Source organism: Brevibacterium sp. CSND-B09 (assembly GCF_052906525.1).
Genome location: NZ_JBREGI010000001.1, coordinates 2230448 through 2461133 on the forward strand (window position 1 = coordinate 2230448; position 230686 = coordinate 2461133).

Genomic DNA, 230686 nt, shown 5'->3' on the forward strand with positions numbered 1-230686 from the left:
TGATGGTTCCGCGCAGTCGGGAGCCGACGACGACGGGCTGGAGGAAGCGGACCTTGTTGAGCCCGTAGTTGACGCGGATCGACACGCCTTCGATCGTGAAGACCTCCGTGGAGAACTTCGGGATGAGGGAGAGGGTGAAGAATCCGTGGACGATCGTCGCGCCGTAAGGCCCCTCGGCCGCGCGAGCTTCGTCGACGTGGATCCACTGGTGGTCGCCGGTGACGTCGGCGAAGGTGTTGATGGCGTCCTGATCCATCGTCATCCACTCGGAGGAGCCGAGCCCCTGGCCGATGAGCGATTCGATCTCGTCGATGCCGTTGATTGTGCGCACGTGGTTCTCCTTTGATCCTGGCTCAGATGCTGAGCGGACATTCGATTGAGGTCCGCTGTTCTTGGCATCATACGTGGCCGTCCGGTTGACGCCACACAGCCGTCCGGACTGTGAGTCCCACGGATCGAGTCCGTTAGGCTGACGGTCCGAGTCCGTTAGGTTGACGGTTCAAGTCCGTTAGGTTGGAGGCATGGCCGAACAATCACAGGAGCGCCCGGAGACGCTGACGCATCCCCTCTCGCCGAGGTGGCTGGAACGTCCCGACGGCTACCGTCACTTCGAATCCGCGTACTTCGTCGGCCACGGGACGGACACGTTCGAGCGCTGCGCCGAGGAGCTACTGCACTGGGAGGTCAAGATCCGCAGCGGCTTCGACATCGAGGTGGACGTCGGCGACGTCCTCGTCGGAAGTGCGGACACGGTCAGTCGAGCGGCTGGAGCGGAGTCGACGGCCGATGTCGACGCTCGCGCGGATGGAGTGGGTTCTGGCCTGCAGCCTCGAGTGGAGCCGGGCCAGGAGCCGACGATCCGCGTGCGCCTCGGGCCCTTCCGCCTGCCTGAGCCTTCACAAGTCATCGACGTCTTCGAAGAGGAGGACCGATGCGGCTTCACCTATGGCACGAAGCCGGGACATCCGATCACCGGAGAGGAGTCATTCATCCTCATCCGCACCGCCGATGACAGGGTCTTCCTCGTCCTGCGATCGGTCTCGCGGGCGGGGCTGGGCATCTGGAGACTCGGCGAACCGTTCGTCCGGCCCGCTCAGATCATCTGCCGCCGGCGCTACGGACGGGCGCTGCGCAGCTGATCGGTCACTTGCCGGGAATCGAGTCGCGGGCGGGAGTGTATTCCCAGTGCCACGGCTCGTACATGCTCGCCTTGGCCCAGTCGGGGTTCTCCCAGCCGTATTCGTCTCCGTGCTCGACGAGCCAGTTCCAGGCTCCGGTCTTGTTGGCGACTCCGCCGCCGAGGTCGAGTGCGATTCCCCAACCATGCAGTGAGGTGCCCGGCTTGGCGGCCAGCCCCGGCTTCCGGCCGGCGACCGAGAGCTGTCCGGCCATGTCGCGGTAGGAGTCCGTGATCTCGAGCTCCTTGCCGGTGTCCTTCTTGTACGCGGCATTCATCTTCGCGAAGGAGACAGCGGCGTCGGCGCGGAGTCTGTGGTCTTCCTTGCCGAGATCGCACAGCCACTCGTCGGGCAGTTCGCCGTTGCCGGCGGACTGGTCGAAGTTCTGCTTCGCATCGCAGCCGGGCAGGGCGCTCTTCTCAACAGCGCGGGACGCGGCTTCGACCTTCTTCTGCTTGGCGCTCGGCACGCCGATCTCCATCGATGACTTTCCCTTGAATTCCGGGACGTCGGCGTTGACCTTCTCAGCATTGATGGCGGCGGGCTCACCGGCAGCGGTCGGGTCGGTCTTGACCTCGGCACCTCCGCTGAGGTTGTTGACCAGCATGGTCACGGCAGTGGCGGCACCCGCCACTGAGACGGCTGCCAGAGTCGAGACGGTCCGCACTTTCTTCTTTCGCACGGACTTGAGCAGCGCACCATCGGACCCGCGGCTCTCGGCGGCTCCTGCGCTGACCCGACGGGCAGACGAGGCGGACGGTGAGCCGAAGGTCGTGGGGACCGCGGCTGCTTCACGCGCCATTGCGGCACGACGCGGAGACGCCTGAGCGGCCCGCGCCTCGTCGGCCATTGCTGCGCGCCTGGGCGACAGGGACTCGGCAGAAGAGTCAGTGGATGCAGGCGCGGTCGGTGCCCCGGTGCTGCGCGACGAGGTGCGTGCGCGTGAGAACGGGGACGATGAGCGACGCCTGCGCAGATCCCGTCGACGCACCGTTGGTTCTGTGGTCGATGATGACTCTGACATAACTCTCCGTGTGACTGTGACTCGTCGAAGACCGCCGAGGTTTCGACGACTTCAATACAACATCACAAAAGTGTAACGGGAATATATAGAACCTGTCATATTTTGGTGACGAGTTGCACTCGCGGTCGGTCAGCCGTTGTCCAGGCTGGGTCCAGCGAAACCTCGGAGTCCGGGCATCAGACCAGGTCAGCGCCCTGAACAGAGTTGAGGGGCCGCCTCGGCGAAATCATTCGGATCGGCTCTCGATGTACTCCCGGAGCGCGCGATCCTGGGCCTCCTCGTCAGGGAAGATCACCTCGGTTCGCGCGCCGCCCGTTACGGGGTCGTTACTGAAGATCAGCGTGATGCCGAGCAGCCGAGCCTGCCCCTGAGCGATGACGAGACCGAGGCCCATTCCGCCGCCGCCGGCGGAGACGAAACGGGTCGGGCCGGTGTTGACGATGTCCGGTGGGTAGCCGGAGCCGGAGTCGGTGACGACGATGCTGCGCGTGCTCGTCTCCAGGCGGATGGGATCTCCACCGTGTTTGATCGCGTTGACGAGCAGGTTCGAGACGATGCGCTCGAAACGGCGGACATCGGTGACCAGCGTCGAATTCAGCGCCGCCAGATGGGTGTCGATCTGATGACCGGCGAGGGCACCCGAGGCTTCCATCGTGCCCAGCAGGGACCGGATCGCCTGATCGACGTCGACGCGGGTGAACTCCGGGTTGGCGCGGCCGGCGTCGAGGCGGGAGACCTCGAGGAGATCTTCGACGAGGACCTGCATGCGCACGACCCGGTCCTTGACGAGTTCGGCCGGGCGGGAATCCTCTTCGAGCAGGTTGGCGGCGTTGACCAGACCGGTCAGCGGGGTGCGCATCTCGTGCGCGAGGTCGGCGGTGAAGCGCTGCTCGGAGTCGATGCGTTCGGTCAGTCGGGCCACCGCGGTGTCGACGGCAGTGGCGAAGGCCCACACCTCCTGATCGGATTCGTCGATGACATCGGCGATGCGCGTCGTCGTGTCCCCGGCGGCGATCTTCCTGGCAGCCTGAGCGCCGAGGGTGAGCCTGCGGGAGATGCGGCCGGCGACGATCGATCCCACACCGCCGACAACGAGGGCGGAGCCGATCATGCCCACCAGCAGTGCTTGGTCGATGCGGCCGATGAGCTCTTGGCTGTCCTTCGTCGAGGCGCGCACGGAGATCACCTGGGTGTGCGAACCGACCTCGATCGGGGCGGCGGCCCACACGATCTCCTCACCGTCGACCTCGGACCGGATCGTCACACTCTGGCCCTTGAGCGCGGACTTGCGCGCTTCCTTGGGCAGCTCCGGATCGTCGATGCGGGCATTGAGGGTGAGCACTCCGGTTTCGGAGAAGATGGCCGTCGCATTCGTCAGCTGCTCCGTCACGGTCGAACGCATCCGGTCGTCCTCGGCTCGTGCGGCGGATTGGCGCAACACGATCGAGCACGACAGCACGGCGATGATCACCGAGGCGACGATGAGCAGAGAGATCTTCCAGCGCAGCGACATGCGATCAGCCTGCGAAGCGGTAACCGAATCCGCGAACGGTTTCGATCATGTTCGCCCCGATCTTCTTCCGCAGGCGCTGGATGTGAACGTCGACGACGCGGGAGTCACCGGCCCATTCGTATCCCCACACCGTGAACGCGATCTTCTCCCGGGAGTACACATGTTCGGGCTGCTCGGTCAGCAGCAGGAGGACGCGCAGCTCGGTCGGGGTGAGGTGGACTTCCTCTCCGTCGACCTCGACGGTCAGCCGGCCGGTGTCGAGGACGAGGGATCCCAGTCGTGTGCGGAACGGACCCAGCCCGCCGTCGGAGCCGGACGGTTCCTGGGCCACAGTGGGCGTGCCGCTCGGGCGGGGTGGAACCCCGGTGCCGCCGATCGCCTCTTCGTCGTCATCCGTCTCGGGGGCGGTGGTGAATTTCCCACCGGCACCGAGGTAGGTGTCATCGGATTCGAGCTGCGCTCGCAGCCGATCCCGGGTGTCCATTCCGGGGCTGGCGCCGAGGACCTCGGGGATGCCGTCGCCGGTGACCATGCCGCCGGGACCGATGACGGTTTCGTGATGCTCATCCGCCTCGGGGGCGGGGGAATAGCCGAACCGGTCGGTGCCGGTGGTGATGAATCGGCGGACGACCGCGCGGATGCGGGCGTTGAGCACCTGCATGTCGAAGGGTTTGGTGAGGTAGTCGTCGGCTCCGGCCTCGAGCGCCTGGACGATGTCGATGGCATCGGAGCGGGCGGAGATGATGATGATCGGGATCGTCGAACGTTCGCGCACGGCACGGCAGATGGACGCGCCGTTCATCGTCGGCAGCATGAGATCCAGAAGCAGGACGTCGGCGCCGTTGGCGGAGACGAACTCGTAGCCCTCGCGGCCGTCGGCAAAGGCCGAGACCGTGTAATCGAAGCGTTCGAGTCCGATCTGCGTCGTTTCGCGGATGACCTCGTCATCCTCGACCAGAACTATGTGCATTACGTTTCTCCATTAAGCCGCGTGAAGCGTTGACCTGGTTCAAACCTACCGTCGTGCAGGCGGAACACCTGCACCGACCAGCCGGAGGGGCAGCATGCTTTGTCCCCGTCAGCGAACATGGCCTCCTGCACCACCAGTGTCCCATTTCTGCCGGGACTGACCTTGAGCTGATTGCCCGTGGCGATGAGCTCGAGGCGGGGCTCGCCCTTCTGTTCGCTGATGACAGCTCCGGCGATGATCTCATTCCGCTGTTTGGGGTTGGCCACCGTGACCAGCTGGAACTTCTGTTTGCCGCTGAGGAACGGCGACGCGAACTTCAGGCAGTCCTTGCAGTCGGCGACGACCTTGGCGGTCTCCGTGGCGCTGCCGGTGACGGCGATTCCCGAGGACGATTCGATGGCCTTGCGGACCTCGTCGAGCGAGAACGGTTCGTTCGCCTGGCCGGCTGCCTCGGTGTTGGGGGCGAAGAGAGAGGGGGAGGGGTTGCCCTCGGGGGAGACCTTGAGACCGCGATCGGGGCCGCAGGCTGTGACGGTGAGAGTCATGATTGCCGCGAGGAGGAGTGCGGTGAAGGTGCGGAGTGTGCGACGGGGGGATGCCGAGTGGGGAATATCGAGGGGGCCGGGGCCGACGGCTGCGACGCCTGCGGCGGTGGTCGTCGGTGCAGTGGTGTCCGCGCATGATTCACAGCCAGGCGGGGCCTGGCTGGAGTGAAATGAGCGCAGCTCCTCCCCGGAGGCGCGTCTGACAGTGACGGGCACATCCTCATTTTTGCCTGTTCCGAGCCTGTAGTCCACCTGATCATCGGCGCAGAGGGCTCAGCGCCGTCGTCGGATCCACCTGCCGTCGTGTCGTCCGCCGGCTTCAAGGCGTCTTGTGGCCGCCTCGGTGCTTGGGACGGACGGTCGGCGGGGCCCGCCTCGGCGGCGGTGGAATCGAAGTTCCAGTTGGGGTCGACCGAGATTTGATCTCGCCCACAGGATGGGACTGCTCTCAGGTCGGACCGGTAGAATGAGCGGCATGGCGCCCACGAACACCCCGAAGAAGAAGTCCACAGGCGGCAAGCCCACCAGCACGGTGTCCTACAAGGACGCGATCAAAGTCGGCGCCGTCTGCGGAATCGTCACTCTCGTCCTCGCGATCATCGTCACTCGAGCTTGGCAGGACGGCCGCGCCTTCGGCTACGCGTTCATCTACGCCGGAGCCGCATTTGTGCTGGTGTCGGGCTTCACGAGCTACCTCAACTGGGTGATGCGCAAGGATACGCAGAACCAGAACCAGTCCTACCCGGTCATGCGGTAAGACGCCCCGCCACGCACAGAGACGCGCCGGCCCTCCGCTGAGACGTTCACTGCGGCGCCGGATCGACTTCCCTCTCGCGGCACCACCTCGCGTGACTGTCATTTCCTACAGCTGCTGAGGCATCAGACACCAAGAGCGCCATAACGCCCTGCTCCTGCAGGGCGTTATGGCGCTTTCAGTGGGGGATGCTCGCAGTCCGGGAAGAGGAAGCTTGTCGGTTACCGCTGTGCGGCCGACGTGTGCCCGCCGCAGCTCCGTCGCCGGAGGGCCCCGCCGCAGCTCCGTCGCGGTCCGCCCCGCCGCGCTTACCTGAAGCGCAGCAGGCGGAGGCTGTTGAGGATGACGAACACCGACGAGAACGCCATCGCTGCACCGGCGATCATCGGGTCGAGCAGACCGAACGCCGCGATCGGGATCGCTGCCGTGTTGTAGGCGAAGGCCCAGAACAGGTTGCCCTTGATGAGCCCCAGGGTCCGGCGCGAGAGTCGGATCGCCTGCGGGATCTGCTGCGGATCGGACTTGACCATGGTGACATCCGAAGCCGCCATCGCCGCGTCCGTGCCCGACCCCATGGCAATGCCGAGATCGGCACCGGCCAGTGCGGCGGCGTCGTTGACCCCGTCGCCCACCATGGCCACGGCCCGGCCCTGCCCCTGCAGTTCGCTGACCACGGAGACCTTGCCTTCCGGGCGGACATCCGCGCGGACCTCGGTGATCCCGAGAGCCTCGGCGACCACCTCGGCGGCTTGAGCATTGTCCCCGGTCAGGAGCACGGTGCTCAGTCCCAGCGAATGCAGTTCGTCGATCGCCGCCTTGGCCGTCGGTTTGGCTTCATCGGAGACGAAGCTCAACCCGCGGAACTGACCGTCGATCGCCAGTGCGACGATCGTGGCCCCACGCGGAATCGAATCGGTCGGGTAGTCGACCGCGATTCCGCGTTCCCGGAGCAGATCCGGACGGCCGGCGAGCACCTCGGCGCCGTCGACCGTGGCCCGCAGTCCGCCGCCGGCGATGTTCTCGAAATCCGTGACCGATGACCCGGTCGCGGTTTCGACCGACCTCGCCGAGGCGGCCCTGGCCGAATCCTCGGCCGATCCCATCGAGCTCGGCTCAGTTGGGACAGTCCCGGTCGAGACAGACTCGGTCGCGGCAGCTCCCGCTGAACCCGTCCCGACGATCTCGGGCGCGGCGTCGACGATGGCGCGGGCGATCGGATGTTCGCTGCGCGATTCCAATCGGGACAGGACATCGAAGTCCGCGGGCGAGAGCTCGGTTCCGGTCAGGCTCATCACGCCGGTGGTCAGGGTGCCGGTCTTGTCGAGGACGACCGTATCGATCGACCGCGTCGACTCCAGCGCCTCGGGCCCGGAGACGAGGATGCCCAGCTGAGATCCGCGCCCCGACGAGACTGCGAGAGCCGTCGGTGTGGCCAGACCCAGGGCACAGGGGCAGGCGATGATGAGCACGGTGAGCGCCGCATGCAGCCCCGCCGCCCAGTCCCCGGTGACGAAGCCCCAGATGAGCAGGGTGAGGATGGCGATGCCGAAGACGATCGGCACGAACACCGCCGAGATCCGATCGGCCAGCCGCTGCACGGCAGGCTTCCCGTTCTGCGCACGGGAGACGAGATCGGCCATGGCCGCCAGCGTCGTATCCGCACCCACTCGGGTGGCGCGGACCTCGAGCACACCGGAGGTGTTGATCGTGGCTCCGGTGACGGAATCTCCGGGGCCGGCCTCGACCGGCACGGATTCGCCGGTGAGCATCGCCTCGTCGATGGCCGAATGACCGGTGAGCACCTCGCCGTCGGTGGCGATCTTCTCGCCGGGGCGGACGAGGAAGACATCGTCGACGGTCAGCTCATCGATCGGCACCTGCACTTCGACACGGCCGCCATTCGCAGCAGCCCCGCCCGAAGCGGCCCCACTGTTCGCGGCGGTGCCCTCCCGCAGCACCGTCGCGGACTTCGCGCCGAGGTCGAGCAGCGCTTTGAGCGCGGCTGTCGCCCGGTTCTTCGCCCGGTCTTCGGTGAGCTTGCCGATGAGCAGGAACACCGTGATCGCCGCGGCCGCCTCGAACCACACGTGGTACTCGGTGGGGATCGCCCAGCCGTGACCGTCGGCGACGGCCCGGCCCAGCGTGAAGTACGAGTAGAGGCTCGCGACGGTGATGCCGACGCTGACCAGGGTATCCATGGTCGTCGATCCACCGCGGGCAGCCTTGTACGCCGCCGAGTGGAACGGCCACGCACCCCAGGTGACGACCGGCAGGGCGAGGATCGCGACGATCCAGTGCCACCCGGTGAAGTGCCAGCTCATGACCATCGAGATCGCGACGATCGGCACGGCCAGGATGAGGGCGCCTGCGAAGCGCGGCCGCAGGTGGCGGGGGTCGTAGTCGACGATCTCCGGACCGGCACCGCCCGCGCCGGGGCTGCGCACCGTGGCACCGTAGCCGGCCTTCTCGACGGCGTCGGTGATGTCGTCGTCGCTGAGTTCGGAGTCGATGACCACATGCGCGGTCTCCAGCGGCAGGTTGACCTCCGCCGTGACACCGTCGAGGCGGGTGAGCTTCTTCTCGATCCGGGCCGAGCACGACGCGCAGGTCATGCCTGTGATGTCGAGCTCGAGCTCGCGAGGCATCACTTCACCTCGTAGCCGGCCTCATCGACGGCGGCACGGATCGCCGCATCGTCGAGTGCGTCCGACGAGGTGATCGTGACCGGGGAATCGCCCCCGGCGTTGAGGTCGACGGCGACGTCCGAGACGCCCGCAAGTGCGCCGAGCTCTTCCTGGACAGCGGCTTCGCAGTGTCCGCAGGTCATTCCCGAAACGGTGATGGTGGTGGTCGTCATTGTGCTCTCCTATCAGCTGTGAGTGCTTCCCGATGTCAGAGCCTCAGGCGTCGTCGCACCCCGATCGGGCGGACGCGGCCCTCCGCTCAGCTCTTGATGAGTCGGGAGATGGCGGCTGATGCCTCCTCGACCTTCTTCCGCGCTTCTTCTTCGTCGCCCGATGAGGCGGCGTCGACCACGCAGTGAGCGATGTGCTCTTCGAGGAGGTTGATGGAGACCGCGTGCAGCGCGGCTGTCGCGGCGGAGACCTGGGTGAGGATGTCGATGCAGTACTTGTCCTCATCGATCATCTTCCCGATTCCGCGGACCTGACCTTCGATCCGCTTCATCCTCCGTGCGAGAGCGTCCTTCTGCGGGGTGTATCCATGTTGCTCAGTCATATTCACACCGTATACCCCTATAGGGTATAAATCAAGGTCGATCCTCGCCGAGGCGGCTGTGCGTTTGCTCTCACCCTGACCCTGACGTGTTCTCCGGCTCCTACAATCGAATCATGCGTGCTGCCAGACTGTTCCGGTTCCCGGTCAAGGGATTCCCCGCCGAGGAGCTCACCGAGGCCCGAGTGGTCAAGGACCGCGGAATCCGCGGCGACCGGATCGCGGCGTTCACTAATGGCAGCCTCGACGTCCCCGCCGACGCCTGGCACTCGTACTCCGCCTTCACCGTGCTCAAGAACGACACCGACCTGCAGAAATGGCAGGTCGCAACGACCCTCCCCGAGGCGGTCGGCGCCGAATCCGCGCCCGGACCTGATCCGGATGGCCGGAGCGCCCCCGCCGAGGCGGTCGACGATATTTCCGCGACCGTGACCCTCACGGCCCCGACGGGGGAGTCGACGACTTTCTCCACTGATGACGAAGAGGGCAGGGCCGCCTCGGCGATGTTCCTCTCCGAGCGGATACCCCCTCAGGGTACATTCCCGCGCTGCCTGGCCGTCGCCGATCAGGGGATGTTCGACTCGCAGCGCTCGGGAATCTCGCTCATCAACCCCGCCACGGTTGCCGCGATCGCCGATACCGACGAGGGCCGCGCGGCCCTCGGGTTGAGCGCGGAAGCTGCCGGTCGTACGGCGGTCGACCCGGCGGACACGGACGACCCGGTCACTCCCACAGCCGAGCTCGACCCGCTGCGGTTCCGCGGCAACATCCTCGTCGACGGACTCGCCCCGTTCGAGGAGTTCGCGCTCATCGGTTCGATCATCCGCCTCGGCGGCGTGCGCCTGGCGATCCGTTCGACGATCGAACGCTGCCCGGCGACGACCGTCAACCCGACGACCACCGAGGTCGACGTCAACGTCCCACGTCTGCTCAACTCCGCCTGCGGGCATCTGCACTGCGGAATCTACGGGCAGATCCTCGAGACCGGCGATGTCGCGGCCGGCGACGAGATCACGGTCGAAGGCCCGGCCCCGCGGGAACTGGTCAAGGTCGCACGAACTCCGCGGTTCATGACCGTCGTCGGCCGCCGGCAGATCTGCAACGACATCGTCGAGGTGGCCCTGCGCGACGACCTCGGCTGGATCCGCGAATTCGACGAGCCGGGCACGAACCTGCGCGTCCATCTCGACCTCGGCGCACCGTTCTGGCGAACCTATACGATCACCGACGTCGACGACGACATCGTCCGCATCGCCGTGCGCACCCAAGGCAAGGGCTCCCGCGCCGTGGCGTCGCTGGACGAGGGGCAGCGGATCCTCACCTCCGGCCCGCACGGAACCATGACCGCCTCCCGCGTCTTCGGCGGCACAACGGCCCTGATCACCGCGGGAATCGGCATCACCCCGAGCCTCGGACTGCTGCGCAGCGATGGGCTGGCCGACCTGCCCGCCACCGACCGGATCCGCCTCGTCCACGTCGACCGCGACCACCGCACCGCCTGCCTGTGGAACCGGCTGCAGGACCGCGCCCACTCGGGTGCCGTGCCCGTCGAGACCCACCACCGCGACACCGCGACGGCCGGTCGACCCGGCCACCGTGAGCTCGTGGATTGGGTGGCCGGCTGTGACAACGTCATGGTCTGCGGACCCCGCGACTTCACGGCGGCCGTAATCGCCGCCGCTGACGAGGCCGGCGTTCCCGCCGTCCACCAGGAGACCTTCGCCTCTCCGAACACGGGAATGAGCGAGGCCATCGCCGCATGCTCGCCCGCCGAGGTGACACTGGAGGAATCGGGCACGAGCTTCGTCTGGCAGCCGCAGGAAGGCACCCTGCTCGAATCCTTGGAAGCGCGCGGATTCCGCTTGCCGAGCTCCTGCCGAGGCGGATCCTGCGGAACCTGTTCGGTGTCCCTGGCCGCCGGGTCCGTGCTCTATCCGATCGAACCCGCCGCCCGCGTCGAGAGTGACGAGGTGCTCGTGTGCTCCGCGGTCCCCGCCGGGCCCATCAGCCTGGCGCTCTGAACCCGGCAGGCCGACCGGCCGGAATGGCGCGGCTGACCGACCAGCCTGGCGCTCTGAACCCGGCAGGCCGACCACAGCTGACCGACTAGGCAGACTGACCCAGCCGGCCCTCTGAACCCGCCGAATGACCTCCCGGCCCGATCAGGCAGACGGCGGCTGGGCGGGTGGCACAATGGATTCCATGCCGAAGAAGAAGCGCACCGTGCTGTCGAAGGGGCCCGCCGGACCGGTGGGTCGCCTGAGTCGGTGGGTCCGCCTCTCCGCAGCCGGGCGGATCATGTTCGCGAACTCGATCATGCTCGTGGGCATCATGGTGCTCACGACGAGTCTGCTCTACCTCCAGCTCTCCCAGCTCAACACGAAGCGCGAACAGGACCTGCTGCGGTCGGCCGCGGACAACATCTCGATGTCACTGGGCCTCGTCGGAACCGGTGACGTCGGCCAGGACGACTACCTCGATTCCGAATCCCGCGACGACGTTCAGACGCTGCTGGACAACGTCATCAGCCAATACGGCTTCGACATCGCCGCGGTCGTGCCCATCGACTTCCTCCTCACGCCGCCGACCCTGGGCTCACCCGGACGCCAGCAGGCGCTGGAAGCGAAGACCGCCTCGGCGGATTCCGGGAAGATCCCCGAGGACTCCATCGACCAACTGGCCCAGGCCGTCGACGGACAGGCCCTGCAGAATGGCAGGTCGACCGTGCGCTTCATCAACGACGGCGGCCCGGCCGACGGCACCATGTACGTCGTCACCCCTGTCTACGCCGAGCACGTCGGCGTCGACGGACTGAGATCGGACACCGTGGTCGGCGCCGTCATCGTCGGCAGCTCCGCAGATTCGGTCCGCGAAGGCTTCCTGGCGCAGGGCAAATGGCTCATCGGCATCGCCGTCCTCACCCTCGTCCTCGGCATCGGTTCGTCCTGGGTGACATCGCGGGGACTGCGCAGGGTCACCGGTGACTACGGTGCCGACGAGCTGCGCAGCATGCTCGACTTCTACTCCTCCGTGCTCACGGCCGTCTCCGAAGGACTGCTGCTCGTCGATCGAGCCCGCGGGATCGTGCTCATCAACACCGAGGCCCGGGAACTGCTGGGCATGCCGCCCGCCGGCGACGATGCGGACTCGGGCCCCACCTCGGCGGAGGAGATGCCGCTGCGCGAACTCGACCTGCCCGAGGCGCTGCACGATCTGCTCGCTTCCGGACGGTGGGCTCGTGACGAGATCCACTACACCGACGACCGTGTCCTCGTCGTCAATCAGCAGCCCACCGAGGCGGCCAGCGACACGTGGGTCGTGACCATGCGCGATCACACGGAGCTGGCCGAGCTCTCCGGCGAACTCGTCTCCGTGCGCTCCTTCTCCGATTCCCTTCGCGCGCAGACCCATGAATACGCGAACCGGCTGCACATGGTCGTGTCCCTGCTCGAGACCGGGCACGTCGACGAGGCCATCGACTTCGCGGCCAAGGACATCGACGATCTCAACCGGGTCAACGGTGACGGGTCGATGACCTTCGACCATCCCGTCCTCTCGGCGCTGCTGCTGTCGAAGACCGCCCAAGCCGCCGAGGCGGGCATCGAGATGACGGTGGACACCGCGGACCTCACGGGCAACCTCGGCGGGGACGATCGCGACCTTGCAACGATCCTCGGCAACCTCGTCGACAATGCCTTCGACGCCCTGAGCAGGCAGGACGTACTGCCCGAGGACAAGAGAGTCCATGTCGAACTCTCCGGCTCCGGCGGTCCCGGCGGATTCACGATCGAGGTCAGCGATGACGGCCCGGGAATCGACGAGGAATACCTCGACGCGATCTTCGAGCGCGGCTGGTCGACGAAGCACGATGGCGTCGAGACCGACCAGGGACAGGGTCGCCAGCAGACGGGCACCCGCGGGGTCGGGCTGTCCCTGGTCGTGCAGGCGATCCGCCGCCTCGGGGGAGCCGTCGACGTGCAGGGCCACGGGGAGGACTGCGACCGATTCAAGGGCGCAGTGCTCACGGTGTGGCTGCCCGACCCGGGGAATGTGGGTCAGATCGGGGCGGGTCAGACCGCGGCAGGCAGTTCGGGTTCCGGACAGTCCGGCGACGGGCAGGTCGGATAGGGGCGGGTGATCGCCGGTGATGCCGGCACCGCCCAGGTGGACCGGAACCGGATGTGACGGGACTGCAACACGATCCGGGACGCTGTCAAACGGGTGAAGATAGACTGGCGGCATGTCGGACACAACTGCGCCTGAATCGAGCATCGGTGTGCTCGTCGTCGAGGATGAGGTGGTCGCCGCCCGTGCTCACGCGAAGTACATCGACCGCATCGACGGCTATCACGTCGCCGGAGTGGCGAAGAATGCCACTCAGGCGATGGCTGCTCTCACAGGTCAGATCTACGGCCTCGATCCCTCCGGCGTCCATCTCGTCCTCCTCGATATGAACCTGCCCGACGGGCACGGGCTGCAGGTCTGCCGCGCTATCCGCGGCCAACGCGTCGACGTCGACATCATCGCGGTCACCGCTGCCAGGGATATGCAGATCGTGCAGGAGGCTCTGTCCTACGGCGTCGCCCAGTACATCATCAAGCCCTTCACCTTCCCCGTCTTCAAATCCAAACTCGAGGCGTATTCGTCCTTCCGCAACCGCCTCGGCGGGGATTCGAACGACGGCGAGGTCACCCAGACCGAGGTCGACAAAGCGATCTCGGCCCTGCGCACGCACACCGTGGCGGCGACCGCGAAGGGAGTGCCCGATGCGGTCCAAGCCGAGGTGAAGAGCCTGCTCGATGAGAATCCCGGCCAGTCCGCAGCAGAGCTGGCCGAAGGGCTCGGGGTCTCCCGAGTCACCGCTCGCCGCTACCTCGAATCCATGGCCGACGCCGGCATGCTCGAACGCCGTCCCCGATACGGTTCGGCCGGTCGTCCCGTCCTCGAATACACCGTCGTCCCCGACGCAGGCTGACCGCGGATTACTTGCGCGAGCAGCCGACCGTGACCGACGCCGCGGGCTGATCGCTCTGTCACCGCGCCCGTGACCGACGCCGCAAGCATTGTTGGGTCGATCCACGGCGTTCTGAACGCCGAAACCGCCGTGGATCGCCCCAACAATCGGTCGTGGGGCCGACGTTGCGCCGGTCTCGCCGCAGGGCAATGGACATCGGGCGAACCCCGGTAGAGGATGGTTCCATGTCGAAGAAGTCCCGGGTCTGGCTGGCCGTCGCCCTCGTCCTCGTGCTGCTCGCCGGAGCCGGAGTCTTCGCTCTCTTCCGGCTGCCGATGACGAAGTCCTCCGTCGCCGAGGCGGCCGCCCACGACCTCGCCGAAGAGCAGCTGAGCTCGGACATCTGGCATGAGAAGGACCTCGACCAGGGCCTGTTCGACCGCGTCACGAAGTCATTGGGCACGAGAGTCGACCTGCGGTCGGTCACCGTCGACGACATCACCGAGGCCGACGGTCGGACTCTGGCCACACTCGATTGGACGTGGGCGAACAACGACGGAGAGTCCTGGGAATACAGTTCACAGCTGCCCCTGGAGAAGAACGGGCTCTTCTGGTGGGCGGATCTCACGGAGAAGGCCATCCACCCGAAGCTCGGCAAGGGCGGTCGCTTCGAACTGCGCGCGAACCAGGGAAGGAGGGGGAACATCCTCGGTGCCGATGATGAAGTGCTCATGGAGGAGGGGAAGGTCGTCGACATCGGCGTCCACCCGAATCGACTCGAACCCGACACCATCGGCCGACTCGTCAGCGGACTCAACGACGGTGTCGACTCCCTCGACCTCGACGCCGATGAGCTCGAGAAGTCCGTCGATGACGCCGAAGGCAACCAGCTCGTCCCCGTCGTTACGCTGCGCGAAGACGACTACAAGTCGGTCAAGGACGCCATCCACGATCTGCCGGGAGTGCTGTTCACCGAGGATACCCAGACCCTGACCCGGTCCCGCGGGTTCGCCCAGGCCACCCTCGGTTCCGTGGGGCAGGCCAGCGCCGACGACATCGAGAATTCCCAGGCCACGATCATCCCCGGCGAGATCATCGGCCGCACGGGTCTGCAGAAGACATTCAACAATCGGCTGAGCGGACCCGGCGGCGTCGAAGTCTTCGCGAAAGGCGACGCGAGCGATGACACGGGCGGAACGACGAAGTTGACGAGTCTCCATGCCTTCACAGCCGAAGACGGCGAGAGTCTCGAGACCACCCTCGATGTGCGGATCCAAGAAGCCGCGGACAAGGCGGCTGCGACCGGCAGGAAACCGACAGCTCTCGTCGCCATCCGACCGAGCGACGGTCACGTCCTCGCCGTGGCCAACCACGACCCGGAAGGAGCGGCCTGGGACCGAGCGCTGAGCGGCCAGTACGCTCCCGGCTCGGTGTTCAAGATCGCTTCGGGCCTCGCGCTCCTCGAATCCGGAGTGAAGCCGGACGACACGATCGACTGCCCGCAGACAGCGACGGTCGGTGGCAAGAGGTTCAAGAACGCCGAAGATGAAGTGCTCGGCGACGTCAGCTTCGCCAGCGACTTCGCACACTCGTGCAACACCGCTTTCGTCTCCTCCGGGGACGAAGTCACCGGGGACGACCTGATCGCAGCAGCCGAGCAGCTGGGCATGACGGCTGCGACATTGGGCATCGGAGCGAAGACCGCCTCGGTGCCGGCCGACGACGACGAGGTCACGCATGCTGCGCAGATGATCGGTCAGGGCAAGGTGCAGGCGAGCCCGCTGTCCGTGGCGACGATGGCCGCCTCGGTGCAGGCCGGGGAGACCGTGGACCCGCAGCTCGTGCTCGGTGATGCCCTCGACGATGCCGGCGTCGACGAGTCGGGTGCGGAAGGGGCTGACGATCCTCCGGCCCTTGATGGCCAAGTGGCGAAGGAGATCTCGAAGATGATGCGAGCGGTCGTCACCGAGGGCACTGCCACCGATCTCAAGGACGTTCCCGGCGATCCCGTCCACGGCAAAACCGGAACAGCCGAATACGGCAATGACTCCCCGCCGCGCACCCATTCGTGGTTCGCCGGATTCCAGGGCGACCTGGCCGTGGCCGTGCTCGTCGAAGACGGCGGATTCGGCGCCGAGGCGGCCGTGCCGGTGGTGCACGAATTCTTCGACAACGTCAACTGAGTTTCGCCGGCCTACTTCATGCGCAGGGACCGCATGGCCTGCAGCGCCCCGGTCATGGCCTTCGCGAACTTCGCCTGGTCGAGGGGGCCGGCCGGTGCGATCGGGTGGAGGCGCTGCTGCGCGATCGTGTGCGAGTGCATGAACTGAAAGAGGCCTTCGGGGCCGTGCCGGTGGCCCATTCCAGAGGCCTTGACTCCGCCGGCTGGTGCGTCGATGGATCCCCAGCTGGCCGGGTAGACCTCGTTGATGTTGACCATTCCGGCCTCGACCTGCCGCGCGATCTCACGTCCGTGGGAGCGTGAGTACACCGATGCCGAGAGTCCGTAGTCGCTGTCATTGGCCGCAGCGATCGCCGCGGCATCCGACGGCACCGAATAGACGGAGACGACGGGACCGAAGGTCTCCTCGCGATGCAGCTCCGCCTCAGGAGGAACATCCGTGAGCACGGTCGGGGCGTAGAAGTAGGGGCCGAGATCGGGCACCGGGTGTCCACCGGCGAGAACCGTGGCACCGGCGCTGCGCGCCTGCTCGACATGGTTGGTGATCGTCTCGAGCTGCTTCGGTCCCGCCAAGGTGCCCATGTCCGGGCCGTACTCGAACGCGGCGCTGAGACGGTAGGCACGGGCCGCCTCGGCGAAATGGGCGCAGAAGGTCTCATAGAGGTCCTCGTGGACGTAGATGCGCTCGATGGAGATGCACAGCTGCCCGGCCGACGAGAACGATCCGCGCACGGCACCCTCGACGGCCTTCTCCAGATCCGCATCGGCGGCCACGATCAGGGGATTCTTGCCTCCGAGCTCGAGCGCGGCGGGGAGCAGACGCTGCCCCGCCTCGGCGGCGATCGACCGCCCAGCGGCCGTCGACCCGGTGAACGAGATTCCGTCGGCGCCGGCCATGAGCGCGGGTCCGACCTCGGCGGAGGGCCCGGGTACGAGCTGCCAGACCTCGGCAGGCAGGCCGGCGGCGATCGCCAGTCTGCGCATGAACACCGAGGTCAGCGTCGTCGTCGAGTCCGGTTTGTGGACGACGGCATTGCCGGCGGTCAGGGCGGCGAACAGGTCGGTCGCCCCCAGGGTCAGCGGGTAGTTCCATGGTGTGATGAAGCCGATCACGCCCAGTGGGGTGCGGGTGACCTCGGTGCGGGTGAGCACGGGGATGGCTCCGCGCCGTCGTTCGGGGCGCAGATAGCGGGCGGCCATCACCCCGTAGTGGCGGAGCACATTGAAGGTATCGAGGATCTCGTCATAGGCGTGGATGCGGGCCTTGCCGGTCTCGTACTGGATGATGTCGAGGAGCAGATCCTCATTGCGGACCAGTGCGGAATGCAGTCGGGTGAGCACCTTCGCTCGGTGCTCGACCGACTGAGCGGCCCATGCTTCGCCGGCAATGCGCGCGGTGGCGTAGGCAGCCTCGATATCGTCGGGAGTGTTCCGGGCGAACCTGTCGACCTCCTGGCCGGTGAACGGCTCGACTCCGCGCATCACCTCGCCCGAGCCGGAGGCGTCAGCGTACGGATCGGTGTCGAGGAAGTCCCGCAGCGCCGCGGTGACATGCGCGGAAGGGGTCCCGGCAGCGTCTGCTTCGGAGGTGCGTGCGGTGGTCTCTGTACTCATCGGCTTCCTCTTTCTGTGACGTAGGTCATCGCAGGCTAGACTACCGAATATGGTTTCGAGTGATCTGCGGAGGGCGCTGAAGGGGACCGGCGCACCCACCGCCGTCCTCGATCTCGACGCCTTCGACGCGAACCTCGACGCCCTTGCCGAGCGCGCTCGCGGACTGCCGATCCGCCTGGCCACGAAGTCCCTGCGCGTGCCCGCCGCCATCGACCGGGCGCTCGCCCACCCTGCATTTTCCGGGGTGCTCGCCTTTTCCGTCCCCGAGGCGCTGTTCCTCCACGCCCGCGGCATCCGCGATATCGTCATCGGCTATCCCAGCCTCGACCGAGCTTCCCTGAGTCGGATGTTCGCCGAGTCGGGAGCGTGCACGAACATCACCTTGATGATCGATTCGACTGACCACCTCGAAATCATCGACGATGTCCGAGAGAACCTCGCCGAGGCGGGGCGGAAGTCCTCCTCGGACGGGACCGGTCCGGCAGGGGAGGGGAAGAACCTCACCGAGGCGGGAGCCGCCTCGGTGCGGGTGTGCATCGACGTCGACTCCTCCTATCGACCAGCCGAATCCTGGTTGGGCGACCGCGTCCATATCGGGGCCAGGCGCTCGCCGATCCGTGACGGGCGAGCGGCCATCGCGCTTGCCCGGCAGGTCGCGGCGCGGCCCGGTTTCGACCTCGTCGGGCTGATGTTCTACGAGGGGCAGATCGCCGGCACCGCCGATGCCGGTCGCTCGGCGCGGCAGGCGATCGTGCGCGCCATGCAGAAGGCCTCGATCACCGAACTCGCCGAACGACGAGCAGCCGTCATCGCCGCAGTCCGCGAGGTTGCCGACCTCGAATTCGTCAACGGCGGGGGGACCGGCTCGTTCGAATCCAGCTCCGTCGAGGGCACTCTGACCGAACTCGCCGCCGGATCCGGCCTCTTCTCCCCGGGACTCTTCGACGGCTATACGCACTTTCGGCATCGGCCGGCCGCGTACTTCGTCACGCCCGTCGTGCGCAGACCCGGCCCTGGCTGGGTGACGGTCTTCAAGGGCGGATTCATCGCGTCGGGGGTTCCTGGTTCCGACCGGCTGCCGACCATCGCCTGGCCGCCGGGCCTCGAGTACTCCGGTCTCGAGGGTCCCGGCGAGGTGCAGACTCCGCTGACCGGGCCCGGCACGGAATCGCTGCGCATCGGGGATCTCGTGTGGTTCAGGCATGCGAAAGCAGGCGAACTGGCCGAACATTTCAACGAATTCCTCGTCGTCTCGGGATCGACGATCATCGACACCTGGTCGACATACAGGGGAGAGGGACTGGTGCTGTGAGCACGATGAACAGAGGCCGAAGCACTCAAGCGCGCGCTCGGACCGCGCAGCGACGAGCGTTCCGGAACTGGGCCGGGCACGTCCACGCGCATCCGCACACATTCTCGGGTCCCGCCTCGGCGGAGGAGCTATCGGGAATCGTCACGGCCGCTGCAGCTGCCGGGGATCGTCTGCGGGTCGTCGGGGCCGGGCATTCGTTCACTCCCGTGGCCGCCGGCGATGACGTCATGGTCAGCCTCGACGGACTGTCGGGGATCGTCGCCGTCGACGAGGCGGCCGGCCGGGTCCGCTTCCACGCCGGCACCCGACTGCGGGACATTCCCGCCCTCCTCGCACCCTTCGGCCTGGCCCTGGAGAACCAGGGTGACGTCAATCCGCAAGCCCTTGCCGGTGCGATCTCGACGAGCACACACGGCACCGGGATCGGGTTCACCGGGTTCGCCGGGACCGTCACCGGACTGAGTCTCATGGGCCCCGACGGCGAAGTACGGGAGCTGTCGGCCGAGGCGGAACCGGAGATCTTCGACCTCGCACGGGTCAGCCTCGGCGTCCTCGGAGTCATCACCGAGGTCGAACTCCAGTGCGTGCCGGCCTTCGACCTCATCGCCGAGGAGAAGGTCGCCGGATTCGACGAGCTCCTCGATGGGCTCACCGAGCGGATGCGCGGGGCAGACCATTTCGAGTTCTACTGGTTCCCGCACACCGATTCGGTGCTGACGAAGACGAACACCCGGGTCGAGCCTGGGCATGCCGGGCCGGGTCACCTCGCCGAGGCGGGGGTGCGCAACCGGTGGCTCAACCTCCTCGACAAAGAGGTGGTGGAGAACGGGGCGCTGCGGCTGGCCGTCGAGCTCGGTGCCAAGGTCCCGGCCGTGGTGCCCTCGATCAATCGGATCGCTCAGTCCGTCGTGGCAGACCGGACGTACCGGGCGCCGGGTCACGATGTGTTCGTCACCCCACGGCGGGTGCGGTTCAACGAGATGGAATACGCGCTGCCCTTCGACTCCGGGTCCGAGGCGATTCGGGAGATCAGAGACGTCATCGAGGCAAAGGGGTGGGCGATCTCATTCCCCCTCGAGGTTCGGTGCGCCGCCGCAGACGATGTGCCCCTGTCGACGGCATCGGGGCGGGAGACGATGTACATCGCCGTCCACCGCTTCATCAAAGAGGACTTCGCCGAGTACTTCCGCGTCGTCGAGGGGATCCTGTGTCGGCACGGCGGACGACCTCACTGGGGCAAGATCCACACTCGTACGGCCGCTGACCTGCCCGAGCTCTATCCGCGATTCGCGGACTTCTGCGATCTGCGGGCTCGACTGGATCCGGAGGCCATGTTCGGCAATCGCTTCACCGACTCGCTGTTCGGCGTCACGCGGCGCTGAGGTCCGTCGACGTCACCCGCTGCTGAGAGTGTTCGGCGTCGCCCGCAGTTGAGGGCCGGTCAGTCGAGAAGTGGTCGCAAACGGATACTGGCGACCGGAAAGTGGTCGCAATCGGATATTTCTGGGCGCGGAAGAGCTCCGGCAGTGACCTATTCTTCGGCTGCTCGCGCGTCGAGCCAGTCGAGGATCTCCGGCCAGGCGGCCTCGGCGGTCGATCTGCGCATGAGGCCGTGATGTCCGATGCTCTTCACTCCGAGCTCCTCCGGGGCGAAGGTACGACGAGTCACCGGGGCCAGTCGCAGCCGGTCGGTGATCGCATCGATGAACGCCTGCGTCGCCCAAGGATCGTCTGAGGTGCCGATGGCGAGCACAGGTGTGCGCAGTCGGGAGGCTCGTGCCTCGGCATCGAAGCTCGGGTCGTCGAAGAAGAAGTGGGGGCGGCGCAGCCATTTCGTCCACTCGTAGAGAGCGGCAGCGGGAATGTCCTCACCGAGTCCCACTCGGCTGCCTGGCATGTACCCGAACACCCGAGTGATCGCTCTGCCGAAGACGCCGAGGCCGACTTCCACCCGAAATCGCTCGCTGCGGGGTGCGATTTGGCGCGCCGCCACCATCGCTGTGGCGACCGTGGCGATTCCACTCAGGCGCTGACCGCCGTATCCCAGGAGCAGAGCGTGCCCGCCGACGCTGTGGCCCAACGCCGTATGCGGCAGATCAGTAAATCTCTCCTCCGCCCAGGCGCCCGCTGCCGCCACATCTTCGGAGATCCAGTCGCGCATGCGGATGTGCCGATGTGCGCGAGCTTCCGTTCGATCGCCGACGCCGCGGAAGCCGTAGGTGATCACGGCGAACCCTCTCGCGGCGGCCGCCTCGGCGAAGGAGAAGTAGAAGCGTTCCGGAGTCGCGGTCGCCGGGTGGATCGTCAGCACCGCACGGGGGTCGGCCGTGGGGAGGAAGAGATGTCCCTCGAGGTCGTTGGATCCGTACCGGCTCGGCACCGGGATGCGTACGTCCTGTTTGAGAAGTGAGTCCATATCCTTCAGCGTAATCACCACGACGCCAGGATGCTACTAGTCGGTAATATAATTTTCGGCGTCGCCATCCGTGCCGGCGTGTTCGGCGCCCTCCCAATGCAATCCCCGGCCCGTCCCCGCCGTAATCCTCGGCAGTATTCCACCGAAGTCCTTCGCAGGATCCCATGTCCGAGCGTGCTGGTACGCTCGGGGAATGACCGCGTCGGATCGGAACCATCCCGCATCACCCACTCAGGCGACCAGCCGCGAGCGGGAGAGGGGCCGGCGCAGGTCGATGTTCGTCGCCGCATTCGGCACCGTCGTCGAATGGTACGACTTCTCGATCTTCTTCTATGTCGCCACGACCCTGACCAAGGAGTTCTTCGGCGATCAGACGGATTCTCTGCTGCTGACCCTCGGGGTCGGCGCGGCGGGATTCCTCTTCCGGCCCTTGGGCGCGATGGTCTTCGGCCACCTCGGTGATCGGATCGGACGGCGATCGACGCTCATCATCTCCGCGGTCCTCATGGCGATCTCCATGCTCGGGATCGCGGTGATCCCGAACTACGACACGATCGGCATCTGGGCAGGCGTCCTCATGGTCGCCCTGCGCTGCCTGTCCGGATTCTCCGTCGGCGCGGAATACACGGGAATCATGGTCTTCCTCATGGAATCGGCGGGACCGGGAAAGCGCGGATTGGCGGCCAGCTGGGCTGCGGCCAACAGCGAGGTCGGCGCCCTCTTGGCGGTGGGGTCCGGTGCGCTGCTGGCGAATACGCTCAGCCCCGAGGCAATGGACTCCTGGGGTTGGCGGCTGCTGTTCGTCCTCGGTGCTGTGCTCGCCATCCTCATGGTTCCGCTGCGGTCGATGATGGAGGAGACCGAGACTTTCAAACGGCTGCAGCAGGCAGAGAAGGAGAAGAAGGGCACGAAAGACACGGCCCTCGAGCGCTCCCCGCTCATCACTGCGATCCTCGAACAGCCGCGGGCGATCCTCGTGGCTTTCCTCATCTCCTCGATCGGCTCGGTCAGCTACTTCCTCAACATCACCTATGTGCCCACGTACATCGAAGAGGTGGCGAAGGTCCCGAACTCCGGCTCCCTGGCCCTGGGCACGGTCGCGGCCGTCGTCGCCATCGTCGTCACCCCGTTCTTCGGCCTGGCCTCGGACAGGTTCGGGCGCAAACCCGCCCTGGCCGTTCTCATGGCTGTCTTCGTGTTCACGATCATTCCCGCATACGCTCTGCTGGGCGGCAGCTCCTCGAGTGGGGCGGTCTTCGGTGTTGCGTTCCTCGCAATTCCCGCCGCCGGGTGGAGCGCGGTGGCCGCCGCTATGGTGCCCGAGCAGTTCACCGGCACGAGCCGCTTCTCCGGCATGGCGATCGGCTACAACGTCGCCACCGTCCTCTTCGGCGGTCTCTCGCCGCTCATCGCCACGGCACTCATGTCGTCGACCGGCATCACTCTGGCACCGGCGATCTACGCCACCGTCGTCATCGTCGTCGCCGGAGTCCCGACTCTCATCCTCGCCCGCAGCATGGGCAAGAAGACCCTCGCCGAGGTGGACGCGGACAAGCATCTCGTGCCCGCTTGAGAATGTGGCCGGGGAATTCGCGCGACCCGCTCAAAGCGGCACACCGACGCCTCGCGGAGTGAGCCTCTTCGGGGGCTGCGGCGGATCGGTGACAGACGTTGCCGTTCTGCCACACTCTGCGCACATCTCGCGCTCGATGAACTCATAGGTTGGTTTCAGAACACGCATTCGGGCGAACGACTCCCGGGTGCGAGAGACCGATCAAGGAGTCATCATGAAACGCATGAAGCGTGCCACCTTCACCGCTGCGGCCCTGCTCAGCTGCACACTCGCCTTCTCGGGCTGCTCGCTCATCAGCCAGGCCGTCCAGCCCGAACAGGGCCAGAGCGGAGAGCAGTCGAATGCCGACGCTCAGGATCAGGGCGACCAGGATCAGAACGCTCAGGGTCAGGGCGACCAGAACGGTCAGGAGTCGAGTGCCGACCAGAACGGCCAGGAACAGGCCGGACAGGACCAGACCGGCGGTCAGGACACGAGTTCCGATCAGTCGACCTCGGGCTCCTCGTCGTCGACCTCGTCGGCTGACGGGTCCACGGGTTCGGACTCGGGAGCGTCGTCCGGCAGCCAGGGGCAGGTCAGCATCGGCGAAAGCTTCGAGGATCCGGAGATGCAGGACAAGATCGAGGTGCTCTCTGCGGTGCGGAACTTCGAGTCGTCCAAGAGGGCATCGGCGATCGAACTCGGGGGCGAAGTCGTCCTCCTCGAAGTCAAGATCACCCCAGGGCAGAAATACAGCGGACTCATCCAGTCCGGAGCATTCAAGATCTCCGAAGACGGCGGGGCGGACTACCGATACGACCAGACCGACGGCCTCGAAGCCGAAATGCGAGCTGCTGGCTACGAGCCCTTCGAAGACGTCAGACGCCGAGACGGCGGGACCCACCAGGGCTGGCTCGCCTATGTTCCGAACGAGAAGCAGGACGCCTACACGATCCGCTATGAACGCGGACCCGGCAAGGTGCTGGGAACCGACGAGAAGGTCCCGGAGTTCACGACGACCTTCGACATCCCCTCCGTCTGACTCTCGAGGCTGACTCGCGAGGGCGGCTGCGAACCGTGAGTCATGTGGCTGCGACCCGCCAAGCCTGAGTCAGGGCGGCGTCGGCCGACCAGGGAAATGCACATCGAGGCCGGTCTCCGAATTCGGAGACCGGCCTCGAGGCGTTGTCAGGCCCTGAGATCAGCCTTCGCTGAAGGCCTTCCAGTCCGAGACCTCGGACTCGGCGAGCTGAGCCGCGACACCGGTGTAGGTGGCGGGCGTGAGGGCCTTGAGCAGTTCGGCACGCTCCTCGGGCAGTCCGAGACCGTCGACGAACGTCTGCAGATCAGCTTGGTTGATGCGCTTGCCGCGAGTGAGTTCCTTGAGCGTTTCGTACGGGTTGTCCATTCCCGGCACGCCCTGCAGTCCGGCGGCACGCATGACCGACTGGACGGCTTCACCGAGGACCTCCCAGTTGCCGTCGAGGTCGGCGGCCAGAGCCTCCTCGTTGATGGCGAGCGCACCGAGGCCCTTGACCAGGTTGTTGAGCGCGAGGACCGAGTGGCCGTAGGCGACGCCGATATTGCGCTGCGAGGTCGAGTCGGTGAGGTCGCGCTGCATCCGCGAGGTGATCAGCGTTGAGCTGAGGGAGTCGAGCAGGGCGCAGGAGAGTTCGAGGTTCGCTTCGGCGTTCTCGAAGCGGATCGGGTTGACCTTGTGCGGCATCGTCGACGAACCGGTCGCACCGGCGACGGGGATCTGTTTGAAGTAGTTCATCGAGATGTAGGTCCACATATCGGTGGCCAGGTTGTGTGCGATCCGGTTGAACCGAGCGATATCGGCGAACAGCTCGGAGTTCCAGTCGTGGGACTCGATCTGCGTGGTCAGCGAGTTGAAGGTCAGCCCGAGACGGTCTTCGACGAAGGTGCGGGCGATCTGCGGCCAATCCGCTCCCGGCACAGCGGCCAGATGGGCCGAATAGGTGCCCGTGGCGCCGTTGATCTTGCCGAGGAACTCTGTGGCGGCGATGCGTTCGTACTGACGACGCAGGCGGTGGATGAAGACCGCGAGCTCCTTGCCCATCGTCGTCGGAGTGGCCGGCTGACCGTGGGTGTGGGCGAGCATCGGAACTTCGGCCAGTTCCGCGGCGGACTCGGCGAGAGCGTCGATGAGGGCCTTCGCTCTCGGCAGCCACACCTGTTCGGTGGCACCCTTGATGCCGAGCGCCCAGGACAGGTTGTTGATGTCTTCGGACGTGCAGCAGAAGTGGACGAGCTCGCCGAGGTCCTCGGCGCCGATCGTCACTAGGGCTTCTTTGATTGTGTATTCGACGGCCTTGACGTCATGGACGGTGACGGCTTCATGAGCGGCCAGCGTGGCGATGGTGTCGGCGTCGAAGTCGGCGGCGAAGGCACGCAGTCCGTCGATCTCATCGGGGGTGAGGGTGCGAACGCCCTCGATCACCGAGTTCTGTGCGAGGTGGATGAACCATTCGATCTCAACGATGATGCGGTTGCGGTTGAGCGCCGCCTCGGAGAGATGATCGACGAGGTCAGCGGTGTCTTTGCGGTAGCGACCATCAAGCGGTCCGAGAGCGATGGCGGGCGAGATTTCGGCAAGGGAAACAGTCGGCATGCCCTCATTTTCTCATGAGCGGCGAATCGGAGCGGCACCCGTCCGCGCCGACCGATCGCCAGGCGCCGGCGGGACCACGAGACTCGAGCATCGCCCCTTGTGGATTCGGTGGCGACTTCGACGCCTGTGCCCTGTGGATGCTCAAGCCTCTTCCCCAGCCTTGGAATCGAGGCTTCTCTGCTCGAGCCGCTGCCGCCTACAGTCGAGTGATTCGGGCACGGATGCCGAACAGGCAGGCGGGAGGGCAGAGTCATGATCACTGACGAATTGGAGCGCAATCGTGAGCAGTGGAGGCGTCGAGCGGAGGTGCTGCACTCCCTGGCGCAGAGCTGCCGCCAGATCGACGGATGGGATTCCCCAGCGGGAGCGTTGCTCGATGACCGAGTGGCCTCGTGCGCAGAATCGATCGACGAGTTGGGCGAGAGGGCGGAGAAGCTCGCCGAGGCGTATGACCTCCACCTGCAGGTCGTGTCGGTGGGCGGGCGGATCCAACTGTGAACACTCACCCCACCGAACGTGAGGGCGCCGACATCGACAGTTGGATCGTCGTCGACCTCGACCGGATCAGCAGACTGCCCGAACGGCTGCGTCGTCTTTGGCCGCCCGATCTGCTCCCTCGCCGGGTCGACCGGGACTCCCGAGCCGTCTCGGCGGAGGAGGAGATCTCCGGCGCAGGTTCGGGGGCTGCGGCCGCAGGTTCGGGGACTGGCGCCGCACCCTCGGGAATGGGCGAGGGCAGTGGGGGCGCGAAGCGGGACCTCGATGTGCTCACCGCATGGCTGCGCGGCTTCGCCTCCGAACTCAACCGGGTGCGCACGCGCATCAGCGTCGTCGTGTCATCGGGAGTCGAAACCGTCCACCTGGCACTGTGCCTGGGGCCGGGGATCGCGCATGCGATCCTCGCGTTGCAGGGGGAGGGGCTCGAGGACTTCGCGCGGCACCAGCTGCTGCGCCGGATCGAACCGGGACGGATCGGGCACGTCGTCGAGGATCTCACTGAGCTCGTCGACCAGGACTGTGTGCTCACGCTCAGCTGGGCGTCCGGACGGGGTGCGACAGGACTGGAATTCCTTCGCCGAGAGGGCGGGACATGGTACCGGCCGGTCATCGAGCGCGCCGGCGATTCCGTCACCGTCACCGTCACCGTCGACGATGACGTCGACGCCGGCGAATCAGCGGTGCGAAAGCTGCTGAGCGCCGTGCTCACACGGACGCTGACGGCAGGAGCTCCGAGTTGACGGAGTCAGCACTGACGGCGGCAGCGGCTGAGGGCCGGGAGTTCGTGGCCCCGTGGGCTCGTGGCACCAGCGACCGGCAGGGACCGGGGCATGAGGGCGGCAGCGACCGGGGCATGAGAGGAGACCCGCGATGATCGACTCGACGACCCGCGGAGGCGGACGGATCACCGTCGACGAACGCGCCGACGGCAGCGGAGACGCACTGCAGACCGTCATCGCCGACATCGGTGATCTGTCCGTCGACGCCGCTGTCGGAGACTTCGACCTCGCGACCCTGCTCACCCAGGTCCCCGCCCCGGTGACGGCGCTCAACCTCGATGCCTGCCGGATCCGGTTCCACGCCCAGCTGACCGCCTCGGTGCTCGAACTCGAGGCGACACTGCTCGCCGTTCGAGCCGCTGCCTTCGCATACCGGCAGGCGGAGAAGGGCATCAGCGAAGTCTTCGGCGGACTGCTCGACGCTCTCGGGTACGCGACCGGTCGCATGATCGCACTCAGCCTGCCCGTCATCATTCCCGTTGCGCTCGTCGTCGGCGCTCAGGTCGTCGTGGTCACGAAGATCCTCGACGCCACCGGACTCGACGATGTCATCACCAAGCAGTTCGGCATCGACCTGGGCAAGACGAAGGCGAAAGCGAAGGAAGCGCTGATCACGTTCGCGTTCGAACAGTCCGACGTCACCGGGGCCGTCATCGAGCATGTGCTGCCGGGCTTCGTCGTCGGATTCTTCGGGCTGCCTCCATTCATCCTCGACTCCGACGGCGATCACGCGTTCTGGCCGCACGACTCGACGTCGATGACGATCTGGGTCCTGGCGGGTGCGAACGCGTTCGGACTGCTGCTGCCTTCCGATGTCGAGGTATGGAGGGCGAAAGGCCTGACTCCGCCGCACAAAGAGCCGCCGCGTGATGTCGAAGACCTCTTCATCCGCGAAGCGAACTGCCACAGCGGAGCCGATTCCGGGCAGGTCCGCATCGAGGAGGTCGTCGGACCCGATGGGACGAGTCGCTATATCGTCTACGTCCCGGCCACCACCGACTGGTCTCCGAAGTCGGGTGACAATACGACGGACCTGACGACGAACGTGCAGGGCATGGCCGGCAACGACACCGTGATGCGCGAAATGGTGCGCCAGGCGATCGCCGATGCCGGGATCGGCCGCGGCGCCGAGGTCATGCTCGTCGGATATTCGCAGGGAGGTATCACCGCAGGCTCTCTGGCCGCGGACCCCGCGTTCCTCGACGATGTCAACGTCACTGCCCTGATGACGGTCGGTGCTCCGGTCTCCGATTTCGCCATCGATTCGGGAATCGACGTGCTTTCGATCGAGCACGAACAGGACCTCGTCCCCGATCTCGACGGCAATGAGAACCCGGCGACGAAGAACTGGTCGACGATCACCGTCGACTACGACCCCGACGAACTGCGCAAGGTCCCCGAGTTGGCGGACAAGACCGATGCCGAACTCGATGCGATGTTCGCCTCGGCCGGGGCAGCGCACTCGTCCGTCGCCTATGCGGCCTCGATCGGACTGCTGCTGAAGGGCGGGAATTCCGCAATCGACCGTTTCACCTCGAAGAACTCAGGCTTCTTCACCGGAGACCTTGCGAAGACGCGCGACTACCAGGGCAAGCGCAGACGTCATTGAACTCGGTTTCGCGGAACGGCACTCGGCATCGAAACGATGGGACACCCCGGTGCACCAACGGAGCTCATGGGACCTGCACTCGATCTCCCGAGGATGGGCCGCCCCGGCGAGCGATGGGATCGTGCGAATTCTGCACACGTCTTCCCGAAGAAGGGCCGCCTCGGTGCTCGGATGTGCATTGGTCGGACGATGGAGCATCTCTGCCGTGATCGACAATTGTCCACGGAACGCTTTGGAACTCGGCCACATGTGTCGAGCTCGGGCCATAGTCTGTTCCTGACCTGCACTTTTGATACTCGAACCGCATGGGGAGAGTGGCAAGCAGTGAGTGGATTCGGTATTGTGATATCACCTGTGAATCAGATCACTCGAGGGCGAGTTCTCACATCCGAGGGCCTGCCCGACGGACACGGTCCACCACTGGTCACCTCCGGTGAAGATGGACCTCGAACAAAGGAGAACTGAAATGACCTCCAACATTTCAGTGGGAACCGGCGCTGCCCACAGTCAGTCCTCGGAGCCCAGAATGATCCAGATGCTCACCGAAGACGGAAACCGCGTCGAATCCGGTGAGTACGATGCCTTCGCAGCAGAACTCACCGATGAGGATCTGCGCGGCTTCTACCGGGATATGGTCCTGGTCCGCCGCATCGACGCCGAAGGAGCTGCTCTGCAGCGTCAGGGACAGTTGGGCCTGTGGGCACCTCTGTTCGGACAGGAAGCAGCCCAGATCGGCATGGGACGGGCCGCTCGCCCCCAAGACTTCGTCTTCCCCACCTACCGCGAACACGGCCTCGCCTACACCCGCGGTGTCGAACCCGAAACCCTGCTCAGCATCTTCCGCGGTCAGAACCACGGCGGCTGGGATCCGCAGGAGCACCGCTTCCACACCTACACCATCGTCATCGGCTCGCAGGCCCTGCACGCCACCGGCTACGCCATGGGCATCTCCATGGACGGCGACGTCGGCACCGGCGACATCGAACGCGACACTGTCTCCATCGCCTGCTTCGGCGATGGTGCGACCTCGCAGGGTGACGTCTCCGAGGCGCTGACCTTCGCCGGAGCCTTCCACGCCCCGGTTCTGTTCTTCTGCCAGAACAACCAGTGGGCCATCTCCGAACCCACTCACGTCCAGTCCGCAGCCCCGCTGTCGACCCGCGGCGAAGGATTCGGAGTCCCCGGCATCCGCGTCGACGGCAACGACATCATCGCGATGTACTCCGTGGCCCGCGCCAGCCTCGACTCCGTGCGCGCCGGCCACGGCCCGATGCTCATCGAAGCCTTCACCTATCGTCGCGGCGCCCACACCACGGCCGATGATCCGACGAAGTACCGCGACAAGGCCGAAGAGGAGATCTGGGAGGACCGCGACCCGATCACCCGCCTCAAGGCCTACCTGGACAAGCACACCGAGACCAGCGACGAATTCTTCGCCGAGGTGGACGCCGAGGCCGACACCCTCGCCGCCCGCATCCGCCACAACTGCATGACCATGGAGAACCCCGACGGCGTCGAGATGTTCGCCCATGTCACCGCGGAACCCCACTCCCTCGTCGACGAGGAACGTGCCGAATTCCTGGCATACCAGGCCTCGTTCGCCGATGCGGGTGAGGCCTGATGGAGAAACTTCCCCTCTCGAAGGCGATCACCGCCGGAATGCGCAAGGCCATGGAGGACGACCCGAAGGTCGTCCTCATCGGCGAGGACATCGGCAAACTCGGCGGCGTCTTCCGCGTCACCGAGGGTCTGCAGAAGGACTTCGGTCCGCAGCGTGTCATCGATGCCCCGCTGGCCGAATCCGGCATCGTCGGCACCTCGATCGGCATGGCCATCCGCGGCTACCGTCCCGTCATCGAGATCCAGTTCGACGCGTTCATCTTCCCGGCCTATGACCAGATCGTCACCCAGGTGGCGAAGCTGTACAACCGCACCCTGGGCAAAGAGAACATCCCGTTGGTCATCCGCGTGCCCTACGGCGGCGGCATCGGCTCACCCGAGCACCATTCGGAGAGCCCCGAGACCGTGTTCGCCCACCATGCGGGACTGCGGCTCATATCCCCGTCGAACGCTCATGACGCGTACTGGATGATCCAGGACGCAATCAAGAGCGAGGATCCGGTGATGTTCTTCGAACCCAAGCGTCGCTACTGGATGCGCGGGGACGTCGACACGTCGGCCCGAGGCGAGCTGGGCATGCATGACGCCCGCGTCGTGTCCGAAGGCACCGACGTCACCCTCGTCGCCTACGGCCCGCTGGTGCCGACCGCGCAGGACGTGGTCACCGCGGCCGCCGAGGAAGGCAAGAGCGTCGAACTCATCGACCTGCGCAGCCTCAGCCCGATCGACTTCACCGCGATCGAGAAGTCCGTGACGAAGACCGGCCGACTGGTCGTCGCCCATGAGGCTCCGACCTTCCTGGGACTGGGTTCGGAGATCGCCGCGCGCATCACCGAACGCTGCTTCTTCAACCTCGAAGCCCCGGTCATCCGGGTCGGCGGCTACCACACCCCGTACCCCGGTTCGCGGATGGAAGAGCACTACCTGCCCGACCTCGATCGCATCTTCGATGGTGTCGATCGGGCCCTGTCCTACTGATTTCGAGGAGAGTCAAGAATGTCATTCGAATTTCCTCTTCCCGACGTCGGTGAGGGCCTGACCGAGGCCGACATCGTCGCGTGGAAGGTCGCCCCCGGCGACACTGTCACCGTCAACCAGATTCTCGTTGAGATCGAGACCGCGAAATCGCTCGTCGAGCTGCCCAGTCCGCAGGCCGGCACCGTCGGTGCGCTCCTTGTCGAGGAGGGCCAGACCATCGAGGTCGGCACCCCGATCATCCGGTTCGGCGGAGATGATGCCAACACCGAGGCGGCCCCCGCCTCCGCTGATGCGCCGGCTTCCGGTTCGGCTGAGAAGTCGGTCGATGCCTCCGGTGATGCCGACGGCGGAGCCACTCTCGTCGGTTATGGAGCGAAGGAGACGTCGTCGAAGCGGCGTCCGCGGAAGGGCGCTTCCGTCCCCGCTCCCGCCGCTAGCGCCGCTCCCGCAGCGTCGGCTGCCCCGGTTGCCTCAGCTGCCCAGGCTGCGGAGGCGGCCGCGCCTGCACCGGCCGCGGCTCCGGCGGCTCAGGCACAGTCGGCGTCGGCACCTGCTCCGGCAGCGCAGTCGCAGTCCGCTTCGGCTCCCGCTTCACCGAGCAAGCCGCTGGCGAAGCCGCCCGTGCGGAAGCTCGCGAAGGATCTGGGGGTCGACCTCTCCCAGGTGACACCGACCGGGCCCCGCGGGGACGTCACGCGCGACGATGTGCACGCCGCCGCCAACCGGACCGCCGCTCCCACCTCGGGTGCGACGGCACCGGCGGCCGCCTCGGCGAGTGATCAGGGAGCGCTGGAAGAGCGGATCCCGTTCAAGGGCGTGACGAAGATGATGGCGAAGGCCATGGTCGATTCGGCATTCACGATGCCGCACGTCACCGAGTTCCTCGACGTCGACGTCACCGAGACGATGGCGATGGTCCGCCGGCTGAAGTCGACGAAGTTCCTGGGCGAGGACGTCAAGGTCTCGCCGCTGCTCATCGTCGCCAAGGCAGTGGCGTGGGCCGTGGGACGCAACCCGCGGATCAACTCATGCCTCGACGGTGACGAGATCGTCGTGAAGAAGTACGTCAACCTCGGCATCGCGGCCGCCACTCCGCGCGGGCTGATCGTGCCGAACATCAAGAACGCGCAGGCCATGGGTCTGGGCGAACTGGCGCAGGGCATACAGGATCTCACCGCTCTGGCGCGGTCGGGCAAGACACCGCCGGCCGATCAGGCCGGGGGCACGATCACGATCACGAATGTCGGCGTCTTCGGAGTCGATGCCGGTACGCCGATCATCAATCCGGGTGAGGCCGCGATCCTCGCATTCGGGCAGGTCCGGAAGAAGCCGTGGGTGGTGGGCGACGAGATCGTTCCGCGTGAGGTCACCACGCTGTCGGTCAGCGCCGATCATCGAGTCGTCGACGGCGAGATCATCTCGAAGTTCCTCGCCGACGTCGGCCGGGGTCTGGAGGACCCGACTCTGATGTTGGCCTGATTCTCGTTTTGGCGTCGGCTCCTAGCCGACTCTGGGAACTTGAGCGCCCCGGCTTCGCATAGTGCGAGGCTGGGGCGTTCTGTTCTCTTGGATAGTCGCGGCCCAGTTCGAGTCAGACAGCACCTGTTCAAATCTGGGCTATCTGACTCAGACGGGGCCGTGAGCGGATGGCAGGACTGTGACGATCACCCTGCCCACGGGCGGAGCCGATCCTCAAACGCAAGGGGCGGTCCGACGGTGCGGTCTACCCGTCGAGGTAGGCGCTGTTGTCCTTGGGGCTGCCGTCTTTGACGAGTCGCTTGGCAATGCAGTGGTTGCGGTCGAGACCCCACGAGCGGCACTGGTCGAGGGCCTGCTCCGGATTGCTGTAGCCGGTGTCGACGACCGTGACCCAGTAGCTGCCGTCCTTGTACGAGGCCCAGTCGCCGCTGTGGATGAGGATTGCGCCCGGGTACTTGACCTTGTTGGCCTCGTACTCGTTGAGGATGTCCTGCGCTGACCAGGTCTTGCCGTCGGCCTTGAGGCCGACGTTCTTCGCGCTCACCTGAGTCACCCACTCACCTTCGAGGTCAGCGGCTTTCTCGGTGCCTTCTTCGGTATAGGCGTCGAGCTGGTCTTCCGGGCTCTTCGTCGGTTGGACAAGGTCATCCGAAGGGCTGGGCGACGAGCTGGCCGGCTCGCTGGATCCGACATCCACAGGGACGGTTCCCGAGGACGGCGCGAGCCACCGGATACCGAAGAATCCCACCAAGGCCAGAACCATGAGTATGGCGATGATGACGACAGCGATCTTCAGACCATTGCGCGAGGAAGAATCGTCTTGGACGGTGGGCGGAAACTGTGGGGAAGGAGGAGTCTGGGCTCCATTCTGTGTCGAGCCGCCGACGCCATTGCCGGCACCACCGCCGGCAGGCTGCTGAGACTGCTGAGAATTCACATACTGGTGGGAACCGGCAGAGTGAGCGTCATCGAAGGGTGAGCGTCCGGCAGGGGCGAAGACATTGCCGCTGCGAGCTTTCGAGATCGACTGTTCCCCCGTGTGCCGTTCGAGGTACTCGTAGTAGGTCGAGTTGTCGAAATCGGCAGACGAACGTTCCGCGTCATTCCCGTACGACGGGGTCTGACCAGCAGATTCACCTGAACCCTTGTGCCAGTCGTCGCTAGTCGCCGGACGAATGCGCGGCCTCTGTGGAACGTCGCTCATCAGTCCTCCTGAATGCCAGATGTGGTGGCAATCATCTACTTACCTTGGCACGAGTCGAGCAGTCGTTCAACAGGATCGCCGACAGGACGCGTTGCCGACGAAAGCCTACTGCGGAAATCACCGAGTTGGCTTGGCCCCAGCTGTGAAAGTCCCTCCGGGCGTCGACAAAGGTCCCTCCGGGCATCGATGACGACCGTACAAGCCCTTCCACGCGGGCGATTTCAGTGACGAAGGCCCCACCGCAGAAACCAGGATGAATTTGCCCTCCGGCCCGGCATCTCAGTAAGATTGATTCTTGTTGTGTCGTAGCAGGCAGGTCACCGATCGATCTGCTAGGACACACATGGTGCTCACCCACCGCTGCACTCCAGCTTCGGCCATCTCTCACAGGCTACGGCTTCAGCGCTGGTGAGACATCTCGCCCGAACGGGCAGACCTGTTTTGGCGTACACAATTTTCACGGTGACAGTCGAGAAAATTTGTTGATGTCTTCCGACATCGGCGCAAGCAAGCGGAGAGGGCACGCAAGTGCAATCCCGCAGGGGCTTGTTTCGAGAGTCGGTAACTTGTGAACTGGAGGAGAGACATGGCAGCAACCTGCCAGGTAACCGGGGCAGTCCCCGGTTTCGGACACAACGTGTCCCACTCGAAGCGCCGCACGAAGCGCCGCTTCAACCCGAACATTCAGAAAAAGCGCTACTACGTTCCGTCGTTGCGCCGCAACGTCACGCTGACCCTGTCCGCTAAGGGCATCAAAGTCATCGACGCTCGCGGAATCGACGCTGTGGTCAACGAACTCATCGCCAAGGGAGTGAAGCTCTGATGGCTAAGGCACAGGATGTTCGTCCCATCATCAAGCTCAAGTCGACGGCCGGCACCGGGTTCACCTACGTGACCCGCAAGAACCGCCGCAACACCCCGGACCGCATCGTGCTCAAGAAGTACGATCCCGTAGTCCGCAAGCACGTCGATTTCCGAGAGGAGCGCTGAGCGCACATGGCTAAGAAGTCAAAGATCGCAAAAGACAAGCAGCGTCGCGTCATCGTTGAACGCTATGCAGAGCGCCGCGCGACTCTCAAGCGTCAGCTGACCCACCCCGATTCCACCGATGAGCAGCGCGAGGAAGCACGCCTCGCACTGCAGAAGCTTCCCCGCGATGCTTCGCCGGTTCGCGTTCGCAACCGCGACCAGGTGGATGGCCGTCCGCGTGGCTACCTCCGGAAGTTCGGACTCTCGCGAGTTCGCTTCCGCGAAATGGCACACAACGGCGAGTTGCCCGGCGTTACCAAGTCGAGCTGGTAATCTCGAGGAAGTTCGTCATCGGAAAAACGGACCGGTGACCTACCGACTTGTCCTAAGGAGGACACTTTTATGGCTAAGAACCGCAGTGAGCTCGTTGCAGAAGTTGCCGAGAAGTCCGGCCTGACCCAGAAGCAGGTCTCGGACGTGCTCGATGGTGTCTTCGATGTCTTCTCCGACGTCGTGGCCAAGGGCGAAAAGCTCACCATCCCCGGCTGGCTCTCCGTTGAGCGCACCGAGCGTGCCGCTCGCAAGGGTCGCAACCCGCAGACCGGTGAAGAGATCCAGATCAAGGCCGGCTACTCCGTGAAGCTGTCCGCTGGTTCGAAGCTGAAGGGTGCCGCTGGCAGCCCGAACTGATCAACGCAGCAGCGTCGAATGGCCCGGATCGTACGATCCGGGCCGTTTGCTGTCTCTGAGCGTCTTCAAGCGTCTCAGACCGCCTTCGAACAGGGACGATCGTCGTCCCGTACGACTGAATACATCCTCGCCGAGGCGGCTCCCCGAGATCTCGGCCACGAAGAGATCTCCCGGTTGGCAGTGGCGCGACGCCGAACGATATCCTTGGGTCATGTCAGAAGGGGCGGTCCGCGCGCAGTGAGTTCTACAGGTTTCGAACCGATCACACGGTTCGTGCAACGTGCCACGGTCCCCATCGTCGTCTTCCTCGGGGTGATCGCCGGTCTGGCCGCACTCTTCTTCACCGGAGCAGCCAACCCGACTCTGCTCAATGACCCCGGCTCTGTCGTCCGTTTCGGTCTTCCCGCAGCGAAGTTCGTCTTCAATATTGCGATGTCGCTGACCGTCGGCACCCTCATGTTCGCCGTCCTCATCCTCCCGCGCACGGCCGGCGGTCGCGCCCGCCGGCACAAGGCCACGGACGATGACGTGCCTCTCGACCCGCTGTGGACGAAGGCCATTCAGATCGCCGAATACTCCTCAGTCGTGTGGACGCTGTCCGCGGTCGCCGTGCTCGTCTTCTCATTCGTCGATACTGTGGGCGCCCAGGCCTATCTCGACTTCTCGAACCAACTCGGCGTGTTCGTCACTCAGATCGCCTACGGGCAGCTGTGGGTGCTCATCGTCGTCCTCATCGCTGTCGCCTCGACCCTGTGCTTCGGCACCCGCTCCCATATCGGCATCGCCGCCGCCGGAGTGCTCAGCGTCGCCGTGATCCTCCCCTTGGCTCTGATGGGCCACTCCGCAGAGGCTTCCGGGCACACGCAGGCCGTCAACAGCCTCGGTCTGCATATCCTCGGCGCGGTCCTCTGGCTCGGTGGGCTCTTCGTCATCGCCCTGCTGGGCACCCGGCTGGCCGCCTCGAAGAACCTCAAGCCGATCGTCGAACGGTATTCGACGATCGCCCTCATCGCCTTCGGCCTCATCGTCTTCTCCGGAATCGTCAACTCGCTCCTGCGCGTGCGGGGCTTCGACGATCTCATGACCACGTACGGGCAGGTCATCCTCGCAAAGGCGTTCGCGACGGTCCTGCTCGGTCTGATCGGATTCTGGCACCGTCAGTTCGTCATCTCACGTTTGGGCACAGCCGCCTCGGCGACGGTGGAATTCTGGCGCCTCATCACCGTCGAATTCATCCTCTTCGGGATCACGATGGGAATGGCCGTGGCCTTGGCCCGGTCGCAGCCGCCCGTGCCGCAGGAGCCGGTGGGCGACCCCACCCCGGCAGAGATCCTCACCGGTGATCCGCTGCCGCCCAAGCCGAACCTGTCCCGCTACTTCAGCGAATGGTCGATGGATCCGCTGTGGATCGCGATCGCAGCGGGCGCCTCGATCGCCTACGTCGTGGCGTTCATCAACCTCCGCCGCCGAGGCGACAAATGGCCGGTGCTGCGCCTCATCAGCTGGCTCGTGGGCATGGTCTTCCTCGTCTACGTCACCTCGGGCGGACCCCGTGTCTACGGCGAGGTGCAGTTCTCCGCGCACATGATCGAGCACATGCTCCTGGTCATGGTCGTACCCCTGCCGCTCGTGCTCGGCGCACCGATCACGATGCTCATGCGCGGAACGAAGGCGCGCACGGACGGGTCCGTCGGCCTGCGCGAATGGGTGCTCTGGCTCGTCCATACTCCGTACCTGCGCTTCTTCGCGCACCCGATCGTGGCGAGTGTGAACTTCGCGGGTTCGCTGGTCGTCTTCTACTACTCGGGCATCATGTACTACGCGCTCGATACTCATATCGGGCACGAACTGATGATCGCGCACTTCCTCGGCGCCGGGTACCTGTTCGCCCAAGCCCTCATCGGCATCGATCCGGGCGTCAAGCGCCCTGTCTTCCCGATGCGGCTCGTGATGCTGCTGGTGACGATGGCCTTCCACGCCTTCTTCGGCATTTCGATCATGAGTTCGAACGTGCTGATCGCCGGAGACTGGTTCGGCAACGTCGGCGCAGGATGGGGCTACACGGCGATCGACGACCAGCAGCTCGGCGGTTCCATCGCGTGGGGCATCGGCGAATTCCCGACCCTGTTCATCGCGATCATGGTCTGCGTCCAATGGGCGAAGTCCTCGGACCGGGAGGCCAAGCGCATCGACCGCAGCGAAGACCGCACCGACGACGCCGAGCTGCGCGCCTACAATGCGATGCTCGCCTCGATGGCCGAACGCGATGCGAAGGCGCCTCCGCGCCGACGGTGAGTTTCGGGGTTGTGCTCCATGCGCTGACTGCGGTGGTACCTCGATGGCCGGCGTGGTGATCAGACGCGGGGGTGCTGGCCTGACGCGCAGGGACGATTCGCGCCGCAATGGGCCTTGCGAGCTCGCAGCAGTCACAGCTGACTGCTGCACAACCGCTGTGCACGAATGTGCACCGGAAATTCTCGGATTATGGCCAGGTCGTTACCAAAAACTCCGTAACGTGGCGCACACTGATCCTTGGATGAGAAATATCCAAGCGCCCGAAACACTGCGCTGAAGCAGGGGTACACCGGCCGCACCGATGCGGTCTGAGTGCCCCGGGCTGTCAGCCGGTCGGCGCCAGAGCAAGCCTATTCGCGCATTCAACGGTGACGCGGATTGTGGAAACGAAGGAGTCCCATGAGTTCTCAGAACAATGCTGAGAGGAAGTCGATCCGCGCTCAGCTGCGCAAGGTCGTCGCTGCCTCGATGGCCGGAACGGTCGTCGAATGGTACGAGTTCTTCCTCTACGGTTCGGCCGCCACGCTGGTGTTCAACCACATTCTGTTCCCGCCTTCCGACAATCCGCTGACGCCGATCCTGGCAGGCTTCGCCACCTACGCAGTCGGATTCATCGCCCGCCCCGTCGGCGGCATCGTCTTCGGTCACTTCGGCGACAAGTACGGACGCAAGAAGCTGCTGCAGCTCTCGATCGTCCTCGTCGGTGTGGCCACGTTCCTCATGGGCTGTCTGCCGACCTTCGACCAGATCGGCTACCTCGCTCCGATCCTGCTCGTGCTGCTGCGTGTGGTCCAGGGCTTCGCAGTCGGCGGCGAATGGGGCGGAGCTGTCCTCCTCGTGGCCGAGCACGCTCCGAACAAGGAGCGCGGTTTCTGGGCATCATTCCCGCAGTCCGGCGTGCCCTTGGGCAACCTGCTGGCCACCGCGGTTCTCTTCGTCCTCACTGCAACGCTGACCGAAGAGCACTTCCTGTCGTGGGGCTGGCGCATTTCGTTCTGGCTCTCGGCCGTCATCGTCCTCATCGGCTACTACATCCGCACCCGAGTCTCCGATGCGCCGATCTTCGACGAGGTTCAGGCCGAGGAGATCGAGGAAGGCGTCGACTACGGCATCAAGGCCGTATTCAAGCGCTACCCGCGGGAGGTCTTCGCCGCGATGGGCCTGCGCTTCGTCGAGAACATCCACTACTACCTCGTGGTGACCTTCTCGATCACCTACCTCGCCACGCAGGTGAAGATCGAATCCGCCGAGATCCTCGGCCTCCTCCTCGGCGCCCACGCGATCCACGCAGTCCTCGTTCCGCTCGTCGGTGCCGCCACCGACCGGATCGGACGCAAGATGCCCTACGCCGTGGGCATCATCCTGACCGCGAGCTGGGGCTTCTTCGCCTTCCCGATGTATGACACCGGCAGTGCCGGCATGATCTTCCTCGCCCTCCTCATCGGTCTCGTCTTCCACGCACTGATGTACGCGGGCCAACCGGCGATCATGTCCGAGATGTTCCCGACCCGCATGCGGAACTCGGGCGTCTCGACCGGCTACCAGGTGACGGCCATCGTCGCCGGATCCTTCGCGCCGATCATCGCCACCGCACTGCTCGACGCCTTCGGCTCCTCGGTGCCGATCGCGCTCTACCTGCTGGCCGCTGCGATCATCTCGTTCATCGCACTCATGTTCACCCGCGAGACCAAGGGGATCGACCTGCGCTCGCTCGACCATGCAGACAAGGTGCGCCGCGGAGTCGCCACGGCCAGCTGAGGCCGGATGGTGACCCGGTGAGGGGCGGTGTCGGTGAATATCGGCACCGCCCCTTTGCCTGGCGCCGAGCTCGCCTGTCGGACTGCGACCTACGCTCGGCAGCCGCCTCGGCGCCCACCTCGATGATTCCTCGGTCTCCGCAGGGTGCAAGATGGACACGTACGACAGACTCGAACCACGAAAGGCACATCTCATGGGAGACCTCACCGGCAAACGCGCCCTCGTCACCGGCGGAGCATCCGGGCTCGGAAAAGCGATCGCACAGTCGTTCGCGCGGGCCGGAGCATCTGTCACCGTCGCCGATGTCGACGCCGACTCGGCACAGGCCGTCGCCGACGACATCGGCGGCGAAGCGTGGGCAGTCAACCTGGCGGACACCGCGGCGCTGGACGGCACCGAGCTCGACGTCGACATCCTCGTCAACAACGCCGGCATCCAGCGGATCCACCCGATCACGGAATTTCCGCTCGAGGACTGGCGGCTGATCAATACGCTCATGCTCGAAGCGCCGTTCGTGCTCACGAAGGCGGTGCTGCCGAAGATGTACGAACGCGGTTGGGGACGCATCATCAACCTCTCCTCCGTCCACGGTCTGCGGGCCTCGGCGAACAAGTCCGCGTACGTCGCGGCCAAGCACGGTCTCATGGGACTGACGAAGACGACTGCACTCGAGGCCGGTCCGCACGGAGTGACGTGCAATGCGATCAATCCCGGCTACGTGCTCACGCCACTGGTGAAGGGACAGATCGCCGATCAGGCGAAGACTCACGGCATCAGCGAGGACGAGGTCCTCGAGCAGGTCTTCCTCGGCCATTCCGCGGTGCCCAAGCTCGCCGAACCCGAGGACGTCGCGGCGATCGCGACCTTCCTGGCCGGGGACCATGCCGCTGTCATCAACGGCAGCGCTCACAGCATCGACGGCGGCTGGGTGGCCGCCTGAACTCTCCAGCATCTCGCTCCCCCTCCCAGAACTACCTGACGGCGGCCCAGCTACCTCGCGCGAGGTAGCTGGGCCGCCGTCAGGTAGCAATTAGAGGGATTCTAGGACTTTGCGGACTCCGGCGTTGCGCAGGGACTCGTGGCGGACCGAGGCCCAATACGACACCTGCTTGGAGAACAGCTCGGGCAGCACCTGCACCAAGCGGGAGTTTCCGTGGGCGAGGAAGTCGGGCAGGATGCCGATCCCGGCACCGTGCGAGGTCGCGAGCACATGCGCATGCACCGAGGTAGACCGGAAGAATCCCTTCCCGCGCGGAAGTGCGTCGGCCGCCTCGTCGAGATCATCGACCCGCAGCGAATTCTCGATGTAGTAGACCATCCGGTGGTCGGCCAGATCATCCAGCGTCTGCGGCATCGGATGCGAGGCGATGTAATCCTGCGAAGCGTAGAGCTGGAGCCGGTAGTCGCGGATGTGCTTGGCGATCGAGCGCGGGGCATCCGGACGTCCCACGACGATTTCGATATCGACGCCCGACCGATACTGCCGGGCCCGCTGCGTAGCGGTGATCAGTTCGATCTGCAGTCCCGGGTGCTGCCCCTGCAGTTCGGTAAGCGCCGGAACGGCGTACTCAAGGGCGAAGGCCTGCGGGCACGCCAGCCGGATCGTTCCGGACAGAGCGGAATTCGAATGCGCATCGATGCGCCCCAGAGCGGCCTCGATGTCCTCGGCGATCGGCAGCAGCTGACGCCCGGCGGCGCTGAGCTCCCACCCGTCGGGCGAGGCCACGAGCACGCGATCGCCGTACGCCTTCTCAAGCGCGGCGATGCGTCTGGACACGGTCGTGTGGTTGAGGCCGAGGCTGTGTGCCGCGGCCGTGAACTTCCCCAGCCGGGCGACGGCGAGCAGAGTCAGCAGATCCTCGGGGGCGATCTGCGGACCGGAACTGCCAGGTGCATAGGAAGCCATAGTGGCCCCATTCTATCTGCGTACGCGCACATAACCGGTGCGGAAGAGGTGAGGCTCCCCGCCGGACTTCCGCGCGTTCACTGGCGTACTGTGAGAGGGAACACGTAAGAGTTGCTGAACATGATGCGAGGAGGCATATTATGTCGACGATTGGATGGGTTGGCCTGGGAAATATGGGCCGCCCGATGACTGCGAACCTGGTCAAGGCCGGTCACACCGTCAATGGTTTCGATCTCGTCCCCGAGGCCGTGGACGCAGCCGCGAAGAGCGGGGTGAACCCCGTGAGTTCCATCGCCGAGGCGGTCGCCGGTGCCGATATCGTCTTCACGATGCTGCCCAAGGGCGAGCACGCGCGCACCGCATACCTCGAGCCCGACGGAGTCCTGGCCAACGCAGACCGGAAGACCCTCCTCATCGATTCCTCGACGATCGACTTCGATTCGGCCCGCCTCCTCCACTCCGAGGCGAAGAAGGCAGGCTTCCGCCTCATCGACGGTCCCGTCTCCGGCGGCGTCACCGGTGCCGAGGCCGGCACCTTGACGTTCATGCTCGGCGGCGACGACGCCGACATCGAAGAGGCCCGACCCGTCATCGAGGCAATGGCCGGGAACATCTTCCACGCCGGCGGTGACGCCGCAGGTCAGGCCGCGAAGATCGTCAACAACATGATGCTCTCGATCAGCCTTCAGGGTGTCGTCGAAGGCGCTGTACTGGCCGATCGCTTCGGCCTCGATCCGAAGGTCTTCCACGATATTGCCAAGGTGTCCTCCGGCGACTCCTGGCCGCTGCGGACCTGGTATCCGGTGCCCGGCGTGACCACCACGGCCGCGGCGAACAACGAGTTCAAGCCCGGTTTCGCCACCGCACTCATGCACAAGGACGTCGGCCTGGCCCTCGCCGGCGCCGAGACCCAGGGAGTCGACCTCCCGGCGGCCACCCTCGTCCATGCACAGCTGCAGAAGCTCATTGACGAAGACCTCGGCGGACTCGACACCTCCGCGCTGATCAAGAACATCGACCCGAACGCCGAGGGCCTGCCGAAGTAAGCACTCAACCGACGCCGATGCGGTTGGAACAACCGACGCCGAGGCGGTTGGAACAAGCACAGCCCGCTCACAACGGCGGCACCGAGCTGCGGACGATCCAGGTCGAGGAATCACGATGATTTCGACCCGGATCGTCCGCATTTCGTTTCTCGGCCGGGCATCCTCGGCGACCTGAAACTTCGCGCGGCTCATGCAAGACTGGAGACATGAGTACGCCTGATTCCCCCTCACTGTCCGCCGACGACATCGCAGCCATCATCGGCAACCTCGACGAGGTGGCTGACCGTGCCCGCGCCGCCGCCGAGTCGAGCGGTCGCAGCGGTGACGATGTGCGCGTGCTGCTGGCCACGAAGACGCAGCCGGCAGAGAAGATCCGCGTCGCCCTCGAGCACGGGTTCACCCTCATCGGCGAGAACAAGGTGCAGGAGATCACCGGCAAGGCCGAGGCTCTCGCCGACCTCAACCCCGAGACCCACCTCATCGGACCCCTGCAGAAGAACAAGGTCAATCACACCCTGCGGCACGCTCACTGCGTCCAGTCCGTCGATAACCTCCCGCTGGCCGATAAGATCAACAACCGTCTCGACGTCCTCGATGAGACCATCGACTACTTCATCCAGGTCAACACCTCCCGCGAAGACTCGAAGTTCGGTGTCGCGCCCGAAGACGCCGAGGAGCTCGTCACCGCGACCCGGGAGCTCGGCCGGATGCGGCTGCGCGGACTCATGACGATCGGCCTTCCCGGCAGCAGTCCCGAAGAGATCCGCCCCAGCTACTCCGACCTGCGCGAACTCAGCGAGAAGCTGCGCGGGGCCGGGGTCATGCCCGCCGAGGCGACCGAGCTGTCGATGGGCATGAGCAACGACTTCGAACTCGCCATCGCCGAAGGCGCCACGATCGTCCGAGTCGGCTCGAGCATCTTCGGTGCCCGCGACTACTCCTGATGCGGGTCCGCGGGGCATGCCCGCACATGGCGCGGCCCTCACACGGCGCGACCAGCACATGACGCGGCCGGCCGCAACTACTTGTCGGACACGGTTGCCGCAGAATCCTGCGCGAACACCTTCCGCAGTCCGTCGATGAGCGCCCCGCGCCAGCAGGCGAAGTCGTGCCCGCCTTCATACACCGACAGTGAAGTTGAGAATCCGAGACCGTCGAGCACCTCGGCCAGTCGGCCGGCGCGGTCGACCATGGGTCCCTCCCGACGACCGACGGCGAGGTGGAAATCGCAGGCGCCCACGCCCGCAACGTGTTCGCGGAACCGGCGCGCAGTCCAGTCATCACCATCGATGCTCGCCAGGTCCGCCGGAGTCGCCGTCCCGCCGGGGCTCCACCACAGCGAGGGGGAGTGAGCGAGCACGGCGTCGAATGCGCCGGGGCACGTGCGAGCCATGAGCAGGGACGCGAGCCCGCCGAGGCTCTGCCCGCAGATGATCCGCCGCGCATCGGCCGGCAGTACGGAGCCGTTGACGGCCGCTTCGGCTTCGATATCGGGAACGAGTTCCGAGGCGACGCTGCGAAGGAACTGGTCGTTGCCGGCAAGAGAATGTGTTCGTTCGGCCGTCGTGTGCGTGCCGATGCCGATGATGATGAGCCCGGGCAGCCCGGCAGCTTCCACGGCACGCGCCACGCAGAGGTGGTCGAACCACTGCCGACCGTCGAAGAGCACGAGGAGACCGGCCGGCGGCCCACTCGGCAGAGACACCCGCACAGGGTACTTCTTGCCGCCGATCTCACGGTCGGCAGAGACCATGAGGGCCGGCTCAGAGCGAACCCGTTCAGGGTCCTCGCCGAGGCTGCCCCCATCCGCCTCGGCGGGAATGTCCGCGTCAGCGCCTGCCGTCACCGTCGTCCTCGTCGCAGCGGTCGCACCCTGCGGGCGGTCGAACAGCCACATGCCGTGATCGGGAGCGAGCGGACCCGAGAACACCGACGCCCCCTCGCCGGCACCCGGCTGATCCGGCCGGGTGACCGGTGGATCGAGGTTGAGCGGGTCGATGAACGCGGGCGGCCCCGGTCGATCCGGACCGCTCAACGGTGGGGCGACCTCTTCACGGGAGGGGCTGAAGCCGTAGGAACAGCGCAGATCGGCCGGCAGGGTGAGCGTCACGCCCCAGATGTCGGTGCCAGGGACTCGGACCATGACTCCATCGGCCTGCCTGTGTTTGTCGGTGACCCGGTTCGCCGCGAGCCGGACGCTGCGCACCTCGGGATCGGTGCAGCGATAGAGGAACGTGACGTCGCGCAGGGCCGTGTCAGTGGGGCACGGGTCGACCAGGGGTGTCCCCTGCCGGGCGACCTCATCCCAGAACTGCCGTTCGCGATCGCCTGAACCACCGGATTCCCCCGTGGCAGAAGCGGAGAAGCCGGAATCACCGGATTTCCCAGCAGCAGAAGCGGAGAAGTCAGCCATGATGTCGATGAAGCGCACGTGATTGATCCTTGCAGTTCGGGCAGTAGGGCGACATGTCGCGCACTCGACGGCCTCGGGCCGTCATTGAGGGCCGGTGAGTATCGCATTTCGGACAGTCGACCACATCGATTGGACAAGTCGGCTGACAACGTTGCTAGTCTATCCACTTAGGTTAGGCTTACCAATTGGTAGGCGCCAACTCCTCCACGCACGCCTCAGATCCAACGAAGATTCCGCCCTACACCGCTTCGGCCGCTGCAACGCAGACACAGCCACCACGCCACACCACCCCAAGGAGAGTAATGAGAACTGGACTGACGATCATCGGAGCCGCATGTGCCCTGGCACTCGTCGGATGCGGAGGGTCCACCTCCGGCACCGCTGACGACTCCGCTGCCGATCAGGGCTCCGGCTCCGATCTCTCCGTCCCGCTCCCGGAAGGCTGGAAGCAGATCTCGGGAGAGAGCGACTTCTCCACGATCGAAGCGAAGCCGAAGCTGCCCGTCAAGGTCGAAGACGGCACGGGCACCGGCGTCGAGGTTAAGGACATCGACCAGATCATCGTCGCCGGTGACGGCGTCGCATCGACTCTTGGAGCGCTGGGCCTGACCGACAAGATCGCAGCCGCCCCGGAGGACGCTGTCTCTCCCGAAGCAAAGAATGCCCCGGAGCACTTCGAATTCGGCAAGAGCACCGGTGTCGAAGGCCTGTTGGCCATGGACGGCACCCTCTTCATCGGTGACAACACCAAACGCCACGGCGATGTTGCAGGGCAGTTCCGCGACGCCGGCACCGATGCGGTCGTCATGGATGACCAGCAGTCCCAGGGCGACAAGCTCAAGGCCGTTGCCGAGTACGTGGGGGCGAAGGACGCCGGCGAAGAGCTCGCGAAGATCGTCGACGACCAGCTCGCCGATGCCGCGAAGACCGCGAAGGAATCCGACACGACGGATCTCTCGATCATCGAGGTCACGGCCTCGGGCGCCGGCGGCCAGAATGCTGTCGCCGGCACCGGAACGCCGGGCAATGAGATGATCGAAACGCTCGGCTACACGAGCGTCGGAGCCGAATCGAAGCTGCGCGGATACTCCCGCGAATTCAGCAATGAGGGCATCGTCGCCTCGGCGCCGGACGTCGTCGTCATGGCCGAATCGGACTACGAGAAGTGGGGCGGCGAGGACGGCCTGTGGAAGGCGTTCCCGACGCTCGACCAGACGCCCGCAGGCCAGAACTCGGCGATCTTCGTCATGCCCGACGCCCAGCTGAAGTACTCGAGCCCGGAGATCGGCGTCGGTGCGCAGGCCCTCGCCGAGGCGGTCGCGCAGCTCTCGTGAGCGCGAAGGTCCTCAACCGGTCCCAGAAGCCGTCACCGGTGAACAGCAGCGCCGCCGCGAAGGCGGAGAAGCGGCACAGCGTCCGGCGAATCCCGCTGCTGACCTGCGTCCTCATCGGAGTCGCGGTCCTCGCGCTGCTCATGGCAGTCTCGGCCTCGGTCGGTCCGCTGCGGATCCCGCTCGACGACGTCACCCGCATCGTCGGAGCGCAGCTCGGCCTCGTCGACGGCGCAGGGCTGAGCCAGCGCGACATCTCCGTCGTCTGGCAGCTGCGCATTCCCCGCGTCCTCATGGGCGTGCTCGTCGGGGCCGCGCTCGCGATCTCCGGAGCCGCACTGCAGAGCCTGTTCAATAACCCGCTGACCGATCCGGGCATCATCGGCGTCAGCGGCGGCGCCTCGGCCGGAGCCGTCGGCGTCATCGTGCTCGCAGGTGGCAGCATCACCTGGCTCCTGCCGTTGGGCGCGTTCCTCGCGGGCCTGGTGGTGACCGGACTCATCTACGTCCTCGCCCGCCCGGGCCGGAACACGGGAACCTCACGGATGCTGTTGGTCGGCATTGCCGTCGGCTCCGGCTGTCAGGCGCTGACGGGGTTCTTCACCTTCATCGCCGACGATCAGCAGCTCCAGACTCTGACGTTCTGGCAGATGGGGTCGCTGGCGAAGGTGATCTGGCCCCAGTTCTGGGCGACTCTGCCCGTCTTCGTCGCTGGCCTGGTCATCGTCCTGCTCAATTCCCGCACCCTCGACGTGCTCACCCTCGGTGAGCGCGAGGCCCAGCATCTCGGGCTCAACGTCAAACGCAGCCGCCTGACCATCATCATCGCCACCGCACTGCTCACCGGCGCGGCCGTGGCCTTCGCCGGGGCAATCGGCTTCGTCGGCCTCGTCGTCCCGCACATCGTGCGCATCGTCGTCGGCCCCGGCCACAGGGGGCTGCTGCCGATCTCGGCAATCGCCGGTGCGATCCTCATCGTCGCCGCCGACTGTGCCTCCCGCGTGGTCGCTCCGCCCGCCGAGGTCCCGATCGGTCTCTTCACGGCCGCCGTCGGAGCGCCCTTCTTCCTGTTCCTGGTCGTGCGGATGAGGAAAAGCTCATGGTGATTGTGAACAATGCCGCCGAGGCGGTCGTCCGCGCCCGCGACGTCACCTTCGTCGTCGACGGCCGGGAGCTCGTCTCCGGGGTGTCTTTCGATCTGCGTGCCGGTGAGGTCGTCGCCCTCGTCGGTCCCAATGGGGCGGGCAAATCGACGATGCTCTCGCTGCTGGCCGGGGACGTGTCCCCGACGCGAGGGTCGGTGGAGATCACCGGCACCGAGGTGGGGGCGTGGAAGTCGGGACCGCTGGCTCGGGTGCGTGCGGTGATGCTCCAGCACAACAGCTCGAACTTCGCCTTCAGCGTCGAGGAGGCCGTGCACATGGGGCGGCTGCCCTGGGACATCGACGCCGACCGTGATGCCGCGCTCGTCGCCGAAGCGATCGCCGATGCCGACCTCGAGGGCTTCGAGACCCGTGACATCACGACGCTCTCCGGTGGTGAGGCAGCCCGGGTGTCGTTTGCCAGGACGACGGTGCAGACGACCCCGATCGTCTTCCTCGACGAACCCACCGCCGCCCTCGACCTCAGGCATCAGGAGTCACTGCTGAAATCGGTGCGGGCACTGCGCGCCGACGGGGCGGCCATCGTCGTCGTCCTCCACGACCTCAACCTCGCACTGCGGTATTCGGACCGTGTTCTCGTGTTCGGGGACGGGCGACTCGTCGCCGACGGTCGACCCGCCGAGGCGCTGACCGAAGAGCTCGTCGACGAGGTGTACGGACAGTCCGTGCACCGGCTGCAGCCGGAAGGCATCGCCCATCCGATCCTCATCCCCGTTTGACATCGGGGATGAGGAGCCGGTCACATGATGACACCGGGGAGGCCGCCTCGGTGGGGGATCTGCGATCATTGGACTATGAACACCAGGCCGGAAGAATCCACCGTCCCAGCCCCTGCCGCTGACCCGGCGGCCGCACCCACAGCGTCGACGCATGACGCCTCGACGCACGACGCTGCGACACGGGACGTCAAGGTCCGTGCGCCCGAACTCGTCGGCCGCCGATGGATGAACTCCGGCGGCAAGGATCTGACCCTGGCCGACCTGCGCGGAAAGGTCGTTCTCCTCGACTTCTGGACTTTCTGCTGCATCAACTGCCTCCACGTCCTCGACGAACTGCGCCCGTTGGAGGAGAAGTACGCCAAAGAGCTCGTCATCATCGGCGTGCACTCGCCGAAATTCGAGTTCGAACGCACCGTCGAGGCCGTCGACCAGGCCGTGGAACGCTACCAGGTCGAGCATCTCGTCCTCGACGATCCCGACCTCGTCACCTGGCAGGCCTACACCGCCCGCGCCTGGCCGACCTTGGCCGTCATCGACCCCGAGGGCTACCTCGTAGCGACGATGTCCGGTGAAGGCCACGCGGCCGGCCTCACCGAGATCATCGAGGGCCTCATCGAGGAGCACTCGGCCAAGGGCACCCTTCACTCCGGCGACGGGCCCTACGTTCCGCCGCCGGCCCCGGAGACGGACCTGTTCTACCCCGGAAAGGCCACCCGGCTGCCCTCGGGCCACCTCATGGTCGCCGATTCCGGACACCACAGCCTCGTCGAATACGACGACGATGCGGCCACGATCATCCGCCGTATCGGCACCGGTGAGCGCGGCGCGGACGACGGCGACTTCGCCTCGGCGAGCTTCAGTGAACCCGGCGGAATTACCGTGCTGCCCGCCGACCTGGCGGCCGAAGTCGGCTACCAGCTCGTCGTCGCCGATACCGTCAACCACACCCTGCGCGGGATCGACCTGACGAACGAGACGGTCACGACCATCGCCGGCACCGGTGAGCAGCACATGGTCGGTGCCATCGACAACGTCCGCGGCAAGCCCGGTGAGCTGGGACGATACGATGGACCCGCGGTAGACGTGAAGCTGTCGTCGCCGTGGGATGTCCTCTTCGTCCCCTCCACCGCCGAGGTGGTCGTGGCGATGGCCGGCAACCACACCATCTGGTCTTTCGATCCGAAGGACGGCACGATCCGCATCCTCTCGGGCACGATGAACGAGGGCCTGGTCGACGGCGACGGCGAGTCAGCCTGGTTCGCCCAATCCTCCGGTCTCGAGCTCGGGCCAGCGGGCGAGGTGTTCGTCGCCGACTCCGAGACCTCGGCGATCCGCCGCCTCGATCCCGCCACAGGTGAGGTGTCCTCGCTGGTGGGCGTCGGACTCTTCGACTTCGGCTTCCGCGACGGACCGGCCGCCGAAGCCCGCCTGCAGCACCCGCTGGGAGTGCGCAGCCTGCCTGACGGATCGGTCGCGATCGCCGACACCTACAACGGTGCGATCCGCCGCTTCGACCCGAGGACCGAGGAAGTCACGACCCTGGCGCGCGGCCTGCGCGAACCCTCGGACATCGTCCTCATCGGCAACGAAGGCACCCCCGATGACGCCGAACTCATCGTCGTCGAGTCCGCCGCACACGCACTCACCCGGGTGAAGCTGCCCAAGGACGCCCAGAAGGTCGACGAAGGCGCATTGACGACGAAGCGCCCTTCGACGGAGATCGCCTCCGGTCCGGTGTCGCTGACCGTGAGTTTCACTGTCCCAGCTGGTCAGAAGCTCGACGACCGGTGGGGTGATCCCACGTTCCTGCAGGTGTCTGCGACGCCGCCGGAACTCATCTCCTCAGGAGAAGGCGGAGCCGAGGGGCTCAGCAGAGATATCGTCATCAATCCCGAGTACACCGAGGGAGTGCTGCACGTGACAGCGCGTGCTGCAGCCTGCGACGGTGAGCCCGGGGGAGAGATCCCGCTGCACGCGGCCTGCCACCTCTACCAGCAGGACTGGGGCATCCCGGTCGAGCTCGTGGATTCGGCTCCGAACGCACTCACCCTCGACCTCCGCGGCGCCTGAGCGCTCCGCCACCGGAGCGAGGGCCGCTGTCGATCAGGCGGACGGTAGTTGCAGAATCGCCCATGCACGGAGATTGCTGGGTCGATCCACGGTGGTTGCGGCGTTCTGAACGCCGTGGATCGACCCGACAATCACTGTGGCAAGGAGAACCGCGAGAGGCGCATCCGTCGGAGGTCCGGACACGGGCCTGTGGAGCGGGACTGGGACCTCAGCAGGAGGAGCGCCCCTCAGGCGATGGTGACGTCGCCGAGGCGGCGCGGTTCGAAGCTCACCTGTGAGGACTTGACGACCACCGAGCCGCCGAGGACGAAGGAGAGCTTCTCGTCGAAGTCGTGTTCGGCAGCGGTGACGATGTCGCGGTAACGTCCCTTGACCCGTACCTCGACCGTCGAGGGAGTGAGTTCGAGATCGCTGCCGGACGAGGTCAGCCCGATCTGCGGACTGCGCTCGAGCGACCAGGAGACATCGCCGATGATCTCGTTGTCCGTGTCGTAGCCGAAGACGCAGCCGGCCGGCATGAGTGTCTTCGACTTCATGCAGTCCTGCAGATGGTCGGTGACCTGCTCCTCCACGGTCTGCTCGAGCTTGGCCGTGGGTTCGGGCGAGAGCTTCACGGTGGGGGAGTCGCCGGGGGCGGTCACCTCGGTGCGTTGGGATCGCGACTTCAGATACGTCGCATCGAAACCGACGAGGTAGCTCGCCGGGAACAGCACGGGCACACTCCCCGTGCTGACCCCGTATCCGTTGACCGTCGCCGTCGACGAACCGGAGACGTCCAGGGTCAAGGTCGGCCATGCTTCCTGTTCGATGGCCCAGCGGTTGAAGAGTCCCGCGCTGGCAGGCAGGCGGACCATGTTGAGATCGACGGTCTGCTCCCGCGAGGACAGGTTGTACCTGAGGCTGACCTTCGCGTGATCGCCGTCGACGGAAACGGTCTCGGCCTCGGGCTCGCGCGGCAGATCGGGAGCCGCGGAGAGCACTTCGTCACTGAGTGCCAAGGTCGATGTCGGAGTCGGCGTGGACAGGTAGGAGAAGGCACTCTGCGCATCGCCGCGTTCGATCGCCGAGATATAGGATTCGGCGGCTCGCGCGGGCGTGTAGACGGTGAAGTTGAGGAGGGGGACCGCTGCCACTGTGAGGACGACGACCGTCAGCGCTGAGATCAGAAGTCTGCGCGACGTTCGCATGGCGCTCCTGATTCGGTTGGGGACTTGAGGGGACTGGGCAGTTCTCAGTCTATCTGCCGCGGATCACTCGACCGGGTAGGCATGCAGGGCAGAGGTGTCGACCTCGACGAAGACATGCGTGCCGACCTTGACGTTGGCTCGCAGTTCGGAGATCGTCGCGCCGAGTCCCGGGTGCAGGACACCGAATCCGATGGTCGGCTTTTCGCTCGCGTCTGACTCGGCGGTCGCCGCAGAATCCTCAGCCGATTCGGCGGATGCGTCGGGCTTCGTCGAATCCGGCTGCGTTCTCGCCACTCCGGCGAGGTCGGCGAGGTCGACGTCGAGCGCGAGGCCCATCTCCGTATCGACCGGTGAGAGCTTCGCCTGCAGACAGGAACCGCGATCGCGCAGTCCCGTGACGATGGCTTCGAACACCGTCGCCGAGGTGAACGCCGGGTCGTGTTCGTCCAGTGACAGGAGGGCGGCACGCCACCCGAGAGTGACGAACACCTTCCCGTCGAGTTCGGTGCGGGCGCGCACGGCTGAATGGCCGATGGACAGCCATCCCTTCCGGGCCAGCCCGGAATAGACATTGACCCCGCTGAGCTCGGCCGGCAGCGAACCGCGCGGTTCGGTGACGATCTGCTCCAAGGAGCCGAGCGCGACGAGTTGGTCCTTTTCGATATCGGCCACCCCCGCCTCGGCGATGGTGTGGTCGGTCAGCGAATTCGAGCTGAAGACGACACCGCGCCCTTCTTGGGCGACGAGTTCGGCGAAGCGACCCCGCAGCCCGGTGCGCAGATGGCCGGGGACCGAACCGAACGGGTCGATGAGAGCCAGCCACTTCGCGCCGCTCGCCCAAGCCGCGGCCAGGGCGAGGCGGGCACGATCGGTCGCGTCGAGGTCGTCGAGGCGCCGACGCAGAATATCGGACCGCAGTCCGAACGATGTCAATGCAGCCGATGGATCCGCTGCCGATGCCGCCTCCCCAGATCCGGCATCGGCTTCGCGAAGATAGCTCTTCATCCAGCTGCGCACACGCAAGCGACCCGACCGGCGACCGGTCGGGAAGCGTGGTGGTGGTGCGACGTGGGGCAGGGCCGCCGCGGACAGCACCACCGAGGTGGTGCTGTCCGGGCTGCCCATGAGTCCGAGCATTGTCCCTGCTCGCAGACGTCCGAGGTCGATCTCGCGTCCGTCGAGCTGCAGCCCCGCGAGGGACAATTCATCGTTCAACGCGGCTTAGAACTCCGCGGGATCGTCGGAGGCGTTCATCCGCCGACGGGTGATGATGACAGCTGCTGCACCGACTGCGAGCAGACCGACACCGAGGGCCAGTCCGGTCATCTCGGCACCGGTGCGCGGCAGGTCGCTGCCTGAATCATTCGAGCCGCTGCCGTTCCCGGCCCCGTTTCCGCCTTCGTCGACGGCGGTGCCGTTGGTGAGCACGGTGAAGCTTCCGCCCTGGGGCTCATCGAAGCTCTCGGCCTGGGCACGCACGTTGTAGGTGCCGAGCACGGCCTTGACCTTGGCCTGGACGCCGAACGTGACCTTGCCTTCGGAATCGGCTTCCTTGGTCATCGTGTAGCGGTCGACCTTGCCCTGGGCATGCTCGACCGTGATCGAGACCTTCTCGCCGGGCTGAGCCCCGCTGACGCCGATCTTGATGCCGTCGTTCAGGAAGTCCTCGGAGCTGACCTCGGTGGGGTTGATGAACATGGACGCCTGTGCGGCTGCGGCAGGCTTCTTGTCCTCGGTGCCGGGGCTGGCCGGACCGGTGGACTCGGGAGCCTCGTCCTCGGCCTTCTTGTCGTCTTCGGCACCGTCGGTCTCATCGACCTTGGGCTCGTCGGACTTCGGCGCTTCGTCCTTCGGACCCTCGGCGGGTCCCGGCTTCACACCGTCGGCAGGAGCCTTGTCGTCCTTGTCCTCGCCCTTGTCGGTCTCCGATGGGCTCGGCTTGGGTGCTTCGGTGGTGGGCTCTTCGGTCTTCGTCTCCGACGGACTCGGCTTCGGTGCCTCGGTGGTGGGCTCCTCGGTCTTGGTCTCCGTCGGCTCGGGAGCCTTCGTGGTCGGATCCTCGGTCTTCGTCTCCGACGGGCTGGGCTTCGGTGCCTCGGTGGTGGGCTCCTCGGTCTTCGTCTCAGAGGGCTCCGGGGACTTCGTTTCGCTGGGAGTCTCGTCCGGAGTCTTGATGGGACCGGTGGCCGAATCGCACTTATCGTCGTCGCCCTTGCCCGGTTCGTCGACCTCGGAGGCCTTGGAGACGACCTCGAAGGTCACCTTCGAAGACTTCTTCTCGGACTTGAGATCGGTGAGGTAGAGCGAGTACTCGCCGACAGGCACCTGGGCACCGTCGGTGACGGTGAAGAAGTAGGTGCCGGAGACCTTTCCGTCTTCGTCGACCGTGAGCTTCTTGTCCGGCGAGTATTCGGTGCCATCGGTGCCGACGACGGTCACCGTGGCCTTCTGGTCCGGGCTGAATCCGGTGCCGGAGAAGCCGATTCCCTTTTTGTCGTCAGCTATGTCGGCGCGGGTCACCTGCGCCTGCGCAAGGGTCGCCTGCGGATCCGACTCGTCGGGAACCGAAGAATCCGATTCGGAGCTGCTCGATGACTGCTGATCACCCTGGGCGCACAGCGGTTGCTGAGGGACCGAAGCGGTGGACTCTGTCGCTGCGAACGCCGGGGCGCCAGCAAGACCTGTCAATGCAACGGCTACTGCGGGGGCAAGCACAAGACGCGAGGTCTTCACAGTAATGCCTTTCGATTGTTGTCTACCCACGAAAGACGATGGACTCCCGGCATTCCTTGGCTTAAGAAGGGGAAGGCACCATCGTGCGCGGGTCCGTACAGCTCATTACCCTAAAGCATTCATCCGCCGCTATGGGGAGACACACGGGTAAAAATCAGGAGAATTCCCGAGAATCGTTACCGTTTTGTGACATAGTTTCGGCGTGTCGGTAGATTTTGCCGGCCGGTTATGCGTATTCGACCCATGGTTCGGCAGAGGGGAGAGGAGAGAAGGCTTAAGCGTGCGGGGCTTGCAGCGACTACCATCGGAAGCGTGACTCTCCTTTCCGACCGCGACATCCGCGCCGAGCTCGACTCCGGACGCATCGCCCTCGACCCCTACGACCCGTCGCTGATCCAGCCGGCCAGCGTCGACGTGTGTCTCGACCGCTACTTCCGGCTCTTCGACAACCACAAATACGCGGTCATCGACCCGAGCCTCGAGCAGCCCGAACTCACCCGTTTCGTCGAAGCCGCTCCGGGGGAGCCCTTCGTCCTCCACCCGGGGGAGTTCGTCCTCGCATCCACTCATGAGCTCGTGACTCTGCCCGTCGATGTCGCGGCTCGGCTCGAGGGCAAGTCCTCGCTCGGACGTCTCGGTCTCCTGACCCATTCGACGGCCGGTTTCATCGACCCCGGTTTCAGCGGCCACGTCACCCTGGAGCTGTCGAACGTCGCGACCCTGCCGATCACCCTGTGGCCGGGGATGAAGATCGGCCAGCTCTGCTTCTTCCGACTCAGCTCGGCGGCGGAGAACCCCTACGGTTCCCAGGCCACGGGCAACCGCTACCAGGGCCAGCGCGGCCCGACCGCTTCCCGTTCGCACCTCAATTTCTATCGGAGGGACATGTGATCACCCGCCGCGAACTGCGGCTGCAACGCGAAGCCGCTGAACGCGCCGCCCGGGAACAGGCCGACGCTGCGCGCTACCAGGCCCCCGACGCCGAGGTTTCGGGCGTCCCGAATGCGACCGGAGACCGGGTCGGCCCTGACGCCGGTGGCTCCGTCTCGCCGGCCTCAGTCACGCCTGGAGCGCCCACTGCCGCCCCCGTGCCCCCTGCCTCCGACGCTCAGGCCGCGAGCAGGCGGCGGACCGGGATGCCGTCGACGGGACGGCCCGGATACGGCGGTGACACGTCCGCGCCCGAGGACACGGCCACCTCGGCGGATCTGCGCGGTTTCCACCTCATCCTCCTCGATGATGCGGTCGAGGTCTCCGACGTCCTCGCGCTCATCCACAACAAGCTGCCCGATCTGCGCCCCGTGCTAGACGAGCACGGGCAGCTGCGCTTGAGCCGGCACTCCCGACTGAGCTCCGGGGCTGCCCTCGACCCGGCCGATGCCGCCGCGCTCGAAGTCCCCGACTGGGCTCGGCATGCCATCGTCATCGACTGCCCCCGGGATCGGCAGCCGACCCCGCCGCCGGACTGGTTCGCCGACGCCGACGGACTCCACGAGGCCTTCCCCAACGGAATGCCGGATCGGGAGGAGGAGCGGATGCTCAGCCTCATGCTCTCCGTCGCCTCCCGCCTCCACACGGGCGTGCGCCTGGCCGACGAGCCCGGACTGCCGACGCGGGTGATCATCCCCGACCCGGAGGCGAAGGTCGACCTCTACATCTACTCCTCGTACTGGATGGAGCCGTCGGTCGCGCTCGACTTCGTCCGCCGCCATGCCCCGCACGCCTTCCAGCAGTCCCTGCCCACCCCCGACGAGGATGTGCTGGCCCAAGCGAGCATCGACGATCCGCTCTTCGACCCTTCCGCCCCGGTCATCCTCGACGGCTATGCCCTGCTCGTTCCGCTCGGCGAGATCGATGAATCCGCCGGCAGCCTCGAGATCCGAGTGATGGAAGCCGAGTGGGTTCCGCCGATCGTCGCCGCCCACACCGTCGCCCCGCAGATCGAATACCACGTGCACTGGATGGACACCGAGTCGAAGCGCTATCAGCCGAACCAGGGTCGCCGCTTCCGACGGATGCGCGGTCGGGTGGCCGAACTCACAGATGCGATCGGAGCCGAGCTGCTCGTCGGCTCGGACGGCATCGGTCTCGACGAGAACGGCTTCCTCGTGACCAGCAGACAGCTGCGCGCGTGACCAGCCTTCGGATTCGCGCGTGAGCGGTGTCGTGTCGGGGCAGAGCCTGTCTCAGCTCACACCCAGCAATTGGGGAAACGACACCTGTTCGTGCGAAAATGACATGACGAACCTTTCTCACAAACAGGCATATGACGGAGGTGGCCGCCGGTGATAGTCATGACAGGGGCCTTCTTCGGGGCATCTGTCATCGCCTACCCTCTGGTTCGCCTGCTCGGTCGCAACGCTTTCTTCTTCCTCGCTCTCGTCCCCTTCGCGGGACTGCTGTGGAGCCTGTCGACGATCCCAGAGATCTTCGGCCCCGCCGCCCAGCCGGTCGTGGAGAATCTCGACTGGCTGCCCGAGCTCGGTCTCGCCGGAATCTTCCGCCTCGACGTGCTCTCCTGGATCATGACGCTGCTGGTGACCGGGGTCGGAGCCCTCGTCTTCGTCTACTGTGCACGCTACTTCCCGCCCGACGAGCCGGGACTGGCCCGGTTCGCGGGAATCTTCATGGCCTTTGCCGGAATGATGTACGGGCTCGTCATCGCCGACGAACTGCTCATGCTCTACCTGTTCTGGGAAGGCACCACCGTCTTCTCCTACCTGCTCATCGGGCACAGCCAGTCCCGCCGCCGTTCCAGGCAGGCGGCACTGCAGGCCCTCATCGTCACCACCGCAGGCGGGCTGGCCATGCTCGTGGGCATGATCCTGCTCATCACCGCCACCGGCACCGGGCAGATCTCGACCCTGGTCGATCGAGCCCAGTCGGGCATGGACACCGGCGGAATCATCATCTCCGCCGTCATCCTCATCCTCGTCGGCGCGATCTCGAAGTCCGCGCTCATGCCGTTCCACTTCTGGCTGCCCGGCGCCATGGCCGCACCCACTCCAGTGAGCGCCTATCTGCACGCCGCGGCCATGGTCAAGGCGGGAATCTACCTCGTCCTGCGCCTGGCGCCTGGCTACAACAACATCCCCGGCTGGTCCGAGGTGCTGCTCACCCTGGGTCTGCTGACGATGTTCATCGGCGGTTGGCAGGCGCTGAAGCAGACCGACCTCAAACTGCTGCTGGCCTTCGGTACGGTCTCGCAGCTCGGATTCCTCACCACCATGGCCTCGTTCGGCACTCCGGACATCACGAAGGCAGCCTTGGGTCTGCTCATCGCCCACGCCCTGTTCAAGTCGTGTCTGTTCCTGTGCGTCGGAATCATCGACCACCGTGCCGGCACCCGTGACCTGACGAAGCTCTCCGGCGGCTGGAAGGCCTTCCCCGTCGTCGCCGTGTGCGCGACGATCGCTGCCGCCTCGATGGCCGGACTGCCCCCTCTGCTCGGCTTCGCGGCGAAGGAAGCCGCGTACTCGACCCTTCTGTCCTCGCCGGACAAGGCCTCGGTCATCGCCTTCATCGGCATCATGATCGGCTCGATCCTCACCGTCGCCTACTCGGCCCGTTTCGTCTGGGGCGCGTTCTCCTCGAAGCCCGGAGTCGACGACATCGCCCGCCGCGACGAGAAGCTCACCCTCGTCGTCTCCCCGCTCATCCTCACCGCCCTGACTCTGGCGCTCGGCCCGGGAGTCGGCCTGCTCGACGGCTACTTCTCCGCGTGGACCTCCGGGCTGCCGGCAGTGGCCGAAGGCGATGGGCACTACCACCTCGCGCTGTGGCACGGATTCGAACCGGCGCTCGCCTTCACCGCCGTCACCGTCGCCGCAGGCCTCGCTCTGTTCATCTACCGCCGTCCCTTCGCGAAGGTCCAGGCGACGCTGCCGTCGGGACTGGACTTCCATGAGCTCTACCGAATGCTCATCGGCTGGATGGAGGCCCTGGCGCTGTGGGTCACCGCCCGCACCCAGCGCGGTTCGCTGCCGTTCTACCAAGGCGTGGTCTACCTCGTCCTCGTCGCCGGACTGGGACTGGCGATCATCTCCAACGACACGTGGAACATCACGTTCCGGCTCTGGGACACCCCGCTGGACCTCATCGTCGCGGCCGTGCTCGTCATCGTCGCGATCGGTGCCACCCGAGCCAAGAAGCGGTTCACCGCCGTCGTCGTCACCGGCATCTCCGGCTACGCCATGGTCGCCTACTTCGCTTTCGTCGGCGCTCCCGACTTGGCCCTGACCCAGGTGCTCGTCGAGACCATCACGATCGTCGTGTTCGTCCTCGTCCTCCGCCGGCTGCCGGCGCGCATCGGCGAGTCGACCGGTCGACTCACCCCCGCCTGGCGGGCGATCATCGGCGGTGCCGTGGGCATCACCATGATGCTAGTGGTCCTCATCGCCTCCGGTGTGCGCATGGCCGATCCGATCTCCATCGACTTCGGTCAGCTCGCCTACGAGCTCGGTCACGGCAAGAACATCGTCAATGTCACCCTCGTCGATATCCGCGCGTGGGACACGATGGGCGAGATCTCGGTGCTCGTGGCAGCCGGAACCGGTATCGCAGGCCTCATCTTCGTCCGTGGTCGCGAAGGACACCTGCATCGGTTCGAACGAAAGAAAGACGGCACCGAGGCGGCCGGTCGCATCCGCTTCCAACCCGTGGCCGAGGACGTCGTCGACCTCCACCACGCCGGCCGCGGGGAAGGGCTGTCGCAGAAGCGTGCGTCCTGGCTCATCGCCGGACGGACCCTGGCTCCGCGCAATCGGTCGATCATCCTCGAGGTCACTGCCCGCCTGATCTTCCACGCCGTCATCGTCTTCTCCGTCTACCTGCTCTTCGCCGGCCACAACGATCCGGGCGGCGGATTCGCCGGCGGCCTCGTCGCCGGGCTCGCGCTCGTCGTGCGCTACCTTGCCGGAGGCAAGTACGAACTCGCCGAAGCGGCCCCCTTCACCCCCTCGGGAATGCTGGGCACCGGTCTGGTCACCGCGATCCTCACCGTCATCGGCGGGTGGATCTGGGGTGGGACGGTCTTCGAGTCCGTCTACATCGAGGGTGATCTGCCGGTGCTGGGCCACCTGTCCTTCGGTACGTCGACGTTCTTCGACATCGGCGTCTACCTCATCGTCGTCGGCCTCATGCTCGACATCCTCCGCTCGCTGGGAGCCGAGGTCGATCTGCACCAGGAGCGCGACGAGGCGATGCTGACCAACCGCATCCACGACAATGTGAACTTCTCCGAGGACATGGGCGCCACAGCCGAACACCGGGCCGTGTCCGAGATCATCGACCGCGTCAACGAACTCGACGTCGACAACGGTGCGGAAGGAGGCCGCCTATGAGCGTCCCCTTCATCATGGTCCTGGCCATGGGCGTCCTGTTCGCCGCCGGAATCTACCTCATGCTCGAACGCTCCCTGACCCGAGTCCTGCTCGGCTTCATCCTGCTCGGCAACGGAGCGAACCTGCTCATCATCCTCACCGCTGGCCGCGGTTCCCCACCCCTGACCGACGGAGAGAACCTGTCGACCGAAGGCATGTCCGATCCGCTGCCGCATGCCCTCGTCCTCACAGCCATCGTCATCACCTTCTCCGTGACGGCGTTCCTGCTGGCGATGATCTACCGCTCTTGGAGGCTCATGCGCGCCGATTCGCTGCAGGACGACGACACCGACCTCCAGGTGGCGATCACGAAGCTCATCGACTCCGAGGCGGAGGCGAGCACCGACTACGACGACACCGAGTTCGGTGACGAAGCGGAGTCCCCGATCACCGGTGCCATCGACCTCGACGACGACGGCACGCCCGCAGAGCGGGAGGACCTCGCCGACGACATCGAGGACGCGTCGACCCCGGCCGAGGCCGATGCCATCGCCGAGGAGGCCGCGGACTCGCAGACGGAAGCGCACAGCGCCGAGGAGGCCGAGGTCACCGAAGAGGCCAAAGACGCGAAACAGCAGGGAGACGACGAATGATCGATCTTCTGCCCGTGCTCGTTCCCCTGCCGGTTCTGCTGCCGCTCATCGGCGCCGGAATCGCGCTCATCCTGTCGAAGCACACGCGGGCGCAGAACATCGTGTCGATCGCGATCCTGGTCGCGGTCATGGTCATCGCCACGATGATCCTCTTCGGAGTCGATGCGCATGGGCCGCAGGTCGTGGCGATCGGCGGGTGGCAGCCTCCTGCGGGCATCGTGCTCGTCGCCGACCGGCTGTCAGCTCTCATGCTCATCGTGTCTGCACTGGTCACACTGTGCGTGCTCGTCTACGCCCTGAGTCAGGACGCCAACGACGATTCGAACGAGACTCCGATCTCCGTGTTCAACCCCAGCTATCTGGTGCTGTGCGCGGGCATTGCGAACTCGTTCCTCGCCGGAGACCTGTTCAATCTCTACGTCGGCTTCGAGATGTTCCTCGTCGCCTCCTATGTGCTGCTCACCCTCGGTGCCACGGCGGAGCGGATCCGGGCGGGAGTCACCTATGTGATCATCTCGCTTGTGTCCTCGGTGATCTTCCTCGCCGCCATCGGTGTCATCTACGCCGCGTGCGGCACAGTGAACATGGCGCAGCTGTCCGAGAGGATCTCGGACCTGCCGGCCGATGTGCAGATGATCCTCCACGTCCTCCTGCTGCTGGGCTTCGGCATCAAGGCCGCGATCTTCCCACTGTCCTTCTGGCTGCCCGACTCCTATCCGACGGCACCGGCCCCGGTGACAGCGGTCTTCGCAGGACTGCTGACGAAGGTCGGCATCTATGCGATCATCCGCACGGAGACCCTGCTGTTCGCCGAATCCTCCCTGCGGGTGCCGCTGCTCATCGCGGCCGGGCTGACGATGCTCGTGGGCATCTTCGGCGCCATCGCACAGTCGGAGATCAAGAGGATCGTGTCCTTCACACTGGTCTCCCATATCGGCTATATGCTCTTCGGCGTGGCGCTGGGCACGAGTGTCGGCCTGTCTGCGGCGATCTACTACACGGTTCACCACATCATCGTCCAGACCGCGCTGTTCCTGGCCATCGGCCTCGTCGAAATGCGCGGCGGGTCCACCTCGACGAGGTCGCTCGGCGGTCTCATGGTGCTCTCGCCGGTGATCACGATCATCTTCTTCATCCCGGCTCTCAACCTCTCCGGCATTCCGCCGTTCTCCGGGTTCATCGGCAAGGTCGCACTCTTCCTCGCCGGCTTCGACGACCACGCGTGGCTCCCGACAGTCCTCATCGTCGCCGGCACCGTGACGAGTCTGCTCACCCTCTACGTCATCGGACGTACCTTCAACCTCGCATTCTGGCGTGATCCGGCCGATGCGGAGGAGCCGAACGAGGACCTCGTCGAGGAGTTCACGGAGCGGAAGAAGACGCTGCTGGCGGGGAAGAAGTGGAAATCTCAGATCGGCGTTCCCCCCGCCATGGTGGCGGCCACCTCGGTGGTGGTGATCGCCTCCATCGTTCTCACCGTCGCAGCCGAACCTCTGTGGGACATGTCGAACCGGGCAGCCGAGAACCTCTCGACGCCGATCGACTACGTCACGAACGTGCTCGGAGGTGATGAGTGATGAGCCCCGACCGAGACCAGGGACAGACCCGAGCTGACGGCCAGGACCGAGTCCGCGGCCGGGACCGGGCAGCGGCACAGGACCGGGCGATGGGTCAGGACCGGGTGCCGGCGAACCGGGCACGGATGAGCCGAGGCCGCGGATTCATCCAGCAGCTCGTGCTGCTGGTCTCGCTGGTTCTGCTGTGGCTGATGCTGTGGGATTCGATCACAGTGGTCACCGTGGTCACCGGAATCGTGCTGGCCTTCGTCATCACGCGCGTCTTCTACCTCCCGCCCGTTGTGCTCTCCGGACGGTTCAACGTCTGGCATGCGTTGGTGTTCGGTCTGTGGTTCCTCTATTCGGTTCTCCACGCCTCCATCGAAGTCGCCTGGTATGCGTTCCGTCGCAAAGCGGTCGGCGCCGGGTCCGTCGTCGCATGCGATCTGCGCACGAGCTCGGACCTCGTGCTCACCCTCATCGCCGATACCGCCAGCCTCATCCCCGGGTCGATCATCATCGACAGCGATCGCGCCATGGGCATGCTCTACCTGCACTTCCTCGACTGCGATTCCGAGGAGAAGGTGCGCAAGGCGAAAGCGCAGGTCTACTACATCGAAGAGCTGCTCATCCGCACTCTCGGTTCGCACCGTGATCTCGCCGCCCTGCGGGCCAGACCGGATCCGCTGGCCGAAACCGAAGGAGGCCGCTCATGAGTGAGATCGTCCTCCACTCCCTCGTCGTCGCCGGTTCGGTGCTGTTGGCCGCCTCGGTGGTCATTGCGCTCTTCCGGATCGTCCGCGGTCCGTCGATCCTCGACCGCATGATCGGCACCGACGTCGTGCTGGCGGCGATCATGTGCGGCCTCGGCGGGTATATGGCTCTGTCCGACCGGACGGACCTGCTGCCCGTGCTCATCGTGCTCGCGATGCTCGGCTTCGTCGGTTCGGTGAGCGTGTCGCGGTATGTGTCGAAGTCCGATTCGATGACTCCCGGCGCCGAGGCGGGGGCCCTGTCCGAGTTCAGTGCCTCTGACTGGCACATGCCCCGTGATGCGGACGAGCAGGGCGCCGGGCCCGGATCGACCTCTGTGCCCCAAGCTCGACCCGGCGATGACGTCACCGAGATCGCGGATGCCACCTACGACGCCCACGCCGACAGCGGCGGAGAGGGCGAGGGCACCGGACCCGACCCGGGACCCGATGACGCCGAGCACGTGTCGGATGGCGACGGGCAGGAGAGCAATCGTGGTTCTTGACATCATCTCGGCCGTGCTCATCTTCCTCGGCGCGGTCCTGTCCCTGGCCGCCGCGGTCGGTCTCGTCCGCTTCGGCGACCTTCTCTCGCGAATGCACGCGAGCGCGAAACCCCAGGTGCTGGGCCTGGTGCTCGTTGCCGTGGCGATCGCGATCCAGTTCCCGACTTGGGCGACGGTGACGACTCTGGCGATCATCATCTCCTTCCAGCTCGTGACGATTCCCGTCGCCACCCATATGGTCGGCCGCGCCGGCTATCGCACCAAGCACCTGCGTCGATCTATGCTGTATCGAGATGAACTCGCCGAGGCGGTCGACCGTGCCGAGGCCCGAGAGATCGCCTGGGAACGCCAGAGAGGAACCGGAACAGACCACCATGACGGCTGACAATCACACCGAGCCCCAACCACTCGTCTTAGTCGCCGATGATGAGCCCGACGTCCTCGGGGCGGTCGTACCGTTCCTCGAGCGCTCCGGTTTCCGGGTGTTGCCTGCCAGCGACGGACTGCTCGCTCTCGACGAGATTCATCGTCACAAACCCGATGTGTGCGTCCTCGACGTGCTCATGCCCGGAGCCGACGGTCGGCAGGTGCTGCGCCGCCTGCGCCAAGAGGAGAACTGGGTTCCGGTGCTGCTGCTGACCCAGGTCGGCGAGGGCGTCGAGCGGGCGATGGCGCTCGAAGAGGGCGCCGACGACTACCTCAACAAACCCTTCGATCCGCACGAGCTCGTCGCGCGCATCCGTGCCGTGCTGCGCAGGACCCGCAATGACGGTCCGCCCTTGGCCACGGCACCGGTGCTCGTGTCCAGCTTCGGCCTGCGCGTCGACCGTGTCGGACGCCGGGCGTGGTTGGGGCAGCGTGAACTCGTCATCACCCCGAAGGGCTTCACCCTGCTCGAGTACCTCATGGTGCACAAGGACGAACTCATCGAACGCTCCCGCCTGCTCGAAGTGCTGTGGGGATTCGAAGAGGCCGTGGGCACCCGCGCCGTGGACTCCCGGGTCGCCGAGCTGCGTCGTGTGCTCGGCGAGGACGCCGCAGAACCGCGGTGGATCGCCACCGTGCAGGGGCGCGGCTATCGTTTCGTCGGTGAGGTCCGCGGCGAGGACGGACAGAGCCGTCTATGACGAACTTCCTTGTCTTCGAGATCCAGGTCTGGCTGTTCCTGCTGCTGCTCGTCATCGTGCTCGGCGGTCTCGCCGTCGGTGCCTGGTTCGGCTGGCGGTATCTGCAGAGGCGTGAGGCCGCGCTGCGGGAATCCATCGAGGCGGCCGCGGCCGAGGATTCGATGACGAAGCGCAATCGGATGCTCATCCGACTCGATCATGAGCTCAAGAATCCGCTGACGGCGCTGCGCACCTCGGCGGCGAGCATCCGGGAGGTCGTCCGCGACGGCGGCACCCTGAGCGAGGTTGAGCCGGCCGCCAAGCAGGTCGACGTGTCCTCGCGCCGGGTCGCCCGACTGCTGGCCGATCTGCGCAAGCTCGCCGACGTCGAGACCCGCATCATCGAATACGCCCGCGTCGATCTCGATGCGCTCATCCATCAGGCCGTCGAGGATGCATCGACGGCGCCTGGAGCCGAGGACCGGATGATCGTGGCGACTGTCGCCCGTGCTCCGTGGCGGCTGCCCGATGTCGCCGGTGAAGAGGATCTGCTGCTCACCGCGATCCTCAACCTGCTGGGCAATGCACTCAAATACTCGTCGCAGGCCGAAGTCGTCGAGCTGCGTGCCAATGAGCAGATCATCGACGGGCACCGCTGGGTCGTCGTCGAGGTCGCGGATACGGGCAGCGGCATCCCGCTGGCCGAACAGGAGAACGTCTGGGACGAGCTCTCTCGCGGTTCACGTGTACGCGCGGTCGCCGGTTCGGGCATGGGACTCTCGCTCGTGCGCGCCATCGTCACTCGGCACGGCGGATCCGTGCAGCTCTTCAGCCAGGAGGGTGTGGGCACCTCGGTGCGCATGGTCCTCCCCGTCCTTGCCGATGCCGCGCCCGTGACCGTTCCGCAGATGTCGGATCATATGGATCGGGTCGCTGCCGGTTCGCATGCGGTGCAGCCGGTGCAGCAGGCGGATTCGCGGCAGGCGCCCGGATTCCTGCCTCCGCGTCAGCCCAATGAGGCCGAACTGCAGGGACGGATCCTCGGCACTCCGCGGCGGACGTCGAAGCGTCGTCTCGAGAGGGTCGACGGGAACCTGGTCAATCGTCGGACGGGCGAATCCGTCTCCGGTGGGTTCCCGCCGGATTCCGGTCAGCATTCGCAGTTCAAACCGCCGCGTCAGGCCCCGAACGCCGGCGGACAGAACCCGGGCTATGGGCAGCCGCCTGCCGGCAGCCAGCCGAACTCGGGTCCTCAGAGATCCGGCCCGCAACAGCCCGGACAGCCTTCGGTCGGAAGTCAGCCGCACTCGGGTCAGCAGAGCTTCGGGCAGCCACCTGTGGGCAGTCAGCCCAATTCCGGTCCGCAGAACTTCGGCCAGCCCTACGCGGGAAGTCAGCCCAATTCGGGGCCCCAGAACTTCGGCCAGCAGCCCGTCGGCAGCCAGCCCGGTGCTCCGTACAACGGTCAGCCGCCTGCAGGCAGTCAGCCCGCCGGCGGCCTCCAGTCCACCGGACAACCACCTGTCGGAAGCCAGCCCACCGGGCAGCCCGGATCCGGTCCGCAAATGCCTCAGCACGGGTACGGGCCGGCTCAGCCGAATCAGAACGGTCCGGAAGCGGGGTACCCAGACCGTCGCCGCCGAGGTGACCAGCAGTGAGACCAGTGACTGGGCGCACGGCATCGGATACCTCATCCGTGGGGATCTTCGCAGCGAAGAGACCCGTTTCGGGGAGTCGTGCCGCGGGGAGTCCCGACGCGGGCAGACCCGCCTCGGCGCGACGAGCCGCGGCCGCCGGCACACTCGCACTGACCGTCCTCCTCAGCGGATGCTCGGTCCTCCAGATCCGCACGGAAGACAAGTCCGCAGGGCCGGTGCGGATCGGCGTGGAGGAGACCGCCGGTCCCGAGCCTACGGGCAAGCCCACCGAAGCCGGCATCCCCGAGGGGATGACGAAGACTTCAGTGACGTTCGGCAGCAGCTGCCCGGTCGAACTCACCTTCGCAATCGGCGATGACTGGAGAGACAGCACCGGGAGTACCGAGCAGTTCCATGTATTCAACCATGGCGAAGACACCACTCGCGGCGATACCATCCTCGTCAACTGCACCGACGAATACGGTGACAGTGCTCAGGAAGTCGTTGATCAGAAGAGGCGGTACAACTTCTCCGAACAGGACTCACAGGTGTTGGCCGAGCAGACAGGGTCTCTGGCCGCGGGCGAGTTCTGGAGCTATCAGGGTGAACTCGGTCCGACCGAGATCCTCGCTATCAACAACGAACCGACTTATGCCTTCGGGGTGCAGACGGGGTACAAGATCAACGGACGCCTGGTGAATCTGTCCATCGAGATGCGCACACCGAAGACGAACACCGAAGTGGCGGAGGACTTCAAGAAGATGCTGCCGACGGTGACGATCGATGGTGAGAAAGTCCCGTCACCGAGCTTCCACTGACGTGCCAGTGAGCACCGAACGACGTCGCGGTCGGGCACCCGTGATGCGAAGGTCATGCGCCCGCGATCCCGTTCGGCAGCTTCGGCGATCACGCCCCTGGGATCCGACCGGCCGCCTCGGGGATCACGCCCTTGGGATCCGTCCAGCCGCCTCGGCGATCTGGGGTTTCTCTGGATTTCACCCCGGAATCTGCGCGGGGATCTAGGATGGGAAGATGACGACCCACGACGCAGTGACCCGACTCCTCGACGCCCGCCGCCTGCAAGGCCTCTTGACGAATCAGAGCGGCCGCGTCATCGCCCAGTACTCGTTCCTCAATTCCGAAGGGAATTCCTCCCTCAGCCACCTCGCCGATATCAGCGGGGAGACGCCCCGACGCATCACTCGCGGCGATCAGTCCGTGGGACCGGCCGCACTGAGCGAGAACGGCACGATCGTCTTCGCCTCCAAACGCAAGGGCGAGGACGGCAAGGATGCCGAGTCTCCGAGCCTGTGGGCCCTGCCGGACAACGGTGAGGCCCGCAAGCTTACCGATCATGAGGGCGGTTTCTCCCGAATCGAGGTCAAGGGCGAGACCATCATCGTCGAGTTCCCTGTCCATACATGGGCCGCCGACGAGAACGACCATCAGGAATTCAGCTCCGAACGCAGCGACGCGAAGGTCAGCGGGATCCTCCACACCGGTTTCCCCGTCCGTCGCTGGGATCATGATCTGGGGCCGGGACGGCAGACCCTGGCTGTGGCCACCCTCGACGAGGCGGCCGCCGACTTCCCCGAAGTCAGTGACGAGCTGAGTGCCCCGGCGGGCTTGGACTTCCGGTACCTGTCCCTGCCGTCTGGGCGACTTGTCGATTGGGCCGTCGACGATGGGGCGCGCTTCGCCCTCGTCCAGCTCGAGAAGCCGATCCCCGGACAGCTCGAGGCCAGTGAGATCTGGCGCGTGGACCTCGACGGGGAACCCGAACTGCATCGTCTGACGAAACCGGCTGCCGATCACAGCTTCGACATCGAGGCGATCAGCCCGGACGGGACGAAAGCACTGGTCACTCGCGTACAGAACTGGACTCCGCAGACCAACCTCGCGGCCGAACTCATGGTCCTCGATCTCGAGACCGCGGAACTGAATCCTGTGTGGCCGGATGGTGATTTCTGGTTCTCCCCGATCTGGGCAGACGATTCGACCATCGTGGCCACCGCGGATGATCACGGTCGCGGCAGCATCTTCATCGGTGACATCAATGATGCTCAGCCTCGGCGGCTCGTCGGGGGCGCCGATCAGAAATATTCGTTCTCGGGGCTGGCCCTGCGCGAGGACACGGTCGTGGCGACCGCCTCGGCGATCGATGTCGCGCCGCTGCCGATCTCCGTCGACCTCCGCACCGGGGTCATCAGCGAGCTCGCGAACCCCGCGACGGTGCTCGACGAGGAAGGCACCCTCACCGAGGTCGAGGTCCGTGCCGAGGACGGCACGCCGATCCGTGCGTGGCTGGTACTTCCGGAAGGGGAGGGGCCGCATCCGCTCGTCGTCTTCGCCCACGGCGGACCATGGGGGTCGTGGAATGCGTGGACCTACCGGTGGAACCCAGGTCCCTTCGCGGCTGCCGGCTATGCGGTGCTGCTGCCGGACCCGGCGATCTCCACCGGCTACGGGCAGGCGATGATCGATCGCGGTCAGCAGCAGCTCGGCGGCACTCCCTTCACCGACATCATGGCGCTGACCGAAGCCGCAGGGGAGAGGGCGGACATCGATTTCGAACGTGTCGCCCTTGCCGGCGGGTCCTACGGCGGATACATGGCCAATTGGGTGGCCGGGCATACCGGCAGCGCGTTCAAGTGCATCGTCACCCACGCCTCTCTGTGGAACACCACGTCGATGGGGCGGACGACGGACAATTCGTCGTGGGATCAGGCGATGCGGGAACAGTCGACTCAGTATTCGCCGCACCTGTTCGCCGATGACATCGAGGTGCCGATGCTCGTCATCCATGGCGACAAGGACTACCGGGTACCGATCGGTCAGGGTCAGGAGCTGTGGCTGGATCTGCTCACTCGGGCGAAGACTCCGCTCGACGCCGATGGCGACACTCAGCATCGGTTCCTCTACTTCCCCGACGAGGGGCATTGGATCCTCGGCCGCGGGAACGCCGAGGTCTGGTACCGCACCGTGCTCGCGTTCCTCGATACGCATGTGCTCGGCATCGACGCGAACCGAGTTCGCACACTGGGGTGAGCCGGCAGTCGGTTCGTCAGTTTCCTGAGGTGGGCGCGGCAGTCGGTTCGTCCGCGTCCCGCGCCGGGGCGGCTACCGTTTTGTCGGCGCTCCCGGGGCGAGGCAGCAAGCGGTTCGTTCGCACCCTGGCGCGAGGCGGCAAGCGGTTCGTTCGCACCTTGGGGCGAGCCGACAGCCGATCTGTCGGCACAACACCCGTCGACACCTTGCCCGACGAGACCCTACTCGCCAAGACCTTACTGCGGGGTAAATTCACCAACTGATTCCGTAGCCTGAATGAGGAGTTCGCAGAGCGATGGAAGGACCCAGATGACACAGACCGAACAGATCCCCGCCGAGGCGGTCATCCACAATGCGTGCATCCTCGACGGCGATCGGGTGACGTTCACCGAGGGGACCGCGGACACGTGGATCGCGGTCGCCGAGGGAACGGTCACGGCACGGGGCCGCGGGGACGGCTGGAAGGACAGGGCCGCCTCGGCGAGAGGTGAGGTCATCGACGCCGCCGGCGGATACGTGGCTCCCGCGTTCGTCGATATCCACTGTCACGGTGCGGGCGGTGCGAGCGCCGAGGACAGGAGCGAGGGGATCGATGCGATCCTCGACGTGCATCGGGCCCACGGCACCGGCAGGCTCGCTCTGTCCTACGTCTCCGACACGATCGAGGGGCTGTGTGAGTCCTTGCGCGCGGGCGCCGGACTCGTCCGTGAGCGGGCCATGGTCATGGGCCTGCACGCCGAAGGCCCGTTCCTGTCCCCGGATTTCAAAGGTGCGCATGCGCCCGAAGTGCTCACATCGCCGACTCCGGAGGCGGTCGAAGCAATCCTCGAGGCGGCCGATGGAACTCTGAGCCAGATCACCATCGCGCCCGAACTTCCCGGTGCTCTCGATGCGATCGGTCGGTTCTCTGCGGCAGGGGTGCGTGTGGCCGTCGGTCACACGGCTGCCGATTATGCGCTGGCCGCGCAGGCCTTCGAGGCGGGGGCGAGCATCCTCACCCACGCGTTCAATGCGATGCCCGGAATCCATCACCGTGCTCCGGGGCCGGTCCTCGCCGCGGCCGAGGCCGAGCATGTCACCGTCGAACTCATCAATGACGGCGTCCATGTCGTCGCCCCGGTCGCGCGTATGCTCCACGAACTCGTGCCCGGGCGCATCGCTCTCATCACTGACGCCATGGCGGCGACCGGCCTGCACGATGGGAGCTATCACCTTGGTTCGCTCCCGGTCGAGGTCAAGGATTCGGTAGCGCGCCTGGTTACCGCGGAAGGCACTCAAGGCGCCATCGCGGGGTCCACGTTGACGATGGACGAGGCTGTGAAGCGGGCAGTCGCCGAGGTGGGACTCAGCCCGTTCGACGCTGTGAAGTCCGCAGGATTCGTTCCATTGCGTGCGGTGGGCGGAGTGCCGGAGTCGGGTGATTCTCTGCAGGCGGCGGGCGGTGCCCCTGGTGCCGGCAGCCTGTTGGCTCCCGGAATGCCGGCTGATCTCCTGCTCCTCGATGAGGACATGAGCATCCGAGCCTCTTCATTGGGGGACTGAACCCGCCTAAACCGGGCCGAACCGGACTGCACCGAGTTGAATCGAGTTGAACCGGGCTGAACCGAGTTGAACCTGGAAAGTGGGCTGAACCCGGCCGAAGCTGGAAAGTGGGCACAGCTGTCCCCTGAAAGGAGGGGCGGCTATTTGTCGAACAGGGAGTCGACGATGTCGTCCGCGATGAAGCGGGCGTGGAGGATCGGCTTACGAGCCGGGTCCTTTGCGGCAGGCGGAATGTAGGCCGGTCGCCCGTCGAAGAGCATCACCGTGTCCCAGGCGGTGCGGTCGAGCAGGTGGTGGTGATAGCTGCAGAGCAGCGCGAGATTGTTGATCTCCGTCTTTCCGCCGAGCGACCATGGAAACACATGGTTGGCATCGCACCAACCGGGAGGGGCGTCACAGCCGGGGAACGTGCAACCTCGGTCACGGGCGGTGATCACTGCCAACTGTTTGCGATTGGCGAAGCGCTGTTCTGTGGCCACCTGCATCGTCTTGGCCCTGTCGCTCATGAGGTGGAAGAACAGCGAGCCGTTGAGGCCGTTTCTCATCAGTTCCTTGATGGGAATGGGATTGTCGGCGCCCGTGGTTCCGTGTCCTGTTCCTTTGGCCAGATCTTCGGCGGTGGCGTTGATGACGAGAGCATAAGGCGCTCCTGCAGCCGTCCGCTGCTTGTCGATCGTCGTGACGAGGCCGGCGAATCGTTCGTAGATCCATTCGCGCGCCGAGGGCTGTTCGGCGCTGACGTCCACGAAACCGCCGTCCTCACGAACGCCGACCCCGGGGACAGCTGCCGAATTTCCGCTCGTGCGAGCTGCGTTGAGATCGGGTGCCGGAACTCGCTTCGCGTCATATCGGTCACCGGAGAGCACCGCGTCGACGATCTCAAGCAGCTCTTTGTCTGGCAGCGGCGAGCTCGTCTCCTCAGAAGCAGCGGTTACGGTGGCGGGATTGCCCGCGGCCGCGATCTCAGAGGCGCCGGTCGCCGAGTCGGCGCCTGTCTTGTCGGCTTCTCCCGCAGACTGGATTCGTGAGGTCAGCAGTCCGTTGAGAGTGCCGCCGGTGACGGGGTCGAGCAGTCCACGCAGCTCCCAGTCGCCGTTGGCCTTGGCGCGCATGGACATGTTGTACGCAGAGCGGTCGGCCGAGTCATTCGGCTCTGCGCCGTCCGGGTCGATATAGCCCATGAGCTTGCCGAAGATCTCGCGCAGGTCCTTGAGACGGACCTTGGGTGCGTTGTCGACCAAGCGCGTCTCGACGTCGGTGCGGACCGTCTGACTGACCCACGTGGGCAGTTTGCGCATGCAGTCTTCGATGACAGACGCCTGGGCGGCGGAGATCGTGCCGGCATGGAGCGCATCTGCGACGACAGGGTAGAGAGGCGGCAGAGCCTGTCCGGCCATGTCGACGCGTCCGCCGAGGTTCTTGGCCATATCGGTGCGGCGATTCGCCTCGGCGCCGGTGAGGTTGAATCGGTTCTCGATGAGCGACTTCGTCGACTTGGCGCCGAAATCGCTGGGTGTTCCGACACGTTCGCAGACGGAGAGCGCGAGCGTCGACAATGCATCGTTGATGCGTGTGATCGCCTCGACCCCATCGGCGAGCATGATGGCCTGATCCGGTCCCATGGGGCGATCGAACGAGCGCAGCTCATCTTTGAGGCTCATCAGCTGAGTGATCGAAGAGGTGACCTCGGGCGCAAAGCGGCTGAGATCTGCCCACTCCTCGTCGGCCAGCAGCGGGTGTCCGCTGGTCTGCGAGGAGTTGTCGGCGTTCCGATCGGAATGATCGGAGCTGCGTTCGGGAGTGAGGGTCATGGGGATGAATTCCGTTCACCAACATCGTTGTTGTTGGAATCCAGTGTACGCTCATAATGCGTGGAACGCCATAGATGATCGAAAAAAGTTTCGAACATAAATTCAATGTTCGTCACAGTTCGAGGATGCTCACAAGATTCTTTGTGTCCATGCAGGTCAGGGGTGGTGTCGGCTATGGCCGAGGTGAACCGGCTTCGAATGTGTCAGTCGGTCGTGGCACGATTGGAGTATGGATGCCCTGCTCCTCATTGACACCGACGACGCCAGCTACCCCAGCGATGACGCCATGGAGACCCTCGGCGATATCGTCACCCGCACCCGCGCTGTGGGCGGTGTGCTCATCTTCGCGTCGACGAAGGCCGACCTCGCCGACACTCCCGATGAGGAGCTGAGCATCTTCGTCCCCGATGAGGAGGATCTCGTGCTCCGATCCGAGAGTCCGGATGTGTTCGAGGGCGTCGACGATCTGGCCGCAGGTCTGCATGACCTCTCCGTCGACCGGATCATCATCGCCGGCGCCGACGCCACCGCGGGCGAGCCAGGCACTGGAGCTGGCGAAGTCACCACTGACCCCGCCGCCCAGGCAGAGGGCGATGCCGACGCCGGCGCCGACGCGTCCTCGGCGGGCACCCCCGGAGCCGTCTACGCCTCGGCGATGGCGGGTCTTGTGTGCAACTTCGACGTCGTCGTCCTTTCCGACTCCACCACTGACCCCGATGGCAACCTCGTCGCCTGGGGGGATGCTGCCGCTGATGCCGGTGCCATGGTCAAGAAGACCGCCGATACCTGGCTGCGGATGTAGGCTCAGTCGCCTTCCCGAAATTGTTCTACATTGAGTAGAATGTGGGAGCGAGCTGAGAGGAGGGCCCATGACCGGATGGACGAAATCCGTACGTGCGCTCTTCGCTGCCCTCTTCACGACTCTCCTCGCCCTGCTCATGCACCTCGGTGCCGGTGGCGGCGTCTCGATTCCGGGCACTGTGGTCGTCTTCGTTCTCGCCCTCTGGGCGGCGATGATCGTCGCCGGCAGGCGCCTGGGCTACCTGACTCTGGCGGGCCTGCTCGGCCTCGGACAGGTGCTCATGCACCTGACGATGAGCTGGTCTGCACACACCTTCGCCCATGCGGGGGCCCACGCGGGAACCGCTCAATCCGGAAGCGGGCAGGCCGGAGCTGCAGGTGCCGGATCCACTTCCGCCGAGGCGGCCCTCCGCGCCCACGCCGGACACATCGTCCCAGCCTCCGGCTCCCTTGATCTCGGTCCTGCCGCAACCGCGCTCGGACATGCGAGCCACGGGGCAACCTCGGCGGGGATGATCATCGCCCACGTCGTCGCCGTCCTCGTCACCGCCGTGATCCTCAAACGCGGTGAGGACATCGTCCTCAGCATTCTGCAGCTGGCCCTGGGCCCGGTGATCGGCGCACTGCGAGCCCTCGCCGAGGCGGCCGGAGTCCTGGCCGACGAACCGTTCCGCAAGCTCTGCGCTTCGTTCCGGGTGCCGCAGCCGGTCACATCGGCGGTGGTCGGCCCGAACTACCGCCGCGGCCCGCCCGTACTCGGCTGACATCCCAATCGGCGTTTGCAACGCCGACCCGCACCTGGTTTCCCGGGTGACCATCCATCTTCGGGCGACCGCCCAGACAGCGGCGGGCCGCCCCTCGGTGACTGTCGAACACGTCCGCGCACACCGCTGCGCGCAGAGGGCACGTGCCCGCGCCCTGGCCAGCACATGCCCTGCGCACTTGCACTTGCACGAGCTGCGCGCAGGCAACTGTGACCTGCGCAAAGGCTCACGAAAGCGCTGCCGGTCGGCCGCGTTCCCTGCACACAGGCGGACGAACGCGATGCGGCTCAGCGCCCGCAGCTTCGGGCCGCAGAGACTCTGCGACCGAAGATCCTCGTCGTCTGACGGTGGGGGACACGCGGGACTGCCAGTGCCAACAGGTGACCGCGGCGCGCGCCGACATGTGCTCGACAGCACCTGAATGACGAAAGTGCAGACATCATGCGAAAGAACATCACCCTGGCCCTTGCCCTGCCCATCGCCGTCGCCATCGGCCTGGCAGGCTGCGGCCAAGACGACAGCAAGGCCGCCGGTTCGACACAGACCGACGGCAGCTCCACCTCGGCGGAATCCTCGGAAAGCGCGGTCGACGCCGAAGCGCTCAGCTTCGACGGCGCATGGGTCAAGGCCGCCGACGACGGAATGACCGCGGTCTTCGGGGAGCTGAAGAACAACACCGACGCCGACATCAACCTCGTCGAGGCGAAATACGCGGACGCGGAGATGGTGGAACTCCACGAAACCGTAGGCGACAGCTCGGGCGGAATGTCCATGCAGGAGAAGAAGGGCGGCTTCACCATCCCGGCCGGGGAGAGCCTCCGCCTCGAGCCCGGAGGCGATCACATCATGATCATGGGACTGAAGAAGGCGATCAAGCCGGGCGAGCAGATCAAGCTCGATCTCGTCACCGCCGATGACGAGACCGTCGAGGTCACGGCCGTGGCCAAGGAGTACTCCGGAGCCCAGGAAGACTACGCGCCCGGTGAGGCCGAAGGTTCCAGCGACGACCACGGCGACCATGGTGAGCACGGCGACGAGGGCAAACACATCGGCGCCGACAGCGAAGAGCACGAGGACTCCGATCACGGAGACCACAGTGACCACTGAGCCCGGTCGCACCGGCTTCAGCCGCCGAGGTCTCCTGACCTCGGCGGCCGCGGCCGGCGGTGCAGGTGTCGTCGGTGCCACGGCCGGATTTGCGCTCGGCCGCGGTCCCAGATCACAGGGCACGAGCGCCGGTGACGGTGGGCCGCCTCGGCGAGATCTGGATGGCGCGAACGGGCCGCAGACCGAGCCGTTCTACGGCGCTCATCAATCCGGGGTCGAGACCCCGCCGCAGGCCTTCGCGCACTTCATCGCGTTCACGCTGGGGCCCGGGATCAAGGCCGCCGAGGCGGTGCGCTGGCTACGGCTGCTCACCGCGGATGCAGCCGCGCTGACGCAGGGGCAGGCCCCGTTGGCCGACTCCGAATCCGAGCTCGCCGTCGACCCTGCCCGACTGACGGTGACCTTCGGGTTCGGATCCGAGCTGGTGGCGCTGGCCGGAAAGGAGCACGTCCCGGATTGGCTGAAGCCCTTGGAGGCCTTCTCGATCGATCGCCTCGATCGGGACCGCTGCAAGGGCGACCTGCTCCTGCAGATCTGCGGCGACGACCCGCTGACCTTGGCACATGCCAGGCGCATGCTGTTCAAGGATTCGCGATCGTTCGCCGAGGTGGCCTGGCAGCGGGACGGATTCCGACGTGCCTACGGCAGCGCGGGGGAGGGGAAGACTCAGCGGAACCTCTTCGGTCAGCTCGACGGCACGGCGAATCCGGGACCCGGATCCGAGGACTTCGCGCGGATCATCTGGGGGCAGGCCACCGAGGCCGCGAACCCGGTGTTCTCCGCCCGCGGGGAGCCGCCGGCCGACCTCGGTGCGCATCTGCCGGTGTGGATGCGCGGGGGAACGACGCTGGTTCTGCGCGATATCGCGATGAACCTCGACACCTGGGATCAGGCCGACCGACCCGCACGGGAGTTCTCGGTCGGGCGGACCATGGATTCCGGGGCACCGCTGTCGGGTGAGGACGAGTTCGACGATCCGGACTTCACCGCTGTCGATCAGCGCGGACTGACGAAGATCTCGCAGGTCGCACATATCGCCCGGGCCCGCGACGGACTGGGTCCGGAGGTGCAGATCCACCGGCGCACGTTCAACTACGAGACCGGTGCGGGTGGGGATTCGGGACTGTTGTTCGCGTCTTTCCAGGCCGATATCGAACGGCAGTTCCTGCCGATCCAGCGCCGCCTCGCTGAGGTGGACCTGCTCAACGAATGGACGACCCCGATCGGGTCGACCGTGTGGGCGATCCCGCCCGGAGCGACCGAGGACGGGTACGTCGGGCAGGAATTGTTCGACGGCTGAGAAAGCGGCGCGGCCGCCGGACCCGCAGAAGCGGGGGCGGCGGCCGCACCGTATGTTCGCGCAGCGGCTCAGTCGGTGATCTCGGAGTCGAAGGCCTTCGGATTGTCCTTGACCCACTGGTCGACGGCGTCACCTTCCTGGCCCTCTTTGTATTCGTTGACGATGAGGTCCTCGAGCTCTCCGTACGTCTTGTCGTCGAGCTTGATCCCCTTGATGAGCTCCGACGCCTCAGGGAACTCGTCGCTGAAGCCCTCGGTGCCGAGGAAGTGCATCTTCTCCGGATCGCCCATGGCGTTCTTCGGATCCTTGAGCTCCTTGACGTCGTAGGCGTTGTTCGCCCAGAACGGACGCCACAGGGTGACGACGATGTCGTCCTGCGCCTCGATGGCATTGCCCAGCTCGGTGAGCATGGCCGGGGTCGAGGAGGTGACGAGTTCGAAGTCCTTCTCGAGGTCGTAGGCAGGCATCATCGAATCCTTCGTCACCTTGGTGAGACCGGCCCCGGGCTCGATGCCGACGATCTTGCCGTCGAACTCGTCGGCATTGTCTTTGAGTTCATCTATCGAATCGATGTCGACATAGTCGGGCACGACGATCGTGTTCTGCGCCTTGTCGTAATAGGTGCTGATGTCCTCGATCTTGTCGCCGTACTCATCCATGTACTGCTTGTGGGTCTTCTCCGGCCAGGCGGAGGGGTAGATGTCGATGTCGCCGTTCGCCACTCCCGCATAGAGGATCGCGGCCTCGGAGATCGTCTCCAGCTCGGGCTCGTATCCCAGCTTCTCGAGCTGGTCCTCGAGCAGGAACGCGGTGCTGCGGCTGTCGGACCACGAAGAGATGTAGCCGATCTTGATTGTGCCCTTGTCGCCGTCGGAGCCGGAGTCCTTACCGGCCTCCTGGGAGCACCCGGTCAGGGCGAGGCCCAGCGTCGCGCAGGCGGCGACAACGGAGGTGAGTGTGCGTGACTTCATCAGTTTCCTCTTCGTGGTGGCTGCTCGAGCGCGGTGAAACCGCCGACTCTGGCAATTCCGATCGTCCGAGCAGGAACATGTGAATGCAGGATCATTTGTGATCACAAAAGTTGGTACGGCAATGTAATCACATTATTCGCGTAACTTCCAGTGGCGTCCTCCAGATTTGCCGTGGCCCCCGACCGGTGTCCGGAGAGCTCCGCCCGGCGGACAGCTGAATGCGGCAGACTACCGGCACGGAACGGGACCAAAACGAGCCCGGCGCGGGACCGAAGCGAGCCCGACGCGGTACCGAAGCGAGCCAGACGCGGGCCAAGAACGCTTCGGCAGCGTCAGCGTCAGAACAGGGGCTGCGGCAGGGCGTCTTCGAACTCGAGGAGGCGTCGCTTGGTCTCGAGCTCGTGCCCGGGCAGCCCGCCCGAATACCCGCCGAGCCCGTCACCGGCGACAACACGATGGCAGGGGACGATGATCGGGATCGGATTGAGTCCCATGATCCCGCCGACGGCACGCGCCGGAATCCCGGTTCCGCTGGCTTCGGCGAGCTGTCCGTAGGTGACCGTGGTCCCTGCCGGGACCTCTTCGGCCAAGGTCGTCAAAACGGTCCTCGCGACGTCCGAGATCTGACCGAAGTCCACGGGCAGGTCGAAATCGCCGAGGCGGCCGTCGAAGTACGCTCGCAACTGGGCGACCGCCTCGACGAGGATCGGATCCGAGGCGACGGCCGCCTCGGCGGGGATCGAAACAGAGGGTCCCGAGGCGGCGGCCGCCTCGGTGGGGATCGGATCGGCGGCGTCGGTCGCCTCGGCGGAAATGTGCCATTCGAGTCGGACGACGGACCGGCCGTCGCTGGTCACAGTGAGAGGGCCGACGAAGGTGTCGACGGATGCCGAAGCAGTCGTCATGGGATGTCCTCCGTTCGGTCCCGCGCACCGAAATCGGTGTCAACGGCGATTCTCAGCCGAGTCTACTCATACAGCTGTGCCCTCCCGACTCGTCCGAGTCGGAAGGGCACAGCATTTCATGACCGCACGCCGGGCAATGGGGAAGCCCGCAGCTGAGCCGACGATGTCGTCCTCAGTGCGGCTGCTGCCGCGGCGTCAGGATCACTTCTCGTCCGGCAGCTCACCTTCGTAGGCGTCGGGGTTGGCCTTCAGCCACTCGGCGATGGCCTTTTTGCCATCATCCTTGTACTTGTTGACGACCAGGTCCTCGAGGTCTCCGTACTGCTTGTCATCCATCTTGATCTTCCCGACGTAGTCAGCAGCGTCGGAGAACTCTTCGCCGAAGCCCTTGGTCGCGGTGAAGTGGAGTTTCTCGGGGTCTCCCATCGCACCCTTCGGGTCCTCGAGGTCCTTGACCGGGTACTCGTTATTGGCCCAGAACGGACGCCACAGGGTGACGACGATGTCCTTCTCCGCGTCGGTCGCATTGCCGAGCTCGGTGAGCATGGCAGCGGTCGACGAGGTGACGAGCTCGTATTCGTCGTCGAGACCGTATTCGGGAATCATCGCCTTGGTGGCCTTCGTCAGACCGGCTCCGGGCTCGATTCCGATGATCTCGCCGCCGAAGTCCTTGCCCTTGCCCTTGAGGTCCTCGATCGAGTTGATGTCCTTCATGTACTTCGGGACGGCGATCGTGAGGACGGCGTTGTCGTAGTAGGCGCCGAGGTCTTCGAGGTCGTCACCGTATTCGTCGATGTACTGCTTGTGCGTGACCTCGGGCCACGAGGACGGATACATGTCGATATCGCCGTTGGCGACACCGGCGTAGAGGACGGCCGCGTCGTTGAAGGTCTGGGTCTCGACGTTGTAGCCCATCTTCTCCAGCTGATCTTCGAGCAGGAGCGAGATGCTCTGGCCGTCGGTCCAGCCGGTGACGTAGCCGAGTTTGATGTCGCCCTTGTCGCCGCCTCCGCCGTCGTCCTTCGCCGCTTCCTGCGAGCAACCGGTCAGGGCAAGGCCGAGGGCTGCGACCGCAGCGACGATCGGGGTGAGGAATCTTCTCTTCATTGTGTGTTCCTTTTCTCTAGTGATCGACTATTCAGACTGTGTGGTCCATCGACTCAGGCGGTTGCCGCGGCCGCCTTGTTCTTCGCGCTGCGACGACGCATCCCCGCAACCAGCGAGTGCGGGTAGTCCTTCGCGTTGCCCAGGGCTGCGGTGACGCGATCGAGATAGACCGCGATGATCACGACACCGAGTCCGGCTTCGACACCGAGCGGCAGGTTCTGGGTGGCGATCGCTTCGACGACGTTCTTTCCGAGTCCGTCGGCGCCGACCATGCCGGCGATGACGGCCATGGCCAGTGCGAGCATGATGACCTGGTTGATGCCGGCCATGATCGTCGGGGTGGCCAAGGGCAGCTGGACTCCGCGGAGGATCTGGCCGGGAGTCGCACCGAAGGACTGTCCGGCTTCGACCGTCTCCGAATCGACCCCGCGGATGCCGAGCTCGGTGAACCGCACACCCGGGGGCAGAGCGAAGATCACCGTGGCCACGAGGCCGGGAACGACGCCGATGCCGAAGAAGGTGACTGCCGGGATGAGGTAGACGAATGCCGGCATCGTCTGCATGAAGTCGAGGATCGGTTTGATGACCGCCGAGGCTCTGTTGCTGCGCGCGGCCAGAATGCCGACCGGGACGGCGATGATGATGGCGATGACAGCGGCGATGATGATCAGCGCCAGGGTCTGCATCGCGGCCACCCATTGGTCCATCGTCATGATGAAGAACAGGGTGATGAGCGTGCCCACAGCCATCTGCCACGAGCGGAAGATCCAGCCGATGAGCGCCAGCAGAATGATGATGACGAGCGGGTGGAGGTCGACGAGCACGTCGGTGAGGACCTCGATGAGGAAGTTGAACAGCCAGGTGACGGCGTCGAAGAACCATGCGACGTTGTCTTTGAGCCAGTCGAAGACGGTGTCGACCCAGGCTCCGATCGGAATTCTGATGTTCTCCATCAGCGCTCACTCCTTTCACCGGTGGCCTGCGGTGCGACGGCATCATCACCTTCGGCGAGTACCCGGTCGATGATTCCGGTGTCGACCGGCTCGGGCCAGTCTTCGACAGCGGCGTCCGTCGAGGCCTCGTCATTGCCGTTCTGCGTGCCGAGCGCGGCGAGCAGGGTGGCTCGGGGGACGACGCCGACGAGTTCGCCGTCCGCGTCGGTGACGGGCACCGGCAGAGGCATCTCCGCGGTCGGGAGGAAGAGATCGATGAGCAGGTCGTCCGGAGATGCGGGGTGGGCGACCGGTTTGATGATCTCGTCGAGAGTCGTGGCACCTGTCCGGATGTGTTCGATGCAGTCGCGGTCGCTGACGAGGCCGAGGAACTTCCGGTCCCTGTCCGTGACGTACACGCCCGAGGCGCCGTTGTCGCGCATGGTGCGCAGTGCGACTCGGGGACCGTTCTGATTGCTCACGGTCTGCCGTGCCTTCTCCATGACGTTGTTGGCAGTCAGCACGCGTGCCCGGTCGACGTCGTGGACGAACTGTGCCACGTAGTCGTTGGCCGGGTCGGTGAGGATGTCCTCCGGGGTGCCGACCTGGACGATGCGTCCATTGCGCATCACCGCGATCCGGTCACCGAGGAACATCGCCTCGTTGAGGTCGTGGGTGATGAAGATGATGGTCTTCTTCAGCTCCCGCTGCAGTTCGACGAGCTGTTCCTGCATCTCGCGCCGGATCAGCGGGTCGAGGGCGGAGAAGGCTTCGTCCATGAGGAGGATGTCGGTCTCTGCCGCCAGCGCGCGGGCCAGGCCGACGCGTTGCTGCATACCGCCGGAGAGCTGCTCGGGGAACTTGTCGCCCCAGCCTTCGAGGCCGACGGCCTTGAGCCAACGGTCGGCGGCCTTGTCCCGCTCCGCCTTCGCGACTCCGCGGATCTCGAGCGCATAGGCGGCGTTGTCGCGGACGGTGCGGTGCGGGAGCAGCGCGAAGTGCTGGAACACCATCGAGATGTGTTCGCTGCGGACCTTGCGCAGTGCGGCCGGATCGATCTTCGCGATGTCGGTGCCCAGCACCTCGACGGATCCGGCGGTGGGTGCCCAGAGTCCGTTGAGAGTGCGGATCAGGGTCGACTTGCCCGAGCCTGACAGGCCCATGACGACGAAGATCTCGCCGGCCTCGACTTCGAAGCTCGCATCGATGACGGCGGCGGTTCCGAGTTTTGTCAGATCATCTCGGTCGGCGCCCTCTTCGAGTCGTTTGACGACTTCGTTTTCGCGCTTTCCGAAAACTTTGTAGACGTGTGACGCTTTGACAACGCTCACGTGCTTCCTCCTTGCATTCTTGGCAGTCCGCAAGAACGAGAGGCTTCACCCCCGTTTGCACGGTTCGGTGCTCGCAGATCAGATCCGAATAGCTCAATTGCGCACGCGCCTCACCGCACACGGATATCTGATCCACCATTGTAGTTTTGTTCAGGGTTTTCGGTAGAGATCTTGTTGGGATTATGCGGCGCGTCGCCCTTGACTAGCGCTCTGACCTGGGCAAACAGATGTTCGTGCGTTACTTGATTGTTATAATCATCGATTGGAGCATGTAGGTATGCCGTTAATGGATTTGATACCGGATATGGGATTTTGATGCAGTAGGCGGCCTTGCCTCCGGAATTCCTGCCTTCAGGAATTCTGCAGCGATTCCGTGAGGAAGCGGACCACGGCCGGAGTGACCACCTCGGCGAATTCTTCGAAGAATCCGTGTCGGCCTTCCGGCAGAATGCGCAGCTGAGATCCGGGGATGCGCTCGTGGAGGATGCGGGCGTTCCCGACCGGGTTCATCCGATCGGCATCGCCGTGCATGATCAGCGTCGGGGCGGAGATCTCGGGCAGCCGGTCCCAGGCATTGTGATTGGCGCTCACGCGCAGATGGGCGGATGACTCGGCCGCCGTCATCGTGTCGTCGCCGAGCATCTTGCTGTACTCCGCCGATACCGTCCATTCGGGGGTGTAGAAGAGGTCGAAGAGGTACTGCGTGTGCTCGTCACCACGCAGCCTCGCCAGAGCTTGGCCGACCTCACGCGGACGCTTGACGGCATGCGGCCCGCCGGGCGAGGTGCACCCGAGGACCAGAGCGCTCACCCGCTCCGGATGGTTGAGTGCCAGCATCTGCGAGATCCGCCCGCCCATGGACGTGCCGTAGATCGCGGCCCGATCCGCGCCGAGGTGGTCGAGCACGTCCACGGCATCTTCGGCGAAGCTCGCTGTCGACAGTTCCCCGAGCTCACCCCGGCTGCCGCCCGTTCCGCGATAGTCGAACGTGATTGTGCGGAAGTCCGGTTCGAAGTCCCCGCGCAGATCGTCCCACCACTCGTGCGAATTCGACTGGCCCTGCAGGAGGAGCAGTGCAGGAGCGTCCTCCGGCCCGCTGACCTGGACCTCGAGCGGGAAGCCATCGCGTGCGCTGATCCTGTCCACCTGCATCGTCTCCACCCGTGTCCTCCTGCCCGCGCGCGCCTGGTCACCGCCTACGCTTGAGAAATGAAATCCTTGCCGTTCCTCAATCCTGCCGCAGGATCGCCCGCGGTGCGCAATCCTGGGCGACCTGCCGTCATCGTGCCGACACAGGCAATCGATGCAGATGAGCTCACTGCCGAATGCGCCGCGGCCGCCGCGACCGGAATCGTCGACGCCGTCGAATGGCGCATCGATCCGCTGCTCGTCGTCGCCTCCGGTCCTGCGCAGGGTGGGGTGCGCACGAGTGTGCACAGCCTCGCCGAGGCGGCCCTTCGTCTGCTTCCGAGTGCACTCACAGCGGGGTTGCCGATCCTCCTGACCGTCCGCACCGGATTCGAGGGCGGGCAGGTGGAGATCACCGAGGACGACTACGCCGAGGTGGTGCGGGAACTCATCGCCGGGGTCGCCGACGTCGAGGCGGACGCCGGAACTGCTGCCGGCACCGGTCCCACCGGCACCGCCGCCTCGGGCGTTCCCGGCAGCGCATCATCGGGCGTTCCCGTGGCCATCGACGTTGAGATCGATCGGGCCGCGTCGGTCTCCCTTATCGCCTCGGCGCAGGAAGCGGGCGTGCCCGTCGTCGCTTCGCACCACAATTTCGAGTCCACGGACTCTGCCGAGCGCCTGCTGAAGACGTTCGCTGCGATGAGCGAGGCCGGAGCGCATGTGGCCAAGGTGGCGATGATGCCGCAGGCACCGGCCGATGTTCTGCGTCTCCTGGAGGCGACTGCCGCGGCGGATGCCTCGCTGCCGGTTCCGGTGCTTGGAATCTCGATGGGTTCCTTGGGCCGGACGAGCAGGATCATGGGCGCCGACTTCGGCAGCTGCGCCACATTCGCGCAGATCGGTCAGGCTTCGGCGCCGGGGCAGGTCGAGGCATCGGTCCTCGCCGAGATCCTCGACCGCGTCGGACCTAGGTGTGGATGAGCGGCCTCAAAGTTCATACGCAGTGATCTTGATCAGGGCGTATGAATTTCTGACTCGCGTTTGCTGGCGGGCCGGGCTCAACCGGCAGATTTCGCCAGGGAAGCAGACGGCCCGCGAAGCATGAGCTTCGCGGGCCGCTTCGCTGCTGCAGAAGCAGCAGAAGGTCAGCGGAAGATCAGTCAGTGACCTCTTCGATCTGCTTGCGGAACTTCTTCGGCAGGGCCTCATCGCCGAAGTTGTTGCGCACGGTGTTCGCGGCGATGCGCTGAACCACGAGCTGAGCCACGGCCACACCGACACCGGAGACGATCGTCCAGGCCAGGGCCTCGGACATCGAGATCTCGTCATCGACGGGGTTCGACGGCGCCGGGCGCTTCGTCGACTTCTCCCACGCGAAGGTCAGGGTCTTGCGAGCGACGAATGCAGCTGCGATAGGCGCTCCCACGCCGATGATCTGCCAAGCGAGCTTTCCCATGCTCGTGTCCTTTCCTTTGAACATTGAGTCCCACGACTCTTACGAGACGCGGGAACGTATTCCGTCGAAGTCAACACTAACGCAGGACGATGCGCGCGAGGCCACCCGAGATTGAACGAGGTCGAGAAAGTTCGCTCATTTCATACTTTTGGGGGATGTGCCGGGCAGACCGGGGGAGATAGCGTGAGAGCACGCTTCGATCGGGCAAGGGAAGGTCTGGGTCGAAACGTGAAGAGAAAGGCACACGATGCTGAGGAAGTGGAAGACGCGCGTCGTCACCGGACTGTTCGTCTGTGGCGCCCTCGGATTCCTGCTTGCGCTGCTGCCGGGAATGTCCGGCGTCTTCTGGCCGGTGTGGCTGATCAGCTGCGCCGCCTGCATCCTCGGGCTCGTTCTCGCCTTCACTCTCCCCTCGGCGAAACCCGCCGACGCTCTGCCCCGAGCCTGAGGGCTCGGGGCAGCGCATCCCCGAAGGTGCCCAGAGTCCGGCCACCCCGGGGCAGCGTATCCCCGAAGGCGCCTGCCGCTCACTCGGATCCGGCGGCTCCCACGGCCTCACCGTCCGCGGATGATCTCCTGGAACCTGTCAGTCAGAGTCTGATCGACTGAGATCGCGTTCCCGTCGAGTTCGCGCAGCGCGACCGCCGTGCGCATCGACGAGACGTACCAAGCCCCATCCGCCGCCTTGACGTCGTCGAGGCTCAGGTCGGCATATTCGGCGCTCAGGCCCAGTTCCTCCGCATGATCGAAGATGAGGCGCTGCGTCGTTCCCGACAGCAGGCCCGCCTCCGGATTCGGAGTGAGCAGGTGGTCGCCTCGGCGGATGATGAGATTCGCGGTCGGTCCTTCGAGCACGATTCCGTCATGGGAGACGAAAAGCGCCTCATCGGCGTCGTTGGTCGCGGCATAGCGGCCGGCGGCCTGATTGACCGCATAGGACAGAGTCTTCGCACCGATGAGCAGCCACGGTGCCTTGCTGCCGATATAGGCGTCGAATCCGCGGTCGAGGCTGACGGCGGTGACACCTTGCTCCCGAGCTGTACGGATGTGGTCGTCCACGGGCACGGGAAAGGCCCACCCGCGGCCCCGGAATGCGCCGTTCGCGTCCTGCTCCCCGCGGGAGAGAGCGTAGCGGATCCCGAACTCGACATTCTCGGGATCGGCGGCGGCCACCTCGGCGATGAGGGAATCGATGACCCGATCCCACAGTCCTTGGTCAGGATCGGGCAGATCCAGCGCCGAGGCGGACGCGCGGAACCGGGTGAAGTGCCGTTCCCGCGACACCACGGTGGCACCGTGCGCACCCACGCTCACCAGTACGGTTTCGAAGATCCCGTCCCCACGATGAGCGGAGAGGTCTGTGACGGGCAGTTGGGCGGAACGCAGGTCGGTGAGTTCGAACGTGCCGGTGGCAGGGTTGACGAGGATGAGCGGATCGGTCATGCGGTACCTCCGAAGAGCAGGCCGAGGGCGTAGGTCACGGCAGCGGCGCCGAAGCCGATGCCGAGTTGGCGCAGGGCGCGGGGGCCGGGCGATTTGCCGGAGAGCAGGCCGACGATGCCGCCGGTGAACAGCAGTGCGATGCCGACGAGGCCGGCGGACAGGAACACGGCGGGCAGTCCGGACATGCCGAAGATGTAGGGCAGGATCGGGATGAGCGCGCCGGAGGAGAAGAAGCAGAAGCTTGAAAGGGCGGCGCCGAGGCCGGTGCCCAATTCGTCGCGGTCGACTTCGGAGTCGAGGTTCGGCAGCCTCGGTGCCTGTTTGTTCTTCGCCGCCGCGATCGTGCGGTTGGCGCGGGCCTCGGCTTCGCGGGCTTCCATTCCGCGGGCGCGGAAGACGAGAGCGAGCTCGTTGGCGTCGATGTTGAGGTCGGCCAGAGCGTGCCGGGACTCGGGATCCGGAGTGGAGGCGTCGAGGAGTTCGCGCTGGGAGCGCACCGAGATGTATTCGCCGGCTCCCATCGACAGGGCTCCGGCGAGCAGTCCGGACACGCCGGTGAGCAGGATGACGGTGTTCGAGACTCCAGCCGCGCCGACACCGAGGACGAGGGCGAGGTTCGAGACCAAGCCGTCGTTGGCACCGAAGACGGCGGCACGGAAGTTTCCCGACAGGCGGGCGCGGGAACGGGCGGCCAGGGCACGGACCACCTCGGCGTGGATGCGTTCATCGGCGGCCATCTCCGCCGAGGCGGCTTCGTCTTCGTCGTACGGCGAGCTCGTCTCAGACTGCTGAGCCAGGGCGAGGACGAACACGGAGCCGAACATGCGGCCGAGGAACGCCAGGCAGCGGGTGACGAGATCGGCGGAGCGGCGCTTCTGGGCGTGTTCACCGAGGAGGGAGATCCAATGCTCCTGATGCCGGGATTCCGCTGCGGCGAGGCTGAGCAGGATCTCGCGGTCTTCGCCCTTGCGGCGTTCGGCGAGGTTGCGATACACCCGTTCCTCGAGCCGCTCGTTGGCGAGGTAGCGCTGCCAGCGGCGAATGGTCCGCCGGTCGGGGGAGGCGGGCGGAGTCCCTCCTGCGGAGTCATTGGTCGTCACTGGTCCAAGTCTAGTCGTGCGGTCTGATTCCGGCACGGGCGGCCGTGAGGGGGCTGAGAAGACGGGCCGGGTTGCGCGGTGCGATGCGCGGGCAGGCAGCAGGTGAGGCCGGGGCGTCGCGGGAGTGACCGGTGGTGCGGCCGCAGTCGCCGCAGAGAATCCGCATGTGAACCGCAGACAGTCCGCGCGTGCGAAATCAATCAGTGACCGGTTGTTATCAATTCGTAACATGAAAGCCCGCTGGGGTGCGTTAGATTAATGACCAATGTGAGTTGTGTCACCGTTTCGTTATAGAAGCATGTGATTCGTTACCAACGACGAATCATGGCGAAGCGTCAGAATCGAGCTTCCCCGCAAGTGCAGCCGTAGATGGGCCGACACCGGTATGGCCGAGGAGCCATACCCTGGCGGTCGCTTCCGGTGCGCCGTCATGTGCGATTCCTCTGGACACAGACAAAGGAGCGAAAGGAACTCCATGAAGTTGCGCACGAAGAGCTGGCTGGCGGTCACCGCCACGGCCGGACTGGTCCTCGGCGGGGTGAGCCCGGCACTGGCGGCGGGCACCGCGGGGCCGACTGAACACACCGATATGGGCGTCAACGGCGACGCCGTGATGGAACATCTGCAGAAGATCTCCGACATCTCCACCTCGCATGCGGATGAAGGATTCCGCGCGCTGGGCACGCCCGGCTACGAAGAAGCCGTGGAATACGTCGAATCCACCCTCGAGGCGACCGGTGCCTTCGATGTGAAGCGTCAGGCCTTCGAGCACGAACAGCAGAAGGACGGCACGGTCGAGGTTGTCGTCGACGGCGAGAAGGTCGATGTCAACACCGCAAGCTACACCGAGGCGACCGAAGAACCGCTGACTGGCATACCTGTGGTCCTGCCGGTCGATGATGACAACAGCGATCTTGCGGGCGGGCAGCTCGGCTGCTCTGCCGATGATTACGATGAGTCTGCTGAAGGCGCGCTCGTCCTCGCCTCCCGCGGAGAGTGCTCATTCGGCGAGAAGGCGCAGGCCGCCACCGATGCCGGTGCCGCCGCGCTCATCATCTACAACAATGACGCCGACAATCCCGACGAGGAGCTCAACGCCACCCTCGGCGAGCGGATTGAGAACGGCACCCCGACCGTGACGGTGACCTACAAGGTCGGCCAGGATCTCCTTTCCAAGGTCGAGGACGCAGCGGAGGCCGAGGGTGCGGCTGAGAACGGCGGCACCGAGGCCGGCAGCGGCCTCGCCGGTGGAGGCGAGGCGAATGGAGCCGACGACGCAGACGAAACGACGGGCGACGAAGCTGAGGCCGGCAACGATGCCGCAGCGGCCGCCGTGCTCACGGCCGACTTCACGCTCGAGACCGAGTATGTGACCTCGACGACATGGAACGTCATCGCCGAGACCAAGGCGGGCGACCACGATAACGTCCAGATGTTCGGTGCCCACCTCGACGGTGTCGCAGAAGGCCCCGGCGTCAACGACAACGGTTCGGGATCTGCGGCGCTGCTCGCTTCCGCCGAGGCGCTCGCGAAACAGCCGACCGATGTCGACAACGCCATCCGATTCGGTTGGTGGGGAGCCGAGGAAGAGGGACTCGTCGGTTCGACACACTACGTGGAGAGCCTCGACGATGCCGAGCTGGGCAAGATCAAGTCGTACATGAACTTCGACATGATCGGTTCCGACAACTACATCGTCGGCACACTCGACTCCGACGGCTCAGATGTGCCGATTCCCGACGGCGTCAACGTCCCCGAAGGGTCGGCCGAACTCGAGAAGGTCTTCACCGACTACTTCGCCGATATCGACCAGCCCAACGTCGGCACCGACTTCTCCGGACGCTCGGACTACCAGGCGTTCATCGACAACGGCATCCCGGCCAGCGGCCTGTTCTCCGGCGCCGACGGTACGAAGACCGCAGAGGAAGCTGAGATGTTCGGCGGCACCGTCGGTGAGAAGCACGACACGAACTACCACCAGTCCACGGACACGATCGAGAACGTGAGCAAGGAATCCATCGACATCTTCGCTCCCGCCATCGGTTTCGCCGTCCACACGTTGGCCTATGACCTCACCGACGCGCCGACGGATCCTCCCACCGATCCGACGACTCCGCCAACGGATCCCACTGATCCGCCCACGGAGACGCCGACCGAGGCTCCTGATGAGCGGGCTCTGAGCATCGATCCGAAGACGATCGAGGCGCCGGATTTCGTCAGCGAGAAGGGAGTCCAGGTCGCGGCCACCGGCTGCACCGCCGACTCCACCGCGACGATGACGGTGACCCCGAACAACGGGAAGATCGAGACGTTCGAACAGACTGCCGAGGTCGGAGCCGACGGCACCGCTCGATTCGGAGTCCGCGGACTCGATGCGTCGATGGTCGACAGCTACATCGGCACCTACGACGTCACGGTCGACTGTGAAGGCGGGGATCCGCTGACCGGATCCTTCGAGGTCGTCGCCGAGGGTGACGGGCCGGGTGCCGGTGACGGCGGCAACGGTGGCGGCGGAGGAGATCTGCCGCGCACCGGTAACGAAGCCCTGCCGCTGATCCTCTCGGCCGGAGCGCTCATCGTGCTCGGTCTGGCGATGACGCTGGGTTCACGCCGCCGCCGCAGCTGAGGGGCATCCGAGACAACGTGCCCTGAACGGCACGGACGGCCCGACGTGGGCCGGTGACTGGAGGCGGTCGCCGGCCCGTATCGGGCCGTTCTCGTCTGCGAAGATGACGATGGCCGCGGTTCGAATCCGGCGCCGATGACGCAGCTGAGTCTGCCCTGAACCAGATCTGAGATCGAGCGACTTACCTGGCGGCGCTCCTCAGGGGGCGTTCACCTTGTCCGGGCACAATGGTCTTCTGTGACTCCCAAACGCTTCTTCACCTTCTTCGCCATCGCCGAGACCGTCACCTGGACTCTGCTGCTCATCGGCATGTTCCTCAAGTACGTCACCCACACCACCGAGGTGGGTGTGCGGATCGGCGGAGGCATCCACGGCTTCATCTTCATCTGCTTCGTCATCGCCGTCATCGGCGTCGGCACCTCGCAGCAGTGGAGCAAGCGACGCATCGCCACCGGCCTCGGGTCAGCGATCATTCCCTATGCCACGATTCCCTTCGAGCGCTCCGTCGAGAAGACGGGATCTCTCGAAGGCGATTGGGGTCTGGGCCGCAACGGCCGCACCCCGCAGACTTGGTTCGAGAAGCTCACCTCGTGGTGCATCCGTTCGCCCTGGCTGGCAGTCGGGCTGGGCATCATCTTCGTCATCCTCGTCTTCTCGGGGCTGCTCCTGGCGGGCCCTCCCGGCGATTGGGGCAAGTGAACCTGATCACTGCAGCGGCGGGGTGAGGGCGGACTTCCACCGCACGGTTGACGGTCGGGACGGCCGCCTCGGCGAGATTCTGCCCTGTAGCGTGGGGGTTTCTGCCCTGTCGCGTGTCAGAGCGCTCGCATAGGATGGAGGGGATCGGCCGGCGATCGGCCGGTCGGCACACCCCACCGCGATGAAAGGCCCACTGATGGACCTGCTCTTCGGCGCCGGAGGAATCGGCCTCCTCGTCCTCATCATTCTGATCGCCCTGTTCGTGATCCTGCGCTCCTACAAGATCGCTTCACCGTCCGAGGCGCTCATCATCACCGGCCGGAACGCCTCGGGCGCTTCGGGAACCGGTCGCATCGTCATCGGGGGCCGCTCGGTCGTCTACCCGATCGTGCAGAAGGCGTTCATCCTTTCACTGTCCTCGCGGCAGATCTCTGTCGAGATCGACGGCATCTCCATCAACGGCATCGCCCTGCGTCTGCGCGGCGTCGCCCAGGTCAAGGTCGGCGGCACCGAGGACGATGTGCGCAAGGCCGCACAGCGCTTCCTTGATCAGCAGGACCAGATCGACCACTACTCGAAGGAGATCCTCTCCGGCACCCTGCGCGCCGTGGTCGGCACGCTCACCGTCGAGCAGATCATCCAGGACCGCGCTTCCTTCGCCGCGCAGGTGCAGGAGGAGTCCGCGCACTCGATGAACAATCAGGGCCTCATCATCGACACCTTCCAGATCTCTGCCGTCGAAGACGAAGGCAGCTATCTGCGCGACTGGGGTCGTCCGCAGGCCGCCGAAGTGGCGAAGAACGCCGCCATCGCCGAGGCGAACGCCGGCCGTGCTTCGGCCGTCGAGCAGGCGCAGCAGAACGAAGAGACCCAGAAGCAGCAGGCGCTCACCGATCAGGCGATCGCCGAACAGCAGCAGCAGCTGGCACTGCGCCGGGCCGCGCTGAAGGAAGAGGCCGATCAGCGGCAGGCCACGGCAGACAACGCCGGTCCGTTGGCCGCGGCAGCCGAGAAGCAGAAGCTGCTCGAGAAAGACCGGATCGTGGCGAAGGAAGCCGCGGAGCTGCGTGCCGAACAGCTCGACGCCGAGGTGCGCCGACCGGCCGACGCCGAACGCTACCGGCAGCAGGCCGCGGCCGATGCCCGTGCCTATGAGATCGAGGCGCAGGGCCGGGCCGAGGCCGCCGCCGAGCTCCACCGTCGCTCGAAGGACGCCGAGGCCATCCGCCTCGAAGGTGAAGCAGAGGCCGATGCGATTCGTGCCCGCGGTGAAGCCGAAGCCGAGGCGCTGCGTGCACAGGCCGAGGCCTACAAGCAGTTCAACGACGCGGCCGTGCTGTCGAAGGTGCTCGAGGTGCTGCCCTCGGTCGCCGGGGAGCTCGTGGCGCCGTATGCGAACATCAAGGACCTCTCCATCGTGTCCACCGATGGCGAGTCGAAGCTCGCGAACTCCGTGTCGAACAACCTCTCGCAGGTCCTCGAAGTCGTGCGCGGAACGACTGGTGTCGACCTCACCGACCTCGTGGCCAAGGCGAAGCGCTCCGGCGGAGCCGACTCGAGTGGTGATGGTTCGGGCGAGCCCGGCGGGACTGGCGGGACCGGCGGTTCCGGAGGGTCCGCTTCTGGTGGTTCGTCCGGGACGGGCCGCTCCCCGGACGAGATCGTCGACGGGGTCGTCGCAGACGGCGCGGCTGCCGGTCCGCGATCGACAGGCACAGGATTCGACCCGAAGGCCTTCCTCGATGACAGCGGCGTCGACCTCGACCGGATCGGAGACGAGGTGAAGAAGGCCACAGGCTTCGATGTGCAGGCCTATATCGACGAGGCGAAGCGTCGCCTCGACGAGAGCGGTACAGGCGCGTCCGGGGCCGGCTCGGGGGCGGGTCCGGGCTCGGCTTCGAACTCGGGCGACGGCAGCGCCTCGCCCGACGGCGATGAGCCGGGCGACGGTCAGGACGACGACGGCAAGGGCTCCCAGGGCTGACCGCCGCCCCAGGTGAGGGGCGCCCAGCTCACGCAGGAATCGGCCGTCGAGGACATCCTCGGCGGCCGCTTCTTTCGTGGAGGTCGGTCAGATGCATAAACAAATGTGCATATGTTAATGTGTTGAGTCGAGGAGGTATCAATGGCTCACGATCATGCGCATGGTTCAGGTTCGCGGCGGCAGCTGCGGATCGTCTTCGGCATCGTCGCGACGATCTTCGTGTTTCAGCTCATCGGCTCGGTGGTCACGGGCAGTCTCGCGCTGCTCATCGACACCGGCCACAACGCCGTCGATCTCATCGGCATCGGCATCGCGCTCTTCGCGGCGAGCTTGGTCAGCAAACCGACGGGCGGACAGAAGACCTGGGGGTTCCGTCGGGCGGAAGTGCTCGCGGCCGGTGCCCAGGCGACCCTGCTGCTGGGGCTCGGCGTCTACAGCCTCATCGAAGGCATCCGGAGATTCTTCGTCCCGCCGGAGGTGCCCGGACCGGGCCTGCTGCTCTTCGGCGCCATCGGCCTCGTCGGCAACCTCGTCTCCATTGTCATCCTCAGCTCATCGAAGGAAGACTCCCTCAATCTCAAGGCAGCGTTCCTCGAGGTCATCGCCGATGCGCTCGGCTCGGTGGCCGTGATCTTCGCAGCCCTGGCGATCTGGCTCTTCGGCTGGGACCGGGCCGACGCCGTGGCTGCTCTGGTCATCGCGGCGCTCATCGTCCCCAGAGCGTTCGCCATCCTGCGCGAGACCGGATCGATCCTGCTCGAAGAGGCGCCGAAGGAGCTCGACCTCGACAAGGTCCGCGAGCATCTCGAGTCAGTCGAACACGTGCAGGAAGTCCACGACCTCCACATCACCCGCATCGACTCGAACCTGCCGGTGCTCACCGCTCATGTCGTTCTCGCCGATGAATGCTTCTATGACGGGCATGCTCCGCGCATCCTCAAGGCTCTGCAGGAATGCCTGACGGAGCACCACAAGATCGCGATCGAACACTCGACGTTCCAGTTCGATCGGGCGAAGGACGCCGCCGAGGAGACTCACACCCACGACTGAGGCGGCCCAATCTGCTGGTCGGTGTCCGGTCAGGGGAGGGCCGCCTCGGCAGGATTCAGGTCGTTGCCGGGTGCGGCTCAGACGGCTGCGAGACCCTCGGCGTGGATGGCTTCGAGCTGAGCGACGATCGCTTCGGTCATCTCGACGGTATTCGACTCGCCGCCCAGGTCTCGTGGCAGGATCCCGGCTCCGGTGGCATTCTCGATGGCCCGGCGGACGCGGTCGGCCTCTGCTGTCAGTCCGAACTGGTCGAGCATGAGTGCGGCCGACGAGATCGCTCCGATCGGGTTCGAGATCCCCTGCCCGGCGATGTCCGGAGCGGAGCCGTGCACAGGTTCGAACATCGAGGGGAAGCGTCGCTCGGGGTTGAGGTTCGCGCTCGCTGCGAGGCCTAGGCTGCCGGCCAACGCCGAACCGAGATCCGAGAGGATGTCGGCGTGCAGATTGGATGCGACGACAACGGACAGCTGCTCCGGGTGCAGGACGAATTTCGCGCTCATCGCGTCGACGAGGACGCTCTCGGTCTCGACATCGGGGTAGTCCTGGGCGACACGGACGAATACTTCGTCCCACAGCACCATTCCGTACTGCTGAGCGTTCGACTTCGTCACGCTGGACACCTTCTTCACGTCCCGAGTGCGCGCGATATCGAACGCGAAGCGGATGATCCGTTCGCATCCCTTCTCCGTGTGCAGGCTGGTCTGCAGCGCCACCTCGTTGCCGGGGCCGCGTCCGCTGAGGTTGCGGCCGCCCATCCCTGCGTACTCACCTTCGCTGTTCTCCCTGACGACGATCCAGTCGAGCTCGGTATCGTCGGCCTTCCGCAGCGGGGATTCGACGCCGGGCAGGAAAGTGACGGGGCGGATGTTCGCCCACTGGTCGAAGGGCTGTGTGATCGCCAGACGCAGCCCCCACAGGCTGGTGTGGTCAGGGACGTCGGCCGAACCGACCGCACCGAAGTAGATGGCGTCGTGCTTCTCGAGTTCCTCGAGTCCGCCTTCGGGAATGTACCGGCCGTTCTTCAGGTAGTACTCCGAGCTCCAGGGATACTCGGTGACCTCGAACTCGACTGTCCCTTCGGACTGTTTGGCGATGGTGTCGAGCACGCGCAGTCCGGCGGCGACGACCTCGCCGCCGATGCCGTCACCGGGGATGGAGGCGATCGAGAAGGTCTGTGATTCCGTCATGATTCTTTCGTCCTTGGTCGAAGGGAGTGGAGAGCTCGTGGCGCCTGCGGCGCCCGGGCGTATCGCTCTGACTCCATTGAGCACTCGATCCGTTGATAAGTCCAAGATCGGATTGTGATGATTCAGATAGGTGGTGCCTATAGCTGAAGATCGATCGCCAGCTGCAGCAGTCGAGCTGCCGCGGGCGTCAGACCTTCTTGACGTGCGATGGCCGAGACGTGCAGAGACGGTGCGCCGGAGATCGGGGCCAGGCGCACCTGGCCTTCGGCGGCAAAGCTCTGCCAAGAGGCGGGCAGCACCGCTTGGCCGATGCCGGCCCTGACGAGGGGGAGGATCGAATTGCGGTGAGTCACCTCGGCGACGATGTCGATATCGATGCCGCGCCCGATGAGCTCGTCGACGTACGCGCGCATGAGTGAGCCCCTGTGGGAGACGATGAGTCGTGTGCCGGCGAGGGATTCCGGGGTGAACGCCTCGGTATCGAATGAAGCGGACATGGACGGGCCGGTGGCGAGCATGAGGGGCTGGTCCGCCAACGGGACGACCTGAAGGTCGCTGACCAGCAGAGGGCCGCGTCCGCCGAGGAATCCGATCTCGGCGCGACCGTAGCGGACGGCTTCAACCGTCTCGTCGACGGTGAACGTGCCGTTGAGATCGAACGAGACCTGTGGGTGTTCACGCGTGAAAGTCGACAGCAGAGAGGTCAGCGGCTCGATGCTCGGGGTGGGCATCGCCGCGATCTGGATCCGACCCGACCGCAGTCCGCGCAGGCCTCGCACGTGCGCTTCCGCCGTCTCGAGGTCGCGGATGACGAGCCTGGCCGGTCCCTCGAGTTCTCTGCCCGCTTCGCTGAGCGTGATGCGACGTCCGACCCGGTGGAAGAGTGTCACACCGAGCTCCCGTTCGAGCCCTTTGATCGTCTGCGACAGGGAGGGCTGCGCGACGAGAAGCGACTCCGCAGCTTTCGTGAAGCTGCCGGTGTCGACGACGGCGAGGAAATGGCGGATCTGACGAATATCCATAGGTCAAGACTATCGATTGCATCGAAAAATAGCCTTGGACTATTCGAGCCCGGTCCGTCAGGCTGAAACGACGGCGATGAAAGGACCAATGACGGTGAGTACTTCGCAGAGAGACAGCAGCAACGGTTCGTCAGGGCTGATGACCGATGTGCGTGAGGCCCTGCTGGGCGGCAAGACATTCCGGAGTCTGAGCGAGCAGAAGCTCTCTCCGCGGGAGGAGAAGTTCGAACGGGCTCGGATGACTTCGGGGTTCATCCTTGCTCCGCTTGTGACGATCGTCTTCGCACTCATCCCGATGGGGCTGAGCTATCAGCAGCACATGCTGGCGGCGATCCTCCTCGGCGTCATCGTCCTCTGGATCACCGAACCGGTGCCGATCCCCATCGGCGGTCTCATCGGTGTCGGCGCAGTCGTCGTCCTCGGGATCGTGCCGGCCGCAGATGCGGTCGGGCCCTTCGGCTCTTCGACGATCTTCACCTTCATCGGTGCGTTCATCCTCGCCCAAGCGATGCTCCACCACGGAATCGCCCAAAGGCTGGCATTGACCGTTCTCGCACTGCCCGGTGTCGGGAAGTCGGTCTACCGCGTGATCCTCGCCTTCGGCCTCATCACCTGTGTGCTCTCCGCCTTCGTGTCGAACACGGCGACTGTGGCGATGCTCATGCCCACGGCGCTGGGCATCCTCGCCGTGATCGCCGAGCTCATGCAGGAGCGCGGCATCGTGAAGAAGGACTTCGACCCGCTGCGGCTCCGCGTCGGTGCGGCACTGCTGCTCATGCTGGCCTACGGTGCGAGCGTCGGCGGGCTGCTCACTCCCGTCGGTTCGCCTCCGAACCTCATCGGACGCGGACTCATCGAGGAGGCGACGGGGACGAAGATCTCCTTCGGCCAGTGGATGGCTGTGGCCCTGCCGATCTGCGTGGCGATGTTCATCATCCTCGCCGTCGTGCTGTTCCTGCTCAACAAGCCGGAGATCCGGAAGATCGAGGGAGTCGAAGAGTATGTGAAGAAGGAGCTCGCCGACCTCGGTCCCGTGTCCCGTGCGGAGAAGAACACCCTCTTCGCTTTCGGAGTCACCGTGGTGCTGTGGCTGCTGCCGGCATTCGCTGCCCTGTTCACAGGCACCGATTCGGCGATCTACGAGTTCCTCGACTCCCGCCTCGACGAAGGGATCGTCGCCGTCATCGGCGCCTCGCTGCTCTTCATCCTCCCCGTCGACTGGAAGCGTCGCGAGCCCACGCTGACCTGGACCCAGGCGGCGAAGATCGACTGGGGCACGATCATCCTCTTCGGCTGCGGCATCATCTTCGGAGCCCTGCTGGCCGACACCGGTCTGGCCGAGACGATCGGCACCGGATTCGCTGACGGTCTGGGCGTGACGAGTCTGCTCGCCATCACCGCAGTGTCCGTTGTGCTGGCGATCCTCATCTCGGAGACGACGTCGAACACCGCAGCGGCGGCCGTGATCGTGCCGATCGTCATCCCGCTGTGCCAGGCGGCGGGCATCGATCCGTTCGTGCCGGCGATGGCCGCGACCTTCGCAGCGTCGTTCGGTTTCATGCTCCCGGTCTCGACGCCGCAGAACGCGATCGTCTACGGCACCGGAGCCGTGCCGATCACGAAGATGATCCGTACCGGATTCTCCTTCGACATCGCCGGAGCCATCCTCATCGTGGCACTGGTGCCGGTGATGATCGGGGTCGTCGGCCTCGGTCAGTGAGGTCGCGCCGGCGGGATTCTGCAGTGAAGGCGGCCCAACCTGCCGGTCGGTGACCGGTGGGGGAGGGCCGCCTCGACGAATCTTGTCCTACTGTCCGGGCAGGATCTCCACTGACTCGGTGCGGAAGCGTTCGAGCTTGGCCGGGTCGATGGAAACGCCGAAGCCGACGCCGGTGGGCACGTCGACCTTGCCGTCGTACATGACGATCTCCTCGGTGATGTCCTCGTGGAAGAACCGATTCGAGCCGGAGATGTCGCCGGGCAGGGTGAAGCCCGGCAGTGATGCCAGCGCCGCATTCGCCGCCCGCCCCAGGCCGGTCTCGACCATTCCGCCGTGCCACACGGCGATGCCGTGGGCGGCGGCGAGATCATGGATCTTCTTCGCCTCGATGAACCCGCCGACCCGTCCGGGCTTGATGTTGATCACCGAGGTGGCGCCCAACATGATCGCGTCCGCTGCAGCCTCGGCGGAGACGATCGACTCATCGAGGCACATCGGAGTGTCCATGAGCTTGGCGAGCTCGGCGTGCTGGCGGATGTCGGCTTCGCCGAGGGGCTGTTCGATGAGCAGGAGACCGTAGTCGTCGAGGCGACGCAGGTGTGCGGCATCGACGAGGGTGTAGGCGGCGTTCGCGTCGACCTGGAAGCCGAAATCGTCGCCGAAGGCCTTGCGCACCGCGGCCACCGGGGCGATGTCCTTGCCGGGTTTGATCTTCAGCTTGATCCGGGCGTAGCCCTCTTCGAGGTAGCCGCCGATGACCTTGACGGTCTCCTCGACGGAATCCTGAATGCCCACCGAAACTCCTGAAGGCACGGAGTTGACCACTCCGCCGAGGTAGTCCTTGAACGACTGGTTGTTGAGCTTGAGCTGGGCCTCGATGACGGCCATCTCCAGAGCCGACTTCGCCATCGGGTGTCCGATGACATGACGCAGGTGCCAACCGACGGTCTCCGCGGTGAGATTGTCGACGTCGAAGAGCAGCGGTGCCAACCAGCGGCGAGTGACATCGATGCCGGCGGCCACATACTCGGAGGAGTAGAGCGGAGAGATCATCGCCACGGACTCTCCCCACCCGGTGACCTCACCCTGCGGGGTGTCGAAGACAGCCTCGACGAGGTAGCAGTCCTTCTCCGTCTCCCGCATGAACGAGGTCTCGAACGGGGTGACGAGAGGAATCGAGACTTGGTGGAGGGTGACTGACTTGAGCTTCATATGCCGGGCTCCTGCTTCGCAACGGGGCGGATGGGTCTTCGCTTCCACCTTATGCCAGTGGTCCGCGCCGAGTTGATCTGTACTGCTCCGTGGCCGCAGACGACAGCCTTGACTCTTGGTCCGAGCTCGGAGACGATCAGGGCATCCAAATATGAGGAAACCCATCCCATGATCGAGTTGAAAGCACTGACGCCAGCCGACATCGTGGCTCATAACCTCGGCGAGGATGCCGAGACAGTTCGCTGGTTGACTGGCGAGTATGGCACCGAGGAGTCCACCCGCCAACACTTCGAGCGATTGGCGAACAACGCGTCCAGCGGACTCGGTGCCAGAGGGTTCGGGATTTGGGCGGATGAACGTTTGGCTGGCTATATTGAGTGCGATCCGGACCTCGCTGACTTGCCTGCGAAAGGCGATGTCAACGTGTCTTACTCAATCCATTCTTGGGCTCGCCGCCGAGGAATTGCGACTGCCGCGGTAGAAATCATCTGCGAAATCATCGTAGCCGAGGAAATTGGGTCGCGCGCGATCGCACGGATCGAGGAAGGAAACACAGCTTCGATTGGCGTCGTGAGCAGATTGGGCTTCGAGTTCATGGGCACGTATCGATCCACGATCGACCAGCACCTGGACGGTAAGCCAATGGTCTACCAGGTCTACAGCCTGGATCTTCATCGGCGAATCTGATCATGCCCGGTGCCGGATTATTGGGTGAGTCTCGGCCTTAACCTAATGCAGAACCCTGGAGCGGCGGGCCGGCGATTGATAGTGTGAACAAAAGTCTTCCTGTCAGCAAGGGGGCAACCGTCGTGAATGACCACCTGCGCACTTTCACCGCGCGCAGACAGTCCTGGTTCGGCCTCAAGCTGCCGGTCAAGACCGCCCTCGCACAACCTGCGCTCCACCCTCTGCTGCGAACGATCGCGCCCCGGATCAGAGGGCTGAAGATCGGTCGCCTCCCCGCCCCCATCGAACTCACCGAAATCCGCGGGAGAGCGGGCGGAGCGGACTTCATCCTCGTCGAGCCGTTCCGCTGCGAGATCGCCAAGGAGTTCTACTGGGGAAGGGGCAGACGCACCGAACCCGAAGACGCGTTCGCCCTCGACCTCATGGTCGCGCTCAGCGCCGATGCCGATGTCTTCCTCGACATCGGCGCCTACACCGGGGTCTTCACCATGGCAGTCCTCGCCGCGAACGAGAATGTGCGCGCCCACGTCTTCGAGATCATCCCCGCCGTCGTCGCGGGTGTGGAGAAGAACGTCGAACGCAACGGCTTCAACAGCCGCGTGACCGTCCACCCGACCGGGGTAGGCAGCCCCGACACCTGGATGAAGGTGCCCATCGGGGACGGAGGATCGGCGCTGCCGTCGTTCTACTCCTCCGATATGCGCTTCGACTCCGACGCCGAGGTGCGCTTCACCTCCCTCGACGCACTCCTGCCCGAGGTGCTGGCCGAGGCATCGGAGCGAGATCCGCGGTTGCACGCCGGGGAAGGTGTACCTGACGTTTCAAGGCGGGGAGAGGCACCGCGCGTGACGGTGAAGATCGATGTCGAAGGCGGTGAGAACGACGTCTTCGCTCACGGCCAGGACTTCCTCGCCGCGTTGCACCCGGACATTCTGTGCGAAGTCCTCGACGACCGCGCGAAACCGCGGGAGCTCATGGGCCACCTCGGCGAGCACGGCTACCACTACTACCTCGTCGGTGAAGATCGGCTGTACGCGCGGACGGCGATTCGGCCGGATCCGCGCCTGCGTGACTGGCTGTTCACGCTGAAATCACCGGATCAGATGCGCGCGGCGGGTTACCCGGTCGACTGAAGTCCTGCTGCCGACAGTCAACTGTGCGCAGATTGCACATTTTCGGCTCGAAACTGGCAATCTGCGCACACTTAACTACGGAGGGAAGGCCCCGGCGCACTGTCGGTGTCTGGGAACTACGGCAGCAGCGAAAGGCAGCAGCTCGCCGCTCCGCTTCAGCCCTGCAGCTGATCGGCGATGAGAGCGGCCAGCAGTGCGGTGCGCGGGGCGATCTCATCGATGACGGCGTGTTCGTGTTCGGCGTGCGCCCCATCGCCGACGGCACCGAGACCGTCGAGAGTGGCGATGCCGTCACCGGCTGTGAAGTTCCCGTCCGAGGCGCCGCCCACGGACACTCCCTGCGGCGCGGGTAGCCCGAGTTCGCCGGCAAGAGCCGTCGCCCGCTCGAAGAGCGCAGCCGACTGCTCCCGTTCGAAAGGAGGCCGGTTGATTCCGCCGAGCACCTCCGTCATCGAGCCCTCCACCTGCGGCTTCGCAGCCAACTCACGGATCTGCGCATCCACGCGTTCGAGCTCAGCCGCAGTCCGGGCTCGCACATCGATGTCCACCCGGGCCTCGGCCGGCACGGTGTTCGACGTGGTCCCCGCGCTGATCACGGTCGGCACCACCGTCGTCCCCGCCTCGGCGTCGGCCAGGTCAGCCACCAACGGCAGAGTCAGAGCCAGGGCCATTCCCGCGTTGATGCCCTTCTCCGGTTCGAGCCCCGCGTGCGAGGCCTTGCCGGTGAACTTCAGCACGTAGTTGCTCGTGCCCTTCCGCTCGAGTTTGAGCGCCCCGCCCGCGCTCGCCTCCATGACGAACACAGCCTTCGCCTCGGCCGCCTCGGCGCGGATGAGGTCCGACGAGGACACGGATCCGATCTCCTCATCGCCGGTGACGAGGATCGACAGACCGTCCAGCCCGCCCTCGCCGAGGTGGTCGGCCACCATCGCAGTCGCGTGCACGCTCATGATCGCCCCGGTGAGCATGTCGAAGCTGCCGGGACCGCGGAGGATGCCGTCCTCGGTGGAGAACGGGATGCGGTCGAGGGTGCCGTGCGGCCACACCGTGTCCTGGTGGTTGAGCAGGACGACGCGGGCCGGCCCGGTGCCGAAGCGCAGACGCAGGTGGGCGGTGCCGTCGACCTCGAGCAGTTCCGCCTCGGCGCCGAGGCGGTCCCCCAGGAGCGCGGCGAAGTCCCGTGCTCCTGCGGCCACGGCCGCCTTGTCGTGTGAGGGGGTCTCGATGGAGATGACCCGTTCGATGTCGGCGAGCATGTCGGGCAGACGTCGCTTCGCCTGTTCGACGAAGTCAGCGGGCTGGGGCGCAGATGATGTGGTCGAAGTCATAGGGCGAGTCTACGGAAGGCCGGTTGCCGACATCGCAGGTGTCCGAATGATGCAGGACGGACCCGATGCGCAGCTTGTCCGCACCGCGGCCGAATCGGTGTGCGGTGCGCCGTGGGAAGGATCGCGGTCTCCGTGCGGAATGGCCTGTGGACCGCGGCCGCGCACAAACCCGGCCGTCTGTGGTTTGCTAGTCCTATGGGTGAGGCAGTCAGCTCGAAGCGGTACACGCCGGAGGAACGCACACTGTATCGGGAGAAGCTCGCGGAGAATCTCGAGCTCTTCGATACCTACCTTCGTCATGCGGATTTCAAATCGGCGGGCACGATCGGGCTCGAACTCGAGCTCAACCTCGTCGGCGAGGGCAATCAGCCGAGCCTGCGCAACAAGGAGGTGCTCGATCGACTCGATGACGAGTACCAGTCCGAGATCGGCGGCTTCAACCTCGAACTCAACCATCCGGTGCTCCAAGTGGCCGGGCGGGGGCTGAAGACCCTGGAGGCCGGTGTCGCCCACCGCTTGGAGAAAGCGCAGAAGGCCGCCGAGGAGGACGGACTCAAGGTGGTGTCGATCGGCACCCTGCCGACCCTGACCACCGAATTCCTCACCGACGAGAAGTGGATGACCGAGGAGAACCGCTACGAGGCGCTGAGCAACTCGGTCATCGACGCCCGCGGCGAGTACGTCCGCATCGAACTCGGTCGTGAAGAGCGGTACAAGGCGGAGTTCGCCGATATCGCTCCGGAATCCTCCTGCACGTCGATGCAGCTGCACCTGCAGGTGGCGCCGAACCGTTTCGCCGACGCGTGGAACGCCTCGCAGGCGATCGCCGGGGCGCAGGTGGCGATGGCAGCGAACTCACCGCTGTTCGTCGGCCGCAAGCTGTGGCACGAATCCCGGATCCCGATCTTCGCGCAGTCCATCGACACCCGCACGCCCGAACTCGTCAACCAGGGCGTGCGTCCCCGTGTATGGTTCGGCGAACGGTGGATCACCAGCGTCTTCGACCTCTTCGAGGAGAACGTCCGCTACTTCCCGCCGCTGCTGCCCGAGATCAAGGACTTCGTCGAATTCCGTGCCGCCGACGCTCCGAAGCTCTTCGAACTCAATCTGCACAACGGCACGGTGTGGCGTTGGAACCGCCCCATCTACAACTCCGGCGACGGCGGCGCGCACATCCGTGTCGAGAACCGCCTGCTTCCGGCCGGTCCGACCCCGGTCGACATGGTTGCCGACGCCGCCTTCTACTACGGCCTGGCCGAGTTCCTCGTCGGGGAGAACCGTCCCGTGTGGTCGCGGATGTCATTCGCCGAGGCGGAGGAGAACTTCAATGCCTGCGCCAAGGATGGGATCGAGGCCCGGGTGACCTGGCCGAAGATCGGACGCATCGGCGTGGCCGACCTCGTCACCGATGTGCTCGCGCCGCAGGCCAGGCGCGGACTCTCGCGACTGAACATCGACAAGGACGTCATCGACGAATACATGTCGATCATCGAAGGCCGTGCCGAAAGCCGCGTCAATGGTGCGACCTGGCAGCTGAAGGCCCTCGAGAGCCTCGCGCCCGGCAGCCGCCAGGACTCGCCCGAACGCGCCGAGGGCATCACGGCGATGATGGATGCCTACCTCGCGAACCAGGCGACAGGGAAGCCCGTCCACACCTGGGAGATCCCCACTCGCTGATGGCCGTTCGGCACCAAATGCAGGTCACTATCGGATACTCAGCGCCAAAACTAGGTCGCTATCGGATACTTCGCGACGCAGAAAGTATCCGATAGCGACCTAGTTTTGGGCTCAGGCGACGAGCCTCAGAGACGTTCGACCTCGACGAAGACGACGTCGGCGCTGCCTCCGGGGTTCGAGACCTCATGCTCGGATCCTGCCGGACGCGTGTAGGAGACGCCGGCCTCGAGTTCGGCGCGGATCTCGGTGCCATCCGAATTGCGCACGAGCATCGTGTCCGTGACCATCGGCACGACGACGTATTCGTACTCGTGCTTGTGCATCGGGATGACGCCGTCGGGGCGGATCGTCCACTTCGTCACCCGGAACACTCCGTTGTCGAGCTGGACCTCGCCGGTCGAACCGGTGTCTTCTGTATTGTCTGCGGTCATGGTGATCTCCTTCGATACGCGAGCGGCCTGCGGCAGAAGCCGGGACGGACCTGACGACCTCACTGTATCGCCCTGAGCGGGCTCGACTTGAACCGATCCACCCGGGCTAGCATGAGTGATATGCGATACCCACTTGCTGACATCGACGATGTCGACGATGACATCCGCGCCCAGATCCTCGAGGTCGCCGAGAAGTCGGGCTTCGTGCCCAACGTCTTCCTCGCCCTGGCCCGCCGACCGGACGAATTCCGCGCCTTCTTCGCCTACTATGACGCGCTCATGGAGAAGGAGACGGGGAACCTGACCAAGGCCGATCGGGAGATGATCGTCGTGGCCACCTCGGCGATCAATCACTGCCTCTACTGCGTCGTTGCGCACGGAGCGATGCTGCGGATCTTCCAGAAGGACGCGCTCATCGCCGATGTCGTCGCCACGAACTATCGCCAAGCCGATATCAGCCCACGTCAGATGGCTATGCTCGACTTCGCCGTCAAGGTCTGCGAAGAGCCGTGGGCCGTAGGAGACGCCGACCACCAGAGGCTTGCCGACCACGGATTCGACGCCGAAGACGCCTGGGACATCGCCGCGATCACCGGCTTCTTCGGCCTGTCCAACCGCATGGCTCACATCTCCGGAATGCTCCCGAACCCGGAGTTCTACACCCTCGGCCGCCTCCCGCGTGAGAAGAAGTGAACCGATGACCTCATCCACCCCCGCCGAGGCGGACCCCACCACCCGTGCCTCCGCCGTTTCCGGTCCGGCCGCCTCCGCCGAAACCATCCCGGCCGCCTCCGCCCGATCCGGGCTCGTCAAACCGTTCGCCGCGATGGGCATCGTCGCCACCGTCGGGCAGATGCAGCGCGCCGGCCGCGACACCATCGCCATGTGCCTGGGCGAACCGACCCAGGGCGCGCCCGGTCCCGTGCTCGCCCGTGCCGCCGAGGTCATGACCGACGGCACTGGACTCGGATACTCGCCGATCTTCGGCATCCCCGAACTGCGCGAAGCCATCGCCTCCCACTACCGCGACTGGTACGGACTCGACATCGCACCCGACCGCATCGCTGTGACGACCGGATCCTCCGGCGCGTTCCAGACGACGTTCCTCACCTGCTTCGACGTCGGTGACCGGGTGGCTCTGGCCCGACCCGGGTACGGGGCATACAAGAACATCCTCGCGGCACTCGGCTGCGAGGTCGTCGAACTCGACTGCGGTGCCGACGAAGGGTTCCAGCCCACCGTCGACCTCTTGGCCGCCGCCCATGCGAAGGCCCCGCTCAAGGGGCTCATGCTCGCGTCGCCTGCGAACCCGACGGGCACGATGATCGGCCCCGAGGCGCTCGGCCGGATCGTCGACTGGTGCCGGGCCAACGGGGTGCAGGTGATCTCCGATGAGATCTACCACGGCATCAGCTATATCGGCACCCGCGGAGAATGCGCACTCGCCCACGACGACTCTGCCGTCGTCATCTCCTCGTTCTCCAAATACTGGGGCATGACCGGGTGGCGACTCGGCTGGGCGATCCTGCCCGAAGCGCTCGTCGCGCCGGCCCAGAACGTGACGGGCAACCTCTCACTGTGCGCCCCGGTCCCGGCGCAGTACGCGGCGGTCGCAGCCTTTGCGGATGAGTCCTATGCCGAATGCGAGGCCGCTGTGGCCTCGTTCGCCGGTGCCCGCGAACATGTCCTGGGTGCCCGCGCGGACCTCGGCTTCGGCGAGATGGCTCCACCCGACGGTGCCTTCTACATGTACGCCGGCGTCGACGACATCCTCGACCGCGCGGGAATTGCCACTGCCGGCCAGTGGTGCGCGCAGGTGCTCGAGGCCACCGGTGTCGCGCTCGCACCCGGTGATGACTTCGACTCAGTCGACGGCTCCCGTTCGGTGCGCCTGTCGCTGGCCGTCGGAGCGGACCGCACGGCCGAAGCCATCGACCGCATCCTCGACTTCATGGGATGAGCCCTGAACGTCGTGAGATGAGCCCTTCCGAGGGGATCCGATGAGCGCCGAAGATGTGCGAGCGGGCGGGCCGCCTCCGCCCCCGAAGGCCCTGCCGGTGCTCGGCATCATCCTGGCCGCAGTCCTGCTCGGATCGGCCGGACTGTTCGTCATCCTCGCCGAGGCGACCGCCCCCACAGCTGCCTTCCTGCGGTGTTGGATAGCGATCATTGTGCTCGCCCCGTTGGCGTGGCTCGAGCTGCGCAGGCACGGTCGTTTCCCGCCGAAGGCGATCCTCATCGCCGCGGTCTCCGGAGCGGCGCTCGGAATCGACTATGTGCTGTGGGCGCAGAGCGTGCTCGACGCCGGTCTGGGCGTGTCCACGGTCCTCATCAGCGTTCAAGTGATCGTGTTCCCGGCGCTGGTGTGGGCGTTCGGCGGTTCCCGGCCGGGATGGCTGTTCATCGGCTGCGTGCCGATCATGATCATCGGCATGCTGCTGACCGGGGGAGTGTTCGGCGCCGACGAGACGGCGGCGAATCCGATGCGGGGAGCGATCTTCGGGGTCCTGTCCGGTGTGCTCTACGGCGTCTACATCTTCGGCATCCACCACAGCCGGAAGGTCGCCGGAGACTTCATCGTCGCCCCGGTCCAAGTGGGCACGATCTCCGCCGGGGTGATGACCGCGGTCGCCGGGCTGACCCTCGGCGGCCTCGACTTCGACCTCGGCTGGGCCGGTTGGGGCTGGATGATCGCCCTGGCCGTCTGCGGTCAGGCCCTGTCATGGGTGCTGCTGAGCATCTCCAGCCCGTTGGTGCCGGTGCCGATGACCGCGGCGCTCATGCTGCTCCAACCGCTGTCCGCAGTGGTGCTCGGATCCCTCGTCGCCGGGGAGCGGCTGCAGGCGGGACAGTGGATCGGTGCCGTCCTCGTGGCCCTCATCGTCTGGATCGTCGGTGGAGGACCCGAGGCCCTCACGCGTCGTCGACGTCGGTAGGGATGGGCTGCCTCGGCGAAGGATCGCTGCTGTGGGCTGGGAACGGTGGGCCGCCTCGGCGAAGGTATCGCTGCGGAAGCAGCGCCCCGGGTGGAACTCAGTGTTCGTGGGCCTCGATCGTGTGGGCGATGGCGTCGACGATGATGTGGGCGACGTGGTCGTCCTTAAGCGAATAGTAGGCTTCGCGGCCGATCCGATTGACTCCGACGAGGTGGAGTCCGCGGAGGAACTTCAGGTGCTGGGACACCAGCGGCTGGGACAGTCCGGTCGCCTCGACGATGTGGGTGACCGTGGCCTCGCCGTGGGTGAGGACGAGCAGCATCTTCAGCCGGGAGGGTGTGGCGAGTGCCTTGAAGAGGTCGGCGGTCTCGGTGATGGCTTCGAGATGGTCCTCGGGGTTGAGCAGGAGCTGCTCGACATCGTCATTGACGGGGACGGAATCGGGAATGGAAGCCATGAGTGCAGATTACCGGACAACCGGCGTGGTCATGCGATATCCGGCACCGTGAGGCGGTCGCGGCAGTCGCGGGGTTCGGGCGGTCGGGGCAGCCAGCGCCTCAGTCGAGGGCTTCGACGTCGGCCTGCGATCCGAGGAGGTCATCGGCCAAGGTCTCCCACTGACCGTAGGCATCCGGCAATGCTGAGCGCTGCACGGACTGTGCCGCTTCGGTCGGTGACATCGAATCCCAGCCGTCGATCTGGTTGAGGCCGGGGTTCTCGACCTCGGGATTGATCCCATAGAACGCCTTGGCAGCGTAGATGGGATCGGTGAGCTGATGGGGTTCGCCCCAGCCTTGTGACGGGCGCTGCTGGAACAGACCGACCGAATCACGGTCGCCGGAATCCAGATTGCGCAGCGAGGACTCCTGCAGCGCTGTCATCAGGGCGATCCTGATCGCATGGTCGTCGAAGTTTCCGCCGCGGCCGACGCCGATGATGAGCCGAGCATTGTCGATCTGCTGTTCGCTGAGCTGGTTGACCGAAGCCATCTGCATCTGCCTGATCTTCGTGGAACCGAATGAAATGGGGGAATTGAGGATGATGACGGCGCCCACGACCAGTGCCATCACTGCTGCCCCGAGCCCGATGAGGGCACCAGTGAGCACGGACCGGCGGCCCTTGCGAGATGAGGTCAGACGAGGCATGAATATAACGATAATGCAACAAACTTAAGAGTGCATGGGGCAACGCCGAGGTTTTTATCACAGGAAGGTCACGGCCGGGCGGCGGTGAGGGGGAGGGCGGAGCCGAGCGTGAGCTCGTCTCGGAGGGCCCCGCACAGCTTAGGCTTGAACCATGGTGAGAATCGTTCGGCGCAACAACCGCCCACCTCTGATGACCTGCCTCATTGTGGTCTTCTCCTTCGTCGCCGTCGGCATCCTGACCGTTGCCGGCATCCTCGTCGCCATCATCTTCCTCTCCGCGGAGTCGTCGTCGACAGGTTCATCGCCGACCTCGGACTCCTCGTCGATCGGATCCTCATCCTCCGATTCCGACTCGGACGGCGGCCCCGGTCCGAGCACCACTGCCCCGGTGTCCGGAGGCTGGACGAGCGGAGGCTGAGTCTCGGGCCGCGGCTGAGTGTCGGGCCGCGGCTGAGTGTCGGGCCGCGGCTGAGTCCCTGGTAGGACGGGCGAGCAGCATCGTCGGCATCCGTCCAGATCACCGATCCGAATCAGCCTTAGTCGCCCAGCGGGATCACCGGCTGGCGGAGGATCGTGCGCAGCTTCTCCGGCGCGGTCCGGCGAACGTCGCTGAGGTAGATCTCGTGATGTTTCCCCGCCATCGCCATCCCTGCCTCGGGAATGGCATCGGTGTGCATGCGCTCGAGGACGGGCCCTTCGTCGTCGAAGGGTCCGACATGCAGGGTCTGGACGCACGTTCCCTCCCGCAGCGTGTCGAATCGGATCTCGCCGAGGCGGGGCGCCGATCCCTTCGCCCGGACCGTGTCGATGACGCCGTCGACGTGGCCTGCGTCCAGCCAGTCCGGGACGAACAGCATGAGGGTGAAGTCCCACGCTGACTTGTCCCGAGCGCTCGTGAACGCCGCCATATCATCGGCCCACCACAGCCCCTCGAGCGGTGGCACGACATAGTCGCGACCGAGTTCGAGCTTGCTGAGGAACTTCAGCCCATAGGCGATCGGATAGAGGCTCGTCAGCGCCGATGCGAAATCCGGCGAGGTGTTCGGGTCCCCGTGGCCATCGATCATGATGTACTGCGATTCCGGCACCTCGATGAGGTCGAATCGCCCCTGCTTCGCGCGGAAACTCGGCAGCGATCTCTTGAAATCGATCTTGTCCATACGAGGCTCCGCTCCGTGGGTTGGGAAAGGGATGGGTCTGATCTGCTTGACCTTGACACGATGTCAGGGTCTTCACTGGGTGGCAAGGAGGTGGAGACCATGACACATCCACTCAAACACCACCATATTTCCGAACCGGCGCTTTCGACAGAGACCGACAGTCGCCGGAATGACTCCAGCGGCGGCAGGAGCGACACCAGCGATCGTCTGATCGAGCCCAGTGACCGATGGAACGACACCGGCGACCCCATGATCGAAGCGCTGAGTGCGTCGACCCCGCAGCAGCGCCTGCAGGCGGCGATGGCCATCGGCACACGAGCCGAGCCCCGTGACCTCGACGCGCTCATCGCCCGGTGCCGCATCGAACCGGACTTCTTCGTCCGCGACATGCTCACCTGGGCGCTCACTCGGCTGCCCGCCGGCGACACCGTTCCCCGCCTCGTCGCCGAACTCGACTCGCCGCTGTCGCAGGCGATCAGCCAATCCCTGCACACCCTGTCGAAGATCGGTGACGTGCGTGCCTGGCCGCCCATGGACCCGGCCCGGATCGGCACCGCGCTCATCGCCCATACCGACACCGAGGTGGCCCGCAGTGCGTGGAGAGCCGCCGTTGCCCTTGTGCCCGGTGAAGATCGTGAAGAACTGGCATCCGCCCTGGTGACACAGTTGGGTCGAGGGGATCTCGAGATGCAGAAGAGCCTCAGTCGAGCGATTGTCTCCCTCGGCGAGGATCTCGTGTCAGTGGTCGATGAGAGGCTTCATGCAGAGGACGACACAGTGCGGGCTCACGCCATGGCGACTCGGGACATGTTCGATGACCCGGATGCCGGCTTCGCCCACGCCTTGGACGCAGCCAAGCGGGTGGTCGCACTGGGGTCCGAGGCCACGGTCTAGATCGGCACAGGGAAGGTCTGATCGTGCGTGTGCCGACGGGTGGGGCAAGCCCGCCGGCGCACGGCCGAGGTCTCGGATCCCTTCCTTCAGTTTGCGGTTCCAGCACCTGTGCGAAATTCGCCTGCGACCGTTGAGCGACGTCCGAAAGGTCCCAGGCATCGAAGAACTTCGGAACAATGCACCCGGAGCGCCACTATTGCGGCATAGAGTGGCTGACAGCAGAGAAGAGGTGGCAATGCTCATCGGCGAAGTGGCCCGGCGCTCCGGTGTGAGCGCACGCATGCTGCGCCACTACGAATCATTGGGCCTCGTCTCGCCCAGCCAGCGGACGCCCGGCGGCTACCGGGAGTACTCCGACGCCGACATCGGGCGCATCTTCCACATCGAAGGTCTGCGCAAACTCGGGATGTCTCTGACCGAAGTCGGTCGGGTGCTGTCCGAGCCGGACTTCGACCCCGGCACAGTGCTCGGGGACCTCATCGACCAGGCACGTGAGCGGATCGCGGCCGAGCAGCGTCTGCTCGACCACCTCCAGTCCGTCGCTCGGCTCGGTCGAGCCGACGGCGAGTCTCTCCTGTACACCATCGATCTCATGCGCTCTCTCGAATCCGGCGATGTCATCCAACGGCACAAAGCCGCACTCGGCAGCGGAGTCGACGGAGGAATGCCGATCGAGGCCTTGGCGCAGGCGGTCCTGCAGGAGACCGTGCTCAACGCGGCCGGGGCCATGCGGTGGGCACTCGCCCAAGCCGGTGCCGAGGCCGTGCCCCATGTGGTGGTCGGAATGGACGACGCATCGGCCCAAGTGCGTCGCAATGCCCTGCTCGCCCTCGACGAGATCCGCAGAACCACACCGGACGAGAAACTCGACTCACGCTCGACGTCGATTATCCGTCAGGCACTGGACAAGGGACTCGACGATGTCGACTCTGATATCCGCAGCATCGCCGCACTCACCCTCGGCCACTCAGGTGACGAGAAAGCTGTGCCCGTGCTGCTCGACATGGCGATGAACGGACCGAAGGACATCGAGGCGGCCGAGACCCTCGGCACCATCGTCGACGCGACCGGACCGACTGCCGACATCGGCGAAAAGGTTCTCACCGAACTGCATCGACAAGCGGACTCGAGCGATCCCCAGATACGGTTCCGGGTGCTCCAAGTCCTCCTCGAGATCCCCGGTGACCGCAGCAGTGACCTCATTGCCGAGCTCAGCGACGATGACAGTCCTGAACTCGCAGCCACCGCGCTCGCCGCACTCGACCGACGCCGACGGGAGCAGACATCGGACAAAGAGCGAACCTGACCGATTTCGGTCGGGCGGCCTCTGTGAGGGGGCGGTGGGAATCCGCGTTCCGGCCGCCTCGGCGGAAGGGTGTCGGGTCTTCCTCATTCCGGTGGCTGAGCACGGATCACTAAACTGGCCCTCATGACAACGGGCGGGGCGACGGACGGAACGGATGCGGCCGGTGCGGCGGTCGGACAGAAGCGGCGGCTGAGGCAGCCGTTCGTCTATCGGCGACACCACTTCACGCCCACCGGGGTGCTCGACTACCTGTTCTTCCTGTTCGCCGGGGCGGCCTCGACTTGGCTGGCGCTGCTCATCCTGCTCAAGGGATTCAGCCTCGGCTGGTGGCAGGTGCTCACGCTGCTCGTGTTCTGGGGAGTCGTGTCCTATCTGGCTCTGCCCAGGCTGCACCGCATCCTGTCCCAGATCTATGTGCCGAACTACTTCATCGGCCGCACTCGCACCTCTGACGGTCTGCTCGGCGATCCGGTCAATCTCGCCTGGCGCGGTGAGGAAGCGCAGATCCACCATGCGATGCGCGAAGCCGGATGGATCCTCGCCGACAGCATCACTCCCGCATCGACGTGGGAGATCATCCGGTCGACGGTGACGAAGCGCAGCTACCCGCAGGCGCCGGTGTCCCCGCTGCTGTTGTTCGGCCGCCGTCAGGACTTCGCCTACCAGCAGGAAGTCGATGGAGATCCGGGCCAGCGCCACCATGTGCGGTTCTGGAAATGCCCGCGCGGATGGCTGCTGCCCGGCGGACATCAGGCCGATTGGCTGGCCGCCGGAACCTATGACAAAGCCGTCGGCATCTCCCTGTTCACCCTCCAGTTCACCCACAAGATCGAAGAGAACACCGACGTCGAACGAGACCACATCGTCGATACAGTCACCCGTGCCAATGAAGTGATCGCGGTCGATCGGATCAAGGACTTCTCCACCGGATACCACTCCCGCAACGGCGGCGGCGATGCGATCATCACCGACGGGCACCTGCCGATCGTCGACGTCACCGAAGTGGTCGCCGACGAAGCCGACCATCCCGAACGCCTGGAGCTGGCGCTCGACGCCACCCGCATCTACTCCGATTCACGCAGCGTGTCCGAAGTGACGAAGACGCTGTGGCGACAGCGCCCGCTGCAGACCGTCGTCGGGGCCGCCCTCGTGCTCGTCCTGCTGCTCTTCCAAGCGTGGGATGTGATCAGTATGCTCCTCGATTGGAACGGACTGCGCTCCGAAGTCGTCGGCTACAGCTCGGACATCGCGGCCATCAGCGATGACACGGCCACGCGCATCGTCGCTGGAGTGCTCGTCGGCGTCAGCCTCCTCATCGGTTGTCTGCAGGTCATCGCCTCGACGTCGGTGTTCCGCGGCAGCAACCGGGCCAGGCTGTGGATCCTCACGCTCTCGACGATCTCCGTGATCGTGTCGATGACGAACTACTTCACCGGAAACCGCGACCTGGCGACGAACATGTATGCGCTGACGACCATCGCCATGCAGGTGGCGGTGCTGCTGGCGCTGTCGAGCGACTCCTCCCGGATGTTCACCCGCTTCAGCACCGCAGCCCTGCGTGCCGAACGACAAGACCGCGCCCTCGAGGACTGACGCGGCGGGTTCCCGGCCGCGAGACCCGGGGCGGCGGGTCCGTGTATTCTGACCGTGTCCGATCCACTCCGCACTTCAGCTCGACGCCGAGGCTGGACCACACACGAAGGCAGGACTCCATGACCGACCAGACCCCCGATGCTTCCGTCTTCGATTCGATCGATCCGGTCCTCAAGGTCGTCACCGCCGAGATCGAGATCTCAGCTCCCGCCGAGGCGGTCTTCGAACTCATCGCCGACCCGCAGCGTCAGCCGGAATGGGACGGCAATGACAACCTCGGCTCGGCCGTCGAGGGCCAGCGAGTGCAGGGGGCCGGGAGCTCGTTCGTCACGACTCTGACCAAGGGCGTGGACCGGGAGAACCACATCGTCGACTTCGCCGAGGGCAGGCTCATCGCCTGGAAGCCCTCCGAAGTGGGTGGAGAGCCGTTCGGTCAGAAGTGGGTGTGGGAGATCGAACCGACCGGGGACGACTCGGTCTTGGTTCGTCACACCTATGACTGGACCGAGCTGCGCGATCCGAAGCGTCTATCTCGGGCGCAGTCGACGACCGCGGCGAATCTGCTCGCCTCGCTCAAAAGACTCAAACAGCTCGCCGAGGGCTGAGGGCAACCGCCGGGCCGGCGCTCATTTCGGCCAGGCGTCGGCGAGACGCGTGAGCAGCGATGCCAGCTGTGCCCGTTCGTCCTCGGTGAATGTGCTCAATGCATGATCGACGTTGTCACGCTGGGCGCCGCGGAATCTGTTGGTGATCGCGCGGCCCTTGTCCGTCAGCGCGATGAGGGTTCGCCGGGCATCATCCGGGTCTGCCTCGCGACGCAGTAGTCCGAGCTCGACGCCTTGGGACACGAGCCTGGACGCGCGCGGCTGATCGACGCCGATCGCATCGCCGAGTGCGCTGACTCCCAGCGCCGTGCCCGCCTGGACGAGTGAGACGAGCAGACGGATGAGTGCACGCCCACGGCCGTGTGCGGCGAACGGCCCACCGGGATGACGCCTGCCGCCGAAAGGGAAATCGTCTGAGTTCCGACCGCCACCGAATCCACCACGGTCTCCGAATCCACCGCGTTCACCGAAGCCGCCGCGCTCGCCAGGGCCGCCGTGCTCACCGAACCCGCCGAAGGGGCCGAATCCGCGCGGACCGCCGGGGCCGCGCCGCCACTGCAGGCGGGTGAGCGCCTCGGCGATCGCCTGAATGTCATCGTTCGTGCTCATGATTCGATTTTACATGCCACTTGACATGCAATCGAATTGCATGTCATTCTGCATGTACATGTCAGATGACAACTAAGGAGATGACATGACTGAAAACAAAGACTTCAACGATGACAACGACGACTTCACCACCCCGACCGGAGGAGCCGGCGCAGCAGGTGCCGATGGCCGGACGGACTCGCCGAACACCGACGAGAACACCGTCGCCGGCAGCGCCTCGAGTCTCGGCTCCGATCGCGAACAGCCGGGCGAAGCGGACGGGACCGATGCGGCGGAGAATGATTCGGCCGCACGCACTGAGCCCGTGAACGGTGCCGATTCCGGCGACGGCAAGCGCGATGACACCGACACCGATCTGCCGCAGCTGCTGCGCGAGTTCAGCCACGTGCTGCGTCGCGAATTCCGCTCGGCCGCGGTCGACTCCGGATTCGACCCTCGCGACTTCGGGCGTATGCGGCGAGGACGTCGCCGCTGGGATTCCGATGAGGTCGTCGCCGACGGTGCCGCCTACCCGGAAGAGCCTGTGACCTACGGTCCGCCGCGCGGCCGAGGTGGATGGGGGCCATCGAAGAACATCGATCCCGAAGAGCTGCGCCAGCGCTTCCGCGATATGCGCGACGGAGTCGGCGATCGCATCGAAGAGGTGCTCACCTCCGAAGAATTCGAGAACCTCAAGGCCTCGCTGTCGAAGATCGTCGACAACTTCGGCCCCGATCGCTGCGGCGACGACTCGGCCCGCCATAACGGACCGCACGACCGCGAACACCCTCACGACCATGACGATCACCGAGGCGGCCCTGACCGTCACGAGGCTCATGGACCTCGTGGTGGGAACGGCGACCACGACCGCCGCCGCGGGGGAGGCCGCGGACGGCGCGGAATCGGTCCGAACTTCGGTCCCGGCTTCGGTCCGGGCCGACGAGGATTCGACCCCTTCGGCTGGGCCGATGAGCGCCGCAGCCGCGAACAGGAGGTCCAAGAGGCCTTCGAGCGTGGATTCGCCGCTGGCTTCGAACAGGGACGCAGCTCGTAAGCGACGCCGCCGGTGGAGTGCTCTCCGCAGGCGGCCGACCGTTGGGTCGTGCGAAGACACTCTCCCGACCACCCGAGAACGCGATGCCGGCCCGCACATCCGCGCTGTCCATCAACAGAACGGCACCGTGAAACATCGACGCGATCCGGTGCGAACCTCCACGGTTCGCACCGGATCGCGTCTGCGTCTGTGCGCCGAGACTCCCGGCGTGGCGCGCTTGCGTGCCCACGACACCGCCGCCGGGGCAACGATCATGCGGCAGCGCGGGCCGCTCACCGCTCAGCTGCGGGAGAGCACCGCCCCGAGGTCATCGAGCACGCTGCGATCCTCGATCGTCGACGGCACAGCTGGATCGTCGACGCCATCGGCGATCTGCCGCATCGTCTTGCGCAGGATCTTGCCCGACCGGGTCTTCGGCAGACCCGCGACGATGTCGACGCGTTTGAATGCGGCGACCGGTCCGATCTCTTTGCGGACGAGCGCCACGAGTTCGTCGATGACGGTGTCCGGGTCGGCCGCCTCGGCGGAATCCCCGAGCACGACCAGCGCACGTGGGATCTGTCCCTTCATGTCATCGTGGACGCCGATGACAGCGGCCTCGGCCACGGCCGGGTGGGAGGCGACGACCGCCTCGATGATGCCGGTGGACAGGCGGTGCCCGGCGACGTTGATGACATCGTCGGTGCGACCCATGACGAAGACGTACCCATCCTCATCGAGATAGCCGGAATCGCCGGTGAGGTAATAGCCGTCGAAGGCGGCGAGGTAGGAGGAGATGAACCGCTCGTCGTCACCCCACACCGTGGCCATGGTGCCCGGAGGCAGCGGCAGCCGGATGACGATGAGTCCTTCCTCCCCGGCCGGAACTGGCTGACCGCCGGGGTCGACGACCTCGACGTGGAAGCCGGGAGTCGGCTTCGTCGAGGATCCCGCCTTGAGCGGGAACCGGGTCAGTCCCAGCGGATTCGCCGTGATCGGCCAGCCGGTCTCCGTCTGCCACCAATTGTCGACGACGGGGACGTCGCGTCCGGTCGCCTCGGCGAGGATCTTCGTCGTCCACTCATATGTGTCGGGATCGAGGCGCTCGCCGGCGAGGAACTCCGCACGCAGACTCGACAGATCGTACTTCTTCATCAGCTCGCCGTTCGGGTCCTCCTTGCGCACCACGCGCATGGCGGTCGGGGCGGTGAAGTGGACGTTGACCTTGTGCTGCTCAATGGCGCGGAAGAAGGCTCCGGCATCGGGTGTGCCCACGGGTTTGCCCTCGTAGAGCACCGAGGTGACGCCGGCCAGAAGGGGTGCGTAGATGATGTACGTGTGCCCGACGACCCACCCGACGTCGGAGGCTGTGAACATCGTGTCGCCCGGGTGGAGGCCGAAGACGGTCGGCATCGAGAACGCTCCGGCCACCGCATATCCGCCGGAATCGCGGACGATTCCCTTCGGTTTGCCGGTGGTGCCCGAGGTGTAGAGGACGTAGAGCTCGTCGGTGGCCTTCACGGTCACCGGGTCGATGCCCTCGGGCGTCTGGGCGAGCAGTTCGGCGTAGTCGAGGTCGTTCTCGCCGAGTTCGCAGCGATGTTCGTCGCGTTGGACGATGACGGTGAAGTCAGGTTTGTTCTCGGCGATCTCGACGGCCTCATCGAGCATCGGTTTGTATTCGAGGACTCGGCTCTTCTCGACTCCGCAGGAAGTGGAGATGACGGCTTTCGGGGCGGTGTCGTCGATGCGCACGGCGAGCTCGTTCGGAGCAAAGCCGCCGAAGACGACCGAGTGGATCGCGCCGAGGCGGGCGCACGCGAGCATGGCCACGGCCGCCTCGGGGATCATCGGCATGTAGATGACGACGCGATCGCCCTTGGTCACACCTCTGTCCGCCAGGGCCCGAGCGAAGCGGGAGACCTCGTCGAGAAGCTCGGCGTAGTTGATCGAACGGACGGTGTCGGTGACCGGCGAATCGTAGATGATGGCGGCCTGGTCGCCGCGGCCGTTCGCGACATGTCGGTCGAGCGCGTTGTAACAGACGTTGAGCTCGCCGTCGGGGAACCAGCGATAGATCGGCGCATTCGAATCGTCGACGGCCTTCGTCGGTTCGGTGACCCAGTCGATGTGGTTCTTGGCCTGCTCGAGCCAGAAGACCTCTGGGTCCTCGGCGATGCGGGCCACGACGTCGTCGTAGCTTTCAGCGGAGTTCTCGATGGTGGTGTTCATGCTCCTATTGTGACGCATGGCACAGTTGTGTGCCGAGGTGGGGCGCATCCTCGGGGATCGCCACCGGCACGAAAGTGGACCCATTTCCCTGCACTCGGACCAGGAGAGGGCACAATGGGGATATGAGATTCCTGGTTGCACTGATCCTCGGCCTCGCCGTCATGTTCGGTCTGAACGCCATCTTCGACTTCTTCGCGATGGCGCGACCGTGGGGTTCGATCCTCATGGGCGTCATCGTCGGGCTGACAATGCTCGTCGTCCTGCTCATCTGGGAGGCCGTGCGCCCGACCCAGCCGAAGGGCGAATCGGCGAAGGCCAAGGCGAAGGCGCAGAAGAGCGAAGACGAGCGGGCGAAGGCCCGTGCCGAACGACGTGCCCGACTCGCCGCCGAGGCGGGAGTGAGCCTCGAAGGCATCGACGGTGCCCTGCCGGGGTCGACCGCCCAATCGTCGGAGGCGGCCTCGTCCGATGGGTCAGCGGAGGAGACTTCCACCGAGGGGAAGGCAGCAGCCGACGATTCCGCCGAGGCTGCGTCGGGGGAAGCGACACCCACCGAGGGTGCATCGGCTCAGTCGACACCCACCGAAACGGTTCCGACTGCGAGCGAGTCCGCCGGCAGTGCGACAGCTGAAGGCTCGGACGCGGCTGGGGCCGCGGCGACGACCGAAGGCGAGGAATCGGCTGGGACCAGCGCCGCTGCCGACGGTGCGGCGACCGCTTCGCCGAACGAGGCGACGACCGTTGGGTCGGACGAGGCGCCTGAGACCGACGCGACCGAGCACGCGGCTGAGCAGAACAGTGAGACGGACTCGTCCCTGGAGTCGGACGGAACCGAAGGCGGCGAGGCCTCGAAAGATGAGGAGCGACCCACGGATTCTGCGAAGCCCGCAGTGGTGGTGAAGCCCGCACAGCCGGCAGCACCCGTCGCTCCCGCACAGCCATCCGCCTCTGCGCCGTCCGGCGGCACAGCCGCTGTCGATGATGAACCGGCCCGGCCCGCTGAGAAGCCTGCCGCGCAGTCAGGCGATTCGTCCGAACTGCCTCCGCCTCCACCGATGCCGCCGGCGTTCCCGGCTCAGCCCACCGCCGCACCACAGGCTGCGGATACGGCTGACGAGACCATGACTGCAGCTCCGTCGCTGAACAAGGACGACGTCAGTGACAGCGGGTCCGCCTCGGCGTCCGACCCCGAACTCGAAGGACCCGCCGAAGACCCGGCGACGCTCGACCCGGAGGAATTCGACGAATCCGCCAGCGGCTCCTCGCTCGAGGCACCGCCGACCGGTGAACCCGGAATGTCGGCCGACGCGCTCTCCGGCAAGATGCCGGACGAGGTCGAGGAGTCCGCAGAATCGGCCGAGGAAGAGCCTGCCGAAGACGAGACTGCGGACGACCGGGCACGTGAGAACGAGGAACCGTCGGCCGAGGAGAACAACCAGTACCGGCTCTGAGCCGGCACACCCTCAGGCGTAGTGCGCGGCGAGGATCTGCAGGCCCTCTTCGATGCTGACGCGGGGAGTCCACCCGAGGACTTCCTGCGTCCGCCGCTGATCGAACCAATGCGCGGTCGACAGCTGTTCGGCGAGAAACCTCGTCAACGGCGGTTCGTCGTCATGCTCTCCGAGCTCCCACACCTTTTCGACCACAGACCCTGCTACCAGCGCCGGCGCCACCGGAATGCGCAGCTTCGGCTCCGCCGCACCGCCGGCGATCGCGATGCGTGACATCAGCTCGCCGATGGGTCGCGGCTGACCGTTCGTCACCACCAGTGCCTCACCATGGGTGGAATCGACCGCGGTCACCGCAGCGGCGATCGCCTCCACCGCATTGTCGACGAACAGGGTGTCGACCAGCCCCGCTCCCGAACCGAGCACCGGCATCCGTCCCGATCGGGCACGGTCGATGACCCGTTCAGTGAGCTGGGTATCACCCGGACCCCACATGAGGTGCGGACGCAGGACGAGCACCCGGAAGTCGGACGAGTCCGCGCCCAGGGCAATCCGCTCACCGGCGCCCTTCGTCCGCGCATACTCGCCGCGCGCAGACTCCGGAGACGCCGGTTCGGCACCGTCGCCGATGATCGACTCACCGGTATGCGCCACTGAAGGAGATGAGATATGGACCAGACGCTGCACGCCGGCGGCCCGCGCCGCATCGACGAGTGTGCGGGTCCCGCCGATGTTCACGGCCTCGAAATCTTTGGGATCACCCATCATGGACACCTTCGCGGCCAAATGAACGACCGCCTGGGCGCCGGTGACGGCCTGATCGACGGCGGCCGCATCGGTCACCGAACCGATGACATCGACGGCACCGTCGACCCCTGAGGGGCGACGCTGCAGAGTGGTGACCTCGTGACCGGCGTTGACGAGCGCACGCGCGACGGACGAACCGAGCAGCCCGGAGGCTCCGGTGACGGTGATTCTCACTTCAGCTCCTCGTGAACGGGGACGACGCAGATTCGGGGGTGGCGCAGATATCGGCGATGCCTCTAGAAGCTTCCCCGCACCGGCCCACCAGCCAGGACGCTGTCGGCCCAGGCGGAGAGGCGGGAGCGGTCGATCTTCGAATTGTGGCGGATGTCGGTGGGGAACTCGGGTGCCACGAGCACAGCGGTCAGATCATGACCGACCGCCTCGGCGACCTTCTCCCGCAGGCGCGCCGTCAGGTCCAAGGGCGCCAGACCGGGAGACAGCGAGGTGCCCTCGGCATCGAGCACTGCCACGAGCGCCTGGGTGCCGACGGGACCGATGCCGACGACGGAGCTGCGGCTGACTTGCGCATCGGCGTCGATGAGCGCTTCGAGGCCTCCGGGCCCGACCGGCCCGCGCGGGGTCGTGACGACATGCTGCAGACGTCCCTCGAGCCACACACGACCGTTCTCATCGATGTGGCCGATGTCGTTCGTGCGGTGCCAGGCCAGACCGTGCAGATCATCACGCGCCGAATCCGCAGTCGTGTGCCACAGATTGTCGTAGCCGGACTTGATATGGGCGGCACTGACGACGAATTCGCCGAGGCGGCCCTGCGCGGCCGCGCCCTGCAGCAGCTCATCGGCCGAACGTCCCGCCTCATCGATGGGGGCCAGGGCGAGTTCGACGCCGTCGATCGGCTGCCCCACGCAGACCCCGAGACCACCGGTGGCATCGGCGGCAGCCACGCCGCCACGGTCGATGTCGGTGAGCAGGAGCCCCTCGGTCATGCCATAGGGGGAGTGGATGGACGCGTTCGGGAACACCTCGGCAATGGCATCCATAAGCTCCAGCGGCACGGGCGCACCCGCCGAGAGCACGAGTTCGACCCCGGCGCACGCTTCCCGCTGCTGCTCGTCGAGCTCGCCGGCGGTCGCGGCGACATTCGTGTATGCGGCCGGGGAGGCGAAGACCATGGTGGCCCGTCCGGCGATGATCGCATCGGCGATCGCTGTGGCCGTGAGCGTCTTCGGTTTCGTCACCGACATGTCCGGTGTCACCGAGGTGGCCCCGATGGCCGGTCCCAACAGGGCGAACGGTGGGAATCCAGCCACCAGCCCGGTGCCTTCGGTGACGTTGAAGGTCCTGGTCAGCACGGCCGCCAGCGCGGAGATGTCCGCATGCGTATAGCGCACGCCCTTCGCGGGGCCCGTCGACCCGGAGGTGAAGAGGATCGCCGCATCGGCATCCGGTGCTGGGGTCGGCAGCTCGGCTCGGTGCGGGGTGCGGGAGAGTTCGGTCAGGCTCGTCTCTGTCTTGAACACGCGCGAGCGCACGGGCCCGAGCGGACGCACGGAGATGCGTCGTCCCGGCCAGCCGAAGGCGCGGGCCAGAGCGAGTCCGGGCAGCTCGCCGACGATCCACTGCGGGTCGGCCGAGGTGATCGCCCTGGTCATTCCCTTCGGGCCCAGTCCGGCATCGGCGACGACGGCGACCGCACCGATCTTCAGGCACGCATAGAGGGCGGCGGTGAGATTGTTGCCCGGAGGCACGAGCATGGACACCCGGTCCCCGGGCTTCACCCCGAGGTCGAGCAGCCCGTTGGCGATCGACGTGGTGACGTGCCACAGGTGGCGCCACGTGATCTGCTGCGCCGGATTCTGCGCGAAGTCGACCGAGGCGATCGCCTCGTCGTCACGGCGGGCATCGAGGATCGCGGTCACCGCGCGGATATCAGCCTCGGACGCTGAGCCGGCGGCGGCAGGGATCGATCCCGTCGCCGAGGCGGCCGTGCCCTTCCGCTCGGACGATCCCTTCGCGGGGGCCGCCTCGGTGGGGGTGTTCGCAGCGTCGGGCGCATCGAACTGGGCGCTCAGCCAGTCGAGGACGAGACCGGGCACATCGTGGTCTTCGCTGACGAGGTGGGAGGCCGTTTCGAACCGGTGCACATCGGCCTGCGGCAGGCGCTGGCGCAGGTCCCGCAGGTAGCGTTCGAGGAATACCGGATCCTTCGGGCCCCAGACGAGCAGGGCCGGCTTGTCGAACGCAGCGATGTCCTGGCCGATGCGCTGGAGTTCGGGATCGGAGGCATGAGTGCCATCGACGGGGATATCGGCGACGAAGTTGCCGATCGCCCACCGGTCCTCTGCCCTCCGGTACGGGGCACGGAAGGCGTCCTTGATCTCGGCATCGAGGTCACCCAAGGCGAGGGTGACGCGCAGGAAACCGTCGGTGAGAACGGTGGCCGCAGGCAGCATGGGCCCGGCCAGGGTCGCGCGCAGCGGCGCGGGCACCGGGGCGTCCTCGGGCTGGTGGACGGCCGTGTTGAGGCTGATCGCCGCGGACACAAGTTCGGTGTTCCTGGCGGCCCAGCCGAGTGAGAGGACTCCGCCCCAGTCGTGACCGATCGTCACGATCGGGTGGGTGGCGGATCCGGTGGCGGCCACCTCGGCGAACAGGTTTGAGACGACCGCGTCGAAATCAGCGATGCGATCGGCGATGCGACGGACCTCTGCGGATTTCGGGGCCGGCATCGAGGAGTGGGCGAGCCGTTCGGAGAAGCCCATCTCGAGCTGGTCGGGGGCGATGAGCCGCCAGGCGCGGCCGCCGGACTGTGCGGCATCGATGGTGGCCTGTGCCAGCCTGCGCCACAGATACGACCAGGTCGGGTTGCCGTGGAGGGCGACGATCGTGCCCGTCGGCTCCACCCCGGCAGCGGTCAGGGCCGGCAGCGTGTCGAGCACATGGAACGCGTGCGTCCCGTCGGAGGTTTCCGCCTCGACGATTCGGGACCAGGCGGGGTCCCACTCGGGCAGCTGCGGGGGAGTCGTGGCCGGCCGTGCAGGAAATCTCATGAAGTCTCTACCACTCGATCTCGGTCATGGCGGTGTTGAGGCCGGAGCCGACGCCCATGCACAGGATGCGGTCGCCGGGTTTGAGGTTCTCGGCCTCACGGGACAGGGTGATGGGCAGGGAGGCGGGGCCGACGTTGCCCAGCTCCGGATAGCTCACGGGAATCCGGTCGGGGTCGAGGTTCGCGGCCTTCGTGATCGAATTCGTGTGCACATCGGAGACCTGGTGCATGACGTAGCGGTCCATCTCCCGCCAGTTCCAACCGGTCTCGTGGGCTTCCTCCCACGCGGCGACGACGAGTTCCATTCCGCCGGAGAGCAACCCCTTCGTGTCGGTGAACATTCCGTTGTGGTCACCGACGCACAGCTCGTGATGCTGGGTGGCCGCACGGGTGATGCCGCCGAGGATGCGGTGGCCCTCCGGATGTTTGTCGGCCGGGCCGAGGACGGCGGCGGCAGCGCCGGAACCCAGGGTCAGGGACGCGAATTCGTTGAGGTACTCCTCGCGGGTGATCTCCGGACGGTTGAGGCGGCGGAGCGTCGCGTCTTGGACGCGGGAGGCGTCTTCGCCGGCGACGATGAGGGCGTATTCGATCTGCCCGGCGTCGATCATGTTCGCGGCCAGGGTCATTCCGTTGACGAATCCGAGGCAGGCGTTGGCGATGTCGAAGTTCATCGCCTGCGGGCCCAGCCCGATGCCGGCGTGGACGCCGACGGCCACGGACGGTTCCAGGTGCTCACGGGTCACCGAGGTGTTGACCATCAGTCCGATGGCGTCGGGAGGGACCCCCGCCTCGGCGAGGGCTCTCTTTCCGGCCGCGATCGCCCCATCGGCGAACTGGTGGGGCTCATCCCAGTTGCGGCGGGCGTACACACCGGCGACGCGTTGGAGCAGACCCTGCGGCAATTTGAGAGATGACAGCGTATCGGCGAGGCGGTCGTCGAATTCCTGCGAGGTCACTTCGTTCGGGGCCAGGGTCTCGGTCAGGCCGAGCAGGGCCACGTTCGAGTGCCGAAATGTTGCGTTGCCATTCGCCAATTGAAGTACTCATCCCTTTTCGGGTCGTTCGTCGGTGTCGATATCGGCCGCAGAGGCGCGCTCGTAACGCGTCACGACGGGGGAATTCCGGACCTATCTTACCGCCCGGTTTCTGAGATGTTCATCAGCGTGTGAACCAAGTGAAGCCGTCATAGAGCAATCCTGTGGCGGCGAGCACAGCGATGACGGCGAGAACGAGCGAGGTCACAGTGTGCGAGACCTTCGACGTCTGGAAGCGCACGGCACGCGAATACGACATAGGACGATCGGTGACGTTGTGGCCGAACTGGGCGAAGATCCGCCAATCCATGACGTCGACGAGCGACTTAGCGGCGAGGGTGAAGACGATGATGCAGCCGATGCCCATGAACAGCAGGAACACGAAGCCGAAGAAGCCGAAGTCCTTGAAGAACGTCACCACCCGGTCGCCGATGGCCACGGCGAAGGCGGAGAAGCCGTCGCCGAAGGGCAGGGCGTCGAACGAGTCGGTGATCGTGGACAGGCTGATGTTGTCGCGCACCGTCTGCACGGACCCGATGTACATGAAGATCGACGCGGCCAGGGCGACGAGCAGGTTGATGATCGAGATCGTCGCATTGTCCGGCCAGAAGTCCAGGTGCTTGATCGTGTAGGTCGCCGAGAGAGCCACGCAGATGATCGCGCCTGTCAACGCGCCGATGGTGGCCGGCAGCAGCAGGTTGTTGAAGAACACGAAGGCGACGACTGCGATGAGTGCGGCACCGAGGATGTAGGTGAACACTGCGACGGTGTCGCCGTTGGCCGCGGTTGCAGCCCGTCGGTTGGCCTCGATCATCTGGCCGGAGTGCTGGACGTTGGCGGCGAGTTCGTTCTTCGTCGCTCGCGGCAGATCGGCGTCGTCGTAGCCCTGTGCGTTGTAGCCCTGCGCGTTGCTGGGAAGAACGCGGGTCTCATCCTCGCTGCTCCACGGGCGACCGGACTGGTTGTAGCCGGGCTGGCCGAAGGGGTTTTGGCCGTATCCCTGAGTCTGCGGGTAGCCGCCCTGGGCGCCGCCTCCACTGGCGGGGTTCCTGGGCTGCCATCGTCCGAGCTTCGCTCCGATGAAGTAGATGACGAAGACGACGAGAGCCGCGAGGACTCCGATGGAGATGCCGGCGCCGAGCTCGTTCATAAGGGTGACTTCCTGGGGATGGACAACGGTGGTCTTCTTTTCAGTCTATGGACTCCTGCCGCTCAGAGCACGTTCCGTGGCCCATATGCGCGCGGTTCGGTGGCGATTGTTGGGTCGATCCACGGTGTTCTGAGCCGCGACATCACCGTGGATCGACCCAACATCTGTCGCGCTGCAGACCGTCTCGCGGCGCTCGGCCTCGGTGCTGGCGGTTCCTGGGTATGGTGGGGTCAGGATCCGCCCACCGACGTCCGAAGGAGACACGCGATGAGCAACCCACAGGCATTCACCTCCGAGGCCCTGCCGCTCGATGAGCAGGTCGTGCTCGTCACCGGGTCCGGACGCGGCCTGGGCGCTGCGATCGCGAAGGCCTTCGCGCCCGAGGGTGCGGCCCTGGTCATCAATTACCGGTACTCTGCCGAGACTGCAGAAGAGCTCGCCGAGGCGGTCCGCGCTCGCGGTGGACGTGCGGTGGCCATCGAAGCCGATGTCACCGATTCCCGCGCCGTCGACGCCATGTTCGAAACCGCGGCCGCCGAGTTCGGTACTCCCGTATCCACTGTGGTCAACAACGCTCTCGCAGACTTCTCGTTCAACGGAGATGAGCGCCAACCGGCCGATGAGATCGACTATTCGGATTTCGCCGACCAGTTCCGCGGTTCGGTCGAAGGTGCGGTCAACACGATCCAGGCCGCGATGCACGGTTTCCGCGAGCTCGGTTCCGGCCGCGTCATCAACATCGGCACCAACCTGTTCCAGGACCCGGTCGTGCCGTACCACGACTACACGGCAGGCAAGGCGGCGCTGCTGTCGCTGACCAGGACGTTCGCGAAGGATCTCGGCCCGGCCGGGGTGCGGGTGAACATGGTCTCCGGCGGACTGCTGCGCACCACCGATGCGTCCTCGGCGACGCCCGAAGTGGTCTTCGACCAGATCGCGGCCGCCAGTGCGCTGCGACGGGTGACGACTCCGGAGGACTTCGCCTCGGCGGTGGTGTTCTTCGCCTCTCCCGCCTCGCGTGCGGTGACCGGCCAGAACCTCATCGTCGACAACGGCCTCGTCGTGGGGTGAGGCGGCCGACTGTGACATGGGCGGGCCGCGCCCGCCAGCGTCGACGAGGCTGGGCAACCGATGGCCTATGTGCAAGGGTGGCCCGGAGCCGGGAAGTGGACTTCAGAACCGGTCGAGGAAAGCCAAGGCCCGTTCGTAGAGCAGTTCTGCGCTGTCTTCGCGGTAGTCCGGGGTGGTCGGGTCGCTGAACAGGTGGGTGCTGCCCGGGTAGAGGAAGTACTCCGCCTGCGCACCCGCCTTCGTCGCAGACTCCATCAGCGTCTCGATCGTTCCCGGACTGCGCCAGGAGTCATCGACGGAGAAATGAGCCTGCACCGGAACCCCGGCCTGCCAGCGCGTCGGCTTCGGGAAGCCGCCGCCGTGGAAGAGCAGGACGCCGCGGGCGCGCGGATCGTTCTTGCCCATCTGCTGAGCGAGGGCGGCTCCGAGTGAGAATCCGCCGAAGACGAGATCATCGCCGAGGTCCTGGCAGGCGTCCTTCACCCGATCCACGAGGGTCGAGAACCCGACCTCCTGGGAGTGGGCGACTCCCGATTCTGCGTCGTCGAAGGTCCTGCCTGCGTAGACGTCGGGAGTGTGGACGGCATGCCCGGCGAGGGCGAAGCGTTCGGCGATGGCGTCCATCCCGGACGTCCGTCCCAGCGCCGAGTGGAGAAGGACAAGCGTGGTCATAGGAATCCTCTCACTCAGCGGCTGTGTCCGCGGGGGATGGTGAAGGTGTCCGCGCGGGCCGTGGCCCAGTCGTCTGCCCACTCCGATGGGGTGTCATCAAGGAGTTCGCCGGGCTTCAGCCAGTCGTAGAGGCGAGCATAGGACCAGGATTCGGAGGCCGAGACATTGCGTCGCAGCATCGTCGGCTCCAGCTCGTCGGGTGCGGCCGCACCCATCGATGCCATGAGGCGGACCGCCTCGGCGACGACTCCGTCGTGGTAGTTGCGCACACGATCGGCCTTGGTGGGCACGTCGATGGCGCGCGCTCGCCGCGGATCCTGTGTGGCGACGCCGACGGGGCATTTGCCCGTGTGGCAGGCCTGGGCCTGGATGCAACCGACTGCCATCATCATCGCGCGGGCGGAGTTCGTGAAGTCCGCACCCTGGATGAGGCGCTTGACGATATCGGTGCCGGTGGCGATCTTGCCCGAAGCGCCGACCTTGATCTTCTTCCGCAGGCCCGCGCCGACGAGCGCGTTGTGGACGATCATCAGCCCCTGGGTCAGAGGCAGACCGACATTGTCCTCGAATTCCAGCGGTGCCGCACCCGTGCCGCCTTCGGAGCCGTCGACGATGATGAAGTCCGGCAGGATCTGGGTCTCCACCATGGCCTTGACGATCGAGAGGAACTCCGTGCGCGAGCCGATGCACAGTTTGAATCCGGCGGGTTTGCCGCCGGAGAGCTCACGCATCTGCCGGATGAACTCGAGCAGCTCGATCGGAGTCGAGAACACCGTGTGTCCGGGAGGGCTGATACAGGTCTGGCCGACGGGGATGCCGCGGATCTCGGAGATCTCCTCGGTGACCTTCGGCCCTGGCAGCACGCCGCCGATGCCCGGCTTCGCACCCTGGGAGAGCTTGAGCGAGACCATCTTCACCTGCGCGTCCTGCGCCTTCTCGGCGAAGATCTCGGAGGAGAATTCTCCTTCGGGGGTGCGGGCGCCGAAGTATCCGGTGCCGAGCTCCCAGATGAGGTCGCCGCCGTGCTCACGGTGATACGGCGAGATCGATCCCTCACCGGTGTCGTGGGCGAATCCGCCCAGCGCCGCGCCCTTGTTCAGGGCTCGGATGGCGTTGTTGCTCAGCGAGCCGAAGCTCATCGCCGAGACGTTGAGCAGCGAGATGTCGTAGGGCTGAGTGCACTCGTCACCGCCGATGCGCACGCGTGGTGGCCTGGGCGGATTGGGGATCGGCATGTTCGAGTGCATGAGCGCCTCGTAGCCGGCGCGGTCGACATCGTGCTCGGTGCCGAACGCGTGTTCCGAGTGGGTGCCTTTGGCTCGTTCGTAGATGGTGGTGCGGGTGTCGCGATTGAACGGGCGCCCGTCCCAATTGCGTTCGATGAAGTACTGCTGGATCTCCGGTCGGATCGACTCCAGCAGGAATCGGGCGTGCCCGGCGATCGGATAGTTGCGCAGGATCGAATGCTTCTTCTGCGTGAGATCCCATGCTGCCAGCGCGCCGAGTCCGAGCGCCGAGGCGGCCGCCGCCGCTCCGGCGATCTGCTTGCCTGCCGATTCGCCGGTGACCATCCGGACAATGGGGAATTGCCGTTTCATTGTGCCTCCTTGGACTGTCCTGATCTCGAGCCTAGACCGAGAACGTGCAGTTTTCAGGAAAGGCAGACCTGAGACAGTCGTGAACTGTCGGCGAACCGTCTCAGAACAGGCTGCCGAGACGCATCAGAACCGGAGGCTGGATCGTCTCAGAAGAGGCTGCCGAGCAGCGTTGTCACGAGCTCGTCGACCTGCATCGAATAGGCGACGATGAGGGTGAATCCGGTGGCGATCCACGCTATCTCCTTGTCCTGCGCGTAACCGCGCAGCGGCTCCCGCCGATAGCGCAGGCCGCCGGCGAGAACGATGCCGAGATCGATGAGCCACCAGATCCCCAACCCGCCGAGGCTGAGCAGCTTGAGCGCGCCCGTGAGGTATCGGCCGGTGTAGAACCGATCAAGACCGAGGACCCCGAAGAGCATCGACAGCAGCCAGGTGATGACGAAGGAGCGGTTGCCGGGCACGTCCGCGGGCTGGCTTTCGGAAGGCGCAAGCGATTCCAGGGACGAGGTGGGCACACAAGGGGAGGGCGCGGCTGGGTTCTGTGGAGCAAAGGGTGAGTCAGAGGGTGCGGCAGAGCGGTTCGCGGGGTCTGCGCTGAGTGCGGGAATCTCGCTGGTCGCCGTCATCGCTGGCACGTCCATTCACTGCTCGTCGAACTTATGGTCTTCAGCCTAGAAGTCGCAGGGCCGCCTCCGCGATGGGGTTATCCTCCGCATCCCCGCGGTGTCCGGACTCACACGGTCCGGGACCCGGAATCGTTTGAGCCGCGAATGCCGGAGGCATAGCGTAGGGCTCATGAGCACAGGTGAGCCGAGTCCGACGAGCACTCGGCGTACCGTAGCCGCGGTCTTCCTCGCGGGAGTCTCCGTCTTCCTCGTCCTCTACGAGACCCAGGGCCTGCTGCCGGCGATCCGCGACGCCTACGGAATCGACGGTCCGACGGCGAGCCTGACCGTGTCCGCGACGAACGTGGCCATGGCCTGTTTCCTCATTCCCTTCTCCATGCTCGCCCCGCGGATCGGCCACGCCCGCCAGATCGGTGCTGGAGTGATCGTCGCGGCGATCCTCGCGCTCGTCCTTCCCTTCACTCCGACCCCGGAGCTGCTCATCGTCGTCCGGTTCCTCCAGGGACTGGCGATCGCCTCGGTGCCGGCCACGGCCATGGCCTATCTGTCGCTTCGTCTGCCGCCGGCCGCGCTGCCCGGGGCGATCGGGGTCTACATCGCCGGCAACACGATCGGCGGGCTCTGCTCGAGGTTGCTCACCGGGCTGGCGTCGGAATTCCTCGGCTGGCACGGTGGGCTTGCGTTCACCGCGGTCGTGTCGCTGATCTTCGGGCTCATCGTCGTCTGGCTGCTGCGCCACGATCTCTTCTCCACCGCCCGCAGCCGGGCTGTCCTCGACACGGACGATTCCATTCCGTCCGACACGAATCCCACCCTCACCGAGGCGGCCGACCCTGACGCTGTCACCGCAGGTGACGACAGTGCCAGCAATGCTCTCGCCGACGGTGACGGCGTCCCGGCCGCCACCGATGGGTCCGTCGACGACGATGCCGACTCTTCCGGCGACGCCGCCGACGACGGTGGTGCTGGGAGCGCGCAGCCGCCTCGGCGAGCGATTCCGCTGCGCGGAGGTCTGTGGAGGATCTACCTCACCGGGTTCCTGTGCATGATCGTCTTCGGCGGATCGTTCACGATGCTCGGCACCCGCCTCCAGCAGGATCCGTGGCACCTGAGCGAGGGCGCAGTCGCGCTGTTCTTCCTCATCTACCTCGTCGGCACCGTCGTCACCACGTATTACGGCCGCTTGGCCACGAAGTACCCACGCACTCGGATCACCCTGGCGGGAATGGTCATCGCGCTCGCCGGTGCGGGGCTGACTCTGGTCGATTCGCTCGTGGTGATCATCATCGGCATGTCGCTGCTCACCGCCGGATTCTTCCTCGGACATACGGGTGCCTCCGCGGCGGCGAGTGCCGCCCGGCCGGGAGTCGACTCGACCCGGTCCGCAGCCATCTACCTCACCGTCTACTACCTGGGCACGAGCCTCGGCGCCTGGCTCTCGGCGGTCCTCTTCGCCGACTTCGCTTGGCCGGGAGTCGTCGCCATGTGCGCGAGCTCCCTCATCGTGGTCTTCGTCTTGACCCTGACCGGTGCTCCGATAGGCTTCAGGAAACGCAGCTGATCGCTCGTTCAGTGTCGCCGGCGTCGGTGGCCTGTCGCCTGCGGCCGCGTCATGTTCCCTATCCGCCGGTGGCTTCCGCGCCGGCATCGTCGTCGAAAGGCCAGATCATGTCCGAGACCACCAACTCGACCGTCGTCTACGCGATCACCGACGGCGTCGCCCACGTCGAGATCGACCGTGCCGACAAGCTCAATTCGCTCACCCGCGAGGTCTTCGAAGACCTCGTCGAGGCGGGGCTGGCACTTAAAGGTTCGAGCGAAGTCAAGGCCGTGGTCCTGTCCGGTCGCGGTCGTGCCTTCAGCGCCGGTCTCGACTTCACCGAGATGGCCCGGATCGCCGAGGCCGGAGCAGCGACCCGCTCATCCGCTGAGGAAGCAGCCGAGCAGGCCGCCGGTGCCGGTGAATCGGAAGCGGCGGACTCCGTGGCCACCGCCGTCGATATCGGCGAGCGGCTCGGTTCGGCCCGGGCCCTGGCGCAGAAAGCCGTGCACGTGTGGTCACTCGTCGAGGTTCCGGTCATCGCTGCCGTGCGCGGTCCGGCGCTCGGCGGCGGGCTGCAGATCGCTCTCGGTGCGGACATGCGTGTGGCCGGACCGGACGCGAAGCTCTCACTCATGGAACTCAATTGGGGAATCATCCCCGATATGTGCGGCACCCAGCTGTTGCCGCGACTCGTGGGACCGGCTCAGGCGAAGAAGCTCATCGTCACCGCCGACACGATCGGTGCCGAAGAAGCCCTGCGCATCGGCCTCGTCGAAGAAGTCGTCGAGGACTCTCTGGCCCGTGCTCTCGAACTGGCCGGGCAGATCGCGGGCCAGTCACGGTCGGCGCTGGTGTGGGCGAAGCGGCTTGTTGACCTGTCCTATGACTCCGACTTCAGCACCGGACTCGACGCCGAACAGGAAGCGCTCGCCGCGCTGTTGGGCACCGACGAGCAGAAGCAGGTCGTCGCCACTCGCCTGGCCGCGATGAAGGCCCGCGCCAAGGGCTGAGTCAGGACCCGCGGTTGGAGGGGAACTCTGGGCGGACTGGATCGATGATCCTCTCGGCGGTGATCGCCTCGGCGACGGTGGGGAATTCCGCGAGTTCACGCAGCAGCACGAACGTCGGACGCATGAGCTTCAGCCGTCCGGCTCCCTCATCTGCGAGGATCCCGGTCACCGAGCGCCACTCGCTCGTGTGCGCCTCCGTCGTCTGATGCTGGGCGGCGGCGAGCTCGGGAGCCGCGATCGTATAGAAGTACGTATCGAAGCGTTTGGGCCGCCCCAAGGGAGTCACCCAGTTCGCCCACGGCTTGAGCCCGGCCGGGTCGAGGACCGCGCCCGTCTCCTCCTCGACCTCGCGCACAGCGGTGGCGAGCAGGACGCGCCAACCCTCGGCATCCTCGGCGATGGTCGAATCGGACCATGCGGAGGTGTGCACCTGCGGATCGGGGACGGCGATGGTCGGTGCGATCGTCGCATCGACAGGGTCGACGCGACCGCCGGGGAAGACGACGACGCCGGCGGCGAAATCCATCGTCGACACCCGGTGCTGGACGAACACCTCGACACCCTCTTCCCCGTCGCGGAGCATGAGCACGCTGACGGCGGGCCTGATCGGGACCGCCTCGGCGTCGGCGATATCGGGACCGCGGCTCGCGCTGTCGGCGGTATCCGAACGGTCGGAACCTTCGGGGTTGATGTCTCGAATCACGTTCAGCACCTTCGCTCTCAGCAATTGATGTCTGCTTCCAGTATGCCCGGGCTCGGGCAGAGGGCCGATGGCGGGGTGGGGCGAGTGCGCGCGGGGCGGGCAGGATACGATGGATGGCAATCTGACATCCTCCATCTGAGGCCGATAACCCAACCGGTGACGAACAGGGCGGGGCTGAACGGGCACTATATGAGCAGTTTCGGGATCTATCCGTTCTTCAACATCAATCAGGCTTGGCCGAACTGGCTGATCGTCATCCTGCTGTTGGTCGACATGATCATCCGCATCATCGCGCTCGGGTGGATTCCGCACAATCGCAGGCCGTCGGTCGCGCTGGGCTGGCTGCTTGCGATCTTCCTCATCCCGTATGTGGGCATTGCGGCGTTCCTGCTGCTGGGATCGTCGAAGCTGCCGAAGCGGCGGCGGGACAAACAGTCGAAGATGAATGACCTCTTCCGCGATCAGATCCGCCACCAGGCGATCGTCGGACGCCAGGACCATATGCCCGAACCGCTGAGCACCGCAGCGCAGCTCAACTTCGATCTCGGTGCCCTGCCGATGACCCACGGCAACTCCTTCGACCTCCACGTCGACAACCACGCCTGCATGGAGGCGATGGCCGATGCCGTCGACCGAGCACAGCGGTTCGTCCACTTCGAGTTCTACATCGTCGCCATCGATGACACGACGAGGCGGCTGCTCGAATCGCTGCTGGCCGCGCACCGGCGCGGTGTGAGTGTGCGGGTCCTCATCGACCATGTGGGATCGCTGGGCTATCCGGGCTACTCGGAACTGGTGAAGAAGCTCGACGGTTCGGGCATCAGCTGGCGCCGTGCCCTGCCGATCCGCCCCTGGAGGGGCGAATACCAGCGGCCCGACCTGCGCAATCACCGCAAGATCCTCGTCGTCGACGGGGAGGTCGCGTTCACCGGTTCGCAGAACATCATCGACCGCACCTACAACAAGGCCCGCAACCGCAGGAAGGGCTTCCAGTGGAAGGACCTGTCGGTGGAATGTCGTGGGCCGGTCGTCGAAGAGCTCGATGCCGTGTTCATCACCGACTGGTATTCGGAGACCGACGAGATCCTCGACGAACCCGACAGCTTCGAGCTCGAGGCCCCCGAATTCGGCGGCGTCCAGGCGCAGATCGTGCCGTCGGGTCCCGGCTTCGAGGACGAGAACAATCTGCGCCTGTTCAACCACCTCATCTACAACGCGAATCGTCGCGTCGTCGTCTGCTCACCGTATTTCGTGCCCGACGAGTCCCTGCTGCACGCGCTGACGACCGAGGCCAGATCGGGAGTCGATGTGCGTCTGTACGTCGGTGAGACGAGCGACCACTGGCTGACCCACAAGGCGCAGCAGTCGTACTATGACGAGTTGGTGCGCGCCGGGGTGCGGATCTTCATGTACCACGCTCCGACGGTGCTGCACTCGAAGTTCCTCATGATCGACGACGAGGTCTCGATCATCGGCTCGTCGAATATGGACGAGAGGTCCTTCGCGATGAACCTCGAGGTCACGCTCTTCATCGTCAACAAGGAATTCACGCAGCGCATGTACGACCTCGAGGCCGAACGCTATGCACCGAATTCGGTCGAGCTCAATGCCGAGGAATGGCAGGCGCGGCCGCTGCTGAAGAAGTATCTGGAGAACGTGGCCCGCCTGACGAGCTCGCTGCTGTAGGCGCCGGCCCACCAGCGGCGGATTCCGCGAACAGCCCAGAAAGCGGCGGATTCTGCGAACAGCCCAGAAAAAGGTGAACAGCCCTGTTTCAAACATGGGCTGTTCACCTTTTCCTGGGCTGTTGCCGACTGACTCAGCCAGTCTGCCGTTGCTCAGTCGTCGTCGGCGACTCCTGCCGGTCCTTCGTCGTCGAGGTGACGCTCCGGATCGGTGATCGAATCCTGGGCCTTCGGCGACGGTTTGTGCTTAGCCGTGGTGTTCGACTTCGCTGCTTCCTGCGCGGCGGTGGTGCTCTTCGCGGTCGTGTCTGCCTTCGCACCAGTCGAGTCCTCGTCGCCGTCGAATTCGGAGACGGGAGTGTTCGTGGCAGCGGCGGCGTTGACCTTGTCGGCCGCGGTCTGAACGGCATCGGCGACTGCCGGCGACTTCTCGCGGATAGACTGGTTGGCCTTCTCGACGGTGTCCTGGACGCGCGGGTCGGTCCACAGATCCTGAGCCTGGGCCTTCAGCCGTTCGTAGCTCTGGCGCCCGGTGCGTGATCCCAGAATGAATCCGACTCCGAGACCGGCCAGGAGAATCAATCTCTTCTTCATGGTCTTGCTCCTCTTCGCAACTCGACGTCACCGTATTCGGCTCTGCTGTGCGACACAGGTCCGGGCAGCGATGTGGCAGCGCACGGGCACTGTGCCCTCAAGAACCAGCTTATACCGAGTCGTGCTCGTACGGGTATGGATTCACCCGCGCCGTCATCGCAGATTCTCGACGATCCCGGGCTCGACACGCGGGAGCCCGGTTCGGCACGCGCGGACCGGCTCGGCACGCGCGGACCGGCTCGGCACGCGCGGCTCGGATTGGAAGCCGGGACCTGCGGCAGGTTCCGGCTCGACTCAGCCGAGGCTCGGTTGCTGCTGGGTGATGCAGTGGATTCCGCCGCCGCGGGCGAAGAGCTCGCGTGCATCGACCCCGACGACCTTCCGCCCCGGGTAGACGCGCTCGAGCACGGCTGCCGCCTCGGCGTCCATCGGATCGTCGAAGGTGCAGGCGATGACCCCGCCGTTGGTGACGAGGTGATTGACATACGAATAGTCGACCCACCCTTCTTCGTCGCGCAGCACCTCGGGCGCCGGGATCGGCACCACCTCGAAGGGCGTGCCGTCGGCGGTGGTCTCGGCCGCGAACTGCTCCTTGAGTGCGCGACTGAATTCGAAGTCCGGGTGTTCGGGATTGCGCTGATCGTGGACGAGGACGACGCCGGGGCTGGGCATCGCGGCGACGATGTCGACGTGTCCACGGGTGCCGAAGGTCTGATTGTCCCGGTGGAGACCGCGGTCGAGCCAGATGACCTTCTTGGCCCCGATCGTGCGCGCGAATTCGGCTTCCACATCGGCTTCGGTGAGTCCCGGATTGCGGCCGAGATCGAGCTGGACGCTGCGCGTCGCAAGCACCGTTCCCTGACCGTCGACGTGGAATCCGCCGCCTTCGTTGCGCAGATCCGAGGACACCACGGGAGTCCCGGCGAGGCCCGCGACGAATTCTCCGATGTGCTCATCGTGATCCCAGCTCGCCCATTCCTGCGCGCCCCAACCGTTGAACACCCAGTCCACCGCGTGCAGCGCACCCGCCTCGTCGACGACGAAGCTCGGTCCGATATCGCGCATCCACGCATCATCGAGTTCGGCGTTGACGATCGTGATCTCGTGGTTGATCCCCTCGCCGAGGTGGCGCTTGGCATGATCGGTCTGTGCACTGGTCACCACGACCGTGACAGGGGTGAATTCGCTGGTGGCGCGGGCAACGGCGGCCCACGTGGCGCGTGCCGCCTCGGCCTCGGCTTCCGTGTCGCCGAGCGCGTAGCCGGAGGACGGGAACGCCATCCAGACTCGGTCCTGGGCGGCGGTCTCCGCCGGCATGTGCAACGTCATCGTTCGTCCCTTCGCTGGTGGACTGTCGCTGAGCCGAGTGTAGCCAGAATCTCGCCGAGGCGGTCGACGGATTTCGCAGGTCCGTCGCCGCATCGGCACACCGGCCAGCCGAAGGAGTCCACGTAGCCATCTGGGACAGTCGGCGGCCACGGGAGTCCGTATAGTCTGGCAGGGAGTCACAGAGCTGGCCCGAAATCGGACACACGATACCGGACACGGAGCCAGCATTCGATCGTGTGCGAAGGAGGCAGGAAGTGGAAGACCAGGATCTGCAGGAGATGTTCGGCAGACGAGGGACGGGGCCTCTGGCCGGAACCATCGTGGCCGATTTCTCCCGAGTCCTCGCCGGCCCCTACGCGACGATGATGCTTGCGGATCTGGGTGCCACGGTCATCAAGGTGGAGGGGCGAACCGGGGACGATACACGTCACTGGGCGCCGCCTCGGCGAGGGGATGATGCGACGTATTTCCTCACGGCGAACCGGAACAAGCACTCCGTCGTCCTCGATTTCAAGGACTCCGACGACCTCTCCTTCGCCCAGCAGCTCGCTGCTCGCGCGGATGTGCTCGTGGAGAACTTCAAGGCCGGGGGACTGGCGAAGTACGGCCTCGACTATGAGTCGGTCAGCGCGGTCAATCCGGGCATCGTCTACGCCTCGGTGACGGGTTTCGGTCGCGACAATCCTCAGCCGGGCTACGATCTGCTCATCCAGGGTCTGTCCGGATTCATGTCGGTCACCGGCTCCGAGGAGTCGGGCCCGGTCAAGGCGGGTGTCGCTGTCGTCGACGTGATCACGGGACTGCATACGGCGGTCGGCATCCTCGGCGCGCTCAACCACCGCAAGGACACCGGGACCGGTCAGCTGGTCGAGACGAATCTGCTTTCCTCGGCGCTGTCCGGGCTGGCGAACCAGACCTCGGCATATGTGGCCGGCGGCGTGACTCCGCAGGCGATGGGCAACAAGCACCCGAGCCTCTACCCGTACCAGCCGATGCCCACGGCGGAGGGCCAGATCATCATCGCGTGCGGCAACGACAAGCAGTTCGCCCGGCTCGCCGAGGTGCTCGGCCACCCCGAATGGGCGACCGATGAACGGTTCGCGAACTTCGCCGACCGCAACGTCAACCGCGATGACCTCGAGCCCGAGCTCATCGCCGCGCTGAGCGAGAAGACGAACCAGGAATGGTTCGACATCCTCACCGAGGCGGGGCTGCCCTGCGCGCCGATCAACTCGATCGCCCAAGGTGTGGACCTGGCATCGTCGCTGGGACTCGAGCCCGTCGCCGAGGCGGGTCAGGGCGATCGCGTCATCCCCACCGTCCGCAACCCGATCCGGTTGTCCGAGACCCCGCCGAGCTACGAACTGGCTCCGCCGACGCTCGGCGATTCCACGGAAGCGGTCAAGGCGTGGCTGAGGGCGGCCGAATAGACCTCGGGCGTGCGCCGCGAATCGGCAAGTCATCGTGAGGAAGTCATCTTGCGCCTGATGACCGCGAATGATTCTGCCGCTGCCCGGGCGGGCAGTGCCACAGCTGAAGTACCCTATTGACTGTGCGTTGTCACCGAGAGATCTGCCAAGCGACCGATGAGGCGCGGGACCTGCGGTGACGGCAGTCGTATTCCCAAGAGAATTCCGGAACCGAGATGGACAATGAGTCGACCGAGGTCACACCTCGGAGACGTTCGGCGGTGAAACGGACCCTGATGGTCATCGCGATGGCGATCACAGGGTTCCATATCTTCGCCAGCTTCCTGTGGATCGCCCCTGCCTCGACGGCGAGGGAGGTGATTCCCGGTGACCTGCTCTCCAAATACATGATCCCGCTGTGGGGACAGTCGTGGAGCGTGTTCGCCCCCGAGCCGATCAACGGCGACTACTACTTCGATGTGCGCGCGGTGATCAAGACCGACAGCGGCGAAGAGATCACTCAATGGGTGCGGGCCACCGATGTCGAACTCGACCACTCGACATACAAGCTGTTCCCGCCGCGGTCGGCGGGGCTGGGCATCGGAGTGGCCTCGGACATCAAAGGTTCGTGGGAAGATCTGCCCGACGATCAGAAGGCGATCGTCAAACTCGACTACTTCAAGGGCGACGATTCCGTCGACCGGCTGGAGACGAAGCTGGGGGAATACGACGACCCGGAGAACGCGATTCCCGCGTACCTGGAGAGCGAACATCTGGCCACCGCGTATGCGACGCAGGTGGCGAAGGCCATCTGGGGCGACGACGTCCAGCGCGTCCAATACCAGGCCGCCCGTCAGAACGTCGTGCCTTTCGCCGAACGCAACGACAAAGACGCGAAGCGTCCGAACATCCAACCCGTCCCCGTGGGATGGCGCGCACTCGTCGTCGAAGACCATCAGTCCCAAGAGGAATTCACGAAGTACTTCTGTGCCTCGGACGAAGTGAGGTGCGTCGGTGAACAGTGATGACACGACCCGCACAGGCGGGGACGACCACGATGTAGAGGTCACTGACCAGCGGACCGGCACGGCCGTCTCGGCGCAGGGCCGGGCGAAGGACTCCGCGGGCCACGCGAACGCCGGCACCGCCTCGGCGCGGAAACCGGAGAAGGACAACGGTTCGGACTCCGCCGGCCGCGGAAACGATGGGACCGCCTCGGCGAGTGATTCGGCTCCTGAATTCGGGTTGGTCCCGGTGACGACCCTCGTGCGGACGAAGCTCGCGCAGGGGTGGAACTGGCTCGAGGAGATGCTCACCGGCCGGTACCACGCGACATACGGGCTGGCGGTGACACGGATCCTCATCGGATTCGCCGGTCTCGGCCTCATCCTCACGAACTTCAGCGCTCGGCATTACACCTTCGGTGTGGGATCGGCCTGGAACGGGGAGATCGCCGAACCCAAGAGCGATTTCCCGACCATCTGGCTCTTCTCCCTCTTCCACCGAGCGGTGACGACGCCGCCGCTGTTCACGGCGATGATGATCGGGCTCGCGCTGCTGGCGATCGTCATCATCCTCGGGTGGCGCACAAGGATCGTCCTGCCGATCTACCTCGTGCTGTGGGTGAGCTTCATCGAGCTCAACGACGGGGCAGGGGATCAGGGCGACAACGCCTACCGGATGTTCATGATCGCCATGCTCTTCGCCGATACGACCCGCAGATGGTCCCTCGACGCCAGGCGGCGCGCGCGGAACCCGGAATTCCCGGACAACGACGGCGGCTCGTGGCGCTGGGCGCTCATCATGGCCAACAACCTCGCGATCGTCGTACTCGCGTTCCAGGTGTGCGCAATCTACATGTCCGGCGGTCTGTACAAGGCCGGAGGCGAGGCCTGGCAGCACGGATTCGCCGTGTACAACCCGCTGCACACTCAGCAGTTCGGCACGTGGCCGGTGCTGTCGGATCTGATGACGGCGTGGGGGCCGATGGTCGTAGCGATCTCGTGGGGATCGATCCTCTTCCAGTGCGCCTTCCCGTTCATGCTCTTCAACCGCTACACCCGCATCATCGCGCTGCTGGGCATCCTGTCCTTCCACTTGGGCATCGCGCTGCTCATGGGCCTGCCGTGGTTCTCGCTGACGATGATCGCCGTCGATGCGATCTTCATCCGCGATCGTTCATTCGCGAAGGTCAGCGCCTACCTGCGGCATTGGTGGACGTCATCGGCCCCGCGGGGTGCTGGTGGGGCTGGTGGCGGTTCCGCCGGTGGCCGCGGCGGTTCGGGTGGCCGCGGCGGTTCGGGTGCTGCCAAGGGCGGGTCTGCAAAGACTCGTACGCGGTCGTCCGCAGGCTCTCGCGGCAAGTAACCGTCGCGCATAGCGCTCAGCAACCGGCAGATGCTGAAATGGGACACCCTGCTCTGAAATGCTCACCGAAGAAAGTGAGCGATCCAGAGCAGGGTGTCCCATTTCTGTGCTGTGCCGCGTTGCGGTCAGCGAAACAGCCCAGTTTGAGTTGAATAGCCCATGTTCAAACAGGTGCTATTCAACTCAAACTGGGCTGATTCCGCGCAGCACGCCCCAGCCGGGAGCCTTACCGCTTGGGGCGCAGCTCCAGGCCGGTGGCCTCGGGGTCTTCGGGCAGGTCGACGACCACAGTGTCCCCGTCGACGATGTCGCCGGCGAGCAGAGCGCGGGCCAGCTTGTCGCCGATCTCGCGCTGGACCAGCCTGCGCAGCGGCCGGGCACCGAACGCCGGATCGTAGCCTTCGAGCGCCAACCAGTCCTCGGCTCCCTGAGTGACCTCGAGCGAGACACGACGGTCGGAGAGCCGGCGCGACATGTGCGAGATCTGCAGATCGACGATCGACGCGAGCTCGGTCTGGCTGAGCGCGTCGAAGAGCACGATGTCATCGAGACGGTTGAGGAACTCGGGCTTGAACGTCGCATGCACGACGTCGAGCACCTTGGACCGCTGCTCCTCGGTCGACAGGCTCTTGTCGACGAGGAACTGCGAACCCAGGTTCGAGGTCAGGATCAGGATGGTGTTCCTGAAGTCGACCGTGCGTCCCTGACCGTCGGTGAGCCGACCGTCATCGAGGACCTGCAGCAGGATGTCGAACACGGACGGGTGCGCCTTCTCGACCTCGTCGAGCAGCACGACGGAGTACGGGCGACGGCGGACCGCCTCGGTGAGTTGGCCGCCCTCGTCGTATCCGACGTAGCCCGGAGGTGCACCGACGAGGCGGGACACGGTGTGCTTCTCACCGTATTCGCTCATATCGATCCTGATCAGGGCTTTCTCGTCGTCGAAGAGGAAGTCCGCGAGAGATTTCGCGAGCTCCGTCTTGCCGACGCCGGTGGGTCCGAGGAACAGGAACGAACCGGTCGGGCGATCCGGGTCGGCGACCCCGGCCCGCGAACGGCGGATGGCGTCAGAGACCGCGGCGACGGCGTTCTTCTGCCCGATGAGACGCTCACCGAGGATGCCCTCGGCTCCCAGCAGCTTCTCGACCTCACCCTGGACGAGGCGTCCGGCGGGGATGCCCGTCCACGAGGAGACCACCTCGGCGATGTCGTTGCTCGAGACCTTGTCCGAGACCATCTGATCGGAATTCGCTCCCGCCTCGGCCTGGGCCTCGGCGGCTTCGGCCTCGGCGATCTCCTTCTGCACGGCAGGGATCTCGCCGTAGAGCAGACGGGAGGCGGTCTCAAGGTCCGTGTCGCGCTGAGCCTTCTCGGCGGCCGAACGCAGCTCGTCGAGCTTCGTCTTCAGCTCACCGACCCGGTTGAGGCCGGCACGCTGGGACTCCCAGGTGGCCTCGAGTCCGCGCAGCTCCTCCTCCTTGTCGGCGAGATCGGCACGCAGGGCGCTCAACCGATCGATCGACGCGGAGTCTGTCTCCTTAGCCAGGGCCATGTCCTCCATCTTCAGGCGGTCCACGGCGCGGCGGAGCTCATCGATCTCGACCGGAGCCGAATCGATCTCCATCCGCAGGCGGGAAGCCGCCTCGTCGACGAGGTCGATGGCCTTGTCCGGCAGCTGCCTGCCTGTGATGTACCGGTTCGACATCGTTGCGGCCGCGACCAGGGCGCCGTCGTTGATCGAGACCTTGTGGTGAGCTTCGTAGCGTTCCTTGAGCCCGCGCAGAATCGCGATCGTGTCCTCGACGCTGGGCTCACCGACGAAGACCTGCTGGAACCGGCGCTCCAGAGCGGGATCCTTCTCGATGTTCTCGCGGTATTCGTCCAACGTGGTGGCACCGATCATCCGCAGCTCACCGCGGGCGAGCATCGGCTTGAGCATATTGCCTGCGTCCATCGAGGAGTCTCCGCCGGCACCGGCACCGACGATCGTGTGGAGCTCGTCGATGAAGGTGATGATCCGACCGTCGGCGTTCTTGATCTCCTCGAGCACGGCCTTGAACCGCTCCTCGAACTCACCGCGGTACTTCGCGCCGGCGACCATGGCGGACAGGTCGAGGCTGATGAGCGTCTTGTCGCGCAGCGATTCGGGCACGTCTCCGGCCACGATCCGCTGGGCCAGGCCTTCGACGACGGAGGTCTTGCCGACGCCGGGTTCACCGATGAGGACGGGGTTGTTCTTCGTCCTCCGCGAGAGCACCTGGACGACGCGGCGAACCTCTTTGTCGCGGCCGATCACCGGGTCGAGCTTGCCTTCCCGGGCGACGGCGGTGAGATCGATGCCGAACTTCTCCAGCGACTGCATCGTCTCCTCGGGGTTCTCCGAAGTGACCTTCTTTCCGGCACGCAGTTCGGGCATGGCCGCGAGCAGTGCGTCCCTGTTGGCCCCATTCGCGCGCAGCGCCTCACCGGCGCCGTCCTTGCCGGCCGCAGCGGCGAGCAGCAGGTGTTCGGTCGAGACGAACTGGTCGCCGAGGGCCGTCATCTCCTCCTGCGCGAGGTTCATCATCTCCAGGCCGGCGCGGGAGAGTCCCGGCTGGCTGACGGAGGATCCGCTGACGGTGGGGAACCCGCTGATCACGGACTCGATGGACCGCAGCACGGTCTGCGGGTCGGCACCGACCTTCGTCAGCAGGGTCGCGGCGAGCGAATCGGGCTGGCCGAGCAGGGCCGCGACGAGGTGGGCCGGTTCGATCTGATTGTTCTTCCGGGCGACGACGTCGTTGACCGCAGTCTGCAGCGCCTCCCGGGATTTGGTTGTCATCTGTGCGTCCATGTACGCATCTCCTTCTCAAATTCTGTGCTGATTTCAGCTCTCGAAAAGAACAACACCGACAAAGTTGAGTCTATTCCGCTCAACTTTGAAAATCGAGAAGAATCTCGCCGAGGCGGCCCGCCCGGATACGTGTCCCCGCCCAGCCGGGGCCGGCTCGGAAACCCGCCCGGTCGGGACCGGCCCGCCTCTACCTCGTGATGACCGACTGGAGGTCGAAGCGGTGGAGCACGCGGTCGGCGATCTCCGGATCGGTGCCGCGTTCGCGCCGGGCCTTGAGCACCTCGGCACGGGCGGACTGCATGGCCTTCTTCTGCACGGCCAGCATCTGCTCCCGGTGTTCCTTGAATGCCATCGCCTGCTCCGAGCTCGCCTGGTCATCGGTGGTTCCGCTGAGCTGATCGTGCAGGACTTTGAACCTCGCCCGCAGGGGTTCGATGACGTCGTCGGGCAGACTGTCATCGTTCTTGATCTCGCGCATCGCAGCCTTGTAGGCACGCAGAGCGATGTCCCTGGTCGCCTGATGTTCCTTCTCCGCCTCGTCGTCGATGCCGAGGAGAGCGACGACGGTCGGAAAGCTCAGGCCCGCCAGCACCAGAGTGACCAGCAGGACCACCGCGGCCGCGACGACGACATAGGACCGACCGGGGAACGGGGCACCGGAACTCGTCGTGGCCGGGATCGACAAGGCCAAGGCGACCGTGGCGAGGCCGCGCATCCCGCCCCAGGTCATCAGCGTGGCATCGCGGACGCTCAACGGTGCCGCATCCGGATCCTCCTCGCGTCTCTTGCGTTCGATGACAGTGCCGAGCAGCAGCCAGACGAAGCGGACGGCCACGACGATGAGAGCGATGAGCGCGCCGACGAGCAGCGCTCGCCCGAGGTCGGCGTGTTCGGATTCGACGATGAGACGCAGATCGAGACCGATGAGTCCGAAGGCGATTCCGGTGATGAGCATCTCGAGGACCTGCCATGTCGAATTCTGCGTCACCCGCTCCGCCGAGTTCCCCTCGACATCGCGGCGCCGCACTTCGAGGGCGGCCACGACGACGGCGATGACCCCGCTGGCGTGGAAGTGCTCGGCCACGAGGTAGACGCCGAAAGGCAGGACGAGCATGAGGGAGGACCGAGCGATCGTGTGATCGATCTTCTCCATCACCCACCAGGCGGCGAAGGACAGCACCAGGCCGACGATGATCGCCACGACGGCGGAGACGACGAACGACACGGCCAGATCTGCGTAGTCCACCTCGGTGCCGGCCAATACCGCGGCCATCGCGGTCTGGAAGATGACCAGGGAGGCGGCATCGTTGAACAGGCCTTCGCTCTGCAGGGTCGACATGATGCGGCGGGGGATCGACACGGTGCTGGCCACGGCTTCGACAGCGACCGGGTCGGGTGGGGCGAGCATGGCGCCGAGCGCGATGGCCGCGGCGATGGTGATTCCGGGGACGAGGAAGACCGCGGACCCGGCGACGGCGGCCACGGTCACACCGACGAGAGCTACGGACATGCCGAGGATCGTGCGCCACCGGATCGCGAACAGCGCCCACGATGTCTTCTGTGCGGCGGCGAAGAGCAGGGGCGGCAGGAAGAGAGGGAGGACGAGCTCCGGATCGATGGCCACCTCGGCGAAGGTGGGGATGAACGCACCGGCGATGCCGATGAGGACCATGAGCGCCGGCCACGGGAGCTTGAGCTTCTGCCCCAATCCGACCACCACCGAGGTGGCGGCACCGAATCCGATGATCATCAGCAGTGTGGTCATGCCAGTCCCTCCGAATCGCTCCCACCGGGGCAGATGTGTCCGGAGGCGGGCGGAAATCGTCTGCGCAGATTCCGCGCCGGGCCCGGCGACCTTTGGCAGAATGAGGCTATGTCGGAATCAATTGTATTCGCGCAGCTCGACGACGGAGTCGCGTCCGTGACGATCAACCGGCCGTCCACGCGCAACGCACTGTCGCGTGAGGTCATGGAAGACCTCATCGACACCCTCACCGAGGTGGCCGACCGCACCGATGTGCGCGCGGTCATCCTCATCACCGCCGGTCATGTGTTCAGCTCCGGTCATGACCTCACCGAGATCCGCGGGGCGGATCTGGAGACGCAGCAGACCACGTTCGACGCCTGTGCCCGACTGATGCAGCTCATCCGATCCATCCCACAGCCGGTCATCGCACAGGTGCAGGGTGTGGCCACGGCGGCCGGCTGCCAGCTGGTGGCGACCTGCGATCTGGCCGTTGCCGCCGAGTCCGCCAGATTCGCAACTCCGGGAGTGAAGATCGGTCTGTTCTGTTCGACCCCGATGGTGGCCCTCTCCCGGGCGGTGCCGGCGAAGCAGGCGATGCGGATGCTGCTGACCGGTGATTTCGTGACCGCCGAGGATGCGCTGAAGTTCGGTCTCGTCTCCGATGTCGTCGCCGACGCCGACCTCGAGTCCGCCACCTTGGAATTGGCTCTCAAAGTCGCGTCCGCCTCGTCGGCTACAGTTGCCCTAGGAAAGGCCGCGTTCTACGAACAGCGGGAGCTGCCTGTGGCCGACGCCTATGCGCGGATGTCGCGGGTGATGGCGGACAATGCCGTCGCGGCCGATGCGCAGGAAGGGATCGACGCCTTCCTGACGAAGAGGGTGCCGCAGTGGCAGCACCGCCGCTGAGGCGGTGGGCGTGAAGATGAGAGAGGGAACGTCGTGGCGGTGATAGTGACCGGAGCCAGCGGCTTCATCGGTGGTGCCATTGCACGGGCGCTCGCCGAAAGGGACGAAACGGTCTACGCGCTGTCCCGGCGAGATCCCGAGATCCCCGGGGTGAACTTCCAACACTGGGACATCACCGAACCTGCGTCCGCGTCGGTGACCTCCCTGGCCAAGAATGTGACCGCGGTCTTCCACTGTGCCGGAATCGCCTCCGTCAGCGCCGATGACGACGCTCTCTACAACGTGAAGGTGACGGGCACACGTCATGTCCTCGATGCGTTTCCGAAGGCCCGCATCGTGCACGTGTCCTCGACGACGGTGTACTCCGAGTCCGAACCCCACGCCGAGCTGTGGGAGGAAGCCGGTCCGAAGGACCCCAACGACTTCGCCGACGCGTACTCTCGCACCCATGCTCTCGCCGAGCAGCTCGTCATGAGGCTCCGTCCCGATGCTGCGATCCTGCGTCCCGCGGCCGTCTACGGTCCGGGGGAGACGATGCTCATGCCGTTCCTGTCGCGGATGTCGAAGAAGGGTGTGCTGCGGCTGCCCGGCGGCGGCAGGCAGAAGATCACCCTGACGCATGTCGACAATGTGGTGCGGGCCGCGCTCGCCTGCCTCGACGTGCCTTCGGCGGCGGGTCCCTTCAATATCGGTGATCCGATTCCGTACCGGCTCAAAGAGGCTGTGGTCACTCACTTCGCTCGGATGGGCTATGACCAGGTCGTCATCGAGGGGGTCGCGAAGGACAAGGCGCTGGTGTCGGCGAAGCTCGGACTCAAGATCAAGGGCGTGTTCAAGCGCGGGGACCGAGCGAAGCTCTTCCTCGTCAGATACCTGCAGTCGGATCGGACGTACAACCTGTCCCGGCAGCAGCGGGTGCTCGGCATCTCGACCACCCAACACCTCATCCCGTCCCGCCTGCAGTAGGGCGCTGGGGCCCAGCGACCAGGTTCAGCGCTTCAGCCGGACATCAGCGGTACAGCAATCCGCCGGACCCGGCGACTGAGACGCTTACCGCTTGAGCCCGTGCTGGGCGGCGACGATCTTCGACACGAGTTCGCGGGGAAGCGCACGCCCCAGCAGGAACGGCAGCGGTGCTCTGCTGCCAACGGCGTAGAACTCCCGCGGCCTCGGCGCGATGAGCGCATCGACGATCGTGGCCGCAACCTTGGCGGCCGGCATGCCGCCGCGCTCGTTGGCGTCGAGGTGCTCGAGCATCGTCGTCACGTCCTGCGTATAGGGCGACCCCTCTTCGAGGTACTTCGTCCGCCGCAGCCCGATACCCGTGGCGATCGATCCCGGTTCGACGGTGCTCACCCATACGCCGAAGGGGGAGAGCTCCTGCCGAGCCGCCGTGGCGAAAGCGCGCAGAGCCGCCTTCGCCGCAGAGTACGAACTGCGGTGGGCCAAAGGGAAGCTGGCGAGCATCGACCCGACCATGATGATGCGCCCCGCCCGTCGCGCACGCATCCCGGGCAGGACGAGTTGGCTCAGTCGAACGGGTCCGAACACGTTCGTACGAAAGAGCCGTTCGACGGCATCGGCCGGCAGCTCTTCGAACGGACCCGACTGGCTCTCACCGGCATTGTTGATGAGCACGTCGATGCCGTCGAGCAGGCCGAGTTCCTCGAGCTCTGTGGCCAGTCGGTCCGGACCATCCGGGTCGGCGAGGTCCAGCGGAAGATACCTGACACCGGGGATCCGGTCGGCAGGGGAGATGCGGTCCGGGTTCCGGCTGGTTGCCAGCACCGTGCAGCCTTTCGCCGCCAGCGCCTCGGCGACGGCTCGACCGATTCCCGAGGTGCCGCCGGTGACCAAGACTGTGAGGGCTGAACGCGCGCTGCCGGTCACGAGTGCGCTGCTTCGCCTCGTGCAGACCCGCTTTCCGGTCGCAGAGAGGTCACCGCACGGCCGGCCTGCTCGGCGGCAGCGCGTCCGGCGCGGAGGCCGGAGAAGATGCACCCGCCGAGGAACGTTCCCTCGAGCGCGTTGTACCCGTGCATTCCGCCGCCCCCGAAACCGGTGACCTCGCCGGCGGCGTAGAGGCCCGGGATCGGTGTGCGCTCAGCCTCGCGACCTCCCTCTTCACCAGCGCCGGATCCCGCCAGCACCTGCCCGTCGAGGTTCGTCTCCAGCCCTCCGAGGGTCTTGCGTGACAGCAGGCTCAGACGTACCGCGATGAGCGGACCGTGTGCCGGGTCGAGGATCTTGTGCGGTTTGACCGCGCGCACGATCTTGTCACCGAGGTAGGACCGCGCGTTGTGGATGGCCTGGACCTGCGCGTCCTTCGAGAACGCGTGCTCGGTCTGCCGGTCCCGCTGCCGGATCTGTGTGACGAGGTGGTCGTGGTCGATGACCGGTCCGCGGGAGCGTTCGTTCATTCCCGCGACCAGTTCCTCGGTGGTTTCGGCCACGACGAAGTCGGAGCCGTACTTCTTGAAAGCCTCGATCGGTCCCGGCGCATCGGAGGAGCGCACCCGATCGAGCGTGATCCGGATGTCCTTCTCCGTGAGGTCCGGGTTCTGCTCCGAACCGGAGAGCGCGAATTCCTTGCGGATGATCGACTCGTTGAGTACGAACCACGAATAGTCGTGCCCGGTCTCAAGGATCGTGCGCATCGTCCGATTCGTATCGAAGCCCGGATAGTTCGGCGCCGGGAAACGATTGCCCTCGGCATCGAACCACATCGACGACGGCCCCGGAATGATTCGGATCCCGTGCCCCGGCCAGATCGGATTCCAGTTCTCGATGCCCTCCGTATACGCCCAGATCCGGTCCCGGTTGATGAGGCTGGCTCCGGCATCCTCGGCGATCTGCAGCATCCGCCCGTCCACATGAGCGGGCACTCCGGCGAGCATCGTGTCCGGGAACTCGCCGAGGCGGTCGACCGGCCAGTACTTCTTCATCAGTTCGAAATTGTGTCCGATGCCGCCGGTGGTGACGATGACGGCGGGTGCCCGGAGTTCGAAGTCGGCGAGTTCGTCGCGGTTCGATTCGACTCCGCGGGCCGTGTGACTGGGGGCGAGCGTCCGCCCGCGGACGCCGACGACGGTCCCATCCTCGGTGATGAGTTCGTCGACGCGGTGACGGAAGGCGAACTCGACGAGTCCGGCGGCCTCCGCGGTCTCGACGGGTTCACGGAAGACCCGGACCACCTCGGGGCCGGTGCCCCAGGTGAGGTGGAAACGGGGCACGGAATTGCCGTGATCAGCCGCACCGGACCCACCGCGTTCGGCCCAACCGACGATCGGGGTCAGGCGTAAGCCGAGGTCACGCAGGTACCGGCGCTTCTCCCCGGCCGCGAACTCGAGGTACGCCTCCGCCCACTTCCGCGGCCAATGATCCTCATCTCGGTCGAAGCCCGCCGAGGTGGTCCAGTCGTCTTTGGCGAGCTCGAGCGAATCGTGGATGCGCAGTCGCCGCTGTTCGGGGGAGTCGATGAGGAAGAGTCCGCCGAGGGACCAGAACGCCTGTCCGCCGAGGTTCGCGCGGTTCTCCTGGTCGAGGATGAGCACGCGTTTGCCGGCCTGGGTGAGTTCGTGGGCGGCGACGAGTCCGGCGAGCCCGGCCCCGACGACGATCGCATCGGGGGAGCGGCGATCCGGGGCGGAACGATCACCGGGTCCGGCGCTGTCTCCGCCGTCACCAGGTGCGTGGGACGAACCCGTGCTGTCGAAAGAACCCATCGTCGACTCCTCTGTCGTCTCTGTCGGCTAGTGAACCGACGTCAAGTGTGCGCAGATTGCCCAAAACCGGCCGGATTCTGACAATCTGGACACACTTACCTACCAGTAGGTTTCAGTATTGCAGATTTTCCCGGTGTGAAGAGGCATAGGCGGTCCGTAGTCACGCGCAATTTCGGTCGGTGTCCATCAGCCTTCGAGGGTGCGTTCCAGCCAGTCGGCGGCTGCGGCGAAGGACTCGTCCGTCGTCGTCGGATCGACCGGCACCACTGCTCCGTCGGAGCTCGGGTAGCTGCCGAGGAAGTGCAGCTTGAGGGCCGCCCGGTGGACACCCTGCAGGGCCTCGGCCATGCGTGCCTCGTGGATGTGTCCGAGCAGGTCGATGGAGAACTGGTAGAGGCCCAGCCCGTCACCGGTCGGCCGGGACTCGATGCGGGACATATTGATCCCACGGCTGGAGAACTGTTCGAGCAGTTCGAGCAGCGAACCCGCCCGGTCCGAACGCAGGGCCGCCACGACGGTCGTCTTGTCCGCGCCGGTCGGGGCGGGCAGAGGGCCTGGGCGGGTGACCACGACGAATCGGGTGACGGCGTCCTTTCGGTCGCCGATGTCCTCGGCGACGATCTCGAGTCCGTACCGTTGCGCGGCCAGGGCCGGGCAGACGGCGGCCATATGGTCGCCGGCGTCATTGGCCAAGTCTCTGGCGGCCGCGGCAGTCGAAGACGTCGGCAGGTAGACGGCTTCGGGGAAGTTCTCGTTCATGAATGCTCGCACCTGCGCCTCGCCGTGCGGGTGCGAACCGAAGGAGGAGATCTCCTCCCTGGTGGTGCCGGGCTTGACGGCGAGGACGAAGCGGACGGGCACGACCACCTCGGCGATGATCTGCAGACGCCCGTTCTCGGTGAGCGCATCGATCGTGGCGGGCACTCCGCCTTCCAGTGAGTTCTCGATCGGCACGACCGCGGCATCGCAGTCGCCCTCGAGCACCGCGTCGAGTGCCGAGGGGGCATTGCGCATCGGATGAGTCGTGGCCTCGGCGCGCAGGTTCCGGGAGTCGAGGAAGCTGAGCAGGGCCGCCTCGGTGAAAGTGGCCTCAGGGCCGAGGTACGCGAAACGGTTGAGGCTCACTTGCCGGTCTCCTTGTGTGGATCGGAGGAATTCTGCGTGGATTCGGACGACCCGGAATCGGCGGGGGTGGAGGAGACACCGCCTGGCGTCCCGCCATTCCGCTTCGCACGGAGGCGGCGGACGAGGATGGCGCGGGCGACGTCGCGGTACTGGGCGGCACGGTGCAGCTGCGCTTTCAGATCACGACCGGTGACGCGGTGGTGGAGGTCGCATTCGACCTCTTCCACGCGCAGTCCGGCGTTGACGACATCGATGGTCATGGCCGCTTCGACGCCCCATCCGGCGGCGAACGGCAGGGCCGCGTCGAAGGCCTCCCGCGACAGGCAGCGCATGCCCGACAGGGGCTGGGTGGCTTCGAATCCGGAGAGCTCGGCGATGCCCTTCTTCGCCAGACCGACGACGAAGCCGAAGCCCCCGCCCTTGCGCTTCTGCGCGGGCAGGATCGCGATCGTCATGTCCGCCTGACCAGCGAGCACAGGCTCGGCCAGGGGAGCGGTGTTGATGGCGGAGTCCTCGAGGTCGCCGTCGATGAACAGCAGCGCCCGGTAGTGCGGGTCGACGCCCGGATCGGCGTCGGAGATCTCCCGATTGCGCAGAGCGAAGGCTCCGGTCATCATGGCCGCAGCCTTGCCCTTGTTCTTCGGGTGGGTGATGACCTCGGCGCCGGCCCGGCGGGCCAGGGTTCCCGTGTCGTCAGCCGATCCGTCGTCGACGACGAGGACCATGTCGACCCCGGGGATCTGCTTGGCCCCAGCGACGGTGGCACCGATCCGCTGGGATTCGTTCATCGCAGGGATGATGGCGGCGACCGCCTCGGGGGCGGGGTGCGGCTGTGCGCTCATGTCGGTTCTCCTGTCCGTCACCGGCACCGAGGTGGGGCACCCTTTTCGGGTCCCGCCTCGGTGATGGGGTGGTGACGGATATCAGTGGATGGTCAGCTGGCGGGACACGATGCCCGAGCGGACGCGGCGGGCCTCGGTGCTCATCGGCTCGGTCGTGTTCAGCGCTTCGTCGAGGCGCTTGCCGAACGCGGCGATGGGCTCTTCGACGTCGTCGACCTGGGTGCCGAACTCGAGTTCCCAGACGGGGACGATGATGCCGTGGGCGCGGAAGTAGCCGAGGAAGGTGCCGATTCCGCCGAGGTCGTTGGCGTTCTCGGCCTGCAGGCGGGCCATCGCATCGACGACGCGGTCCTCACCTTCGGGGCGGGCCCACCGGACGTAGGTGCGGCCGGACATCTCGGTCCAGTAGGCGGAGGCGACGGAGGCGAGCTTCTCGGTCGGGGCCACGGAGTCGTTGGCCTGCTGGAGGGCGGCGGCGACGTCGGCATCGGACTCGGCTTCGGGCAGGGCCCAGTAGTCGAAGTTCTCGAGCACGCGGACGTCGAACGGGTGAGAGGTGTCGAGGATGTCCTGCAGACGCGGGCCCTCACCGGGTTCGGTGGTCGCCTCGATGGAGGTGCCGGGTTCGGCGTCGACGGCGGCCAGCAGGCCGCGGGCGACGTCGCGGGAGGCGTCTGTCGAGGACACGGGCACCTGCATTCCGGCCAGGATCTCACCGTCGTCGCGACGCCAGGCCTGCCATGCGGCGGGCAGCAGGGACGTGATGGTCACCTCGTGGCCGCCGTATTCCTCGGTGAGCTTCGCGGTCGCGGTGGCCGCGGGCACGAGTTCACGCAGGCAGATGAGGTCGGCTTCGAACGGCAGGTCCGCGAACGGACGCGCGACGAATGCCGTGGCCTGCGCCCTGGCGAGGCGTTTGGCGATGAGTTCTTCCTTGGAGCGCTTCGACTTCTTTCCCATGGGACGCAAGTCTAGTCGGTGGAGTCATCGGTGCATCATCCAGTGCGACGGCCCGCGCAGCACGGTGAGTTGAAGTGGCCCACGCTTGGCAACGGTGGCATCATTTATCCGTGGCTATTCTGCAGACGTCGACCGGGAACCCAGACGACCGGTCCGATACAGCCGGAGCCGCCCGGAAAGAATTGCGCCCTTCATTCGTCGAACGCGACGCCTTTCGCACCGCTCTGTCGTCGGCCTATGCCGACGGGCGCATCGACGATGAAGAGTTCGAGCGCCGCTCCACTCTCATCGAAACCGGGAACCATGCCGCGGACCTGCAGCGAGCCCTGGCCGATCTGCCCCGACCCGAGGTCGAGTTCCCGACCACACTCACCCGCGCCGAGGCGCTCAAGCGGCGCCGTTCGCTGCGGACTTCCGGCGCCCCGGCGGTCAGCCGCCGCCTCCTGCTCGCCGGTGGTGCCGCTGCCTTGGGCTTCGTCGTCGCCGGCGGAGCCTCTCGGCTCTTCGGCGCGGACTCAAAGGCAGTCGAAACTTCGGGCTCGGACTCGCCTGAGGTCGACTTCATCACTGATCCTGCTGCCCTCGAAGATGTGCTGACAAGGGTGAAGGACAAGGGGTACACGCATTTCCGTGAGATCTCTATCGATCCGGATGTGTTCCAGGCCGGTGCCCGCAGTCTGAAATCGTCTCGCGGCATCGACAGCGTCATCGTCTACGGGCGTGCAGAGCCAGACATCACCCCCAGCAGTCGCTTGGGCGAAGGCGACAGGCTCTTCACACTCGACGACTTCGCTCTCGGCCTCATCCCGGCGATGGCCCAGGCGGCAGCGAAGAAACTCGGCAGCGGGCAGGGCCTGCGAGTGGAGCTGCGGACCGAGAGCGACGCGTCCAACAGCAAAGCGGAACCGGTGATCTCTGTGATGGTGGCAGGCGGCGACTACGGCGATGGCGGAGGCGAACTGCGCTGGACTGCTGACGGGAGAGAGCTCATCTCCATCCATCGCACGGGCGAGGAATGAAGGGGATCGAAATGGCCGAGAAGAAGAAGGACGATTGGCTCCCCTCCCGTGACGAACGCGCGCCCTATATCTCAGCGCTCAATGAGGCGCTCGCCGACGAACGGCTCAGCGCCGACGAACACGACGAGCGGATCGCTTCCGCCGAGGCGGCCACCAGTTTCACCACCCTCGACGGCCTCGTCGCCGATCTGCCCTTCGAATGGCACGACGAGAAGTTCGAACGAGCGCAGACGACCGACCGTCGGCGATTCGTGCTCGGCATCGGGGCACTGGTCGGCATCACTGCCGCCTCGTGGGTCGGCACCCGGGCGTGGGTGAAGAGCGGAGACGGCGCCGAGGCGACTGGCCGAGGCGGTGGAGGCGAAGTGGGGTCGAACTCGGCGTCCTCTGAGTCTGATTCTTCCGAGTCTGAGGACGACTATGAGGAGACCGTTCCCACTGATCTCGTGCAGGTGCTGAACTGGCGCAAGGACACTGTGCCCTCAGCAATCGAACATGCGACGGCACTCGGGCTGACCATGGTCGGGCGGATTCAGGGCGGAGGAGACGACGTCACGGTCAAGGGGTCGAACGAGAACGACGAGTGGATCACGGTCCGCTTCCGGAAGGGCTTTCGTCCGACGGTCGACACCGACACGAGCCAGAGTCCGTCAGACAAATGGCTCAGACCCGCCGAGATCCCAGCTGTCGACGTGGCCGCTCTGCACGATGAAGTGAAGTCCGAACTCAGCAAGAACACGCAGTCGCATCAGCTCGATATCGGCTATGACCTGACCGCTGACGAATGGCTGGTGTTGATCTGGGACGGGCCGGATTCCTTCGCCTGGACCCTTGACGGGCTCAAGCGCGTCAAACGCGACTGACCGAACAGCCGCCACTGCCTGTCGCAGGCAGCTCAGCTGACGTGCTCGACTCAGCGGTCGTGCTCGACTCAGCGGTCGTGGCCGACGGGGATGAAGTAGCGCGTGTTGTTCGACTCGTCCATGCGCACCTGCAACTTGTCGCCCGGATGGGGGAACGCAGAGCGCTCCGGGTTGTCGGGGGTCAGTCCGAGCGTCTCCAAGCGGATGATGCCGTGGCGGCCCACCTCGTCGGCGGCGAGGACATAGGAGTGGTTGAGTTCGCGGATCGTGACCTCGATGGCCGGATCTGTCGGTTCGTCCGCCTCGGCGAAGGCGCGGGGCGGGGCGGAATTGCCCATGCCCAGATACGCGCCGACGTCATCGGCGATGTAGCCGGCCACGGAGTCGGCCTGCGCCATCAGACCTGCGAGGATCACCGACAGCCGTTCCTGCTGGGCATCGGATTTCAGGGCCTGCCCGGGTTTGAAGAGGTGCTCCTCGGCGAGCACGCACCACGCGTCCTGCATGATCGTGCGCAGCTGGAGTTCGACGAGGACGGAAGGCTCGGAATCGAAGGGAACCTCGACGATGAGGTGGCGGCCGCGGTATCCAGAGGGCTTCGGGGTCGCGGAGTAGTCGCGCACCTCGGCGATGGAGAGGTTCGTATCGTCGCTCACCTCGGTGAGCAGGTCCCACAGGGCCGACTGTTCGCGTTCGGTGCGGCAGATGACGCGGGCGCCGACGACATCGATGACCTGGTTCTCGACCTCGACGGATTCGTGGATCTCGTCGTTGGCATCGGCGAGCTTGCGGCGCAGCTTCTCGCCGGTGCGCAGTCGATCCTTGATCCGACCGTCGACGACGCGCACTCGATCTCCGGAGAGCAGTGCGGATGGAGCGCGGACGGACTCGACCCAGTCATTGACCGTCTCGAGGGCGGCCCTCCAGGTGGACTCACGCCGGTCGTAGGCTTCGTCGACCAATTCGCGGACAGTTGCTGACATCCTCGTCACCTTCCTAGCTCCTGATTCAACTTCACCAGAAGAGAGGGGAGATGTCTATGGCTTCGACGCTGAAGTTGCGCCGGGGTGCCGAAAGGTGAGACGAAGGTGCCTCAGAGGTCGTAGTCGACGACGACGGGAGCGTGATCGGACGCGCCTTTGCCCTTGCGCTCCTCACGGTCGATCTCGCCTGCGGTCGCTGTCTTCGCCAGCGCCTGCGAGGCGAGCTGGAAGTCGATGCGCATGCCCTGCTTCTTCGGGAAGCGCAGTTTCTGGTAGTCCCAGAAGGTGTAGACGCCGGGTCCGGGCGTGAACTGGCGGGTGACTTCGCTCAGGCCCGCGCCGAGGAGATCATCGAAAGCGGCACGCTCGGCATCGGAGACGTGGGTGGCACCGTCGAACTCGGCCATGTCCCAGACGTCCTCGTCGAGCGGAGCGACGTTGAAGTCACCGCAGAGGACGAGCTTCTTCTCCGGTTCGGCGCTGAGCTGGGCGGCGATATCGGCCGTCAGCGCCTTGTACCACTCCAGCTTGTAGCCGTAGTGCGGGTGGTCGAGTTCGCGGCCGTTGGGCACATAGAGCGAATAGACGCGTACATCGTTGCAGGTCACCGACAGCGACCGGGCTTCGACGACGGGTTCTTCCGAACCGAAGGCAGGGATGTCCTTGAACCCGATCTCGGTGTCGGCCAGTCCGACGCGCGAGGCGATGGCGACACCGTTCCACTGGTTGAGGCCGTGATAGCTGACCTCGTAGCCGCGCTCGGTGAACAGCTCCTCGGGGAACTGCGAGTCCTTGCACTTGAGCTCCTGGATGGCCAGGACATCGACATCCGAACGATCCAGCCAGGCCCCGATGCGGTCATGGCGGGCACGGATCGAGTTCACATTCCACGTAGCGATTCTCACCCTCCCACCCTAAGCCGTCCGCGCCGGAGGAGAAAGCGGGGTCTCGACGGGTCGATAGGATTGGGACCATGCCTGAAGCTCCCAATGAACACCTCGGCCATGACGGTGGCGCCTACCCGGACTCCTACTATGTGCGGCTGTCCGAGGACCGCCTCGTCTCGACTCTGCACAGCCAGGGTGCTTGGCAGCCCGGCGAGCAGCACCTCGCGCCCGCCTCGGGGATGGTGCTTGCCGAGATCGAACGTCGACTGCCCAGCGACAAGCTCATCTCCCGGGTGACCTTCGACGTCCTCGGCGTCATCCACTCCGGCGAGTTCACCATCGATGTCAATGTCGTCCGCCCCGGCCGCACCATCGAACTCGTCGAAGCGCATATGCGCCACGGTGAGCGCACCAGCGTGACCGCTCGGGTGTGGAGACTGCAGGCCTCCGACACCGAGGCGGTCGCAGGCGACGAATGGTCCGCGATGCCGCCCGTGTCCGAAGTGCCCGAGATTCCTTTCACCAACCGTTGGGGCGGCGGTTACATCGCGTCCCTCGAGGGGCGCCAGGGAGCGGACGCCCACCCCGGCTACGCACGGTCCTGGGTGCGCAGTCCCTATCCTCTCGTCGACGGTGAGAGCGACCCGCCGACCGCGGCCTTCGTCAAGTTCGTCGACACCGCCAACGGTCTGGCCGTCCGTGAGGATCCGAAGACGACGTTCTTCCCGAACGTCGACCTCTCCATCCACCTCACTCGCGTGCCCGAAGCCGGCTGGGTCGGCTTCGACACCAAGGTGGCCTTCGGGCCGACCGGACTGGGGCAGACGACGAGCGTGCTCAGCGACGTCGACGGACCCATCGGCACAGCAGTTCAGTCCCTGACCGTTCGTCGAGGTCAAGGCGCGGTATGAATCCGCGGCCGCGTGCCCTCATCACCGGGGCGAGCTCCGGGCTGGGGCGCGGCTATGCCCGCACCCTGGCCGCCGAGGGCTACGACCTCGTCCTGGTCGCCAGGGACGAGGACCGGCTGAATCAGCTGGCCGAGCAGCTGCGAACCAGGCAGAGTACCCACGCCGAGGCGGCCGTGGCCGATCTGTCGACCCGTGACGGTATCGACGCGGTCAACGAGATCATCGCGACGCAGCCGATCGATGTGCTCATCAACAATGCCGGCTTCGGTCTGTCCGGGACACTGCTGGGTACCGATGCTGCTGAGCTAGAGGTGCTCGATCGGGTGCTCGCCGGGGCGGTGAGAGAGCTGTCGCTGGCAGCGGCTCGGCGCATGCAGTCCCGCGGTCGCGGAGGAATCATCAACGTCTCCTCGCTGGCGGCGGTGACGACGATGGGACAGTATGCCGCGTCGAAAGCTTCGACTCTGGTCTTCACCGAGGCGCTCGCCGGGGAACTCAGGGGCGGCCCGGTGACGGTCACCGCCGTTCTGCCTGGCTTCATCCGGACGGAATTCCACAGCCGCCTCGGCGTGGAGCGTCCGGGACCCGGCCTGATCTGGCTCAGCGTCGATCAGGTGGTGCGGGAGTCGCTGCGTGATGCGCGGGCGGGGAAGGTCGTCTCTGTGCCGGGGTGGGGATATCGCATTGCCGCGCTCGTTGCCCCTGTGGTGCCGCGTCCGCTCATGCGATGGGGGTCGGCCGGATTCTCCTTCGCCCGCACCCGCGATCGCTGAGTCGGGATTCGCGAGATGCGCCGGCGGTCATCGAACTGTGGTCGTGTGCTCGCCGCGGGATGTGACCTATATGCAATTTTCGGCAGGGGCGGCACAACTGAGTTGAGGATTGAACTACCGGGGGCTGAGCCTGTGACCAGGGGTTTTATTCTGATCGCTTCTGTGCTATAGAGCCCGACAGGATTCAAGACGGAGCGTGAGATTCTTTACAAGCGACACGAAAGTGTGGTCAAATTAATGTGTTCGCCCGGTGGGGATCGGGTGGACATAACGGACGTATGGGGATGCGTCCGGGTACTCGAGGGGAGTGCTGCGAGGACCCCGGGATGTCGCGATTACGCGCCCCGGGGTTCTTGTCATTCACGGCAGTGTTTCGCGACCGCCCGCCTGATTTCAGGTCACTATCGGACATCCGAACTCGAATCCAGGTCACTATCGGATACTTCTGCGTGCGAAAAGTATCCGATAGTGACCTGGATTCGGTGGCCGCATCCGATGGTGACCTCGCCGTTGCCTGCTGCTGAAGCAGAAACTGCAGCTGCCGGCTTCTGCCGACTGCGGCGCTCTTGGATGTCGGCGCTACTGGACGCTGACGCTGCGCTGGCGGCGCGAGCGAGTGCGGGCGATGCCGATCTCCAGGGCCACCGCGCTCAGCGGAGCACCGAGTGCCATTGCCGCATTGCCGGCGGCGCGCTCGGCGACTTCGGCGATGATCGCATCGATGTCGGCGCGTTCATCGGCGTCGACGTGGATGAGCAGCTCCGGACTCCGCGCGGTGCCGCGCAGAATCACCGTGGCGTCGGAGACTCCGTCGGTGGATTCGAGGTCGGCGGCGACCGCCTCGGCGATGACCTCCGCATTCACCGTGGTCAGACCCGTGCGGGCATCGGCCTGCATCCGGAAGGGCTTCGCGAAGTCCTTGCGCGGGACCTGCACGCTCAGCCAGCGGAGCCCGATGATCGCCAGGATGAGGGCCACGACCACGGCGATGAGCGCCGAATAGGGCTGCGCCAGCACCGAGGCGACCGGACCGAGATCCGCTCCCGCCTCCAGGGCAGGGTCGACCGGGGCGGTGAGACCGAACCCGATGGCGAGCACTGCCAATCCGATGATCAGCGCGATGAGGCCGAGGATGATCAGTCCCGTGCGGTTGGCGGCGGCGGCCGTGCGTCTCATGACTGACTCCTTCTGGCCTGGACCTTCACCGTGGGGGTGCGGTCGAATGAGATCGAGGCGAAGCGTTCCCTGACGGCGGCTTCGACTTCGGCGCGGATCGGCTCAACGTCGCGGATCGGCGTCGAGAACGTCACGATCGTCGACCTCGCGTTCGACGAGGCCTTGACCCCGCTGACGCCGTCGACCCCATCGGCGGCCGCGGCCGCGATCTGCGACAGCGCCGAGGTGGGCAGGGCGACCTCGAAATCACCGATGTGTTCTGACCCAGCGGCGCTCACGCCGAGGATCCGGCGCGCTCCGGGAGAGATGCCGAGGATGAAGGCGATGAGTCCGAGCAGAGCCAGGACGATGCCGACCGCGATGACGACCGCGGAATTCCAATGCAGGTTCCCGGCCGCCTCGGCGATGGCGGAATCCGGTGCCTCGATCAGTGCGGCTGCGACGGATCCGAAGCTCACGAATGCGGCGATGCCGGCCCAGCCGAGTCCCACGGCGAGGAGCAGCAGGATGAGGGCGACGACCACGGCCGGACCGATGCGGGAGGGCCGCTTGCGCAGCAGGCGTGTGCTCATTGCAGGCGATTCCTTCCTCGATTCGCACCGGAGGACTCCGGGGCGAGCCACCGCACGCTGATGTCGACCTGACGGACGGTGACACCGGTGAGGCGTTCGACTTCGTGACTCAGGGTGGAGCGGACGTGTTCGGTCGCCTCGACGATGGGGGTGGGGTAGGCCAGGCCCAGCTGGACGGCGAGCGTGCAGCTGCGCCCGGACAGGGTGACATCCACGGACGGGCGCGTGTCCAGGCTGGAACTCGCTCCGATTCCGAAGAGACCCGAGCTCGTGCCGCCGACGCCGGGCAGGTCTTTCAGCACCTGCCCGGCGGTGCGCTCCACGACCTTGTCCGCGATCGTCAAGCCGCCTCGGCGAGCTGGAGCGTCGTCGAGTATCGGGGCCACGGCGCTACCTCCGCGTGGTCGAGCGTGAGCTCAGCGCGGACAGGTCGAGGCGTCCGTCGAGGACGAGGCCGACGACCAGGCCGAGCCCGCCGCAGATGGCGACGACGAGGAACGCGAGGAAACCGCCGAAGTAGGCGACGATTCCCAGCGTCAGGCCGACGAGGAGTCCGATGAGAGTTTTCGACATGGCATTCCTTCTGCCGAGGTGGTGCAGCGGATGAGGGTCAGTTGAGTTCCGGCGAATCCTTGGCCGGAGCCTCTTCGTCGTCCTCGGGCAGGTGGACGTCGGTGACGTCGATGTTGACCTCGACGACCTGGAGTCCGGTGCCCTGTTCGACGGCGCGCACGACGTTGCGGCGGATCGCCTCGGCGACGTCGACGATGGAGGTGCCGTATTCGACGACGATGGTGAGGTCGATGGCGGTCTGCTTCTCACCCTTCTCCACGGACACTCCGCCCGAGACATTGGTCTGCGAGCCGGGGATGCGGTCGGTGAGGGTGTCGAAGGCGCGGCGTGCGGCATTGCCCATTCCGTAGACGCCGGGGACCTCGCGGGCGGCGATTCCGGTGAGCTTGGCGACGACGTTCTCGGCGATGGTGGTGGTGCCCATCTCGGTGACGAGCGGGCTGCGCACGTCATCGTTCTGGGTGGTCTGGGCCTTCTGGTTCGAATCGGACTGCTTGGGTTCCGGCATCGTTCTTCCTTTTCGTTGGAGGTGCATGCGGTTCGCAAGTCCTTCGTCTGAAGGATGCTTACACAGGTACAGACGCAGCCTCAATGAAATCCTCACGCGGTGTTCGCAGAAATTTTTCGCCGGAGCGAATTTTTCGCCGAGGCGGCAAGCCGGTTCCGCGGCCGCGTGGCCTACGATGGGAATATGACAAGGGGAGATGATCGTTTCGACATCGTCACCCTGGTTGTGCGCGCTCGCGAGGGCGACATCGCCTCGTTCGAGGCCCTCGTCGACGAATACGAGCGGAAGCTGCTGCGTTTCGCCTGGCGTGCGCTCGGGGATCGACAGGATGCCGAGGACGTCGTTCAGGACACGCTCGTCAAGGCCTGGAGATCGCTCGACGCCCTGGCCGAACCCGCTGCCTTCGGCACGTGGATCTACCGGATGGCCTCGAACCGCTGCACCGATGTGCTGCGCCGACGCACATCCCGGCCCTCCGACGCATCGGATCCGGAGGACCTCGGCCATCACGTCGACGGTGCCGCCTCGGTCGAACGGTCCGTCGAGGCACGCACGGCGCTTGAGCATTTCTCCGAGATTCTGCAGACTCTGTCCTCCGAGCAGCGTGTAACGTGGGTGCTCCACCAGATGGAAGGTCTCAGCTACGCCGAGGTCGCCGAGACCTTGGGAATCAGCGAAGGCAGTGTGCGCGGACGCATCCACCGCGCCCGAACCGCCATCGCCGAGGGCATGGAAGGATGGGTATGAGCGACGAGTCCGTCGACGCCACGGACGCTCACCTGCGCGGCATCATCGACGAATACATGGGGGCCTTCGAACCGGACCCCGCCGAATCCGTCGGCCTGCGCGAACGCATCCTCCAGATCGTGCGCGAGGACGCGGCCCTGGCGCCGGCCACGAAGCTGACGACCGAGCGCGGCAACCCTTTCCGGATGGCGACGGCAGAGGTGCGCGGAATCATCCGCGAGGCCGTCGACTCCGTGCCCGGGATCCGCGCCCGCAGCGTGAATCTGACCCCCGCGGGCGAGCCGGAGGGCAGCGCCGTCGAAGTTTCGCTGACCGTGACGATGAGCGCGGGGACGGCCTTCGTCTCCGCCGCCGAGGATGTCCGCCGCAGCGTCGCCGGTGCCCTGATCGCGCAGGTGGGGATCCCCGCAATGCGAGTCGACGTCACCGTCGAGGACGTCTTCGTCGATGAGGAGGCCGCCGATGACTGAGAAGCCGAGGGTTGAGAAAGCGAGAGTTGAAAAGCCGAGGTTTGAAAACGGGACCTCACGCGGATTCGACGAGGCGGCGGTCTCGGCCCGCCTGACCGAATCCGTCACCGGAGTCGACGGCGTCACCGGCCTGGCACCGGGGCTGCGCGACATGATCGCCAACGCGGCCGCTCGAGTGATGCGCCGAACCGGGTCCGAACCGCTGCGCGTCGAGGTCTGGCGCACTGGCGAGGATCTCGGCGTCCGGATCGATGCGCATCTCGATGACAGTCGGCCCGTGACCGAGATCGTCGACGAGCTCTTCGCCGTCATCGCCGTCGACCTGCAGGCGGCGGTCGACGGGCCCATTGGGGAGATCGACATCGACGTGCACATCGTCAGCCGCAGCCGCTGAGGTCGTGCGGCGGGCGGCACCCAAGACGCGAACGGCACAGAAAAAGGTGGATAGCCCAGTTTCAAACTTGGGCTGTCCACCTTTTTCTGGGCTATTGCCGCCCGGTCGCAGTGGGGTGCCGCCGGGCAGTGGCTCTCTAGATGGCTGCAGTCCCTCAGTCGGCCTTGCTCTTCGAGCGTCCGGTGATGAGGCCCCAGATGATGAGCACGATCAGCGAGCCGCCGATCGCGCACAGCCAGGACGACAGTGAGAAGAACTTATCCATCTGGGCACCGAAGATCATGCCGCCGAGCCAGCCGCCCAGCATGGCTCCGATGACGCCGAGGATGAGCGTGGCGAAGAAGCCGCCGCCCTGTTTGCCGGGCAGGATCGCCTTAGCGATGGCTCCGGCGATGAGTCCGAGGATGAGGTATGCGATGAAACCCATGTTGCTCACGTCCCTTCTGAGACAGTTGACCGGCCGGGTTGCACGGTGCTGTTGCCACTGTACAACCGAAACGCAAGGTAAGTGCCAAGTCTTGTTGATCCTTTATGACATCTATACAGACGCAGAGCCAGCCGTATCCTCACGAGGATAGTCACATCCGGTGTCAGCACGACCAGCCGGATCCTCACGAGGATAGTCACATCCGGTGTCAGCACGACCAGCCGGATCCTCACGAGGATACTCACATCCGATGTCAGCGGGCCGCGGCAAAAGGGCAGCTGGGCTCTGAGGCGGGAGGCCTGAGGGAGGCCTTCTGGACGCTGAAAGGGAGTGCGCCTGGTCACTGTGACGGGGCTGAACGGGCGTGGTCCGACCGCCCAGTAGACTGGAGTTCATGACCGACAGCGCTGACACTCGCCGACAACTGCTCGACCTCATCGACGAACTCGCCGTGGTGCGCGGCAGGGTGACCCTCTCCTCCGGCAAGGAGGCCGACTACTACCTCGATCTGCGTCGGGTCACCCTCGATCACCGTTCGGCACCGCTCGTCGGCGATGTCGTCCTCGATCTCCTCGAGGCTCATGATCTGCTCGACAAGGTCGATGCCGTCGGCGGCCTGACGATGGGCGCCGACCCGGTCGGCACCGCAGTCATGCACCGGTCGGTGGTGCGCGGCACCCCGCTCGACTCCTTCGTCGTGCGCAAAGAGGCGAAGAAGCACGGAATGTCCCGTCGCGTCGAAGGCCCCGACGTCGCCGGCAAGCGCGTCGTCGCCGTCGAGGACACGTCGACCACGGGCGGTTCCGTGCTCACCGCCGTCGAAGCGCTCAAGGAAGCCGGCGCCGAGGTGGTCGCCGTGGCGGTGGTCATGGATCGCGACACCGGCGCCAAGGAACGGGTCGAAGCCACGGGAATTCCGTACCTGACCGCGCTGACGACCGCGGATCTCGGACTCGACTGAGGCCCGCCTCGGCGAAGTGGGCCTGCGAGGTGCCGCCTCGGCGAATTCGGCTCACCGATCACGACCTGGGACTCGACTGGCAATTCTGTCGAAATCGAGGACGTGGTTTGAAACAAGTCTCTTATTTCAACACGATAGATGAGACACTCCCCAAGAACTGTTTGATGTAAAGGATGACGCGTGCTCACACTGAAAGAGGTTTCCCTGCGCAAAGGGAAGCGGACATATCTGGACGAGGTGAGTTTCACCGCCGAGGCGGGCCGGATCACCGCAATCGTGGGAACCCGCTCGGCGGGCCGCACCGAATTGGTGCGCATCATCATGGGCCTCATCGCCGCTGATGAGGGCACCATCGAACTCGAGGACTTCGAACTCGACTTCGGCGACCGGCAGAACTTCGGCTATCTGCCCGCCGAGCGCGGCGGATACCCGAACATGCGCGTGCTCGACCAGATCGTCTACCTCGCCCGCCTGCACGGGATCACCCTGGGTGCGGCCGAACGGAATGCGCTGACCCTGCTTGGCCATCTCGAGCTCGCCGACCGCGGCTACGCACCGCTGAAGAACCTGTCCGGCGCCGAGATCGCCCGCGTCGACATCGCCGCGACCCTGGCCGCGGACCCGGACGTCGTCGTCATCGACGACGCCTTCGCCGGCCTCGACGCCGCCTCGCTGCGCCTGGTCACGTCCCTGCTGCGGGCCCATGCATCCTCGGGAGTGCCTGTCATCCTGGCCACCGACGACTGGGAGGCCGCACAGACGTTCGCCGATGACGTCGTCATCCTGAACCAGGGCAAGGTGACCACCTCGGGCAGCGTCGAGAAGCTGCTCGGTGACCAGCACTATCGCGTCGAGACGACGGACACCGAGGCGGCCGCCTCGGCGCTGAAATCCCGAACTGGAATCAGCGATGTGAAGACCGTCGGACGCGAGGGCGTGAGCTTCCGCGCGAATGATGCGAAGTCAGCCGCCGCTGCCGTGGCCGAGCTGAAGAATGTGAAGAACTTCGAAAGTGTCCGCCCGACACTGGCCGAGCAGTACAAGGAGGCTCTGTAATGGCGCGCAAAGACAATGGTGCGAATGACGAGTCCCCGGAACCGCTCGTGTCCAAGGGCACGGCCGGCGAAGGCATCGACGACCTCGGTGTGCCTGTCGAAGACGATGTGATCGAAGACGAGACCGCCGCCGAGGAGGTCGACTCGGACGACGAGGCGACCGCCGCCGGTGCGACCACGGGATCGGCCGCCTCGGCGAAGAAGGGCGCGGACGCGAAGGATCCAGCCGCGAAGGGCACCGACGCGAAGGAGACGGACGAGTCCGGCGCCACCGCCGGCCTCGACGACGTTCCCTTCGAACTCGCCGAGGACACCCCCGACCCCGACGAACTGCCGGAGACCGGACTGGTCTCGGAGTTCGTCGATGTCGGCAACCGCCAGGCCGCGTGGCTCGTGTCGAATCGTGAGTCCACCACGGCCATGCGCAGCCCCTACTTCCTGGTCACGGCCGCCGTGATCATCCTCGGCGTGCTGGCCGCGATCATCTCCGGAATCGTTGCCGACGTGCAGAAGGACTCGGGCACCCCGACCATGGCGATGGTCGGAGTCGGCGAGCAGGCGGCGATGTACGAGCAGCAGCTGGGTGTGAAGATCACCGACGCCAAGGACGCCCCCGCCGCCGAGAAGCTCGTGCGTGAGGGCAAGGTCGACGCAGCATTCATCCAGGACCCGAGCGGTCAGGGACAGCCGACGATCATCGCCCTCGACAAGCAGCCCGATGCCCTGCTCGAGAAGCTCGCACCGAAGACCGAGGCGACGCTGCTCGAGACCCCGGCCGTCGACGGTGCCGTAGCCACCCCGCTGCTGTGGGGCATGGTCGCGCTGTCGCTGCTCGTCGTCGCCACACTGGGCACTGCGCTGTACCAGAACCTGCGCCTGGAGAAGCGAAACCGGATCACCGAGATCATCGCAGCCACGATTCCGCCGCGCGCCTCGGCGTCGGGTCGAGTGACGGGCATGCTGACCCTCGTCGTCGTCCACCTCGTTGCGGCCGCCGTCATCACCGAGCTCGGACTCTCGCTGTCGGGCAAGACGTCCCTGGCATTCGCCATGCTGCCGGGCCTGGGCTGGTTCGCGCTGGCCCTGCTGCTCACCGCCTGGTCGGTGTTCGCGCTGCTCGTCTGGGCGTCGACCGTCGTCGGCTCCAAGGCGCGCGCCACCTTCCTCACGATCATCGGCGTCATCACCGTGGCGGGCTTCTTCGCCCCGGTCATCATCGGACCCTCGGGCACCGTCGCGAAGGTGCTGTCGTGGACGCCGTTCACATCGCCGCTGGGCATCGCCGGTCGTTCCTTCGCCGGTCAGGCCGAGTGGTGGGAAGGTCTCGTCGCCTCCGGCATCGCCCTGGTCCTCGCCGTCATCCTCCATGCTCTGGCCTCGGGCGCGTACGTGCGCTCGGTGCTGTCCGGTGGCGGTCGCGGCGGCAGGACCGTGAAGATGAGCAAGCGCGCGCAGAAGGTCGGTGCCGCCACCTCGGCGAAGGGCGCCGCGAAGTCGGACTCGAGCGCTGACGACGCGGATGATGCCGATTCGGACGACACGGACGACGTGGACGCGGACAAGGACGCGAAGGCGGCGGACGACGAGAAGTCGGCGGCCGCCTCGGCGAAGGAATCCGGCACGAAGAAGTCGGACGTGAAGTCCGGCGGAGAAGACGAAGAGGACGCGAAGTCGGCGGATGATTCCCGCGACGACAAGTGACCGAAAGCGCTGAACCGCAGGTGGGGGTCGGTCCGTGGATCGGCCCCTGGCCTGTGGGTGAGCACTTCGATCCGGAGCTGCTGGCTGAGGGTGATCGGCGCAATGTGGTCGATCAGTATCGGTACTGGAAGCACGATGCGATCGTGGCCGATCTCGATGCCTCGCGGCACGATTTCCACGTCGGAGTCGAGAACTGGCAGCACGACCTCAACATCGGTTCGGTCGTGCGCACCGCCAACGCCTTCAACGCCGCAGCCGTGCACATCGTCGGCAAACGCCGCTGGAACCGGCGTGGAGCGATGGTCACCGACAAGTACCAGCACGTCATCCACCATCCGAGCGTGGACGACCTGCTCAGCTGGTGCGCCGAGAACGACGTGCCCCTGCTGGGCATCGACAACTTCCCGGATTCCGTGCCGCTGGAGACCTACGACCTGCCCAAGCGCTGCCTGCTGCTGTTCGGCCAGGAAGGACCGGGACTGAGCGAGGAAGCGCACCAGGCGAGCCGCGACGTGCTCTCGATCGCGCAGTACGGTTCGACACGGTCGATGAACGCCGCAGCAGCCGCCGCGATCACCATGCATTCGTGGATCCGCCGGCACGTGTACGACCAGCCCGTGAGCTGAGTTCGCTGCCGGCAGCGCAGGCCTCGCAGCGGAGGACTTGGTCTCCCTGAGGAAATCCCGTCCTCCTCGTCCACAAGGCCGTGGTCTCGCCGAGGAGGCCCTGTCCTCCTTGCGCAGGTGCGGTTGACGGCATTGTTTGGTCGATCCACGGGGTTATTCGCGCTCAGATCACCGTGGATCGCCCCAACAATCCAACTCTGTTGGAGTGCGGTGGACCGAGCCGCCGCCACGGAGGTTGCCGACCGGCATACAGAGACGAAGAAGCGCCGAGGCGGCACGACCAACGTCGTGTCGCCTCGGCGCTTCCGTGCTGCCGGGATCCGGCCGCCTCGGTGGGCGTTGATAGGCCCCGACGACGCAGCGCCGCACGCTCGGGGTCGAACGTGCGGCGCTGAAGTGCCGGTGCCTCAGCTGAGGTCGGCGGCGTGGGGTTCGATGAGTCCGCCGAGTTCGGCGAGCTCCGCGGTCAGCGAATCCGAGTCGTCGAAGGTGCGGGTCATGACCGTCAGACGCTTGGCGTAGTGACCGATGGGGTATTCCATGGTCATGCCGATGCCGCCGTGCATCTGGATCGACTCCTGGCTGATGTTGCGGGCAGCCCGGTCGACGATGATCTTCGCGGCGATGACGTCGCGGTGGCGGTCCTTCTCAGCCCCGGGGACCTCGGAGGTCACGGCCAGGCGAGAGTACAGAGCCATGCTGCGCGCGTACTCGAGTTCGGCGTAGAGGTCTGCGGCGCGGTGCTGCAGAGCCTGGTTCGCACCGATCGGTGCACCGAACTGCTCACGGGTCTTCAGGTACTCGGCAGTCATCGTCAGGGAGGCTTCGAGCGCACCGACGGCCTCAGCCATGATCGCGGCATTGCCCAGGTCGAGGACCTCGGACAGCACGGCGTTGGCGTCGGCGGCGTCGAGGCGCTGGGCGGCGACACCATCGAGCTTGAGGTTCGCGCTGCCCAGGCCATCGGCCTGGCGCTGAGCCACACGGCTCAGACCCTCGGCATCGGCGGCGACGAGGTAGAGACCCAGTTCGCCGTTCTGCGTGGCGGTGACGACGAAGTGGTCTGCCACATCTCCGCCGAGCACGTTGTTCTTCTCACCGGTGAGGGTGAAGCTGCCGTCTGCACCGGAGACCTGGGTCTGCGGAGCGTCGACTGCGTAGCGCAGCCCGGGCTCGAGTGCCGCGAGGGCGAGGAAGGTCTGACCCTCTGCCACACCGGGCAGGATGGCCTGCTTCTGCTCCTCGCTGCCGCCGAGCAGAACGGCGTTGGCACCGAGGACTGCGGTAGCCAGGAACGGTTCGAGGACGAGCGAGCGTCCGAACGCCTCGGCGACCACGGCCACCTCGTTGAAGGTCATGTCCGCGCCGCCGTAGGACTCGGGAATCGCAAGTCCGAGCAGTCCCATCTCGGCGAAGGCCTGCCACTTCTCGCGGGAGATGCCCTCGTCGCTGCGAAGGATCTCTTCGCGCTTGGCGATGTCGTACTCGCTGCGCAGGTACTTGTTCAGTGTGCTGGCGAGTTCTTGCTGAATGTCGTTGAGTTCAAGATCCATTGTTGTCCTTCTTGGGAGATCGAGTGAGCGTCGGTATCTCAGAGACCGAGCAGTGCCTTCGAGATGATTCCGCGCTGCACCTCGGACGAACCGCCGTAGATGGTGACCTTGCGGGTATTGAAGTAGCCGGGCAGAGCGTCGACAGCGCCGTTGGGCAGGTCGGACAGACCCTGGCCCTGCACGCGGTCGGAGACGAAGTCGAGACCCTGCGGGCCGAGCACGTCGACGAGGAGCTCGGAGATGTCCTCCTGCAGCTGGGAGCCCTTGAGCTTGAGCACCGAGGAGCGCGGATCCGGCTTGTCGGACCCGGCGGCCTGGGTCGAGAGGATCCGCAGCTGGGTCATCTCGAGCGCGGTGAGTTCGGCTTCGATCTTCGTCAGACGAGCGGAGAACAGGGGGTCATCGAGCAGAGTGCCGCGAGCGGTCTTCGTCACCGCGGCATAGGCCTTGGCGCGAGCGAGGTTGACCTTCGAGCCGCCGATGCGGGCGATTCCGGTGCGCTCGTTGCCGAGGAGAAACTTCGCGTAGGTCCAGCCCTTGTTCTCTTCGCCGACGAGGTTTTCGACGGGCACCTCGACGTTGTCGAAGAAGACTTCGTTGACCTCATGGCCGCCGTCGATGAGCTGGATCGGACGGACGGTGACGCCGGGGGTCTTCATATCGATGAGCAGGAAGGAGATGCCGGCCTGCTTCTTCACGTCCGGATCGGTGCGGACGAGGTTGAAGATCCAGTCGCCGTACTGGCCCAGGGTCGTCCAGGTCTTCTGGCCGTTGACGATGTACTTGTCGCCCTGGCGCACCGCTGTGGTCTTGAGTGAGGCGAGGTCCGAACCGGCGTTGGGCTCGGAGAACCCCTGCGACCACCAGATGTCGATGTTCGCGGTGGCGGGCAGGAAGCGTTCCTTGATCTCCTGCGAGCCGAAGGTGGCGATGACGGGTCCGACCATGGACACGTTGAACGGCAGCGGCTGAGGAACGCAGGCAAGCTGCATCTCTTCGAGCCAGATGTGACGCTGCACGGGGGTCCAGTCCTGGCCGCCCCATTCGACCGGCCAGTTCGGCACGGCGTAGCCGTGCTGGTTGAGGATCCGCTGCGAGGTGACCATGTCTTCCTTGCTCAGCTCCTGGCCGGTGGCGACCTTGAAGCGGAGTTCCTCGGGGATCTCCGTGCGGTAGAACTGACGCATCTGCTGCGCGAACTCGCGCTCTCCTGCATTCAGTAGGGTGTCCATGCGAACTCCTTATAGATCGTTCAGTAACTTTCCTCCAATGGTACGGTTCGGTGTTCGGGCTCACAAGTGGGAGACGGCGAAGATCCTCGCCGAGGCGGCCCTCCGGTGGGATCGGATGTTGATGTCACAATCGCCTAACTTTATTTCAGAGATGTATTACTACACCTATCCCAAGTGGTAATACTGATCCAGGAATTCCAATGGTGATTCCGAGACGTGAGCTTCTCCGGATTGAACCCCGCGCCGCTGGGCTCCGCATTCCCCGCTGCAGAAGATCCCCAGGGGTACGGAAAGCTGAGTGACGTGTCAGGCAGGACCACGCATATCCCCCCGGTCGCACCGTCGCGTCGGCTCTTCGGCTATGAGTCCGAGCTCTCGACGGTCGTCGGCGCGATCTCCGGGCAGGGGCATCTGGGCGCTCTCATCATCGGCGCGGCGGGCATCGGGAAGACCGCGCTGGTGAATGCTGCGCTCTCTCGTCTCGACCCCGATCTTGCGGTCACCCGCCTGCGCGGCTCGGAGAACGCGCGTGTCCGGAACCTCGGAATCTTCGAAATCCTGCTGTCGAGGGAGGGCATCGACACAGACCTTCCGCCCGGTCGGGCGCTGTCGGTGATCGGTGATCTGTTCGAGCGCAGAGCTGAGGGCGGTCGCTCTCTGGTCGTCGTCGACAATGCCGATCTCGTGGACGATCATTCCCTCGCAGTGCTGGCCCAGCTGACGGATGCGCGCAGGATCAAACTTGTCATCGCCGCCGAATCGGCGCGTCCGCCGGTCGATCTCATCGCCGGACTGTGGCTGTCCGGAAGCATTGTCAGGATCGATCTGGACGGTATCGACGAGGCGGATGCGGCTGCGATGATCAACAGCATCGGACTCTCGGAGACCGAGACGAGATCGGTCTCGGAGCTGACTGCACTCGCCCACGGCAATCCGCGGCTGCTCGAGAGGCTGCTGTTCGGGCGGAGCCGGACCAGCGGGGTCGAAACCGCGATCGCCCGGGTCAATCAGTCCAGCCGCGAGGTCATCGAAACCGTCGCTCTCATCGAAGCGGTGCCCTATGACGTGCTCGTCGGGTTCACCAGTCCGCAGACGATCGACTGTTTGGCGGAGGACGGTCTGCTCTCGATCTCGAAGGGCCGAGGGGGAACGGTGAGCATGCACGAACCCGTCACGGCTGAGAACGTCCGAGCCATGGTCCCTCCCTCTCGCAGCCTCGAGCTGCTCACCCGATTCGATGCCGGAGCGGATCTTTCGGCACTTCACGGCAGGACGCTCTTCGGCTACGCCGCGTGGTCGATCTCCTTGGGCCGGGTGCCGACTCCCAAACAGGTTCTGGATGCCGCCGGTTGGGCAAACGCGCGGGGCAGATACCGCGAAGCCGCAGAGATCATCCGCACCAGCGGCTATCGCGGTCCCGAACTCGACCTCGAGCACGCCCGCAGCGAATGGGGAGCCGGCCGTCTCAGGCAGGCCCGGGAGATCGTCGACCCGCTTGTCTCCGAGGCGTGTCTGAATCCGGACACCTCAGCACAGGAGTATCTGTCCCGTCTCGCCTCGATGGAACTGAGGCTGATGGACCCAAGGAAGCCCGAGGAACTGCGGCTGGACTGGGTCCGGGACACACTTTCGCTGCCGATCGACGTCGGTCGGCTCGATGCGACGCGCGCCAGGTTCGACCTCAAAGGAGGTCGTATCGCCGCTGCCTGTGCCTTGGCCGAGAGCGTCTATCTCAACCATGCGAGCTCGGTGCGCCACCGTCTGCGCGCATGTGCGTTCCTCGGCGTGGCAGAAGTGATGTCCGGGCGGATCGAACTGGGACTGAGCTATATCGCGCAGGCCCGGCTGATGTTCGGACTTCCCGGGCCCGAATCGTTCGAACGGGAAGATGCCATCCCGCAGTTCTTCGTGGCGAATTTCATCGCCGGCAACTGGGCCGAGGCGCGGACGGCAATGGATGAACTGACCTCCAGTCGGCGGCTGACCAGGCTGACGAACGCGCTCATCGACCTGCGCACCGGAAACGCGGCGAAGGCCCACTGCATCCTCGGCGAACTCAATCTCGGTGCCGACCCCTGCGACATCGTCGATATCGCTGGAATGGCCAGGTCGGCACTGTCTCTCTCCGCTGTGCTGACAGACCAGCGGACGGAGGTCGTCTCGATCGCTGTCGACGAGGAGGCCGATGCCAGTCGGCATTCGTGGTGGGCTTCATTCGAAGCCAGACTCTTCGATCTGCAGGCACTGGCGCAGACGTCGCCGGGGCCGGCAGCCCCGCAACTCTATGAGCTCGGGGCCTGGGCAGAAGAACACGGCGCGCACACCCTTGCCTGCCTGGCCTGGCTCGAGGCCGGTCGACTCGGGCACGAACAGGCCATCGGCGGATTGTCCGCGACGTCCGGCAGGGTCGACGGCTCCCTCGGTCGCCTGCTGCGCGCCGTGGCACATGCCTTCAGCACTGACGATCTGCAGGCGCTCATCACCGCGGCCCGTGAGGCGCTGATCTTCGGCGCGGTCGTGCTCTGCGCCCAGCTGTCCGGCGAGGCCCGAAAACGCGCCGTTGCCTCAGGCAATGCTGCCGCCACCAAGGAAGCCCGGATCCTGCTGGGCCGGAGCCGGCGCGTGCTCGACTTCGATGCCGACGGCAAACGGTTCCACGCGAATCTGGGCGAGCTCGAGCACTCGATCATCACGGGCATCGTCGAGGGTCGAACGAGCGCAGAGATCGGAGAAGAGCTGCACCTTTCGGCCCGAACCGTCGAATGGCACCTCGGACGTCTCTACCGCCGAGTGCATGTGGCCAATCGGCAGGAGCTGCGAGAGGTGGTGACGGAATGGCTGAAGAGCTGACCACATCATCGGGCGAGAGCATCCAGGACGGCACGACGATCTTCGGGCGCAAGGGCGAACTCGAACTGATTCGTCAGTCGCTGCGCTGCTCGGAATGCTCCGGCATCCTCATCGAAGGCGAGATCGGCGTCGGCAAGACCCTTCTGGCGAGAACGGCCTTCGAGGACGGGAGCGACGGAATCTGGATCCGCGGGGACCGCGTGCACCAGAACACCGAGTTCGGCGTCTTCGGTCTGCTCGTCGACCTCGACGGCGACCCGTCCACGCTGCTGGGGCGAATCGTGTCCCGGCTCACCTCGACTCGAACCTCGCAGGCGGTCTTTGTCGACGATGCCCACCTGCTCGATTCCCGTTCGCAGGAGGTCCTGACCGACTTGGCCAGCGTTGGCTCGATCAGGCTCATCGCGATGTCGCGGTCCAACCCCGAGAGTGGGGTCATGCCGTTCTCGACTCTGGTCGAAGACCGTGTGCTCCAGCATCTCGTCCTCGGTCCTCTGCCGCGTGAGGACTATCGGTCGATGATCGAACACCGCCTCGGTCACATCGTGTCCCAAGCAGTGGTCGACATCGTCGACTTCCATTCGAAGCGCAATCCGGGAAAGCTCATCGAACTCCTCGAATACACCGCACGACGGTCGCGCTTCCTCCTGCGCCGAGGAGTGTGGATCCTCGACGGACATGACACCGACTATGATGCGCGTGCCCGCGACTACGCACGGATCGGTCTCGCCGACCACTCGCCGCAGGAGACGGAGGCCCTCGAGTTGGTCGTCCTCGCGGGGGAGGTGGAGCTGGCGACACTGCTCGAGGCGGGGCTCGGGGAAGCCGCGGATGCCCTCGTGGCCGCCGGTGAACTGAAGATCGACGCGCAGAGACCCCATATCTATGAGGCAGTGGAGAACCACACCTCGGACACGATCAGGTACACGACCCCGACCGGTCGGAGTCGAGAGTGGTTCGACTTCATCGACTCCAGCGGAGATGCACCTGCGGAGTGGTCGCAGGTGGTCAGGGCCGAGTGGGGACTGATCTGCGGAGCGGAAGTCGGCGAGTCGAGGACCATCGACGCCGCACTCATCGCCGCTCGCCTCGGAGACTGGCATCGGGCTATGCGGCTGATCGCGGAGATCCCGACGGAGAAGTTGAGCCCACACGAGCTGCTCTCGGTCGCTCTGCTCTATTGCGGCTGCAATAAGATTCCCCTCGGACTCGACATCTTGGCCCATGCGGTTCGCACCGCATGCTGTGCTCCGCTGGTCGTCGATGCGCTCGTGGTCTGGATGAACCGCTCTTCCGCCTCCATGTCTCCGGCCCTGCGGCTTGCGGACTTCCGCACCGCTCTCAATCGGCTGCACGAGGAAGGTGACGGACACCCCGGAGGGGGAGTGGACGCAGCGTTCGGACTCGAATTCCTCGACCGTGTCGCTGCCGTCGTGGCCGAAGAACGACCGATCACCGTGGACGTCTTCGACGGACTCACGCCCGAGGGCGGGGCCACGGGCAGCTTCCATCTGCTCGACACGATGCTGCACGCGACCGACATGCTCGACTCGGGACGCGCCTTGGAAGCACTCGCGCTCCTCGAATCCGCTCAAGCCGATTTCAGCAACGAAAGCACAGGGTCACTTCACCTGACCATGCTGCAGGGGCGCACACTTCTGCAGCTGGGACGAATCGCTGAGGCGAGGGAGCTGATGACGACACTGTCGACGCATGACATTGCGTACCTGTCAGCTCGGTCCGGGCCGATCGACCTGCTGTGGGCGCAGACTCACCTGCTCGAGGGCAATCTGCCGGGGGCGATGAAGGCGCTTCGCGCCGCGATAGAATCGCTCACCTATTGGAACTTGGGCACGCAACTGGCCATCGCGTTGGCGGAGGCCGAATATGCGGTCTCTCGTGTCGGGACCGCTGCTGACGCTGACGAGCTGCACGCCCGCTTCGACGAGCTGCCCGTCACAGCCCTCTACCACGAATATCGTCGAGCCCTCGTACTGCGAGCCACCGCGCGGGCGATACGCACCGGTGAGACCCGGTACGAGCGCGAGCTGCGTCGGATGTTGGACGAAGCCGAAGCCGATGGGGCAGCGGCGATCGTCGTGCTCATCCGCCTGCACCTCTTCCTGCACTTCGACGAGATCGCACCTGAGGCGATGTGTGAAGCGGCCGGGCACGGAACCGGGCGTGAGTTCGTCATCGTCGGCCGCCTCGGCGCTGCACTGCGTGATCATGATCGTGCAGCCTTGACGTCTCTTGCGGAGGAATACGGAGCGTCTATGCCTGACCTGGCGGGTAAGTGCATCGCTCTGGCCGCGCGATTCGGAGCTGGTCAGAGCAACGGACCGGGCAGGCAGAACATAGGACTGACCGCCCGGGAGAAGCAGATCAGCGCGCTCATCGTCGCGGGCCGATCGAATGCGGAGATCGCGCTGGAACTGGGAGTGCGGGTGCGAACGGTCGAGGGCCACACGTACCGGCTGTTCCGCAAGCTCGGTGTCGAACGCAGGGACCAGGTCGCCGAGGCGATGCGGGATGCCGAAGGCCGACTGCGCGCCTGAGCGTGAGCCGAGTATCACCGACTGCGGGATTTTGGACTCGGGTGAGTACTCACTGCGGTGCTCCGGTGGTGACCTGGTGGTGACTGAGTAGTGACCCGAAGGCGACTCCAGTATCGACCACCTGGTCCGAGACGGCTGCCGGCGAGCAGTATCTGAGTATGGACATCACGCCTCAGCCTCCTCAGTCTCCTCAGCCTCCTCATCGAACCGACCCCCGCGCCGTGCGAACGGCGGCGTCCGTCTCCGGGCCGGAAATCCTTCTCCGAACGAGTTCCCCGGACTCGACGACGGGAGGCGGATCATGCGTCAGGTGATTCGCCGCAAGGAAGTCGGCGAGCTCCGCTCCCTCCTCTCGCGGCACCGTGCCGCAGCCCTCACCGGCGGCTTCGGGTCCGGGCGGCGATCGATCTTGTCGGCACTCGAGTCGGAGTGGGATGGAACGGTGATCAGGGTCGCATCGAGTCCGCTCGATGAGGACACGCCCTGGTCCGGGATAGGCGGTCTGCTCGCCGCAGTCAGCGCATCCGTGCACGGCCCCTCCGATCCGGCGGAGCTCGCCGATGATGAGATCGTGCCGAACATGATGACGGCTCTCCGATCGATTCCAGGAGACGAGGACACGCTCATCCTCGTGCCCAATGCCGACGAGATGGACATGGACTCGCAGCGGGTGCTCGGTCAGGCGCTGCGCCGGTTGAAGTCAGGACGTCTGCACATCGTCATCACGGTTCGGTCGATCGACGATGACGGTCCGTTCGCCTCGGTGCCGGAGATCGAACTTGCGGATCTCAGCATCGCCGAGCTCATCGAGCTCGCCCGGGACCTCGCCTTGGCCCGCTTCGGACACACGAGGATCGCCGAGGAGGCAGCCCAGGTCGCCGCCCATGCCGCCGCGGGTCGTCCCTTGGCGGTCAGCCACATCCTCGAGGAGATGGCACCCAGTGAGATGCGCGGGGAGATCGCGCTGTCGATCCCGGTGCGAGTGGGACCGGCCAGCCGGCCGCTGATCGCCGACTATGTCGAGGGGCTGACGCCCAATGCCGAAGCGCTGCTCAGATGCCTGTCGCTGTCCCCACTGACTCCGCTGCGGCCTCTGGCCAGGAGGCTGCCCGGATTCTGGGAAGCCGTCGACGAACTCGAATCGCGCGGGACGATCGAACGTCGGGGAGCCTTTCTGCGGATACCCCACGGATTCGTCCGTGCCATGGTGCAGCAGTCGATGGGGGCGAGCGAGCGCCGCCGAACCCACCTCATCCTGGCCGAAGACTGCGCAGACACGTGGCCGCAGGTCGAAGCCTGGCACGTTTCGTTCATCGATCCGGGTGAGGAGACCGCCCAGCAGCTGGCGGCACACGCTCTCGGACTGGTGCGACGCGGACTCACTGCCGGAGGGGCCGAATTCGCCGAACGGGCCATCCGGGTCTGCAACGATCTCGAGGACCTGCGCGGTCAGCTGGTCGAGATCGCCGAGACGCTGTCCGACCACGGGCAGTTCGCCTTCTCCCGCCGCTATGTGAAGATCGCCTCTCGTTCGAACCGGGCCGCAGTCGTGGTCCGCGCTCGGACTCTCGAAGTCCGCAACGTCTTCCTCGAGACGCAGACGCTGCCGTCCTCACTGTTCACGTCGTGGAGCAGATACGAATCGGAGCAGGCACCCGCCGAAGTGGCGCGCCTGCAGCTGACGCTGGCGCTCTGCCACTGTGAACGAGGCGAATTCGCTCGAGCGCAGGAGCTTCTGGCACTTGCCGAAGCCGCCGATGAGTACTTTCGCGACAGCGAGATACAGCTTGTCCAGGCCGTGCGCATCCTGCTTGACAGCAACGCCGGGAAGGACGGGTCGGCGCTCGCCGGATTCGCAAGCCTGCAGGAACACCAGGACGCGATCAGGCCGAGCTTCGGACTCGCCGTTGCCCAGGGACTGGTGCTCACCGAGCATTATGAAGCCGCCTCGGCTGTGCTCGACCACATCGGTGAGACCTGTGCCGCGACCAGGGTCTGGAAGCGGCAGGTGGACTGTGTCCGTGCCGACCTGGAAATGCGCCTCGGCAGAGTCAGCCAGGCCGTCGAGGTCATCGACAGGCTCATCACGGAATCGGAGGCCGACAAGCGCAGAGGACTCGTGGCCGTCCGGCAGGATCGGATCCTGCTGCTGCACGCCTGGAAGCTGCTGCTGACCGGACGCGCCGGTGAAGCGGGGGTCGTCGAGGAACAGGCCGCGGTCCGAGCTTCGGCGACGAACAACCACCGCCTGCTGGCCGAGTTGAATGCGCTCCAGGGCAGATACCTGCTGCGTACCGACTGCGCGGCCGAAGCGATCGGGCACCTTCGCCGCTGCGAACAGCAGTCCGAGGACGAGACCAACCCGAACGTGCGTCGTTTCGAAGGCGACCTCATCGAAGCGTTGGTGGGTATCGGCAGAAGAGAGCATGCGACTCTTCTGCTCCAAAAGCTGCGTGACCGCGCGAAGGCATGCCCGTCTCGGTGGACCGATCTGTCCGTCAGTCGGAGTGAAGCGCTTCTGGCCGCCGGGGAGACTGCCACCGACCTGTTCGGGCGAGTGCTGCGGCAGTCCAGCACCTCAGAGTTCGTATTCGAGAAGGCGGTCACTCATGCGGCGTTCGCCTCTCGCCTGATCGACAACGGTTCGAACCTGAGAGCACGCGAACAGAGACTCGCCGCCGCGGCGCTGTTTCGCGAAGTCGGGGCCGGCCGTCTCGCCGACCATCTCCGCACCGGGCAGATCGTCGAAGAGCCGAAGGCGCCGACGATGCCTGAGCTGCCGCGCCTCGGCGAACTCAGCGACGAGGAGCTCAAGGTCGTCGAACTGGTTCGTGCGGGAATGAAGAACCGGGAGATCTCCGAACGGATCTTCGTCTCCCTGCGCACCGTCGAACTCCGCCTCACCGCTGTCTACCGCAAGCTCGACGTCGGGTCTCGCACAGAGCTCGTATCCAGGCTCGCGGGCAACCCGCGTCTCGCCGCGGTCTGAATTCGCGTCCCTTCGGAGCGTGAGCCGCAGACGGTTCGCGCCGTCCACGGCAGAACGCCCCGCGGAGACCCGCACCGCAGTCGCGGATGACCGCAGTCTCCCCTCCGCAAGCACCAGAACAGAGTCATCGCACTCATAGCGTGAAGTCGACGCATTCCGCAGTTGGAATCGCAGCATCGTCGGCTCTCACCGACGATGCCCGGCCGCCACAGTGACGGGGCCGGGAGAGTCGAACATGGGAGATCACGATGACTGTGTCAGAACATCCGAATCCACTCATCCGGGGGAGGGCCGGCGGTGTGGCTTCGCCACCTTCAGCGACTTCTGGATCGACGTGGCCGGCACGGCTCACAACGCGGATCTGGAAGGGCAAGACCAGGTTCCAGCTCGTCCTCGATCTCGTCGCTTGGACGGCTGCCGGCCTGCTCGCCTCGACGGTCATGGGTTCAGGAGTCGTCATTGGAGTCGAACTCGGTTCCGCGCTTGGGGCGGCAGTGGTTCTGCAAGTGCTCCTCGGCCTGCTCACCGGCCTCTATCGCAGTCGCTATCACTACGGAAGTTTCGCCGAATACGGCGGTATCGCCGTCATCGCCCTGATCATCGCGTGCGGACTGATGGCCGTCACCTTGGGGGATTCGCCGTTCGTCCTGCTCACTGTCTTCTCTGCAGTCATCTTCATGACCGGCAGCCGTTACCTCATCCGCTGGTCCCACCAGATCTCGACCCGTCCGCTGCGGGGCGAGCGAGTACTCGTCGTCGGCGCCGGCGACGCGGCTGAATCCCTGATTCGCCAGATGCTCTCGAACCCTGACGGTGAATATCTGCCCGTCGGACTCATCGACGACGATCCGCACAAACGGCAACTGAGCATCCATGGGGTCCGTGTTCGGGGGACGAGTGAGGACATCGCCGAGGCGGCCGGATGGCTGAATGCGGCCGGTGTCATCGTCGCGATCGCTGATTCCGACGCGGAATTCCTGCAGAAATGCCGCGAGTCCCTGGAGCCGACAGGGAAATGGCTGAGGACGATCCCGCCGCTGGCCGAGATGGTCAATCGCAAGGTCGAGATCGGCGATATCCGCGATATCAAGGTCGAAGACCTCATCGGCCGTGCCCCGGTGCACACCGATCTGGCAGAGATCGCCAAGAAGGTGGCCGGCAAACGGGTCCTCGTCACGGGAGCGGGTGGATCGATCGGCAGCGAACTCTGCCGACAGCTGTTCGCTCTCCACCCGGAGAGCCTCGTCATGCTCGACCGGGATGAGACCGCGCTGCATGGTGTCGAACTCACGCTCTACGGCTCGGCACTGCTGATGTCGCCGAACACCGTGCTTGCCGACATCCGCGACCGGGCCGCACTTGATCATGTCTTCGCCGAGGCGAAGCCGCAGATCGTCTTCCACGCGGCGGCACTCAAGCATCTGCCGATGCTGCAGAGATTCCCCGAGGAGGCCTGGAAGACGAATGTCCATGGCACCCTCAACGTCCTCGAAGCAGCACGCGCAGTCGGAGTCGAAACCTTCGTCAACATCTCGACGGACAAGGCCGCCGCACCGACGAGCGAGCTCGGCCGGAGCAAACAGATCGCCGAAAGACTCGTCAGCGGATTCGCAGCGAAGTCGCCAGGCACCTACCTCTCGGTTCGCTTCGGCAATGTTCTGGGCTCCCGCGGATCGGTGCTCCTGTCCTTCCAGGAACAGATCAGACAGGGCGGTCCGATCACGGTCACCGATCCGGAGGTCCGACGCTTCTTCATGACGATCCCGGAGGCATGCCAGCTGGTGCTGCAGGCGGCGACGATCGGCGAGGACGGCTACGTCATGGTCCTCGATATGGGCGAACCGGTGCGCATCGTCGACATCGCCCGGAGTCTGGTTGCGATGTCGAATCAGAATACCGAGATCGTCTATACCGGCCTGCGCGAGGGTGAGAAGCTCGACGAGGAGCTCTTCGGTGACTACGAAGGCTCCGTCATCCGCATCCACGACAAGATCAGCCGTGTTGAGGCACCGGTTCTCTCACCCGTCGATCTCCCGGAATTCACGGCTGACCGCGGCATCATCGACACCTTCTGTGACCGCTCCTGTCGCCCTCATCCGGAAGTCGGCCGCCGGGAACCAGTCGGCGGAGCCGCTTACCTGCCGGCGCCGGTCAAGCTGGTGAAGGATGAGGTCAGGCCATGACGATTTCGGATGCAGTGCCGACGAAGCCTCTGATGGCAGCTCCGTCTCAGATCATCCCGGCTGCCAAACGGATTCTGCTGTCGGGACCCGACGTCGGAGATCTCGAAGAAGAATACCTGCTCCGTGCCTTCCGCAGCGGATGGATCGCTCCCATCGGCCCCGACCTCGAAGCCTTTGAGAAGGAACTGTCAGATAAGGCCGGAGTCGCCTATGCGGTCGGACTGTCGTCTGGCACAGCCGCTCTGCATCTTGGTCTGCTGGGTCTCGGAGTGAAACCGGGAGACCGGGTGATCACGTCGACGATGACGTTCGCGGCGACGGCGAATGCCATCACCTACTGCGGGGCCGAACCTGTGTTCGTCGACTGTGTCTACGACGGGAACATGGATCCGATTCAGCTCCATCGGGCACTGAAAGACTTGATCGTGAGCGGAACGAAGCCTGCGGCAATCGTCCCGGTCGATCTGCTGGGTCGGCCTGCGGACTATGATCGGATTCTTCCGATCGCTGCCGAATTCGACGTCCCCGTCCTCGTCGATGCCGCGGAATCGCTGGGATCTCGCTTTCGCGGCCAAGCCTGCGGCAGCCTCGGCGAGGGCGCGGCAGTGTCCTTCAACGGAAACAAGATCATGACCACCTCGGGTGGGGGAGCGCTGCTCACGAATGACGAGCATTTGGCTGAGTACGCCAGGTATCTTTCGACTCAGGCCAGGGAGCCGGTGGCACATTATGAACACAGGGAGATCGGCTTCAACTACCGTCTGAGCAATCTGCTTGCTGCACTCGGGCGGGCGCAGCTGGCTCGACTCGATGGTCTGGTCGAACGTCGTCGGGAGATCCGCGGCCGTTATCGCGAGTCGATCGTCGCGGTGACTGATGGGATCACTCTCTTCGGCGACGAAAACGAACACCGTGACAACGCCTGGCTGTCGGCGGTCCTCGTCGATGAGGGTCGTACGGGCTTCACTGCCGGTGAGCTCGGTGCATGGCTGGCCGAGCACGATATCGAGACGCGGCCGCTGTGGAACCCGATGCATCTGCAGCCGGTCTTCGCGGGAACTCAGATGTATGGAGGTGAGGTCTCCGAAGGCATTTTCAGCACGGGTCTGGCGTTGCCGAGCGGATCAACGATGAGTGATGACGATGTCGAGCGGGTCATCGCGACCGTCGACGTGTTCCTCGACCGGCGAGCTCGTTGAGCCCCGCGATGAGTGTCGAACTGCCGAGCCAAGAGTTCAACGCCCACTTCCTGTGTAGACGGCATAGCGAGAGTGGATATCCGCACTCCCTATGCGGGCCTCCGCAGGGCACGGACCGGAATGGGCCGGGCAGGAAATATCGAAGATAGCGTGAGTTCGAACTCGCCTCCGGGCTTCGAACACTGGGCGGGCAGTGCGGCGTCGTTCTGTGAGCCGCCGCAAGGGAATCGCGCGCTTCAGTTCGGATCTGTCGCACGGATTCCATGGTCAAGGAGGGTACAGGCATGGAGAACACCGATCGGGTGGAACCTGCGGTCGTGTATTTAAGTTGCAGGCGGACGGTCAAGAACTGATGTCGGAAGAATTCAATGTCCTCACGGTGTGCACGGGCAATCTCTGCCGGTCGCCCCTGGCAGAGCTCGCGCTTGCGCAGCGATTTGCCGAGGTCTGCGAGATCCGCGTTCATTCAGCCGGCACTCGTGCGGCCTTGGGGCATCGGACGCCGGAAGAAGTGTGGGAGATCGCCGGGTTCATGGGGGTCATCGAGGGGCGGGCCGTACACGCTCGGCAAGTGGACGAAGATCTGCTCGGCGCTGCTGACCTCGTGCTTACGATGACACGCGATCAAAGGCGTGAGGTCGTCGAGCTCAACCCTCGCATCGTTCGCAGAACCTTCACCATCAGAGAGATTTCGAGTCTCGCCGCAGTCACCCGAGATGAGGACATTGTGACTGAAGGTGCAGTTCCGACAGCTGACCGCGCAACCCGCTTGCGTGCTGCAGTCGAAGCAGCCGGTCGGCGCCGGAGCAGGAGGCGGAACCTCACGCTTCCGGCGCACGACGATGTCGCTGACCCCTACGGCTGCTCTCGGGACATCTATGCACTTTCGGCCCTCCAGCTCGCCCCTGCTGTCGAAGGGGTATCGGTTCTGTTTCAAAGAGCGCTGAACCTCGGCGAGGGGGAATGATGTTGAAAGGCAGACGACGGCCGGCGGCAATGAGTACGCGACGTGCGCACCCTTCGGACGGACGGATCGCTTATGACAATGTGAAACGCATTGCCGATATCTGTTTCAGCGTGATCGGACTCATCTTGGCGTCCCCTGTGATCGCCGGAGTGGCCCTGGTCGTCCTGGCCGTCCACGGTCGACCGGTGCTTTTCCGGCAGTCTCGGCCAGGGCTGGGTGGCAAGGTCTTCGACATTCTGAAGTTCCGAACCATGGTGGAGCCCGACGGAGAGCGTGTGACTGACGGACAGCGCCTGACGCGACTCGGCCGGTTCCTACGCGCTTCGAGCCTCGACGAACTCCCTTCGCTGTGGAATGTCGTATGCGGTGATATGAGCCTTGTCGGTCCGCGACCATTGATTGTCGAATATCTCGATCTCTATACGCCTGAGCAGGCTCGACGGCATGAGGTTCGTCCTGGAATCACCGGATTGGCACAGGTCAGGGGCCGCAACGATCTTGAGTGGGCAGACCGTTTCCGTCTCGACGTCGAATACGTCGACGGCAGGTGTCTGCGAATCGACTTCTCCATTCTTCTGCAGACGGTGCGAACAGTCGTCGGTCGGCGGGGAATCAGCAAACACGGACACGACACCATGCCTGTGTTCACTGGACGGGAGAACTCCAGTGATGTCAGCCAATGACAGTCAGAAGGGCACGAAGATCGCCGCAGCAGTTTTGGTGGCAGCCCAGATCTTGGCGGCCGGTGGTGCAGTGGCAGTCAATCTGCTGGCCGCTGTCGTGTTGAGTCCGGCAGGGCGCGGAGACCTGGCTTTTGCACTGCAGTTGGCATACTTTCTTTCCGTGTTCGCGGTCATGGGGCTCGAACGGCCCTTCATCGCTTCGCGTTCTGGAGGATTCGGCACCGAATATCGTGTCTTTGCGCGCATGGTGACGCCCGGCACGCTCTGCGTTCTGCCCATCGCGTTCATCGCAGCAGCGCTGTCGCCGTTCAGCACCAGATGGATGTGGATGGGTGTGATCGCGATCGCCGCCTACGTTGCGCTCAATTCATTGGTGCATGCTCTGCGCGTCGCCTATGTGTGCAGCCGTGAGTGGAAATGGTTTGCCGTCAATGCGATCGTCACCCAGCTGATCATCGTCGTCGGAGCGGTATTGCTGGTGCTGATCGGTGTCAATGATCCGGTGGTGTGGATGTGGGCCTATGCGGCTTCTGCGGTACCGACAGCGGTCCTCCTGTTCGTCGCACCCCGCCCCTCGAAGCACTTGGAACCCACCCGAACCGAGAAGCGAGGACTCCGCCGGCGGGGCTGGGTGCTTCTCCCATCGGAATTCAGCAATTCCGCCATGCTTCGATCCGATCGTCTGCTTCTGCCGATCTTGAGCAGTTCGGCCGCGCTGGGCCTGTACGTCACAGTAGCCACTGTTCTCGAGATGGCCACCTGGCCGGTGCAGCAGTGGGTTGATGCTTCATTGCGGAATTGGTCTCAGGGCTTCTCTTCCCATTCTTTCCCAGTGGTGCGAATAATCGCCCGAAGCGTTCTGCTGCTGGTGGCTTCTGCCGCGGTACTCGCAGCCGCAGCATACGCCATGATCGTCTTTGTTCTGCCGGACTCCTATGCGCCGGCAGCAGCCGCTATCATCCCATTGGCTGTATCCGCCGTCATCTTCGGAGTTACACGCGTCCAACAGGGCCTCCTCATCGCTGCGGACTCCCCGGGAACGGTGTCGGTCGTCGAAATCATCGGCACCGTGGCCTCGCTCATTGCATACATCACTCTGATTCCGCACTACGGAATGTTCGGCGCGGCCTACGGGTCGATCATCGGATATGCCGTCTGCGCCGCTGCCGGAGCCTTCACGCTCGCGCGGGTGATCAGGCGCAAAGCAAAGCAGTCGTATGCAGATGGGCCGAGCGCTGACGTTGCCGATGGTGGCGCGGACTTGTCAGACATCGCACCGTCGGCAGCAGAGCCTGCAGGATCTGACGTCGAGCTCATAGACCGATATCCGGACCGGACAAGGAAGTGAAGTCATGGACGTATTGATGATCGCCCATTACACAGCAACTGGATGGCTGCCGAACGATCGCTTCGACAGCTTGGCGAGCATTCTTGCTCGCCGCGGTGCAGAAGTCGAGCTGGTCACATCCTCGTTCCAGCACGCGTTCAAGACGCAACGTGACACTTCGGTGGAACGGAACCCGCTGTACTCGACCACCTATGTGCATGAACCGTCGTATCGGAGCAACGTCTCTGCCGGTCGTCTGCGCAGCCACCGGGCCCTCGGGAGGAACCTTGCTGAATACTTGCGGCGGAGGAAGGTCCCGGACATCATCTACTGTTCCATGCCTTCTCTCGAGGTGGCGCATGCCGCAGCCGAATTCGCGGAGAAGAACGATGTGAGATTCATCCTCGACGTGCAGGACCTATGGCCAGAGGCCTTTGAAATGGTCTTGCGACCACGCTGGATGGTGCGCCAGGCTCTGATCCCCATCCGCAGGCATGCCGAGGCGATCTACCGAGCTGCGGATGCAGTGGTGACCGTCTCCGAAACCTATTCAGAACGAGTGAGTTCGGCACGCAGGGACGGCTCGACTGTCTCCACCGTGTACCTCGGGTCGGATCTGACGAGATTCGACTCCTATCCGGTTCTGCGTCCTCCCCGAACAGGAATCGCGGAGCTCGCATATATCGGAACTCTGGGACACAGCTACGACCTGCCGTCGGTGTTCGGGGCTCTTCGCGAACTGAGAAGGGAAGGCCTCCGCATGCGCCTGCACGTCATGGGTACGGGTCCCTTCGAAGATCGCTGGCGTGAGGAAGCAGGGGATCTGGATGAGGACGTGGTGTTCTACGGCAAGCTCGAATACCCGGAGATGGTTTCGCGTCTGCGCGGGTGCGACATCGCCATCAATCCCATTGTTGCGAACTCGGCGGCGAGCATCATCAACAAAGTCTGCGATTATGCAGCCGCAGGACTCCCTGTCGTCAACTCTCAGCAGTGCGCCGAGTACCAAGATCTCCTCACCGAGTATGGAGCGGGTATCAATTGCGAATCGACTCCGGCCGCATTTGCCGAGGCCCTCAAGAAGATGGCCGATGACCGTCGACTGGCAGAACGCGGCCGAGGATCCAGACGAATGGCCGAAGACCACTTCGACCGGTCAAAGACGTACGAACGCCTCGGAGGGGTGGTCCTCGATGCACATTGATCGTGGAGGCTACCTGGGTGGTCATGTCCACCCACAGGGGCAATGCCGTGCACTTCTTTCTCACACCTCTCAGCCAACTGAACACTGCCGCGTAGGAAGTGAACGATCATGATTGTTCAGCACTATCTGACGATCCTCCGCGAACGGTGGGTCTACGCACTGTCGACCGCCTTCGTCGTGATAGCTGCGGTAGCCGGGATCACGGCGCTGCAGCCCCCTATTTACGAGTCGTCCGCAAACGTCTTCGTCCGTACCGATCCCGGCAATTCGGTCACCGACCGTTCGGCCGCGGCTGATTACGCTCGGCAGCAGATCGACACCTATGCGGATCTCGTTACCACTCCTATCGTGCTTGATCCCGCCATCAGATCCCTCGACTTGGATGCCGACGCCGGACAGATCTCTGACAGGGTCTCAGCAGATGTCCCCGAAGACACTCTTCTCATCTCGATCACCGCAAGAGCAGACGGTTCCGAAGCGTCGGCGAAACTTGCGAATGCGGTGGCTGAAAGCCTGCAAGAGCAGGTCGCAGACCTCGAAACCACCAGCGGAAAGGCGACAGTCCAACTGACGGTCGTCACTCCGGCGACGGCGCCGAAAGCGCCGTCCTCGCCGAACCTCACACAGAACCTCGTGCTCGGATTGATCGCCGCGATACTCGCAGGGATGTTGTCCGCCGTGCTCAGAGATCGACTGGACAACAAAGTGCGCAAAGCAGATCACATTGAGCAGCTGACCGACGCCGCGGTGATCGGGACGGTCCCGCTGATCACTGCAGGAGAGAACCACGTCTTCGTTTCAGAGCACGGATCGCAGAACGTTCAGGCTGAACCGTACAGGGAGCTGCGATCGAATCTCCGCTTCCTTGAGCCGCGGGGCAGGAGCCGATCTCTGCTCGTGACTTCTTCCGTGAAAGGCGAAGGAAAATCGGTGACCTCCATCAATCTCGCTTCCGCCCTCGCCCGCGGCGGGGACCGCGTGCTTCTTGTCGATGCTGACCTACGCGATCCCTCTGTGCACCGGTATCTCGGAATAGAAGGGGGCGCAGGTCTGTCGACAGTGCTGATCGGGGATACCGAGTTGAAAGACGTCGTCCAACCTATGGAACTCGTCAACCTCGCCGTTCTTGCGAGCGGGCCGATACCTCCGAACCCGGCTGAACTGCTGGACAGCGAGCAGATGACAGTCTTCCTCGAAGAAGCCACCAAGCAGTACGACGCCGTTGTCCTGGACTCTGCGCCAGTGCTTGCTGCGACAGACGCAATAGCGATGGCTGCTCGAGTGTCTGGAACCGTCTTCGTCGCTCGAAGCGGGGTTGTGCGTCGAACGCAGATCACTCAGGCGCTGCGAAAGATCCAACTCGTGCGGGCGCGCCTTCTCGGACTCGTGCTCAATGGAGTACCCCGGACCACAGGCACAACATATTCGCAGAGTTATGGCAGCAGCTATGCCGAGCATTCAACTCGGAAAGATCCCGACACTTGGGCGCACCGCGCTGAGCCGGAGAACATCTATTCGAAGCAGCTGGCGGTCCGGCAGGCGGAGGCTCCTCCAGATTCCGACCGTGAGGTCCCCCTCTCAGCCTCTGACAGCTCGCGTCGTCCGGATCTGGGTTGTAGATCTGTATTCCCCGGGACAAGGGTGACCAGCAATGATTGAGTTCTTGCACAGGGATCGAACTGATCGAAATGGTGAATCGCCGAGGAGGTTCGAAGGGCCGGTTCTGCGCGCGATCTGGAGTCCGGTCAGCTCCGCAGAAGGTGCATGACTGTGCCGTCATCTGTCCGCACTCAGCAGAGCCCGTCCGGGGCCCGGACGGGTGCCCTCATGGACCCTGCTCATTCTCCGATCTTCGTGGCATCACTGACCGCAGTCTGTGCGCTGATCGTCGTCATTGCTCGCATATGCTTCTCCACGGACGTCGAAGCAGCCGCATTCTCGAGCGGGGTCATCGCCGCAATCTCCTTTGCCCACGGCATGACCCTTTTCGTGATCCTCGGACGTGATCGGATCACTATGCCGGGACTGTTCATGGCATCGAGTGCAGCAATCGTCGGAGTAAGCGGATTGCTCGTCATCCCGGATCCGTCTTTCATCGTCGGCTCCCACCCCGAGGTCTACCTCAATACGGCTTTGTTCGGCAGTACGCTGACTCAGATCGGGATCGGAATGCTCTGCCTGAGATCCGATTCAGTAGGACGTCCTCATGAGGTGGTGCTGCCTATCCGCTGCGTGCGGTGGGCCCTCGGCGCCGGAGTCATCACGATCGCGGCCACAGTTCTTCTGGGAGATCGGCTGGGCGTGCTGGCGGACGGATTCGGGTCAGCGGCGATTCTGCTCATCTGCATTGCGATTCTGCTCAGCCCGCGCGGTCTGAAGAACCCCTGGAATACCGTGACCATCGCCGGTGCACTTCTGGTGTATCCGACCGCCATCATCTCGGGGACAGGCCGTTTGCGAGCCATTGCGCTCATCTTGGCCGCTGTCTACATCTTCTTCCTCAGGTACGGGCGTCAATGGCTGAAAGTGGTCGGAGTCTTCCTCGCCCCGATGATTCTTGCGGTGTTGGGTGTATGGCGCAGGGAATACGAAGCCTCGTTGAGCGGCGAGCACGGGAACGACACAGGCCTTTCGTCGATGTTCGTCGGCATCGGCAACTTCGGGTCTCTGATACATGACTTCGACCTCGGAGGTCTCCCGACTCTCGGAGCATCGCTTCTGTCACCATTGCGGGCAGCGCTGCCCGATGGCTTCGCGCCTGACTGGATACCCGACGCTATCGGCTACCAACTCGCTGCTCTGACAGATCCGCAGCTGTACGGAACCGGGTTCTCCACGGTGGCAACCGTCTATGGCGATCTCTGGTGGAATTTCGGAGCGCTGGGCTTGGTGATCGGGGTTCCGCTTCTCGCCGTGATGCTTGATCGCATCGACTCATGGACGCTCCGCATCTACCGACGTGCTGTCCAGGGGCCACGCGACCTTCTGCTCTTGGTGTTCTTCGCAGCCCTATTGGGCGGGGTCGGGGACATAGTCTGGTCCGGATTCCACACATGGATAGTGCGAATGTACGCACGAATTGCAGCACTCGTCGTCCTCTGGCTGCTCACCTTCTACCTTCCGCGCCGAATCATTCCGCAATTCGTCTCCTTCCAGCAGGGGGAGCCGGACCGCCGTGCTGACAATGTAGACTCATCCGCCGACTCCCTCGACCACCGACGCCGGCGAACGGCCCAATACGTGAAGTTCTCAGCCGTCTCGGAACCGCAATGATTCTCGACATCGGCCCGACCTCGGCTGCACAGGGCAAGGCCCAAGTGCGTCGGCGCTTGCTGCTGTCTCCGTGCTCAGCCAGTACTGTCTGTTCAGATACCGTGATCTGAGCGGTCGGTGTGAATGTCGAAACGCACTCGAAGGAGGATTCCGGATGAAGAATTCGAACGGGCTCACTGTTGTCATTGCCTCTGCCGCGCACCGGGCGCACTATGTGGAGTGGTTCAAGACGGCCTTGCGAACCGAGGGAATCCACGGCGAAGTCATCGCGTTCGAGTATCGAGACACGGCCCCGACCCTGTCCCTGGCAGACCGTGGCGTGGTGATGCCGGCATACAATTCTCCTGAGTACCGCGAAGAGGTATTGAACTGGGTTCGGAGAGAATCGCCTGACCTGTTTGTCTCAGTGAATGACTACGAGCTTCAGGTGCTGGCCGGTGGCTTGGCAGAAGAGCTGCGCAGGGGCGGCTGCACGGTCGCAGCACTCGACGCCGATGCGCAGAACATCGTCCTCGACAAACACCTGATGGCTGCGAGACTGCGTGACCGAGGACTTCCCACCCCTGCAACTTGGCTCGGCAGTGAGGCTGACATTGCGCAGGCGACGAACTCGGGCGGCAGCTTCATCGTCAAACACCGTTTCGGAAGCGGATCAGACGGGCTTCGCATTGCCACAGGTGAGACTCTGCAGGAAATGGTCATCGAATCGGCGAAGACGGCAAGAGACGCAGGCGGACGACCGACAACTCACGGCGAAGACGCCGTCATCATCCAGACCCACTTACCCGGAACGGAGTTCGGCGTCGATGGAGTGTTTGCCCTCGATGGAACCGGCCGTCTGAATGGGGCACTTGCGCGTCGCAAGGACAGGATGAGAGGCGGAGACACCGATGTCGCCACAACTGTCGCGGCGAAGGGCTTCACCCAGGCGCTGGCCGAACTTGGGGACCTCCTCAAACCGGTGGGTCCGATCGACGTCGACTTCAAAGAAGACACCGAAGGCTCTCCCCAGATCATCGATATCAATCCGCGGTTCGGTGGAGGGTACCCGTTCTGTCACCTTGCGGGAGCGAATGTTCCCGCCTATCTGGTCCGTGAGTTGGCGGGACTGGCCGATGCCCCATCACTGTTGGACTATGAAGTCGGGGTGACGACGGCGAGAAGAGACGAATTCTCCGTTCTCCGTCGATAGTGCCGGCCAACAGCCGGCATGAGTCGCCTCGGAGCGTCAGGATCCTGCTTCAGGTTCTGTCATGAACCAGCTGCGACCGAGGCAGGTACAGATGCCGTGGCATGGAGCCACGAATGTCCGCCCAGATAGTCGTCCACCGAGCCCCTCCGCCTCACCAATTTCAGAGAATCGTCGTCCCGGACGAAGACAGCTGGAGGGAATTCGATGAAGGAAGACTGGTAAGACATCGTGTAGGCACCGACCCGGTAGAAGACGATCCGGTCACCTTCCGACAGCTGCGGCGCGTCTCTCAGGACTGTCAGGCGATCGTCCTCCATACAGGTGAAGCCGCAGATCACCTGTTCGGGAATCGATTCCTCAGAAGCGGCATCGATTCGCACATCGAACTCCCTCTGTCTCCGAAAGAGGGGATCGATATTGGTGCGACTGGCATCAGTGACCACGTACCGGTGATCTCCGACGAATTTGACGTCGACTACTTGTGAATGAAATTCCACAGGCACTGCGATCAGCGAACCGCCCGGTTCGACGATCAATTGAGTTCGATCGATGTCGACCGCTCCCTCGAGTCCTCTGCGAATCGTCGACACATATTGGTCGAATGTCGGAGTTCCGACAGGGCTGCCGAAGAACCCGCCGCCGATATCGATCCATTCGAGATCGAGGTCGAACTCGGAGATGAGCTCGGCAGCGAGCTCTGCCGACGCCGTGTAGACTCCCAAACTCTGTGTGAGCGAATTCCGGTGCATATGGAGACCAGCCACCCTCACCCCTGCGGCCGTCAGTTCAGACATCGCTGCGCCGAGTTCACCGTTCTCCGCATTGAACCCGAAACGGCTGTGCTGTCCCGACGTCGTGCTCTCCCCGGGACATCTCTCTTCGAGGTTCCAATTGACACGCAATCCCACTGAAAGCGTCTGCTCGGGCTGCTCCTTGGCAAACTCGGCGGCCCACCTGACCTCTCGCTTTGAATCCAGGTTGACGACTGACCCGTGGGCGAGGGCTTGGCGCAAGCGCTGCCGACTCTTGACCGGGCCATTGAATACGATGCGATCCGGGCGATACCCCACGGACAGCGCAAGTTGGTACTCGGCATCCGATACCACCTCTGCCCAGACGCCTTGCGTATTCATGAAAGACAGAAGCCATGGCAGTGCATTCGTTTTGAAAGAATACGACAGCACTGAATTCGGCCATTGATTCAGAAGTGCTTGGCGAAATCTATCGATGAATTCTTCGAGGACTGATGAGTCCAAGACAAAAGCCGGCGTTTGGGGCTCGTCCTGCCGGGTCCCGTGCTGCGCCACTTCAATCACTCTCTTCTGTGCTTCATGTCGTGTATTCAAGCAGTCTACGGAGAGCAGTTGGGGTGCGGGGGCGGTCCGCTGTTTATTGCGGAGAACCGCATACTGAAATCGGGGCGTCCGATGATAGAAATAGAATCAAGTCAGCGCAGGCAGATCTGAATCTCAGTCTTCGCAGTAATCTCCTGCGTCCTGATGTTTGAATTCTGTAGTTCATGATTTCGGTCCGGGCGAAATCCAGCTATCCAGAATTCGCTTGATGTACCCGGTGAGCGTGCTGACTCGTGTGGTCTCATTCACGCATGAAACGGAAGCTGGTTGCCAGTCGTGTCCAACCGAAGAAGCCGCCGACTGCACTCCCTGACGCCTTCCGGCCGGGGAGACTCAGACCAGACCGAGGAGGACGGTTTGACAGCTAAGCCAGAGGCGATCATCATCAGCTCAGCCGGGAGGCGTCTGTACCTCATCGACTGGTTTCGCGAGGCTTTCGACGCACTTGGCGTCGAAGGGCGAGTGATCGTTGCCGAAAACGATCCGACAAGCTCCTCCGCTTCCTACGGCGACGTCAGCCGGAGTCTGCCGAAATACGATGATCCGGACTATGGTCCGGAGCTGATGCGCCTGGTTGTCGAATTCGACCCCAGGATCTTCGTTTCGGCGAACGACTACGAGCTCATGCATGTCCATGTGAATAGTGGACTTGCGAACTCTCTTCGGGACAGGGGCGTGCTTGTGCCGGGAGTATCGGCAGCATGGCAGGCCGGCTGCGCAGACAAGCTGCAGATGGCGAAGATGCTCGCCTCCATCGAGGTTCCGACGCCGGCGACCGTCAGCGGCGCGGACGACCAAGGAATCGATGAGCTGAGTGCCCAGACCGACGAGTTCGTCGTCAAGCACAGATTCGGCAGCGGGTCCTCGGGCCTGCGGGTGGTCTCAGCAGATCACGTCCGCCAGGCGGTGACAGAAGCCGCGCTTTCTGCCCCGTCGGCAGGTGGGCATTCGGGTACGCGGGATGATGTTGCAGTGCAGCCGAAGCTCCCGGGAACCGAATACGGTGTCGACATCATCGGGAGCCTCACAGACAGTGGAATGCTCAGCGGCGTGCTGGCGCGCCGCAAGGTTCGCATGAGGGCTGGAGAGACGGACAAAGCCGTGACCGTCGACCCCGCACCATTCACTCGAATCGCTGAGCGGATCGCCGAAGCGTCAGACCTGACAGGCCTCATCGACGTTGACGTGTTCGTCGATGACTTCGGTGGGGCTTCCGTGATCGACATCAACCCTCGATTCGGCGGTGGATATCCATTCGTCCACCTCGCCGGTGCAGATGTGCCTCTCTACTATCTTGCACAGGTCCTCGGGGTTGATATCGGTGAGAGCTGGAACCGATACGAATTGGACGTCGTCTCCGCGAAATATGAGAGCATCCGCGTCACGGGTTGACGAAGAGGACCCAGACGTGAATTCGGTGAGGTTGAGATGACGTCGCCCTCAGCTGCCGACTTTCACGTTCCGGTGCGAATTTTCGCCGAGGCGGGTGGCGAAGTCACGCATCTTGTGCGTGGCATCCGATCGGACCAGGTCCCGAAGCGCCAGCAGGGAAGAGAATGCGGTGTAGATCCGCGGTCGCAGCGGCAGATCCCAGACTCCGATGTATTCGTGCGCATCGGCTCCCATGCCGGCCTTGAAGTGAATCAGACCCGCAGTCGGAACATCGGGATCCAAGGTATCTTGGACCCCGCCGATATCGATGACTTCGACTCCGTCTGCGACGGCACGACGGATGATCTCCCAATAGAGGGCATTCGACGGCCTCACCTCGGGCCGGAGAGTGCTTGTTGCGGCAAAGATGCCCTGCACCCTTCGGCCGAGCTGCGCTGTCGCCTCGGCGGCGAGAACCTCGCCATTGTGCCTGGCGACGTCAAATGCGATGCGACCAGGAAAGTCAACAGTCAATGTTGTCAGGACTGCCTCTATGTAGCTTCGAGGCTTTGCATTGAAACGGTTGCGGTCGGCTGTCTCCGCCAATATTCCGAGCACTTCATCGAGATCTGCCAGTTCGCCGGTCTGCGCTTGCACTCCCGCGCGGTCGGCCTTGCGGATATTCTTTCGCCACGTCTTCGACATCCGTGAAGAGACGGCCTGCTCTGAGCCGCCTTCCAGCGAGAGATGGAAATTGAATCTGGGCTGGCTGGCTTCGGCTTCCTTGTTGCCACGGACTTCCTTCCAGCCGAGTCGTGACAACTGTCGCACGATGTCACTTCCGACAGGATTGGTGTCGTCGGGGGCGAGATCGTCGAATCGTGCGACGCCGGGATCCGTGAGACCCTTCTTCACAGTGTCGGCATGCCAGCTTCGCAGCTTCAACGGCGGAGCAATTCTGACGGCGAAGATGTTCTCTGCGCGCAGATGAGAGGTCAGGGCGTGCAGCTGCTCAACCGCATCCGGGGCGGCCCAGTCGATCAGTGGCCCCTGCGGAATATATGCAAATCGGAGCCCAGTCCCAGGCAGATTCTTGTACTTGACGAGCGTCGCAGCGACCAGTGCTCCCGTATTGTCTCGGATACCCAGCAGCTCATAGTCCCAGATCTGGCCGCGTGCGTCTCCCCATTGCGGAGTCTGCTGGTAGCTTGCGGTCTCGAAATTTTCGAGGAACCGGTGGTAATCGGCGCTTTCAAGGGTTTCAACCGTATGCATGGAATCAGGGTAGGGAGGTACGGAGGGGGCAACCGGAGATCACGATGCAGCTTTCGTGCATCCGCACTCCATTGGCGGATGACCGCATATCGCTCCCGTCGGTCGACAATCGCCGACGGATGACAGGCACATTGGGAGTCCGGACAGGTCAGCAAGCTGCGTGCCGGTCATCCGATTGTTGACAGCGGGACGTCTGAGAGGGGAGCTCACGTGTACGTCGATGAGCGTGACGCGGGTGCGATCCGCCGAGATGAAGGATGGGCGACCATGAGCTCGAATGCTGAAGGGAAAGCGCAAGATCCTCGCCGCAGTCTGGGAGACTTCATCATCGAACTCGAATCTTCAGGCGTGGGCCCGGTCGACACCGAGCTCTGCCACCTGCTGTGGACTGAATGCGCCGGTCGTGCTCTCTTCGCCGAGGCGGTCCTCCGTGCCGCAGCCACCGCCGGCGTCACAGTGGAGCCCGAGTCTGCTGCCTTCGCCGATTGGGTCGTCGAACTGTGTCCACGGCTGTCCCTGGAGCTGGGACCCGGTGACACGGCGGCAGCCTCGGTGCTCGCTCAACTCAGCGCTGTGTCAGAGCCGACCGCCGTGCGGGCGCTGACCGCGGTGGCTGATGACCTCCTCGGCGGAATCGGGGTCAACGACCCCGAAGGAGTGCTGATCCGACTCCACTCCAGCGGGATGCTCACTCGTGTTGAGGATTCGGTGCGGGGCTCACTGCTGCAGGTTCCTACCCTCATCGCGGCCAAGCTGCGATATGACCTCACCACCACACCCGATGCGGGGCCGGTGGTCGCCTCACTTCTCGAAGTGCTCATCGAACATATGGAATCGGCAGGCGCCATTGAGCCCGAACTCCTCAGCGACGTGCTGCTCTTGGCCCGACACGGCGGCTGCTGGCCCCAGCTGCTGCGAGTGACCGAGGCAGTGGGCATACCGATGTTCCTGCTCACTCCGCGGACCGCCTGCACCGCGTTTCGTCTTCTGCCGCCCAAGACTCGTGCGAACTGGCCCGGACTCGAATTCTTCGGAACACTCGCCGAGGACATCGACGCTGATTCCGCTGCCGCCGATCCGGCACGCATCCGTGCCGCCGTGATCAGGCATACCGGGCCCGGACTGCTGAGGTCACGACTGCCGGCGATTCTCGGCGACTCGGCACCGGGAGAAGATGGGAGCGGAGAAATCCGGCCGGACGGATTGCCGGTGGATGTCATCGACACCGTTCGTCAACTGATCGGTCTCGCCGATTCCGGCCGGCACCGTGATGCCGCAGAATTGGGCATCCGTGCCGCGGCGAAGATGCCCAGTGTGCGTGGGCGTTCCGTCGTCCGACTCCTCACTGCGATCGCACTCCACCATGCAGCCGAGTCTCGCCGGGCACTGTCCCTGCTCCATGAGATCGAGGGGCCAGCTCGGGCCGGTCACATCGACGGCGACTTCCTGCTGCCGGCAATCATCGCGTGGACAGCTCTCATCTCGGCCGTCAGCGGCGACTGTGAACGAGCCGATATCCATCTCGCATTGGCAGCAGAGTCGTCCGAGCTCAGCCGAGCCTGTGATGGAACCGGCTCTGTCGCAGGTCGTTCAGCAACACGGCCGAGCGGCATCGTCGACGAGCTCGTCACTCCGCCGCTGCGTATCGCGGCGGCGCTGCGGGCTCTCGACCGTCTCGACGTGCAACGCGCTCGGACGGAATTCGACGCGTTGTCCGCTTACCCCGAGCTGCGAACATTGTGGGTCTATCTGCCTCTCATCGCTCGGACCTTGGCAGTGCTGTCCGCAAAGTCCGAATCCGGGTTGCTCTTCGTCAACGATGATGCCGAGCGGTATCGCGATTCCGGAGTTCTATCCGCCGCTGAGAAGGATCTGCTTGCGTTCGGACGCAGCATGGTCTTCATCGCGCTCGGTCAGCTGCGGTGGGCCGAGCTCGACCGAGAAAGGCTTTCGCCGGCGTGTGATGCGCGCATCGTCCTCGACGTCCGCTCAAAGCTCGTGGCAGGTCGCAACGCCGAGGCGATCGCGTGCGCCGATACCTGGTTCTATCACCGTTCGCTCAGCCCGCGCAGCCGCGCAGAACTCGCCGCCATCCGAGCAGCAGCCAAACTGCGTACAGGGGACCAGGCCGCAGCGCAGAGTGATTTCACGACGGCTGTGAGTCTCTCGACCTGGGTGAGCTCACTGCTGCCGCTTGCACTGCTGCCGCTGACCGATCGCAGCCGACTCGTCGACCTCACAGCCGACTCGCCCGTATGGGCGGAAGCCGCGAACGAGTTCGCCGCGACCTTCGCTTCACCGGAGCAGCTTATGGAGCGGCTGCGCCGCATCGGCTCGGTCTCCGTGGAGCTGGCAGAAGCGCCGCAGCTCAACGTCGGCGAAGCCCAACTCATCGACCTGCTGGCACGTGGCCTGTCCGTTGCCGAGATCGCCGGCGAACTGCAGCAGGTGCCCGGAACCGTGAAGAACCGTCTTTCGGCTCTCTACCGCAAATTCGGAGTTTCGAACCGGGCGGACGTCCTCAGCCGCGCCCGGTCCTTGGGGTACCTCACGCCGTGACGAGGTCCCGCCTTCGGAATCCGAGGATCCCAGCCCCGACGAGGACCACAGCGATCCCTGCCAACCACAGCACCGCCTCGGCGGAGAGATCCTGGGCCGGATACTGGCCGATATGGGTGAACAAGGACAGATCGAGGACCGCGTCGTCGAGCTGCATCAGCCCGCCGAAGAGGGCGAGCACCGCCGAGGCGCCGAAGACGATCCAGCTCAGGCTCATCAGCCGCGGGGCGAGGCCGTAGAGCAGGTAGGCGAATCCGAGCAGCGCCCAGATCGACGGCGCCTGCGCGAGATGCCCGAGCAAGGTCGGCCACACCAGGGACCAATCGTCCATCGACATCGCGGCACCCACCCCTTCACCGAGGCCGGCCATGCCCATCAGCCAACCGGCCCCGACCAGAGTCACCATTGCCCAGGAAGCCAACCATCCGCTGCGGGAGACCGCGGTCGCGAGCACCGGTTCGGTGTGGAAAGAGGACTCCTCCGACCGCAGCCCACCAGCGGCGATGACCGCATACGCGGCGACGATGATGGCGAAGTACAGGGCCATGTATCCGAGGTAGCCGTCGACGATTCCGGACCGACCGCCCATGATCGACAGGATCTCCGGCGGCATCCCCGCCGCTCCTTCGTCCATGGGCCCGGTGAACGATCCGAACACCACACCCATGACCAGCATGCTCATCGACCACCAGATCAGGCTCGAGGCCTGCAGGCGCAGCGCCAGACCCAGCGGCGTCGACAGCAGCGGTCCCGCCTGCGACCGGCCCAGCCGTTCTGCGACGATTCCGGCACCCAGGTCACGACGAGACTGCAGCATCGCGGCCGCGACGACGAGGACCGTGAACAGACCAGCCGAGTACAGCAGCGGCCACCAGCGGTCGAGGGTGAACGGTGCCGTCTGCTGCGCCCACCCCAAGGGCGAGAGCCACGACAGCCAATCGAGGCCACCCCCGGACACGTGCGACATATCACCGATCCCGCGGAGGACGAAGCTGAGTGCGAGCACCGCTCCGGCCATCGACGAGGCGGCCCTGGCGAACGCGCTCAGCTGCACAGTGACCGCGGTGAAGGCGGCGAAGACACAGCCCACCGCGCCGATTCCGACCGTGAACAGCATCGTCGCCGACCACGAATCCGGTTCGGCCTGAGAGAATCCGAACGCCGCAGCCATGCCCGCGCTGAGCAGGAGATTCATGAACACCGTGAGCGCAAGTGCGGCGATGAGCTGAGTGTGCCGACCGGTGACGCCGGCGCGAACGAGTTCGGCCCGCCCCGTCTGCTCCTCGGCGCGCGTGTGGCGGAAGATGGTGAGGATCGACATCAGAGCCGCCCCGATCATGAGGAACACCCCGTACATGCCGACGATGAACCGCGGGATCGTCACCTGGTCGAGCCCGTAACCTGGCCCCGTGATGAGCGCCATCACCGGATTCTTCGCGAACGCCGTCATCGCCTGCAGCGAATCCGAATCCATGACCACGGCGATCGCATTAGCGAAGTACGCGGTGAGCGCAGAGAGAGCAAGCACCCAGATCGGCAGCCACAGGCGGTCCCGCCGCAGCATGAACTTCAGCAGGTGACCCAACCCTGCCAGGTTTCCCTCGCCTAGGCGGCCACGCCGAACACGTTCATGTGCACCATGATGATGCCCGGTTCGCGGTGAGTTCCCGGGGCCCCCGTGGACAGTGCGATCCCCGTCGTCTGTGTATGCGGCCAGCAGATTCATGACTCCTCCTTGCCGTAGTGACGCAGCAGCAGCTGCTCGAGGGTCGGCGGGGTCGCGGTGAGCGATTCGACATCGTGTTCGCCGAGCGCCCGCATGATACGGGGCAGCTGCGCCGTATCGGCGCTGAAATGCAGTCGCGAACCTTCGCGGACGAGGTCGTGGACTCCGGTCATCTCGGACAGGGCGGGCACATCGTGTTCGAGTCCGACGGTGATCGTCGTCCGCGACAGGTGCCGCAGCTCGGACAGGGTCCCCGTCTCGACGATGCGACCCGAGCGGATGATCGACACCCGATCGGCCAGGGCTTCGACCTGGGCGAGGATGTGGCTGGAGAGCAGCACCGTGCGACCGGCGTCCTTCGCCTCGCGGATGCAGTCCTGGAACACCGCTTCCATGAGCGGGTCGAGTCCGGCCGTCGGCTCGTCGAGGAGCAGCAGTTCGACGTCCGAGGCTAGGGCGGAGATGAGCGCGACCTTCTGCCGGTTGCCCTTCGAATAGGTCCGGCCCTTCTTCCGCGGGTCGAGGTCGAACCGCTCGATGAGCTCATCGCGACGACGCCTGTCCACCCCTCCGCGCAACCGGGCGAACAGGTCGATCGCCTCACCACCGGTCAGCCCCGGCCACAGCTCCACATCGCCGGGAACATAGGCCAGGCGGCGGTGCAGGGGCACCGCCTTCGCCCAGGGATCCTCGCCGAGGAGGCGCACCGTGCCCGAGTTATGTCGCAGGATTCCGAGCAGGATCCGGATCGTCGTCGACTTGCCGGCGCCGTTGGGGCCGAGGAAGCCGTGGACCTCGCCGCGGGCGACCTCGAGGTCGAGGCTGTCCAGGGCGCGGACGCGTCCGTATGACTTCACGACCTCCCGCATCGAGATCGCCGCCGAGGCGGATGCGCGGCCGTCGTCGGTGCGGCGGGGACGGGTCAATGTGCTCATGGTTCCTCATCTCCTGGTTGAGAGTTGTCGGGGACTGACTCGAGGGCACCGTGCAGGTAGAGGTCGAGCAGATGCGGGGCGAGTCGGGTCATCATTGCGGTGGTGTCATCGGTGCCGAGGACCGAATGCAGGCGGTGCTCGAGCAGGGAGGGGGCCAGTGCCATGACCGCGATGGTCGCCGCCTGTCCACGAGAATCCTCGCTCTGTCGAAAGGTGTAGCCGGCGAATCCTTCGGTGATATAGGACTCGACGAGGTTGACGTAGTGGTCGAAGTAGCGCTGGCCATGCTCGCTGGGGTCGAGCAGGGACTTGACGAGGTAGTCCACAGCAGTGGACATCTCGGGGTCGTCGAACATCATCTGCACTGCCATGGTGGCGTAGCCGGCGTTCGCCGCCTTCGACTCAGCGATTCGCTCGAATACGTGTTCATCACACGCACTGCGCAACGCGTCCTTCGACCCGAAATGGTGGATGACCAGGCCGGGGGAGACCTCGGCGGCAGCGGCGATGCCGCGGACCGTCGTCTTCGTGAACCCGTGGCGGGCGAACTCGGCGACGGCGGCAGAGAGGATCTTCTCGGCAGTCTCCGGAGAGGTGTTGGGAGAGCGGCGCGAGTTGGAATCGGGGTTCGTTGAACGCATGTTTAATATTAAACGCGTGTTCAATGTCGAATGTCAATGGGTCGCGAGAATCTTTGCCTGCACCTATTTACATACAACCATTCGGTTGTATGATTGATCGCATGAAAGGACTTCTCGATGACGAGGCGGATGCGCTGTTCCAAGCATTGGCCGACCGCACTCGGCGCGATATCGTACGCCGAGTCGCAGGAGAAGGGCTTTCGGTGACCGATCTGGCCGCCGACTACGACATGAGCTTCGCCGCAGTGCAGAAGCACGTCGCGGTCCTCGAACGTGCAGGACTGGTGACGAAGCGACGAGTCGGAAAGCGGCAGATCGCTCACGCAGAGGTGGGTCCGCTTCGCACCATCAGGAGCATGCTCGCCGAACTCGAAGACCAGTGGGTCGACCGAGTGCAGAGAATCGACGACCTTCTGGCCGGGGACGAACAGGCCGGGTCGTGAGGCAAACCACCGCAATGCTTAAGGAGCAGCCATGCCGGTCATCGACACATTTCATGACGAAGAGACACTGACGCTGACGATCGTCGCCGAGTTCGCGGCGCCGCGCGAACGGGTGTGGGAAGTTTATGCCGATCCCCGCCAGCTCGAGCAGATTTGGGGTCCGCCGACGTATCCGGCCACGGTAGTCGACCATTCGCTCGAGCCCGGCGGCAGAGTCACATACTTTATGACGAGCCCGGAGGGCGAGAAGTTCTGCGGACTGTGGGAACTGACCGCCGTCGACCGTCCCGCGCGCCTGGAGTTCCGCGACTACTTCGCCGATGAGGACTTCAGCGTCGTCGAATCGATGCCGGGAAGCAGCTGCATCTACCGCTTCGAAGCGACCGAGACCGGGACTCGTGCCACCTACGAATCGGTCTTCGACTCGGCTGAGGGACTGCGCACCGTGTTGGAGATGGGTGTCATCGAAGGCTCGACCGGAGCGATCAACCAGATCGACGATCTGCTCGCCCGGCAGTGAGCCGGTGCGGCCGGCGCCCGGCCTCTCCGCAATGCTTCAGCTTTCCTCGCGGGCCTGCATGGAGTGGGCCGGGGCGTCGGGTCGGACGGGAATGATGAGCGCCAGGCCGACCGCCAGAACAATGAGGATGCCCAGCGTCCCGGCCCGCTGGAAGCCGAAGATCTGGATCGCCAGGGCGAACATCGCCGGGCCCAGGAAGCTCACGGCCCGGCCTGTCGTGGCGTAGAGTCCGAAGTTCTCCCCGGCCGACTCCGGCGGAGTGATGCGGGCCAGGAACGACCGACTCGACGCCTGAACCGGACCGACGCAGAAGCTCAAGATCAGGGCACAGACCCAGAACACGGTTGCCTCGGCGCTGAAGAGGATCGGCAGTCCGCCGAGGATGATGACGATGAGACCGGCGATGATGACGGGTTTCGGTCCGAGCCGATCATCGAACCACCCGGCGATCATCGCCCCGGCACCGGCGGCGACGTTCGCGGCCACGCCGAGGATGATGATCTGGGAGGCGGAGAACCCGTAGCTGCCGGCGGCGAGGACGCCCGCGAACGAGAAGATCGCGGCCAGACCGTCCCGGAAGACCGCCGAGGCGATGAAGAACCGCAGCGTCTGATGCTCGGTCGACCACATCCGGATCAGACGGCGCACGAGTGCGGCGTAGTCGGCGATGAATGCTCGGATCGGGTGCCCACCCGAAGTGCCCTTGACCTTCGCCCCTGGTGCCGAGAACAGAGCGGGGATTGCGAAGATCGCAAACCACACGGCGGACAGGACCGCGACGATGCGGAACCGCAGTCCCTCCTCGTCGCTGGCGCCGAGGAAGCCGACCTCGGGTTGGATGACGAGGACGAGGAGGATGACGAGGAGGACCAACCCTCCGACGTATCCCATTCCCCAGCCGAATCCGGAGACCCTGCCGACGTTGTCGGGTGTGGTGATGCGGACCATGATGCCGTTGTAGGACACCTCGGCGAATTCGAAGAAGACGCTGCCGACGGCCAAGAGCAGAAGGCCCAGCCACAGATAGTCGGGGGAGTCGCGGACGAAGAACAGCCCGAACATCGTGAGCACGACGATTGCGGTGTGCACACCCAGCCACAGGCGATGCCGACCCCCGGCGTCGGCCCGGGTGCCGGCGGCCGGGGCGACGACGGCGATGACGAAGCCGGCCGCGGCCATCGACCAGCCCAATGCCGAGGATCCGGCCTCCTCGGTGGCGGCGACGGACTTCGTCAGATACGGGGCGAAGACGAAGGTGATGATCACGGCGTTGAAGGACGCCGAGCCCCAGTCCCACAGGGCCCAATTGAAGATGCGCAGGCGATTGCCCGAACCGGGCGGAGTCAGCGTCGAGGCCATGAGGCCACTGTACTGAATGCAGCGTCCGAAGCGAGGTCTGAGCTAGGGTCGGGCCTCCTCGGCGGCAGGATCCGAAATTGCGCGCCGGGGTCCTCCACGTTCGGTGCCAGGGGAGAGCATCCTCGGTGAGGCCGCCATTGGGACCTCCTGCCATGGGCGGGACGGAACGAGTAGGCTGGTGGCAGCAGAAACGGCCGACCCCGACCAAGGAGCATGTATGCCCATCGCCAGCCCCGAAGTGTATGCCGAGATGATCGACCGCGCGAAGACCCAGGGCTTCGCCTACCCCGCGATCAACTGCACCTCCTCGCAGACGATCAACGCCGCCATCCGCGGCTTCGCCGAGGCCGGATCCGACGGCATCGTGCAGATCTCCACGGGCGGTGCCGAATACATGTCCGGCCCGACGGTCAAGGACCGCGTGCGGGGTGCCATCGCGTTCTCCGTCTTCGCCGCCGAGGTGGCCAAGAGCTACGACGTCAACATCGCGCTGCACACCGACCATGCACCGAAGGACGCCGTCGAAGCCTGGGTCAAGCCCCTGTTGGCCGCGTCGACCGAGCGCGTGAAGAACGGCGGTGAGCCCTACTTCCAGTCGCACATGTGGGACGGTTCCGCGGTTCCCCTCGACGAGAACCTCACTCTCGCTGAGGAGCTGCTCGAGCTCTCGACGGCAGCGCACTCGATCCTCGAGATCGAGGTCGGCGTCGTCGGCGGCGAAGAGGACGGCGTCGAGAACGAGATCAACGACAAGCTCTACACCACCGTCGAGGACGGGCTGGCCACCGCACGAGCGCTGGGTACCGGCGAGAAGGGCCGCTACCTCACGGCTCTGACCTTCGGAAACGTCCACGGCGTGTACAAGCCCGGCAATGTGAAGCTGCGTCCCGAACTCCTCGGTGAGATCCAGGAGAAGGTCGGGGCCGAGGTCGGCAAGAAGGCTCCCTTCGACCTTGTCTTCCACGGCGGCTCGGGTTCGAGTGCAGAAGAGATCGCCGAGGCGGTCCGCCACGGAGTCGTGAAGATGAACATCGACACGGATACCCAGTACGCCTTCACCCGCCCCGTCGTCGAGCACATGTTCCGCAACTACGACGGAGTGCTCAAGATCGACGGCGAGGTCGGCGACAAGAAGCTCTACGACCCGCGCTCCTACGGCAAGGCCGCAGAGAAGGGCATGGCCGAGCGCATCGTCGAAGCCTGCCAGAACCTCGGCTCGGCAGGCACCAGCCTGAAGAAGTGAGCCGGCTCAGTCGGCTGGGCCAGCACGGTCGGCTTAGCCAGCGCGGCCAGCTCGGCTGGTGAGCCGGAGGGCAACAGAGTCTGCCCCGTGAACCGACAGCGGCCGTCGCCCGATTCAGGGCGGCGGCCGCTTTGTGGGGGTGCTGCGCATGCTGAACCGTCGAGAAACGGGCTGAGTGTCGAGAAACGCACGCGCACACCCGTGTCTCGACACTCAGCCCGTTTCTCGGCGAGATTCCACTGTGAATGGCACGAGGCCCGGGACGCCATTGTCCCGGGCCTCGCAGTCTGTCCCTCGGTTCGGCGGACGAGGCGTCAGCCGAACGATCTGCCTCCCGATCGGGCTGCTTGCCGTACGGCCGGCAGCCCGATCGGGAGGGGCATCAGCCTTCCGGCACCGCTTCGCCGGCTTTGAGACGAGCCACGCGCTGATCCCAGAAGTCGGCGTTGCGCACGCCGATCTTCTCGGGCTCGAACACCGGGTCCAGGCCGTGCTTGGTCTGGCGCTCGAAGTCGCGCAGGAGCTTGAACGCCGGCTGCTGCAGGATGAGGATGCCGATGATGTTCAGCCAGGCCATGAGGCCCACGCCGATGTCACCGAGCGCCCAGGCGCTGCCTGCCGTCGACATCGCACCCACGGCGACGGCGATGAGGATGAGCAGCTGCAGCACGCGCTTGCCGATGGCGAGCACCAGGGTGTTCTTGACCTTGCCCAGCAGGTACACGAGATTCGTCTCGGCCATGTAGTAGTACGCGACGATCGTCGTCAGGGCGAAGAGGAAGATCGAGATCGCGATGAAGCTGGCGCCGAAGCCGTGGATCATCGAGTCGAGTCCCGCCTGGGGCCACTTCTCGCCCGGAGTTGCGGCGATCTCCTCGGCCATCTGCCCGCGGCCGGTGCCGATGATCGTCGTCTCGTCGGCGTCGAAGACCTTGTACATGCCGGTCGAGAGGATCATGAACGCGGTCGCCGAGCACACGAACAGGGTGTCGATGTAGACCGAGCCGGCCTGCACGAGTCCCTGCTTCGAGGGGTGCGAGACCTCGGCAGCCGAGGCTGCGTGCGGTCCGGTTCCCTGTCCGGCTTCGTTCGAGTAGATGCCGCGCTGGACGCCCCACTGGACCGCCATGCCGATGATTCCGCCGAAGGCCGCTTCCGGTCCGGCGTCGATGCCGAAGGCCGAGGTGAGCATCAGCTGGAAGACCGGAACGATCTGGTCGGCGTTGATGATGGTCACGGCGATGGCCGCAACGATGTAGATGACGGCCATGAATGGCACGGCCAGCGAAGCGAAGTGCGCGATGCGCTTGATTCCGCCGACGACGATGAAGCCCATGATGATGACGAGCGCGATTGCGGTGCCCCAGGTGGGAACGCTCCAGGCGTTCTCGACGGCGCCGGAGATCGCATTGGACTGGATGCCCGGCAGCATGAAGGACATGGCGATGACGGTCACGGCCGCGAAGACCATGCCGTAGACCTTGAACAGTCCGCGGGCCTTGGTGTGGCGGTAGGCCTTTTCGAGGTAGAAGGCCGGGCCGCCGCGGTACTCACCGGTGCGGGGATCCTGTTCCTTGAAGATCTGTCCCAGGGTGGATTCGACGTAGGACGTCGAGGCGCCGAGTAGGGCCGAGATCCACATCCAGACGACGGCACCGGGGCCGCCGAAGCCGATGGCGGTGGCGACACCGGCGATATTGCCGACGCCGACACGACCTGCCAGAGAGATCGCCAGAGCCTGGAAGGACGAGACTCCCTCATTGGAGCTCTTTCCCGTGAACATCTGCTTGAAGATGGCGGGGATCTGACGGATCTGAACCGCGCGCGAGCGGATCGTGAAATAGACACCTGCGCCGAGGCACAGGTAGACGAGGGCGGATGACCACACAACCCCGTTGAGCCAGTCGATGAAAGCGGACACGCTTCTCCATTCGTTCTTCCGCGCCGGGATCGCCGACACGGTGTTGCTTAATAAGCGTCTGTGCCAGAGCACCGGCCGGCGGGGGACCGGCCGGTTTCACGAGAGTTTGCCTAGCGTTCTCTGTGATGCACCTCATAAGTCAAACCGATTGTCATCGGTGACGCAAATCGCATTCGCCGAGGCGGCTCCCCGTTGCGCCGTCGACGTCCGAGCCGTGGGATTCGTTGGGCCGGGGAGCGCATCGCGGCGTGGGCGGGCGCAATGAGGGGCGATGCTGGAAGGGATCTCAGTCATTGCGGCAAGGGATGTTTCGCTGTGGCGTCAGGGCCGCCGCGGCGAATTGTTGCGAAGTCGTTGCGAACTGGATCACTTCATGTGCGTCAGTTCACTATTTGGGACGGGAACCGTAAGATGTGGTGCGGATCTCTTCGAGCAAAGAAGACACGAAGAGCACTTGTGAAAGACAGGAACACCATGAAACGACGAACTGGCGCAAAGGCTGTGGCCATCGCTGCGGCCGGCGCTCTGCTCCTCTCCGCCTGCTCGACCTCGACGACCGGAGGCGGCGGCGGGGACGACAAAGGCGGAATGCTCACGGTCGGAACCACGGACAAGGTCGTGGCTCTCGACCCGGCTGCTGCGTACGACAACGGAAGCTCGCTCGTCGAGCAGCAGATCTACCCGTACATCCTCGCCTACAAGCCGGGTACGGCCGAGCTCAACCCTTCGATCGCCGAGTCCGCTGACTTCACCGAGCCGACGAAGTACGAGGTCAAGCTCAAGGACGGACTCAAGTACGCCAACGGCAACGAACTGACCTCCTCGGACGTGAAGTTCTCCTTCGATCGTCAGCTGAAGATCCAGGATCCCAACGGACCCTCTTCGCTGCTGGGCGGTCTGAAGTCCGTGGAGACCCCGGATGAGAAGACCGTCGTCTTCAACCTCAAGCGCAAGAACGACCAAACCTGGCCCGGAGTCCTCGCCAGCGCCGCCGGACCGATCGTCGATGAAGACGTGTTCTCGGCCGACAAGGTCACGAAGGACCAGGAGATCGTCGACGGCAAGGCCTTCGCCGGCCCGTACACGATCGACGGCTTCAAGTTCAACGAGCTGATCACTTACAAGGCGAACCCGGACTACAAGGGCTTCATCGAGCCGGCGAAGACCGAGACCGTGCAGATGAAGTATTACTCGGACGCGAACAACATGAAGCTCGACGTCCAGGAGAACACCATCGACGTCGCGTGGCGTTCGCTCTCGGCCACCGACGTCGAGGACCTCGGCAAGAACGAGGACCTCAAGGTCCACAAGGGTCCCGGTGGCGAGATCCGGTACATCGTGTTCAACTACGACACGATGCCCTTCGGCGCGAAGACCGATGACGCCGACGAGAAGAAGGCGCTCGCTGTGCGTCAGGCCATGGCCGACTCCGTCGACCGTCAGGCGATCGCCAGCCAGGTCTACAAGGACACCTTCACTCCGCTGTACTCGCACGTGCCCGACGGGCTTCCCGGCTCCGACGAACCGCTGAAGTCCGAATACGGCGACGGCAAGGGCGGCGCCGACGTCGAGAAGGCGAAGAAGGCGCTCAAGGACGCCGGAGTCAAAACCCCGGTCGAGCTCAAGCTCCAGTACAACCCTGACCACTACGGACCCTCCTCAGGCGATGAGTACGCCCTGGTGAAGGACCAGCTGGACAAGACCGGGCTGTTCAACGTCAAGCTGCAGTCGACCGAGTGGGTCCAGTACTCGAAAGACCGCACCGACGACGTGTACCCGATGTACCAGCTGGGCTGGTTCCCGGACTACTCGGATGCCGACAACTACCTCATGCCGTTCTTCTACGATACGGATGAGACTCCGTCGTTCCTCGCCAACCACTATCGTGACGAAGCGATGAACAAGGAGCTCAACGCTCAGTCCTCGATCGCTGATAAGGGCAAGCGCGAAGATGCCCTGAAGAAGATCCAGGGTGAGCTGGCCGACGAACTGCCGACCCTGCCGCTGCTGCAGGGCAACCAGATCGCCGTGTCCGGCAAGGACGTCAAGGGCGTCGACGACACCCTCGACCCCGCTTTCCAGTTCCGTCTGGCACTGCTGAGCAAGTGATCACCCACACGAGGTGCAGGTGAGCCGATCAGGCCGCCTGCACCTCGTGGCGCGTCCGCGGTGAGGTCCGTACACCTGCAGTGACCCCCGCCGAGCTGTCCCTTGCCGCTGGCGCACCGAAACACATCCCATAAGGAACACATGTCTGCTGCCATCAGCGAACCAGGGGCTGAGGCCGCCGAGACTTCGGTCGCGGTCAAGAAGCCCTCGGGAGGCGGTCTGGGACGTTATGTCCTCATCCGCTTCCTGCTCATCATTCCCACCATCTTCATTCTCACCACTCTGGTGTTCTTCCTCATGCGCATCACCGGTGACCCGATCACCGCAGCGTTGGGAGGACGCCTGACGAAGGCCCAGCTGGCCGAGCGCGTCCACGCCGCCGGCTACGACCGGCCCATCCTCGTCCAGTACTTCGAATACCTGGGCAATCTGCTCAAAGGCGACTTCGGCACAGCGGTCTCCGACGGACAGCCGGTCTCGTCGATCCTGCTCAATTACGGAGCAGCGACCGTCGAACTCGTCTTCTACGCGCTCATCGTCGCGTTCATCCTCGGCATCCCGCTGGGCATGCTCGCCGCCTATCACCGCGACAAGGCCCCCGACGCGGCACTGCGTGTGCTCGCGATCCTCGGCTATGCGACCCCGGTGTTCTTCGCGGGCATGATCCTCAAGCTCGTCTTCGGCGTCTTCCTGCCGATCCTGCCCGTCGCCGGCCGCGGCACCACAGAGACCGAATACATCATGTCCGGTGTCGTCGGCCCGACGAGGTTCTACCTCATCGACGCCCTGCGCATCGGCAACTTCTCGGTCCTCGGCGATGTGCTCGCCCATGCGGTGCTGCCGGCGATCGCCCTCGGCGTGCTCACCGCCGGAGTGTTCCTCCGGCTCGTGCGCACGAACCTCATCGGCACGCTCGAGCAGCAGTACGTCGACTCCGGTCGATCCCGCGGAATCTCCGAATACCGCCTGGTCACCAAGCATGCGTACCGTCCAGCGCTGATCCCGATCATCACGGTCATGGGTATGCAGATCGCGCTCATGCTCGCCGGCGCCGTGCTCACCGAGACGACGTTCGAGTGGAAGGGACTCGGTTTCAAACTCGCCGAGTACCTGACCGCCCGTGACTTCGTGGCAGTGCAGGGAATCGTCGTGTTCCTCGCCGTCATCGTCGCGGTCACGAACTTCCTCGTCGACGTCATCGCCGCGTTCATCGACCCGAGAGTGAGGTACTGATGTCCACTTCAGACAACCCGCAGAACCAGGGCCCGGCTGAAGAGGCCCAGACCTTCGCCGAGGAGGCTCCCGGCTCCGGAGTACCGGCAGTGGCGTTCGACGACCGGGCCAAGAAGTCCTGGTTCTCCCGCCTGCCGATCATCTCGCATCTGCGCCAGTCCGTGGGGCTGCAGCGCGGAATGCTCATCACCGGCCTCGTGCTGTGCGGAATCGTGCTCATCTGCGCGATCTTCGCTCCGCTCATCGCCCCGTACGGTTTCAACCAGCTGGGCACCTCCGAGGGCAACTTCGGGTCGAAGCTGCCACCCGGCGGCACCCATATCTGGGGCACGACCGTCGGCGGCTACGATGTCTTCTCCCGTGTCGTCTGGGGCGCCCAGACCGCAGTGGCCGTCATCGTCGTGGCCGTGGTCATGTCGATCTTCGCCGGTGTCATCCTCGGTCTCGTCTCCGGCTACATCGGCGGATGGCTCGACCGCATCCTCGTCGTCATCGCCGATGCCGTCTACGCCTTCCCGACCCTGCTGCTGGCGCTGGTCATGTCGATTGCGATCTCCGGCGGTCAGTCGAGTGCGTGGGGCGGCATCGCCGCGGCCGCATTCTCGATCACGGTCGTCTTCATCCCGCAGTACTTCCGCGTCGTCCGTGCCGAGACGCTGCGGCTGAAGGCCGAACCGTTCGTCGAATCGGCGATCGTCCTCGGCGCCTCGAAGACGCGGATCATCTTCAAGCACATCTTCCGCAATGCCACTCGGACCCTGCCGCTGATCTTCACACTCAACTCCTCCGAGGCGATTCTGACCTTGGCCGGACTCGGGTTCCTGGGCTTCGGAATCGAACCCACTTCGGCGTCGGAATGGGGATACGACCTCAACAAGGCACTGCCGGACGTCACCTCCGGTGTGTGGTGGACGGCGGTGTTCCCGGGCGTGGCCATCGTGCTCACGGTGCTGGGAATCACCTTGGTCGGTGAGTCGATGAACGACCTCAACGACCCGCGTCTGCGCGTGCGACGCAAAGCCAAGGTCAAGAACGTCAAGCCCGCGGAGGTCACGGCATGAGCAAGCAGAAACACGAGCGGACCGCGTCGGCGATGGGCAGCATCCTCGATGTCGACAGCCTCGACGTCACCTTCTCCACCGACGGCGGGGACGTCCACGCGGTCAAGGACGTGTCGCTGAGCGTCTCGCCCGGTGAGGTGCTGGCGATTGTGGGTGAGTCGGGGTCCGGCAAGACCGTGACCGCCCGATCCATTCTCGGTCTGCTGCCCGAGACGGCGCAGCGAACCGGGGCCATCGTCATCTCCGGTGCGAACGTGCTCAGCGTCTCCGCCGATGAGCTGCGGGCCATGCGCGGCCGGGATGTGGCGATGGTCTTCCAGGAGCCGTCGACGGCGCTCAACCCCGTCTTCACGGTCGGGTGGCAGATTGCCGAAGGTCTGCGCGCGCACGATAGGAAGGCGAACAAGGCCGACCTCAAGGCGCGCGTCGTCAAAGCCATGCGGCAGGTCGGGATCCCCGATGCCGAAAGCCGTTTCGACTACTACCCGCACCAGTTCTCGGGCGGGCAGAAGCAGCGCATCGTCATCGCCATGGCCCTCGCTCTCGGGGCGAAGCTCATCGTCGCCGACGAGCCCACCACCGCACTCGACGTCACCGTGCAGGCAGAGATCCTCGACCTGCTGCGCGATCTGCGAGACGAGACGGGCACTGCCATCGTTCTCATCACCCACAACATGGGCGTCGTCGCCGACCTCGCCGATCGAGTGGCCGTGATGCTGCGCGGCGACCTCGTCGAAGTCTCGACCGTCGAGCAGCTCTTCAACGATCCGCAGGAGCAGTACACGCGCGAACTCCTCGCCGCGGTGCCGCGGATCGGGTCGACCGTGGCCGGAAGCCGCAAGGCGGCCGCCGCCTCAGCGCGCACTGACTCGACGGGGGAGGCCTCGGGTGGGGTCGCCTCGGCGGGGGAGACGTCGGACGGGGGTGTCTCGGCGAAGGAGGGAGCCGCCTCGGCGAAGGACGGGGACGCACGCGAATCGATCGTGACCGCGCGCGAGCTCGATATCGTCTATCCGGGCGGGATCGGCAAGTCGGACTTCCACGCGGTGAAGAAGGTCAGCTTCGATATCAAGGCCGGCGAAGTCTACGGGCTCGTCGGTGAGTCGGGGTCGGGCAAGACGACGATCGGACGCGCGATTGCGGGCCTGACCAGGGGCAGCGGCGGCAGCCTCTCCGTCCTCGGGCACGAGATGGTCGGGTTCAAGGAGCGTGAGTTCTCGAAGATCCGGCGACGGATCGGGTTCGTGTTCCAGGACCCGGCGGCCTCGTTCAATCCTCATCTGTCGATCGGGGAGTGCATCGCCGAACCGTTCGCGATCCATCGCCGGGAGATGAGTGCGAACGACCGGTCGCAGCGAGTGGCCGAACTCCTCGATTCTGTGCAGCTGCCGAAGGCGTATGCGGCGCGGTATCCGCATGAGCTCTCCGGCGGTCAGCGGCAGAGGGCGTCCCTGGCGCGCGGACTGGCGCTCGATCCGGAGCTGCTCATCGCCGACGAGCCGACCTCGGCGCTCGATGTGTCCGTGCAGGCGAAGGTGCTCGAGCTCTTCGTCGAGCTGCAGAACCGCTTCGACTTCGCGGCCCTGTTCATCAGCCACGACCTCGCCGTGGTCGACATGCTCTCCGACCGCATCGGGGTGCTCTTCCACGGCGAGCTGCTCGAAGAGGGCACGGGTGAGCAGGTGCTCGGTGCGCCGCAGGAGGACTACACGAAACGCCTCATCGCCTCACTGCCGGTCCCGGACCCGAAGGAGCAGGCGAAGCGCCGCGAGCTGGCAAGAACCCTCCGCCCAACCCCCTAATTACTACCTGACGGCGGCGCAGCAACCTCGCGCGAGGTTGCTGCGCCGCCGTCAGGTAGCAAGGGGGTCAGTTGGTGTCGGCGATGAAGTCGAGCATTCCGGCCTGATTGACCGGCAGGGCCAGCAGGCGGTCGAGTTCGGCCTCGTCGGGGTCGATACCGAGGATGCGCATCGAGTACTGAGTGAAGTCGCGCTCGATCATGTCAGGCGTCAGGTCGCCCGTCGGCCGGTACCACAGCGAGAGCGAGTTGCAGATCGAGTGGATGGCGCGGGTGGCCAGAGCCGCACTGCTGACGCGGAACTTACCCGAGTCGATGCCGGCCTGGACGATATCGCCCATGATCTCGCGGGCCTCCCGCTGGAGTTCTTTCACGCGGACGGCGTTGTCGCCGGTGAGCCGTTCGGTATCGCGCAGCAGCACGGTGGAGACCGAGACGTTCTCCATGCGATAGCGGGCGAGGTAGCGCACCGCCACGGCCAGCTGATCTACGACATCGTCATCGACATCGGCGATGACCGCTCGGCAGTGTTCGACGTACCAGGTATACGCTGTGTGGACGAGCTCGTAGAGAGCTTCCTGCTTGGACGGGAAGTAGTAGTAGAGCGCTGAGAGGCTCAGACCTGCTGTCTGTGCGATATCGCGGATGGACGCGCCGTCGAATCCTTTGTCCGCGAAGGTGTCCCGGGCCGAGCGGAGAATATTGTTGCGGCCGTTGGTTGAGCGCACGATGACCGGACTCCTTGCCTTGTTTTCCGTTGAAGCCGACTTTTTAACGAACAGTCTTTCACTTGCCCAACGACCATACACGACAGGTGGTCTCTGCGGGCCTGATTTCGCGCGGAATTACAGTATCGCCGTGTTCGGCGTCCGTTGCGACCGGTCGCGGACTTCGTATGGCCCCGTCACCGGAACGGTGATCGAGCAGTGCCTGGTCAGTGACCTGACCCAGTCTCAACCGGTGACCAGCGTCACTCTCTATCCGGGAATGATTGAGTGTTCAACAATGTTGGTCACTGTGGAGCTGCAGCCGACCCGGTTCGCCGAGGTCGCAGGCTCGGCCCGTGAACTCGACCGCCATGGCCGCCCGGCCGGTGGACACCGCTCAACGATTTGAGGACGCATATGCTCAACATTGCCATCATCCCCGGAACTTCCCGCCCGCAGGCGCTCAACCCGCAGATCGTGAGCTGGGTCGAGCAGCAGCTGGCTTCCAACGATGACGTCCGCGCCGAGGTCGTCGACTTCGGCAGCTTCGACCTGCCCCTCCTCGACGAGGTGATCCCCGCCGGTGCGAAGATGTACGCCAACGACCACACGAAGGCCTGGGGCGCGAAGCTCGAAGAGTTCGACGCCTTCATCTTCGTCACCCCGGAGTACAACCACTCGATCTCCGGTTCGCTGAAGAACGCCCTCGACTTCGTCGCCACCGAGTTCAACCACAAGGTCGCCGGCATCGTGAACTACGGCGCCGACAAGGGAGTGCGCGCCGCTGAGCACCTGCGCCACATCCTCGCGAACTACAAGCTCGCCGTCGTCCGCGACCAGGCATCGTTCTCGATCTTCACCGACGTCGCCGACGGCACGTTCGCCCCCACCGAGGTCTCGGCCGCCCCGTTCGCCTCCATGGTCGACGACATCGTCGCCTGGGGCGAGGCCCTGAAGTCCGTGCGCGAAGCCGGTGCCGAGGATCAGGCCGCCTGAGTCCGCCCTCGCAACTGAGCTGAGACAGGCCCGCCGGTCACCCGACCGGCGGGCTTCGTCGTCCCCGTGTCGATTGACACCGTACCGGTCACGACCGGCGCCGCCGTCAGGGTGATCCATCACCGAGGCGGCCCCACTCGACCATGCACAGTGACTGTCCCCACATCTGCGTTAGAGTCGCAGTGATCAACTGTTCGCTCAGCGATGCAAAGGACACTCATGGATCTCACGAACACCGTCGCCCTCGTCACCGGCGGAGCCTCCGGACTCGGCCGCGCCACCACCGAACGCCTCTTGGCCGCCGGCGCCCAGGTCGTCATGGTCGACCTCAACGCCGAGGTGGGGCAACAGGTCGCCGCCGAACTCGGTGACTCCGCCCACTTCGTCACCGCTGACGTGACGAACGAAGAGCAGGTTCAGGCCGCCGTCGACACCGCCACCGGGCTCGGCGCCCTGCGCGTAGTCGTCAACTGCGCGGGCGTCGCGACCCCCGGAAAGCTCGTCTCCCGCAAGGGACCGCTGCCGCTCGAGGCATTCCAAAAGGTGCTGAACATCAACATCGTCGGCACCGTCAACGTCTGCCGCCTCGCCGCTGCGGCCATGCAGCAGCAGGAGCCGGACGGCGAAGAACGCGGAGTCATCGTCAACACCGCCTCCGTCGCGGCCTTCGACGGCCAGATCGGCCAGATCGCCTACTCGGCGTCCAAGGGCGCCGTGGCCGCCGTGACATTGCCGATGGCCCGCGAACTCGCCGCCTCTCTCATCCGTGTCGTCACCATCGCCCCCGGCATCTTCGAGACCCCGATGATGGCCGGTCTGCCCGCCGAGGCGCAGGAATCCCTCGGCAAGTCCGTGCCGCACCCGGCGCGGCTGGGCAAGCCCGCCGAGTACGCGCAGCTCGTCGAATCGATCGTCGCCAACCCGATGCTCAACGGTGAGACGATCCGCCTCGACGGCGCCATCCGCATGGCCCCGAAATGATCGACTGACACCTTCACCAAGGAGGCCCTCCCCGAGGAGCGTCCAACCGACAGAGCCGCCCGTCTCCGCAGTCGCGGAGGGGCGGCTCTGCCGTTGACTGGAATTGTCAGCGGCGGGCGTTGACGAGCAGCGCCAGCTGCACTCGCGAGGTCACCTCGAGCTTGTCGAAGATGCGTGCCAGGTGGGTCTTCACCGTCGCCGTCGAGACGAACAGTGACCGCGCCACCTGTGCGTTCGTCAAACCCTGAGCGACCGCCTCGGCGATCTCCCGTTCCCTGGTCGACAGATTTGCCAGCGGATCCTGACCCGACGTCGAGGCGGACGGACGGGACGACATCAACGTGGCCAGGGCGGTCGCCGACAGGGTGCGGGTGCCGTCGGCTGCCGCGCGGACGGCGTTGATGAGCTCTTCCGGCGGGGTGTCCTTGAGGATGTAACCAGCCGCCCCGGACTGCAGGGCGCGGTGGATGAAATCGTCGGTCCCGAAGGCCGTGAGCATGAGCACCTGCGGATGTTCGGGATCGGACAGCAGCGTCTGCGCGGCCTCGAGGCCGTCGAGACGGGGCATCCGGATGTCCATGAGTACGAGGTCGGGACTCAGCCGACGGGCGAGGTCGATGGCTTCGACTCCGTCGACCGCCTCGGCGATGACCTCGATATCGGTCGCCGCGCCGAGGAGGAGCTTGAGACCCGAGCGCATGAGCGATTCGTCGTCGGCGATGAGTACCCGAATGCTCATGGCTGTGTCTCCTGCTCGTCGCGGGGGTCGGTCGTTTCGGTCATATCCGGGGCGTCGCCGTCAGTGAAGATGTCGGCATCGACGGGGATGCGGGCACGGAGGGTGAACTCCGGAGTGGTCGTCACGGTGAGATCGCCGCCCATGGCCTCCATTCTCTCCCGCAGTCCGAGCAGTCCCAACCCGGATCCGGAGACGAGCTGCTGCGCTCCGGCGCGGAAGGCCGGGGCCAGGCCTGTGTGCGGATTGCTGGCGACGAGCACGAGGTGACCGTCGGCCTCATCGAAGCCGACCTTGATCGTCACCGTCTGGCCTGGTGCGTGCTTGACCGCGTTCGTGATCGCCTCCTGGACGAAGCGGTAGATCGTCGTCTGCTCGAGTGCCCCGCACCGGTGGAGCGCCTCAGCGGTCACCGGTTCGAGGTAGCGCAGCTCGGCGGTATCGCCCCTGGCCGCGACGAGGCGGTCGATGTCGGGGTCGATGACCGTGCCCTGGTCGTCGCTGCGGAGCATGGTGAGCACCTCACGGAGTTCGACGCCGGAGCGACGGGCGGCATCGGCGATGAGACGAGCACTTTCGCGGACCTCGTCGGGGTCGAGGTCCTGCCGCACGGACAGGGCACCGGAGTACATCGCGATGACGGAGAGGTGGTGGGACAGGGAATCGTGCATGTCGCGGGCGATGCCGCGTCGCACCTCGGCGATGGCGCGGTCCTGCCGGGAGCGTTCGCGCAGCAGGGTCTGGGCGGCGGAGTCGATGAAGCCCTGCTCGCGGGCACCGCGGATGACACCGACGATGACGATAACGGCGTACATCGTGCCGCCGAAGACGAACACGGGAAGATCGAAGGCTCCCGCGGCCTGTGGAGTGAGCACATAGGTCGCTGAGAAGGCTGCCAGTGTGGCGGCGAGTGCGACGAAGTCGAGGGCCCAACTGCGCCGGGCCGACAGTGAGATGAGCATGATCGAAGCGGCGAAGGCGCCGAGGATGCTGACCGTGCCGAGGAGTATGCCGATGATCCCGACTGTGACGGGAATCCAGCCTCCCGGTCGCCGCTGAAGCGATTCGACGGATCCGTCGGCGGCGAGGAACTCATCACCGCCGTGACCGGTGACTGTGAGGAATTCGCGCAGCTTCTCTGAGGCAAGGACCTTCGGACGCAGTTGTTTGCGCGGAATCCGGCGTCCGTCGAAGACGAGCACGATTGGCAGACAGACGAAGGATACGAGCCCGAAGACGATGTGTACGAAGATTTCGGCACTGAGCGCGTCCGCCTCAGCACCGGTGGGTTTCGGGTTCGGCCACTGGTTTCCGATGACAACGAAGAGGATGAGCGCGCCGACGACCGCGGAGATGCCGGTCCAGAGGAGGGCATGCGCGAGCGGGCGGCGGGCGGGGCGAGGTGTCACCCTTCGAGCCTACCCGGGCGCGGGCCGCGAGGGTGTCGCCCGAAAGGATGAATTCGGAGCGGACGCGAGGGCGCGGCAGCCCGGCCGGATGCGCCCTGACGTGCGCATTCATTCGATCGGATGACATGAATCATGCCCTTGACCGATGGTGGGCGGCCGCCGGTTTCGAAAGAGTGGAGACATGAGAAATCAACCCCACTCACTGCCCTTTCATCGTCAATTCGCCGCGCTGCCGGACAATCGGTGGTTCAAGCCGATCCTCGTGGCGCTCCTGACCGCGGTGTTCTACCTCATCGCAATCGTCGTCCTGTTCGTCGGCTTCTTCTTCTGGGCGCTGATCGCCCTCGGTGCCGACGGTGACGTCAACACGTGGTCGGAACGCCTCATCGACATGAATACGACCACGGGCGTCCTCTTCGGACTCGTCAGCGTCATCCTCATGTGGCCGGCCGCCGAGCTCGCGACCCTATGCATCTACCGGCGCTTGTTCTCCTCGATGTTCTCGCTCCGCGGCGGAATGCGATGGGGTCAGCTCGGCCGGTATCTGCTGGTCGGCGCGGCCGTGTGGGTGGTCTGCGCGATCATCATGGTCACCTTCTCCGACGGGGCGATGAACAACCTGACCTCGGGAATCGTGTGGAACGGCCAAGTATTCGCCATGCTCGTCGCCATCATCCTCCTCGTTCCGTTCCAGGCGACGGCCGAGGAGGTCGTCTTCCGCGGCTTGGCCATGAACATCATCGGCTCGTGGCTGCGCCACCCCGCATGGGCCGTGCTCATCCCCGTGCCGATCTTCGTCGTCGGCCACGTCTACGACCTGCCGGGACTCATCGACGTCGGCATCTTCGCCGTCATCGTCGGCACCCTGACGATCATCACCGGCGGTCTGGAGGCCGGAATCGCCTTCCACATCGTCAACAACGTCTTCGCGTTCGGCCTGGGTGTGCTCGCCGGAGCCGACCTCAATGCGACGAGCGCCCCGACGATCGAAGTCGTCATGTCGATCACGGCCCCGATCATCTTCGGCATCATCGTCGTTCTCGACCATCGCCGCCGAGGTGGATCGACCTTTCGCCGAGGCGGCCCGACCGACCGTGAACCGCTGCGTCCCCGCGGGGACGGCCCAGGGAACGAGGAAACAGTGGCGGACAGCGACGTGAATGCCGACGCCGAAACGAAAGCGAACCTGTCATGAGCTACTACAGCGAGCTCGCCCAGAACCTGCGCCGGCGCGGTTGCGAAGAGGACCAGGTCCTCACCGTCCTCGACGAGGTCAAGGAAACGACGCGGAAGGCAGGCACGACACCCGAGGCCGAGTTCGGCACGCCGAAACAGAAGGCCTCGGAATACACCGGACCACGTCATCGTTCCCGCGGCGGTACGACGCTCAACGTCTTCGGTTTCATCGGAGTGTGCTGTGTGGCGGTCTTTGCGATCTGGCCTGGGCTGTTCGATTTCACGAATCCCGTGTTCAGGGAAATCGGCGGAATCATCGCACTCATCGTCCTGCTCATCATCGGCGCTTTCGTCGCAGGGTTCATCGACACCCGTGTGCCCAAGGAGTTCGAGGACTCACGCGCGAACGACCGCTGACCGGCTCAGTGTCGTGGATGTTCGGACTGCGGCCCGGATGCGGAGGCGTCCGGCGGTGTCGAGTCGGCGGCCAGAAGACGATCGACGAGCTCGTCGACCGTGATGCCCTCGGCCCGAGCCGCGGCTTCGAGGCGCTCGAGCGTCGAAGGCGACAGGGCCGGCGCCGGCTGGGACGACGACGGTTGAGTCGATCGGGCTGACGTCTCGCCGGCGCGGTCGGCGCCCGCAGGCTTCGACCCGGCTCTGAGCAGCAGCGAGGTCAGCGGCACGATGACGACCCCGAGTGCGGCGAGGATCCATACGATCCCGTTGAGGCGGGTCAGCCACTCGAGCTCCCACGCCGATTCCACCCAGATCGTGACGAGAACCAGGCTCGTGCCGAGAGCAAGCAGTCCGAGCGTGATCGGCAGCCCGACCCGCACCACCCAGGACCGGGGCACCAGCAACAGAATGAGCGCGGATATCGAGGCGACAGCAGTGACGAGGGCGAGCGAGGACAGAGCCTGGAAGAGGACCTCCTCGAGTGCATAGCTGTCAGGATCTGCATAGGGGTCGCCCCAGAGGAACCACAGGCTCAGCGCCATTGTGACGATTGCCAGCCCGATCGTGGTGATCCCGAACCACTGGGTCCGGCGACCGATGAGCGTGGCACCGCAGAACGCCGCGACACTGACGGCGCCGGTCAGAGCCGTGGTGCCGATGACTTTGTACGTCGCTTCGGACTCGATGTCGCCGAGGAGGACGATGATCCCGCCGGCCGCAGCCAGGCTGAAAGCCACGACGATGATGATGGCGATCGTGCGCCGCAGAATCCGCACCGATCGTCTCGGTGCCTTCGGATCCGACGCCGAGGCGGGCGCCGACGAAGGCGGAGATGCAGATGGCGAAGGAGGCGGCTGTGACATGGGGAAACAGTCCTTCCGAATGGGAAAGCATGAGGGGACTTCCAGTATGGCACCGGACGCCCGACGCTTGCCTGATTCGGCGCGAATCCGCGCCGCCTCAGCGCTTTCCTCGGACCTTCACTCCATCGGCAGCGACGCCCTGACCTCGAAACCACGGTGCTCGGTCGGCCCCACCCGCAGGCTTCCGCCCAAGGCTTCGACGCGTTCGCGCATCCCCTTGATGCCGAATCCTGCGCCGAGGTGGCTGTGCCCATCCGCATCCGCCCCGCCGTCGGGTTCCCCGTTGAGCACGGAGATCTCGAGCCGGGAGCCGATGGCCGTGACGGTGACCGCCACGGGTGCGCCGGCGGCATGCCGCAGCGCATTCGACAGACTCTCCTGAACCACCCGGAACGCCGTGAGGCTCGTCGTCGGCGGCCGCGACATGGGGTCGGTGGGGAAGTCGAGATCGACGACCGCACCGGAGCCGCGCGTGACATCGATGAGAGCGGGAATGTCGTCAATGGTCGGCTGCGGCGCCAGGTCGGCATCCCGGCCACCGCGGAGGATCGCGAGCAATCCGCGCATCTCCGTCAGCGCCTGCCTGGCCGATGAGGCCATCGAATCGAATTCGCCGAGGCTGCGCTCATCGAGTCCGGGCAGCCGGTACTTCGCCGTCGTCGCCTGGACGCTGATGACCGACATGCTGTGCGCCACGACATCATGGAGCTCCTGAGCGATCCGGTTGCGCTCCTCCAACTCCTGTCGCTTCGCCAGCTCCGCGGCGCTGAGTTCGCGTTCGGATTCGAGCTGCCTGCGACCTTTGATGAGCAGGTTGCCGATGACGCCGATGACTCCGGCACCGGCGGCGACGGCCGCGGTGGTGATCACGTTCGATAAGGCCCCAGGCAGCTCGCCGGCATGCGGCAGGACCAGAGCGAGCACGCCGATGAGCGCGCTGCCCGACCACAGTGCGACGAGGTGGATCCAGCGGTGACGCAGACCGATGATGAGGTGGAGGAAGACGAGAGCCAGCAGCGAGGTGACCGTGAACGGTCGGACTGCTCCCGAAACGTCCGCAGTGAGCAGAATGCCTGCCAACTGAGCGACAAGGCCGAGGCTGATCGCCGGTATCGGCCAGCGCACTGCCAGCAGGAGCGCTGCGCTGAGACTGAACGCAAGAATCATCGCGAAGACCGTCGGGACATCGTAGAGCACGGTGGTCACCGGCCAGGCGACCGCGACGAGCACGATCCCGACGAACGCTGCGATGAGCCAGAACCACCCCTGACTCCCGGCGATGGTCGACAGTGCAGACGACTGCGCCGGATGAGCCGACCGCTCTGAGCGAGTCGCCTGCGCGGAGACAGCTGCCCCATCAGTCGACAGGGCAGCGCGGATCGAAACGATCTCGAGCAGCGCCATGGCGTGGAGGATGAAGGGGAAAGTCAGCAGCAGGACGATGCCCGTGACGAATTGGAACGTCACCTCGGCGGAGAACCCGAGGTCAGTGACCGGGGAGTTCGTCACCCAGGCGACCACCCAGTCGACGGTGTCGCCTTCGTCTTCGGGGAGAAACCTGCCCCAGACGAAGAACGTGATCCCGCCAAGACCGCCTGCGAACCAGGCAAGGGAGACGGAGAACGTGAAGAGTCGGATCGGCAGTGCGAACACGGCTTCGTAGAGCAGATCCAACCACGCACGCGCATCGGACAGCGGAGCCAACCACCAGCGGAGTCCGCGTCCACGGGGACGGGGAGCCGCCTCGGTGATGGGCGCACCCCACGCACGGGCACGGGCCCGGGAGAGGTTGCCGAACGCGCGGGCGACGGTGAGCGTCAGCGGCAGGAGGAGCACGCCGACCCAGACGATGACCGTGGCGATCGAGACGGAGAACAGGGTGACGAGCACCGGGAACGCGATGAGGGAGATGACCAGGCTCGGGGAGACGAGGCCGGCATCGCGGCCGAGATTGTGCCACAGCCTGCCCCACCACGAACGCGGCGCGGTCGCGGCCCGAGAACCTGCGGCCGCCTGGGAGTTCGGGCCGATCTGCGGAGGCTCTGCTGGGCGGGGCACATCTCCAGCGTACGTGTCGGCGGGTGCGGGGGAGGTGAGATCGGGGGAGTGGTTCACAGCGTGATTCCTTCCTGTGCTGTTTGCGAGGTCGAGTGCGCGGTGCCGACTGCAGTCTCAGTGCGAGCGGTCTTGCGGGATTCGAGGACCTTCGGGTGGAAGCGCGAGAGCATCCACACTCCGCCGATGCCGATGGCTGCGGAGACGAGCAGACCGAGGGTGGCCGGCGGAGTCAGGCCCGTGTACTCGCCGAAGAATGCGGCACCGATGATGACGGCGACGATCGGATCGATGACGGTGAGGCCGGCCAGCACGGTCTCGGCGGGGCCGCAGGCGTACGCAGTCTGGACGAGCCAGAACCCCGCCGCCGAGGCCAGGCCGACCGTGCCCAACAGCGCCCACCAGCGCAGACCAAACGTATCGAGTCCGGGCAGTCCCGACATGACGACGGATCGGGCGAGGACGTGCGTGGCCGCGGCGACCGTGCCGAAGACGATCCCGGTCATGACGACCCGGGGGATGTGGCCGGCGGAGCTGAACGAGAACAGCCCCGCGAAGATGGTGAGGGCGATGAGCACGGCGAGCAGCCAGGTCACCGACTGTGCGTTCACGGAGATGTCGTGGGCGAACCTCGCCGAGGTGACCACGAAGGAGAAGATCCCGAAGAGCGTGACCGCGATGCTGATGAGCAGCGGAGCACCGAGGCGGAGCCCGAAGTACCGCCGGCCGATGAGGACGGCGAAGACGAGAGAGACCGCGCCGATGGGCTGAACGATGGCGACCGGGCCGAGTCCGAGCGCGATGACGTTGAGCACCGTGACCAGCCCCATGAGGCCGAGCCCGGTTGCCCAGGCAGCGCGACGGCGCAGGCCCGGAGCCATCGTGGCCACGGCATGCTGCTGGAAGTGGGTGCCCAAGGCCAGGCAGAACGCTGCTGCGGTGGCGAGGATGACGGCGGTGATGATCATGACTCGAACGTTAGGGAGCCGGTATGCGCCGGCACATCATACGCAGGAGTGAAATGAGCGCCGCACGTATCACCCATGAGGATGAGATCTGCGCGAAACCGGGCCCGAGCGGCGGATTTTCGGGGATTGCGAGGGTTCCCCGACCTCGCTGTCCGGTAAGTTTGGACCATGCCGGGAATTGAGGACGCGGGGAACGGGGACGGAGGAGCCGCCTCGGCGAGTGTGCCGCCTCCGTCGGAGACGACGATCAGGGTCGCCATCGTCGACGATCAGGCGATGGTGCGGCAGGGGTTCGGGGCGCTGCTCGACGCGCAGTCGGACATGCAGGTCGTCGGCAGCGCCGATGACGGGTCCGCCGTCGTCGACCTCGTCCGCCGCACGAGCCCCGATGTCATCCTCATGGATATTCGGATGCCGACGCTCAACGGGCTCGACGCCACCAGAGCGATCTTCAACATGCCCGGGGACCATCCGCGAGTCATCATGCTCACCACGTTCGACGCCGACGAATACGTGTTCTCCGCGCTCCGCGCCGGTGCCAGCGGATTCCTCCTCAAGGACGCCACCGCCGAAGACATGATCACCGCTGTCCGGGTCGTCGCCGGTGGGGAATCGCTGCTCGCGCCGTCGGTGACCCGCCGCCTCATCGCCGAATACGTCGCCGGGCCCACCGTGGCCAAGGACACCGCGGTGCTCGGTCAGCTCACCGACCGGGAGATCGACGTGATGACCCTGGTGGCAAAGGGGCACGCCAACGCCGAGGTGGCCGAACAGCTGTACCTCGCCGAACAGACCGTGAAGACCCACGTCTCGAGGATCCTGTCGAAGCTGGGACTGCGCGACCGCACCCAGATCGTCGTCGCCGCCTATGAGTCCGGGTTGGTCGTCGCCGGGAACTGAGCGGCGCGGTTCGGAGAGGGGCGTGTGCGGGGGACGCCGGCTCGCTGACTACTCGCGGGCGAAGCCGGCTCCGAGGTCCTTGACTATGGTCTCTGCGGATCCGTCCTGGGCGCTGCGGTAGCCGGTTCCGGCCCACAGGTGCAGGCCGTGCGGGTCATCGGCCTTCTTCGCCGCAGCGCGGAACTCCTTCGTCAGATGGTGCACCGCCGGGTAGGCGTCGACGGCGATCGGGTCGAACGTCCGCACGAAGTCATTGACCAGCGCACGCGCGGGGCGCCCGGTGAACGCCCTGGTCAGCTGGGTGTCCGTGAACTCGTCGTCGGCCAGTGCAGCCCGATGAGTGGGTGCCGTTCCTGCCTCGTCGGAGCGCAGCAGCAGGGTGCCGACGACGACTGAGCTCGCCCCCGCACCGAGGAGCTCTCCCACCATGGCCTCACCGTCGACTCCGCCGCCGGCTGCCACGGGCAGGTCCACCTCGGCGAGGATGTCACGGACGAGATCGACGGTCGCGCGGTCCTCGATGGTCCGTGTCGGATCGGCCGTACCCGAATGTCCGCCGGCGTGCGGACCTTGGACGATGAGCCCGTCGACCCCGACTTCGGCGGCCGCACGGGCCTCAGCAACCGAGGTCACCGTGGCGACGACCTGAGTGCCGACGGCGTGGAGGCGGTCGACCGCCTCGGCGGTGGGCAGATTGAAGGTCAGCGAGACCAGAGGAACGGGGTGCTCGGTGAGCCAGTCGAGCTTGTCGTCGAAGTGGTCGTCATCCTCGACCGGCTCGGGATCGAGCGTGATCCCGCGGGCGGCAGCGGCCGGTTCGAGCGCGCTGACGAAGTCGTCGAAAGCTTCGCGATCGACGGGAACGGGATGCGGGGCGAAGAGGTTGACGCCGAAGTTCGAGGTCGTCTCACGCATCCGTGTGATAAGCGGAGCGAGGGCCTCGACAGTGAGATAGCCGCCCGCGACGAAAGGGAATCCGCCGGCCCGGGCGACAGCCTCGGTGAGTTCGGGCGTCGTCGTCCCACCGGCCATGGGTGCACCGATGATGGGCAGTGAGGTCTTCGCGAAGGCGATCGTCACGGTTCTCTCCTATTATCGGCGGCCCGGGCTCGGCGTCTGTAGCCGAGCGAGGCGGCCGCGTGGTCGTGCGTGCTCATCGCCATTCTCACACGATCGGCCGCGGCGAGTATGAGGTGACCGGTCGAAGGTATCCCTCGGAAGTATCGGTCGGCGGGGGACAGGTGGGCTCTCCGGCGTGATGTGCCGAGGCAGACGCGGTTCCTAACTTCGGTGTCATCGCCCCGATTCCCCGTGATCGGCACTGAACGACTCTGACAAGGAACTGCCATGACACTCATGCTCAACAGCCCGGCCCCGCCCGCCGGCACCGAGGTCGTCCGAACCCCCGAGAGCGCGGTCGCCCCGCCCGCCGAACCTCGGACTCGCGAACCTCGCACCGTTGCCGCACCCCACCGCGACCAGGCCATCGACCTCATCCGGTTCGGCTGCCTCGTCGTCGTCGTCATCCTCCACTCGATGATGAGCGCGGCCGTGCTCGGTTCCGACGGCACAGTGGCGCCGACGGTCGCGCTGTCGACGACCGCCGGATTCGCCGCAGCGTCCTGGTTCTTCCAGGTCATGCCCCTGTTCTTCATCATCGGGGGATACGCGGGCATCACCGGATGGCGGCGCACCCGTGCTCGAGGCGGAACTTGGACCGACTATCTGCGCGCCCGACTGCGCCGCCTCGCCGTACCCACAGCTGTCCTCGTCGTCATTGCCGGAATCGGACTGTCCGCGGCCGCTGACATGGGCGTTTCCTCCGAACTCATCGCCGAGGCGAGCCGCCGCATCGGCCAGCCGCTGTGGTTCCTCGCCGTCTATCTCGGCCTGTCCTCGCTGGTGCCGGTAGCGGTCCATTTCCATGAAAGAGCGCCGAGGCGGTCCCTGGCAGTCCTCGCCGGTGCCGTCATCGCCGTCGACGTTCTCTCCGGAACGACAGGGATTGCCGGCCTCGGCTATCTCAACTTCGTCGTCGTCTGGCCGCTGATCCAACAGCTCGGGTTCTTCTTCGCCGATGCCTCCGACCGCCCGATCAGCCGTCCCGTGGTGTGGTCGGCGCTTGTGGCCGTGCTGGGTCTCCTCGGCGGACTCGTGGCGGCCGGGGTGTACAGCCCGAACATGCTCGTCAACCTCAATCCGCCGACCGGCGCACTCGTCCTGCTCGGCGTGGCACAGCTCTGCGTGCTGCGGCTGTGCCACGCCCGGCTGAATCGGGCGCTCGACGTCGATCAGCCGTCCGCAGAGTCGACGATGGTTCCAGGAGAAGTCCCCGCCGAGGCGGCCCCCACTGCGGCGGCCCCTTCCTCCCGAATCCTGACCGCCCAGTTATCGGCGCGGGTCATCGCCTGGGGCAATACCTACGGAATGCAGGTCTACCTGTGGCATATGAGCGTCGTCATCGTCCTCATCGGAGCTCTCGGATGGCTGGCGCAGACAGCCGTCGGCTTCCCGACGGGGATTCTGCTCGACCTGCCGACAGGCATCGTCGCCGAGTTCATCCTTCCCGAGATCGAGTCGGGATGGTGGTGGGCGACGCGTCTGCCGTGGCTGCTTGCAGTCATGGGACTCTCCGCGCTGGTCGCCATGGCCGCGGAGCGGATCCCGTTCCCCTCCGAACAGCGACTGGCCGCAGTCGGTCGCAGCCTCTCAGCGCTTGTCCGTGCTGTCCTTCCGCAGGGTTTCCCGGTCCAGGCATTCAGCTCGCGGGCGCGCGCCATCGTCGCTGTCGGAGCGGCCACGATGGGCATTGCGATCGCCCTCCTCGTCGGAATCGCGCCGATGATCTGGACGGTCGTGGCGGCCGGCCTGCTGATGGGTTCGCTCGTCCTGTCGGCCGGGCTCACTCCACTGCGGCAGCCAGCTGGTCGGTGACAGTGCCCCAGCCGTCGAAGAACCCGAGTTCTTCATGCCGGGCGCGCTGCTCCGGGCTGCCGTGCCGCACGATGGCGCGGTAGTCGGTGCCGTCGGGATGATCGCCGAGGATGATCTCGGTGGTCATCGCCACCGGGTCCGGCAGCGAAGGGTGCCAGGAGCTGCTGACGGCGTTCGTGAACACGAGGCGGCTGCCTTCCTCGATGACGAGGAACACCGCATCGACATGCGGATGCCACTCGGTGCCGTCTTCGCTCATCTGGGTGACGAAGGCACCGCCCGGAGCGAGCTCGAGCGAATCCACGCGCAGACTCAGGGGCGCCGGAATCCACCATTGGGCCAGCTGATCCGGCGTGGTCCAAGCGTCCCAGATGGCCTGCTTCGGGGCGTGGATGATCCGCTGGATGCTGAGGTCGAGGTCTGGATTCTGATTTCGTGTGCGAGAGAGCTGAGTGGTCATGATTCCTCCTTGGTGGGGGTGGGCCCGTCGGAGTCGACGGAACCCGTGGTGACGAACTGTTCGAGCCGGTCGGTGGCGCGTTCCCAGATGCGCCGCTGTTCCTCGAGCCAACCCGAGAGCAGATGGAACCGATCCTGGTTGAGCACACAGGTGCGCACGCGCCCGGACTTCTTGGTCCGGATGAGGCCGCACGATTCGAGGCTGCGCACATGTTTCATGAACGACGGCAGCGAGATCGACAACGGCTCGGCAAGCTCTCCGACGCTGGCCGGTCCCCGCCCGAGACGCGCGATCACGCTGCGGCGAGTGGGGTCGGCCAATGCTGAGAACATCGCATCGAGCTCATCCGAATACTTAACCATGAGGCTAAGTATTACATCCTGGGGTGGCCTATGGGAAGAGGGCGGCTGAAAGTTCTGTGACGAATGATGACGACGATCATACTCGACTATTGTTGAGCAATTGAGTTTACTGATACGGTGTTGATCGTCAACATTCCACGACATCACTTCAGCAGAGGGCATGATGATCGCTTTCAAGAATTCGCAGACCTGGGCGCTGTCCGCACGGTTCGAAGCTCTTGACTGTTGCATGACCATGCCGATGTTCCGCCTCGTCAAAGGCTGATTTCTCTCCGACTCCGGGCGCCCGGGCTTTTCTGCGGCGAAGGCTGTCGAGCCTCGCTCGCCTCGCCCTGCCGGACGCTCCGCTTTCTCGCACGATTCTGGGGCACCGAGCCGAAAGCGCTTGATCTTTCCGGCGATATGTTGAGCAATCACTGCCGTCTGGTCGGCCCGTGATCGTCGCAACTCGCGCCGACACCCTCGCAATCACCTCTGATTCACATCCACTACTGACACCACCCAGGACACCCATGACCACCATCAGCTCTCCCGCCGCTCCGACCCGCTCGCGGCAGCGCCGCTCTCACTTCGCTCTCGCCGTTCTCGCAGCAGGTTCCCTCCTCCTCGCCGGGTGCTCCGGATCGGCACAGGCCGAGGACGAAGATGCCACACCTCAGGACGGCGGAACACTGAAGATCGCCTACGACGTCGATCCGACCTGCCTCGACGGACAGCAGCAGGGCACGAACGTCACCCTCAATGTCACTCGTCAGATCACGGACTCGCTCACCGATCAGGATCCGGAGACGCAGGAGATCAAGCCGTGGCTCGCCGAGAGCTGGGATGTCTCCGATGATGCGAAGACCTTCACCTTCCACCTCCGTGACGGGGTGAAGTTCCAGGACGGCACGGACTTCACCTCCGCCTCGGTGAAGGAGAACTTCGAAGCGATCCAGGATCTCGGGGCGAAGGCCTCCCTGGGACAGACCTACCTCGACGGGCTGAAGTCGATCGAGACTCCCGACAAGCAGACCGTGACATTCACCTTCGACAAGTCCAACGCCCAGTTCCTCCAGGCGACGTCGACGATGTCGCTGGGCTTCTACTCCTCGGACACACTCGCGAAGTCCCCCGAGGAACGCTGCACCGGAGACATCGTCGGCACCGGCCCGTTCCAGGTGAAGTCCTTCGAGCACAACAAGTCGATCGAGCTCGCCCGGTTCGACGACTACGACTGGCCGTCATCGATCGCCGAGCACGAAGGGCCGGCCCACCTCGACGGCATCGAATTCTCCATCGTCCCCGAGGCCTCGGTGCGCAACGGTTCACTGCTGTCGGGGCAGGTAGATGTCGACTTCTCCGTCCAATCCCAGGACGAGAAAACCCTCGAGGCGCAGGGACTGGGCATCGCCTCCCGACCGAACCCGGGCGTCGTCTACAACCTCGTGCCCAAGCACACCGGGAACATCGCCAAGGACAAGTCGGTGCGTCAGGCGCTCGTCAAGGGCATCGACCGCGACCAGCTGCAGAGCGTGATCTCGCAGCACCAGGCTCCGGCCACCTCGGTGCTGGCGAAGTCGACCCCTGAGTACGAAGATCTCTCCGATCTGCTCGCCTACGACCCCGACGGCGCGAAGAAGCTGCTCGAGGACGACGGGTGGAAGGTCGGCGACGACGGCATCCGGGTCAAGGACGGCACGAAGCTGTCGACGACGCTGACCTACTGGCAGGACGCCCCATTCCTCGAGCTCGTCCAGCAGCAGCTGCGAGAGATCGGCTTCGACCTCAAGCTCGAGAAGAAGACCACTGCCGAGGTGACCGCCCAGCAGGCCGAGGGCAAGGAAGAGCTGACCTTCGGCAACCTCACCCGTGCCGACGGCGATGTTCTGCGCAACTACTTCGGCGTCGACGAACAGAACGGCAACGCGAGGAAGAAGAAGGAGAAGCTCGACGACATCCTCGCCCGCACGACCTCGACGCTCGACGAGAAGGAACGCACGGCGGACTTCACGAAGGCCGCGAAGATCCTCATCGACGAAGGCTACTCGATTCCGATCGTCGAACTCTCCGGAGTGATCGGCACCGGCAAGAATGTCCACGACTTCAAGTACGAGGCCTCCTCGCGCTTCCAGCTCTATGACACCTGGCTGGACGGTGAGCGGTGATGAGCCTGCGCTACCTGGCCTCCCGGCTGGCCCAAGGACTGCTCGTCCTGTGGATCGCGTTCACCTTCAGCTTCTTCCTCCTCTATTGGCTGCCCGGCGATCCGGTCATCACGATGCTCGGCGCCGGGGGAGAGCTGCAGAGCTTCGACCCCGCCGAGGTGGCCAGGCTTCGTGCCGAGTTCAACCTCGACCAGCCGCTGCCCATCCAGTACCTGCTCGCCCTCCTGGCCGTCGTCCGCCTTGACTTCGGCACCTCGATCCAGGCCGGCACCCCCGTCACCGAGGCAATCGCCGCCGCCCTGCCCCCGACGCTCGCACTCGCCGCGTTGGCCTTAGGTCTCGCCTTGGCGGTGGGGATCGTCATCGCGGTTGCCGCGACCCTGACCCGCCGCCCGTGGCTGCGCGACACCCTCGCGGCTCTGCCGGGACTCGGGATCGCACTGCCGACGTTCTGGGTCGGACTGATGCTGCTGCAGATCTTCTCCTTCCGCCTCCCGCTCTTCCCTGCGGTGGGCACCGGAACTCCGGCCGCGATCGTGCTGCCGGCCGTGACCCTGGCGATCCCGCTGTCGGCGATCATCGCCCAGGTCCTCTTCCGCTCGCTGCAGAATGCCTGGACCCAGCCCTTCGTCACGACCTTCCACGCATCGGGCTACACCCGGCTGCGGCTGCTGCTGCGCCAGGCCCTGCCCGTGGCGCTGCTGCCGGCGCTGACAATGGGCGGGGTGCTCTTCGGTCAGGCGCTCGCCGGGTCCGTCGTGGTGGAGAACGTGTTCTCCCGGCAGGGCCTCGGTCGGCTCGCGCAGACCTCCGTGACCGGGCAGGACATCCCGCTCGTCCAGGGCATCGTCCTCTTCGCCGCGGCCGTGTTCGTCCTCGTCAACCTCATCACCGACCTCACCTACCCGCTGCTCGATCCGCGGCTGCGCGGCGCCCGCCGGAAGCTCGAAACCAAGGCCAGGGACACCCTCGCCGAGGCGTCCGACCGTGAGGACGCACCCGCCGGTGCGAGCCCGGCCGGCTCGACGGCAGAGTCCGCATCGACGGAGACCGAAGGAGCGCGCGCATGAGCCTGGCCACCGAACTGCAGAAGAACGCCCAGATCGCACCGACCGGGCCCGGTGCGGCCCGGCCCCACGAGGACCGGGTCCCCGGCGGCGGCACGCCCGGTCGGCTGCGTCGACTCACCTCGGCGGTGGGTTCCACCCGCATCGGGATCGTCGAAGTCATCGCGATCATCGTCCTCGGACTCGCCGCACTCGCTGCCGTCTGGCCGACCCTGCTCACCAGCGTCGATCCGCTCACCGGCAACCCGACCGACCGCCTCCTGGCACCCAGCGCCGAGCACGTCTTCGGCACCGATCAGCTCGGCCGCGACGTCTTCGCCCGCACCATCCACGGGTCCGCGCAGACCCTGTCGGCCAGCCTCGCCGCCGTGCTCATCGGGGTCGGCGCGGGCGTCCTCATCGGCCTGCTCGCCGGCTTCTTCACCGGGGTGCTCGACGCGATCTTCATGCGCACCGTCGACGTCCTCCAGGCCGTGCCCGGCCTGCTGCTGTCGATGGCAGTGATCACCGCGCTCGGCTTCGGCACCCTCAACGTCGCCGTGGCTGTCGGCGTCGCGGCCGTGCCTTCGTTCGCCCGGCTGACCCGTGCTGAGGTGATCCGATGGCGCTCGACGGAATTCGTCCGCGCCGCCCGCGCTGACGGACTTTCGGCCGCATCGGTCCTCGCCCGGCACATCTTGCCCCAGGTCAGAGGCCCGATCGGGGCGCTGCTCGCACTCGAATTCGGGTCCGCTGTGCTCGCCGTCTCCGCCCTGAGCTTCCTCGGCTTCGGCGCCCCGCCGCCGCAGCCGGAATGGGGTCTGCTCGTCTCCGAGGGCCGCGACTTCCTCGCCGCAGCCTGGTGGATGACGACCTTCCCCGGACTCGTCGTCGCTGCGGTGGTGCTCGCGGCCAACCGTCTCTCCCACGCCGTCAACTCCGAGAAGGAATTCCGATGATCAACACCGATCTCCTCGCCTGGCCCGCAGCCGGTGCCGGCACCGAACTCCTCGACGATGCCGGTCTGGAGACCACCGAGGCCCAGCCGACACCGATCCGGGCCCGGTCGACCCTGTCGCCTCAGGACCCTGAGGTCCTCGAGGTTGCGGGACTGAGCGTCACCTACCCCGGTGCTCCCACCCCGGCGATCGCGGACATCAACCTCAGTCTCGCCCCCGGGGACACGCTCGCGATCGTCGGCGAGTCCGGATCCGGCAAGTCCACGACGGCCGCGGCGCTGACCGGACTCCTCCCGGCTGGGACGAAGGTCCACGCGCACACGCACAGCCACCTCGGCGAGGACCTCACCTCGGCGAAGCCGCGCACCTGGCAGCGGATCCTCGGTACGGGAATCGCGTACGTGCCGCAGGACGCGGGCGCCGGGCTCAACCCGGTGCGCACGATCGCCTCCGCCCTGGCCGAGACCCTGACCGTCAACGGTTATGCGAAACCGCAGATCAGACCCCGCATCGCCGAGGTTCTCACCGCCGTGGGACTCGACCCGCAGACCCACGGACGGCGGTATCCGCACGAGCTCTCCGGCGGGCAGCGGCAGCGCGTGCTCATCGCCAATGCGATCGCCGCCCGGCCGGCGCTCATCATCGCCGACGAACCCACCTCGGCGCTCGACGCGACCGTGGCCAAACAGGTCCTCGACGTGCTGGGTGGCCTCGTCGCCGGTTCGCAGACCGCGCTTGTGCTCATCACCCACGACCTCGGCGTCGCGAAGGAACGCGCCGCAAAGCTGCTGGTCATGCAGGCCGGCCGCATCGTCGAAACCGGGCCCACCGAAGCCGTCCTCGCCGACCCCCAGCATGCCTATACGCAGTCGCTCCTCGCCGCGGCCCCGCACCTCGGGTGGGGGAGACTGCGGCCGAGCACCGACGCTGGCGCCACCGAGACCCACACCGGCGCCGAGGCGGTCCTGTCCGGCCGTGCGATCGTACGGAACTTCGGTGGGGACCGTCCCGCAGTTGACGGTCTCGACATCAATCTGCGGGCAGGATCGACTGTGGGAATCGTCG

The 230686-nt window shown here is 65.3% G+C and carries 198 protein-coding genes and 1 pseudogene (2 of these 199 cut by a window edge); 119 read left to right on the top strand and 80 right to left on the bottom strand.

Going from position 1 to position 230686, the window contains the following annotated elements; all coding sequences use genetic code 11:
- A protein-coding gene (locus ACU4IU_RS10020; RefSeq protein ID WP_446656623.1) for a MaoC family dehydratase crosses the window boundary here: on the bottom strand, nt 1–331 show its 5' portion. Its footprint begins 122 nt before the window's first position; only the first 331 of its 453 coding nucleotides appear in the window; the start codon lies at nt 329–331; its stop codon lies beyond the left edge, outside the window.
- Nucleotides 332–521: 190 nt separating this feature from the next.
- On the opposite strand from ACU4IU_RS10020, the gene ACU4IU_RS10025 reads away from it, so the two are divergent.
- On the top strand, nt 522–1139 hold the full coding sequence (locus ACU4IU_RS10025) for a DUF1990 family protein (protein ID WP_446656624.1): 618 nt from the start codon (nt 522–524) through the stop codon (nt 1137–1139).
- 4 nt (nt 1140–1143) lie between these two features.
- Here the strand turns inward: ACU4IU_RS10025 and ACU4IU_RS10030 are convergent, their stop codons facing one another.
- The 4 genes from ACU4IU_RS10030 to ACU4IU_RS10045 form a co-directional block, all read right to left on the bottom strand.
- Entirely contained in the window at nt 1144–2028 is an 885-nt protein-coding gene (locus tag ACU4IU_RS10030) for a M15 family metallopeptidase (RefSeq protein ID WP_248283856.1), read from the bottom strand.
- A 400-nt stretch (nt 2029–2428) separates the two neighbouring features.
- A complete protein-coding gene (locus ACU4IU_RS10035; protein WP_139467474.1) occupies nt 2429–3715 on the bottom strand; it encodes a sensor histidine kinase in 1287 nt (428 codons plus the stop codon).
- 4 nt (nt 3716–3719) lie between these two features.
- Nucleotides 3720–4685 (bottom strand): response regulator transcription factor, encoded by a 966-nt coding sequence (locus ACU4IU_RS10040; RefSeq protein ID WP_139909354.1) that lies wholly within the window; start codon nt 4683–4685, stop codon nt 3720–3722.
- Nucleotides 4685–5230 (bottom strand): hypothetical protein, encoded by a 546-nt coding sequence (locus ACU4IU_RS10045; protein ID WP_139467854.1) that lies wholly within the window; start codon nt 5228–5230, stop codon nt 4685–4687. Before ACU4IU_RS10045 ends, ACU4IU_RS10040 begins: the two co-directional genes overlap by 1 nt.
- Before the next feature lie 475 nt (nt 5231–5705).
- Between ACU4IU_RS10045 and ACU4IU_RS10050 the strand changes: the two genes are divergently transcribed.
- The gene (locus tag ACU4IU_RS10050) at nt 5706–5987 is read left to right on the top strand and encodes a hypothetical protein (RefSeq protein ID WP_139467472.1); all 282 of its coding nucleotides are present in this window, start codon (nt 5706–5708) and stop codon (nt 5985–5987) included.
- A 305-nt stretch (nt 5988–6292) separates the two neighbouring features.
- Here ACU4IU_RS10050 and ACU4IU_RS10055 read toward each other — a convergent pair whose 3' ends face one another.
- The 3 genes from ACU4IU_RS10055 to ACU4IU_RS10065 all read right to left on the bottom strand — a co-directional run bounded on the left by ACU4IU_RS10055 (nt 6293) and on the right by ACU4IU_RS10065 (nt 9221).
- Nucleotides 6293–8629, bottom strand: a complete 2337-nt coding sequence (locus ACU4IU_RS10055; protein WP_446656625.1) for a heavy metal translocating P-type ATPase — start codon at nt 8627–8629, stop codon at nt 6293–6295.
- Complete coding sequence (locus ACU4IU_RS10060; protein WP_446656626.1) at nt 8629–8841, bottom strand: heavy-metal-associated domain-containing protein; 213 nt, start codon at nt 8839–8841, stop codon at nt 8629–8631. The genes ACU4IU_RS10055 and ACU4IU_RS10060 overlap by 1 nt, the downstream gene beginning before the upstream one ends.
- A gap of 86 nt (nt 8842–8927) precedes the next feature.
- Nucleotides 8928–9221 carry a metal-sensitive transcriptional regulator gene (locus ACU4IU_RS10065; RefSeq protein WP_446656627.1) on the bottom strand — a complete coding sequence of 98 codons (294 nt, stop codon included), beginning with the start codon at nt 9219–9221 and terminating at the stop codon, nt 8928–8930.
- 113 nt (nt 9222–9334) lie between these two features.
- Here ACU4IU_RS10065 and ACU4IU_RS10070 point away from each other — a divergent pair, with 113 nt between their 5' ends.
- The 4 genes from ACU4IU_RS10070 to ACU4IU_RS10085 all read left to right on the top strand — a co-directional run bounded on the left by ACU4IU_RS10070 (nt 9335) and on the right by ACU4IU_RS10085 (nt 16355).
- Nucleotides 9335–11239, top strand: a complete 1905-nt coding sequence (locus tag ACU4IU_RS10070; protein ID WP_446656628.1) for an MOSC domain-containing protein — start codon at nt 9335–9337, stop codon at nt 11237–11239.
- Between the two features lie 181 nt (nt 11240–11420).
- On the top strand, nt 11421–13346 hold the full coding sequence (locus ACU4IU_RS10075; protein ID WP_446656629.1) for a sensor histidine kinase: 1926 nt from the start codon (nt 11421–11423) through the stop codon (nt 13344–13346).
- 112 nt (nt 13347–13458) lie between these two features.
- Nucleotides 13459–14193 carry a response regulator gene (locus tag ACU4IU_RS10080; protein ID WP_139467467.1) on the top strand — a complete coding sequence of 245 codons (735 nt, stop codon included), beginning with the start codon at nt 13459–13461 and terminating at the stop codon, nt 14191–14193.
- A gap of 224 nt (nt 14194–14417) precedes the next feature.
- Nucleotides 14418–16355 carry a penicillin-binding transpeptidase domain-containing protein gene (locus tag ACU4IU_RS10085; protein ID WP_446656630.1) on the top strand — a complete coding sequence of 646 codons (1938 nt, stop codon included), beginning with the start codon at nt 14418–14420 and terminating at the stop codon, nt 16353–16355.
- A gap of 11 nt (nt 16356–16366) precedes the next feature.
- On the opposite strand, the gene ACU4IU_RS10090 is transcribed toward ACU4IU_RS10085, so the two are convergent.
- On the bottom strand, nt 16367–17968 hold the full coding sequence (locus ACU4IU_RS10090; protein ID WP_446656631.1) for a succinic semialdehyde dehydrogenase: 1602 nt from the start codon (nt 17966–17968) through the stop codon (nt 16367–16369).
- 49 nt (nt 17969–18017) lie between these two features.
- On the opposite strand from ACU4IU_RS10090, the gene ACU4IU_RS10095 reads away from it, so the two are divergent.
- Both ACU4IU_RS10095 and ACU4IU_RS10100 read left to right on the top strand, forming a co-directional pair.
- The gene (locus ACU4IU_RS10095; RefSeq protein WP_446656632.1) at nt 18018–19280 is read left to right on the top strand and encodes an amino acid deaminase/aldolase; all 1263 of its coding nucleotides are present in this window, start codon (nt 18018–18020) and stop codon (nt 19278–19280) included.
- A gap of 5 nt (nt 19281–19285) precedes the next feature.
- Nucleotides 19286–20662 (top strand): D-arabinono-1,4-lactone oxidase, encoded by a 1377-nt coding sequence (locus ACU4IU_RS10100; protein WP_446657591.1) that lies wholly within the window; start codon nt 19286–19288, stop codon nt 20660–20662.
- A 149-nt stretch (nt 20663–20811) separates the two neighbouring features.
- On the opposite strand, the gene ACU4IU_RS10105 is transcribed toward ACU4IU_RS10100, so the two are convergent.
- Entirely contained in the window at nt 20812–21696 is an 885-nt protein-coding gene (locus tag ACU4IU_RS10105; protein WP_139467463.1) for an alpha/beta hydrolase family protein, read from the bottom strand.
- Between the two features lie 193 nt (nt 21697–21889).
- Here ACU4IU_RS10105 and ACU4IU_RS10110 point away from each other — a divergent pair, with 193 nt between their 5' ends.
- Both ACU4IU_RS10110 and ACU4IU_RS10115 read left to right on the top strand, forming a co-directional pair.
- Nucleotides 21890–23269: an MFS transporter gene (locus ACU4IU_RS10110; RefSeq protein ID WP_101547017.1), complete on the top strand. Its 1380-nt coding sequence runs from the start codon at nt 21890–21892 to the stop codon at nt 23267–23269.
- Nucleotides 23270–23483: 214 nt separating this feature from the next.
- Nucleotides 23484–24290 (top strand): transcriptional regulator, encoded by an 807-nt coding sequence (locus ACU4IU_RS10115; RefSeq protein WP_446656633.1) that lies wholly within the window; start codon nt 23484–23486, stop codon nt 24288–24290.
- A gap of 159 nt (nt 24291–24449) precedes the next feature.
- Here ACU4IU_RS10115 and purB read toward each other — a convergent pair whose 3' ends face one another.
- A complete protein-coding gene (gene purB, locus ACU4IU_RS10120; protein ID WP_446656634.1) occupies nt 24450–25883 on the bottom strand; it encodes an adenylosuccinate lyase in 1434 nt (477 codons plus the stop codon).
- A 252-nt stretch (nt 25884–26135) separates the two neighbouring features.
- On the opposite strand from purB, the gene ACU4IU_RS10125 reads away from it, so the two are divergent.
- The 6 genes from ACU4IU_RS10125 (at nt 26136) to ACU4IU_RS10150 (ending at nt 32846) form a co-directional block, all read left to right on the top strand.
- Nucleotides 26136–26381, top strand: coding sequence for a hypothetical protein (locus tag ACU4IU_RS10125; RefSeq protein WP_139909343.1), 246 nt, complete (start codon nt 26136–26138; stop codon nt 26379–26381).
- A complete protein-coding gene (locus tag ACU4IU_RS10130) occupies nt 26378–27121 on the top strand; it encodes a hypothetical protein (protein ID WP_446656635.1) in 744 nt (247 codons plus the stop codon). Before ACU4IU_RS10125 ends, ACU4IU_RS10130 begins: the two co-directional genes overlap by 4 nt.
- Nucleotides 27122–27251: 130 nt before the next feature.
- Nucleotides 27252–28769, top strand: coding sequence for a hypothetical protein (locus ACU4IU_RS10135; protein WP_446656636.1), 1518 nt, complete (start codon nt 27252–27254; stop codon nt 28767–28769).
- Between the two features lie 466 nt (nt 28770–29235).
- The gene (gene pdhA, locus ACU4IU_RS10140) at nt 29236–30390 is read left to right on the top strand and encodes a pyruvate dehydrogenase (acetyl-transferring) E1 component subunit alpha (RefSeq protein WP_169253557.1); all 1155 of its coding nucleotides are present in this window, start codon (nt 29236–29238) and stop codon (nt 30388–30390) included.
- Nucleotides 30390–31367, top strand: a complete 978-nt coding sequence (locus ACU4IU_RS10145; RefSeq protein ID WP_446656637.1) for an alpha-ketoacid dehydrogenase subunit beta — start codon at nt 30390–30392, stop codon at nt 31365–31367. The genes pdhA and ACU4IU_RS10145 overlap by 1 nt, the downstream gene beginning before the upstream one ends.
- Before the next feature lie 18 nt (nt 31368–31385).
- A complete protein-coding gene (locus ACU4IU_RS10150) occupies nt 31386–32846 on the top strand; it encodes a dihydrolipoamide acetyltransferase family protein (protein WP_446656638.1) in 1461 nt (486 codons plus the stop codon).
- 244 nt (nt 32847–33090) lie between these two features.
- Here ACU4IU_RS10150 and ACU4IU_RS10155 read toward each other — a convergent pair whose 3' ends face one another.
- Complete coding sequence (locus ACU4IU_RS10155) at nt 33091–34050, bottom strand: protein kinase (RefSeq protein WP_259358453.1); 960 nt, start codon at nt 34048–34050, stop codon at nt 33091–33093.
- Nucleotides 34051–34636: 586 nt separating this feature from the next.
- Between ACU4IU_RS10155 and rpmB the strand changes: the two genes are divergently transcribed.
- The 7 genes from rpmB (at nt 34637) to ACU4IU_RS10190 (ending at nt 40702) form a co-directional block, all read left to right on the top strand.
- A complete protein-coding gene (gene rpmB, locus ACU4IU_RS10160) occupies nt 34637–34873 on the top strand; it encodes a 50S ribosomal protein L28 (protein WP_025779147.1) in 237 nt (78 codons plus the stop codon).
- Nucleotides 34873–35040: a 50S ribosomal protein L33 gene (gene rpmG / locus ACU4IU_RS10165; RefSeq protein WP_039211931.1), complete on the top strand. Its 168-nt coding sequence runs from the start codon at nt 34873–34875 to the stop codon at nt 35038–35040. The genes rpmB and rpmG overlap by 1 nt, the downstream gene beginning before the upstream one ends.
- A 6-nt stretch (nt 35041–35046) precedes the next feature.
- Nucleotides 35047–35352, top strand: a complete 306-nt coding sequence (rpsN, locus tag ACU4IU_RS10170) for a 30S ribosomal protein S14 (protein ID WP_025779151.1) — start codon at nt 35047–35049, stop codon at nt 35350–35352.
- 69 nt (nt 35353–35421) lie between these two features.
- Nucleotides 35422–35709, top strand: coding sequence for an HU family DNA-binding protein (locus ACU4IU_RS10175; protein ID WP_025779153.1), 288 nt, complete (start codon nt 35422–35424; stop codon nt 35707–35709).
- A gap of 237 nt (nt 35710–35946) precedes the next feature.
- Nucleotides 35947–38004 carry a cytochrome c oxidase assembly protein gene (locus tag ACU4IU_RS10180; RefSeq protein ID WP_446656639.1) on the top strand — a complete coding sequence of 686 codons (2058 nt, stop codon included), beginning with the start codon at nt 35947–35949 and terminating at the stop codon, nt 38002–38004.
- A gap of 399 nt (nt 38005–38403) precedes the next feature.
- Complete coding sequence (locus ACU4IU_RS10185) at nt 38404–39762, top strand: MFS transporter (RefSeq protein ID WP_446656640.1); 1359 nt, start codon at nt 38404–38406, stop codon at nt 39760–39762.
- 193 nt (nt 39763–39955) lie between these two features.
- On the top strand, nt 39956–40702 hold the full coding sequence (locus ACU4IU_RS10190) for a 3-hydroxybutyrate dehydrogenase (protein WP_446656641.1): 747 nt from the start codon (nt 39956–39958) through the stop codon (nt 40700–40702).
- Between the two features lie 90 nt (nt 40703–40792).
- Here ACU4IU_RS10190 and ACU4IU_RS10195 read toward each other — a convergent pair whose 3' ends face one another.
- The gene (locus ACU4IU_RS10195) at nt 40793–41668 is read right to left on the bottom strand and encodes a LysR family transcriptional regulator (RefSeq protein WP_139468973.1); all 876 of its coding nucleotides are present in this window, start codon (nt 41666–41668) and stop codon (nt 40793–40795) included.
- A 140-nt stretch (nt 41669–41808) separates the two neighbouring features.
- Here ACU4IU_RS10195 and mmsB point away from each other — a divergent pair, with 140 nt between their 5' ends.
- Together mmsB and ACU4IU_RS10205 are read left to right on the top strand one after the other, a co-directional pair.
- Nucleotides 41809–42714, top strand: a complete 906-nt coding sequence (gene mmsB, locus ACU4IU_RS10200; RefSeq protein WP_139468974.1) for a 3-hydroxyisobutyrate dehydrogenase — start codon at nt 41809–41811, stop codon at nt 42712–42714.
- Nucleotides 42715–42920: 206 nt separating this feature from the next.
- Entirely contained in the window at nt 42921–43658 is a 738-nt protein-coding gene (locus ACU4IU_RS10205) for a YggS family pyridoxal phosphate-dependent enzyme (protein ID WP_446656642.1), read from the top strand.
- Nucleotides 43659–43735: 77 nt separating this feature from the next.
- Here the strand turns inward: ACU4IU_RS10205 and ACU4IU_RS10210 are convergent, their stop codons facing one another.
- Nucleotides 43736–45145 (bottom strand): alpha/beta hydrolase-fold protein, encoded by a 1410-nt coding sequence (locus ACU4IU_RS10210; RefSeq protein WP_446656643.1) that lies wholly within the window; start codon nt 45143–45145, stop codon nt 43736–43738.
- A 284-nt stretch (nt 45146–45429) separates the two neighbouring features.
- Here ACU4IU_RS10210 and ACU4IU_RS10215 point away from each other — a divergent pair, with 284 nt between their 5' ends.
- The 4 genes from ACU4IU_RS10215 (at nt 45430) to ACU4IU_RS10230 (ending at nt 50410) form a co-directional block, all read left to right on the top strand.
- Complete coding sequence (locus ACU4IU_RS10215; protein WP_446656644.1) at nt 45430–46461, top strand: ABC transporter substrate-binding protein; 1032 nt, start codon at nt 45430–45432, stop codon at nt 46459–46461.
- Nucleotides 46458–47564, top strand: a complete 1107-nt coding sequence (locus ACU4IU_RS10220) for a FecCD family ABC transporter permease (protein WP_446656645.1) — start codon at nt 46458–46460, stop codon at nt 47562–47564. The genes ACU4IU_RS10215 and ACU4IU_RS10220 overlap by 4 nt, the downstream gene beginning before the upstream one ends.
- Nucleotides 47558–48340 (top strand): heme ABC transporter ATP-binding protein, encoded by a 783-nt coding sequence (locus tag ACU4IU_RS10225; RefSeq protein WP_446656646.1) that lies wholly within the window; start codon nt 47558–47560, stop codon nt 48338–48340. The genes ACU4IU_RS10220 and ACU4IU_RS10225 overlap by 7 nt, the downstream gene beginning before the upstream one ends.
- A 75-nt stretch (nt 48341–48415) precedes the next feature.
- A complete protein-coding gene (locus ACU4IU_RS10230) occupies nt 48416–50410 on the top strand; it encodes an NHL domain-containing thioredoxin family protein (RefSeq protein ID WP_446656647.1) in 1995 nt (664 codons plus the stop codon).
- A gap of 227 nt (nt 50411–50637) precedes the next feature.
- Here the strand turns inward: ACU4IU_RS10230 and ACU4IU_RS10235 are convergent, their stop codons facing one another.
- The 3 genes from ACU4IU_RS10235 to ACU4IU_RS10245 form a co-directional block, all read right to left on the bottom strand.
- Nucleotides 50638–51597, bottom strand: a complete 960-nt coding sequence (locus ACU4IU_RS10235; protein ID WP_259358443.1) for a hypothetical protein — start codon at nt 51595–51597, stop codon at nt 50638–50640.
- 63 nt (nt 51598–51660) lie between these two features.
- Nucleotides 51661–52812, bottom strand: a complete 1152-nt coding sequence (locus tag ACU4IU_RS10240; protein WP_446656648.1) for an ABC transporter — start codon at nt 52810–52812, stop codon at nt 51661–51663.
- A gap of 6 nt (nt 52813–52818) precedes the next feature.
- Nucleotides 52819–54330 (bottom strand): LPXTG cell wall anchor domain-containing protein, encoded by a 1512-nt coding sequence (locus tag ACU4IU_RS10245; RefSeq protein WP_446656649.1) that lies wholly within the window; start codon nt 54328–54330, stop codon nt 52819–52821.
- Between the two features lie 312 nt (nt 54331–54642).
- Here ACU4IU_RS10245 and dcd point away from each other — a divergent pair, with 312 nt between their 5' ends.
- The 13 genes from dcd (at nt 54643) to ACU4IU_RS10310 (ending at nt 70451) form a co-directional block, all read left to right on the top strand.
- Complete coding sequence (gene dcd, locus ACU4IU_RS10250) at nt 54643–55221, top strand: dCTP deaminase (RefSeq protein ID WP_139468980.1); 579 nt, start codon at nt 54643–54645, stop codon at nt 55219–55221.
- Nucleotides 55218–56465, top strand: coding sequence for a hypothetical protein (locus tag ACU4IU_RS10255; protein WP_259358440.1), 1248 nt, complete (start codon nt 55218–55220; stop codon nt 56463–56465). Before dcd ends, ACU4IU_RS10255 begins: the two co-directional genes overlap by 4 nt.
- A gap of 159 nt (nt 56466–56624) precedes the next feature.
- The gene (locus tag ACU4IU_RS10260; RefSeq protein ID WP_139469126.1) at nt 56625–59672 is read left to right on the top strand and encodes a Na+/H+ antiporter subunit A; all 3048 of its coding nucleotides are present in this window, start codon (nt 56625–56627) and stop codon (nt 59670–59672) included.
- Nucleotides 59669–60304, top strand: a complete 636-nt coding sequence (locus tag ACU4IU_RS10265) for a Na(+)/H(+) antiporter subunit C (protein ID WP_446656650.1) — start codon at nt 59669–59671, stop codon at nt 60302–60304. The genes ACU4IU_RS10260 and ACU4IU_RS10265 overlap by 4 nt, the downstream gene beginning before the upstream one ends.
- The gene (locus tag ACU4IU_RS10270; protein ID WP_139468982.1) at nt 60301–61881 is read left to right on the top strand and encodes a Na+/H+ antiporter subunit D; all 1581 of its coding nucleotides are present in this window, start codon (nt 60301–60303) and stop codon (nt 61879–61881) included. The genes ACU4IU_RS10265 and ACU4IU_RS10270 overlap by 4 nt, the downstream gene beginning before the upstream one ends.
- Nucleotides 61881–62576 (top strand): Na+/H+ antiporter subunit E, encoded by a 696-nt coding sequence (locus tag ACU4IU_RS10275; protein ID WP_446656651.1) that lies wholly within the window; start codon nt 61881–61883, stop codon nt 62574–62576. The genes ACU4IU_RS10270 and ACU4IU_RS10275 overlap by 1 nt, the downstream gene beginning before the upstream one ends.
- Nucleotides 62573–63118 carry a monovalent cation/H+ antiporter complex subunit F gene (locus tag ACU4IU_RS10280; RefSeq protein WP_139468983.1) on the top strand — a complete coding sequence of 182 codons (546 nt, stop codon included), beginning with the start codon at nt 62573–62575 and terminating at the stop codon, nt 63116–63118. The genes ACU4IU_RS10275 and ACU4IU_RS10280 overlap by 4 nt, the downstream gene beginning before the upstream one ends.
- Complete coding sequence (mnhG, locus tag ACU4IU_RS10285; protein ID WP_101546653.1) at nt 63108–63503, top strand: monovalent cation/H(+) antiporter subunit G; 396 nt, start codon at nt 63108–63110, stop codon at nt 63501–63503. The genes ACU4IU_RS10280 and mnhG overlap by 11 nt, the downstream gene beginning before the upstream one ends.
- Entirely contained in the window at nt 63493–64245 is a 753-nt protein-coding gene (locus ACU4IU_RS10290) for a response regulator transcription factor (RefSeq protein ID WP_139468984.1), read from the top strand. The genes mnhG and ACU4IU_RS10290 overlap by 11 nt, the downstream gene beginning before the upstream one ends.
- Entirely contained in the window at nt 64242–65882 is a 1641-nt protein-coding gene (locus tag ACU4IU_RS10295) for an ATP-binding protein (protein ID WP_446656652.1), read from the top strand. The genes ACU4IU_RS10290 and ACU4IU_RS10295 overlap by 4 nt, the downstream gene beginning before the upstream one ends.
- Complete coding sequence (locus tag ACU4IU_RS10300; protein WP_446656653.1) at nt 65879–66679, top strand: hypothetical protein; 801 nt, start codon at nt 65879–65881, stop codon at nt 66677–66679. Before ACU4IU_RS10295 ends, ACU4IU_RS10300 begins: the two co-directional genes overlap by 4 nt.
- 214 nt (nt 66680–66893) lie before the next feature.
- A complete protein-coding gene (locus tag ACU4IU_RS10305) occupies nt 66894–68909 on the top strand; it encodes an alpha/beta fold hydrolase (RefSeq protein WP_446656654.1) in 2016 nt (671 codons plus the stop codon).
- Nucleotides 68910–69218: 309 nt separating this feature from the next.
- Nucleotides 69219–70451 carry an N-acetylglucosamine-6-phosphate deacetylase gene (locus ACU4IU_RS10310; protein ID WP_446656655.1) on the top strand — a complete coding sequence of 411 codons (1233 nt, stop codon included), beginning with the start codon at nt 69219–69221 and terminating at the stop codon, nt 70449–70451.
- A gap of 140 nt (nt 70452–70591) precedes the next feature.
- Here the strand turns inward: ACU4IU_RS10310 and ACU4IU_RS10315 are convergent, their stop codons facing one another.
- The gene (locus ACU4IU_RS10315) at nt 70592–72262 is read right to left on the bottom strand and encodes an HNH endonuclease signature motif containing protein (protein ID WP_259358432.1); all 1671 of its coding nucleotides are present in this window, start codon (nt 72260–72262) and stop codon (nt 70592–70594) included.
- A 229-nt stretch (nt 72263–72491) separates the two neighbouring features.
- Between ACU4IU_RS10315 and ACU4IU_RS10320 the strand changes: the two genes are divergently transcribed.
- The 4 genes from ACU4IU_RS10320 (at nt 72492) to ACU4IU_RS10335 (ending at nt 76234) form a co-directional block, all read left to right on the top strand.
- The gene (locus ACU4IU_RS10320; RefSeq protein ID WP_172172028.1) at nt 72492–73064 is read left to right on the top strand and encodes a hypothetical protein; all 573 of its coding nucleotides are present in this window, start codon (nt 72492–72494) and stop codon (nt 73062–73064) included.
- A 67-nt stretch (nt 73065–73131) separates the two neighbouring features.
- Entirely contained in the window at nt 73132–73827 is a 696-nt protein-coding gene (locus tag ACU4IU_RS10325; RefSeq protein ID WP_446656656.1) for a hypothetical protein, read from the top strand.
- Nucleotides 73828–74268: 441 nt separating this feature from the next.
- Nucleotides 74269–74934, top strand: coding sequence for a copper chaperone PCu(A)C (locus ACU4IU_RS10330; protein ID WP_446656657.1), 666 nt, complete (start codon nt 74269–74271; stop codon nt 74932–74934).
- Entirely contained in the window at nt 74924–76234 is a 1311-nt protein-coding gene (locus ACU4IU_RS10335) for a Dyp-type peroxidase (RefSeq protein ID WP_259358429.1), read from the top strand. The genes ACU4IU_RS10330 and ACU4IU_RS10335 overlap by 11 nt, the downstream gene beginning before the upstream one ends.
- 68 nt (nt 76235–76302) lie before the next feature.
- Here the strand turns inward: ACU4IU_RS10335 and ACU4IU_RS10340 are convergent, their stop codons facing one another.
- The 6 genes from ACU4IU_RS10340 to ACU4IU_RS10365 all read right to left on the bottom strand — a co-directional run bounded on the left by ACU4IU_RS10340 (nt 76303) and on the right by ACU4IU_RS10365 (nt 82632).
- Nucleotides 76303–77205 carry a glycine betaine ABC transporter substrate-binding protein gene (locus tag ACU4IU_RS10340; RefSeq protein ID WP_259358428.1) on the bottom strand — a complete coding sequence of 301 codons (903 nt, stop codon included), beginning with the start codon at nt 77203–77205 and terminating at the stop codon, nt 76303–76305.
- 338 nt (nt 77206–77543) lie between these two features.
- Nucleotides 77544–78110, bottom strand: coding sequence for a methylated-DNA--[protein]-cysteine S-methyltransferase (locus ACU4IU_RS10345; RefSeq protein WP_446656658.1), 567 nt, complete (start codon nt 78108–78110; stop codon nt 77544–77546).
- A 201-nt stretch (nt 78111–78311) separates the two neighbouring features.
- Entirely contained in the window at nt 78312–79217 is a 906-nt protein-coding gene (locus ACU4IU_RS10350) for a glycine betaine ABC transporter substrate-binding protein (RefSeq protein ID WP_446656659.1), read from the bottom strand.
- Nucleotides 79218–79270: 53 nt separating this feature from the next.
- Nucleotides 79271–80170 (bottom strand): ABC transporter permease, encoded by a 900-nt coding sequence (locus tag ACU4IU_RS10355; RefSeq protein ID WP_446656660.1) that lies wholly within the window; start codon nt 80168–80170, stop codon nt 79271–79273.
- Nucleotides 80170–81480 (bottom strand): quaternary amine ABC transporter ATP-binding protein, encoded by a 1311-nt coding sequence (locus ACU4IU_RS10360; protein ID WP_446656661.1) that lies wholly within the window; start codon nt 81478–81480, stop codon nt 80170–80172. Before ACU4IU_RS10360 ends, ACU4IU_RS10355 begins: the two co-directional genes overlap by 1 nt.
- Nucleotides 81481–81831: 351 nt before the next feature.
- Nucleotides 81832–82632: an alpha/beta fold hydrolase gene (locus ACU4IU_RS10365; RefSeq protein ID WP_259358484.1), complete on the bottom strand. Its 801-nt coding sequence runs from the start codon at nt 82630–82632 to the stop codon at nt 81832–81834.
- Nucleotides 82633–82689: 57 nt separating this feature from the next.
- Here ACU4IU_RS10365 and ACU4IU_RS10370 point away from each other — a divergent pair, with 57 nt between their 5' ends.
- The gene (locus tag ACU4IU_RS10370) at nt 82690–83592 is read left to right on the top strand and encodes a type I 3-dehydroquinate dehydratase (protein ID WP_446656662.1); all 903 of its coding nucleotides are present in this window, start codon (nt 82690–82692) and stop codon (nt 83590–83592) included.
- Between the two features lie 175 nt (nt 83593–83767).
- Here ACU4IU_RS10370 and ACU4IU_RS10375 read toward each other — a convergent pair whose 3' ends face one another.
- Nucleotides 83768–84067, bottom strand: a complete 300-nt coding sequence (locus tag ACU4IU_RS10375; protein WP_092010107.1) for a DUF4235 domain-containing protein — start codon at nt 84065–84067, stop codon at nt 83768–83770.
- 247 nt (nt 84068–84314) lie between these two features.
- On the opposite strand from ACU4IU_RS10375, the gene ACU4IU_RS10380 reads away from it, so the two are divergent.
- Nucleotides 84315–84515: a hypothetical protein gene (locus ACU4IU_RS10380; protein WP_139468999.1), complete on the top strand. Its 201-nt coding sequence runs from the start codon at nt 84315–84317 to the stop codon at nt 84513–84515.
- Between the two features lie 107 nt (nt 84516–84622).
- Here ACU4IU_RS10380 and ACU4IU_RS10385 read toward each other — a convergent pair whose 3' ends face one another.
- Together ACU4IU_RS10385 and ACU4IU_RS10390 are read right to left on the bottom strand one after the other, a co-directional pair.
- Complete coding sequence (locus ACU4IU_RS10385; protein ID WP_446656663.1) at nt 84623–85510, bottom strand: aminotransferase class IV; 888 nt, start codon at nt 85508–85510, stop codon at nt 84623–84625.
- Complete coding sequence (locus tag ACU4IU_RS10390; protein ID WP_139469001.1) at nt 85507–86610, bottom strand: VIT1/CCC1 transporter family protein; 1104 nt, start codon at nt 86608–86610, stop codon at nt 85507–85509. The genes ACU4IU_RS10385 and ACU4IU_RS10390 overlap by 4 nt, the downstream gene beginning before the upstream one ends.
- A 475-nt stretch (nt 86611–87085) precedes the next feature.
- On the opposite strand from ACU4IU_RS10390, the gene ACU4IU_RS10395 reads away from it, so the two are divergent.
- The 4 genes from ACU4IU_RS10395 to ACU4IU_RS10410 all read left to right on the top strand — a co-directional run bounded on the left by ACU4IU_RS10395 (nt 87086) and on the right by ACU4IU_RS10410 (nt 92969).
- Nucleotides 87086–89236 carry a M28 family peptidase gene (locus tag ACU4IU_RS10395; protein WP_446656664.1) on the top strand — a complete coding sequence of 717 codons (2151 nt, stop codon included), beginning with the start codon at nt 87086–87088 and terminating at the stop codon, nt 89234–89236.
- Nucleotides 89237–89473: 237 nt separating this feature from the next.
- Nucleotides 89474–89935 carry a DUF3817 domain-containing protein gene (locus tag ACU4IU_RS10400; RefSeq protein WP_446656665.1) on the top strand — a complete coding sequence of 154 codons (462 nt, stop codon included), beginning with the start codon at nt 89474–89476 and terminating at the stop codon, nt 89933–89935.
- Nucleotides 89936–90131: 196 nt separating this feature from the next.
- The gene (locus ACU4IU_RS10405) at nt 90132–91919 is read left to right on the top strand and encodes a flotillin family protein (protein WP_446656666.1); all 1788 of its coding nucleotides are present in this window, start codon (nt 90132–90134) and stop codon (nt 91917–91919) included.
- Between the two features lie 141 nt (nt 91920–92060).
- The gene (locus ACU4IU_RS10410) at nt 92061–92969 is read left to right on the top strand and encodes a cation diffusion facilitator family transporter (protein ID WP_446656667.1); all 909 of its coding nucleotides are present in this window, start codon (nt 92061–92063) and stop codon (nt 92967–92969) included.
- Nucleotides 92970–93046: 77 nt separating this feature from the next.
- Here ACU4IU_RS10410 and ACU4IU_RS10415 read toward each other — a convergent pair whose 3' ends face one another.
- The gene (locus ACU4IU_RS10415) at nt 93047–94156 is read right to left on the bottom strand and encodes a tartrate dehydrogenase (RefSeq protein WP_446656668.1); all 1110 of its coding nucleotides are present in this window, start codon (nt 94154–94156) and stop codon (nt 93047–93049) included.
- Between the two features lie 137 nt (nt 94157–94293).
- On the bottom strand, nt 94294–95178 hold the full coding sequence (locus ACU4IU_RS10420; protein ID WP_376904540.1) for a LysR family transcriptional regulator: 885 nt from the start codon (nt 95176–95178) through the stop codon (nt 94294–94296).
- 94 nt (nt 95179–95272) lie between these two features.
- Here ACU4IU_RS10420 and ACU4IU_RS10425 point away from each other — a divergent pair, with 94 nt between their 5' ends.
- Nucleotides 95273–96898 (top strand): SLC13 family permease, encoded by a 1626-nt coding sequence (locus tag ACU4IU_RS10425; RefSeq protein ID WP_376904542.1) that lies wholly within the window; start codon nt 95273–95275, stop codon nt 96896–96898.
- A gap of 87 nt (nt 96899–96985) precedes the next feature.
- On the opposite strand, the gene menC is transcribed toward ACU4IU_RS10425, so the two are convergent.
- The gene (gene menC, locus ACU4IU_RS10430) at nt 96986–98110 is read right to left on the bottom strand and encodes an o-succinylbenzoate synthase (RefSeq protein ID WP_376904544.1); all 1125 of its coding nucleotides are present in this window, start codon (nt 98108–98110) and stop codon (nt 96986–96988) included.
- Nucleotides 98111–98278: 168 nt separating this feature from the next.
- Between menC and ACU4IU_RS10435 the strand changes: the two genes are divergently transcribed.
- Both ACU4IU_RS10435 and ACU4IU_RS10440 read left to right on the top strand, forming a co-directional pair.
- Nucleotides 98279–98797 (top strand): GNAT family N-acetyltransferase, encoded by a 519-nt coding sequence (locus tag ACU4IU_RS10435; protein WP_446656669.1) that lies wholly within the window; start codon nt 98279–98281, stop codon nt 98795–98797.
- Nucleotides 98798–98919: 122 nt separating this feature from the next.
- Complete coding sequence (locus ACU4IU_RS10440) at nt 98920–99930, top strand: FkbM family methyltransferase (protein ID WP_446656670.1); 1011 nt, start codon at nt 98920–98922, stop codon at nt 99928–99930.
- A gap of 155 nt (nt 99931–100085) precedes the next feature.
- Here ACU4IU_RS10440 and ACU4IU_RS10445 read toward each other — a convergent pair whose 3' ends face one another.
- A complete protein-coding gene (locus ACU4IU_RS10445) occupies nt 100086–101258 on the bottom strand; it encodes a M20 family metallopeptidase (RefSeq protein WP_376904547.1) in 1173 nt (390 codons plus the stop codon).
- Nucleotides 101259–101453: 195 nt separating this feature from the next.
- On the opposite strand from ACU4IU_RS10445, the gene ACU4IU_RS10450 reads away from it, so the two are divergent.
- Nucleotides 101454–102935: a glutamate-cysteine ligase family protein gene (locus ACU4IU_RS10450; protein ID WP_139469012.1), complete on the top strand. Its 1482-nt coding sequence runs from the start codon at nt 101454–101456 to the stop codon at nt 102933–102935.
- A 125-nt stretch (nt 102936–103060) separates the two neighbouring features.
- Here the strand turns inward: ACU4IU_RS10450 and ACU4IU_RS10455 are convergent, their stop codons facing one another.
- Nucleotides 103061–103366 carry a cupin gene (locus ACU4IU_RS10455; RefSeq protein WP_139469013.1) on the bottom strand — a complete coding sequence of 102 codons (306 nt, stop codon included), beginning with the start codon at nt 103364–103366 and terminating at the stop codon, nt 103061–103063.
- Between the two features lie 120 nt (nt 103367–103486).
- Here ACU4IU_RS10455 and ACU4IU_RS10460 point away from each other — a divergent pair, with 120 nt between their 5' ends.
- The 3 genes from ACU4IU_RS10460 to ACU4IU_RS10470 all read left to right on the top strand — a co-directional run bounded on the left by ACU4IU_RS10460 (nt 103487) and on the right by ACU4IU_RS10470 (nt 106302).
- Nucleotides 103487–104059 (top strand): peroxidase-related enzyme, encoded by a 573-nt coding sequence (locus tag ACU4IU_RS10460; RefSeq protein WP_376904549.1) that lies wholly within the window; start codon nt 103487–103489, stop codon nt 104057–104059.
- Nucleotides 104060–104192: 133 nt separating this feature from the next.
- On the top strand, nt 104193–105326 hold the full coding sequence (locus tag ACU4IU_RS10465) for a pyridoxal phosphate-dependent aminotransferase (protein WP_446657592.1): 1134 nt from the start codon (nt 104193–104195) through the stop codon (nt 105324–105326).
- A 40-nt stretch (nt 105327–105366) separates the two neighbouring features.
- Nucleotides 105367–106302, top strand: a complete 936-nt coding sequence (locus ACU4IU_RS10470) for a DMT family transporter (protein ID WP_376904552.1) — start codon at nt 105367–105369, stop codon at nt 106300–106302.
- A gap of 97 nt (nt 106303–106399) precedes the next feature.
- Here ACU4IU_RS10470 and ACU4IU_RS10475 read toward each other — a convergent pair whose 3' ends face one another.
- Together ACU4IU_RS10475 and ACU4IU_RS10480 are read right to left on the bottom strand one after the other, a co-directional pair.
- Nucleotides 106400–106759, bottom strand: a complete 360-nt coding sequence (locus tag ACU4IU_RS10475) for an ArsR/SmtB family transcription factor (RefSeq protein ID WP_139909298.1) — start codon at nt 106757–106759, stop codon at nt 106400–106402.
- Between the two features lie 100 nt (nt 106760–106859).
- Nucleotides 106860–107447: a peptidoglycan-binding protein gene (locus ACU4IU_RS10480; RefSeq protein WP_240811993.1), complete on the bottom strand. Its 588-nt coding sequence runs from the start codon at nt 107445–107447 to the stop codon at nt 106860–106862.
- Between the two features lie 151 nt (nt 107448–107598).
- On the opposite strand from ACU4IU_RS10480, the gene ACU4IU_RS10485 reads away from it, so the two are divergent.
- Nucleotides 107599–107865, top strand: a complete 267-nt coding sequence (locus tag ACU4IU_RS10485; protein WP_139469017.1) for a hypothetical protein — start codon at nt 107599–107601, stop codon at nt 107863–107865.
- Nucleotides 107866–107983: 118 nt separating this feature from the next.
- Here the strand turns inward: ACU4IU_RS10485 and ACU4IU_RS10490 are convergent, their stop codons facing one another.
- Nucleotides 107984–108607 carry a GyrI-like domain-containing protein gene (locus tag ACU4IU_RS10490; RefSeq protein WP_376904554.1) on the bottom strand — a complete coding sequence of 208 codons (624 nt, stop codon included), beginning with the start codon at nt 108605–108607 and terminating at the stop codon, nt 107984–107986.
- Between the two features lie 99 nt (nt 108608–108706).
- On the opposite strand from ACU4IU_RS10490, the gene ACU4IU_RS10495 reads away from it, so the two are divergent.
- The 4 genes from ACU4IU_RS10495 to ACU4IU_RS10510 all read left to right on the top strand — a co-directional run bounded on the left by ACU4IU_RS10495 (nt 108707) and on the right by ACU4IU_RS10510 (nt 113005).
- Complete coding sequence (locus ACU4IU_RS10495; RefSeq protein ID WP_446656671.1) at nt 108707–109501, top strand: HEAT repeat domain-containing protein; 795 nt, start codon at nt 108707–108709, stop codon at nt 109499–109501.
- A gap of 208 nt (nt 109502–109709) precedes the next feature.
- Nucleotides 109710–110807 (top strand): MerR family transcriptional regulator, encoded by a 1098-nt coding sequence (locus tag ACU4IU_RS10500; RefSeq protein ID WP_446656672.1) that lies wholly within the window; start codon nt 109710–109712, stop codon nt 110805–110807.
- 123 nt (nt 110808–110930) lie between these two features.
- Nucleotides 110931–112400: an LssY C-terminal domain-containing protein gene (locus ACU4IU_RS10505; RefSeq protein ID WP_376904558.1), complete on the top strand. Its 1470-nt coding sequence runs from the start codon at nt 110931–110933 to the stop codon at nt 112398–112400.
- A 119-nt stretch (nt 112401–112519) separates the two neighbouring features.
- Complete coding sequence (locus ACU4IU_RS10510; protein ID WP_139469020.1) at nt 112520–113005, top strand: SRPBCC family protein; 486 nt, start codon at nt 112520–112522, stop codon at nt 113003–113005.
- Between the two features lie 21 nt (nt 113006–113026).
- Here ACU4IU_RS10510 and ACU4IU_RS10515 read toward each other — a convergent pair whose 3' ends face one another.
- Nucleotides 113027–113614 (bottom strand): MarR family winged helix-turn-helix transcriptional regulator, encoded by a 588-nt coding sequence (locus ACU4IU_RS10515; RefSeq protein WP_376904559.1) that lies wholly within the window; start codon nt 113612–113614, stop codon nt 113027–113029.
- An 85-nt stretch (nt 113615–113699) separates the two neighbouring features.
- On the opposite strand from ACU4IU_RS10515, the gene ACU4IU_RS10520 reads away from it, so the two are divergent.
- Nucleotides 113700–114647: a hypothetical protein gene (locus ACU4IU_RS10520; RefSeq protein ID WP_446656673.1), complete on the top strand. Its 948-nt coding sequence runs from the start codon at nt 113700–113702 to the stop codon at nt 114645–114647.
- Between the two features lie 279 nt (nt 114648–114926).
- Here the strand turns inward: ACU4IU_RS10520 and ACU4IU_RS10525 are convergent, their stop codons facing one another.
- The gene (locus ACU4IU_RS10525) at nt 114927–116876 is read right to left on the bottom strand and encodes an acetate--CoA ligase (RefSeq protein ID WP_376904561.1); all 1950 of its coding nucleotides are present in this window, start codon (nt 116874–116876) and stop codon (nt 114927–114929) included.
- A 104-nt stretch (nt 116877–116980) separates the two neighbouring features.
- On the opposite strand from ACU4IU_RS10525, the gene ACU4IU_RS10530 reads away from it, so the two are divergent.
- Complete coding sequence (locus ACU4IU_RS10530; protein WP_446656674.1) at nt 116981–118309, top strand: hypothetical protein; 1329 nt, start codon at nt 116981–116983, stop codon at nt 118307–118309.
- Between the two features lie 12 nt (nt 118310–118321).
- Here the strand turns inward: ACU4IU_RS10530 and ACU4IU_RS10535 are convergent, their stop codons facing one another.
- The 4 genes from ACU4IU_RS10535 to ACU4IU_RS10550 all read right to left on the bottom strand — a co-directional run bounded on the left by ACU4IU_RS10535 (nt 118322) and on the right by ACU4IU_RS10550 (nt 124310).
- Nucleotides 118322–119287 carry an NAD-dependent epimerase/dehydratase family protein gene (locus ACU4IU_RS10535; RefSeq protein WP_446656675.1) on the bottom strand — a complete coding sequence of 322 codons (966 nt, stop codon included), beginning with the start codon at nt 119285–119287 and terminating at the stop codon, nt 118322–118324.
- 62 nt (nt 119288–119349) lie between these two features.
- The gene (locus tag ACU4IU_RS10540) at nt 119350–122124 is read right to left on the bottom strand and encodes an alpha/beta fold hydrolase (protein WP_446656676.1); all 2775 of its coding nucleotides are present in this window, start codon (nt 122122–122124) and stop codon (nt 119350–119352) included.
- A gap of 7 nt (nt 122125–122131) precedes the next feature.
- Nucleotides 122132–123160, bottom strand: a complete 1029-nt coding sequence (locus ACU4IU_RS10545) for a 3-oxoacyl-ACP synthase III (protein WP_139469028.1) — start codon at nt 123158–123160, stop codon at nt 122132–122134.
- A 124-nt stretch (nt 123161–123284) separates the two neighbouring features.
- A complete protein-coding gene (locus tag ACU4IU_RS10550; RefSeq protein WP_446656677.1) occupies nt 123285–124310 on the bottom strand; it encodes a hypothetical protein in 1026 nt (341 codons plus the stop codon).
- 267 nt (nt 124311–124577) lie between these two features.
- Here ACU4IU_RS10550 and ACU4IU_RS10555 point away from each other — a divergent pair, with 267 nt between their 5' ends.
- Complete coding sequence (locus ACU4IU_RS10555; protein WP_446656678.1) at nt 124578–125381, top strand: 3-oxoacyl-ACP reductase; 804 nt, start codon at nt 124578–124580, stop codon at nt 125379–125381.
- Between the two features lie 102 nt (nt 125382–125483).
- Here ACU4IU_RS10555 and ACU4IU_RS10560 read toward each other — a convergent pair whose 3' ends face one another.
- The 3 genes from ACU4IU_RS10560 to ACU4IU_RS10570 form a co-directional block, all read right to left on the bottom strand.
- Entirely contained in the window at nt 125484–126053 is a 570-nt protein-coding gene (locus tag ACU4IU_RS10560; RefSeq protein ID WP_446656679.1) for a dienelactone hydrolase family protein, read from the bottom strand.
- A 14-nt stretch (nt 126054–126067) separates the two neighbouring features.
- A complete protein-coding gene (locus ACU4IU_RS10565; RefSeq protein WP_446656680.1) occupies nt 126068–127651 on the bottom strand; it encodes an FMN-binding glutamate synthase family protein in 1584 nt (527 codons plus the stop codon).
- Nucleotides 127652–127797: 146 nt separating this feature from the next.
- Nucleotides 127798–128112 (bottom strand): TM2 domain-containing protein, encoded by a 315-nt coding sequence (locus ACU4IU_RS10570; protein WP_446656681.1) that lies wholly within the window; start codon nt 128110–128112, stop codon nt 127798–127800.
- A gap of 334 nt (nt 128113–128446) precedes the next feature.
- Between ACU4IU_RS10570 and ACU4IU_RS10575 the strand changes: the two genes are divergently transcribed.
- Both ACU4IU_RS10575 and ACU4IU_RS10580 read left to right on the top strand, forming a co-directional pair.
- The gene (locus tag ACU4IU_RS10575) at nt 128447–129838 is read left to right on the top strand and encodes an MFS transporter (RefSeq protein ID WP_446656682.1); all 1392 of its coding nucleotides are present in this window, start codon (nt 128447–128449) and stop codon (nt 129836–129838) included.
- Nucleotides 129839–129945: 107 nt separating this feature from the next.
- The gene (locus ACU4IU_RS10580; protein ID WP_172171960.1) at nt 129946–130830 is read left to right on the top strand and encodes an enoyl-CoA hydratase-related protein; all 885 of its coding nucleotides are present in this window, start codon (nt 129946–129948) and stop codon (nt 130828–130830) included.
- A 1-nt stretch (nt 130831) separates the two neighbouring features.
- Here the strand turns inward: ACU4IU_RS10580 and ACU4IU_RS10585 are convergent, their stop codons facing one another.
- Entirely contained in the window at nt 130832–131533 is a 702-nt protein-coding gene (locus ACU4IU_RS10585) for an NUDIX hydrolase (RefSeq protein WP_367647505.1), read from the bottom strand.
- Nucleotides 131534–131722: 189 nt separating this feature from the next.
- On the opposite strand from ACU4IU_RS10585, the gene cls reads away from it, so the two are divergent.
- Entirely contained in the window at nt 131723–133219 is a 1497-nt protein-coding gene (gene cls, locus ACU4IU_RS10590; RefSeq protein ID WP_139469036.1) for a cardiolipin synthase, read from the top strand.
- A gap of 152 nt (nt 133220–133371) precedes the next feature.
- Here cls and ACU4IU_RS10595 read toward each other — a convergent pair whose 3' ends face one another.
- Nucleotides 133372–133812, bottom strand: a complete 441-nt coding sequence (locus ACU4IU_RS10595; protein ID WP_172171956.1) for a hypothetical protein — start codon at nt 133810–133812, stop codon at nt 133372–133374.
- Between the two features lie 294 nt (nt 133813–134106).
- Nucleotides 134107–135141, bottom strand: a complete 1035-nt coding sequence (locus ACU4IU_RS10600) for an agmatine deiminase family protein (protein WP_446656683.1) — start codon at nt 135139–135141, stop codon at nt 134107–134109.
- 254 nt (nt 135142–135395) lie between these two features.
- Here ACU4IU_RS10600 and ACU4IU_RS10605 point away from each other — a divergent pair, with 254 nt between their 5' ends.
- The 3 genes from ACU4IU_RS10605 to ACU4IU_RS10615 all read left to right on the top strand — a co-directional run bounded on the left by ACU4IU_RS10605 (nt 135396) and on the right by ACU4IU_RS10615 (nt 138917).
- Nucleotides 135396–136571: a CaiB/BaiF CoA transferase family protein gene (locus tag ACU4IU_RS10605; protein ID WP_446656684.1), complete on the top strand. Its 1176-nt coding sequence runs from the start codon at nt 135396–135398 to the stop codon at nt 136569–136571.
- Between the two features lie 260 nt (nt 136572–136831).
- Complete coding sequence (locus ACU4IU_RS10610; protein ID WP_229664072.1) at nt 136832–137575, top strand: DUF5819 family protein; 744 nt, start codon at nt 136832–136834, stop codon at nt 137573–137575.
- Nucleotides 137565–138917: an HTTM domain-containing protein gene (locus tag ACU4IU_RS10615; RefSeq protein WP_446656685.1), complete on the top strand. Its 1353-nt coding sequence runs from the start codon at nt 137565–137567 to the stop codon at nt 138915–138917. The genes ACU4IU_RS10610 and ACU4IU_RS10615 overlap by 11 nt, the downstream gene beginning before the upstream one ends.
- Before the next feature lie 226 nt (nt 138918–139143).
- Here the strand turns inward: ACU4IU_RS10615 and clpB are convergent, their stop codons facing one another.
- The gene (gene clpB / locus ACU4IU_RS10620) at nt 139144–141750 is read right to left on the bottom strand and encodes an ATP-dependent chaperone ClpB (protein WP_446656686.1); all 2607 of its coding nucleotides are present in this window, start codon (nt 141748–141750) and stop codon (nt 139144–139146) included.
- A 187-nt stretch (nt 141751–141937) separates the two neighbouring features.
- A complete protein-coding gene (locus ACU4IU_RS10625) occupies nt 141938–143515 on the bottom strand; it encodes a Na+/H+ antiporter (RefSeq protein ID WP_446656687.1) in 1578 nt (525 codons plus the stop codon).
- A 108-nt stretch (nt 143516–143623) separates the two neighbouring features.
- On the opposite strand from ACU4IU_RS10625, the gene ACU4IU_RS10630 reads away from it, so the two are divergent.
- Both ACU4IU_RS10630 and ACU4IU_RS10635 read left to right on the top strand, forming a co-directional pair.
- Entirely contained in the window at nt 143624–144403 is a 780-nt protein-coding gene (locus ACU4IU_RS10630) for an enoyl-CoA hydratase (RefSeq protein WP_139469043.1), read from the top strand.
- 33 nt (nt 144404–144436) lie between these two features.
- Nucleotides 144437–145369: an NAD-dependent epimerase/dehydratase family protein gene (locus ACU4IU_RS10635; RefSeq protein WP_139469044.1), complete on the top strand. Its 933-nt coding sequence runs from the start codon at nt 144437–144439 to the stop codon at nt 145367–145369.
- Nucleotides 145370–145453: 84 nt separating this feature from the next.
- On the opposite strand, the gene ACU4IU_RS10640 is transcribed toward ACU4IU_RS10635, so the two are convergent.
- The 5 genes from ACU4IU_RS10640 to ACU4IU_RS10660 form a co-directional block, all read right to left on the bottom strand.
- On the bottom strand, nt 145454–146293 hold the full coding sequence (locus ACU4IU_RS10640; RefSeq protein WP_446656688.1) for an SDR family oxidoreductase: 840 nt from the start codon (nt 146291–146293) through the stop codon (nt 145454–145456).
- Nucleotides 146290–148128: an FAD-binding dehydrogenase gene (locus ACU4IU_RS10645; RefSeq protein WP_446656689.1), complete on the bottom strand. Its 1839-nt coding sequence runs from the start codon at nt 148126–148128 to the stop codon at nt 146290–146292. Before ACU4IU_RS10645 ends, ACU4IU_RS10640 begins: the two co-directional genes overlap by 4 nt.
- 186 nt (nt 148129–148314) lie before the next feature.
- Nucleotides 148315–149253 carry a prephenate dehydratase gene (pheA, locus tag ACU4IU_RS10650; protein ID WP_181271482.1) on the bottom strand — a complete coding sequence of 313 codons (939 nt, stop codon included), beginning with the start codon at nt 149251–149253 and terminating at the stop codon, nt 148315–148317.
- Entirely contained in the window at nt 149250–150095 is an 846-nt protein-coding gene (locus ACU4IU_RS10655) for a glycosyltransferase family 2 protein (RefSeq protein WP_446656690.1), read from the bottom strand. Before ACU4IU_RS10655 ends, pheA begins: the two co-directional genes overlap by 4 nt.
- A gap of 81 nt (nt 150096–150176) precedes the next feature.
- Nucleotides 150177–151055, bottom strand: a complete 879-nt coding sequence (locus ACU4IU_RS10660; RefSeq protein WP_139469047.1) for a DUF5926 family protein — start codon at nt 151053–151055, stop codon at nt 150177–150179.
- A gap of 110 nt (nt 151056–151165) precedes the next feature.
- On the opposite strand from ACU4IU_RS10660, the gene ACU4IU_RS10665 reads away from it, so the two are divergent.
- Nucleotides 151166–152074 (top strand): DUF1707 SHOCT-like domain-containing protein, encoded by a 909-nt coding sequence (locus ACU4IU_RS10665; protein WP_446656691.1) that lies wholly within the window; start codon nt 151166–151168, stop codon nt 152072–152074.
- 11 nt (nt 152075–152085) lie between these two features.
- Nucleotides 152086–152937: a DUF1707 SHOCT-like domain-containing protein gene (locus ACU4IU_RS10670; protein ID WP_446656692.1), complete on the top strand. Its 852-nt coding sequence runs from the start codon at nt 152086–152088 to the stop codon at nt 152935–152937.
- A 68-nt stretch (nt 152938–153005) separates the two neighbouring features.
- Here the strand turns inward: ACU4IU_RS10670 and ACU4IU_RS10675 are convergent, their stop codons facing one another.
- Nucleotides 153006–153920 (bottom strand): GTP pyrophosphokinase, encoded by a 915-nt coding sequence (locus tag ACU4IU_RS10675; protein ID WP_139909276.1) that lies wholly within the window; start codon nt 153918–153920, stop codon nt 153006–153008.
- A 110-nt stretch (nt 153921–154030) separates the two neighbouring features.
- Nucleotides 154031–154825 carry an exodeoxyribonuclease III gene (locus tag ACU4IU_RS10680; RefSeq protein WP_446656693.1) on the bottom strand — a complete coding sequence of 265 codons (795 nt, stop codon included), beginning with the start codon at nt 154823–154825 and terminating at the stop codon, nt 154031–154033.
- A gap of 68 nt (nt 154826–154893) precedes the next feature.
- On the opposite strand from ACU4IU_RS10680, the gene ACU4IU_RS10685 reads away from it, so the two are divergent.
- Together ACU4IU_RS10685 and ACU4IU_RS10690 are read left to right on the top strand one after the other, a co-directional pair.
- Nucleotides 154894–155718, top strand: a complete 825-nt coding sequence (locus ACU4IU_RS10685; protein ID WP_446656694.1) for a thioesterase family protein — start codon at nt 154894–154896, stop codon at nt 155716–155718.
- Nucleotides 155715–156491: an SDR family NAD(P)-dependent oxidoreductase gene (locus tag ACU4IU_RS10690; protein WP_376904585.1), complete on the top strand. Its 777-nt coding sequence runs from the start codon at nt 155715–155717 to the stop codon at nt 156489–156491. The genes ACU4IU_RS10685 and ACU4IU_RS10690 overlap by 4 nt, the downstream gene beginning before the upstream one ends.
- A 579-nt stretch (nt 156492–157070) precedes the next feature.
- Here the strand turns inward: ACU4IU_RS10690 and ACU4IU_RS10695 are convergent.
- The 5 genes from ACU4IU_RS10695 to ACU4IU_RS10715 are packed head-to-tail and all read right to left on the bottom strand — an operon-like array spanning nt 157071 to nt 159320.
- Nucleotides 157071–157667, bottom strand: a complete 597-nt coding sequence (locus ACU4IU_RS10695) for an alkaline shock response membrane anchor protein AmaP (protein ID WP_376904586.1) — start codon at nt 157665–157667, stop codon at nt 157071–157073.
- On the bottom strand, nt 157664–158239 hold the full coding sequence (locus tag ACU4IU_RS10700) for a DUF6286 domain-containing protein (RefSeq protein WP_139469055.1): 576 nt from the start codon (nt 158237–158239) through the stop codon (nt 157664–157666). The genes ACU4IU_RS10695 and ACU4IU_RS10700 overlap by 4 nt, the downstream gene beginning before the upstream one ends.
- Nucleotides 158236–158625, bottom strand: a complete 390-nt coding sequence (locus ACU4IU_RS10705) for an Asp23/Gls24 family envelope stress response protein (RefSeq protein ID WP_229664069.1) — start codon at nt 158623–158625, stop codon at nt 158236–158238. Before ACU4IU_RS10705 ends, ACU4IU_RS10700 begins: the two co-directional genes overlap by 4 nt.
- Nucleotides 158626–158629: 4 nt before the next feature.
- On the bottom strand, nt 158630–158812 hold the full coding sequence (locus ACU4IU_RS10710) for a hypothetical protein (RefSeq protein WP_062862592.1): 183 nt from the start codon (nt 158810–158812) through the stop codon (nt 158630–158632).
- Between the two features lie 37 nt (nt 158813–158849).
- Complete coding sequence (locus ACU4IU_RS10715) at nt 158850–159320, bottom strand: Asp23/Gls24 family envelope stress response protein (RefSeq protein WP_139469056.1); 471 nt, start codon at nt 159318–159320, stop codon at nt 158850–158852.
- Nucleotides 159321–159503: 183 nt separating this feature from the next.
- Here ACU4IU_RS10715 and ACU4IU_RS10720 point away from each other — a divergent pair, with 183 nt between their 5' ends.
- From ACU4IU_RS10720 to ACU4IU_RS10730, 3 genes are read left to right on the top strand one after another with little or no spacing between them, the layout of a single operon-like run.
- Entirely contained in the window at nt 159504–160067 is a 564-nt protein-coding gene (locus ACU4IU_RS10720) for an RNA polymerase sigma factor (RefSeq protein ID WP_259358385.1), read from the top strand.
- A complete protein-coding gene (locus ACU4IU_RS10725) occupies nt 160064–160537 on the top strand; it encodes a hypothetical protein (RefSeq protein WP_253903885.1) in 474 nt (157 codons plus the stop codon). The genes ACU4IU_RS10720 and ACU4IU_RS10725 overlap by 4 nt, the downstream gene beginning before the upstream one ends.
- Nucleotides 160530–160931 carry a hypothetical protein gene (locus ACU4IU_RS10730; RefSeq protein WP_446656695.1) on the top strand — a complete coding sequence of 134 codons (402 nt, stop codon included), beginning with the start codon at nt 160530–160532 and terminating at the stop codon, nt 160929–160931. Before ACU4IU_RS10725 ends, ACU4IU_RS10730 begins: the two co-directional genes overlap by 8 nt.
- Nucleotides 160932–161085: 154 nt before the next feature.
- Here the strand turns inward: ACU4IU_RS10730 and ACU4IU_RS10735 are convergent, their stop codons facing one another.
- On the bottom strand, nt 161086–161358 hold the full coding sequence (locus ACU4IU_RS10735) for a GlsB/YeaQ/YmgE family stress response membrane protein (RefSeq protein ID WP_101547170.1): 273 nt from the start codon (nt 161356–161358) through the stop codon (nt 161086–161088).
- A gap of 394 nt (nt 161359–161752) precedes the next feature.
- Here ACU4IU_RS10735 and pyrE point away from each other — a divergent pair, with 394 nt between their 5' ends.
- The 4 genes from pyrE to ACU4IU_RS10755 all read left to right on the top strand — a co-directional run bounded on the left by pyrE (nt 161753) and on the right by ACU4IU_RS10755 (nt 165701).
- On the top strand, nt 161753–162319 hold the full coding sequence (gene pyrE, locus ACU4IU_RS10740) for an orotate phosphoribosyltransferase (RefSeq protein ID WP_062862586.1): 567 nt from the start codon (nt 161753–161755) through the stop codon (nt 162317–162319).
- 180 nt (nt 162320–162499) lie between these two features.
- A complete protein-coding gene (locus ACU4IU_RS10745) occupies nt 162500–163375 on the top strand; it encodes an ABC transporter ATP-binding protein (protein ID WP_434592072.1) in 876 nt (291 codons plus the stop codon).
- Complete coding sequence (locus tag ACU4IU_RS10750; protein ID WP_446656696.1) at nt 163375–165075, top strand: ABC transporter permease; 1701 nt, start codon at nt 163375–163377, stop codon at nt 165073–165075. The genes ACU4IU_RS10745 and ACU4IU_RS10750 overlap by 1 nt, the downstream gene beginning before the upstream one ends.
- Nucleotides 165072–165701 (top strand): TrmH family RNA methyltransferase, encoded by a 630-nt coding sequence (locus ACU4IU_RS10755; protein ID WP_172171925.1) that lies wholly within the window; start codon nt 165072–165074, stop codon nt 165699–165701. Before ACU4IU_RS10750 ends, ACU4IU_RS10755 begins: the two co-directional genes overlap by 4 nt.
- 407 nt (nt 165702–166108) lie before the next feature.
- Here ACU4IU_RS10755 and ACU4IU_RS10760 read toward each other — a convergent pair whose 3' ends face one another.
- Together ACU4IU_RS10760 and ACU4IU_RS10765 are read right to left on the bottom strand one after the other, a co-directional pair.
- Nucleotides 166109–167254, bottom strand: coding sequence for an acyl-CoA dehydrogenase family protein (locus ACU4IU_RS10760; RefSeq protein ID WP_446656697.1), 1146 nt, complete (start codon nt 167252–167254; stop codon nt 166109–166111).
- Nucleotides 167255–167292: 38 nt separating this feature from the next.
- On the bottom strand, nt 167293–168486 hold the full coding sequence (locus ACU4IU_RS10765) for an acyl-CoA dehydrogenase family protein (protein WP_446656698.1): 1194 nt from the start codon (nt 168484–168486) through the stop codon (nt 167293–167295).
- A 303-nt stretch (nt 168487–168789) separates the two neighbouring features.
- On the opposite strand from ACU4IU_RS10765, the pseudogene ACU4IU_RS10770 reads away from it, so the two are divergent.
- From ACU4IU_RS10770 to ACU4IU_RS10830, 13 genes and pseudogenes are all read left to right on the top strand, one after another.
- Nucleotides 168790–169206: pseudogene (locus tag ACU4IU_RS10770) on the top strand (ATP-binding protein); the annotation flags it as partial.
- Between the two features lie 1380 nt (nt 169207–170586).
- Nucleotides 170587–171336, top strand: coding sequence for a helix-turn-helix transcriptional regulator (locus ACU4IU_RS10775; protein WP_446657593.1), 750 nt, complete (start codon nt 170587–170589; stop codon nt 171334–171336).
- The gene (locus tag ACU4IU_RS10780) at nt 171321–173894 is read left to right on the top strand and encodes a LuxR C-terminal-related transcriptional regulator (RefSeq protein WP_446656699.1); all 2574 of its coding nucleotides are present in this window, start codon (nt 171321–171323) and stop codon (nt 173892–173894) included. The genes ACU4IU_RS10775 and ACU4IU_RS10780 overlap by 16 nt, the downstream gene beginning before the upstream one ends.
- Nucleotides 173895–174195: 301 nt before the next feature.
- A complete protein-coding gene (locus ACU4IU_RS10785) occupies nt 174196–176883 on the top strand; it encodes a helix-turn-helix transcriptional regulator (protein WP_446656700.1) in 2688 nt (895 codons plus the stop codon).
- Between the two features lie 299 nt (nt 176884–177182).
- Nucleotides 177183–179066 (top strand): polysaccharide biosynthesis protein, encoded by a 1884-nt coding sequence (locus ACU4IU_RS10790; RefSeq protein WP_446656701.1) that lies wholly within the window; start codon nt 177183–177185, stop codon nt 179064–179066.
- Complete coding sequence (locus ACU4IU_RS10795; RefSeq protein WP_376904603.1) at nt 179063–180265, top strand: DegT/DnrJ/EryC1/StrS family aminotransferase; 1203 nt, start codon at nt 179063–179065, stop codon at nt 180263–180265. Before ACU4IU_RS10790 ends, ACU4IU_RS10795 begins: the two co-directional genes overlap by 4 nt.
- A 352-nt stretch (nt 180266–180617) precedes the next feature.
- Nucleotides 180618–181232: an arsenate reductase/protein-tyrosine-phosphatase family protein gene (locus ACU4IU_RS10800; RefSeq protein ID WP_446656702.1), complete on the top strand. Its 615-nt coding sequence runs from the start codon at nt 180618–180620 to the stop codon at nt 181230–181232.
- A gap of 80 nt (nt 181233–181312) precedes the next feature.
- Nucleotides 181313–181915: a sugar transferase gene (locus ACU4IU_RS10805; protein WP_446656703.1), complete on the top strand. Its 603-nt coding sequence runs from the start codon at nt 181313–181315 to the stop codon at nt 181913–181915.
- Complete coding sequence (locus tag ACU4IU_RS10810) at nt 181902–183263, top strand: lipopolysaccharide biosynthesis protein (protein ID WP_446656704.1); 1362 nt, start codon at nt 181902–181904, stop codon at nt 183261–183263. Before ACU4IU_RS10805 ends, ACU4IU_RS10810 begins: the two co-directional genes overlap by 14 nt.
- A 4-nt stretch (nt 183264–183267) precedes the next feature.
- Nucleotides 183268–184446, top strand: coding sequence for a glycosyltransferase family 4 protein (locus ACU4IU_RS10815; RefSeq protein ID WP_420096418.1), 1179 nt, complete (start codon nt 183268–183270; stop codon nt 184444–184446).
- Nucleotides 184447–184554: 108 nt separating this feature from the next.
- Nucleotides 184555–186105: a polysaccharide biosynthesis tyrosine autokinase gene (locus tag ACU4IU_RS10820; protein ID WP_446656705.1), complete on the top strand. Its 1551-nt coding sequence runs from the start codon at nt 184555–184557 to the stop codon at nt 186103–186105.
- Nucleotides 186106–186216: 111 nt separating this feature from the next.
- Nucleotides 186217–187719, top strand: coding sequence for a hypothetical protein (locus tag ACU4IU_RS10825; protein WP_446656706.1), 1503 nt, complete (start codon nt 186217–186219; stop codon nt 187717–187719).
- A gap of 154 nt (nt 187720–187873) precedes the next feature.
- The gene (locus ACU4IU_RS10830) at nt 187874–188911 is read left to right on the top strand and encodes an ATP-grasp domain-containing protein (RefSeq protein ID WP_446656707.1); all 1038 of its coding nucleotides are present in this window, start codon (nt 187874–187876) and stop codon (nt 188909–188911) included.
- Between the two features lie 59 nt (nt 188912–188970).
- Here ACU4IU_RS10830 and ACU4IU_RS10835 read toward each other — a convergent pair whose 3' ends face one another.
- Nucleotides 188971–190227, bottom strand: a complete 1257-nt coding sequence (locus tag ACU4IU_RS10835) for a hypothetical protein (RefSeq protein WP_446656708.1) — start codon at nt 190225–190227, stop codon at nt 188971–188973.
- A gap of 396 nt (nt 190228–190623) precedes the next feature.
- Here ACU4IU_RS10835 and ACU4IU_RS10840 point away from each other — a divergent pair, with 396 nt between their 5' ends.
- On the top strand, nt 190624–191658 hold the full coding sequence (locus ACU4IU_RS10840; RefSeq protein WP_446656709.1) for an ATP-grasp domain-containing protein: 1035 nt from the start codon (nt 190624–190626) through the stop codon (nt 191656–191658).
- A gap of 48 nt (nt 191659–191706) precedes the next feature.
- Here the strand turns inward: ACU4IU_RS10840 and ACU4IU_RS10845 are convergent, their stop codons facing one another.
- Complete coding sequence (locus ACU4IU_RS10845; protein ID WP_446656710.1) at nt 191707–192912, bottom strand: lipid II:glycine glycyltransferase FemX; 1206 nt, start codon at nt 192910–192912, stop codon at nt 191707–191709.
- Nucleotides 192913–193179: 267 nt separating this feature from the next.
- Between ACU4IU_RS10845 and ACU4IU_RS10850 the strand changes: the two genes are divergently transcribed.
- On the top strand, nt 193180–195471 hold the full coding sequence (locus ACU4IU_RS10850; protein ID WP_259358366.1) for a helix-turn-helix transcriptional regulator: 2292 nt from the start codon (nt 193180–193182) through the stop codon (nt 195469–195471).
- Here the strand turns inward: ACU4IU_RS10850 and ACU4IU_RS10855 are convergent.
- The 3 genes from ACU4IU_RS10855 to ACU4IU_RS10865 form a co-directional block, all read right to left on the bottom strand.
- Entirely contained in the window at nt 195461–197056 is a 1596-nt protein-coding gene (locus tag ACU4IU_RS10855; protein WP_446656711.1) for an ABC transporter permease, read from the bottom strand. The genes ACU4IU_RS10850 and ACU4IU_RS10855 overlap by 11 nt on opposite strands.
- 137 nt (nt 197057–197193) lie before the next feature.
- Entirely contained in the window at nt 197194–198132 is a 939-nt protein-coding gene (locus tag ACU4IU_RS10860) for an ABC transporter ATP-binding protein (RefSeq protein ID WP_420095560.1), read from the bottom strand.
- The gene (locus ACU4IU_RS10865; RefSeq protein ID WP_446656712.1) at nt 198129–198773 is read right to left on the bottom strand and encodes a TetR/AcrR family transcriptional regulator; all 645 of its coding nucleotides are present in this window, start codon (nt 198771–198773) and stop codon (nt 198129–198131) included. Before ACU4IU_RS10865 ends, ACU4IU_RS10860 begins: the two co-directional genes overlap by 4 nt.
- Nucleotides 198774–198874: 101 nt before the next feature.
- Here ACU4IU_RS10865 and ACU4IU_RS10870 point away from each other — a divergent pair, with 101 nt between their 5' ends.
- Nucleotides 198875–199216: an ArsR/SmtB family transcription factor gene (locus tag ACU4IU_RS10870; protein ID WP_446656713.1), complete on the top strand. Its 342-nt coding sequence runs from the start codon at nt 198875–198877 to the stop codon at nt 199214–199216.
- Nucleotides 199217–199247: 31 nt separating this feature from the next.
- Nucleotides 199248–199736, top strand: a complete 489-nt coding sequence (locus ACU4IU_RS10875) for an SRPBCC family protein (RefSeq protein WP_172171885.1) — start codon at nt 199248–199250, stop codon at nt 199734–199736.
- A gap of 36 nt (nt 199737–199772) precedes the next feature.
- Here the strand turns inward: ACU4IU_RS10875 and ACU4IU_RS10880 are convergent, their stop codons facing one another.
- Entirely contained in the window at nt 199773–201095 is a 1323-nt protein-coding gene (locus ACU4IU_RS10880) for an MFS transporter (protein ID WP_446656714.1), read from the bottom strand.
- Between the two features lie 217 nt (nt 201096–201312).
- Between ACU4IU_RS10880 and fbaA the strand changes: the two genes are divergently transcribed.
- Entirely contained in the window at nt 201313–202338 is a 1026-nt protein-coding gene (gene fbaA / locus ACU4IU_RS10885; protein ID WP_446656715.1) for a class II fructose-bisphosphate aldolase, read from the top strand.
- A 382-nt stretch (nt 202339–202720) separates the two neighbouring features.
- On the opposite strand, the gene ACU4IU_RS10890 is transcribed toward fbaA, so the two are convergent.
- Complete coding sequence (locus tag ACU4IU_RS10890; RefSeq protein ID WP_446656716.1) at nt 202721–204259, bottom strand: alanine/glycine:cation symporter family protein; 1539 nt, start codon at nt 204257–204259, stop codon at nt 202721–202723.
- A gap of 474 nt (nt 204260–204733) precedes the next feature.
- On the opposite strand from ACU4IU_RS10890, the gene ACU4IU_RS10895 reads away from it, so the two are divergent.
- The 4 genes from ACU4IU_RS10895 to ACU4IU_RS10910 all read left to right on the top strand — a co-directional run bounded on the left by ACU4IU_RS10895 (nt 204734) and on the right by ACU4IU_RS10910 (nt 210464).
- Nucleotides 204734–206368 carry an ABC transporter substrate-binding protein gene (locus ACU4IU_RS10895; RefSeq protein ID WP_139469085.1) on the top strand — a complete coding sequence of 545 codons (1635 nt, stop codon included), beginning with the start codon at nt 204734–204736 and terminating at the stop codon, nt 206366–206368.
- 141 nt (nt 206369–206509) lie between these two features.
- Complete coding sequence (locus ACU4IU_RS10900; RefSeq protein WP_139469086.1) at nt 206510–207601, top strand: ABC transporter permease; 1092 nt, start codon at nt 206510–206512, stop codon at nt 207599–207601.
- Nucleotides 207601–208662: an ABC transporter permease gene (locus tag ACU4IU_RS10905; RefSeq protein ID WP_446656717.1), complete on the top strand. Its 1062-nt coding sequence runs from the start codon at nt 207601–207603 to the stop codon at nt 208660–208662. The genes ACU4IU_RS10900 and ACU4IU_RS10905 overlap by 1 nt, the downstream gene beginning before the upstream one ends.
- 32 nt (nt 208663–208694) lie before the next feature.
- Entirely contained in the window at nt 208695–210464 is a 1770-nt protein-coding gene (locus ACU4IU_RS10910; RefSeq protein ID WP_446657594.1) for a dipeptide ABC transporter ATP-binding protein, read from the top strand.
- A gap of 67 nt (nt 210465–210531) precedes the next feature.
- Here ACU4IU_RS10910 and ACU4IU_RS10915 read toward each other — a convergent pair whose 3' ends face one another.
- Nucleotides 210532–211191 (bottom strand): TetR/AcrR family transcriptional regulator, encoded by a 660-nt coding sequence (locus ACU4IU_RS10915; protein ID WP_172171879.1) that lies wholly within the window; start codon nt 211189–211191, stop codon nt 210532–210534.
- A 1-nt stretch (nt 211192) separates the two neighbouring features.
- Between ACU4IU_RS10915 and ACU4IU_RS10920 the strand changes: the two genes are divergently transcribed.
- The 3 genes from ACU4IU_RS10920 (at nt 211193) to ACU4IU_RS10930 (ending at nt 213147) form a co-directional block, all read left to right on the top strand.
- A complete protein-coding gene (locus ACU4IU_RS10920) occupies nt 211193–211579 on the top strand; it encodes a hypothetical protein (protein ID WP_446656718.1) in 387 nt (128 codons plus the stop codon).
- A gap of 8 nt (nt 211580–211587) precedes the next feature.
- The gene (locus ACU4IU_RS10925) at nt 211588–212166 is read left to right on the top strand and encodes an NADPH-dependent FMN reductase (RefSeq protein ID WP_446656719.1); all 579 of its coding nucleotides are present in this window, start codon (nt 211588–211590) and stop codon (nt 212164–212166) included.
- A 219-nt stretch (nt 212167–212385) separates the two neighbouring features.
- Nucleotides 212386–213147, top strand: a complete 762-nt coding sequence (locus ACU4IU_RS10930; RefSeq protein ID WP_173155457.1) for a 3-hydroxyacyl-CoA dehydrogenase — start codon at nt 212386–212388, stop codon at nt 213145–213147.
- Between the two features lie 106 nt (nt 213148–213253).
- Here the strand turns inward: ACU4IU_RS10930 and ACU4IU_RS10935 are convergent, their stop codons facing one another.
- Entirely contained in the window at nt 213254–213886 is a 633-nt protein-coding gene (locus ACU4IU_RS10935) for a response regulator (protein ID WP_446656720.1), read from the bottom strand.
- On the bottom strand, nt 213883–215292 hold the full coding sequence (locus ACU4IU_RS10940; RefSeq protein ID WP_446656721.1) for a sensor histidine kinase: 1410 nt from the start codon (nt 215290–215292) through the stop codon (nt 213883–213885). Before ACU4IU_RS10940 ends, ACU4IU_RS10935 begins: the two co-directional genes overlap by 4 nt.
- A gap of 181 nt (nt 215293–215473) precedes the next feature.
- Here ACU4IU_RS10940 and ACU4IU_RS10945 point away from each other — a divergent pair, with 181 nt between their 5' ends.
- Entirely contained in the window at nt 215474–216487 is a 1014-nt protein-coding gene (locus ACU4IU_RS10945; RefSeq protein ID WP_446656722.1) for a CPBP family intramembrane glutamic endopeptidase, read from the top strand.
- Nucleotides 216484–216885: a hypothetical protein gene (locus ACU4IU_RS10950; protein WP_446656723.1), complete on the top strand. Its 402-nt coding sequence runs from the start codon at nt 216484–216486 to the stop codon at nt 216883–216885. Before ACU4IU_RS10945 ends, ACU4IU_RS10950 begins: the two co-directional genes overlap by 4 nt.
- A gap of 5 nt (nt 216886–216890) precedes the next feature.
- Here the strand turns inward: ACU4IU_RS10950 and ACU4IU_RS10955 are convergent, their stop codons facing one another.
- From ACU4IU_RS10955 to ACU4IU_RS10965, 3 genes are all read right to left on the bottom strand, one after another.
- Nucleotides 216891–217790: a hypothetical protein gene (locus tag ACU4IU_RS10955; protein ID WP_446656724.1), complete on the bottom strand. Its 900-nt coding sequence runs from the start codon at nt 217788–217790 to the stop codon at nt 216891–216893.
- A 117-nt stretch (nt 217791–217907) separates the two neighbouring features.
- Complete coding sequence (locus tag ACU4IU_RS10960; protein WP_446656725.1) at nt 217908–219905, bottom strand: sensor histidine kinase; 1998 nt, start codon at nt 219903–219905, stop codon at nt 217908–217910.
- Nucleotides 219902–220813 (bottom strand): hypothetical protein, encoded by a 912-nt coding sequence (locus ACU4IU_RS10965; RefSeq protein WP_446656726.1) that lies wholly within the window; start codon nt 220811–220813, stop codon nt 219902–219904. The genes ACU4IU_RS10960 and ACU4IU_RS10965 overlap by 4 nt, the downstream gene beginning before the upstream one ends.
- Before the next feature lie 168 nt (nt 220814–220981).
- On the opposite strand from ACU4IU_RS10965, the gene ACU4IU_RS10970 reads away from it, so the two are divergent.
- The gene (locus ACU4IU_RS10970; protein ID WP_259357242.1) at nt 220982–221713 is read left to right on the top strand and encodes a response regulator; all 732 of its coding nucleotides are present in this window, start codon (nt 220982–220984) and stop codon (nt 221711–221713) included.
- Nucleotides 221714–221761: 48 nt separating this feature from the next.
- On the opposite strand, the gene ACU4IU_RS10975 is transcribed toward ACU4IU_RS10970, so the two are convergent.
- Complete coding sequence (locus ACU4IU_RS10975; RefSeq protein ID WP_446656727.1) at nt 221762–222793, bottom strand: NAD(P)H-dependent flavin oxidoreductase; 1032 nt, start codon at nt 222791–222793, stop codon at nt 221762–221764.
- 267 nt (nt 222794–223060) lie between these two features.
- Here ACU4IU_RS10975 and ACU4IU_RS10980 point away from each other — a divergent pair, with 267 nt between their 5' ends.
- A complete protein-coding gene (locus ACU4IU_RS10980) occupies nt 223061–224647 on the top strand; it encodes an acyltransferase family protein (RefSeq protein ID WP_446656728.1) in 1587 nt (528 codons plus the stop codon).
- Here ACU4IU_RS10980 and ACU4IU_RS10985 read toward each other — a convergent pair.
- Both ACU4IU_RS10985 and ACU4IU_RS10990 read right to left on the bottom strand, forming a co-directional pair.
- Nucleotides 224616–225107, bottom strand: coding sequence for an SRPBCC domain-containing protein (locus ACU4IU_RS10985; RefSeq protein WP_259357245.1), 492 nt, complete (start codon nt 225105–225107; stop codon nt 224616–224618). The genes ACU4IU_RS10980 and ACU4IU_RS10985 overlap by 32 nt on opposite strands.
- On the bottom strand, nt 225104–225469 hold the full coding sequence (locus ACU4IU_RS10990) for an ArsR/SmtB family transcription factor (RefSeq protein ID WP_259357246.1): 366 nt from the start codon (nt 225467–225469) through the stop codon (nt 225104–225106). Before ACU4IU_RS10990 ends, ACU4IU_RS10985 begins: the two co-directional genes overlap by 4 nt.
- A 512-nt stretch (nt 225470–225981) precedes the next feature.
- On the opposite strand from ACU4IU_RS10990, the gene ACU4IU_RS10995 reads away from it, so the two are divergent.
- The 4 genes in view from ACU4IU_RS10995 to ACU4IU_RS11010 are tightly spaced (each overlapping or abutting the next) and all read left to right on the top strand, a layout consistent with a single transcriptional unit that may run on beyond the window.
- Complete coding sequence (locus ACU4IU_RS10995; RefSeq protein ID WP_446656729.1) at nt 225982–227616, top strand: ABC transporter substrate-binding protein; 1635 nt, start codon at nt 225982–225984, stop codon at nt 227614–227616.
- Nucleotides 227616–228686 (top strand): ABC transporter permease, encoded by a 1071-nt coding sequence (locus tag ACU4IU_RS11000; RefSeq protein WP_446656730.1) that lies wholly within the window; start codon nt 227616–227618, stop codon nt 228684–228686. The genes ACU4IU_RS10995 and ACU4IU_RS11000 overlap by 1 nt, the downstream gene beginning before the upstream one ends.
- A complete protein-coding gene (locus tag ACU4IU_RS11005; RefSeq protein ID WP_139909231.1) occupies nt 228683–229621 on the top strand; it encodes an ABC transporter permease in 939 nt (312 codons plus the stop codon). The genes ACU4IU_RS11000 and ACU4IU_RS11005 overlap by 4 nt, the downstream gene beginning before the upstream one ends.
- Nucleotides 229618–230686 carry the 5' portion of a dipeptide ABC transporter ATP-binding protein gene (locus tag ACU4IU_RS11010; protein WP_446656731.1) on the top strand. It continues 701 nt past the right edge of the window, so only the first 1069 of its 1770 coding nucleotides appear in the window; its start codon is at nt 229618–229620; its stop codon lies off the right edge, out of view. The genes ACU4IU_RS11005 and ACU4IU_RS11010 overlap by 4 nt, the downstream gene beginning before the upstream one ends.

Excerpts from the sequence above, each read along its gene's own strand:
- pdhA (WP_169253557.1), top strand. The coding sequence starts at position 29,236 with ATGACCTCCAACATTTCAGTGGGAACCGGCGCTGCCCACAGTCAGTCC.
- ACU4IU_RS10550 (WP_446656677.1), bottom strand. The coding sequence starts at position 124,310 with ATGAACGAGCTCGGCGCCGGCATCTCCATCGGAGTCCTCGCGGCTCTC.
- ACU4IU_RS10600 (WP_446656683.1), bottom strand. The coding sequence starts at position 135,141 with ATGACGTTGCACATGCCGGCGGAGACCGCCGCCCAGGACCGAGTCTGG.
- ACU4IU_RS10175 (WP_025779153.1), top strand. The coding sequence starts at position 35,422 with ATGGCTAAGAACCGCAGTGAGCTCGTTGCAGAAGTTGCCGAGAAGTCC.
- ACU4IU_RS10405 (WP_446656666.1), top strand. The coding sequence starts at position 90,132 with ATGGACCTGCTCTTCGGCGCCGGAGGAATCGGCCTCCTCGTCCTCATC.
- ACU4IU_RS10275 (WP_446656651.1), top strand. The coding sequence starts at position 61,881 with ATGAGCCCCGACCGAGACCAGGGACAGACCCGAGCTGACGGCCAGGAC.
- ACU4IU_RS10330 (WP_446656657.1), top strand. The coding sequence starts at position 74,269 with ATGCGAAAGAACATCACCCTGGCCCTTGCCCTGCCCATCGCCGTCGCC.
- ACU4IU_RS10230 (WP_446656647.1), top strand. The coding sequence starts at position 48,416 with ATGAACACCAGGCCGGAAGAATCCACCGTCCCAGCCCCTGCCGCTGAC.
- ACU4IU_RS10450 (WP_139469012.1), top strand. The coding sequence starts at position 101,454 with ATGGGTGAGGCAGTCAGCTCGAAGCGGTACACGCCGGAGGAACGCACA.
- ACU4IU_RS10830 (WP_446656707.1), top strand. The coding sequence starts at position 187,874 with ATGAAGAATTCGAACGGGCTCACTGTTGTCATTGCCTCTGCCGCGCAC.
- menC (WP_376904544.1), bottom strand. The coding sequence starts at position 98,110 with ATGAAGCTCAAGTCAGTCACCCTCCACCAAGTCTCGATTCCTCTCGTC.
- ACU4IU_RS10185 (WP_446656640.1), top strand. The coding sequence starts at position 38,404 with ATGAGTTCTCAGAACAATGCTGAGAGGAAGTCGATCCGCGCTCAGCTG.
- ACU4IU_RS10870 (WP_446656713.1), top strand. The coding sequence starts at position 198,875 with ATGAAAGGACTTCTCGATGACGAGGCGGATGCGCTGTTCCAAGCATTG.
- clpB (WP_446656686.1), bottom strand. The coding sequence starts at position 141,750 with ATGGACGCACAGATGACAACCAAATCCCGGGAGGCGCTGCAGACTGCG.
- ACU4IU_RS10875 (WP_172171885.1), top strand. The coding sequence starts at position 199,248 with ATGCCGGTCATCGACACATTTCATGACGAAGAGACACTGACGCTGACG.
- ACU4IU_RS10880 (WP_446656714.1), bottom strand. The coding sequence starts at position 201,095 with ATGGCCTCGACGCTGACTCCGCCCGGTTCGGGCAATCGCCTGCGCATC.
- mmsB (WP_139468974.1), top strand. The coding sequence starts at position 41,809 with ATGTCGACGATTGGATGGGTTGGCCTGGGAAATATGGGCCGCCCGATG.
- ACU4IU_RS10260 (WP_139469126.1), top strand. The coding sequence starts at position 56,625 with ATGACAGGGGCCTTCTTCGGGGCATCTGTCATCGCCTACCCTCTGGTT.
- ACU4IU_RS10095 (WP_446656632.1), top strand. The coding sequence starts at position 18,018 with ATGGTTTCGAGTGATCTGCGGAGGGCGCTGAAGGGGACCGGCGCACCC.
- ACU4IU_RS10460 (WP_376904549.1), top strand. The coding sequence starts at position 103,487 with ATGCGATACCCACTTGCTGACATCGACGATGTCGACGATGACATCCGC.
- ACU4IU_RS10420 (WP_376904540.1), bottom strand. The coding sequence starts at position 95,178 with ATGGATATTCGTCAGATCCGCCATTTCCTCGCCGTCGTCGACACCGGC.
- ACU4IU_RS10670 (WP_446656692.1), top strand. The coding sequence starts at position 152,086 with ATGGCCGAGAAGAAGAAGGACGATTGGCTCCCCTCCCGTGACGAACGC.
- ACU4IU_RS10465 (WP_446657592.1), top strand. The coding sequence starts at position 104,193 with ATGGGCATCGTCGCCACCGTCGGGCAGATGCAGCGCGCCGGCCGCGAC.
- ACU4IU_RS10490 (WP_376904554.1), bottom strand. The coding sequence starts at position 108,607 with ATGGACAAGATCGATTTCAAGAGATCGCTGCCGAGTTTCCGCGCGAAG.
- ACU4IU_RS10435 (WP_446656669.1), top strand. The coding sequence starts at position 98,279 with ATGATCGAGTTGAAAGCACTGACGCCAGCCGACATCGTGGCTCATAAC.
- ACU4IU_RS10195 (WP_139468973.1), bottom strand. The coding sequence starts at position 41,668 with ATGGCTTCCTATGCACCTGGCAGTTCCGGTCCGCAGATCGCCCCCGAG.
- ACU4IU_RS10775 (WP_446657593.1), top strand. The coding sequence starts at position 170,587 with ATGGCCAGGTCGGCACTGTCTCTCTCCGCTGTGCTGACAGACCAGCGG.
- ACU4IU_RS10305 (WP_446656654.1), top strand. The coding sequence starts at position 66,894 with ATGACGACCCACGACGCAGTGACCCGACTCCTCGACGCCCGCCGCCTG.
- rpsN (WP_025779151.1), top strand. The coding sequence starts at position 35,047 with ATGGCTAAGAAGTCAAAGATCGCAAAAGACAAGCAGCGTCGCGTCATC.
- ACU4IU_RS10085 (WP_446656630.1), top strand. The coding sequence starts at position 14,418 with ATGTCGAAGAAGTCCCGGGTCTGGCTGGCCGTCGCCCTCGTCCTCGTG.
- ACU4IU_RS10050 (WP_139467472.1), top strand. The coding sequence starts at position 5,706 with ATGGCGCCCACGAACACCCCGAAGAAGAAGTCCACAGGCGGCAAGCCC.
- ACU4IU_RS10530 (WP_446656674.1), top strand. The coding sequence starts at position 116,981 with ATGAGATTCCTGGTTGCACTGATCCTCGGCCTCGCCGTCATGTTCGGT.
- ACU4IU_RS10685 (WP_446656694.1), top strand. The coding sequence starts at position 154,894 with ATGCCTGAAGCTCCCAATGAACACCTCGGCCATGACGGTGGCGCCTAC.
- ACU4IU_RS10060 (WP_446656626.1), bottom strand. The coding sequence starts at position 8,841 with ATGACGACCACCACCATCACCGTTTCGGGAATGACCTGCGGACACTGC.
- ACU4IU_RS10675 (WP_139909276.1), bottom strand. The coding sequence starts at position 153,920 with ATGTCAGCAACTGTCCGCGAATTGGTCGACGAAGCCTACGACCGGCGT.
- ACU4IU_RS10495 (WP_446656671.1), top strand. The coding sequence starts at position 108,707 with ATGACACATCCACTCAAACACCACCATATTTCCGAACCGGCGCTTTCG.
- ACU4IU_RS10720 (WP_259358385.1), top strand. The coding sequence starts at position 159,504 with ATGACAAGGGGAGATGATCGTTTCGACATCGTCACCCTGGTTGTGCGC.
- ACU4IU_RS10735 (WP_101547170.1), bottom strand. The coding sequence starts at position 161,358 with ATGGGTTTCATCGCATACCTCATCCTCGGACTCATCGCCGGAGCCATC.
- ACU4IU_RS10035 (WP_139467474.1), bottom strand. The coding sequence starts at position 3,715 with ATGTCGCTGCGCTGGAAGATCTCTCTGCTCATCGTCGCCTCGGTGATC.
- ACU4IU_RS10510 (WP_139469020.1), top strand. The coding sequence starts at position 112,520 with ATGACCGACCAGACCCCCGATGCTTCCGTCTTCGATTCGATCGATCCG.
- ACU4IU_RS10525 (WP_376904561.1), bottom strand. The coding sequence starts at position 116,876 with ATGCGTCACAATAGGAGCATGAACACCACCATCGAGAACTCCGCTGAA.
- ACU4IU_RS10710 (WP_062862592.1), bottom strand. The coding sequence starts at position 158,812 with ATGTCGAAAACTCTCATCGGACTCCTCGTCGGCCTGACGCTGGGAATC.
- ACU4IU_RS10810 (WP_446656704.1), top strand. The coding sequence starts at position 181,902 with ATGTCAGCCAATGACAGTCAGAAGGGCACGAAGATCGCCGCAGCAGTT.
- ACU4IU_RS10540 (WP_446656676.1), bottom strand. The coding sequence starts at position 122,124 with ATGAGATTTCCTGCACGGCCGGCCACGACTCCCCCGCAGCTGCCCGAG.
- ACU4IU_RS10365 (WP_259358484.1), bottom strand. The coding sequence starts at position 82,632 with ATGCAGGTGGACAGGATCAGCGCACGCGATGGCTTCCCGCTCGAGGTC.
- ACU4IU_RS10480 (WP_240811993.1), bottom strand. The coding sequence starts at position 107,447 with ATGCCTCGTCTGACCTCATCTCGCAAGGGCCGCCGGTCCGTGCTCACT.
- ACU4IU_RS10135 (WP_446656636.1), top strand. The coding sequence starts at position 27,252 with ATGATCGACTCGACGACCCGCGGAGGCGGACGGATCACCGTCGACGAA.
- ACU4IU_RS10485 (WP_139469017.1), top strand. The coding sequence starts at position 107,599 with ATGGTGAGAATCGTTCGGCGCAACAACCGCCCACCTCTGATGACCTGC.
- ACU4IU_RS10645 (WP_446656689.1), bottom strand. The coding sequence starts at position 148,128 with ATGGGTTCTTTCGACAGCACGGGTTCGTCCCACGCACCTGGTGACGGC.
- ACU4IU_RS10690 (WP_376904585.1), top strand. The coding sequence starts at position 155,715 with ATGAATCCGCGGCCGCGTGCCCTCATCACCGGGGCGAGCTCCGGGCTG.
- ACU4IU_RS10625 (WP_446656687.1), bottom strand. The coding sequence starts at position 143,515 with ATGACCACACTGCTGATGATCATCGGATTCGGTGCCGCCACCTCGGTG.
- ACU4IU_RS10325 (WP_446656656.1), top strand. The coding sequence starts at position 73,132 with ATGACCGGATGGACGAAATCCGTACGTGCGCTCTTCGCTGCCCTCTTC.
- ACU4IU_RS10580 (WP_172171960.1), top strand. The coding sequence starts at position 129,946 with ATGTCCGAGACCACCAACTCGACCGTCGTCTACGCGATCACCGACGGC.
- ACU4IU_RS10905 (WP_446656717.1), top strand. The coding sequence starts at position 207,601 with ATGTCCACTTCAGACAACCCGCAGAACCAGGGCCCGGCTGAAGAGGCC.
- ACU4IU_RS10315 (WP_259358432.1), bottom strand. The coding sequence starts at position 72,262 with ATGACCCTCACTCCCGAACGCAGCTCCGATCATTCCGATCGGAACGCC.
- ACU4IU_RS10100 (WP_446657591.1), top strand. The coding sequence starts at position 19,286 with ATGAACAGAGGCCGAAGCACTCAAGCGCGCGCTCGGACCGCGCAGCGA.
- ACU4IU_RS10950 (WP_446656723.1), top strand. The coding sequence starts at position 216,484 with ATGAGCTACTACAGCGAGCTCGCCCAGAACCTGCGCCGGCGCGGTTGC.
- ACU4IU_RS10785 (WP_446656700.1), top strand. The coding sequence starts at position 174,196 with ATGCGTCAGGTGATTCGCCGCAAGGAAGTCGGCGAGCTCCGCTCCCTC.
- ACU4IU_RS10115 (WP_446656633.1), top strand. The coding sequence starts at position 23,484 with ATGAAACGCATGAAGCGTGCCACCTTCACCGCTGCGGCCCTGCTCAGC.
- ACU4IU_RS10340 (WP_259358428.1), bottom strand. The coding sequence starts at position 77,205 with ATGAAGTCACGCACACTCACCTCCGTTGTCGCCGCCTGCGCGACGCTG.
- ACU4IU_RS10730 (WP_446656695.1), top strand. The coding sequence starts at position 160,530 with ATGACTGAGAAGCCGAGGGTTGAGAAAGCGAGAGTTGAAAAGCCGAGG.
- fbaA (WP_446656715.1), top strand. The coding sequence starts at position 201,313 with ATGCCCATCGCCAGCCCCGAAGTGTATGCCGAGATGATCGACCGCGCG.
- ACU4IU_RS10925 (WP_446656719.1), top strand. The coding sequence starts at position 211,588 with ATGCTCAACATTGCCATCATCCCCGGAACTTCCCGCCCGCAGGCGCTC.
- ACU4IU_RS10205 (WP_446656642.1), top strand. The coding sequence starts at position 42,921 with ATGAGTACGCCTGATTCCCCCTCACTGTCCGCCGACGACATCGCAGCC.
- ACU4IU_RS10295 (WP_446656652.1), top strand. The coding sequence starts at position 64,242 with ATGACGAACTTCCTTGTCTTCGAGATCCAGGTCTGGCTGTTCCTGCTG.
- ACU4IU_RS10935 (WP_446656720.1), bottom strand. The coding sequence starts at position 213,886 with ATGAGCATTCGGGTACTCATCGCCGACGACGAATCGCTCATGCGCTCG.
- ACU4IU_RS10155 (WP_259358453.1), bottom strand. The coding sequence starts at position 34,050 with ATGAGCGACGTTCCACAGAGGCCGCGCATTCGTCCGGCGACTAGCGAC.
- ACU4IU_RS10900 (WP_139469086.1), top strand. The coding sequence starts at position 206,510 with ATGTCTGCTGCCATCAGCGAACCAGGGGCTGAGGCCGCCGAGACTTCG.
- ACU4IU_RS10215 (WP_446656644.1), top strand. The coding sequence starts at position 45,430 with ATGAGAACTGGACTGACGATCATCGGAGCCGCATGTGCCCTGGCACTC.
- ACU4IU_RS10345 (WP_446656658.1), bottom strand. The coding sequence starts at position 78,110 with ATGACGACTGCTTCGGCATCCGTCGACACCTTCGTCGGCCCTCTCACT.
- ACU4IU_RS10265 (WP_446656650.1), top strand. The coding sequence starts at position 59,669 with ATGAGCGTCCCCTTCATCATGGTCCTGGCCATGGGCGTCCTGTTCGCC.
- ACU4IU_RS10445 (WP_376904547.1), bottom strand. The coding sequence starts at position 101,258 with ATGACTTCGACCACATCATCTGCGCCCCAGCCCGCTGACTTCGTCGAA.
- ACU4IU_RS10780 (WP_446656699.1), top strand. The coding sequence starts at position 171,321 with ATGGCTGAAGAGCTGACCACATCATCGGGCGAGAGCATCCAGGACGGC.
- ACU4IU_RS10995 (WP_446656729.1), top strand. The coding sequence starts at position 225,982 with ATGACCACCATCAGCTCTCCCGCCGCTCCGACCCGCTCGCGGCAGCGC.
- ACU4IU_RS10105 (WP_139467463.1), bottom strand. The coding sequence starts at position 21,696 with ATGGACTCACTTCTCAAACAGGACGTACGCATCCCGGTGCCGAGCCGG.
- ACU4IU_RS10075 (WP_446656629.1), top strand. The coding sequence starts at position 11,421 with ATGCCGAAGAAGAAGCGCACCGTGCTGTCGAAGGGGCCCGCCGGACCG.
- ACU4IU_RS10030 (WP_248283856.1), bottom strand. The coding sequence starts at position 2,028 with ATGGCCGACGAGGCGCGGGCCGCTCAGGCGTCTCCGCGTCGTGCCGCA.
- ACU4IU_RS10845 (WP_446656710.1), bottom strand. The coding sequence starts at position 192,912 with ATGCATACGGTTGAAACCCTTGAAAGCGCCGATTACCACCGGTTCCTC.
- ACU4IU_RS10515 (WP_376904559.1), bottom strand. The coding sequence starts at position 113,614 with ATGAGCACGAACGATGACATTCAGGCGATCGCCGAGGCGCTCACCCGC.
- ACU4IU_RS10795 (WP_376904603.1), top strand. The coding sequence starts at position 179,063 with ATGACGATTTCGGATGCAGTGCCGACGAAGCCTCTGATGGCAGCTCCG.
- ACU4IU_RS10235 (WP_259358443.1), bottom strand. The coding sequence starts at position 51,597 with ATGCGAACGTCGCGCAGACTTCTGATCTCAGCGCTGACGGTCGTCGTC.
- ACU4IU_RS11000 (WP_446656730.1), top strand. The coding sequence starts at position 227,616 with ATGAGCCTGCGCTACCTGGCCTCCCGGCTGGCCCAAGGACTGCTCGTC.
- ACU4IU_RS10695 (WP_376904586.1), bottom strand. The coding sequence starts at position 157,667 with ATGAGACGCACGGCCGCCGCCGCCAACCGCACGGGACTGATCATCCTC.
- rpmG (WP_039211931.1), top strand. The coding sequence starts at position 34,873 with ATGGCTAAGGCACAGGATGTTCGTCCCATCATCAAGCTCAAGTCGACG.
- ACU4IU_RS10310 (WP_446656655.1), top strand. The coding sequence starts at position 69,219 with ATGACACAGACCGAACAGATCCCCGCCGAGGCGGTCATCCACAATGCG.
- ACU4IU_RS10760 (WP_446656697.1), bottom strand. The coding sequence starts at position 167,254 with ATGGATCTTGAACTCAACGACATTCAGCAAGAACTCGCCAGCACACTG.
- ACU4IU_RS10080 (WP_139467467.1), top strand. The coding sequence starts at position 13,459 with ATGTCGGACACAACTGCGCCTGAATCGAGCATCGGTGTGCTCGTCGTC.
- ACU4IU_RS10055 (WP_446656625.1), bottom strand. The coding sequence starts at position 8,629 with ATGCCTCGCGAGCTCGAGCTCGACATCACAGGCATGACCTGCGCGTCG.
- ACU4IU_RS10150 (WP_446656638.1), top strand. The coding sequence starts at position 31,386 with ATGTCATTCGAATTTCCTCTTCCCGACGTCGGTGAGGGCCTGACCGAG.
- ACU4IU_RS10225 (WP_446656646.1), top strand. The coding sequence starts at position 47,558 with ATGGTGATTGTGAACAATGCCGCCGAGGCGGTCGTCCGCGCCCGCGAC.
- ACU4IU_RS10990 (WP_259357246.1), bottom strand. The coding sequence starts at position 225,469 with ATGGTTAAGTATTCGGATGAGCTCGATGCGATGTTCTCAGCATTGGCC.
- ACU4IU_RS10595 (WP_172171956.1), bottom strand. The coding sequence starts at position 133,812 with ATGAAGAAGAGATTGATTCTCCTGGCCGGTCTCGGAGTCGGATTCATT.
- ACU4IU_RS10375 (WP_092010107.1), bottom strand. The coding sequence starts at position 84,067 with ATGGGAAAGCTCGCTTGGCAGATCATCGGCGTGGGAGCGCCTATCGCA.
- ACU4IU_RS11005 (WP_139909231.1), top strand. The coding sequence starts at position 228,683 with ATGAGCCTGGCCACCGAACTGCAGAAGAACGCCCAGATCGCACCGACC.
- ACU4IU_RS10575 (WP_446656682.1), top strand. The coding sequence starts at position 128,447 with ATGAGCACAGGTGAGCCGAGTCCGACGAGCACTCGGCGTACCGTAGCC.
- ACU4IU_RS10355 (WP_446656660.1), bottom strand. The coding sequence starts at position 80,170 with ATGGAGAACATCAGAATTCCGATCGGAGCCTGGGTCGACACCGTCTTC.
- ACU4IU_RS10715 (WP_139469056.1), bottom strand. The coding sequence starts at position 159,320 with ATGCCGGAACCCAAGCAGTCCGATTCGAACCAGAAGGCCCAGACCACC.
- ACU4IU_RS10860 (WP_420095560.1), bottom strand. The coding sequence starts at position 198,132 with ATGAGCACATTGACCCGTCCCCGCCGCACCGACGACGGCCGCGCATCC.
- ACU4IU_RS10350 (WP_446656659.1), bottom strand. The coding sequence starts at position 79,217 with ATGAAGAGAAGATTCCTCACCCCGATCGTCGCTGCGGTCGCAGCCCTC.
- ACU4IU_RS10700 (WP_139469055.1), bottom strand. The coding sequence starts at position 158,239 with ATGAGCACACGCCTGCTGCGCAAGCGGCCCTCCCGCATCGGTCCGGCC.
- ACU4IU_RS10470 (WP_376904552.1), top strand. The coding sequence starts at position 105,367 with ATGAGCGCCGAAGATGTGCGAGCGGGCGGGCCGCCTCCGCCCCCGAAG.
- ACU4IU_RS10025 (WP_446656624.1), top strand. The coding sequence starts at position 522 with ATGGCCGAACAATCACAGGAGCGCCCGGAGACGCTGACGCATCCCCTC.
- pyrE (WP_062862586.1), top strand. The coding sequence starts at position 161,753 with ATGACCGACAGCGCTGACACTCGCCGACAACTGCTCGACCTCATCGAC.
- ACU4IU_RS10660 (WP_139469047.1), bottom strand. The coding sequence starts at position 151,055 with ATGGGAAAGAAGTCGAAGCGCTCCAAGGAAGAACTCATCGCCAAACGC.
- ACU4IU_RS10455 (WP_139469013.1), bottom strand. The coding sequence starts at position 103,366 with ATGACCGCAGACAATACAGAAGACACCGGTTCGACCGGCGAGGTCCAG.
- ACU4IU_RS10410 (WP_446656667.1), top strand. The coding sequence starts at position 92,061 with ATGGCTCACGATCATGCGCATGGTTCAGGTTCGCGGCGGCAGCTGCGG.
- ACU4IU_RS10505 (WP_376904558.1), top strand. The coding sequence starts at position 110,931 with ATGACAACGGGCGGGGCGACGGACGGAACGGATGCGGCCGGTGCGGCG.
- ACU4IU_RS10820 (WP_446656705.1), top strand. The coding sequence starts at position 184,555 with ATGATTGTTCAGCACTATCTGACGATCCTCCGCGAACGGTGGGTCTAC.
- ACU4IU_RS10385 (WP_446656663.1), bottom strand. The coding sequence starts at position 85,510 with ATGACCGATCCGCTCATCCTCGTCAACCCTGCCACCGGCACGTTCGAA.
- ACU4IU_RS10320 (WP_172172028.1), top strand. The coding sequence starts at position 72,492 with ATGGATGCCCTGCTCCTCATTGACACCGACGACGCCAGCTACCCCAGC.
- ACU4IU_RS10380 (WP_139468999.1), top strand. The coding sequence starts at position 84,315 with ATGCTGAGGAAGTGGAAGACGCGCGTCGTCACCGGACTGTTCGTCTGT.
- ACU4IU_RS10850 (WP_259358366.1), top strand. The coding sequence starts at position 193,180 with ATGAGCTCGAATGCTGAAGGGAAAGCGCAAGATCCTCGCCGCAGTCTG.
- ACU4IU_RS10145 (WP_446656637.1), top strand. The coding sequence starts at position 30,390 with ATGGAGAAACTTCCCCTCTCGAAGGCGATCACCGCCGGAATGCGCAAG.
- ACU4IU_RS10920 (WP_446656718.1), top strand. The coding sequence starts at position 211,193 with ATGACCGGACTCCTTGCCTTGTTTTCCGTTGAAGCCGACTTTTTAACG.
- ACU4IU_RS10395 (WP_446656664.1), top strand. The coding sequence starts at position 87,086 with ATGAAGTTGCGCACGAAGAGCTGGCTGGCGGTCACCGCCACGGCCGGA.
- ACU4IU_RS10560 (WP_446656679.1), bottom strand. The coding sequence starts at position 126,053 with ATGACCACGCTTGTCCTTCTCCACTCGGCGCTGGGACGGACGTCCGGG.
- rpmB (WP_025779147.1), top strand. The coding sequence starts at position 34,637 with ATGGCAGCAACCTGCCAGGTAACCGGGGCAGTCCCCGGTTTCGGACAC.
- ACU4IU_RS10290 (WP_139468984.1), top strand. The coding sequence starts at position 63,493 with ATGACGGCTGACAATCACACCGAGCCCCAACCACTCGTCTTAGTCGCC.
- ACU4IU_RS10065 (WP_446656627.1), bottom strand. The coding sequence starts at position 9,221 with ATGACTGAGCAACATGGATACACCCCGCAGAAGGACGCTCTCGCACGG.
- ACU4IU_RS10930 (WP_173155457.1), top strand. The coding sequence starts at position 212,386 with ATGGATCTCACGAACACCGTCGCCCTCGTCACCGGCGGAGCCTCCGGA.
- ACU4IU_RS10040 (WP_139909354.1), bottom strand. The coding sequence starts at position 4,685 with ATGCACATAGTTCTGGTCGAGGATGACGAGGTCATCCGCGAAACGACG.
- ACU4IU_RS10865 (WP_446656712.1), bottom strand. The coding sequence starts at position 198,773 with ATGCGTTCAACGAACCCCGATTCCAACTCGCGCCGCTCTCCCAACACC.
- ACU4IU_RS10280 (WP_139468983.1), top strand. The coding sequence starts at position 62,573 with ATGAGTGAGATCGTCCTCCACTCCCTCGTCGTCGCCGGTTCGGTGCTG.
- ACU4IU_RS10565 (WP_446656680.1), bottom strand. The coding sequence starts at position 127,651 with ATGAAACGGCAATTCCCCATTGTCCGGATGGTCACCGGCGAATCGGCA.
- ACU4IU_RS10090 (WP_446656631.1), bottom strand. The coding sequence starts at position 17,968 with ATGAGTACAGAGACCACCGCACGCACCTCCGAAGCAGACGCTGCCGGG.
- ACU4IU_RS10125 (WP_139909343.1), top strand. The coding sequence starts at position 26,136 with ATGATCACTGACGAATTGGAGCGCAATCGTGAGCAGTGGAGGCGTCGA.
- ACU4IU_RS10110 (WP_101547017.1), top strand. The coding sequence starts at position 21,890 with ATGACCGCGTCGGATCGGAACCATCCCGCATCACCCACTCAGGCGACC.
- ACU4IU_RS10955 (WP_446656724.1), bottom strand. The coding sequence starts at position 217,790 with ATGTCACAGCCGCCTCCTTCGCCATCTGCATCTCCGCCTTCGTCGGCG.
- ACU4IU_RS10910 (WP_446657594.1), top strand. The coding sequence starts at position 208,695 with ATGGGCAGCATCCTCGATGTCGACAGCCTCGACGTCACCTTCTCCACC.
- ACU4IU_RS10555 (WP_446656678.1), top strand. The coding sequence starts at position 124,578 with ATGAGCAACCCACAGGCATTCACCTCCGAGGCCCTGCCGCTCGATGAG.
- ACU4IU_RS10630 (WP_139469043.1), top strand. The coding sequence starts at position 143,624 with ATGTCGGAATCAATTGTATTCGCGCAGCTCGACGACGGAGTCGCGTCC.
- ACU4IU_RS10895 (WP_139469085.1), top strand. The coding sequence starts at position 204,734 with ATGAAACGACGAACTGGCGCAAAGGCTGTGGCCATCGCTGCGGCCGGC.
- ACU4IU_RS10970 (WP_259357242.1), top strand. The coding sequence starts at position 220,982 with ATGCCGGGAATTGAGGACGCGGGGAACGGGGACGGAGGAGCCGCCTCG.
- ACU4IU_RS10945 (WP_446656722.1), top strand. The coding sequence starts at position 215,474 with ATGAGAAATCAACCCCACTCACTGCCCTTTCATCGTCAATTCGCCGCG.
- ACU4IU_RS10475 (WP_139909298.1), bottom strand. The coding sequence starts at position 106,759 with ATGGCTTCCATTCCCGATTCCGTCCCCGTCAATGACGATGTCGAGCAG.
- ACU4IU_RS10965 (WP_446656726.1), bottom strand. The coding sequence starts at position 220,813 with ATGATCATCACCGCCGTCATCCTCGCCACCGCAGCAGCGTTCTGCCTG.
- ACU4IU_RS10765 (WP_446656698.1), bottom strand. The coding sequence starts at position 168,486 with ATGGACACCCTACTGAATGCAGGAGAGCGCGAGTTCGCGCAGCAGATG.
- ACU4IU_RS10370 (WP_446656662.1), top strand. The coding sequence starts at position 82,690 with ATGAAATCCTTGCCGTTCCTCAATCCTGCCGCAGGATCGCCCGCGGTG.
- purB (WP_446656634.1), bottom strand. The coding sequence starts at position 25,883 with ATGCCGACTGTTTCCCTTGCCGAAATCTCGCCCGCCATCGCTCTCGGA.
- ACU4IU_RS10750 (WP_446656696.1), top strand. The coding sequence starts at position 163,375 with ATGGCGCGCAAAGACAATGGTGCGAATGACGAGTCCCCGGAACCGCTC.
- ACU4IU_RS10045 (WP_139467854.1), bottom strand. The coding sequence starts at position 5,230 with ATGACTCTCACCGTCACAGCCTGCGGCCCCGATCGCGGTCTCAAGGTC.
- ACU4IU_RS10520 (WP_446656673.1), top strand. The coding sequence starts at position 113,700 with ATGACTGAAAACAAAGACTTCAACGATGACAACGACGACTTCACCACC.
- ACU4IU_RS10270 (WP_139468982.1), top strand. The coding sequence starts at position 60,301 with ATGATCGATCTTCTGCCCGTGCTCGTTCCCCTGCCGGTTCTGCTGCCG.
- ACU4IU_RS10070 (WP_446656628.1), top strand. The coding sequence starts at position 9,335 with ATGCGTGCTGCCAGACTGTTCCGGTTCCCGGTCAAGGGATTCCCCGCC.
- ACU4IU_RS10190 (WP_446656641.1), top strand. The coding sequence starts at position 39,956 with ATGGGAGACCTCACCGGCAAACGCGCCCTCGTCACCGGCGGAGCATCC.
- ACU4IU_RS10980 (WP_446656728.1), top strand. The coding sequence starts at position 223,061 with ATGACACTCATGCTCAACAGCCCGGCCCCGCCCGCCGGCACCGAGGTC.
- ACU4IU_RS10800 (WP_446656702.1), top strand. The coding sequence starts at position 180,618 with ATGTCGGAAGAATTCAATGTCCTCACGGTGTGCACGGGCAATCTCTGC.
- cls (WP_139469036.1), top strand. The coding sequence starts at position 131,723 with ATGAGCAGTTTCGGGATCTATCCGTTCTTCAACATCAATCAGGCTTGG.
- ACU4IU_RS10655 (WP_446656690.1), bottom strand. The coding sequence starts at position 150,095 with ATGAGCGCACAGCCGCACCCCGCCCCCGAGGCGGTCGCCGCCATCATC.
- ACU4IU_RS10985 (WP_259357245.1), bottom strand. The coding sequence starts at position 225,107 with ATGACCACTCAGCTCTCTCGCACACGAAATCAGAATCCAGACCTCGAC.
- ACU4IU_RS10415 (WP_446656668.1), bottom strand. The coding sequence starts at position 94,156 with ATGACGGAATCACAGACCTTCTCGATCGCCTCCATCCCCGGTGACGGC.
- ACU4IU_RS10725 (WP_253903885.1), top strand. The coding sequence starts at position 160,064 with ATGAGCGACGAGTCCGTCGACGCCACGGACGCTCACCTGCGCGGCATC.
- ACU4IU_RS10815 (WP_420096418.1), top strand. The coding sequence starts at position 183,268 with ATGGACGTATTGATGATCGCCCATTACACAGCAACTGGATGGCTGCCG.